The 227,919-nt window shown below is 67.2% G+C and carries 207 protein-coding genes, 1 pseudogene and 1 riboswitch (1 of these 209 only partly in view); of the genes and pseudogenes, 93 read left to right on the top strand and 115 right to left on the bottom strand.

The features are described from left to right. Positions 1-281, bottom strand: partial view of a sigma-70 family RNA polymerase sigma factor gene (locus ACQY46_RS12440; protein ID WP_428696359.1) — the start only. 352 nt of this gene lie to the left of the window's left edge; 281 of the gene's 633 nt are visible here — the first part of the coding sequence; its start codon is at positions 279-281; the stop codon falls past the left edge of the window. Positions 282-539: 258 nt separating this feature from the next. Here ACQY46_RS12440 and ACQY46_RS12435 point away from each other — a divergent pair, with 258 nt between their 5' ends. Then, a complete protein-coding gene (locus ACQY46_RS12435; protein ID WP_428696358.1) occupies positions 540-947 on the top strand; it encodes a DUF7282 domain-containing protein in 408 nt (135 codons plus the stop codon). Positions 948-1,183: 236 nt separating this feature from the next. Further along, positions 1,184-2,239, top strand: coding sequence for an META domain-containing protein (locus ACQY46_RS12430; RefSeq protein WP_428696357.1), 1,056 nt, complete (start codon positions 1,184-1,186; stop codon positions 2,237-2,239). A 25-nt stretch (positions 2,240-2,264) separates the two neighbouring features. On the opposite strand, the gene ACQY46_RS12425 is transcribed toward ACQY46_RS12430, so the two are convergent. Next, on the bottom strand, positions 2,265-2,474 hold the full coding sequence (locus tag ACQY46_RS12425) for a TOBE domain-containing protein (RefSeq protein WP_306030631.1): 210 nt from the start codon (positions 2,472-2,474) through the stop codon (positions 2,265-2,267). Next, on the bottom strand, positions 2,471-3,649 hold the full coding sequence (locus ACQY46_RS12420; RefSeq protein WP_428696355.1) for a putative sulfate/molybdate transporter: 1,179 nt from the start codon (positions 3,647-3,649) through the stop codon (positions 2,471-2,473). The genes ACQY46_RS12425 and ACQY46_RS12420 overlap by 4 nt, the downstream gene beginning before the upstream one ends. Positions 3,650-3,854: 205 nt before the next feature. Here ACQY46_RS12420 and ACQY46_RS12415 point away from each other — a divergent pair, with 205 nt between their 5' ends. The 13 genes from ACQY46_RS12415 to ACQY46_RS12355 all read left to right on the top strand — a co-directional run bounded on the left by ACQY46_RS12415 (position 3,855) and on the right by ACQY46_RS12355 (position 17,771). Then, entirely contained in the window at positions 3,855-4,562 is a 708-nt protein-coding gene (locus ACQY46_RS12415; protein ID WP_428696354.1) for an ABC transporter permease, read from the top strand. Beyond that, a complete protein-coding gene (locus ACQY46_RS12410) occupies positions 4,555-5,358 on the top strand; it encodes a phosphate ABC transporter ATP-binding protein (protein WP_428696353.1) in 804 nt (267 codons plus the stop codon). The genes ACQY46_RS12415 and ACQY46_RS12410 overlap by 8 nt, the downstream gene beginning before the upstream one ends. A gap of 25 nt (positions 5,359-5,383) precedes the next feature. Further along, a complete protein-coding gene (locus ACQY46_RS12405; protein WP_428696352.1) occupies positions 5,384-6,220 on the top strand; it encodes a substrate-binding domain-containing protein in 837 nt (278 codons plus the stop codon). Positions 6,221-6,414: 194 nt separating this feature from the next. Next, entirely contained in the window at positions 6,415-7,227 is an 813-nt protein-coding gene (locus ACQY46_RS12400; RefSeq protein WP_428696351.1) for a molybdate ABC transporter substrate-binding protein, read from the top strand. Positions 7,228-7,279: 52 nt separating this feature from the next. Beyond that, positions 7,280-8,329, top strand: a complete 1,050-nt coding sequence (locus tag ACQY46_RS12395; protein WP_428696350.1) for an iron ABC transporter substrate-binding protein — start codon at positions 7,280-7,282, stop codon at positions 8,327-8,329. Next, entirely contained in the window at positions 8,305-9,348 is a 1,044-nt protein-coding gene (locus tag ACQY46_RS12390) for a FecCD family ABC transporter permease (RefSeq protein WP_428696349.1), read from the top strand. Before ACQY46_RS12395 ends, ACQY46_RS12390 begins: the two co-directional genes overlap by 25 nt. Then, positions 9,345-10,124 carry an ABC transporter ATP-binding protein gene (locus tag ACQY46_RS12385; protein WP_428696348.1) on the top strand — a complete coding sequence of 260 codons (780 nt, stop codon included), beginning with the start codon at positions 9,345-9,347 and terminating at the stop codon, positions 10,122-10,124. Before ACQY46_RS12390 ends, ACQY46_RS12385 begins: the two co-directional genes overlap by 4 nt. Before the next feature lie 436 nt (positions 10,125-10,560). Then, positions 10,561-11,172: a hypothetical protein gene (locus ACQY46_RS12380; protein ID WP_428696347.1), complete on the top strand. Its 612-nt coding sequence runs from the start codon at positions 10,561-10,563 to the stop codon at positions 11,170-11,172. A 351-nt stretch (positions 11,173-11,523) separates the two neighbouring features. Beyond that, entirely contained in the window at positions 11,524-12,996 is a 1,473-nt protein-coding gene (locus ACQY46_RS12375) for a cryptochrome/photolyase family protein (RefSeq protein ID WP_428696346.1), read from the top strand. Between the two features lie 19 nt (positions 12,997-13,015). After that, complete coding sequence (locus ACQY46_RS12370) at positions 13,016-14,320, top strand: NAD(P)/FAD-dependent oxidoreductase (protein WP_428696345.1); 1,305 nt, start codon at positions 13,016-13,018, stop codon at positions 14,318-14,320. Next, positions 14,317-15,168, top strand: a complete 852-nt coding sequence (locus ACQY46_RS12365; RefSeq protein ID WP_428696344.1) for a DUF1365 domain-containing protein — start codon at positions 14,317-14,319, stop codon at positions 15,166-15,168. Before ACQY46_RS12370 ends, ACQY46_RS12365 begins: the two co-directional genes overlap by 4 nt. A 29-nt stretch (positions 15,169-15,197) precedes the next feature. Continuing rightward, the gene (locus tag ACQY46_RS12360; protein ID WP_428696343.1) at positions 15,198-16,427 is read left to right on the top strand and encodes a class I SAM-dependent methyltransferase; all 1,230 of its coding nucleotides are present in this window, start codon (positions 15,198-15,200) and stop codon (positions 16,425-16,427) included. A 24-nt stretch (positions 16,428-16,451) separates the two neighbouring features. Next, a complete protein-coding gene (locus tag ACQY46_RS12355) occupies positions 16,452-17,771 on the top strand; it encodes an MFS transporter (RefSeq protein ID WP_428696342.1) in 1,320 nt (439 codons plus the stop codon). Between the two features lie 22 nt (positions 17,772-17,793). Here the strand turns inward: ACQY46_RS12355 and ACQY46_RS12350 are convergent, their stop codons facing one another. Both ACQY46_RS12350 and ACQY46_RS12345 read right to left on the bottom strand, forming a co-directional pair. Continuing rightward, complete coding sequence (locus tag ACQY46_RS12350) at positions 17,794-18,612, bottom strand: SDR family NAD(P)-dependent oxidoreductase (protein WP_428696341.1); 819 nt, start codon at positions 18,610-18,612, stop codon at positions 17,794-17,796. Positions 18,613-18,705: 93 nt separating this feature from the next. Next, the gene (locus tag ACQY46_RS12345; RefSeq protein ID WP_428696340.1) at positions 18,706-19,353 is read right to left on the bottom strand and encodes a ChrR family anti-sigma-E factor; all 648 of its coding nucleotides are present in this window, start codon (positions 19,351-19,353) and stop codon (positions 18,706-18,708) included. A 386-nt stretch (positions 19,354-19,739) separates the two neighbouring features. Here ACQY46_RS12345 and ACQY46_RS12340 point away from each other — a divergent pair, with 386 nt between their 5' ends. The 7 genes from ACQY46_RS12340 to ACQY46_RS12310 all read left to right on the top strand — a co-directional run bounded on the left by ACQY46_RS12340 (position 19,740) and on the right by ACQY46_RS12310 (position 27,015). Then, the gene (locus tag ACQY46_RS12340; RefSeq protein WP_428696339.1) at positions 19,740-20,780 is read left to right on the top strand and encodes a cysteine synthase A; all 1,041 of its coding nucleotides are present in this window, start codon (positions 19,740-19,742) and stop codon (positions 20,778-20,780) included. A 7-nt stretch (positions 20,781-20,787) separates the two neighbouring features. Further along, the gene (gene cls / locus ACQY46_RS12335) at positions 20,788-22,239 is read left to right on the top strand and encodes a cardiolipin synthase (protein WP_428696338.1); all 1,452 of its coding nucleotides are present in this window, start codon (positions 20,788-20,790) and stop codon (positions 22,237-22,239) included. A gap of 93 nt (positions 22,240-22,332) precedes the next feature. After that, the gene (locus ACQY46_RS12330) at positions 22,333-23,046 is read left to right on the top strand and encodes an alanyl-tRNA editing protein (protein WP_428696337.1); all 714 of its coding nucleotides are present in this window, start codon (positions 22,333-22,335) and stop codon (positions 23,044-23,046) included. 46 nt (positions 23,047-23,092) lie between these two features. After that, positions 23,093-23,935, top strand: a complete 843-nt coding sequence (gene sseA / locus ACQY46_RS12325; RefSeq protein WP_428696336.1) for a 3-mercaptopyruvate sulfurtransferase — start codon at positions 23,093-23,095, stop codon at positions 23,933-23,935. A 162-nt stretch (positions 23,936-24,097) separates the two neighbouring features. Continuing rightward, the gene (locus ACQY46_RS12320; protein ID WP_428696335.1) at positions 24,098-25,768 is read left to right on the top strand and encodes a formate--tetrahydrofolate ligase; all 1,671 of its coding nucleotides are present in this window, start codon (positions 24,098-24,100) and stop codon (positions 25,766-25,768) included. Positions 25,769-25,875: 107 nt separating this feature from the next. Further along, positions 25,876-26,718 (top strand): isocitrate lyase/PEP mutase family protein, encoded by an 843-nt coding sequence (locus tag ACQY46_RS12315; RefSeq protein WP_428696334.1) that lies wholly within the window; start codon positions 25,876-25,878, stop codon positions 26,716-26,718. A 3-nt stretch (positions 26,719-26,721) separates the two neighbouring features. Next, a complete protein-coding gene (locus ACQY46_RS12310) occupies positions 26,722-27,015 on the top strand; it encodes a GIY-YIG nuclease family protein (RefSeq protein ID WP_428696333.1) in 294 nt (97 codons plus the stop codon). A gap of 236 nt (positions 27,016-27,251) precedes the next feature. On the opposite strand, the gene ACQY46_RS12305 is transcribed toward ACQY46_RS12310, so the two are convergent. Continuing rightward, a complete protein-coding gene (locus ACQY46_RS12305) occupies positions 27,252-28,319 on the bottom strand; it encodes a methylglyoxal synthase (protein WP_428696332.1) in 1,068 nt (355 codons plus the stop codon). Between the two features lie 177 nt (positions 28,320-28,496). On the opposite strand from ACQY46_RS12305, the gene ACQY46_RS12300 reads away from it, so the two are divergent. From ACQY46_RS12300 to ACQY46_RS12270, 7 genes are all read left to right on the top strand, one after another. Beyond that, positions 28,497-29,204, top strand: coding sequence for a corrinoid protein (locus ACQY46_RS12300; protein ID WP_428696331.1), 708 nt, complete (start codon positions 28,497-28,499; stop codon positions 29,202-29,204). A gap of 5 nt (positions 29,205-29,209) precedes the next feature. Beyond that, positions 29,210-29,860 (top strand): DUF1638 domain-containing protein, encoded by a 651-nt coding sequence (locus ACQY46_RS12295; protein ID WP_428696330.1) that lies wholly within the window; start codon positions 29,210-29,212, stop codon positions 29,858-29,860. 182 nt (positions 29,861-30,042) lie between these two features. Then, on the top strand, positions 30,043-30,690 hold the full coding sequence (gene catB / locus ACQY46_RS12290) for a type B chloramphenicol O-acetyltransferase (protein ID WP_428696329.1): 648 nt from the start codon (positions 30,043-30,045) through the stop codon (positions 30,688-30,690). 311 nt (positions 30,691-31,001) lie between these two features. Then, positions 31,002-31,358, top strand: coding sequence for a virulence factor (locus ACQY46_RS12285; RefSeq protein ID WP_428696328.1), 357 nt, complete (start codon positions 31,002-31,004; stop codon positions 31,356-31,358). Continuing rightward, on the top strand, positions 31,355-32,251 hold the full coding sequence (locus tag ACQY46_RS12280) for a methylenetetrahydrofolate reductase (protein WP_428696327.1): 897 nt from the start codon (positions 31,355-31,357) through the stop codon (positions 32,249-32,251). Before ACQY46_RS12285 ends, ACQY46_RS12280 begins: the two co-directional genes overlap by 4 nt. Further along, a complete protein-coding gene (locus ACQY46_RS12275) occupies positions 32,251-33,198 on the top strand; it encodes a methyltetrahydrofolate cobalamin methyltransferase (RefSeq protein WP_428696326.1) in 948 nt (315 codons plus the stop codon). Before ACQY46_RS12280 ends, ACQY46_RS12275 begins: the two co-directional genes overlap by 1 nt. A gap of 52 nt (positions 33,199-33,250) precedes the next feature. Continuing rightward, the gene (locus ACQY46_RS12270) at positions 33,251-35,290 is read left to right on the top strand and encodes an ASKHA domain-containing protein (RefSeq protein ID WP_428696325.1); all 2,040 of its coding nucleotides are present in this window, start codon (positions 33,251-33,253) and stop codon (positions 35,288-35,290) included. Between the two features lie 24 nt (positions 35,291-35,314). On the opposite strand, the gene ACQY46_RS12265 is transcribed toward ACQY46_RS12270, so the two are convergent. The 9 genes from ACQY46_RS12265 to ACQY46_RS12225 all read right to left on the bottom strand — a co-directional run bounded on the left by ACQY46_RS12265 (position 35,315) and on the right by ACQY46_RS12225 (position 43,819). Next, positions 35,315-36,235 carry a DUF1194 domain-containing protein gene (locus ACQY46_RS12265; RefSeq protein ID WP_428696324.1) on the bottom strand — a complete coding sequence of 307 codons (921 nt, stop codon included), beginning with the start codon at positions 36,233-36,235 and terminating at the stop codon, positions 35,315-35,317. Positions 36,236-36,406: 171 nt separating this feature from the next. Next, on the bottom strand, positions 36,407-36,721 hold the full coding sequence (locus ACQY46_RS12260; RefSeq protein ID WP_428696323.1) for a hypothetical protein: 315 nt from the start codon (positions 36,719-36,721) through the stop codon (positions 36,407-36,409). 47 nt (positions 36,722-36,768) lie between these two features. Next, complete coding sequence (gene pyrC / locus ACQY46_RS12255) at positions 36,769-37,818, bottom strand: dihydroorotase (RefSeq protein WP_428696322.1); 1,050 nt, start codon at positions 37,816-37,818, stop codon at positions 36,769-36,771. Continuing rightward, a complete protein-coding gene (locus ACQY46_RS12250) occupies positions 37,815-39,098 on the bottom strand; it encodes a Zn-dependent hydrolase (RefSeq protein WP_428696321.1) in 1,284 nt (427 codons plus the stop codon). The genes pyrC and ACQY46_RS12250 overlap by 4 nt, the downstream gene beginning before the upstream one ends. After that, positions 39,095-40,039, bottom strand: coding sequence for a dihydroorotate dehydrogenase (locus ACQY46_RS12245; protein WP_428696320.1), 945 nt, complete (start codon positions 40,037-40,039; stop codon positions 39,095-39,097). The genes ACQY46_RS12250 and ACQY46_RS12245 overlap by 4 nt, the downstream gene beginning before the upstream one ends. Beyond that, a complete protein-coding gene (locus ACQY46_RS12240) occupies positions 40,033-40,884 on the bottom strand; it encodes a dihydroorotate dehydrogenase electron transfer subunit (RefSeq protein WP_428696319.1) in 852 nt (283 codons plus the stop codon). Before ACQY46_RS12240 ends, ACQY46_RS12245 begins: the two co-directional genes overlap by 7 nt. Next, positions 40,881-42,167: a TRAP transporter large permease gene (locus ACQY46_RS12235; protein ID WP_428696318.1), complete on the bottom strand. Its 1,287-nt coding sequence runs from the start codon at positions 42,165-42,167 to the stop codon at positions 40,881-40,883. Before ACQY46_RS12235 ends, ACQY46_RS12240 begins: the two co-directional genes overlap by 4 nt. Beyond that, complete coding sequence (locus ACQY46_RS12230) at positions 42,164-42,667, bottom strand: TRAP transporter small permease (RefSeq protein WP_306030669.1); 504 nt, start codon at positions 42,665-42,667, stop codon at positions 42,164-42,166. Before ACQY46_RS12230 ends, ACQY46_RS12235 begins: the two co-directional genes overlap by 4 nt. Positions 42,668-42,781: 114 nt before the next feature. Continuing rightward, positions 42,782-43,819, bottom strand: coding sequence for a TRAP transporter substrate-binding protein (locus ACQY46_RS12225; protein ID WP_428696317.1), 1,038 nt, complete (start codon positions 43,817-43,819; stop codon positions 42,782-42,784). 244 nt (positions 43,820-44,063) lie between these two features. On the opposite strand from ACQY46_RS12225, the gene ACQY46_RS12220 reads away from it, so the two are divergent. Continuing rightward, positions 44,064-44,981 carry a helix-turn-helix domain-containing protein gene (locus ACQY46_RS12220; protein WP_428696316.1) on the top strand — a complete coding sequence of 306 codons (918 nt, stop codon included), beginning with the start codon at positions 44,064-44,066 and terminating at the stop codon, positions 44,979-44,981. A 36-nt stretch (positions 44,982-45,017) separates the two neighbouring features. Here the strand turns inward: ACQY46_RS12220 and ACQY46_RS12215 are convergent, their stop codons facing one another. Then, positions 45,018-47,054: an FAD-dependent oxidoreductase gene (locus ACQY46_RS12215; protein ID WP_428696315.1), complete on the bottom strand. Its 2,037-nt coding sequence runs from the start codon at positions 47,052-47,054 to the stop codon at positions 45,018-45,020. A 135-nt stretch (positions 47,055-47,189) separates the two neighbouring features. Between ACQY46_RS12215 and ACQY46_RS12210 the strand changes: the two genes are divergently transcribed. After that, positions 47,190-47,837 carry a TetR/AcrR family transcriptional regulator gene (locus tag ACQY46_RS12210; RefSeq protein WP_428696314.1) on the top strand — a complete coding sequence of 216 codons (648 nt, stop codon included), beginning with the start codon at positions 47,190-47,192 and terminating at the stop codon, positions 47,835-47,837. A 34-nt stretch (positions 47,838-47,871) separates the two neighbouring features. Here the strand turns inward: ACQY46_RS12210 and ACQY46_RS12205 are convergent, their stop codons facing one another. Continuing rightward, positions 47,872-48,612 (bottom strand): SDR family NAD(P)-dependent oxidoreductase, encoded by a 741-nt coding sequence (locus ACQY46_RS12205; RefSeq protein WP_428696313.1) that lies wholly within the window; start codon positions 48,610-48,612, stop codon positions 47,872-47,874. Positions 48,613-48,755: 143 nt separating this feature from the next. On the opposite strand from ACQY46_RS12205, the gene ACQY46_RS12200 reads away from it, so the two are divergent. The 3 genes from ACQY46_RS12200 to ACQY46_RS12190 all read left to right on the top strand — a co-directional run bounded on the left by ACQY46_RS12200 (position 48,756) and on the right by ACQY46_RS12190 (position 52,609). Next, the gene (locus ACQY46_RS12200) at positions 48,756-49,466 is read left to right on the top strand and encodes a GntR family transcriptional regulator (RefSeq protein ID WP_428696312.1); all 711 of its coding nucleotides are present in this window, start codon (positions 48,756-48,758) and stop codon (positions 49,464-49,466) included. A gap of 37 nt (positions 49,467-49,503) precedes the next feature. Further along, the gene (locus ACQY46_RS12195; protein WP_428696311.1) at positions 49,504-50,508 is read left to right on the top strand and encodes a TAXI family TRAP transporter solute-binding subunit; all 1,005 of its coding nucleotides are present in this window, start codon (positions 49,504-49,506) and stop codon (positions 50,506-50,508) included. 67 nt (positions 50,509-50,575) lie between these two features. Continuing rightward, positions 50,576-52,609 carry a TRAP transporter permease gene (locus ACQY46_RS12190; protein WP_428696310.1) on the top strand — a complete coding sequence of 678 codons (2,034 nt, stop codon included), beginning with the start codon at positions 50,576-50,578 and terminating at the stop codon, positions 52,607-52,609. A gap of 60 nt (positions 52,610-52,669) precedes the next feature. Here the strand turns inward: ACQY46_RS12190 and ACQY46_RS12185 are convergent, their stop codons facing one another. Together ACQY46_RS12185 and ACQY46_RS12180 are read right to left on the bottom strand one after the other, a co-directional pair. After that, positions 52,670-53,731: a 2Fe-2S iron-sulfur cluster-binding protein gene (locus ACQY46_RS12185; RefSeq protein ID WP_428696309.1), complete on the bottom strand. Its 1,062-nt coding sequence runs from the start codon at positions 53,729-53,731 to the stop codon at positions 52,670-52,672. Positions 53,732-53,735: 4 nt separating this feature from the next. After that, positions 53,736-54,974 carry an aromatic ring-hydroxylating oxygenase subunit alpha gene (locus ACQY46_RS12180; protein WP_428696308.1) on the bottom strand — a complete coding sequence of 413 codons (1,239 nt, stop codon included), beginning with the start codon at positions 54,972-54,974 and terminating at the stop codon, positions 53,736-53,738. A 150-nt stretch (positions 54,975-55,124) separates the two neighbouring features. Between ACQY46_RS12180 and ACQY46_RS12175 the strand changes: the two genes are divergently transcribed. From ACQY46_RS12175 to ACQY46_RS12140, 8 genes are all read left to right on the top strand, one after another. Further along, complete coding sequence (locus tag ACQY46_RS12175; protein ID WP_428696307.1) at positions 55,125-56,003, top strand: LysR substrate-binding domain-containing protein; 879 nt, start codon at positions 55,125-55,127, stop codon at positions 56,001-56,003. Between the two features lie 242 nt (positions 56,004-56,245). After that, positions 56,246-57,184 carry an ABC transporter permease gene (locus ACQY46_RS12170; protein ID WP_428696306.1) on the top strand — a complete coding sequence of 313 codons (939 nt, stop codon included), beginning with the start codon at positions 56,246-56,248 and terminating at the stop codon, positions 57,182-57,184. Beyond that, complete coding sequence (locus ACQY46_RS12165; RefSeq protein WP_428696305.1) at positions 57,185-58,039, top strand: ABC transporter permease; 855 nt, start codon at positions 57,185-57,187, stop codon at positions 58,037-58,039. It abuts the gene before it with no gap. A 1-nt stretch (position 58,040) separates the two neighbouring features. After that, positions 58,041-59,585 carry an ABC transporter substrate-binding protein gene (locus tag ACQY46_RS12160; RefSeq protein ID WP_428696304.1) on the top strand — a complete coding sequence of 515 codons (1,545 nt, stop codon included), beginning with the start codon at positions 58,041-58,043 and terminating at the stop codon, positions 59,583-59,585. A 53-nt stretch (positions 59,586-59,638) separates the two neighbouring features. After that, on the top strand, positions 59,639-60,244 hold the full coding sequence (locus ACQY46_RS12155; RefSeq protein WP_428696303.1) for a hypothetical protein: 606 nt from the start codon (positions 59,639-59,641) through the stop codon (positions 60,242-60,244). 2 nt (positions 60,245-60,246) lie between these two features. After that, positions 60,247-60,846: a hypothetical protein gene (locus tag ACQY46_RS12150; protein ID WP_428696302.1), complete on the top strand. Its 600-nt coding sequence runs from the start codon at positions 60,247-60,249 to the stop codon at positions 60,844-60,846. A 69-nt stretch (positions 60,847-60,915) separates the two neighbouring features. Beyond that, positions 60,916-61,479, top strand: a complete 564-nt coding sequence (locus tag ACQY46_RS12145) for an AAA family ATPase (RefSeq protein ID WP_428696301.1) — start codon at positions 60,916-60,918, stop codon at positions 61,477-61,479. Positions 61,480-61,640: 161 nt separating this feature from the next. Further along, positions 61,641-62,861: a class I SAM-dependent methyltransferase gene (locus ACQY46_RS12140; RefSeq protein WP_428696300.1), complete on the top strand. Its 1,221-nt coding sequence runs from the start codon at positions 61,641-61,643 to the stop codon at positions 62,859-62,861. Between the two features lie 34 nt (positions 62,862-62,895). On the opposite strand, the pseudogene ACQY46_RS12135 reads toward ACQY46_RS12140, so the two are convergent. From ACQY46_RS12135 to ACQY46_RS12125, 3 genes and pseudogenes are all read right to left on the bottom strand, one after another. Continuing rightward, positions 62,896-63,634 (bottom strand): annotated as a pseudogene (locus ACQY46_RS12135) (IS5 family transposase). Positions 63,635-64,247: 613 nt separating this feature from the next. Next, the gene (locus ACQY46_RS12130) at positions 64,248-64,904 is read right to left on the bottom strand and encodes a spermidine synthase (RefSeq protein WP_428696299.1); all 657 of its coding nucleotides are present in this window, start codon (positions 64,902-64,904) and stop codon (positions 64,248-64,250) included. Between the two features lie 90 nt (positions 64,905-64,994). Beyond that, positions 64,995-66,806 (bottom strand): DEAD/DEAH box helicase, encoded by a 1,812-nt coding sequence (locus ACQY46_RS12125; RefSeq protein WP_428696298.1) that lies wholly within the window; start codon positions 66,804-66,806, stop codon positions 64,995-64,997. Between the two features lie 331 nt (positions 66,807-67,137). On the opposite strand from ACQY46_RS12125, the gene ACQY46_RS12120 reads away from it, so the two are divergent. Next, a complete protein-coding gene (locus tag ACQY46_RS12120; protein WP_428696297.1) occupies positions 67,138-67,464 on the top strand; it encodes a hypothetical protein in 327 nt (108 codons plus the stop codon). A 36-nt stretch (positions 67,465-67,500) separates the two neighbouring features. Here ACQY46_RS12120 and ACQY46_RS12115 read toward each other — a convergent pair whose 3' ends face one another. The 3 genes from ACQY46_RS12115 to ACQY46_RS12105 form a co-directional block, all read right to left on the bottom strand. Further along, positions 67,501-68,421: an NAD(P)-dependent oxidoreductase gene (locus ACQY46_RS12115; RefSeq protein ID WP_428696296.1), complete on the bottom strand. Its 921-nt coding sequence runs from the start codon at positions 68,419-68,421 to the stop codon at positions 67,501-67,503. A gap of 298 nt (positions 68,422-68,719) precedes the next feature. Next, positions 68,720-69,736, bottom strand: coding sequence for a betaine--homocysteine S-methyltransferase (gene bmt, locus ACQY46_RS12110; RefSeq protein ID WP_428696295.1), 1,017 nt, complete (start codon positions 69,734-69,736; stop codon positions 68,720-68,722). Positions 69,737-69,924: 188 nt separating this feature from the next. Then, a complete protein-coding gene (locus ACQY46_RS12105) occupies positions 69,925-72,486 on the bottom strand; it encodes a GcvT family protein (protein WP_428696294.1) in 2,562 nt (853 codons plus the stop codon). Positions 72,487-72,733: 247 nt separating this feature from the next. Between ACQY46_RS12105 and ACQY46_RS12100 the strand changes: the two genes are divergently transcribed. The 8 genes from ACQY46_RS12100 to ACQY46_RS12065 all read left to right on the top strand — a co-directional run bounded on the left by ACQY46_RS12100 (position 72,734) and on the right by ACQY46_RS12065 (position 82,012). After that, positions 72,734-73,324, top strand: a complete 591-nt coding sequence (locus tag ACQY46_RS12100; protein ID WP_428696293.1) for a hypothetical protein — start codon at positions 72,734-72,736, stop codon at positions 73,322-73,324. 197 nt (positions 73,325-73,521) lie between these two features. Beyond that, entirely contained in the window at positions 73,522-75,063 is a 1,542-nt protein-coding gene (locus ACQY46_RS12095; RefSeq protein WP_428696292.1) for a trimethylamine methyltransferase family protein, read from the top strand. A gap of 322 nt (positions 75,064-75,385) precedes the next feature. After that, on the top strand, positions 75,386-76,480 hold the full coding sequence (locus ACQY46_RS12090; RefSeq protein WP_428696291.1) for an ABC transporter ATP-binding protein: 1,095 nt from the start codon (positions 75,386-75,388) through the stop codon (positions 76,478-76,480). A gap of 98 nt (positions 76,481-76,578) precedes the next feature. Beyond that, a complete protein-coding gene (locus ACQY46_RS12085; RefSeq protein WP_428696290.1) occupies positions 76,579-77,679 on the top strand; it encodes an extracellular solute-binding protein in 1,101 nt (366 codons plus the stop codon). Between the two features lie 220 nt (positions 77,680-77,899). Further along, positions 77,900-79,195 (top strand): ABC transporter permease, encoded by a 1,296-nt coding sequence (locus ACQY46_RS12080; protein ID WP_428696289.1) that lies wholly within the window; start codon positions 77,900-77,902, stop codon positions 79,193-79,195. A 16-nt stretch (positions 79,196-79,211) separates the two neighbouring features. Further along, positions 79,212-80,066 (top strand): ABC transporter permease, encoded by an 855-nt coding sequence (locus tag ACQY46_RS12075; protein WP_428696288.1) that lies wholly within the window; start codon positions 79,212-79,214, stop codon positions 80,064-80,066. A gap of 83 nt (positions 80,067-80,149) precedes the next feature. Further along, a complete protein-coding gene (locus tag ACQY46_RS12070; RefSeq protein ID WP_428696287.1) occupies positions 80,150-80,539 on the top strand; it encodes a hypothetical protein in 390 nt (129 codons plus the stop codon). A gap of 252 nt (positions 80,540-80,791) precedes the next feature. Beyond that, complete coding sequence (locus tag ACQY46_RS12065) at positions 80,792-82,012, top strand: M24 family metallopeptidase (protein ID WP_428696286.1); 1,221 nt, start codon at positions 80,792-80,794, stop codon at positions 82,010-82,012. A 51-nt stretch (positions 82,013-82,063) separates the two neighbouring features. Here the strand turns inward: ACQY46_RS12065 and ACQY46_RS12060 are convergent, their stop codons facing one another. The 6 genes from ACQY46_RS12060 to ACQY46_RS12035 all read right to left on the bottom strand — a co-directional run bounded on the left by ACQY46_RS12060 (position 82,064) and on the right by ACQY46_RS12035 (position 89,630). After that, positions 82,064-82,771 (bottom strand): sarcosine oxidase subunit gamma, encoded by a 708-nt coding sequence (locus tag ACQY46_RS12060; RefSeq protein ID WP_428696285.1) that lies wholly within the window; start codon positions 82,769-82,771, stop codon positions 82,064-82,066. Further along, positions 82,764-85,748 carry a sarcosine oxidase subunit alpha family protein gene (locus tag ACQY46_RS12055; RefSeq protein WP_428696284.1) on the bottom strand — a complete coding sequence of 995 codons (2,985 nt, stop codon included), beginning with the start codon at positions 85,746-85,748 and terminating at the stop codon, positions 82,764-82,766. The genes ACQY46_RS12060 and ACQY46_RS12055 overlap by 8 nt, the downstream gene beginning before the upstream one ends. Next, entirely contained in the window at positions 85,745-86,038 is a 294-nt protein-coding gene (locus tag ACQY46_RS12050) for a sarcosine oxidase subunit delta (protein ID WP_428696282.1), read from the bottom strand. Before ACQY46_RS12050 ends, ACQY46_RS12055 begins: the two co-directional genes overlap by 4 nt. A 10-nt stretch (positions 86,039-86,048) precedes the next feature. Then, positions 86,049-87,308, bottom strand: coding sequence for a sarcosine oxidase subunit beta family protein (locus ACQY46_RS12045; protein WP_428696280.1), 1,260 nt, complete (start codon positions 87,306-87,308; stop codon positions 86,049-86,051). A gap of 123 nt (positions 87,309-87,431) precedes the next feature. Then, on the bottom strand, positions 87,432-88,379 hold the full coding sequence (locus ACQY46_RS12040) for a LysR substrate-binding domain-containing protein (RefSeq protein ID WP_428696279.1): 948 nt from the start codon (positions 88,377-88,379) through the stop codon (positions 87,432-87,434). Positions 88,380-88,481: 102 nt separating this feature from the next. Next, a complete protein-coding gene (locus ACQY46_RS12035; RefSeq protein ID WP_428696278.1) occupies positions 88,482-89,630 on the bottom strand; it encodes an iron-containing alcohol dehydrogenase in 1,149 nt (382 codons plus the stop codon). Between the two features lie 288 nt (positions 89,631-89,918). On the opposite strand from ACQY46_RS12035, the gene ACQY46_RS12030 reads away from it, so the two are divergent. Next, a complete protein-coding gene (locus tag ACQY46_RS12030; protein WP_428696277.1) occupies positions 89,919-90,326 on the top strand; it encodes a hypothetical protein in 408 nt (135 codons plus the stop codon). A gap of 48 nt (positions 90,327-90,374) precedes the next feature. On the opposite strand, the gene ACQY46_RS12025 is transcribed toward ACQY46_RS12030, so the two are convergent. Next, entirely contained in the window at positions 90,375-92,585 is a 2,211-nt protein-coding gene (locus ACQY46_RS12025) for a molybdopterin cofactor-binding domain-containing protein (protein WP_428696276.1), read from the bottom strand. Between the two features lie 13 nt (positions 92,586-92,598). Next, positions 92,599-93,057 carry a (2Fe-2S)-binding protein gene (locus tag ACQY46_RS12020; RefSeq protein WP_428696275.1) on the bottom strand — a complete coding sequence of 153 codons (459 nt, stop codon included), beginning with the start codon at positions 93,055-93,057 and terminating at the stop codon, positions 92,599-92,601. A 173-nt stretch (positions 93,058-93,230) separates the two neighbouring features. On the opposite strand from ACQY46_RS12020, the gene ACQY46_RS12015 reads away from it, so the two are divergent. Continuing rightward, positions 93,231-94,271 (top strand): LysR family transcriptional regulator, encoded by a 1,041-nt coding sequence (locus tag ACQY46_RS12015; protein ID WP_428696274.1) that lies wholly within the window; start codon positions 93,231-93,233, stop codon positions 94,269-94,271. A gap of 27 nt (positions 94,272-94,298) precedes the next feature. On the opposite strand, the gene ACQY46_RS12010 is transcribed toward ACQY46_RS12015, so the two are convergent. Next, positions 94,299-95,852: an alkaline phosphatase family protein gene (locus ACQY46_RS12010; RefSeq protein WP_428696273.1), complete on the bottom strand. Its 1,554-nt coding sequence runs from the start codon at positions 95,850-95,852 to the stop codon at positions 94,299-94,301. A gap of 235 nt (positions 95,853-96,087) precedes the next feature. Here ACQY46_RS12010 and ACQY46_RS12005 point away from each other — a divergent pair, with 235 nt between their 5' ends. Continuing rightward, positions 96,088-97,014, top strand: a complete 927-nt coding sequence (locus tag ACQY46_RS12005) for a pirin family protein (RefSeq protein ID WP_428696272.1) — start codon at positions 96,088-96,090, stop codon at positions 97,012-97,014. A 100-nt stretch (positions 97,015-97,114) separates the two neighbouring features. Here ACQY46_RS12005 and ACQY46_RS12000 read toward each other — a convergent pair whose 3' ends face one another. Then, the gene (locus ACQY46_RS12000; protein WP_428696271.1) at positions 97,115-97,921 is read right to left on the bottom strand and encodes a DUF6030 family protein; all 807 of its coding nucleotides are present in this window, start codon (positions 97,919-97,921) and stop codon (positions 97,115-97,117) included. 267 nt (positions 97,922-98,188) lie between these two features. On the opposite strand from ACQY46_RS12000, the gene ACQY46_RS11995 reads away from it, so the two are divergent. After that, the gene (locus ACQY46_RS11995; protein ID WP_428696270.1) at positions 98,189-99,460 is read left to right on the top strand and encodes an acetylornithine deacetylase/succinyl-diaminopimelate desuccinylase family protein; all 1,272 of its coding nucleotides are present in this window, start codon (positions 98,189-98,191) and stop codon (positions 99,458-99,460) included. Positions 99,461-99,497: 37 nt separating this feature from the next. After that, positions 99,498-101,009: an ABC transporter substrate-binding protein gene (locus ACQY46_RS11990; protein WP_428696269.1), complete on the top strand. Its 1,512-nt coding sequence runs from the start codon at positions 99,498-99,500 to the stop codon at positions 101,007-101,009. Positions 101,010-101,096: 87 nt separating this feature from the next. On the opposite strand, the gene ACQY46_RS11985 is transcribed toward ACQY46_RS11990, so the two are convergent. The 4 genes from ACQY46_RS11985 to ACQY46_RS11970 all read right to left on the bottom strand — a co-directional run bounded on the left by ACQY46_RS11985 (position 101,097) and on the right by ACQY46_RS11970 (position 104,829). After that, a complete protein-coding gene (locus ACQY46_RS11985; protein ID WP_428696268.1) occupies positions 101,097-101,372 on the bottom strand; it encodes a BrnA antitoxin family protein in 276 nt (91 codons plus the stop codon). Then, positions 101,335-101,610, bottom strand: coding sequence for a BrnT family toxin (locus tag ACQY46_RS11980; protein WP_428696267.1), 276 nt, complete (start codon positions 101,608-101,610; stop codon positions 101,335-101,337). The genes ACQY46_RS11985 and ACQY46_RS11980 overlap by 38 nt, the downstream gene beginning before the upstream one ends. A 331-nt stretch (positions 101,611-101,941) precedes the next feature. Next, on the bottom strand, positions 101,942-103,699 hold the full coding sequence (locus tag ACQY46_RS11975) for a TRAP transporter permease (protein WP_428696266.1): 1,758 nt from the start codon (positions 103,697-103,699) through the stop codon (positions 101,942-101,944). Positions 103,700-103,875: 176 nt separating this feature from the next. Continuing rightward, a complete protein-coding gene (locus ACQY46_RS11970; RefSeq protein WP_428696265.1) occupies positions 103,876-104,829 on the bottom strand; it encodes a TAXI family TRAP transporter solute-binding subunit in 954 nt (317 codons plus the stop codon). A gap of 261 nt (positions 104,830-105,090) precedes the next feature. Between ACQY46_RS11970 and ACQY46_RS11965 the strand changes: the two genes are divergently transcribed. Both ACQY46_RS11965 and ACQY46_RS11960 read left to right on the top strand, forming a co-directional pair. Continuing rightward, positions 105,091-105,390 (top strand): ArsR/SmtB family transcription factor, encoded by a 300-nt coding sequence (locus tag ACQY46_RS11965; RefSeq protein WP_428696264.1) that lies wholly within the window; start codon positions 105,091-105,093, stop codon positions 105,388-105,390. A 3-nt stretch (positions 105,391-105,393) separates the two neighbouring features. Next, the gene (locus tag ACQY46_RS11960; protein ID WP_428696263.1) at positions 105,394-105,801 is read left to right on the top strand and encodes a VOC family protein; all 408 of its coding nucleotides are present in this window, start codon (positions 105,394-105,396) and stop codon (positions 105,799-105,801) included. 124 nt (positions 105,802-105,925) lie between these two features. Here the strand turns inward: ACQY46_RS11960 and ACQY46_RS11955 are convergent, their stop codons facing one another. Together ACQY46_RS11955 and ACQY46_RS11950 are read right to left on the bottom strand one after the other, a co-directional pair. Beyond that, on the bottom strand, positions 105,926-106,240 hold the full coding sequence (locus ACQY46_RS11955; RefSeq protein WP_428696262.1) for an EthD family reductase: 315 nt from the start codon (positions 106,238-106,240) through the stop codon (positions 105,926-105,928). Between the two features lie 300 nt (positions 106,241-106,540). Beyond that, positions 106,541-107,002, bottom strand: a complete 462-nt coding sequence (locus ACQY46_RS11950; protein ID WP_428696261.1) for a helix-turn-helix domain-containing protein — start codon at positions 107,000-107,002, stop codon at positions 106,541-106,543. A 204-nt stretch (positions 107,003-107,206) separates the two neighbouring features. Here ACQY46_RS11950 and ACQY46_RS11945 point away from each other — a divergent pair, with 204 nt between their 5' ends. The 5 genes from ACQY46_RS11945 to ACQY46_RS11925 all read left to right on the top strand — a co-directional run bounded on the left by ACQY46_RS11945 (position 107,207) and on the right by ACQY46_RS11925 (position 112,277). Next, positions 107,207-108,151 (top strand): ABC transporter permease, encoded by a 945-nt coding sequence (locus ACQY46_RS11945; protein ID WP_428696260.1) that lies wholly within the window; start codon positions 107,207-107,209, stop codon positions 108,149-108,151. A 4-nt stretch (positions 108,152-108,155) separates the two neighbouring features. Then, entirely contained in the window at positions 108,156-109,016 is an 861-nt protein-coding gene (locus tag ACQY46_RS11940; protein ID WP_428696259.1) for an ABC transporter permease, read from the top strand. Then, complete coding sequence (locus ACQY46_RS11935; protein WP_428696258.1) at positions 109,013-110,665, top strand: ABC transporter ATP-binding protein; 1,653 nt, start codon at positions 109,013-109,015, stop codon at positions 110,663-110,665. The genes ACQY46_RS11940 and ACQY46_RS11935 overlap by 4 nt, the downstream gene beginning before the upstream one ends. A gap of 25 nt (positions 110,666-110,690) precedes the next feature. After that, positions 110,691-111,599: an ROK family protein gene (locus ACQY46_RS11930; protein WP_428700478.1), complete on the top strand. Its 909-nt coding sequence runs from the start codon at positions 110,691-110,693 to the stop codon at positions 111,597-111,599. An 84-nt stretch (positions 111,600-111,683) separates the two neighbouring features. Then, positions 111,684-112,277, top strand: a complete 594-nt coding sequence (locus ACQY46_RS11925) for a YceI family protein (RefSeq protein ID WP_428696257.1) — start codon at positions 111,684-111,686, stop codon at positions 112,275-112,277. 16 nt (positions 112,278-112,293) lie between these two features. Here ACQY46_RS11925 and serA read toward each other — a convergent pair whose 3' ends face one another. The 7 genes from serA to ACQY46_RS11890 all read right to left on the bottom strand — a co-directional run bounded on the left by serA (position 112,294) and on the right by ACQY46_RS11890 (position 120,129). Further along, the gene (gene serA / locus ACQY46_RS11920) at positions 112,294-113,538 is read right to left on the bottom strand and encodes a phosphoglycerate dehydrogenase (RefSeq protein WP_428696256.1); all 1,245 of its coding nucleotides are present in this window, start codon (positions 113,536-113,538) and stop codon (positions 112,294-112,296) included. A 120-nt stretch (positions 113,539-113,658) separates the two neighbouring features. Next, positions 113,659-114,516 carry an N-formylglutamate amidohydrolase gene (locus ACQY46_RS11915; protein WP_428696255.1) on the bottom strand — a complete coding sequence of 286 codons (858 nt, stop codon included), beginning with the start codon at positions 114,514-114,516 and terminating at the stop codon, positions 113,659-113,661. A gap of 7 nt (positions 114,517-114,523) precedes the next feature. Continuing rightward, complete coding sequence (locus ACQY46_RS11910; RefSeq protein ID WP_428696254.1) at positions 114,524-115,522, bottom strand: ABC transporter ATP-binding protein; 999 nt, start codon at positions 115,520-115,522, stop codon at positions 114,524-114,526. Next, the gene (locus ACQY46_RS11905; protein WP_428696253.1) at positions 115,519-116,514 is read right to left on the bottom strand and encodes an ABC transporter ATP-binding protein; all 996 of its coding nucleotides are present in this window, start codon (positions 116,512-116,514) and stop codon (positions 115,519-115,521) included. Before ACQY46_RS11905 ends, ACQY46_RS11910 begins: the two co-directional genes overlap by 4 nt. Positions 116,515-116,521: 7 nt before the next feature. Next, on the bottom strand, positions 116,522-117,451 hold the full coding sequence (locus ACQY46_RS11900) for an ABC transporter permease (RefSeq protein WP_428696252.1): 930 nt from the start codon (positions 117,449-117,451) through the stop codon (positions 116,522-116,524). Positions 117,452-117,458: 7 nt separating this feature from the next. Then, positions 117,459-118,436, bottom strand: coding sequence for an ABC transporter permease (locus tag ACQY46_RS11895; RefSeq protein ID WP_428696251.1), 978 nt, complete (start codon positions 118,434-118,436; stop codon positions 117,459-117,461). Between the two features lie 100 nt (positions 118,437-118,536). After that, positions 118,537-120,129 (bottom strand): ABC transporter substrate-binding protein, encoded by a 1,593-nt coding sequence (locus tag ACQY46_RS11890; RefSeq protein ID WP_428696250.1) that lies wholly within the window; start codon positions 120,127-120,129, stop codon positions 118,537-118,539. A 197-nt stretch (positions 120,130-120,326) separates the two neighbouring features. Here ACQY46_RS11890 and ACQY46_RS11885 point away from each other — a divergent pair, with 197 nt between their 5' ends. The 4 genes from ACQY46_RS11885 (at position 120,327) to ACQY46_RS11870 (ending at position 125,942) form a co-directional block, all read left to right on the top strand. Further along, a complete protein-coding gene (locus ACQY46_RS11885) occupies positions 120,327-121,271 on the top strand; it encodes a LysR family transcriptional regulator (protein WP_428696249.1) in 945 nt (314 codons plus the stop codon). A 23-nt stretch (positions 121,272-121,294) separates the two neighbouring features. Then, the gene (argE, locus tag ACQY46_RS11880) at positions 121,295-122,461 is read left to right on the top strand and encodes an acetylornithine deacetylase (protein ID WP_428696248.1); all 1,167 of its coding nucleotides are present in this window, start codon (positions 121,295-121,297) and stop codon (positions 122,459-122,461) included. Positions 122,462-122,522: 61 nt separating this feature from the next. Further along, positions 122,523-123,494: a succinylglutamate desuccinylase gene (locus tag ACQY46_RS11875; RefSeq protein ID WP_428696247.1), complete on the top strand. Its 972-nt coding sequence runs from the start codon at positions 122,523-122,525 to the stop codon at positions 123,492-123,494. Between the two features lie 252 nt (positions 123,495-123,746). Continuing rightward, the gene (locus ACQY46_RS11870) at positions 123,747-125,942 is read left to right on the top strand and encodes an anthranilate synthase component I (protein ID WP_428696246.1); all 2,196 of its coding nucleotides are present in this window, start codon (positions 123,747-123,749) and stop codon (positions 125,940-125,942) included. A 42-nt stretch (positions 125,943-125,984) separates the two neighbouring features. Here the strand turns inward: ACQY46_RS11870 and ACQY46_RS11865 are convergent, their stop codons facing one another. Then, positions 125,985-126,368 (bottom strand): winged helix-turn-helix transcriptional regulator, encoded by a 384-nt coding sequence (locus ACQY46_RS11865; protein ID WP_428696245.1) that lies wholly within the window; start codon positions 126,366-126,368, stop codon positions 125,985-125,987. 257 nt (positions 126,369-126,625) lie between these two features. On the opposite strand from ACQY46_RS11865, the gene gstA reads away from it, so the two are divergent. From gstA to ACQY46_RS11850, 3 genes are all read left to right on the top strand, one after another. Next, entirely contained in the window at positions 126,626-127,246 is a 621-nt protein-coding gene (gene gstA, locus ACQY46_RS11860) for a glutathione transferase GstA (RefSeq protein ID WP_428696244.1), read from the top strand. Positions 127,247-127,312: 66 nt separating this feature from the next. Continuing rightward, positions 127,313-127,696, top strand: a complete 384-nt coding sequence (locus ACQY46_RS11855; RefSeq protein ID WP_428696243.1) for a nuclear transport factor 2 family protein — start codon at positions 127,313-127,315, stop codon at positions 127,694-127,696. Between the two features lie 30 nt (positions 127,697-127,726). After that, positions 127,727-127,945, top strand: coding sequence for a tautomerase family protein (locus ACQY46_RS11850; protein ID WP_428696242.1), 219 nt, complete (start codon positions 127,727-127,729; stop codon positions 127,943-127,945). 14 nt (positions 127,946-127,959) lie between these two features. On the opposite strand, the gene ACQY46_RS11845 is transcribed toward ACQY46_RS11850, so the two are convergent. After that, a complete protein-coding gene (locus ACQY46_RS11845; protein ID WP_428696241.1) occupies positions 127,960-129,744 on the bottom strand; it encodes a hypothetical protein in 1,785 nt (594 codons plus the stop codon). A 240-nt stretch (positions 129,745-129,984) separates the two neighbouring features. Between ACQY46_RS11845 and ACQY46_RS11840 the strand changes: the two genes are divergently transcribed. Next, the gene (locus tag ACQY46_RS11840) at positions 129,985-130,203 is read left to right on the top strand and encodes a hypothetical protein (protein WP_428696240.1); all 219 of its coding nucleotides are present in this window, start codon (positions 129,985-129,987) and stop codon (positions 130,201-130,203) included. A 42-nt stretch (positions 130,204-130,245) separates the two neighbouring features. Here ACQY46_RS11840 and ACQY46_RS11835 read toward each other — a convergent pair whose 3' ends face one another. The 7 genes from ACQY46_RS11835 to ACQY46_RS11805 form a co-directional block, all read right to left on the bottom strand. Further along, positions 130,246-130,938, bottom strand: a complete 693-nt coding sequence (locus ACQY46_RS11835; RefSeq protein ID WP_428696239.1) for a nitroreductase — start codon at positions 130,936-130,938, stop codon at positions 130,246-130,248. Positions 130,939-131,033: 95 nt separating this feature from the next. Next, the gene (locus ACQY46_RS11830; protein WP_428696238.1) at positions 131,034-131,471 is read right to left on the bottom strand and encodes a RidA family protein; all 438 of its coding nucleotides are present in this window, start codon (positions 131,469-131,471) and stop codon (positions 131,034-131,036) included. A gap of 33 nt (positions 131,472-131,504) precedes the next feature. Then, on the bottom strand, positions 131,505-133,157 hold the full coding sequence (locus ACQY46_RS11825; protein WP_428696237.1) for a benzoate-CoA ligase family protein: 1,653 nt from the start codon (positions 133,155-133,157) through the stop codon (positions 131,505-131,507). Positions 133,158-133,213: 56 nt separating this feature from the next. Then, complete coding sequence (locus tag ACQY46_RS11820) at positions 133,214-134,413, bottom strand: acyl-CoA dehydrogenase family protein (RefSeq protein ID WP_428696236.1); 1,200 nt, start codon at positions 134,411-134,413, stop codon at positions 133,214-133,216. Between the two features lie 7 nt (positions 134,414-134,420). Continuing rightward, positions 134,421-135,287, bottom strand: a complete 867-nt coding sequence (locus ACQY46_RS11815; protein WP_428696235.1) for an enoyl-CoA hydratase family protein — start codon at positions 135,285-135,287, stop codon at positions 134,421-134,423. Further along, positions 135,280-135,879 (bottom strand): MarR family winged helix-turn-helix transcriptional regulator, encoded by a 600-nt coding sequence (locus tag ACQY46_RS11810; RefSeq protein ID WP_428696234.1) that lies wholly within the window; start codon positions 135,877-135,879, stop codon positions 135,280-135,282. The genes ACQY46_RS11815 and ACQY46_RS11810 overlap by 8 nt, the downstream gene beginning before the upstream one ends. Positions 135,880-135,886: 7 nt before the next feature. Further along, entirely contained in the window at positions 135,887-136,660 is a 774-nt protein-coding gene (locus tag ACQY46_RS11805; RefSeq protein ID WP_428696233.1) for an SDR family NAD(P)-dependent oxidoreductase, read from the bottom strand. Positions 136,661-136,864: 204 nt separating this feature from the next. Between ACQY46_RS11805 and ACQY46_RS11800 the strand changes: the two genes are divergently transcribed. Both ACQY46_RS11800 and ACQY46_RS11795 read left to right on the top strand, forming a co-directional pair. Further along, positions 136,865-139,204: a bifunctional salicylyl-CoA 5-hydroxylase/oxidoreductase gene (locus ACQY46_RS11800; protein ID WP_428700476.1), complete on the top strand. Its 2,340-nt coding sequence runs from the start codon at positions 136,865-136,867 to the stop codon at positions 139,202-139,204. Between the two features lie 98 nt (positions 139,205-139,302). Then, positions 139,303-139,776, top strand: a complete 474-nt coding sequence (locus ACQY46_RS11795) for a DUF1203 domain-containing protein (RefSeq protein WP_428696232.1) — start codon at positions 139,303-139,305, stop codon at positions 139,774-139,776. A gap of 44 nt (positions 139,777-139,820) precedes the next feature. On the opposite strand, the gene ACQY46_RS11790 is transcribed toward ACQY46_RS11795, so the two are convergent. Continuing rightward, a complete protein-coding gene (locus tag ACQY46_RS11790) occupies positions 139,821-139,967 on the bottom strand; it encodes a hypothetical protein (RefSeq protein WP_428696231.1) in 147 nt (48 codons plus the stop codon). 225 nt (positions 139,968-140,192) lie between these two features. Then, a complete protein-coding gene (gene ilvD / locus ACQY46_RS11785) occupies positions 140,193-142,037 on the bottom strand; it encodes a dihydroxy-acid dehydratase (protein ID WP_428696230.1) in 1,845 nt (614 codons plus the stop codon). Positions 142,038-142,211: 174 nt separating this feature from the next. After that, positions 142,212-142,430, top strand: a riboswitch (cobalamin riboswitch). A 34-nt stretch (positions 142,431-142,464) separates the two neighbouring features. On the opposite strand from ilvD, the gene ACQY46_RS11780 reads away from it, so the two are divergent. The 3 genes from ACQY46_RS11780 to ACQY46_RS11770 all read left to right on the top strand — a co-directional run bounded on the left by ACQY46_RS11780 (position 142,465) and on the right by ACQY46_RS11770 (position 143,950). Then, positions 142,465-142,638 carry a CbtB domain-containing protein gene (locus tag ACQY46_RS11780; RefSeq protein ID WP_428696229.1) on the top strand — a complete coding sequence of 58 codons (174 nt, stop codon included), beginning with the start codon at positions 142,465-142,467 and terminating at the stop codon, positions 142,636-142,638. 3 nt (positions 142,639-142,641) lie between these two features. Next, positions 142,642-143,343 carry a CbtA family protein gene (locus tag ACQY46_RS11775; RefSeq protein ID WP_428696228.1) on the top strand — a complete coding sequence of 234 codons (702 nt, stop codon included), beginning with the start codon at positions 142,642-142,644 and terminating at the stop codon, positions 143,341-143,343. A gap of 85 nt (positions 143,344-143,428) precedes the next feature. Beyond that, the gene (locus tag ACQY46_RS11770) at positions 143,429-143,950 is read left to right on the top strand and encodes a hypothetical protein (protein ID WP_428696227.1); all 522 of its coding nucleotides are present in this window, start codon (positions 143,429-143,431) and stop codon (positions 143,948-143,950) included. 8 nt (positions 143,951-143,958) lie between these two features. On the opposite strand, the gene ACQY46_RS11765 is transcribed toward ACQY46_RS11770, so the two are convergent. The 6 genes from ACQY46_RS11765 to ACQY46_RS11740 all read right to left on the bottom strand — a co-directional run bounded on the left by ACQY46_RS11765 (position 143,959) and on the right by ACQY46_RS11740 (position 149,064). Beyond that, positions 143,959-144,336, bottom strand: coding sequence for a DUF1636 family protein (locus ACQY46_RS11765; protein ID WP_428696226.1), 378 nt, complete (start codon positions 144,334-144,336; stop codon positions 143,959-143,961). A gap of 40 nt (positions 144,337-144,376) precedes the next feature. Beyond that, positions 144,377-145,087 (bottom strand): ABC transporter ATP-binding protein, encoded by a 711-nt coding sequence (locus tag ACQY46_RS11760; RefSeq protein WP_428696225.1) that lies wholly within the window; start codon positions 145,085-145,087, stop codon positions 144,377-144,379. After that, the gene (locus ACQY46_RS11755) at positions 145,084-145,839 is read right to left on the bottom strand and encodes an ABC transporter ATP-binding protein (RefSeq protein WP_428696224.1); all 756 of its coding nucleotides are present in this window, start codon (positions 145,837-145,839) and stop codon (positions 145,084-145,086) included. Before ACQY46_RS11755 ends, ACQY46_RS11760 begins: the two co-directional genes overlap by 4 nt. After that, the gene (locus ACQY46_RS11750) at positions 145,832-146,803 is read right to left on the bottom strand and encodes a branched-chain amino acid ABC transporter permease (protein WP_428696223.1); all 972 of its coding nucleotides are present in this window, start codon (positions 146,801-146,803) and stop codon (positions 145,832-145,834) included. The genes ACQY46_RS11755 and ACQY46_RS11750 overlap by 8 nt, the downstream gene beginning before the upstream one ends. 76 nt (positions 146,804-146,879) lie before the next feature. Beyond that, on the bottom strand, positions 146,880-147,803 hold the full coding sequence (locus ACQY46_RS11745; protein WP_428696222.1) for a branched-chain amino acid ABC transporter permease: 924 nt from the start codon (positions 147,801-147,803) through the stop codon (positions 146,880-146,882). 94 nt (positions 147,804-147,897) lie between these two features. Continuing rightward, positions 147,898-149,064: an ABC transporter substrate-binding protein gene (locus tag ACQY46_RS11740; RefSeq protein WP_428696221.1), complete on the bottom strand. Its 1,167-nt coding sequence runs from the start codon at positions 149,062-149,064 to the stop codon at positions 147,898-147,900. 290 nt (positions 149,065-149,354) lie between these two features. On the opposite strand from ACQY46_RS11740, the gene ACQY46_RS11735 reads away from it, so the two are divergent. Further along, complete coding sequence (locus ACQY46_RS11735; protein WP_428696220.1) at positions 149,355-149,885, top strand: hypothetical protein; 531 nt, start codon at positions 149,355-149,357, stop codon at positions 149,883-149,885. Here the strand turns inward: ACQY46_RS11735 and ACQY46_RS11730 are convergent. The 7 genes from ACQY46_RS11730 to ACQY46_RS11700 form a co-directional block, all read right to left on the bottom strand. Continuing rightward, positions 149,852-150,613, bottom strand: a complete 762-nt coding sequence (locus ACQY46_RS11730; RefSeq protein WP_428696219.1) for a DUF1194 domain-containing protein — start codon at positions 150,611-150,613, stop codon at positions 149,852-149,854. The genes ACQY46_RS11735 and ACQY46_RS11730 overlap by 34 nt on opposite strands. Positions 150,614-150,694: 81 nt before the next feature. After that, positions 150,695-152,065, bottom strand: coding sequence for a DUF418 domain-containing protein (locus tag ACQY46_RS11725; RefSeq protein ID WP_428696218.1), 1,371 nt, complete (start codon positions 152,063-152,065; stop codon positions 150,695-150,697). Positions 152,066-152,282: 217 nt separating this feature from the next. Continuing rightward, entirely contained in the window at positions 152,283-153,050 is a 768-nt protein-coding gene (locus ACQY46_RS11720) for an SDR family NAD(P)-dependent oxidoreductase (RefSeq protein ID WP_428696217.1), read from the bottom strand. Positions 153,051-153,172: 122 nt separating this feature from the next. Next, the gene (locus tag ACQY46_RS11715) at positions 153,173-154,564 is read right to left on the bottom strand and encodes an adenylate/guanylate cyclase domain-containing protein (protein ID WP_428696216.1); all 1,392 of its coding nucleotides are present in this window, start codon (positions 154,562-154,564) and stop codon (positions 153,173-153,175) included. A gap of 142 nt (positions 154,565-154,706) precedes the next feature. Next, positions 154,707-155,525: an MBL fold metallo-hydrolase gene (locus tag ACQY46_RS11710; RefSeq protein WP_428696215.1), complete on the bottom strand. Its 819-nt coding sequence runs from the start codon at positions 155,523-155,525 to the stop codon at positions 154,707-154,709. Positions 155,526-155,541: 16 nt separating this feature from the next. Continuing rightward, positions 155,542-156,000 carry a cyclic nucleotide-binding domain-containing protein gene (locus tag ACQY46_RS11705; RefSeq protein WP_428696214.1) on the bottom strand — a complete coding sequence of 153 codons (459 nt, stop codon included), beginning with the start codon at positions 155,998-156,000 and terminating at the stop codon, positions 155,542-155,544. Between the two features lie 85 nt (positions 156,001-156,085). Next, positions 156,086-158,683 (bottom strand): ATP-binding cassette domain-containing protein, encoded by a 2,598-nt coding sequence (locus ACQY46_RS11700; protein WP_428696213.1) that lies wholly within the window; start codon positions 158,681-158,683, stop codon positions 156,086-156,088. A 258-nt stretch (positions 158,684-158,941) separates the two neighbouring features. On the opposite strand from ACQY46_RS11700, the gene ACQY46_RS11695 reads away from it, so the two are divergent. The 5 genes from ACQY46_RS11695 to ACQY46_RS11675 are packed head-to-tail and all read left to right on the top strand — an operon-like array spanning position 158,942 to position 164,537. Next, positions 158,942-160,165 (top strand): glycosyltransferase family protein, encoded by a 1,224-nt coding sequence (locus ACQY46_RS11695; protein ID WP_428696212.1) that lies wholly within the window; start codon positions 158,942-158,944, stop codon positions 160,163-160,165. A gap of 34 nt (positions 160,166-160,199) precedes the next feature. Continuing rightward, positions 160,200-161,420, top strand: coding sequence for a glycosyltransferase family 4 protein (locus ACQY46_RS11690; RefSeq protein WP_428696211.1), 1,221 nt, complete (start codon positions 160,200-160,202; stop codon positions 161,418-161,420). Between the two features lie 17 nt (positions 161,421-161,437). Beyond that, the gene (locus ACQY46_RS11685; RefSeq protein ID WP_428696210.1) at positions 161,438-162,580 is read left to right on the top strand and encodes a glycosyltransferase family 4 protein; all 1,143 of its coding nucleotides are present in this window, start codon (positions 161,438-161,440) and stop codon (positions 162,578-162,580) included. Next, positions 162,577-163,731, top strand: coding sequence for a glycosyltransferase family protein (locus ACQY46_RS11680; RefSeq protein ID WP_428696209.1), 1,155 nt, complete (start codon positions 162,577-162,579; stop codon positions 163,729-163,731). The genes ACQY46_RS11685 and ACQY46_RS11680 overlap by 4 nt, the downstream gene beginning before the upstream one ends. Then, positions 163,728-164,537, top strand: coding sequence for a polysaccharide deacetylase family protein (locus ACQY46_RS11675; protein ID WP_428696208.1), 810 nt, complete (start codon positions 163,728-163,730; stop codon positions 164,535-164,537). Before ACQY46_RS11680 ends, ACQY46_RS11675 begins: the two co-directional genes overlap by 4 nt. A 3-nt stretch (positions 164,538-164,540) precedes the next feature. Here ACQY46_RS11675 and ACQY46_RS11670 read toward each other — a convergent pair whose 3' ends face one another. The 6 genes from ACQY46_RS11670 to ACQY46_RS11645 form a co-directional block, all read right to left on the bottom strand. Then, entirely contained in the window at positions 164,541-165,131 is a 591-nt protein-coding gene (locus ACQY46_RS11670; RefSeq protein WP_428696207.1) for a class I SAM-dependent methyltransferase, read from the bottom strand. Between the two features lie 52 nt (positions 165,132-165,183). Further along, positions 165,184-166,344 carry an ABC transporter permease gene (locus ACQY46_RS11665; RefSeq protein ID WP_428696206.1) on the bottom strand — a complete coding sequence of 387 codons (1,161 nt, stop codon included), beginning with the start codon at positions 166,342-166,344 and terminating at the stop codon, positions 165,184-165,186. Continuing rightward, positions 166,341-167,366, bottom strand: coding sequence for an ABC transporter permease (locus ACQY46_RS11660; protein WP_428696205.1), 1,026 nt, complete (start codon positions 167,364-167,366; stop codon positions 166,341-166,343). Before ACQY46_RS11660 ends, ACQY46_RS11665 begins: the two co-directional genes overlap by 4 nt. A gap of 48 nt (positions 167,367-167,414) precedes the next feature. Next, a complete protein-coding gene (locus tag ACQY46_RS11655) occupies positions 167,415-169,322 on the bottom strand; it encodes an ABC transporter substrate-binding protein (protein ID WP_428696204.1) in 1,908 nt (635 codons plus the stop codon). Then, positions 169,319-171,211 (bottom strand): dipeptide ABC transporter ATP-binding protein, encoded by a 1,893-nt coding sequence (locus ACQY46_RS11650; RefSeq protein ID WP_428696203.1) that lies wholly within the window; start codon positions 171,209-171,211, stop codon positions 169,319-169,321. The genes ACQY46_RS11655 and ACQY46_RS11650 overlap by 4 nt, the downstream gene beginning before the upstream one ends. Before the next feature lie 211 nt (positions 171,212-171,422). Then, positions 171,423-173,315: an adenylate/guanylate cyclase domain-containing protein gene (locus ACQY46_RS11645; protein WP_428696202.1), complete on the bottom strand. Its 1,893-nt coding sequence runs from the start codon at positions 173,313-173,315 to the stop codon at positions 171,423-171,425. 324 nt (positions 173,316-173,639) lie between these two features. Here ACQY46_RS11645 and ACQY46_RS11640 point away from each other — a divergent pair, with 324 nt between their 5' ends. From ACQY46_RS11640 to ACQY46_RS11620, 5 genes are all read left to right on the top strand, one after another. Next, entirely contained in the window at positions 173,640-174,467 is an 828-nt protein-coding gene (locus tag ACQY46_RS11640) for an alpha/beta hydrolase (protein ID WP_428696201.1), read from the top strand. Positions 174,468-174,588: 121 nt separating this feature from the next. Continuing rightward, a complete protein-coding gene (gene pepN / locus ACQY46_RS11635) occupies positions 174,589-177,234 on the top strand; it encodes an aminopeptidase N (RefSeq protein ID WP_428696200.1) in 2,646 nt (881 codons plus the stop codon). A gap of 256 nt (positions 177,235-177,490) precedes the next feature. Further along, on the top strand, positions 177,491-179,860 hold the full coding sequence (locus ACQY46_RS11630; RefSeq protein WP_428700475.1) for a PAS domain-containing sensor histidine kinase: 2,370 nt from the start codon (positions 177,491-177,493) through the stop codon (positions 179,858-179,860). A gap of 502 nt (positions 179,861-180,362) precedes the next feature. Continuing rightward, positions 180,363-180,710 (top strand): ArsR/SmtB family transcription factor, encoded by a 348-nt coding sequence (locus tag ACQY46_RS11625; protein WP_428696199.1) that lies wholly within the window; start codon positions 180,363-180,365, stop codon positions 180,708-180,710. Next, a complete protein-coding gene (locus tag ACQY46_RS11620) occupies positions 180,700-181,179 on the top strand; it encodes an SRPBCC family protein (protein WP_428696198.1) in 480 nt (159 codons plus the stop codon). Before ACQY46_RS11625 ends, ACQY46_RS11620 begins: the two co-directional genes overlap by 11 nt. A gap of 87 nt (positions 181,180-181,266) precedes the next feature. On the opposite strand, the gene ACQY46_RS11615 is transcribed toward ACQY46_RS11620, so the two are convergent. From ACQY46_RS11615 to ACQY46_RS11515, 21 genes are all read right to left on the bottom strand, one after another. Then, a complete protein-coding gene (locus ACQY46_RS11615; RefSeq protein WP_428696197.1) occupies positions 181,267-184,227 on the bottom strand; it encodes a bifunctional [glutamine synthetase] adenylyltransferase/[glutamine synthetase]-adenylyl-L-tyrosine phosphorylase in 2,961 nt (986 codons plus the stop codon). Positions 184,228-184,310: 83 nt separating this feature from the next. After that, positions 184,311-185,744, bottom strand: coding sequence for an ATP-binding protein (locus tag ACQY46_RS11610; RefSeq protein WP_428696196.1), 1,434 nt, complete (start codon positions 185,742-185,744; stop codon positions 184,311-184,313). Beyond that, the gene (locus tag ACQY46_RS11605) at positions 185,741-186,478 is read right to left on the bottom strand and encodes a response regulator transcription factor (protein WP_428696195.1); all 738 of its coding nucleotides are present in this window, start codon (positions 186,476-186,478) and stop codon (positions 185,741-185,743) included. Before ACQY46_RS11605 ends, ACQY46_RS11610 begins: the two co-directional genes overlap by 4 nt. A 369-nt stretch (positions 186,479-186,847) precedes the next feature. Then, positions 186,848-188,395 (bottom strand): Do family serine endopeptidase, encoded by a 1,548-nt coding sequence (locus tag ACQY46_RS11600; protein ID WP_428696194.1) that lies wholly within the window; start codon positions 188,393-188,395, stop codon positions 186,848-186,850. 194 nt (positions 188,396-188,589) lie between these two features. Continuing rightward, positions 188,590-189,819 (bottom strand): bifunctional alpha/beta hydrolase/OsmC family protein, encoded by a 1,230-nt coding sequence (locus ACQY46_RS11595; RefSeq protein ID WP_428696193.1) that lies wholly within the window; start codon positions 189,817-189,819, stop codon positions 188,590-188,592. A gap of 203 nt (positions 189,820-190,022) precedes the next feature. Beyond that, positions 190,023-190,553 carry a cytochrome c-type biogenesis protein gene (locus ACQY46_RS11590; RefSeq protein ID WP_428696192.1) on the bottom strand — a complete coding sequence of 177 codons (531 nt, stop codon included), beginning with the start codon at positions 190,551-190,553 and terminating at the stop codon, positions 190,023-190,025. Positions 190,554-190,557: 4 nt separating this feature from the next. Beyond that, positions 190,558-192,534: a heme lyase CcmF/NrfE family subunit gene (locus tag ACQY46_RS11585; protein ID WP_428696191.1), complete on the bottom strand. Its 1,977-nt coding sequence runs from the start codon at positions 192,532-192,534 to the stop codon at positions 190,558-190,560. A gap of 76 nt (positions 192,535-192,610) precedes the next feature. Then, complete coding sequence (ccmE, locus tag ACQY46_RS11580) at positions 192,611-193,048, bottom strand: cytochrome c maturation protein CcmE (protein ID WP_428696190.1); 438 nt, start codon at positions 193,046-193,048, stop codon at positions 192,611-192,613. Positions 193,049-193,115: 67 nt separating this feature from the next. Then, entirely contained in the window at positions 193,116-194,258 is a 1,143-nt protein-coding gene (gene ccmI, locus ACQY46_RS11575) for a c-type cytochrome biogenesis protein CcmI (protein WP_428696188.1), read from the bottom strand. Between the two features lie 79 nt (positions 194,259-194,337). Further along, positions 194,338-195,729, bottom strand: a complete 1,392-nt coding sequence (locus ACQY46_RS11570; RefSeq protein WP_428696187.1) for a hypothetical protein — start codon at positions 195,727-195,729, stop codon at positions 194,338-194,340. A 175-nt stretch (positions 195,730-195,904) separates the two neighbouring features. Continuing rightward, positions 195,905-196,357 (bottom strand): RT0821/Lpp0805 family surface protein, encoded by a 453-nt coding sequence (locus tag ACQY46_RS11565; protein ID WP_428696186.1) that lies wholly within the window; start codon positions 196,355-196,357, stop codon positions 195,905-195,907. A gap of 311 nt (positions 196,358-196,668) precedes the next feature. Continuing rightward, positions 196,669-198,093: an ATP-binding protein gene (locus ACQY46_RS11560; RefSeq protein WP_428696185.1), complete on the bottom strand. Its 1,425-nt coding sequence runs from the start codon at positions 198,091-198,093 to the stop codon at positions 196,669-196,671. After that, positions 198,086-198,751, bottom strand: a complete 666-nt coding sequence (locus tag ACQY46_RS11555) for a response regulator transcription factor (protein ID WP_417770286.1) — start codon at positions 198,749-198,751, stop codon at positions 198,086-198,088. The genes ACQY46_RS11560 and ACQY46_RS11555 overlap by 8 nt, the downstream gene beginning before the upstream one ends. A 51-nt stretch (positions 198,752-198,802) precedes the next feature. Then, positions 198,803-199,123, bottom strand: coding sequence for a PepSY domain-containing protein (locus ACQY46_RS11550; RefSeq protein WP_428696184.1), 321 nt, complete (start codon positions 199,121-199,123; stop codon positions 198,803-198,805). Between the two features lie 74 nt (positions 199,124-199,197). Further along, positions 199,198-199,608 carry a hypothetical protein gene (locus tag ACQY46_RS11545; protein WP_428700379.1) on the bottom strand — a complete coding sequence of 137 codons (411 nt, stop codon included), beginning with the start codon at positions 199,606-199,608 and terminating at the stop codon, positions 199,198-199,200. Beyond that, the gene (locus ACQY46_RS11540) at positions 199,605-199,829 is read right to left on the bottom strand and encodes a hypothetical protein (RefSeq protein WP_428700378.1); all 225 of its coding nucleotides are present in this window, start codon (positions 199,827-199,829) and stop codon (positions 199,605-199,607) included. The genes ACQY46_RS11545 and ACQY46_RS11540 overlap by 4 nt, the downstream gene beginning before the upstream one ends. 46 nt (positions 199,830-199,875) lie before the next feature. Then, the gene (locus tag ACQY46_RS11535; RefSeq protein ID WP_428700377.1) at positions 199,876-200,610 is read right to left on the bottom strand and encodes a lysozyme; all 735 of its coding nucleotides are present in this window, start codon (positions 200,608-200,610) and stop codon (positions 199,876-199,878) included. 29 nt (positions 200,611-200,639) lie between these two features. Further along, the gene (locus tag ACQY46_RS11530) at positions 200,640-204,563 is read right to left on the bottom strand and encodes a baseplate multidomain protein megatron (RefSeq protein WP_428700376.1); all 3,924 of its coding nucleotides are present in this window, start codon (positions 204,561-204,563) and stop codon (positions 200,640-200,642) included. Then, positions 204,551-205,009, bottom strand: a complete 459-nt coding sequence (locus ACQY46_RS11525) for a peptidase P60 (protein WP_428700375.1) — start codon at positions 205,007-205,009, stop codon at positions 204,551-204,553. Before ACQY46_RS11525 ends, ACQY46_RS11530 begins: the two co-directional genes overlap by 13 nt. Positions 205,010-205,036: 27 nt before the next feature. Next, positions 205,037-205,930, bottom strand: coding sequence for a DUF2163 domain-containing protein (locus tag ACQY46_RS11520; protein WP_428700374.1), 894 nt, complete (start codon positions 205,928-205,930; stop codon positions 205,037-205,039). Then, a complete protein-coding gene (locus ACQY46_RS11515) occupies positions 205,927-206,583 on the bottom strand; it encodes a phage distal tail protein, Rcc01695 family (RefSeq protein WP_428700373.1) in 657 nt (218 codons plus the stop codon). Before ACQY46_RS11515 ends, ACQY46_RS11520 begins: the two co-directional genes overlap by 4 nt. 102 nt (positions 206,584-206,685) lie before the next feature. Here ACQY46_RS11515 and ACQY46_RS11510 point away from each other — a divergent pair, with 102 nt between their 5' ends. After that, the gene (locus ACQY46_RS11510) at positions 206,686-206,925 is read left to right on the top strand and encodes a YdcH family protein (protein WP_428700372.1); all 240 of its coding nucleotides are present in this window, start codon (positions 206,686-206,688) and stop codon (positions 206,923-206,925) included. Between the two features lie 38 nt (positions 206,926-206,963). Here the strand turns inward: ACQY46_RS11510 and ACQY46_RS11505 are convergent, their stop codons facing one another. From ACQY46_RS11505 to ACQY46_RS11435, 15 genes are all read right to left on the bottom strand, one after another. Further along, positions 206,964-207,545, bottom strand: coding sequence for a phage tail tape measure protein (locus ACQY46_RS11505; RefSeq protein WP_428700371.1), 582 nt, complete (start codon positions 207,543-207,545; stop codon positions 206,964-206,966). Next, positions 207,529-207,738 (bottom strand): phage tail assembly chaperone, encoded by a 210-nt coding sequence (locus ACQY46_RS11500; protein WP_428700370.1) that lies wholly within the window; start codon positions 207,736-207,738, stop codon positions 207,529-207,531. Before ACQY46_RS11500 ends, ACQY46_RS11505 begins: the two co-directional genes overlap by 17 nt. Before the next feature lie 22 nt (positions 207,739-207,760). Further along, positions 207,761-208,120 carry a GTA-gp10 family protein gene (locus ACQY46_RS11495; RefSeq protein WP_428700369.1) on the bottom strand — a complete coding sequence of 120 codons (360 nt, stop codon included), beginning with the start codon at positions 208,118-208,120 and terminating at the stop codon, positions 207,761-207,763. A 3-nt stretch (positions 208,121-208,123) separates the two neighbouring features. Continuing rightward, complete coding sequence (locus tag ACQY46_RS11490; RefSeq protein ID WP_428700368.1) at positions 208,124-208,537, bottom strand: phage major tail protein, TP901-1 family; 414 nt, start codon at positions 208,535-208,537, stop codon at positions 208,124-208,126. 43 nt (positions 208,538-208,580) lie between these two features. After that, positions 208,581-208,988, bottom strand: coding sequence for a DUF3168 domain-containing protein (locus ACQY46_RS11485; protein WP_428700367.1), 408 nt, complete (start codon positions 208,986-208,988; stop codon positions 208,581-208,583). Then, positions 208,985-209,320 (bottom strand): head-tail adaptor protein, encoded by a 336-nt coding sequence (locus tag ACQY46_RS11480; protein ID WP_428700366.1) that lies wholly within the window; start codon positions 209,318-209,320, stop codon positions 208,985-208,987. Before ACQY46_RS11480 ends, ACQY46_RS11485 begins: the two co-directional genes overlap by 4 nt. Next, positions 209,317-209,886: a head-tail connector protein gene (locus ACQY46_RS11475; RefSeq protein ID WP_428700365.1), complete on the bottom strand. Its 570-nt coding sequence runs from the start codon at positions 209,884-209,886 to the stop codon at positions 209,317-209,319. Before ACQY46_RS11475 ends, ACQY46_RS11480 begins: the two co-directional genes overlap by 4 nt. Positions 209,887-209,970: 84 nt before the next feature. Continuing rightward, positions 209,971-211,251, bottom strand: coding sequence for a phage major capsid protein (locus tag ACQY46_RS11470; protein ID WP_428700364.1), 1,281 nt, complete (start codon positions 211,249-211,251; stop codon positions 209,971-209,973). A 49-nt stretch (positions 211,252-211,300) separates the two neighbouring features. Further along, positions 211,301-211,891 carry an HK97 family phage prohead protease gene (locus ACQY46_RS11465; protein WP_428700363.1) on the bottom strand — a complete coding sequence of 197 codons (591 nt, stop codon included), beginning with the start codon at positions 211,889-211,891 and terminating at the stop codon, positions 211,301-211,303. Between the two features lie 711 nt (positions 211,892-212,602). Then, on the bottom strand, positions 212,603-212,788 hold the full coding sequence (locus ACQY46_RS11460; protein ID WP_428700362.1) for a hypothetical protein: 186 nt from the start codon (positions 212,786-212,788) through the stop codon (positions 212,603-212,605). Further along, positions 212,788-213,999, bottom strand: coding sequence for a phage portal protein (locus tag ACQY46_RS11455; RefSeq protein WP_428700361.1), 1,212 nt, complete (start codon positions 213,997-213,999; stop codon positions 212,788-212,790). Before ACQY46_RS11455 ends, ACQY46_RS11460 begins: the two co-directional genes overlap by 1 nt. A gap of 103 nt (positions 214,000-214,102) precedes the next feature. Continuing rightward, the gene (locus ACQY46_RS11450) at positions 214,103-215,383 is read right to left on the bottom strand and encodes a DNA-packaging protein (RefSeq protein ID WP_428700360.1); all 1,281 of its coding nucleotides are present in this window, start codon (positions 215,381-215,383) and stop codon (positions 214,103-214,105) included. Continuing rightward, on the bottom strand, positions 215,328-215,930 hold the full coding sequence (locus ACQY46_RS11445; protein ID WP_428700359.1) for a hypothetical protein: 603 nt from the start codon (positions 215,928-215,930) through the stop codon (positions 215,328-215,330). The genes ACQY46_RS11450 and ACQY46_RS11445 overlap by 56 nt, the downstream gene beginning before the upstream one ends. 1,078 nt (positions 215,931-217,008) lie before the next feature. Further along, a complete protein-coding gene (locus ACQY46_RS11440; RefSeq protein ID WP_428700358.1) occupies positions 217,009-219,012 on the bottom strand; it encodes a bifunctional metallophosphatase/5'-nucleotidase in 2,004 nt (667 codons plus the stop codon). 806 nt (positions 219,013-219,818) lie between these two features. Further along, on the bottom strand, positions 219,819-220,355 hold the full coding sequence (locus ACQY46_RS11435) for a YcgN family cysteine cluster protein (protein WP_428700357.1): 537 nt from the start codon (positions 220,353-220,355) through the stop codon (positions 219,819-219,821). Between the two features lie 355 nt (positions 220,356-220,710). Here ACQY46_RS11435 and ACQY46_RS11430 point away from each other — a divergent pair, with 355 nt between their 5' ends. From ACQY46_RS11430 to ACQY46_RS11415, 4 genes are read left to right on the top strand one after another with little or no spacing between them, the layout of a single operon-like run. Continuing rightward, complete coding sequence (locus ACQY46_RS11430; RefSeq protein ID WP_428700356.1) at positions 220,711-222,837, top strand: transglycosylase domain-containing protein; 2,127 nt, start codon at positions 220,711-220,713, stop codon at positions 222,835-222,837. Further along, on the top strand, positions 222,834-223,589 hold the full coding sequence (locus ACQY46_RS11425) for a DUF1214 domain-containing protein (protein ID WP_428700355.1): 756 nt from the start codon (positions 222,834-222,836) through the stop codon (positions 223,587-223,589). Before ACQY46_RS11430 ends, ACQY46_RS11425 begins: the two co-directional genes overlap by 4 nt. After that, positions 223,586-224,197 (top strand): DUF1254 domain-containing protein, encoded by a 612-nt coding sequence (locus ACQY46_RS11420; RefSeq protein ID WP_428700354.1) that lies wholly within the window; start codon positions 223,586-223,588, stop codon positions 224,195-224,197. Before ACQY46_RS11425 ends, ACQY46_RS11420 begins: the two co-directional genes overlap by 4 nt. Positions 224,198-224,237: 40 nt before the next feature. Then, positions 224,238-225,572 carry a class I SAM-dependent methyltransferase gene (locus tag ACQY46_RS11415; protein ID WP_428700353.1) on the top strand — a complete coding sequence of 445 codons (1,335 nt, stop codon included), beginning with the start codon at positions 224,238-224,240 and terminating at the stop codon, positions 225,570-225,572. Here the strand turns inward: ACQY46_RS11415 and ACQY46_RS11410 are convergent. Further along, entirely contained in the window at positions 225,563-226,444 is an 882-nt protein-coding gene (locus ACQY46_RS11410; protein WP_428700352.1) for a LysR family transcriptional regulator, read from the bottom strand. The genes ACQY46_RS11415 and ACQY46_RS11410 overlap by 10 nt on opposite strands. Before the next feature lie 171 nt (positions 226,445-226,615). On the opposite strand from ACQY46_RS11410, the gene bla reads away from it, so the two are divergent. Further along, the gene (bla, locus tag ACQY46_RS11405) at positions 226,616-227,512 is read left to right on the top strand and encodes a class A beta-lactamase (RefSeq protein WP_428700351.1); all 897 of its coding nucleotides are present in this window, start codon (positions 226,616-226,618) and stop codon (positions 227,510-227,512) included. Positions 227,513-227,919: the final 407 nt, after the last annotated feature.

Below are 227,919 nucleotides of genomic sequence, written 5' to 3'. Positions count from 1 at the left end.
GCCAGCCAGGATATCGGCCGGGCGCGCGCCTCGTCGAAGCTGTCCGCATAGCGCCAGATCCGCACATAGGCGTTCTGCAACACATCCTCGGAAATGCTCCTGTCCCTGCAGATACTGACGATGACGCCGAAAAGTTTCGCGCTGGTTCGAGCGTAGAGCGTCTCGAAGGCCGGACGCTCTCCGGCCGCGACACGGGCGAGCAGCACGGCAAGGTCGTCGCCGGCGGAGGCGCCAGTCGCGGAACGCGCTTTATCGGGATTTTCGCCCGGCGAAAGGGTCATGAACAAATGGCTCCAGAACGCACAATCTATGACAGGAACGGCCCGGGTGTCGATCTTGCGCAAAGCGCAAGGCCCGTCTCCATTCTTCCCGTTACGCGGCGGGAGACCAAGCGGACCTTCTTCACATCGCGCCGTGTCGGGATTTTTTTGCTCCCGGTCGAAACCTTTTCCTCTCCCCGCCGGTAGCTACCCCCAAGCGCGGTGAAAAACCGCAGCTTTCAAGAAAGACATTTCGTGCAAGCAAAAACAGGAGTTGTCATGAAACGCATTCTTCTCACCCTCGCCCTGGTCGCCGCGGCCGGCACCGCCTCCGCGGACATGGGCAAGATGGGCGTCGAGGCGATGGACCAGTCGGTCGCCAACGGCATCGTTTCCGCAGCCAAGGTGACCGCGACAGACAATGGCTGGCTCGTCGTCCACCGCACCGACGACACCATGAAGCCCGGCCCGGTGGTCGCCTACGCCCCGATCCGCTCGGGCGAAACCATGGACGTCGCCGCGATCCTGACCGAGCCGGTCGCAACCGGCGACAAGCTGATGCTGATGATCCACGGCGAGGACGGCGGCATGAAGACCGGTGCCTTCGAGTACACGCTGGGCGCCAAGGAAGACGGCCCGGTGCGCGTCGACGGCAAGCTGGTGATGACCGTCATCACCGCCCAGTAAGGGCGGCACGGACAGCCTGCCAGCGCGGGGCACGCCCCATCGGCTCCTCCTCCAGAGACCTCGCGCCGGCCGGCGGGAAAGGGCGATCCGCAAGGGTCGCCCTTTTAGCATTGCCGCCGCCCCGACACGCCGGCGCCCGGAACCCTGTCCAGATTTTGCCCTGAAACATCCCTATGCTGAATGGCAAGCGCCTTGAGCGAACAGGCGTGCCGAACGACAAGGGGGCCCGGAAGCGCATGAGTTTTTCCCGACAATCCGGCATCCGCGCCGTCATGGCGCTGGCCCTCGCGGCAGCGACGGGGGCGACATGGAGCCAGGCCGGAGCGGACGAGACGCCCTTGCAGGAGAAGCCGGCCAAGATCACCGGCACCGCCGCCTATCGCGAGCGCATCGCGGTGAGCAGCGACGCCGAGCTTGTCGTCGAGCTGCGCGAAAGCCCCTCGCTTGGCGACGATCCGGAAGCCGGCCGCCTGATCGCCAGCCGCAGCAGCCGCCTTGAAGGCCGACAGGTTCCCGCCCCCTTCTTCCTCAAGGTCGACGGCACGCTCCTTGTCCCGGGGACGCCCTACGCGTTGCGGATCGAGCTGTCGGATCGCGGGCAGCCGGGCTGGGTCTCGGAACCGGTCAGGGTGGTGCCCCGGAGCGGCGAGGAACACGATACCGGCGCGATCGTGCTGGCGCGCACCGAGGCCCTCGCGTTCACCTCGACGCTGGTCTGCGGCGACATCACCGTCCGGTTCGGAATGCGCGACGAGCGTCCCGTGCTGCAGGTGGCGGACGAGGAATTCACGCTCAGGCAAGTGGAAAGCGCATCGGGAGCGAAATACGAGGCGGAGGGCGATCCCAGCACGGGTTTCTGGAGCAAGGGCGAGACAGCGCTCGTCACCCTGCGCGGCAAGCAACTGCCCGAATGCGAGCTGACCGCGACGAAAACGCGGGCGCCGGCCGGGCTGGAGCTGCTGCCCGGTTCCGACTGGGTGGTGGAGGACATCGCCAAGGGCGGGATCATCGACTTCTCGCGGGTCACCCTGGCGTTCACGCGCGAGGGCACGCTGGGCGGACGGGCCACCTGCAACAGCTATTCGACCCGCTTCGCCACCAATGGGGCGCGCATCTCGGTCGATCGCCGGACGGTGGCGACGATGATGGCCTGCGCGCCGGCACTGATGAACCAGGAGGCGAAGTTCCTGTCGCTGCTGCCGACCGTGACGGACTGGCGGATCGACGAGACCGGCGCGTTGCTGCTGTCGGCCGGCGAGGAGCTGGTCGTCAAGGCGCGCCGCGACGGGTAGGGGCCGCGGCCCGCCCCGGGGCCGCTCAGTCGGTCGCCAGCATCACCTCGGATGCCTTGACGATGACGTGCACCTCGCCGCCGACGGCGATGCCCAGGTCCGCCACCGCATCGGAGGTGATCATCGAGGTGATGACGTTGCCGGCGCCGATATCGACGCGGACCTGGCTGTTGACCGGACCTTCCTTGATCTCAAGCACCTTGCCCTTGATGACGTTGCGGGCGCTGATCTTCATTTTCCATTCTCCTGTGTGAGTGTCGCAGAGCCTGCGCCGCCGCGCCTGATCCGCACGCGCACGGCCTCCGCCGCAAGACCGGCAGCGAGACCGGCGAGCGCGCCGAGGCCCCATGTCGCCAGCGCGGCGACGGCGATCACCGGCCGGCAGTCGGGGCGGGCATCGACGAGACGACGGCTGGCGAGCAGATCGACCGCAGCATAGGCAAGCAGCGCCCCGACGAGGGAGGCGGGAATGCGCGCAAGCAGCGCCGGCACCGTATCTCCCGAAAGCGCCGCAAGGGCGCAGAGCAGGGCGAGCAGCAGCGGCGCCGCCAGGCTGCGCGCGCCGAACCGGTGATGGCCGGCAATGCCCCCTGCCCCGTGGCACATGGGCATCGCGCCGAACGGGGCGAGGACGAGGTTGAGCGCGCCGGAGGTCGCGGCAAGCCGGCGCTCGCTCACCCGCCGCGCGCCCGGGCCGTACAGCGTGCGGGCAACGGCGGCGGCGACCACCACGGCGTTGAGCAGCGTCAGCGGCAGCTGCGGCAGCACGCCGGAGACAAACGCGTTCCAGGGCGATGCGGCGTGCCCGTTCGGCGCGGCGCCGACCAGGGACATGTCGAGCGGCGCCCCAAGCGAGGGACCGAAGGCGATGGCGACCACGACGAGCGCAAGCGCAAACGGACCGCGCGGCCACACCCATGTCAGCGACAGCAGGGCGAGCGCCGGGACGGCGAGCAGCCAGTCGCCACCCATCAGACGCGCGGCAACGGCGAGCAGGACCAGCCCGAGCCCTGCCTGCAGGCCGGTCACGACCGATTGCGGGATCACCCGCGCCGCGCGCAGCAGCAACGGCGAGGCGGCGAGCGCCAGCAGAATCGCCCCGAGCATCGCGCCGGCCCACGCGACCTCTCCGCCCGACAGGCCCCCGGCCAGGATCACGGCGCCGACCGCCTTCATCGGCTGGACGGCTACAGGCAGGCGATAGACGATGGCAACAAGGAGATAGCCGACGGCAAAGCCGGCAAAGACCGGGGCCGGAGACAGGAGGCCCGCACCGATGGCGACAATCACGTAAGGAAGGAAGGTTCCCAGGTCACCGAAGGCGCCGGAAACATCTCCAAGCACACCGCCGCCGGCCCCGGCGAGGCGCTGGCGCCATCCGGCTACGGGTCCTCCCGGCACCCTGTTCATGCCTTTTGTGTCGTTCTTATGCATTTTCTTCGAAACGTCAGAGAAGCACTTGATCCATCTGGAACAAGACTCTCGCGAAAAACGCAGGAAACCGCAATGCCTCTCTGGTGAATAGGTTTGCAAAACAAGGCCGACCGGTCCGCTGGGTGGTAGATTTTGCGATGTTTTTGTGTATTCCTTCCCTCCAGAGGGAGCGAACGCGCAAATGAAGGACTTCACGTCCATATTGGCGGAGGCCATCGGCCTGATTTTCGCCGGCGATGCGGATCTGATCGAGATCATCGCATTGTCGCTGAAGGTGACGCTGAGCGCGGTGGTCATTGCCTGTCTGATCGGCCTGCCGCTCGGCGCAGCCGTCGGTGCCTTCCGGTTTCCCGGCCGCACCCTCGTCACCATCCTGCTCAACTCGCTGATGGGCCTGCCGCCGGTTGTCGTCGGCCTTGTCGTCTATCTGGCGCTGTCCAATGCCGGCCCGCTCGGGCCCTTGCAGCTTCTCTACACGCCGACCGCGATGGTCATCGCGCAGACCATCCTGGTGACCCCGATCGTGGCGGCCCTGACGCGGCAGGTGATCGAGGATCTCGACACCGAGTATTCAGAGCAGTTCCGCTCGCTCGGCGTCGGTCCGCTGGAACGGATGACCGCGCTGCTGTGGGACGCCCGCTACAGCCTGCTGACCGTGGCGCTCGCCGGATTCGGACGCGCCGTCGCCGAAGTCGGCGCCGTGATCATCGTCGGCGGCAACATCAACCACGTCACCCGCGTTATGACGACGACGATCGCGCTGGAGACCTCGAAGGGCAACCTGGAGCTGGCGCTGGCGCTCGGCGTCGTGCTGCTGGTCATCGCCGTCATGGTCAATGCCGCCGTCATGGGCCTGCGCGCCTCGGCCGTGAGGTCCGCCTATGCGTGAAGCGCTGCAGACCTTGAGCGAACCGCTGACAGACGTCCCGGACGCCTTGCGTCCGCCCCTTGCCGACCCCCTGCTCAGCGGGCGCGGGCTGACGCTGGAGATCGGCGGGCGGCGGCTTCTCGATGCGATCGACATCGACATCCGCCCCGGCCGGAGAACCCTGGTCATGGGAGCGAACGGTGCCGGAAAGAGCCTGTTGCTGCGGGTGCTGCACGGGCTCGTCTCGCCCACCTCGGGCAGCGTGCGCTGGCGCGGCCGGCCGCTCGACAAGGCGGCGCGACGCGCCCAGGCCATGGTCTTCCAGCGACCGGTGATGCTGCGCCGATCTGTTTTCGCCAACCTTTCCTTCGCGCTCGGCGTGCGCGGCCTGCGTGGTGCCGAGCGCGGCCGGCGCATCGCCGAGGCGCTGGAGCAGGCCCGCCTCGGCGACCTGGCACGGCGACCGGCACGCGTGCTTTCGGGCGGCGAGCAGCAGCGGCTGGCGCTGGTGCGCGCGCTCGCCTGCGACCCGGAGCTTCTGTTTCTCGACGAACCGACGGCGAGCCTCGATCCGGCCTCGACACAGGCCATCGAGCGCCTCGTGGACGACGCCCATCAACGCGGCGTCACCATCGTCATGGTGACCCACGATCTCGGCCAGGCCCGGCGCCTGGGCGACGATCTGGTGTTCCTGCATGGCGGCCGCGTTGCCGAAACCGGCCCGGCCCGCAAGCTGCTCGATGCTCCGGCGTCGGACGCGGCCAGGGCCTGGCTCGAGGGACGCCTCTATCTGGGCGAGCCCGGCATGACGACCTGAAACGTAAAATCGAGGGAGAATGCACATGTTCCGACGTCAGTTCCTGACAATCGCAGCCGCCGGCCTGATCACGGCCGGCCTGGTCGCGCCGCTCAAGGCGGAAGAGAAGTTCATCGTCGTCCAGTCGACGACCTCGACGCAGAATTCGGGCCTGTTCGAGTTCATGCTGCCGAAATTCACCGAGAAGACCGGCATCGAGGTGCGCGTCGTGGCGGTGGGCACCGGCCAGGCGATCAAGAACGCGGCCAATGGCGACGGCGACGTCCTCTTCGTCCACGCCAAGCCGGCGGAGGAGAAGTTCGTCGCCGACGGCAACGGCGTGAAGCGCTTCGACGTCATGTACAACGACTTCGTCATCGTCGGCCCGCCGTCCGATCCGGCCGGTGTCGCCGGCTCCAACGACGTCACCGATGCGCTCCAGAAGATCGCGAAAGCCGGCGCGCCCTTCGCCTCGCGCGGCGACGACAGCGGCACGCACAAGGCGGAGCTGCGGCTTTGGAAGGCAGCCGGCATCGACGTCAAGGGCGCCTCGGGCGGCTGGTACCGGGAGACGGGCTCCGGCATGGGCGCGACGCTCAACACCGGCACCGGCATGGGCGCCTATGTCATGACCGACCGGGCCACCTGGATCTCCTTCGGCAACAAGGGCGCGTACAAGGTGGCCGTCGAGGGCGACGACAAGATGTTCAACCAGTACGGCATCATCCTGGTCAGCAAGGACAAGCACCCGAACGTCAAGGCCGATCTCGGCGAGCAGTTCGTCGACTGGGTGGTTTCCAAGGACGGCCAGCAGGTCATCGCCGACTACAAGATCGACGGCCAGCAGCTGTTCTTCCCGAACGCCGCCCCGAGCGGCAGCTAAAGCAGGCCCGCCTCGGGAAAAGTCGGGTATTGGCTCATGACTCCGCATTTTTATACAGGTTCATACTGACAATCGATATCCGCTTGTCTTGAACTTGTTCCAGGAGCAGAGTTTGTAACTCACCCGGTGCGGATATCCGCACCGGGTTTCGAGGGCAGTCATGTTCATTCAGACTTTTTCAGGGAGGCAAACACATGTCCAGACATGCTCTGGCTGTGGCGATTGTCGGTGCAATATCGCTGGCAGCCTTTCAGGCCATGGCTGAGACCACTGTCAAACTGCATGCTGCCAGCAGTCTGAAGGCTGCCATGAGCGAGATCGCCGACGCCTATGAGGCGCGAACCGAAATCCGCGTCGAACGCAATTTCGGACCGTCCGGATTGCTGCGAGAGCGGATCGAGCGCGGCGAGGCGGCCGAGGTTTTCGCATCGGCCAACATGACACACCCGACGACACTGGCATCAACCGGCAAAGCGTTGCCGGTGGTTCTTTTCGCCCGCAACCGGCTCTGCGCGCTGGTCCAGCCGAAGATCAAGGTCAACAGCTCGACCCTGCTCGAGACGATACTGCGCGACGATATCCGCGTCGGCACATCGACGCCGAAAGACGACCCCTCCGGCGACTATGCGTTCGAACTGTTCGACAAGGCCGAAGCAATGTCGCCCGGCGCGACGGCCCGGCTCAAGGCCAAGGCCCTGAAACTGACGGGCGGCCGGGACAGCGAAGCGGCTCCCGAGGGCCGGAACAAGTACGGCTGGATCATGGAGAACAAGCGAGCCGACATTTTCCTTACCTATTGCACCAATGCCCTGCTCGCGAAGCGGGAAGTGTCGACATTGTCGATCGTCCAGGTTCCCGAACCGCTTGCCGTTGGTGCAGACTACGGGCTGACGGTCATGAACGGCGCATCGCCGGACGCTTTCGCCCTGGCCCTCCACATCCTGTCGCCGAAGGGGCAGGCCATTCTCGTCTATCACGGTTTCGACGCGCCTGGTTTCACGCACTGAGGGACAGGTCCCGACAGAGCGAAGTTTCATCCTTGCCGGCGGGAGCCTCCCGATGCAGCGTCTCCTTCATGCGATCGCCGTTCTTGTCGCAATCGCGTATCTGACCCTCGACGCGACAACCAGCGATGCCCGGACAATCGTCGATTCCGCCGGGCGCAGCGTCGAGCTTCCCGACACGGTCACCCGGGTCTTCGCCGCCGGGCCGCCGGCCTCCATCCTCGTTTATGCGCTGAAGCCCGACGCCCTGCTCGGCTGGCCGCGCGCGCTGCGCGACGAGGAACGCCCCTATATCGCGGCCGCCTATCGCGACCTGCCGGAAACCGGCCGGCTGACCGGGCGCGGCGGCGAGGCCAACCTGGAGCGGGTGCTGGCGCTCAAGCCCGACCTGATCATCGATTTCGGTTCGGTGCGCGACACCTATGTCGATCTCGCCAACCGGGTGCAGGAACAGACCGGCATCCCCTACATCCTGGTCAACGGCCGTTTCGGGGAAACGGCGAACTCGCTGCGGCTGGTCGGCGAGGCGCTCGGCGTTGCGGAACGCGGCGAGATGCTTGCCCGCGATGTCGAGGCAACCTTCGCAGAACTGGACGCGATCCTCGCCGACATGCCGCAGGAGAGCCGTCCGCGCGTCTATCTCGCCCGCGGCCCGGACGGGCTGGAGACCGGCATGAAAGGCTCGATCAACACGGAGATCATCGAGCGGGCGGGCGGGCGCAACGTCGCCGAGGCAGCCGGTCAATACGGGTTGGTGCGCGCCTCGCCGGAACAGGTCATCCTCGCCAATCCCGACACGATCATCACCTGGGACCGCAACTTCCACCGTGCCGTCTGGTCGGATCCCCTGTGGGCCGGGATCGAGGCCGTGCGACGAAAACGCGTCTACCTGTCGCCGACAGCGCCCTTCGGCTGGATCGACCGACCACCCTCGCTCAACCGGATGATGGGACTGAAATGGCTGGCCGGGCTGTTCTACCCCGAGCGCTGGCAGGGCAAGCTGCGCGAAGAGGCGCGCGCCTTCTACCGGCTCTGGTACCATGTGGATCTTTCCGAGGGCGAACTGGACGGGCTGCTGGAATGGGCGAGCGGGCGTGCACCTTGACGTCGGGCAGGTTTCGGCGCGGCACGGGTACGGTCGGGCTGCTGGCGGCGGCCGTCGCCGCGCTGTCGCTTGGCGCCCTGCTCGTCGGCCCCTTTCCGCTCGGCCCTTTCGAGGCGGTCGGCCGGCTGTTCGACGCGGCACTCGGGCGCGGCGAGATGGGCGACGCTGCCACCACCGTGCTCGTCTCCATCCGCCTGCCGCGCATTGCGGGCGCGTTGCTGGTCGGCGCCGCCCTCGCCGCCGCCGGCGCCTGCTACCAGACGCTGTTCCGCAATCCGCTTGTCTCGCCTGACATTCTGGGCGTCTCCGCCGGAGCCGGGCTCGGCGCGGTGCTCGGCATCTTCCTGTCGCTGCCGGTCGCCGCGATCCAGTTCATGGGTTTTGCCGGCGGGCTCGGTGCGGTGGCGCTCGTCGGCTTCGTCGCCGCCGCCATCCGCCATGGCGACCGGACGCTGATCCTGGTGCTGGCCGGGGTCGTGGTCGGCGCCCTGACGGGAGCGGCGACCTCGCTGCTGAAGGTCCTCGCCGACCCGTACGACCAGCTTCCCGCCATCACCTTCTGGCTGCTCGGCTCGCTCGCCGGGGTGAAGGGCGAGGACATCTGGCCGGCGGCCCCCGTGGTTCTGGCGGGCCTGGTGCCGCTGGTGCTGCTGCGCTGGCGCATCAACGTGCTGTCGCTCGGCGACGAGGAGGCACGCGCCCTCGGCATCGAGGCGGCACGGCTGCGGCTTGCCGTCGTCGTCTGCGCGACGCTGGTCACCGCCAGCGTCGTCGCCATTGCCGGCGTCGTCGGCTGGGTCGGGCTCGTCATTCCGCATATCGCGCGCATGCTGGTGGGTCCGGGCTTCGGCCGGCTGCTGCCGGTCGCCGCCCTTCTCGGCGCCGCCTATCTCCTCGTCGTCGACACCCTGGCGCGCACGATCTCCTCCGTCGAGGTGCCGCTCGGCATTCTCACCGCCGTCGTCGGCGCACCGTTCTTCCTGTGGCTGCTCGCGCGCGGACGGCGGGCCTGGGCATGAGGATAGAGGCGCGCGACCTGGACACGGGCTATCCCGGGCATCCGGTCGGCCACGGCCTTTCGATCCTGGCCGAGAGCGGCTCCGTGCTCTGCCTGCTCGGACCCAACGGATCCGGCAAGACGACACTGTTCAAGACCCTGCTCGGCCTGATCCCGGCGCGCGGCGGCGAGGTCGTCATCGGCGATGCCCGGCTGCAGGTTCTCTCGCGGGTGGAGGTGGCGCGCCGCGTCGCCTACGTGCCGCAGGCGCATGCGGCCCCGTTCGCCTATTCGGCGGAAGAGATCGTGCTGATGGGGAGGACCGCCCGCCTCGGCCTGTTCGTGCAACCGGGCGACCGGGACCGCGAGGTCGCTCGGGCCGCACTGTCGCGGCTCGGCATCGCGGACCTGGCGCAGGCCGACTACACGCGGCTTTCCGGCGGGCAGCGCCAGCTGGTGCTGATCGCCCGGGCGCTCGCCCAGGAGACCCCGGCCCTTGTCATGGACGAGCCGACCGCCAGCCTCGACTTCGGCAACCAGGCGATCGTGCTGCGCGAAATCGCGGCGCTGGCGAAAAGCGGACTGACCATCATCCTTTCCACCCACGATCCCGACCATGCATTTGCAATCGGGACCCGGGTCGCGCTGTTGCACGAGGGCAACATCCTGTGCGCGGGCTCTCCGGAGAAGGCGCTGACCGCCGACGCGCTTTCCACCGTTTACGGCGTGCCGGTGCAGGTCGAGCGCGCGCCATCGGGCCGCATCACCTGCCTGCCGGATTTCGACGGCCGGACCTGAATCCGCCTCCATGGCGTTGAAAAAAAGACGCAGGCAACGGAATTATTCCCTGCTCACAAAAACGTGATGTTAAGAATGCCACGCTCCCGCCAGGCCTCCGCCGCATTCCTGCCGCGTTTGAAAAGCGCGCGATATCATCGCGTTAACCCCGGAATCCGGTGTTCCTTTAAAAAATTGCATAAAAAGAACCCTCGCATTTGTGATCCATATTACGGTTTCGTCAGGATGTTTGAGGGAGCATGCTTGTCGTCGGACCTAGAATAGTTGGGTGACGTACACCAGATCTTAAGCTTACCGACATTCAGGCGCCCACCGGCCAAAGAACCGGGGACGTCATGCCTTGGGAGGCGACGAATGTTTGAATATGTGAAGAATATCGTTGCAATAAAGTCACGTGCCGCAACGGCAGTCGTAGTCACGTGCCGCAACGGCAGTCGTGCTGGGACTTGCGCTCGGACTGTCCGGCGGTATCGCCGGCGCCGAAACGCTCTCGGCCCGTGTCAGCGGCGCGGACGCCGTCCTGCAGAAGAGCGACAGGGAAACCTTCGTCATTCCGGAGGATCGCCTGGCCGTGACACTCGGCACCCCGCAAGGGAGTGACGAGGACGGCTCCTATGCGATCTGGGTCGGCGAGGTCGAGCGCAACGGACGCAAGATCGTCTGGGTCGAACTGATCGACGACCATGGCGAGGTCATCTACGACAGCGAGGTCTCGCAGAACGAGACCCACCTGTTGCCGGACGGCCGTGCCGTTGTCGTGCGGGCGCTCGGCGATGCCGAGACGGGCGGCGTCAAACTCGCCAAGGCGGACCAGTCTCGGGTCGCGCCCGATGCCCGCCTCGTTGTGACGCGCCGGGTCGTCGACGATCCGTCGCTGCAGACGGCGATCGAGTTCATCGAGCAGTCGCCGCGCGAGGAACAGAGCACCATGATGCGCATCGCCACCTTCGGCCAGGCGCTGTGGGCATCCATCGTCGCCAGCCTGACGGCCGCCGCCGATGGCGTGATGGTGGCCTGGGACTGGATCACCGAACCGTTCCGCGCCTGATCGTCCCGTCCTGATCATCCCGCGCTGAAATGCGGCCGCACGTCTTCGGGCGCGCGGCCGGCCCCTCCCCGCGAAAACCCGCCCGCCACAACAAATGGCGGACAAGCCGCCGCAAATCCGGGCCGGGCCAGGCACTGCTTCCCCGCACCTGCGCCACCTGCAACATACGCCGGCCTCCCATCCCGACCGGATCAGGCCGCCCCGGAACCGCTGTTTCCGGGGCGGCTTTTTCGCATCCGGCGCCACCGCGTCGACGGCTCACGGCCAAAAGCCGAAACCGCTAATCCATCAACGCGCAACGACCGTAAGGAGTAGGCAAACCCGCCTGCACCGACCGGAACCCGCTGACCAATGCCAAACACCGACCGCCCTGCCCCGATCCTCGTGTGGTTCCGCGACGATCTGCGGCTCGACGACAACCCGGCGCTTGCCGCCGCGCTGTCGCAGGACCGGCCGGTCGTCGCGGTCTATATGCGCGAAGAGGGTCCCGGCGCGCCGCGTGCTCCCGGCGGCGCCGCTCGCTGGTGGTTGCATCATTCGCTGGCGCGCCTGTCCGAATCGCTCGCCAAGGCCGGCATCCCGCTGGTGCTGCGACGCGGCGCGGCGGACGCGACGCTGCGCGGCCTCGTCGCCGAGACGGGCGCCAGCCACATCCTGTGGAACCGCCGCTACGACCCCGCCGGCATCGCCATCGACACGGCGCTGAAAGCCGCCTTCAGGGCGGAGGGGATCGTGGCCGAAAGCTTCGGCGCGACCCTTCTCGCCGAACCCTGGGACGTGGCGACCGGCTCCGGCGGGCCCTACCGCGTCTTCTCCCCGTTCTTCCGGGCGCTCGTGGCGCGGGGCGAGCCCGCGTTTCCCAGCCCGCTTAGCCCCCCCGCCGGGCATCGCAGGATCGGGGTGTTGCCCGACAGCGAGACGCCCGCGAGCCTGTTTCCCCTGCCGACCCGGCCCGACTGGGCCGGCGGCCTGCGGGAAACATGGGAACCGGGGGAGGCAGGCGCCCTTCGCCGCCTGGCGACGTTTCTCGACGACGGGCTGGAGCGCTACGCGGCGAGCCGCGACGAGCCGGCAAGCCGGGCGACCTCGATGCTGTCACCGCATCTGCGCTTCGGCGAAATCTCGCCGCGCCGGATCTGGCACGCGGTCGCCCATCGCGGCGCCGATCCCTCCTCCAGCATCGGCGAGCGACAGGTGACGAAGTTCCATTCCGAACTCGGCTGGCGGGAATTCTCCTACCACCTGCTGTTCCATTTCCCGGACCTTGGCACCGCCAATTTCCAGCCGCGTTTCGACGCCTTTCCCTGGCGCGAGGACGAAACCCAGCTTGCCGCCTGGCAGAAGGGCCTGACGGGCTATCCGCTGGTCGATGCCGGCATGCGCGAGCTCTGGCATACCGGCACCATGCACAACCGGGTGCGGATGGTCGCCGCCTCCTTCCTGATCAAGCACCTGATGCTCGACTGGCGGCAGGGAGAAGCCTGGTTCTGGGACACGCTGGTCGATGCCGACCCGGCCAACAACGCCGCCAGCTGGCAATGGGTGGCCGGATCCGGCGCCGATGCCGCCCCCTATTTCCGCATCTTCAACCCGACCACACAGGGAGAGAAATTCGACCCCGACGGCGACTACACGAAGCGCTGGGTGCCGGAGCTTGCCGGTCTACCGCCAAAGTATCTTTTCAAGCCGCACGAGGCCCCGCGCGAGATCCTCGCGCAGGCAGGCATCCGCCTCGGCGACACCTATCCCCGGCCGATAGTCGATCACAGCACAGCGCGCCAGCGTGCCCTCGACGCCTTCCAGACCATAAAAAACGCCGCCTGAAGAAGACAAAGGACACGCAATGCGCATCGCCGTGATCGGTTCCGGTATCGCCGGAAACAGCGCCGCCTGGGCCCTGAGCGAAAGACACGACGTTACCCTCTACGAGAAGCGTGCAAGGCCCGGAGGCCACAGCGCCACCGTGGACATCGACTACGACGGCACGCAGATGGCCGTCGACACCGGCTTCATCGTCTATAACGAGCTCAACTATCCGAACCTGACGGCGCTGTTCGAGCATCTGGGCGTTGCGACGGAGGCAAGCGACATGAGCTTCGCCTTCTCGCTCGACGGGGGCTTGCGGGAATGGTCCGGCGACACGCTCAACACCGTCTTCGGCCAGCGCAGCAACATCGTATCGCCGCGCTTCATGTGGATGCTCAGGGAGATCCTGCGCTTCAACCGGCAATGCATCGAGGACCGCGCCGCGGGCACGCTCCGCGGCCTGTCGCTGCAGGACTATCTCGCCAGGCGACGGTTCTCGAGGGAGCTCGCCAGCGACTACCTGCTGCCGATGGGCGCCGCCATCTGGTCGACCCCGCCCGCCCACATGCTGGACTTTCCGGCGGAAAACTTCATCGCCTTCTTCGAGAACCACCGGCTGGTGCATCGCGACCGGCCGGTCTGGCGGACGGTGTCCGGCGGCAGCCGCAGCTATGTCGAGCGGCTGCTGTCGCCGCTTGCCGGCAAGGTGCGCCTGGCAACGCCGGTCGCCAGCGTCACGCGGCGCGACGGGCAGGTGCATGTCGTCGACACAAACGGCAACGAGGATGTCTTCGACCGGGTGGTGCTGGCCGCCCATACCGACCAGACGCTGGCCATGCTCGCGGATGCGACCCCCGAGGAGCGCAACATTCTCGGTGCGGTCCGCTACCGGCCCAACCAGGTCTACCTGCATCGCGACCGCTCCCTGATGCCGCGCCGGACACGCGTCTGGGCGTCGTGGAACTATCTCGCCTCGAGCGATCCCGGCGCGCCCTATCGCGATGCCTCGGTCAGCTACTGGATGAACCGGCTGCAGAACCTGCCCGCCGACAAGCCGCTGTTCATCAGCCTCAATCCGGTCGAGCGCCCACGCGAGGACCTCACCTTTGCCACGTTCGAATACGATCATCCGCAGTTCGATGCCGGCGCGATCGCCGCGCAGAAGGCCCTCGGCCAGATCCAGGGCGCGCGCAACACCTGGTTCTGCGGCGCCTGGTGCGGCTACGGCTTCCACGAGGACGGCCTGACATCCGGCCTCGCCGCGGCGGAGGCGATCGGCAGCGAGATACCCTGGCGCCTCGACGACAATGGCGTGGCGCGCACGGCGGAGGCAGCCGAATGACCGGCAACCGGCACCGCACAGCCGCGATGTCCGCAACGACGATGGCCGACAATGGCGGTCCGCCGCCGGCCGCGGCACAGCTCTACCCGGGCACCGTGATGCATGCCCGGTTGAAGCCCTTCGGCCACCGGTTCAGCTATTCCGTCTTCACCCTGCTTGTCGACATCGACCGGCTGGCGGAAGCAGGCAGGATCTCGCCGCTCTTTTCCATCGGGCGTTTCAACCTGATGTCCTTCCGCGAGGCGGACCACGGCCCGCGCGACGGCAGCTCGCTGCGTGCCCATGTCGACAGGCTGCTTGCCGCACGGGGCGTTGCCGCACCGGCGCGCGTGCTGCTGCTGTGCTACCCGCGCATCCTCGGCCATGTCTTCAACCCGCTGTCGGTCTATTTCGCCTATGACGGGAACGACAATCCGGCCGCCGTCATCTACGAGGTGCGCAACACGTTCGGCGACCTGCATACCTATGTGGAGCCGGTGCGCGACGGACAGCTCGGCCCTGAGGGCATTCGCCAGACGCGGGCCAAGGCCTTCTACGTCTCGCCCTTCATCGACATGGCCCAGACATACGCCTTCCGGGTGCTGCCTCCGGGCGAGGCCGTGCGCGTGCGCATCCTGGAAAGCGACGCGGAAGGACCGCTCCTGTCGGCCGCCTTCGCCGGACGGCGGCGGGAGGCGACAAGCAGGGCCATCCTCTCGCTCTGCTTGAAAATCCCGTTCATGACACTCAAGATAATCGGTGGCATCCACTGGGAGGCCACCAAACTCTGGTTGAAAGGGGCCCGCTTCCACTCGCCGTCACGACGTCCAAGGACCGTACAGCGCAACACTGCGATCCCCAGGGTCTGACGCGCCCCGGCTGTGTGACGAGGTTTGACATGTCGACTGCGATTGCACTCACTCCCGAAAATGCCCGCCAGGCGCTCGCCGGTCTTCCCCGGCTCGCCCGGCTTGGCATGCGTGTCGCGCTGAACCTGAAGGTCGGCTCGCTCACGATCGAAACGCCCGAGGGCCGGCTGTTCCTGGTCCAGGGCCAGCAACCCGGCCCCGACGCCCATGTGAAGATCCTTTCCTGGCGCTTCATCCGCCGCCTTTTGAGCGGCTCCGACGTCGGCGTCGGCGAAAGCTACATGATGGGCGAATGGACAAGTTCCGACGTCACGACGTTCCTGGAACTGTTCTGTCGCAACCGCGACGCCACCGCCGACATGCTGCGCGGCAGCCCGCTGTTCCGCATGATGATCCGTGTCCGCCACTGGCTGAACCGCAACACCAGGACCGGATCGCGGCGCAACATCTCCGCCCATTACGATCTCGGAAATGCCTTCTACAAGGAATGGCTCGACCCGACGATGACCTACTCGTCGGCGCTCTATGACGGCGGCGTCAACGACCTGGAACAGGCGCAGCGGCGCAAGTACCGGGCGCTGGCGGAGGAAACCGGAATCAACCCGGACCACCACGTGCTGGAAATCGGCTGCGGATGGGGCGGGTTCGCCGAATATGTCGCCGGCGAGATCGGCGCCAGGGTCACCGCGCTGACCATCTCGCGGGAACAGTACGACTTTGCCTGCAAGCGGATGCAGGACGGCGGCCTCAACGACCGGGTTACCGTCAAGCTCCAGGACTACCGCGACGAGACCAGCCAGTATGACCGGGTCGCCTCGATCGAGATGTTCGAGGCGGTCGGCGAACAGTTCTGGCAGACCTATTTCCAGAAGGTGGCCGGTTGCCTGAAAGCCGGCGGACGCGCCGGGCTGCAGATCATCACCATCCAGGACACGCTGTTCGACGACTATCGCCGCACGCCTGACTTCATCCAGCGTCACGTGTTCCCCGGCGGCATGCTGCCGCCTCCGGGCGTGCTTGCCGACCTGGGCGAGCGGACGGGGCTCAAGCTCGCCGCCGAACGGATCTTCGGGCACGACTACGCGCGCACCCTGGAGGAATGGCGGCAGAGGTTCCGGGCGGCCTGGCCGCGCATCAGCCCGCTCGGCTTCGACGACCGGTTCAAGCGGCTGTGGGAGTTCTATTTCCACTACTGCGAGGCCGGTTTCCGGTCGGGCAACATCGACGTCCGCCAGATGATCTACGTGAAGGCGTCCTGACGGGTGGCGGCAGGAGCGGGACTGATGCGCGCGGGACTGACGCGCGCGAGCCTCGCCGCCTATGCGGGTCCTGCCCTGCCGCTGGCGGCGCTGACGCTGCCGCTCTACGTGATCCTGCCGACATTCTATGCCGAGAGCATCGGCCTGCCGCTGGCCGTGGTGGGAACCATCCTGCTCGCGGTCCGGCTGGCGGATGCGGTGTCCGATCCGCTGATCGGCCTTCTTGCCGACCGCTACCGGCCGCCGCTCGGGCGCCGGCGCGGCTGGTTCCTCGCCGCCTGCCTGCCGGCGGCGCTTGCCGCCTACATGATCCTCACCCCGCCCGAGGGCGCCGGAGGCGGCTATCTCTTGTTCTGGGGTCTTGCCCTGTCGCTCGGCTACACCGCCTCGATCATTCCCTATACCGCCTGGGGGGCGGAACTGTCCGACGATTATCACGGCCGCAGCCGCATCGCCGGCGCGCGCGAGGGGATGGTGCTTGTCGGCACGCTGATTGCCGTCTCCGTGCCCGCCATCGCCGAGGCGCTCGGCGCACCGGGCCAGGCAACGGCCCTCAAGGTGCTGGCGCTGATCATCGTGGTCGCCCTTCCCGTCCTGACGCTCGTCGCGGTCTGGCGCCTGCCGGAGCCGCGCTACACGGGCGCCGCACTGCCGCCACTGGCGGACGGGCTCCGGCAGGTGGCGCGCAATCGCCCGTTCGTGCGGCTTCTCGCCGCCTTCGTCCTCAACGGCTTTGCCAACGGGCTGCCGGCGACGCTGTTCCTGTTCTTCGTCGCAAGGGCGCTCGCCGCGCCCCAGATGCAGGGCCCGTTCCTGTTCCTCTATTTCCTGTGCGGCGTCGCCGGCGTGCCGCTGTGGCTTGCCGTCTCCCGCCGGATCGGCAAGCACCGCGCCTGGTGCGTGGCAATGCTTGGCGCTTGCGCCGTCTTCGCACTGGTGCCACTGCTGGGGTCCGGAGACCTTGCCGGTTTTGCCGTGATCTGCGTGCTGACGGGACTGGCGCTCGGGGCGGATCTCGCCCTGCCCTCGGCCATCCAGGCCGATGTCATCGATGTCGACCGGATGGCGACAGGCACGCGGCGTTCGGGGCTTTACTTCGCGCTCTGGGGGCTTGCCACGAAACTGTCGCTGGCGCTGGCCGTCGGGCTTGCCTTCCCGCTGCTGGAGCTTGCAGGTTTCGACCCCGCAGCGGCCGACACAATCGGCATCGGCGCCCTGGTGGCGCTCTATGCGGTCGTGCCGGTGACGCTGAAGCTGACGGCCATCGCGTTGATGTGGAACTTTCCGCTCGGGGCGAAGGAACATGCGGAACTCACCGCACGGCTTGCCCGCCAGACCGGCTGAGCAGCCGCCGGCCAGACGTTGATCAGTCCTTTGGGCGGGGCTTGCGCGACCATCCGGTCGTGCGCGCCATCAGCGGGAAATAGAGCCGGTAGGGCAACAGCCTCAGGAATTTCAGCTGGCGCGTGAAGCGTTTCGGGAAGGTGATCTCGAAGGCGGTTCCCGCAAGGCCGTCGATCAGCGCGTCGGCCGCCTCCCCGACCGGCATCAGATGCGGCATGGGAAAGGGATTGTCCTTCGTCGCCGGCGTGTCGACGAAACCGGGAGAGACCACCTGGAGGAGGATGCCGAGGCGGTCGAGGTCGAACTTCATCGCCTCGGCGAGATTGATCAGCCCGGCCTTGGTCGCGCCATAGGCGGCGGAGGTCGGCAACCCGCTGTAGCCGGCGACGGAGGCGACGAGCGCGATCTGGCCCCGGCGACGCGGCTTCATGGCAGCGACCAGCGGCACCAGCGCATTGGCCGTGCCCTTCAGGTTGACGTCGAAGGAGGCATGGAAGGCGGCGAGATCCGGCGCGGTGCCGTCGACCGGCAGATAGACGCCGGCATTGAGGATGGCGAGGGCGACCGGACCGCGCTCCGCCTCGAGTTCGGCGACGATCTCCGCCATGCGCGCGGCGTCGGTGACGTCACCGGGCATGACCAGGATCTCGCCGGGTCCGTCTGCCGCGCGCGCGCGCAACGCTTCGAGAGGCCCGGCCGAGCGCGCCGTCACCGCAACCTTCCAGCCCAGCGCGGCGAGCCTTTCCGCCAGCGTCTCGCCGATGCCGGAACTGGCGCCGGTGATCCAGGCGATGCCGTCTCCGGGGCGTGCGGCGTGGAGGGATGCGTCAGCTTCGCTCATGATCGCTCCTGTCGTTTCATACCCGTTCTACGGGCTGCAACGGAAGCGGATCGCCACAAGGCGGGAAACAAGGAGCTTTGGCGGGCGGAAATCTCAGCCGCGCAGGAACGGCGCGAAGAAGCGACCGATCGGGCCGGTCAGGCGCAGGCTGCCTTCGGTCACGGCAAAGCAGATGCAGTCCTCGCCCTCGTCGGCGACCGGACGATGATCGACATCGTCGTCGGCATAGGCGACGTCGCCGCGTACATAGTGACCCTCGCCATCGCTGAAGCCGCCCTCGACAACGAGCGTCAACTCGGTGCCGTGATGGGTGTGGGTCGGCATTGCCATTCCGGCGCGGATCCACAAGAGGCTCGCCGTGCAGCCGTCCATTTCCGCGACCTTGTATTCGCGCAGGCCCGGCAGCTTCGTCTTCCACGGAAGGTCGGCGATGTCCTTGCCGATAAAATCGGCAAGCGCCGCCGGCAGGCGGGTGCCACGCGGCGGCACGGGCGGAGCGGCAATGCGTTCGCCGAGCGGCGTGTCGAAGATCGCCGCCAGCATCGCATCCCGGTTGTCGAGCGGCATCGGCGCTACGCCCTCGAGCATGGACCCGCAAGTCGCCTCCAGATCGCGGACAAAACCGCGATTGACGGGCGACAGGTCAAGATGGGAGCGCACGAGCAGGCGGGCAGGCTCGGCAAGCGTTCCCGCTACGTATCCGGCCAGCAACGCATCGAACTGTTCCTGTCTCTCGTCCATTCCGTTTCAACCTTCGTCACGGCACGCGACCCTTGCGGGTACGGCTGAGTGCCGGGCCCGTATTAGCCGACAATGAGGCTCGCGCCAATTCCGCAAACGGCCTTGCAGCGGCGCGGTATTTGGCTTTCCCGTATCATGCTACGATGGACGGAGCGTCGCGGATCAGCGAAAACATCATATTCCAAGCCTATGTCCACTTTGGTGATTTATCGATCAACTTTGCAGAACAGGGCCGAAAGGATTATCAACGACGGCCTTACAAATGGCACGGGATCGCTTGAAGCCCCCCCTCCCGCCACCTACCCTTTCGGCCAGCCTTGCAGGGTATGCCGGACCATCGCGGACCGGGAACCCGGCTCCCCCTTCGAACGGACCAGAGACGACCGATGGACATCAAGACCTCCGTGATCGACGCGATCGGCAACACGCCGCTCATCCGCCTCAACCGCGCATCGGAGCTGACCGGCTGCGATATCTACGGCAAGGCCGAGTTCATGAATCCCGGCCAGTCGGTCAAGGATCGGGCGGCGCTCTTCATCATCCGTGACGCGGAGGCACGCGGCGCGCTTCGGCCCGGCGGGGTCATCGTCGAGGGTACGGCGGGCAATACCGGCATCGGCCTGGCGCTGGTCGGCAACGCGCTCGGCTACCGCTCCGTGATCGTCATCCCGGAGACCCAGAGCCAGGAAAAGAAGGACATGCTGCGGCTGGCCGGCGCCGAGCTGGTCGAGGTTCCCGCCGTCCCCTACAAGAACCCCAACAATTACGTGAAGCTCTCCGGGCGCCTCGCCGAGCGCATGGCGGCGAGCGAGCCGAACGGCGCGATCTGGGCCAACCAGTTCGACAATGTCGCCAACCGGCAGGCGCATGTCGAGACGACGGGCCCGGAGATCTGGCGCCAGACGGACGGCAAGGTCGACGGATTCATCTGCGCCGTCGGCTCCGGCGGAACCCTGGCCGGCGTCGGCATGGCGCTGAAGGGGTTCAACAAGGACATCAGGATCGGCCTCGCCGACCCGATGGGAGCCGCGCTCTTCAACCACTATGTCCATGGCGAGCTGAAAGCGGAGGGCTCGTCCATTTCCGAGGGCATCGGCCAGGGCCGCATCACCGCCAATCTCGAGGGCGCGCCGGTCGACATGCCGTTCCAGATCCCCGACGAGGAAGCGCTTCCGGTCGTCTTCGACCTGCTCGAGCACGAGGGCCTGTGCATGGGCGCCTCCACCGGCGTCAACGTGGCAGGCGCGATCCGCATGGCCCGCGAGATGGGACCGGGCCACACGATCGTGACGATCCTGTGCGACTACGGCACCCGCTACCAGTCGAAGCTGTTCAACCCGGATTTCCTGCGCTCCAAGAACCTGCCGGTCCCGGCCTGGCTGGAGCGGTCCAGCGGCATCACGGCACCGTTCGAAGAAGCGGTCTGACCCGTTCATGCTGCGTGACGTCGACCTCGCCGAAGCCTTCGTCGCCAACCTGCCGATCATCGCGGCCTTCACACTGGCGCTTTACGCGCTGGCGGCCGTCTGCGCCGTGCGGGAAGTGCTGAACTCGCGCACCGCGCAAGGCTCGATCGCCTGGCTGCTGTCGCTTCTGTTCCTGCCGTTCCCGACCGCCTTCCTCTACCTCGTCTTTGGCTGGAAACGCTTCGAGGACTATGGCGAGGTGCGCGCCTATGCAGGCCGGGCGACACGTGCCGCGCGGGCCGGCGAGTTGCGGCTGGCCGATGCCAAGACCAGTACGAGTTGGCCGGTGCTCACCCGGATCGCACAGATCCCGTTCCTCGCGGGCAACAATGTCGAGCTGCTGATCGACGGCCCCGACACGTTCGAGTCCATTCTCGCCGGCATCGCCGCCGCCCGCCGCGAGGTGCTGGTGCAGTTTTTCATCATCCGCGACGACGGGCTGGGCCAGCGCTTCGCCGATGCCTTGATCGAGCGCGCGCACGCCGGCGTCACCGTGCACCTGCTTTACGACGATGTCGGCAGCAAGAGCCTGCCGCGCAGCTATCGCCGAAGGTTGCGCGAGGCCGGCGTCAGGGTGGCCGGCTTCAACCAGCGGCACAAATGGCTGCGGGTGACGGGGCCAATGCGCCTCAACTACCGCAACCATCGCAAGATCGTCGTCGTCGACGGACAGAGCGCCTGGGTCGGCGGCCACAATGTGGGCGACGAGTATATCGGCCTCTCGGCGGATTTCGGCCACTGGCGCGACACGCATGTGCGTGTCGACGGGCCCTCGGCCATCGCCTGCGCGCTGTCCTTCTGCGAGGACTGGCACTGGGCGACGGGAACGCCGATCCGCCCCTTCCTGCCAGTGCCGATCCCGCAGCCAGGAGACGAACCGGTGCTGGTGATGCCGACGGGACCGGCGGACACGTTCGAGGATTGCGGGATCGCCTTTTCCGAGGCCATTTCGCGGGCCCGCGAGCGGCTGTGGATCGTCAGCCCCTACTTCGTGCCGGAAGCGGCGATGCAGACGGCGCTGCTGGCCGCCGCCATGCGCGGCGTCGACGTGCGCATCCTGCTCCCCGAGAAGGCCGACCACCGGCTGGTCTGGCTGGCCAGCTACGCCCATGCCGACGACATGGTCGACCACGGCATCAAGATCTATCGTTACACGGCCGGCTTCCTGCACCAGAAGGTCATTCTCGTCGACGACCAACTGGCCGGCATCGGCACGGTCAATTTCGACGCCCGCTCGTTCCGCATCAATTTCGAGATCACCTTGTGGTTCACGCATGAGCGCACGATCGGCAAGGTTGCCGAGATGCTGACCCGCGACTTCGGCCAGAGCCGCGCGACGACGCCGCAGGACCTTGCGGTGCGCTCCTTCGCCTTCCGCTTCATCGCCCAGGCGGCACGGCTGTTCTCTCCGATTCTATAACGTGGCGTCAGTTTTCGCAGGGCCTTGCGGCAGTTGATTGCCCTTGCCGATCGGATAGGGTGGCGGTCCCGCCTGAATCATCGAGGATGCCCCATGACGGATCTGCTCTTTCGCGACGACGCCTATCTGCGCAGCTGCGAAGCGCGGGTAACCGCCCTCACCGAGCGCGGCGGCGTGGTCACGGACCGGACGATCTTCTATGCGACCGGCGGCGGCCAACCCGGCGACAACGGCCGGATCGAGCTCGCCGACGGGCAGCAGATCGAGATCGCCACCACCGTCTATGGCGAGGACCGCAGCCAGATCGTCCATGTGCCGGCGGAAGGCTCCGCCCTGCCGGCCGTCGGCGACACCGTGGTTCTGCATCTGGACTGGGAGCGGCGCTACCGGCTGATGCGCGTGCACACCGCACTGCACCTCTTGTCCGTCGTGCTGCCCTATCCCGTCACCGGCGGGCAGATCGGCGAGGGCGAGGGCCGGCTCGACTTCGACATTCCCGAAGCTGCCCTCGACAAGGACGAGATCGCGGCGAAGGTCAACGAGATCGCCGGTGCCGACCATGCCGTCACATCCGACTGGATCACCGACGAGGAGCTACTGGCCAAGCCGGAAATGGTCAAGACCATGAGCGTCAAGCCGCCAATGGGCTCGGGCCGGGTGCGCCTGATCCGCATCGGCGATGTCGACCTGCAGCCCTGCGGCGGCACCCATGTCGGCCAGACGTCCGAGATCGGGCCGCTCGACGTCACCAAGATCGAGAAAAAGGGCAGGCAGAACCGCCGTGTCCGCATCAAGCTGGCCGACTGACACATTACTTCAGGCCGGCCCGACCGTTCCCACAAGAGGCAGATCCATGGCGCTTTCCCCTCTCGTTTCGACACAGTGGCTGGCCGAGAAGCTCGCCTCCCCCGACATTGTCGTCGTCAACGCCTGGTTGCCGCCGGTCGGCAAGCCCGATGCAACGCCGGAATATGGCGAGGGGCACATTCCCGGCGCCATCTTCTTCGATGTCAACGCGATCAGCGACACGGCGAGCGACTTGCCGCACATGCTGCCGCCGGCGCATGTTTTCTCCGCGATGATGCGCAAGCTCGGCATCGGCGACGGCCAGACCATCGTCGTCTATGACGGGGTCGGGCTTTATTCCGCCGCCCGGGTGTGGTGGATGTTCCGCGCCATGGGCGTCGAGCAGGTGTTCGTCCTCGACGGCGGCCTGCCGAAATGGCGGGCGGAGGGCCACCCGGTCGAGGACATGCCGCCGACCCCGCGCGGCGAGCGCCATTTCACCGCAAGGCTCAACAACGGCCTCGTCGCCGATCTCGACAAGGTGGCGCAGGCCCTGACGAGCGGCGCCCAGGTGCTCGACGCGCGCTCGCGCGGCCGCTTCGCCGGCACCGACGCGGAACCGCGCGCCGGCCTGCGTTCGGGCCACATGCCGGGCGCGCTGAACCTGCCCTTCACCGAGCTTCTCGCCGATGGCGTGATGAAGCCGGCGGACGAGCTTGCAAGCGCCTTCGACGCGGCCGGCCTCGACCGCTCGCGCCCGGTCATCACCACCTGCGGCTCCGGCGTTACCGCCGCGATCCTGTCGCTGGCGCTGGCCGTCACCGGCCACGACAAGGCGCCCGTCTATGACGGCTCCTGGACCGAATGGGGCGGTCGCGACGACACTCCGATTGCGACCGGAGAGGCCTGACCTTTTCCCTCAAGCGCCTGAAAAGGGCGATTGCGCGACGGCCGCGTGTCGGATCGCAAACAATTCCGCTCATCCAGCCCCGCTAGGATCGGTTTTTTCAATCGAACGATAGAAGATCGCCCGGCAAGGGTGGCGATCCGTTCCGGGAGGACCACAGACACTATGGCCAGTGACATCGAAATCGCCCGCGCGGCACGCATGAAGCCGATCTCCGAGATCGGCGCCAGGCTCGGCATCCCGCCGGAAGCCCTGGAGAATTACGGCTCGACCAAGGCCAAGGTCCGCTCCGACTTCATCTCCACGCTGTCCGACCGCCCGGACGGCAAGCTGGTGCTCGTCACCGCGATCAATCCGACACCGGCCGGCGAAGGCAAGACGACGACGACCGTCGGGCTCGGCGACGGGCTCAACCGGATCGGCAAGAAGGCGGCCATCTGCCTGCGCGAGCCCTCGCTCGGCCCCTGTTTCGGCATGAAGGGGGGCGCGGCCGGCGGCGGTTATGCGCAGGTGGTGCCGATGGAGGACATCAACCTCCACTTCACCGGCGACTTCCACGCGATCACCTCGGCGCACAACCTTCTCTCCGCGCTGATCGACAACCACATCTACTGGGGCAACGCGCTCGCGATCGACCAGCGCCGCATCACCTGGCGCCGCGTCATGGACATGAACGACCGGGCGCTGCGCCAGATCGTCTCGTCGCTCGGCGGCGTTGCCAACGGGTTTCCGCGCGAATCCGGCTTCGACATCACCGTCGCCTCGGAGATCATGGCGATCCTGTGCCTGGCGCGCGACCTCGCCGACCTGCAGGCGCGGCTCGGCAACATCATCATCGGCTATCGCCGCGACCGCACCGCCGTGACGGCGCGCGACCTGGAGGCCGACGGCGCGATGACCGTCCTCCTGAAGGAGGCGATGCAGCCGAACCTGGTGCAGACGCTGGAAAACAATCCCGCCTTCATCCATGGCGGCCCCTTCGCCAACATCGCCCATGGCTGCAACTCGGTGATCGCCACGAAGACGGCGCTCAAGCTCGCCGACTACGTGGTCACCGAGGCCGGCTTCGGCGCCGATCTCGGGGCGGAGAAGTTCTTCGACATCAAGTGCCGCAAGGCCGGCCTTTCCCCTTCCGCCGTCGTCATCGTCGCCACCATCCGGGCGCTGAAGATGAATGGCGGCATCGGCAAGGACGCGCTCGGCCGGGAAGATGTTGCGGCGCTGACGCGCGGCTGCGTCAATCTCGGCCGCCATATCGAGAACCTGAGCCTGTTCGGCGTGCCGGTCGTCGTGGCGATCAACCACTTCGTCTCCGACACGGATGCGGAAGTGGCCGCGGTCCAGGCCTATGCGGCCGAACAGGGCGTTACGGCAGTGCTTTGCCGGCACTGGGCGGACGGGTCGGCCGGCACGGAGAAGCTGGCGGAAAAGGTGGTCGAGCTCGTCGAGGCGGACACCGCCCGTTTCGCGCCGCTCTATGACGATGCGCTGCCGCTCTTCGACAAGATCGAGACGGTTGCCCGGAAGATCTACCGGGCCGGCGAGGTCGTCGCCGACAAGTCGGTGCGCGACCAGCTGGCCAAGTGGGAGGCGGACGGGTTCGGCCACCTGCCGGTGTGCATGGCAAAGACGCAGTATTCCTTCTCCACCGACCCGAGCCTTCGCGGCGCGCCGGAGGGCCACGCGGTGCCGGTGCGCGAGGTACGGCTTTCCGCCGGCGCCGGCTTCGTTGTCGCCATCTGCGGAGAGATCATGACCATGCCGGGCCTGCCCAGGGTGCCTTCGGCCAACCACATCCGCCTCGACGACAACGGGCATATCGAGGGGCTGTTCTAGAAAAAGAGCGCCCGAACCGGCACGTCCCGCTCTTTCCGAAATCGGAAAGTTCCCTTTTTGTTCCTTTCGGCTATACTCCCTCGCGTCGCAACCGGGAGGAGAAGGCCATGGCCGGGCAGCAGGAGAAATTCACGCGGCTGAAGGCGCTGCACGAGACGGATGGCGCCTTCGTCATTCCCAACCCGTGGGATGCCGGATCGGCCCGTCTTCTGGCCAGCCTTGGCTTCGAGGCGCTTGCCACGACAAGCGCCGGGTTCGCCTTCTCAAGGGGTAAGCGGGATTCCTTTGCCGGCCTTGCCCGGGAGGAGGTTCTCGGGAACGCCGCCGAGATCGTCGCCGCGACGGAGCTTCCCGTTTCCGCCGATCTGGAGGACGGTTTCGGGACGGCACCGGAGGCCTGCGCCGAGACGATCCGCATGGCCTGCGAGACCGGCCTTGTCGGCGGTTCGATCGAGGATGCGACGGGCGATGCGGATGCACCGATCCACACGTTCGCCCTTGCGGTCGAGCGCGTCCAGGCGGCGGCGGAGGCTGCCCGCGACCTGCCGTTCGTGCTGACGGCAAGGGCCGAGAATCACTTGTGGGGGCGGCCTGACCTCGACGACACGATCCGCCGGCTTCAGGCCTTTTCGCAAGCAGGCGCCGATGTCCTCTACGCCCCCGGCCTTCCCGATATCGAGGCGATCCGGACCGTTTGCGATGCCGTGGACAAGCCGGTCAACGTGGTGATGGGCTTGAGGGGCAAGAGCTATTCCGTCGCCGAGCTGGCGGCAGCCGGCGTGAAGCGCATCAGCGTCGGGGGCTCGTTCGCGCGGGCCGCGCTCGGCGCCCTGATGCGCGCGGCGGAGGAGGTCAAAACGTCGGGCACGTTCACCTATGCCGACGACGCCCTTCCCGACGCGGTCGCCAGCCGGCTGATGTCGCAGGAAAGGCCCGCCGCGAGGTCGTGAGGGATGCGTGGCTATGACTTCTACGTCTACATTCTGGCCAGCGGCGTTGGCGGCACGCTCTATACGGGCGTCACCAATGATCTTGCTCGCCGCGTTTCCGAGCATCGTGACAAGGTGGCAGCGTCCTTCACAAGCCGCCACCGGGTCACCCGCCTCGTGTATTTCGAGCATCACACCGATATCGAAGCTGCCATAGCGCGCGAAAAGCGGATCAAACGCTGGAAGCGGGCCTGGAAGACGAGACTTGTCGAGGAGCACAACCAAGACTGGCGCGACCTGTTTCACGGGCTCCCATAGCCGCCCACGGCGCCTTGCCAGGCGCCGCCCTCACAGGGGTGTCATCCCGGTTCCGGCACAGCCGGAGACCGGGAACCAGTATCCGCCGAGGCCGACGGTTCAGGCCAGTGCACAACAACCACCTTCAGCGGATACTGGATGCCTGCCTTCGCAGGCATGACAGCGGAGCAGGTGGCAGGAACGGGCCGCGTAGCCGCGCTGCAAGCCGTCCGGCATGACGGGAGAGCGTATTTCCCTCACCTGCCGAGACTGGCGGAAACGACGAGATCGGCGGCGGCCGGCGAACAGGCGATCGGCGTGTCGTGCAGGATGGCCAGCCGGGTCAGCGCCATCAGGTCGACATCGCTGGCGTGGTGGCCATGCGGATCGGCGAAGAAGATCACCGCGTCGAGTTCGCCCGTGGCGATCAGTGCGCCGAGCTGCTGGTCGCCGCCATGGGAGCCGCGCTGCAGCCGCTGGATGGCAAGGCCCGGCACGGCGTCGAGAAGCATGGCGCCGGTGCCCCCCGTCGAGATCAGCTTCTGCCGGCGCAGGATGTCGGCATGGCGGGCCACCCAGGCGCGCAGGTGCGACTTGCGGGCGTTGTGGGCGACCAGCGCGATGCGGCGCGGCGCGGTCGACATGCGCCGGGCGGCGAGCGTCAGCGACAGGATGGCCCGCACCTGGGCCCCTAGCCCCTCCTCGGTGGTGGCGAACTGTCCCTTGAGTGCCGCCGTGCCAACGGTGAAGCCCGCGGCGCCCGCCTCCGCCACCTGGGCGATCCGCTCCGCCCGGTCGATGCTGCCGGCCATGATCACCGGCTTGTCGCAGGCGGCACACACGCTGCGCATCAGCTCCGGCACGTTGCCGGCGAAGCGATAGGCGAGCAGGTCGAGGCCGTGCACGCTTTCCAGCTCGGTGAGCGCGCGGGCGCTTTGCGTGATCGTCTCGACCGATCCGGCAAGAACGCTCGGATGACCGACGATCTCGCCGGGAAACGGATAGTAGCGGATCGGATGGGCCTTCAGCATCGGCGCCACGTCGGCCGCCCGCGTGCCGCCGAGCAGACAGTCGACCTCCAGCCCGATGGCCGCGCGCGCCGAACGCAGTTCGCTCTCGGCATCGAGGCTCACCACCTCCAGATAGACCCGTCCGCCGGCCGAGCGGATATCATGCGCCAGCGCTTTCAGCTCGTCGAACGGCAGGCCGACATCCTTGAAGCCGATATGGCGGGCGCCGCCGGCCAGCACCTCCTCCAGCCGCGCCCGGGCGTCGGGGACCGTGCTGTCGTCCTCGGTCAGCATGAAGATGAAGTCGAAGGCCATCGCCGGTTCCGTTCCTGTCTGTCACGCCTGTATCGGCACCCGTCACGGCGCGCCTGTCGCTCCCGCGACTCCGCATGTCGCATTGGAGATATCGACGGGAGGCGGCACAAACCAGTGTACTTGGAGCACCGGCCCAATAGGGCATGGAGCCTTTCCCTCGCGCAAGTGGAGCGCCGGATGTCGCAGGAAGACGATCTCGATCTCAGGTCGCTGTCGGACGAGGATCTCGTCGAGCAAATGCATGACGATCTCTATGACGGTCTCAAGGACGAGATCGTCGAGAGTGTCAACATCCTGCTGGAGCGCGGCTGGACGCCCTACGCGATCCTCACGGAAGCCCTTGTCGAGGGCATGCGCATCGTCGGCGTCGATTTCCGCGACGGCATCCTGTTCGTCCCCGAAGTGCTGATGTCGGCCAACGCCATGAAGGCGGGCATGGGCATCCTGCGGCCGCTGCTGGCCGAGACCGGCGCGCCGAAGGTCGGCAAAATGGTCATCGGAACGGTCAAGGGCGACATCCACGACATCGGCAAGAACCTCGTCTCGATGATGATGGAAGGCGCCGGGTTCGAGGTGATCGACATCGGCATCAACAATCCGGTGGAGAACTACCTGGCCGCCATCGAGGAGCACAAGCCGGACATCCTCGGCATGTCCGCCCTTTTGACCACGACCATGCCCTACATGAAGGTCGTCATCGACACGATGATCGAGAAGGGCATTCGCGACGATTACATCGTCATGGTCGGCGGTGCGCCGCTCAACGAGGAATTCGCCATGGCGGTCGGCGCCGACGCCTACGGGCGCGATGCTGCCGTGACCGTGGAACTCGCCAAGGAACTGATCGCCCGCCGGCACAACCAGCTGGCGGCACGCGCGGGATAAAGGACATGCTTTCGGGCGAGCAGGCAGACCGGATCGCCGACGCATCCCTCGCGGATGCGTCGCTTGCCCGCGAGAAGGTGCTGGTCATCGCCTGCGGTGCACTGGCCAACGAGATCCTCGCCATCACCCGCGCCAACGGGCTCTCGCATGTGGAGTTGCAATGCCTGCCGGCGCAGCTCCACAACCGCCCGGAGAAGATCCCCGAGGCCGTGCGCCGGGCAATCCACACCGCGCGCCCCGCCTATCGCCGCATCCTTGTGGGATACGGCGATTGCGGCACCGGCGGCCTGCTCGACAAGGTGATCGCCGAGGAAGGCGTCGAGCGTATCGAGGGGGCGCATTGCTACGCCTTTTTCGCCGGCCTCGACATCTTCGACCAGGAAGCCGAAGCCGCGCCCGGCACCTTCTACCTCACCGACTTCCTTGCCCGGCATTTCGAAACGCTTGTGGTTCGTCCGCTCGGCCTCGACGATCATCCCGAGCTGCGCGATGCCTATTTCAGCAACTACACGCGGCTGCTCTACCTGGAGCAGGCACCCGATCCGGCCATCGAGGCGCGGGCGCGCGCAGCGGCCGAACGGCTTGGCCTTGCCTATGACTTCCGGCGGACCGGCTACGGGTTGCTGGAGACCGCGCTGACCCGCCTGGCGGGCTGACGCTCCCGCTTTCCCCGGACCTGTTGCAGATGCGTCCTTGTGCCCGAAGCGGCCCGTGATAGAGATCGCCTCCCCGACCGCCAGGGCAGGTGATGCGGCGACAGCCGCAGGATCCGTCCAGCAAAGGCCGTCAGGAACAACCCTCTGTTTTCTCTCGCGACAAGCGACACAGGACGATCCCCGTGACCAATTTTTTCGAGACCCCCTTCAAGGGCAAGCTGCTCAGCGAGCAGGTGACGAACCCGAACATCATCGTCGGACGCTACAGCTACTATTCCGGCTACTATCACGGCCATTCGTTCGACGATTGCGCCCGCTACCTGATGCCGGACAGGGATGATGTCGACCGGCTGATCGTCGGCAGCTTCTGCTCGATCGGGACGGGCGCCACCTTCATGATGGCCGGCAACCAGGGCCACCGGCCGGAATGGGTCTCCACCTTTCCGTTCTTCTTCATGTCGGAGGAACCCGCCTTCGCCAATGCCGAGCTCGGCTATCTGCCGGCCGGCGACACGGTGGTTGGCAACGACGTGTGGATCGGCGCGGAAGCACTGATCATGCCCGGCATCCGCATCGGCGACGGTGCGATGATCGGAAGCCGGGCGGTCGTCACCAGGGACGTTGCCCCCTACGCCATCGTCGCCGGCAACCCCGCGCGCGAGATTCGCAAGCGCTTTGCCGACGAGGAGATCGCGATGCTGCTGGAAATGGCATGGTGGGACTGGCCGATCGAGCGCATCGAGCGGGAAATCCGGGCCCTGTGCTCCGCCGACATTGCCGGTCTCCACGCCCGCTGGAAGGCGGAGGCGGCAGACGCCACGCCCGGCTGACGCTGCCGCATGCGGCCAAGGCATCCCGATCGCGGCGCATTGTGCACGCCCGTCCGCTCCGAAAGATCCGGGCGGGCGTTTCGCCTTTCCGCCCCGTCGCCGGCTTTGCAGTCTTCGCCGGAACGACATGTGGCGAAAAAGCGGCCAGCCACGCACGGATACTTTACGCCCAAGAATAACCGCGACGAGACCCCTGTCGTTTTCAGGACCGCCCGTGTCGTCTGTGCACCGATGAGCTTGGCGCGCAAAGGCATCATGATGCTTGAAAGGCGCCGGATGGCGGCGCCGAAACGTGTGTTCGGAGCGGCACCGTGGCGCAGAAAACCATCGTCTACTGGCGGGACATACCGGCGCAGGTGCTGGTCAAGGCCGGCCGAAAGAGCGCCCGCCGTGAACTGCCCGAGCAGTTCATCCAGGCCATCGACCGCTGCGCCATGCGCGTCGGCGCCAGGGACAGCGACGCCTATCTCGCCGAATGGCGGCGCGGCGATCCGCAGCCCGTCGGCGACGACCTGGAGGCGGAAGCCGAACAGGCGCTGACCGCCCTGCTTGCCGCCTATCCCGCCGACCGTCTCAAGGCGCTCGTCACGGCCCAGGGCCATGACACCGCCCAGGACGGAGCGGGCATTTCCTCCCCCGACCCCTCGCATACGGGACAAGCGACATGACGGATCCCCGCCTGAACGACCTGGGGTGCTTCGCCGCCTCGACCGAAATGTCGCCGCGCCAGGTGGTCGAGAAGCCGGAGCTGCTCGCCCTGATCCCGATGGGAACGCGGGTCTACCTGACCGACCTCGGCAATGTCGGCGAGGACGACATCATCCGCGCCGCGCGCCGTGTCACCGATGCCGGGCTCGTCGCCGTGCCGCACATGGCGGCGCGCCGCTATGCCTCCTTCGCCGCCTTCGAGACGCGGCTGACCCGGCTGGTGACGGAAGCCGGCGTGCGGGACGTGCTGGCGGTGGCCGGCGAGGCGCCTGCGCCCGGCCCGATCCGTTCCTCGGTCGAGATGATCGAGACCGGCCTGTTCGACCGGCTGGGGATCGCACGTATCGGCGTTGCGGGCCATCCGGAAGGAGCCCCCGACATCCCGCGCGAGACGATCCGTGCCTTCCTGATGCGCAAGCACGAGCTTGCCGAGCAGAGCGATGCCCGCTTCCACATCGTCACCCAGTTCGGTTTCGACCCGCACAAGGTCAATCTCTGGCTCGACGAGATCGCCGCCTGGGGCAATCGCTTCCCCGTCCATATCGGCGTCGCCGGCCCGGCCAAGATGACGACCCTGATCAAGTATGCCGCCTTTGCCGGCGTCGAGAACTCCCTCGCCTTCCTCAAGAAGCGCGGCGGGGCGGTGGTATCGATGCTCGCGGGCTACGATCCCGAGACGATGCTGGCGCCGCTGGAGGCGCGCGTGCAGACGCGCCCGCATACCCAGCTCCAGCAGATCCACGTGTTCCCGTTCGGCGGACTGACCAAGACCGCCGACTGGCTCGCTGCCCGCGGCAGCTGGTCCCATGCCGGCGCCGGCTCCCATCCGTTTCCTGCAGAGGTAGCGCAATAATGACCAGAACCATCGTGGCCTCGGCCACGCGCGAGATCATCATCGGCTTCGACCAGCCCTTCTGCGTGATCGGCGAGCGGATCAACCCCACGGGGCGCAAGAAGCTCGCTGCCGAGATGGCCGCAGGCGATTTCTCGACGGTGGAACGGGACGCGCTGGCACAGGTGGCGGCGGGCGCGACCATGCTCGACGTCAATGCCGGTGTCACCGCCGTCAACCCGAACGAGACCGAGCCGCCGCTTCTGGTGAAGACGCTGGAGATCGTGCAGGGCCTCGTCGACGTGCCTCTTTCCATCGACAGCTCCGTGACCGCGGCGATCGAGGCGGGCCTCAGGGTCGCCAAGGGACGCCCGCTGGTCAATTCCGTCACCGGCGAGGAGGAGAAGCTCGAGGCGATCCTGCCGCTGGTGAAGAAGTACAACGTGCCGGTCGTTGCCATTTCCAACGACGAGACGGGCATTTCGGAAGACCCGGACGTGCGCTTCGAGGTGGCGCGGAAGATCGTCCAGCGCGCCGCCGACTATGGCATCCCGGCCCATGACATCGTCGTCGACCCGCTGGTCATGCCGATCGGCGCAATGGGGACAGCGGGCCGCCAGGTGTTCCAGCTGCTGCGCCGCCTGCGCGAGGAGCTGAAGGTCAACACGACCTGCGGGCTGTCCAACATCTCCTTCGGCCTGCCGCACCGGCACGGCATCAATGCCGCCTTCATCCCGATGGTGATCGGCGCGGGCATGACCAGCGCGATCATGAACCCCTGCCGTCCGCAGGAAATGGAGGCCGTGCGCGGCGCCAACGTCCTGAGCGGCAACGACCCCAACTGCTCCGACTGGATCATGACCTATCGCGACTACAAGCCGGGCGCGGAGACCGGTCCGGCGGCGGCTCCGGGCGGCGGCTCCGGACGGCGCGGCGGGCGCGAGGGGCGCAGGCGGGCAAGCGTCTGAGCGAGGGCAACCGGCTCCCTCCCGGCAGCAAAGTGAAGGCAAAAGCGCGCGCATGACAGAACGTCCCGGAACGGCGAGGATTGTCTTCCAGCCGAGCGGCCGACGGGGAAATTTCCCGGTCGGCACGCCGTTGCTCGATGCCGCCCGCGCGCTTGGCGTCTACGTGGAATCGGTCTGCGGCGGGCGCGGTATCTGCGGCCGCTGCCAGGTCTCGGTCTCCGAAGGCGCCTTCGCCAAGGAAAAGCTGACGAGCTCAGCGGAGCACCTTGGCCCCGTCACCGAGGCCGAGGCCCGCTACGCGCGGCTGCGCGAGCTTGCCAGCGACCGCCGCCTCTCCTGCCAGGCGACGATCCAGGGCGACATGGTGGTCGATGTCCCGACGGATGCCCAGACCAACCGCCAGGTGGTGCGCAAGCGCGCCGAAAACGTCACCATCATACCGGACAGCACCGTCCGGCTGGTGACGGTCACCGTCAGCGAACCGGACATGGAGCAGCCGCTTGGCGATGCCGACCGGCTGCTGGCGGCGCTGATCGCGGAAAGCGGCGAGAGCGGGCTTTCCCTCGATGCCGGCCTGCTGTCGCGCGTCCAGGCGACCCTGCGCAAGGGCAAGTGGACCGTCACCGCCGCGATCTGGCGCGACGATACCCATCCGCCACGCGTCATCGCCCTGTGGCCAGGCGAAAAGCAGACCGTCTACGGGCTCGCCGTCGATATCGGCTCGACCACCATCGCCGCGCATCTGTGCGACCTGCGCAACGGTCGCACCGTGACCTCGGCCGGCACATCGAACCCGCAGATCCGCTTCGGCGAGGATCTGATGTCGCGGGTGTCCTATGTCCAGATGAACCCGACGCGCCTGCCGGATCTCGTTGCAACCGTCCGCGCGGCGGTCGACGCGCTGGTGGCGAAACTCGTCGCCGACGTGGGCGCGACGCGCGAGGACGTGGTCGACGCGGTCTTTGTCGGCAACCCGATCATGCATCACCTCTTCCTCGGCATCGACCCGACCGAACTTGGCGGCGCGCCTTTCGCGCTGGCGGTGTCGGGCGCAGTGCACACGCGCGCCGTCGATGTCGGGCTGGAGCTCAATCCCGGTGCGCGGGTCTACATGCTGCCTTGCATTGCCGGCCATGTCGGCGCGGACGCCGCCGCGGCGGCACTCTCCACCCGCCCCTTCGAGGCCGAGGCGATGACGCTCGTCGTCGACATCGGCACCAACGCGGAGATCCTGCTCGGCAATCGCGAACGGCTGCTGGCGGCAAGTTCGCCGACCGGTCCCGCCTTCGAGGGCGCCGAGATTTCCTGCGGCCAGCGCGCCGCGCCCGGCGCCATCGAGCGCATCCGCATCGACCCGGAAACGCTGGAGCCGCGCTTCAAGGTGATCGGCCTCGACGAATGGTCGGACGACCCGGAATTCGCGGAAAAGAAGGACCAGGTCGGCGTCACCGGCATTTGCGGATCGGGCATCATCGAGGCAGTGGCCGAGCTCTATCTTGCCGGCGTGATCACCACGGACGGCCTGATCGACGGCGCGCTTGCGGCGCGCTCGCCGCGCGTCGTCCAGAAGGGGCGCACCTATGCCTATGTAGTGGCGAGCGAGGGCATCGAGCTGACCATCGGGCAGACCGACATCCGCGCCATCCAGCTCGCCAAGGCGGCGCTCTATGCCGGCGTCAAGCTGCTCTCCGACAAGCTCGGCAACCCGGAGATCGAGCGTATCCGGCTCGCCGGCGCCTTCGGCAGCTACATCGACACGAAATATGCGATGATCCTGGGACTGATCCCCGATTGCGACCTCGCCGAGGTATCCGGCATCGGCAATGCCGCCGGCACCGGCGCGCGCATGGCGCTGGTCAATCGCGGCGAACGGCGCACGATCGAGCGGGTGGTGCGGGAGATCGAGAAGATCGAGACGGCGCTGGAGCCGAAGTTCCAGGAGCATTTCGTCAACGCCATGGCGATCCCCAACAAGGTCGATCCCTTCCCCCGCCTGCGCCAGGCGGTCACCCTGCCGGAGCCGCGCCAGGCATCCGAACCCGGCGACGGCGAGGAGGACGGCACGCGCCGCCGCCGGCGCCGACGGGGATAGGGGAGTTCCCGGTGGTTAGGTCCGTCAGCGGCTGTCGCCGTCGAAGATCCACCGGCGCTGGTTCCAGATCTTTTCGCCGATCATGCAATCGTAGGGCGCCTCGTTGCCAAGCTGGACGGGCGTGATCCGCTCGCCGCCGACATAACCGGCCGGCACGATGCGTGCCGGCTGAGCGCCAGGACGACGCCAGGGATCGCGCGGCATGTCGGGTGCCAGCCCGCCGATCTCCAGCACCAGCTTGCGCCGGACAGCCTCGGCGAACTGGTCCCAGCCATTGACCGGGATCATGAAGCTGCCGGGGCCGCCGATCACGCAGTGGCGGTAATACTCGTCGAGATCGTCGATGCCGAAGAGCATGCCGGCGCCGTCTCTTGTCATCATCGGCAGGCCGTTGATGGTGATGCCCTTGCCGATCGCCCGGTCCCGCTCCAGGGTCACGGGCAGGCCCTGGTTGTTGGGCCCGTCGCCCGAGACGTCGATGACCTGGCGCTCGGACGGATATGGCGCCGCCTCGACAAGGGCGATGCCGCGTGCAATGGCGCCGGAGATCGACGTGCGCCGCTCGCCCCGGCTGTCCTCCTCCATAAGCCGGTCGGAAACGGCCTGGGCATCAGCCGCCGTCTCAATCAGCGTCCAGGGCTGGATCTCGCGGGTGTGGCGGTCGGCCGCCCATTCGAAGATCGTTATCGCGATCCGCCCATGGGCGCCGCCGAAAATCGCCCGCAGCACTTCCGGACTGACGATCGCCTCGGCATAGCCCCTTCGCTGGATGCGCAATTCCTCGAGCGACATCGAGCGGGACACGTCGACCGCCAGAACCAGCGCCACGTCGACGGGCGGCTGGCCGCGCTGCTGCGAAAGGGCCGGCGGCGGCACGACAAGGGTCGCGGCGATGGCAGTCACCACGGCGAGGATCGAGGACGGAAGCGGACTTTTCCACCACATGCCCCAAGGGTAGTCGAGTTCGCGCCGCGCGCCACGGCAAAGTTTTGCTCAAGCGGAACAAACGCCCGGCGATTGCTTCCGCCAAAGCGCGCCTGCCAGGTGAGCCCCCTGCCCCGGAGCGGGCCTTTCGGCCGGCCCGGAGGAAGAGAAGAGGTTGGCAGGCGTTCCGGTTCACACCTTCATCAGCTTGAGGGCGACCTTGTTCAACGCCTCGAGCATTGCATCGGCCGAACCGCCGGCATGAGCGCTGTCCAGGATCTGGAGGATCTCGCGGAACTGCTCCAGTTCCTTGCCCGCCACGTCAAGCGTCAGCGGCTGGTCGTCATAGGTCTCGACGAAGAGCTGGGCGGCCCGGGAAACGAGCAGCCATGCGGCGGCATTCGCCGGATCGTCGGTGATGCGGCCGCGGGCGTCGCGCGCGCAGGCTTCGAAGCCGCGGACACTCGCCGCCTGTTCGTTCAGACCATTCGCAAGCTCAATGAACATATGGCACTCCTTTGACAAAGGTCTCTTGCCGGCAGACCTGCCGGCCGTCAGGAAATGTCGGGCGTGACGCTCCAGTGAAGCGGCACCATGGGATCGAAAACGGTTACGGATCCCTCCCCCGTATCGATCTTGTCCGGGAAGGCAACAGGCGCGTCCTGCCGCTTCAGCGTGATCCGCCCCTCGTTGGGCGGCAGGCGATAGAAGGCCGGCCCGTTCAGCGACGCGAAGGCCTCAAGCCGGTCGAGCGCGCCCTCCTCCTCGAAGACATGGGCAAGGCACGAGACGGCGTTCGGCGCGGTGAAGATGCCGGCGCAGCCGCAGGCGCTCTCCTTCAGCGGATCGGTATGGGGGGCGGAGTCCGTGCCGAGGAAGAAGCGCGGATCGCCGGAGGTCGCGGCCGCGCGCAGCGCCAGCCGGTGCTCCTCGCGCTTGGCGACGGGCAGGCAGTAGTAATGCGGCCGGATGCCGCCGGCGAGGATCGCGTTGCGGTTGATCATCAGGTGATGAACCGTGATCGTCGCGGCCATGTCGCGCTCCTGCGCGCGGACATAGTCGGCACCGTTGCGCGTGGTGACATGTTCCATCACGACACGCAGGCCCGCGATGCGGCGGCGGAGCGGATCGAGAACCGTCTCGATGAACACCGCCTCGCGGTCGAAGATGTCGATCTCCGGGTTCGTCACCTCGCCATGCACACAAAGCGGCAGGCCGATCTCGGCCATCCGCTCCAGCACCGGGGTGACCTTGTCGATGTCGCGCACGCCGGCATGCGAATTGGTCGTCGCACCGGCCGGGTACAGCTTCACCGCCTTGATGAGCCCGTCCCGGAAGCCAGCCTCGACGTCGGCGGCATCTGTGTCTTCGGTCAGGTACAGCGTCATCAGCGGCGTGAAATCATGCCCTTCGGGGAGCGATGCCACGATGCGCTGCCGATAGGCCTCGGCCTGGGCGGTGGTCACCACCGGCGGCACCAGGTTGGGCATGATGATCGCGCGGGAGAAATGCGCGGACGTGTGCGGCAGCACGCCGGCAAGCATCCCCCCGTCACGCAGGTGCAGATGCCAGTCGTCAGGCTTGGTGATGGTCAGCTGGTTCATGGTGTATCCGTCAGATACTGGTGGAGTATGTCGGTCGCAGACAGCAGGTCCGGCAGTTCCATCGCCTCCTGCGGATTGTGCGAGCCGTTGCGATTCCTCACGAATACCATGCCTGCCGGCACCCCTGCGGCGGAAAACACCGCGGCGTCGTGACCGCCGCCGCTGGCCATCACGAACGGCTCCTGGCCGGCCTCCTGCATCGCGGCGGAAAGTCCGGAGACGAGGGCGGGGTCGCAAAGCGCCGGCTCGACGCGCAATTCCTCGTCGAGCTCGAAGCGCACCTTCCGGTCCCGCTCGATCTGCGCCATCTCGGCCTTGAGCAGGTCGCGCATCTCGTCGAGCACCCGCGCGCTCTGGCTGCGCAAATCGAGGCTGAAGGAAATCTGGTCGGGGATGCGCGTCATCGCATGCATCTTCGGATCGGTCCCGACGATGCCGCTGGTCAGCACCAGGTCGTCGCCCTTGGCAAGGATGGTCGCCCAGCTCTCGTCGAGCCGCACCAGAAGATCGGCCATGGCGAGAACCGGATCGCGGCGGAAGGCACGCGGCACGGCGCCGGAATGCCCTGCCTCGCCGAGGCAGCGCACGGACCGGTAGCGGATGTTGCCGCGAATGCCGGAGACGACGGCGGCCGGAATGCCCTTGCCCACAAGCAGCGGGCCCTGCTCGATATGCAGTTCAAGATAGGCTGCGACCCGGGACAGGTCCATCAGCGGCCGGCCGGCGCGCACCGGCGCCATGTCGATCCGGAGCGCATCCATATGCGCATCAAGCGTGCGGCCGTCGCCCTTGTGGCATGCCTTCAGCTCGGAGGCCGCAAGCGTGCCGGTCAGCGCCTTGGAGCCGATATAGCAGGGACCGAACCAGGCGCTTTCCTCGCCGCGCATGGCAAGCACATGAACGGGGGCGGAAAAACGCGTCCCCCGCCGCTTGGTCCTGAGAAGGCAGAGCAGGCCGGCGACGACGCCCGCCAGACCGTCGAAGTTGCCGCCGAAGGGAACACTGTCGACATGCGAGCCGATGAGCGTGTAGCGCTCGGCCTCGCGATCTCCCGGCAGGCAGAAATTGGCGTTAAGGCCCTTGTCGTACCAGACCTCCAGCCCCTCGCGGCGGGCGAAGTCCTCCAGGAATGCGAGGGTACGCGTCTCGATGTCAGAGAAGGCCGGGCGGCTGACCCCCTCCACATCCGGCGAGAACCCGGCGATTTCCCCGAAGAGGAAACCGGCGATGCGCAACTCCTCCGCGCGGTCGTCGAGCGCGGGCTTGCGCAGCGCGGTCACGGCGCCGCCTCCATGAAGACGACGCCCTCCTTCTGCTCCTCGTCGATCACGGTGCCGATCAGGTCGCGGACGGAGGCGAGCTTCTCGCGCTCCAGGTAGCGCTCCAGCTCGGCAATGATCGTCACCATCGCGGTGGGATTGATGAAGGTGGCGGTGCCGACCTGCACGGCGCTGGCACCGGCGATCAGGAACTCGATGACGTCCTCGGCCGTGGAGATGCCGCCGCAGCCGATCACCGGGATGGTGGTCGACTTGGCGCATTGATAGGCCATGCGCAACGCGATCGGCTTCAGCGAGGGACCGGAGAGCCCGCCCATCAGGTTGCCGAGCTTCGGCCGGCGGCTGCGGATGTCGATCGCCATCGCGAGCAGCGTGTTGGCGACCACCAGCGCATCGGCGCCGCCCTCCTGCGCCGCGCGCGCCACTTCCGGCGTCTCGCCCGTGTTCGGCGTGAGCTTGGCCCAGAGCGGCAGGTGGGTCGCCTTGCGCAGCTTGCGCATCACGTCATAGGTCGAGGAGGGGCGGATGGCGAAGGCCTTGCCGTCCTCCTCGATGTTCGGGCAGGAGATGTTGACCTCGATGGCGGCCACGCCCTCCACCGTCACTTCCGAGCACAGGCGGGCGAAGTCGTCCGCCGTGTTGCCGGAGATCGAGACGACGAGCGGCGTTTCGTAAGCGCGATAGAACGGCACGACCTTGTCGAGGAAGGCGCCAACGCCCTTGCTCGGAATGCCGATGGAATTCAGCATCGAGCCGCCCACCTCGCACACGCGCGGCGTCGGATTGCCGTCGCGCAGGTCGGCCGTGATCGTCTTGGTCACATGCGCGCCGAGGCACTCAATGTCGAAGACCTCGGCGAGCTCCTCCGAGAAGGTGCCCGAGGCCGGCATGATCGGGTTCTTGAGCCTCAAGCCGGCAACGTCGATCGACAGGTCTACCATGGCATCGCCTCCTGAATGTCGAAGACGGGGCCTTCGCGGCAGACGCGCAGCTGCACGGTCTTGTCGCCCTTGCGGAACGGCCGCACGCAGCAGTGGCACATGCCAAGCCCGCAGGCCATCTGCTGCTCCAGCGCGATCTCGCCGGGAATGTCGTGGCGCTTGCCGATCTTCTGAAGCAGGGTCAGCAGGCGGTTGGAACCGCAGGTGTAGAACGCATCGACGCCCTCGCCCGCGACCATCTCCTCGATAAGAGTTTCCAGATGGGGAATGGCCGAGGTGCCGTCGACGTCGGTGACCGGCACGATCGTCGCGCCCAGCTCGCGGAAATAGTCGATCGACATCAGGACGTCGGGGTGGCGGGCGCTGCAGATCGCGGTCAGGTGCCTGCCGAGGCGCCGCGCCTCCAGCGCCAGCGGGGCGAGCGTCGCCAACCCGACGCCGCGGGCGACGAGCACGAGGCGCTGCCAGTCGTCCTCGATGCGGAAGCCCTGGCCGAGCGGACCCATCACGTTGAGCGATCCACCGGGCGAAAGCCGCGACAGCCCCCGCGTGCCGGCACCCGTCACCTTGTAGAGGAAATGCAGCTCGCCCTTTTCCGGGTAGAAGCCGTAGATGCTCATCGGCCGGCGCAGATAGGGCGTCTCGCCGCCAAGCGCCGGGCACAGCAGGTTGAAGAACTGTCCGGCGCGGCAAAGCTCGAGCATTTGGCGCGGGGCCTCCAGCACCAGGCGCATGTATTCGCCGTTCACCGGATCATTGGCGAGCACCGTCAGGTCTCTTTCGAAAACGACGGGTTCCGCCCGCCCGCCGATGGCGGACGCAGGTTTCGTCAGCGCATTGGTCATCCGAACACCAGATTGGGCAGGAAGGTGGAGATCGACGGGATGTAGGTGATGATCGCAAGCGCCACGAGATTGGCGATCACGAACGGCCATATCCCGGAAATGATCGTCATCACCGGCTTGCCGAGGGTGGAGGAAGCAACGAACAGATCGAGCCCGAAGGGCGGCGTGATCATGCCGGCCGAGATGTTCAGCGTGACGATCATGCCGAAATGCACCGGGTCGATGCCCATCGCGGTAGCCACCGGATAGAGCGGCGGCACGAGGATCAGCAGCGCCGAGTTCGGGTCGATGAACATGCCGGCAATCAGGAAGACCACGTTGACCACCAGAAGGAAGACGATCGGTCCGGCGTCGACGGCGGCGAGGAATTCAAGAATCTGGGCCGGAACCTGCGCCAGCGTGATGAAATAGGAGAGCAATCCGCCGAGCGCGAGCAGGATGAAGATGATGGCGGTGGAGACCGCCGCCCGCTCGGTCACCTTGAACAGCCTTGCAAGCGTCAGTTCGCGGAAGACGACAAGCTCGACGAAGATCGCGTAGACGACGCTGACGGCGGCGGCCTCGGTCGGGGTGAAGACGCCCGAATAGATACCGCCGAGAATGATCACCGGCATGCCGAGCGCCCAGCCCGCGTGCCAGACGGCGCGCGCGCGCTCGCCCCAGGAGGTGCGCTCGCCGGCCGTGACGCCGCTGCGACGCGCCTCGACGGCGACCATCACGGCGAAGACCAGGCCAAGCACGAGACCGACCGCCATGCCGGCGACGAAGAGGCGTGCGACCGAGGTCCCGGTCATCCAGCCATAGATGATGAAGGTGATGGAGGGCGGGATCAGCAGCGCCGTCTCGGCGCTGGAAGCGATCAGGCCGAGCGAGAACTTCTCGCTGAAGCCGGCCTTGCGCATCTCCGGATAAACGAGGCGCCCCATGGCGGCGACCGTTGCCGGCGCCGAGCCCGAGACCGAGCCGAAGGCCATCGAACCGCCGACGATCGTGTAGCCGATGCCACCCTTGCGATGGCCTAGCAGCGACTGGACGAGGCCGGTCAGGCGCTTTGCGATCTGGCCCTCGCCCATCAGCTCGGCCGCAAGGATGAAGAAGGGAATGGCGAGCAGGGTCGAGTGGTTGATGCCACCGACAACCTTCTGCACCACGACCGGGTCGGGCAGCGTGCCGTAGAAGATCTGCTTGACCAGCAGCGCCGGCACGCCAAGCACGAGAAACATCTCGAAGCCCGCGACCAGCAACATCACGGCCAGCGCAACAATGAGGATAAGAAGGATCATGCCTCGTCGGGCTCCCGTGACGGTGTGCGCTCGATCAACCCGAAAAAGCTCAGCAGGTAGCGCAGGGCGAGCAACCCGAAGCCGACCATGGGGGCGACGTAGATCCAGCCCATCTGCAGGCCGAGCGTCGGGCTTTTCTGGCCGGACCCGAAGACGAAGAGGGTCATCTTCCAGCCGAGCCAGACCACATAGAGCGCGAAGAGAAACCCGACGGCGTCGATGATCCGGCGGACCGGAAGGCCGGTGGCGGCGGCGATGCGCTCGCGCCAGGTGTCGACGGCGACATGCCGGCCGATCTCCAGCGCATAGCCGATGGCGAGAAAGACCAGGTAGAGGTTCATCAGCCGCACCGCTTCCTCGATCCAGCCGAGGCTGGTGGCAAGGGGGCTGCCCGAGGCGCGCACGACGACATTGACGAAGTAGAGACCCACCATCGTCAGGAATATCAGGACCAGCGCCGACCGCTCTACGGTGCGCAGGATCGAGAGGGCATTGCGCATTGATTGTCTCCGGAAATCCGCTGGAGGGACCGACCTGCCCGCCGACAAGCGGCGGGCAGGAGGGGCAGAGACGGGCGCGGTCCGGGCCGCGCCCGCATGCGGGAGTGCCGGCGGTTACTTGGTCGCCGCGGCGTATTCCTGCTCGTACAGAAGGACGAGCTGCAGGCCTTCCTCGGCGGCGCCCTGCACATAGGCGTCGCGGGCGGGCGGATACATCGCCTCGCGGAAGGCGACCTTCTCCTCGGCGGAGAGTTCGCGAACGTCGACGCCGGCGGCCTTGATCTCCTCAAGCGAGGCGGCGACAGCGGCCTTCTTGTGGGCGATGAGATCGGGGATCACTTCGGCGAAGGCCTCGGTGATGACCGTGCGATGCTCTTCCGGCAGGCTGGACCAGAAGGTCGGGTTGAAGAGGATCACGTCCTCCATCGCGCCGTGGTTGGAGACGACGAGATGCTTCTGCACCTCGTAGAACTTCATCGCCCGGATGGTGTCGAGCGGGTTTTCCTGGGCATCGACCACGCCGGTCTGCAGCGAGGTGTAAAGCTCGCCGAAGGGCAGCGCGATGGCCGAGGCACCGACCGCCTTGAACTGCTCGATCAGGATGTTGGAATCCATCACGCGGAACTTCTGGCCGGAAAAGTCCTCCATCGACGCCAGCGGCTTGTTGGAGGTGAAATTCTTCTTGCCGTTCGGCCACAGCATCAGGCACTCGACGCCGCGGCTGTCGAAGGAATCGCACAGCGCCTGGCCGAACGCACCGGAGCGCAGGGCCTGGGCCTTGTCGTCGTCCTCGGGCAGCAGGAAGGGAATGTCGAGGATCGAGATGGCCGGGTTGAAGCCGCCGAGGAAGGCGGCCGGGGCCACCGTCGCCTCGAGCGAGCCGAGCTGGACGCCCTCGGTCATCTCGCGCTGTCCGCCGAGCTGGCCTTGCGGGAAGATCTGGAATTCGACCGCACCGCCGGTGCGCTCGGCGACCAGTGCGGCGACCTTCTCCAGATGCACGTGGCGCGACTGCTGCGTCGATTCCAGATGGCCGATCTTGGCGGTGAAATCCGCCGCGAAGGCGCCGGAGGACAACGCGACGCCGGCAACGGCAAGGACGGCCGTGGCGGCCAGCTTGCGGATTGCAGGCTTTCCGATTGTATGTGTCATAGGGCTCCACCTCTTTTTGGCACGGGAAACATTCTTGCTTCTTGGCGCGGAACATGCGCGGAAGGAAGCAGCCTATTGAGCAGTCTGGACCATGTCAATAATTCATCTCAAAAATGAGACAATTGGACATTTGATCCAATAACTGATTATCATGCACTAATTGAGCCGTGCAATTGATCTCCGGCAACCCGACCAGGGATACGTGTCCCGGCGAGGGATATCTCGAAGTCCACGGGAACCCGCATTGACCCAGGAAGACACAATCCGGTTCAGCGACATCGGCGCCCGGCTGCGCGCCTATCGCCTCGGAAAGGGCCTGACCCCCGATGCGCTGGCGGAAAAGCTCGGCATTTCCCGCGCCGCCCTTTACCGCGCCGAGAAAGGCGAGATCCGCAAGATCGAGATGCTGAACTCGATCGCCGACGAACTGGGCGTCTCGCTGCCGAGCCTGCTCGGCGTCGGCGTCGAATATGTCAGCACCGCCATCGGCTTCTTCGAGCGCATGCGGCAGATGGAGGACGAGTGCCAGCAGATCATCGGGCTTTTCGGTCCCATGTCCTACCTGCTCACGTCCGACGCCTATGACGACATCCTGAAGGAAGTGCTGAGCGAATCCATTCCCGAGGGAACCGACCCGGACGGAGAGGCGGCGGACGCCGTCGACAGGCTCGTCGACATCCTGCGGGCGCGCAAGGAGGCTTTCCGCCTGCGCCGGCCGCTGATCGTCAGCCTGATCTCCTCCGCCGACCTGGAACGTTTCCTCCTGCACGGGCTCATCGGCCGTCACGACCTGCCGCCCGAGACCGTCGACTGCCGCCGCCTGATGGCGCGGCGGGAGACGGAATATCTCCTTGCCATGCTGCGCGAGCAGCCCATCGGCATCCAGATCGGCATCGTGCGCGAACCGGTGCCGGCGACAAGTTTCCAGATCTTTCGCCAGACCAGCCGCTCGGTGCTGGCGATCAGCCCGTTCCGACTGGGCGAGCAGCCGAATGTGCGCCTTGGCGTCGCCCTGATCACCTCGGCGGCGGAGGCGATGACGCTGCACGAAACCATCGCAGAACGGCTGTGGGGCAATGCGCTGAAGGGGGCCGATGCCGCCGCCTATCTGGAAGCGCTCATCGACAAATACGCGATCGCCGCAGAGGCGCCGTCCAGGTAGGACAGGCCATCGCCTGCCCTGCCCTGTTTCCCGGCTTCAGATGTCCTTGACCAGCCGCAGCGCGTCGTAGATCGCCGCATGGGTGTTGCGCGCCGCGACCGCATCGCCGATGCGGAAGAGCTGGAAGGTGCCGTCCGGATTGCGTATCGCCGATTGCGGCTTTCCCTCGATCAGGTCGTCATGCGAGACTTCCCCCAGATTGCGGGACAGCGGCTTGAGCTCGAAATAGAGGTCATCCAGCGGGATCGTGCCGTGGTTGATGACCACCTGGTCGAACGCACGCTGTTTCGCCACCCCCCCGTAATCGCTGCCGACATGGGCAATCAGCTGATTGCCGTCCCTTGCAACAGCCTCCAGGCGGTAGGTGACGGTGAAGGTGGCGTCCAGTTTCTGAAGGCTGCGCATGTAGGGGACGAGGTTCATCGCCATGACCTCGGGCGCGAAGGAGCGGTCGGGCGTCATGATCTCGACCTTCGCACCGGTCCTGGCGGCGATCTCCGCCGCCTGCAGACCGGCATGGTCTCCCGCGTCATCAAAGACGAGCACATTGGCGCCGGGTTTCACATCGCCGGAAATGATGTCCCAAGAGGACACGACGAGCTCGTTGCCCGTCTTCAGCACCTCGGTATGGGGCATGCCGCCGGTGGCGACGATGACCACGTCCGGATTTTCCGCCAGCACGGTCCCGGCCTCGGCCCAGGTGTTGAAACGGAAGCTGACGCCGAGCTTCTCGCACTGCGCCATGCGCCAGTCGATGATGCCGATCATCTCGCGGCGACGCTCGCTTTGGGCGGAGAGGCGGATCTGGCCGCCCGGGGCGTTCGCGGCCTCGAAGAGCACCACCTCGTGACCGCGCTCGCCGGCGACCCGCGCCCCCTCCATGCCGGCGGGGCCGGCCCCGACGATGACAATCTTCCGCCGCGCGGTGGCCTTTGGGATCACATGCGGCATGGTCTCCTCGCGCCCGGTCGCCGCGTTGTGAATGCAATAGGCCGCGCCGCCCTGATAGATCCGGTCGAGGCAGTAGTTCGCGCCCACGCAAGGGCGGATCTCATCTTCCCGTTTTTCGATGATCTTGCGCACGATATGGGGATCGGTCATGTGGGCGCGCGTCATGCCGACCATGTCGAGCTTGCCGCTTTCGATCGCATGCCGCGCCGTCGCCACATCCGGAATTTTCGCCGCATGAAAGGTCGGAAAACCGGTCGCGGCCCGGATTTCGCCCGCGAAGTCGAGATGCGGGGAGCTGGCCATGCCCTGGATCGGGATGACGTCGGTCAGCCCGGCATCGGTGTCGATGTGCCCCCTGACGACGTTGAGGAAATCCACAAGGCCGCTGTTCTTGAGGCGCTTCGAAATCTCGAACCCGTCCGCCTTCGTCAGGCCGCCCTCCGACATCTCATCGCCGGTATAGCGAACGCCGACGATGAAGTCGGGGCCGGTTCGCTCGCGGATTTCCCGCAAGACATCGAAGGTGAAGCGCAGCCTGTTGTCGAGGGAGCCGCCATAGGGGCCGTCAAGCTCGTTTGTCAGCGGCGACCAGAACTGGTCCATCAGGTGGCCGTAGGCCTGCAGCTCGATGCCGTCCATGCCGCCCGCCTGCATGCGCTCAGCCGCGTCCGCGTAGTCCTTGACGATGCGCGCGATGTCCCAGTCCTCGGCCTTCTTCGGAAAGGCGCGGTGCGATGCCTCGCGGCTGTGCGAGGACGAGACGACCGGCAGCCAGTCGGCCTTGTCCCAGCGGGTCCGCCGGCCGAGATGGGTGAGCTGGATCATGATCGCGGCGCCCTCCTCATGCACCGCGTCGGTGAGTTCCCTCACCCAGGGCACGACCTCGTCCTTCCAGGCGAGGATGTTGTTGAAGACGGGCGGGCTGTCCTTCGAAACGGCGGCCGAGCCCGCCGTCATGGTCATCGCGACGCCGCCCCTGGCCCGCTCCGCATGGTAGGCGCGATAGCGCCCCTTCGGCATCCCGTCCTCCGGATAGGCCGGCTCGTGCGAGGTGACGATGATGCGGTTGCGCAGCTTCAGGTGCCTGAGCTGATAGGGCTGCAGAAGGGGATCGCTCGACATGGCCTGGCTCCGCTGTCTGGCTCGAAAATGACGACTGCCAGGACAGGGTATCCAGAAATGTTCACTAGTGTCAATTTCATGTTCATGCATGTCAATAAAATTGACTTGCGTGTCGGCCCTCCTTAGGAAACGGGCATGGACCAGACTTCCAAAGACAGCGGCTGGCGGGGTTCTCCGGACCTCTGGCTGACGGCGGCCCAAGAGGCCTTGCTGGAGGGCGGCGTGGATGCCGTGAAAATCCAGCCGCTCGCCAGGACGCTCAACCTGTCGCGCACAAGCTTCTACTGGTTCTTCAAGGACCGCGAGGAGCTGCTCGACGCCCTGATCGCGCGCTGGCGGGAGAAGAACACGGGCAATCTGGTCGGCCGGACGGAGGCCTATGCGGAGACGGTCGCCGAGGCGATGCTCAACGTCTGCGACTGCTGGCTGGACAGCGAGCTGTTCGATTCCAGGTTCGAATTCGCCATCAGGAGCTGGGCGCTGCAATCGCCCGGGATCGCGGGCGAGGTCCACAGGGCGGACACGCAGCGCATCGAGGCCTTGACGCACATGTTCCTGAATTTCGGCCAGGACGCGGCGCGCGCCGATGTCCGTGCACGGGCCGTCTACCTGACCCAGATCGGCTACATCTCCATGCAGACGCAGGAAGACAGCGCCGAGCGGCTGAGGCGGATCGCCGATTATGTGGAGATTTTTACCGGCGTGGCGCCGCAGCAGCGCGAGCTCGACCGCTTCTTCGCGCGGCACGCCCATCGATGCCACACCGCCGCGCCGGAACGCTGAACGCGGCCGGAAGCCGGTCGGGCGGTCCTCTTAGCTAGCACACGGCGCCGGAGCGGATGGCGAACATCGACAGGTCGCCGGTCGCCGAGGCACCGCCGTCGAGCGGCAGCACATGCCCGGTGATATAATGCGCGGACGGGCCGGTCAGGAAGGCAATCGCCGCCGCCACGTCCCTGCCCTCGCCCACCCGGCGCATCGGCGAGGCGGCCGCGAACACGTCCCGGGAGAGGCTCCGGTTGCCCATTCCACGGCCCGTGGGACCCGGGGCAACGGCATTGATGGTGATCGACCGCGGCCCGAGTTCCGTCGCCGCCGCCCGAATGAAGGCCTCAAGCCCGCCCTTCGAGGCTGCATAGGCGGCGCGGCCGGGTCCTCCACGCTGCCCGTGGCAAGATGAAAGGTGGACGATGGCGCCGCCCGTCGCCGCCATCATCTCGCCTGCCGCCTTGGTGATCCGGAACGCGCCGACAAGATTGATATCGAGGACACGGGCGAACTCCTCCTCCTCCAGCTCCTCGATGCGGGAGCGCGAGACGATGCCGGCGGCGTTCACCACCACGTCGATGCCGCCAAGACGATCGCGGGCTTCCGCCAGCGCCCCGGTGACGGACGTGCCCGAGGAAAGATCCGCCCTTGCCGTCCACTCCCCCGCGAGGCCGCACGGCTCGATCGTGTCCAGGTCCAGCAACGCAAGCCGGTCGCCGCGCTCCCTCAACGAGGCCGAAATCGCCGAGCCCAGCTCGCCTGACGCGCCAAACACCACTGATCTGAGCATTTTGAAATCCGCTTCTACTTTTCTGATCATAATATGATCTAACGTAGATTTACAATCAATCGTCATTATCATATCGTCAGAACGTTAGACGGCGGGAGGTCGCGGTGTTAGACGATGAAGCATCGTGGGGGGAGGCAACCTCGGTGGGCGAGCAACGCAAATCGGTGAGCACGGCGCTGTCGGATCGCATCCGTCGCGACATCTCGCTCGGCATCATCCCGGCGGGCTCCCGGTTGAACATCGACGCGCTGAAGCGGGAACACAAGATCTCCCACCCTTCCGTGCGCGAGGCGCTGTCGATGCTCGTGGGAGAGGGCATTGTCGGCGCGGCCGAGGGCAAGGGCTTCTTCGTCCAGGACTTCTCCCCCGAGGAACAGAGCGACATCGCACGGGTGCGCGCCGAGCTCGAGTGCCTTGCCTTCGCCTGGTCGGCCAAGGCGAGCGATCGCAACTGGCGGGCCGCGATCGTCGCCGCGCATCACGCGTTGCAAGAGGTGGAGCAGGAACTGATACTCGATCCCGTCGGCTCCGCGCTGGAGTGGGACGAGCGCAACGCCAACTTTCACATCGCACTGACACAGAATTGCGGCTCGCCTCGCCTGCTGGACCTCGTTGCCCAGCATTACGAGCTTGGACGACGCCATCGCTTGGCTGCCCATGCCCTCGCCATCCCGGAAAACGAGAGGCGATCATGGGTCGAAACGAGTGCGCAGGAGCATGCCGAACTGAAGGATGCGGCGCTTGAGGGGGATATCGCGAGAGGCCAGGGCCTGCTGCGAAATCACATCACCAAGAGCGCCAACAAATACTCCGCACTCATACTTTCGATGAGCAGCTCAAAAAACGTCGAATGACAGCATATCGACGCAAACCTGAAGAGAGGACGACAGCATGAACATTTCGAAATTCCTGAAGACCGCGGCTTTCGCGGCCGTGGTTGCGACGGCGGGCGCCGCCAACGCGCAGGATCTCCAGTTCTTCACCATCGGCACGGGCGGCACGGCGGCGACCTACTATCCGGTCGGCGGTGTCATCGCCAACGCGATTTCCAACCCGCCCGGCTCGCGTCCCTGCGAGGAAGGCGGCAGCTGCGGCGTGCCCGGCCTGATCGCCTCGGCCGTGTCCTCGCGCGGCTCCGTCGACAATCTCAACGCCATCTCCTCGGGCCTGCGCAACTCGGGCTTTGCCCAGTCGGACGTCGCTTACTGGGCCTTTACCGGCACCGGCACGATGGCTGGCCAGCCGCCGGCCGAGAAACTGCGGGCCATCGCCGCGCTGTTTCCCGAGCATATCCACCTGGTGGCGCTGGCCGACAGCGGCATCGATTCCGTCGCCGACCTGAAGGGCAAGCGCGTCTCGCTCGACGAGCCGGGCTCGGGCACCTATGTGGACGCCAACCTGATCCTCGAATCGGCCGGGCTCGGTGTCGACGACATCAGCGCCGAGGCCCTGAAGCCGGACGCAGCCGGCGATGCCCTGCGCAACGGCCAGATCGACGCGTTTTTCTTCGTCGGCGGTTACCCGACCGGCGCCATCGTGGAACTGGCCTCCGCGGTCAAGATCAAGCTGGTTCCGATCAAGGGCGAAGGCGCGGACGCGCTGATCGGCAAGTACGGCTTCTTCTCGTCGTCCGATATTCCGGAGGGGGCCTATGAGGGTGTGCCGGCAACCACGACCGTCGCCGTCGGCGCGCAGTGGATCACCAGCGCGGACGAGTCCGAGGACCTGATCTACGGGATCACCAAGGCGCTGTGGAACGGCAACACCCGCAAGCTGCTGGACACCGGCCACGCAAAGGGCAAGGCGATCACCACGGAGACGGCCCTGAACGGCATCGGCATCCCGCTTCATCCGGGCGCCGAGAAGTTCTACCGCGAAGCCGGCCTGCTGAAGTAACCGTCCAAAGACCGGATCACCCCGGAAGCGCGCCGCGTTTCCGGGGTTTTCCTTGAGAGGATCGACCATGGTCTCCGCCCCTACCCTTTCCGCCGCAGAGCTTGCCGAGATCGAACGCAAGTTCGACCCGGAAACGGCCTTCCGTCCGGTCGGACCGCGCATCGGGCCGCTGATCACGGGCCTGCTGGCGATCATGTCGATCTATCATTTCTACGCATCGGGCTTTGCCCTGATCCCGGAACTGATGCATCGGGCGATTCATCTTTCCTTCGTCCTGGGGCTCGTCTTCCTGCTGTTTTCCTGGCGCAAGTCCTCGCAGGGCGAGCTGTTGCCCAACCGCTGGTACCGCGTCGAGGGCATTCCGTATCTCGACATGCTGCTGGCCGTGCTGGCGGTCGGTGCGGCCATGTACCTGCCGCTTCAATCGCCCCAGACGCTGGCCATCCGCGTCGGCAACCCCGCTCCCGTCGACATCTTCTTCGGATCGGCGCTGATCCTGCTGACACTCGAGGCAACCCGGCGCTCGGTCGGCACCACCCTGCCGATCATCGCGCTGCTGTTCATGGGCTTTGCCCTGTTCGGCCCCTGGATGCCGGGCCCGCTGAAACACGGCGGAACGTCCTGGCTCGGCCTCGTCAACCATCTCTACATGACCAACCAGGGCATCTACGGCATCGCCATCGGCGTGATGGCCAAATACGTGTTCCTGTTCATCGTTTTCGGCGTGCTGGCCACCCGTATCGGCCTGGGGCAGCTGTTCATCGACATCGCCATGGTCGTAGCCGGTCGCTATTCCGGCGGCCCGGCCAAGGTGGCGGTCTTTTCCTCCGCCTTCATGGGGACGATTTCCGGCTCCTCGATCGCCAACACGGTGACAACCGGCGCCCTGACGATCCCGGCGATGATGCGCGTCGGCTATCCGCCGCGCTTCGCCGCCGCTGTCGAGGCGACCGCTTCCACCGGCGGCCAGATCACGCCGCCGATCCTCGGCGCGGCCGCCTTCATCATGGTTGAATACCTGCAGATCCCCTTGCGCGACGTGCTGGCGGCGGCGCTGTTTCCCGCGCTCCTGCACTATTTCGGCATCCTGACGATGGTGCATCTGGAGGCCAAGCGCCTCGGCCTGCGCGGCCTCAGCGCGGCGGAGCTGCCGAAGCTCGGCGTCGTCGTCAAGCAGCACTGGCTGTCGATCATCCCGCTGGTGATCCTCGTCTACCTGATCCTTTCCGGCCGGACGCCGGACTATGCGGCGGTCTACGGGATCATTGCCTGCGTCGTCGTCGGCGTGCTCAACCCGGTCAACCGCCTCACTCCGCTCGACCTGTGGAACGCGCTCGCCTCGGGCGCCAAGAACACGCTCGCCGTCGGCGCGGCTGCGGCAACCGTCGGCATCGTCGTCGGGGTGGTGACGCTGACCGGCGTCGGCTTCCGCCTCGGCTACATGATCGTCCAGACGGCCAACGACATCGGCACGGTCTTCGGCGGCCTCTGGCCCCTGTCGGCCTTCACCGTCGCCCAGTGGACGCTGTTCGTCTCGCTGATCATGATCGCCATCGCCTGCATCATCATGGGCGCCGGCATTCCCACCACCGCGACCTACATCATCCTGGTCGCCGTCGCCGCCCCGGCGCTGGCGGTGCAGCAGGTGGAACCACTGGTGGCGCATTTCTTCGTGTTCTACTACGGCGTCCTTGCGGACATCACGCCGCCGGTCGCGCTCGCCGCCTATGCCGCCGCCGGCATTGCCGGCTCCAACCCGTTCCAGACCGGAAACACCGCCTTCCGCCTCGGCATCGCCAAGGCGCTGGTGCCCTTCGTCTTCGTCTATTCGCCTTCGCTCCTGCTGGTCGCCGCCGACTTCAGCTGGTCGGCCTTCGCCGTCACCCTGACGGGGGCGATGCTCGGCATCGGCTGTCTCGGCGTCGCCTTCTCGGGCTACCTGCTGGCGCCGATGGGCAAATGGGAACGCTGGTGGACGGGCGCCGTGGCCTTCCTGTTCATCGCCCCCGGCCTGGCGACAATGGCGGTCGGGCTCGCGCTGCTCGCCCCGGTCGTCCTGCTGCAGGTGAAGGAAAGACGGGCGCGCACCGCCGCCGCCTGACGGTTCCACGCAACGCGGCGCCCGCGGGAAAGCATCCCGCGGGCGCTTTTTTTTGCGTTTTCAGGCCTCGATCGCGACCCGGCCCAGCGGCCGCGAGCAGCAGGCAAGGATGTATCCGTCCTCGATATCCTCGTCGGTGATGCCCCCATTATGCACCATGTGCACCTGACCTTCGGTCTTGAGCACCTTGCAGGTGCCGCAAATGCCCATGGAGCAACCGGACGGAATGACGAGCCCCTCCCCCTTCGCGGCCGCCAGGATGGTGTCGGCCTCGCTGCAGCGGGCGGTCACGCCGGAGAGCGAGAACGCGATCTCCGCCTGGTTCTGTTCGTCGGGCAGCACGTCCTCGGGAACCTCCTCGGCGCTTTCCAGTTCGCCGGAGAAGCTTTCCTGGTGATAGCGGTTCATGTCGTAGCCGAGCGCGGCAAGCGCCTCGCGCACCGCCAGCATGAACGGCTCGGGACCGCAGCAGAACACCTCCCGCTCCAGGTAGTCCTGCGCCATCAGGCCGAGCATGATCTGGTTGAATGCCCCCCTGTAGCCGACCCAGGGCCGGAACAGGTCGGGTTCGTCGACCACCCATTTCACGTCGATCCCGACGATACGCGATGCCATCAGCTCGACCCTGTCGCGCAGGATGATCTCCGAGGGACGGCGTGCGCAATTGATGAAAACAACGTCGGGCTCGCGCCCCGAATCGTAGAGCCAGGTGGTCATCGCCACCATCGGCGTGATGCCGGACCCGGCCGAGATGAACAGGTATTTGTCGGCCGGATATTCGGCGATGGTGAACTTGCCCAGGGGGCCGATGGCCTTGAGGCGCATGCCCTTTTGCAGGTTTTCGATCATCCAGCGCGTGCCGATGGAATTGGGCTGCGCCTTGACTGTGACCGTCAGCGCCATCGGCCGCGAGGGCGAGGACGACACCGTGTAGGTGCGATAGAGCGGACCGCCGGGGACAGGCAGTTCCAGCGTGATGAACTGCCCCGGGTCGTGATTGAACAGCGCGCCTGTCGGGCTGCGGAAGCTGAAGGTCACCACATTGGGCGCTTCCGGCGTGCGCGAGACGCATTCGAGCGGCTCGGCATCCGTCCAGAATGCGAGCTTTCCGGGTCGGGTCATCGGCTTACTCCGCCGCCACCTGGAGCGGCGCCGGCGCGCGCTGGAGCGCTTCGGCGTACCAGTCGACGAACTGGCTCACCCCGCTCTCCTGCCCCGGAGAATAGGGACCGGGGCCATAGGCCGGAGACAGGATCCCCTTCTGGTTGGTCTCGACGATCTCGCGGTCCTCGTCATTGGTGGCGATCCAGACCTCGCTCAGCCGCTTGAGGTCGTAGTCGACCCCTTCGACCGCGTCCTTGTGCACGAGCCAGGTGGTCGTGACCTCGGTCTCGGTCGGACCGACCGGGGTCACGCGGAAGGTCAGCGAGTGATCCGGCAGGAAGTGGTTCCAGGTCGAGGGATAATGGAACAGCAGCAGCGTCCCGGCGTCGCTCGGCGCGACACGGCCGAGATTGCGGGCAACGGCCGCCTTGCCGTCCATCGTGTAGCTGACGGCCCGCCCCTGAAGCGGCATCCGCGCGGCCCGGTACTGGCCGTCCGCCGACAAGTGGAACTGGGCCGGGGCGCCGGCTGCCTCGCAACGGTCGAAATGCGCCTGCAACCGCTCCGAGACGCAGCCATCCGCCTGGACGCCGGCGATCTCGGGATCAAGCGGGAAGGAGCGGCACAGGGCGGGATGATTGCTGCTGCAGTGGTAGCACTCGCGGTTGTTCTCCCACACCAGCTTCCAATTGCCTTTCTCGACGATGGTCGAGGTGAAGGCCACCTTGGCGTCGACAAGGTCATGCACCTCGACATAGGGCCGTATCCGCTGCGCGAAGAGGTCGAAGTCGGGAGGACTGTCCGACAGGCAGATATAGATCAGCCCGCCAAGGTTCCGCAGGCTGACAGGCTTCAGCCCGTAGTCGGCCGCGTTGAAGCCCGGCCCCATGTCATTGGCCCAGATCAGCTTGCCGTCGAGCTCGTAGGTCCACTGGTGATAGGGGCAGACGAGCCTGGCCACCTGCCCCTCGCGCGCGGCACAGATCAGCGACCCGCGATGACGGCAGGAATTGTGGAACGCGCGGATCTCAGCGTCGCGGCCGCGCACGATGACCACCTCGTAGGCGCCGATGCGCAGCGTGACATAGCTGCCCGTTTTCCCGAGCTGGCAGGCCGGGATCGCGTAGAGCCAGTCGCGGTAGAAAATCGCCTGCAGATCGAGCTCGTAGACCTCCGGCGAAATATAGAAAGGCTGCTCCAGGCTGAAGCCGGGGGCGCGGCGAGCGAGAAGCTCGCGGACGGAAGGCGCGTGGATCGTCATTGTCGTCACCCAGGCTCAGTGCATTCAACTGAGATAAAGTAATTCGTCCGAAATCCGGCTTTGACAATATCACTAAATTTCATCATGGATTACTTGAAGTAAACTGTAGCTCCTTGAAGAAGCCCGCAGCGCAGACGCAGCCGAAGCCCCATGTCGCACCCTTACGATTTCTCCTCGATGACCGCTCTCATCTGCTTCGAGGCGGCTGCGCGCAACACGAGTTTCAAGAACGCCGCGCGGGAGATGAACGTGACGCCGGCGGCCATCAGCCACCAGATCAAGGCGCTGGAAACGGATCTCGGCTGCGGCCTGTTCCTGCGTCATCACCGCGGCGTGGAGCTGACCGAAAAAGGCGCCTTCCTGTTCCTCGCGATCCAGCGCGGCTTCGAGGCGATCTCCGATGCCGTCACCCAGATCCGCGACCGCCCGGAAACGGTCGATGTCACGATCGGGACGACCACCGCCTTCAGTGCATTGTGGCTGACGCCCAAGATCACCGCATTCTGGAAGATCCATCCGGCCATCACCGTGTCGCAGATCATCAGCGACGTTCCCGGCATGACCGCCAGATGCGACCTCAGCGTTCACTACGGCAGCGCGCAGGAAAGCGGCGTCGAATATCGCGAGCTCTTTCAGGACCGGATCGTCGCGCTCGGCACGCCATGCTTTGCGCAGGAATACGGCATCTCCAGTCTTGAGGACCTGCACAAGGCCCCCCTCATCCATTCGAGCGGCAAGGAGACCGGCTGGACCTCCTGGGACGACTGGTTCGCCGCTCTCGACATGCCGGCCCCCAGGCGCCGCAGGCTCCATGTGAACAATTACATGATCGCGCTCCAGGCCGCGCAGGAGGATGTCGGCGCCGTGCTGGGCTGGGACGGGCTGGTGGGCAAGCTGATGGAGGACGGCCGGCTTGTGAAGCTCGTGCCGGAAAGCATTCCCTCGCCCGTGGCCTTTTCCCTGAAGATCCTTCCCCGTGCCTCGTCGAAGGCACGCCTTTTCGCGGACTGGCTGGTGGCCAGTTCCTGACGCCTCGAAGCGGGCTCGAGCGGATGCCGGCGCAGACGGGCGATGCCGCCGCCGCGTTGCAGCTCTCACCCCTGGGTAGACGGTCCCTCCAGCCCTGAAACCCGTGGTGGCTGTCGCAGGTTTTATTGAAGCAAAAACTCATCTTTCTTCGGCCATCGCATGGACGCCCGTCTGAAATCATGATTTCTACACTCATGTTTTAAAGGCGCCCGCGACGGGCGCCGGCACCCGCGCATCCGGTCATGGCTCGTCAACTCGCCCTGCGGCTCCTCTCGGCCTGTTTCCTGCTCCTGGTGATTTCCGTCGCCGGCTTCGCGCTGCTGCGGCTGATGCCCGGCGACTTCGCCGAAGTGCTGCTGATGTCGCAGATGGACGGAACCCTGCCCGATCCCGCCACCGTTGCCCGGTTTTCCGCCGAGAACGGCTTCGACCGACCGCTGCCGCTGCAATATCTCGCCTGGCTCGGCAATGTGCTTTCCGGCGATCTCGGCACGTCCTTCGTCACCGGCGAGCCGGTCATCGACGACATCGCGCTTCGCGTCGGCGCCTCGCTGCAGCTGGCGCTCACCGCCCTTCTCCTCGGCCTCGCGCTTGCCCTGCCGATAGGCGCGCTCTGCGCCGCCTTTCCCGGCAGCCTGCTCGACCGGGTGCTTGCCGGGATCGCCGTCATCGGCATGTCGATCCCGAATTTCTGGTACGCGCTGCTGCTTGCCCTCCTCTTCTCGCTGGTGCTCGGCTGGCTGCCGAGCGGCGGCCATGGCACGCCCGCCCACCTGGTGCTGCCGGCGCTGGTGATCGCCACGTCGATCACAGGCGTGCTCGCCCGCTATGTGCGCGGCTGCCTGCTGGAGGAATTGTCGCAGCCCTATGTGCGCACCGCGCGCGCCAAGGGCCTGTCGAATGCCCGTGTGCTTCTCACCCATGCCGCGCCCAACGTCTTCCCGGCGGTGCTGACCCTGACCGGCCTGCAATTCGCCCGCATCTTCGACGGAATGATCATCGTCGAGACGCTGTTCGGCTGGCCGGGCATCGGCCGGCTGATGGTGGAGGCGCTGCTGGCGCGCGACTATCCGCTGATCCAGGCCACGTTCCTCGTCGTCGCCTGCGGCTATGTCCTCGTCAATCTCGCCGTCGACTACATCATCGCGCTCTACGACCCGCGCACGCGGGGGGTGGTCTAGATGGATCGCGGGACGACCCGTTTCGGCATTGTCCTGAGGCGCCACCGCAGCGCGATGGCGATCGTCGCGGGAGGCGTTCTGTTCCTCATCCTGGCCGGACCCTGGCTCGCGCCGCACGATCCGCATCAGGCCGACATCCTCAACCGGCTGGCCGGACCGAGCCTCACCCGCCCGCTCGGCACGGACGCGATGGGGCGCTGCCTGCTCTCCCGCCTTCTCCACGGGGCGCGGCTGACGACCGGCGCGGCGCTCCTCGTCGTCATCGCGGCCGCCGGCCTCGGCACGCTGGTCGGGGCGCTCAGCGGCTATTTCGGCGGTGTCTGCGACCGGGTGCTGATGCGCCTCACCGAGGGCGTGTCGGTCATCCCGGCGCTGGCGCTTGCCATGGTCATCGCCGGGGTGCTCGGCCTTGGCCTCAACGCCGTCGTGCTGGCGCTCGCCTGCGTCCACTGGACCGACTATGCCCGGCTGGTGCGCAACGTCGTCATGGTCGAGAGGTCGAAGGCCTATGTCATGGCCGCCGAAGCGCTCGGTGTGCCCAGGATGACCATCATTCGCCGCCACCTTCTGCCCAATGTCGTCGTGCCGCTGCTGGCCATGGGCAGCTACTCGCTCTCCTGGGTGATCCTCGCCTTCGCCGGCCTCAGCTTCCTCGGTCTCGGCGTCGAGCCGGGCGCGGCCGAATGGGGGCGAATGGTCGCCGAGGCACGCAACCACCTGCGGGAGTATCCGCGCCTCGTCCTCGTTCCCGGGCTCACCATCATGGCCTTCGTCATCCTCATCAACCTCCTGGGCGATGCCTTGGGGGACCGCATGCGCGACGGCCGCGCCAACTACCTGACCACAAGGAGCTGACATGTCCTCCCTTCTGTCCCGACTGCGCGGAACCGTGCTCGCGGCGCTTGCCGCTGCGCTTCTCGCCGCGCCCGCCCCGGCCCTCGCCGAGGACGCCTCCGACACGCTCGTCGTCGCCACCATGTGGGAGGCGCTGCCGCTGTCCATGAAGCCGCGCCGCAGCCGCTTCTTCAACGAAAGCGAGATCCTCGACACGCTGGTCAAGCTCGACTTCGAGATGAACCTGATCCCGGGGCTCGCCACCTCCTGGGAGCGGCCGGAGCCGAAGACCTGGCGTTTCACCCTGCGCGAGGGCGTCACCTTCCATGATGGCTCGGCCTTCGACGCGGATGCCGCGAAGTTCTCGCTGGAGCGGGTGATCGCGCTGCTGCCCTACGCGGCCGACCTGCTCAACATCACCTCGATCCGCGCCGTCTCGCCGCTGGTCCTGGAGGTCGAGACCTCCGAGCCCTTCGCCGCGCTGCCGAACCAGCTCACCGACGCGATCACCGGCATCTATGGCAAGGCCTCCTTCGACGCCGCCGGCGAATTCGTCTCGCCGGTCGGCACGGGTCCCTGGAAATTCGCCGATTACCGCAAGCAGGACCGCACCATTGTCGAGCGGTTCGACGGCTACTGGGGCGAGGCGCCGTCGCTGAAGACGATCGAATATCGCTACATTCCCGACCACAACGCGCGGGCCCTGGCGCTGGAGACCGGCGAGGTCGACTTCGTCGTGCACCTGCTGCCCTCCGACGTCGCCCGCCTGTCGCGCGACGAGAAGTTCAATGTTTATGCGGAGGAAAGCGCCGGCATCTACTACGGCGCCTTCAATGCCGGCGAGAACAGCGTGCTGGCCGACGCCCGCATCCGCCGCGCGGTGAACCTGCTGGTCGACCGCGAGATCGTGGTGAAGGGCGCGCTCGACGGCATCGGCAATCCGGCCTGGACCTTCTTCCCCGCCACCTTCCCCTGGACGACCGAAGACGTAACCCCGCACAAGGTCGACCCGGAGGCGGCGGCAAGCCTCCTCACCGAGGCCGGCTACGAGAAGTCCGACGGCAAGTGGGTCAAGGACGGCGCGCCGCTCACCCTGCGGCTCCTCAGCTATTCGAGCCGCGCCGAGATGGCGACGATCACCGAGGCGCTCGCCATCCTGCTGCAGCAGCAGGGCATCGCCACCGAGATCCAGATGTTCACCTGGGAGGGGATGCTCGACCTCGTCAAGAAGGGCGAGTACGACGTCTCCGTCGTCTTCTGGACGCCGGAAATGACCGGCCATCCGGACCTGCACCTGAAGTCGCAGTTCCATTCGAAAGCCGGGCTGAACCATCAGTTCTGGGTCAACGAGGAGTTCGACGCGCTGGTCGACAAGGGCCGCACCCTCGACCCGGGACCGGAGGTGCTCGCCGCTTACGTCCGCGCCCAGCAGATCCTGCAGGACGACGCGCCGATCATCCCGCTTGTGCACAAGGTCTATGTCGCCGCATCGAAGGCCGGCGTCGAGGGCTTCCGCGTGCACCCGTCCGGCTTCTTCTACAACTTCAAGGCCGTGTCGAAGAAGTGACCGCCCTCACCGGCCGGCGGACGCACCGCCGGCCGGGCCATCCGGAGCACGCCATGGCTTCCTGCCTCTTCCTCAAGCCGATCAAGGGCGCCGGCGGCGACCTGCCGGACATTGCCGGCTTCGTCGACGACATCGACGAGATCGAACATTACGCACTGGAAACGGCCGACCTTTCCGCCTATCGGGCGCTGCTCGTTCCCGCCCATCTCGACCAGCGCTTCTTCGGCACGCTGGCGGGCAGGATCTCCGCCTTTCTCGATGGCGGCGGCACGCTGGTCTTCAACGGTCATGTCGCCTGGCCGATGCTGCCCGAGTTCGCGCCCTTTGAGGTGCTGCCGCAGGTGACGCTGGAGACGCTCGAGGTGCACCGGATCACGGACCATCCCGTCTTCGAGGGCGTCGACCCGCGCGAGCTGACCTACCGGCGCGGCGTCGCCGGCTTCTACGCGCGCGGCCACAACCCGCCGCCGGAGGGCGCCATCGCACTCAACGGCCTGGGGCCGGAGCGCGTGCCCTGCGACTGGCTCTACCACCGCCCCGCCGGCGGGCGCATCCTCATGCATGCCGGCAACGACCTTTGGATGTATGCCGGTGCGGCCGACACGACCGCCCGCATCGTCCCGCAACTCTGCCGCTGGGCAGCCGGACGGGAGGCCTGAGCATGGCGCGCATCACCGCCCTCGACAGCGGCACCTACTACCATCACCGCACGCTCTACGAGCCGCGCTATCGCGATTTCTTCGACGAGATCGTCTATATCCGCGACCTCGCCGAGACGGACCTGTCGGCGCACGAGATCGTGCTCGTCTCCTGCCGCACGGATCCCTCGCAACTGATCCCCTGCCGCCAGCAGTTCGCCGACTATCTCGCCGGCGGCGGCACCGTCGTCGCGATGGGCTCGACCGGCCAGCCCGCCTGGCTGCCCGGCATCTCCTGGCACGACACGCCGACGAATTTCTGGTGGTGGAAGGAAGGCGGCAGCCTCGGGCTTGAAGTCGTCGCACCCGGTCATCCGCTCTTCGCCCATATGACGCTGGGCGACGCCACCTGGCACCATCACGGCTATTTCGACGTGCCGGAGGGTGCGACCAGCCTGATCGACGTCGCCGGCAAGGGCTCGGTGCTCTACGACGACCGGGCGACAACGGGCGGGCGCATGCTGGTCACCGCGCTCGACCCGATGTATCATCATGGCAGCCATTTCATGCCCGCCACCACCCGCTTCCTCGACGGCTTCCTGCCGTGGCTGAAGAGCCTTTGAGCCCGCGCGGGGCTGCGCCGGGTTCCGCTTGCCGCCGGCTCTCGAAGACGACAGGACGATGACCCGCCCATGACCCGCCCGCCCCGCATCTACATCACCGGCGCCTCCTGCGCCGGCGTCACCACGCTGGGGGCAGCGCTTGCCGAACGGCTCGGCCTGCGCCACTTCGACGTCGACGGCTATTACTGGATGCCGACCGACCCGCCCTTCACGCAGAAACGTCCGCCGGACGAGCGCGTCCGCCTGATCGCCGCCGATATGGAGAAGGGGGAAGGCTGGGTGCTGACCGGCTCCTTCGACCGCTGGGGCGATGCCCTGATCGAGGATGTCGATCTCATCGTCTTCGTGACGACGCCGACACCCCTGCGCCTCGAACGCCTGAAGGCGCGCGAGCGTGAGCGCTTCGGCGACAGGATCGATCCCGGCGGCGACATGCACGAGATCCATACAGCCTTTGCCGACTGGGCGTCGCACTATGACGAGCCGGGCTTTTCGGGCCGCAACCGCGCCCGCCACGAGGAGTGGCTTGGCGCCCAGAGCGTGCCGGTGCTGCACATCGACGGCAGCCGGAGCGTGGAGGAGGCCAGAAATAATGTAATTGATGAATTTTATACTTCAGATTTACTTGAATAATTTTGAGAAAAAATGATATCTTGCTCAAGAACAAAATTATAAAAAAATATCTGCCAAGATTATATTTTATTGCAATTAACCGAGAAATTCCATCCAAGCAATTTCCAAAAGATTTCAAAAAGTATTGAAATCGATTTCCGGCTATGCTGCTATCATAAGAAATGGCAAATTATACTTCTGGAAAATTAGCATTCCGGCAGAAGGGGAAAATTGTGGAAAGAATTATATTCATCGACCATCCGAACCCCGATGAAAAAATTACTGGCCCGTGCGTGGTCGATGGCTGGACTGTATCTCCGGACGCCTCCGAATCTATTCAGATAAAAGTAAACGGCAAGGCCCACTCCGTCCACACGGTTCCAAGGCCGGATGTCGAGGCAGATCACCCAGGGCGAAACGGGAAAGGGTTTATATTTTTCCTTGATCCACACCCGGAAATCAATGAGTACTTTATTGAATTTTGTATTGGAAATGTAAAACGTGAGATTTTGGTTAAATTAGACTCTGAAACCTTACGAAAAGCCAAAAGCGCTATTGATATTCGAGCAAAACACAAGTCCTTTTTGAAAACCATACTCGCGTGTGCACAGTGCCGCATGCCAATTGGTGATTCAAGTATCGAAGGTCGCATTTGGGCTTGCGAGAACTGTGGCGAAAACTTTGATTGCCGTATGGGCTTGGACCTAATCCCCGAGTCTTACGAGGGCAAAGCGAATATCCAGTTCCAGGGTGCAATCTGCTCGCATGGCTACGACCAGCATGTAACGGACGTCATCGAGCGTGTGTCACAGGCCAACGGAATGGTATTGGACTGCGGCGCAGGGTGGCGCCATGCTATTCATCCAAACGTAATAACTACTGAAATACTGCGATATCCTTCAACGGACGTCGTTTCAGTCGGAGAAAAACTACCCTTTCAGGATGAATCTTTTGATGCCGTTATTTCTCTGCATGTCCTGGAGCACGTCGAGAATCCTTTTGTGTGTGCAAAAGAACTTATTCGCGTGCTGAAGCCAGGCGGAACAATTGTCGCATGCACCCCTTACATAGTTGGTGTTCACGGATTCCCATTTCACTTCTTCAACCCGACACCCTCGGGATTACATGCATTGTTTGGAAAATACGTCGATAACGCCGAGATATCCATTCCGCCAGTGGCACATCCCGTTGTTGCTCTCAAAGAATTACTGCGTGTTTATGCAGAACATTTCAATGAAACCGACCGCATTGAATTCAGAAATACAAAAATTGGAGATCTGATGGACTATGACACCGACGATCTTCTTTCCAATCACTTGACAAAGTCGTTCTACGAGAGTGGAATGTCGACGCTTGCGGCGAACTACATGATAACAGCTCGAAAATCAGAACATTCCCACTGAGTTTCCAAAATTCAGAGCGATCTAACCTTCAGACTCATAACCAGTAGCAGACAGTTGCCGCGATGCAGGGGGACGCGAGTAAATTTCTAGCGTTTCGGTCATAGCGAGTTGCGATCCTGCGAAACTCCTTGAGCCTGCCGAACATCCACTCGATCCCGTCTCTACCCTTGCAAAGGTATGGCGAGAAACAGTTTTTCCATTCCGTGTTTTGCGGGGCAGGATATTGGGCACAGACCCGCGAGCCTCCGCAGCTCGGCGGATGCGATCGCTGTCATAGCCTTTGTCGCCGTGCACAATGCCGTTTGCCGAAACGAGCGGCAAGAGCGCCTCAGCCCCTGTTAATTCCGAGACATTGGCTCCGGTCAGGTGAAAGGCGATTGGCCTACCTTTGTTGTCGCTCAGGGCGTGGATTTTGGTTCCCGGACCACCACGAGTCCGGGCATGGGCTTGAGCTCCCCCTTGCCGCCGTGGACGACCCGGTGTTCGCGAACGGCAGTGCTGTCGATCACGACTTCAAGCGCGGGGTAGCCGGCCCGGGACAGAGTGTGAAAGATCTCCGTCCAGATGCCCTTCTCGCACCAGCGGACAAAGCGATTGCAGAGGGCTTGCCTGGGTCCGTAGACCTCCGGAGTATCGACCCATTGACCGCCCGACTTCAAAACATGAATGATGCCGTTGATCACCCTCCGGTCATCGACACGAGCCTTCGTTGGTAGAAGCGGCCACAGCTTTGAAAACTGCTCTTCACTGAGCCAGAAACATCTATCGGACATCGCCAACTCCCACTTAAGAGTTTGAATCAGTAGTCAACTGATTTGCATAGAAGTTTTATGGGTCCGAAGCCCAGGCGGTGTTTACATTCAGCGGCAGCATTTGATTGCGGCGACGAGGTTGGGGAGGCCAGCGTAGTTTCTGGCGAGTTTGTCGTAGCGCGTGGCGATGCACCGAAGAACTCATACAACTGCGAGAGCGGCATCCCGTTCTAAAGATGTCCCTGTGCTTCGGCGACTGCGGCCGGCCCGGCAATGTAGAGACCTAAGCGCTTCGCTCAGAGCGTACCAACCTGTTCGTCGACGCGGTGATACGGATAGCCGGGATTCAATAATAGCCGGTCGGCCCGAAGTGCGAACAGTTTGCAGCACGCTTTGGGGTGTTTGGCGGATGTTGCCCGACCCGCTGGGATGGCAACTCCTGGGATTTTTCGCCGAGGGCCGGAACGACGGAAATGGGTCGGAAAAGGACCCTGGGCAATCTGCTCCGGAGCGACAGCTACCGCTGCACCGCTGCCCGATCGAAAAAAGCCGGCGGTCAAGGCTTGCGCTGGAGCAATGAACTGGTCGTTGCGCCCCATGTGGACGCAAAGGGATGACCGGTTGCGGTCCAGCCCTAGCGTTTCACGGCGAGCCAAACGATGTGCCGCGCGCCACCTGCGCGCACGCGCAACTCCTCGACCTTAAGACCGGTTTGCCGCAGGCGGTTTACAAACCGTTGGTCGGGAGCTGCGGACCATATGGCCAGAACACCGCCGGGATTGAGCGCTGCCCTTGCGGCAGCCAGTCCCTTCGCGTCATAGAGCCGGTCGTTGGCCGGCCGGGACAGTCCGTCCGGGCCATTGTCGACATCGAGCAATATCGCGTCGAACGGCCCGTTGTGGCTGATCACCGGTGCAACGTCGCCTTCGTAAAGGATGACACGCGGAGACGTCAGACTTGCGCCGTGGACGCCGGCGAGCGGACCTTTGGCCCAGGCGATGACGGCCGGTACCAGTTCGGCGACGATGATCTCGCACTGCGCGGAAAAATGCGCGAGCGCTGCCCGCAGCGTGAAGCCCATGCCAAGACCGCCGATCAGGATCCGGGCCCCGTCCCGCTTGCCTATCCGCCCGGCCGCCAGGATCGCCAGCTGTTCTTCAGAGCCGCCCCGGCGACTGTTCATCAACTCGGTCGCGCCCGACATGATGGAAAACTCGTCGCCCCGTTGCATGAGCTTGAGTTCGCCCCCGTCGGGGACAGAGGTTCGATCCACTTGTTTCCAGGCCAGCATGGCATGCCTTCGTCGATCGGGAAAACCGGGTTGCGGTTACGGGCCTGTCACCCTCATGCCTTCATGAAAGAGGACTGCCCCTCGGCATGTTCAGCCCGGGCGCCTCGGCTTGCCCTTGTGCTTGCGAGCCTGGCCGGGATCGGCAGGCGCGGCCTTGCCACGGTGCGCAGGCTTCTTCCCCGGCTTTGTGTCTTTGCGGACTTTCGCCTTCGCCGGCCGCGCTGCCCCGGGGACCTCTCCGGCCGGTGCGATGACGATACCGCGCTCGGTGCCGCCGGGCCGGTTGACCTGCTCTGCAAACGCGGCCGCCTTGTCGGGGGCAATCTCGAACCGGGTCTGGGCGTCCTCGATCCTGATCGAGCCGACGTCGCGCTTGGTCACGCCGCCGGCCCTGCAGATCATCGGCAGCAGCCACTTCGGGTCGGCGCGCTGCTTGCGGCCAAGCGAAAGCGTGAACCAGACCCCGTCCTCCATGTCCGGTCCGCGCGGCTCTCGCGCCGGGACGGGGCCGCGCTCGTGCCCGGCGTTTTTGTCGTATCTGGGCTTTTTCGCGAGGATCTCGGCGGCAGGCAGAGGGGCAAGGTCCTCCGGCACGGGGCGGGAGGCGAGTTGCTGGCGCAGGAAGGCTGCGGCGATGCGCTCGGGCGCGACCTTCGCAAGCAGGTCCGCCACGAACGCGGCTTCTGCTTCGTCGGGTTCGGCGGCGGTGAGCACCGCGTCCATGATGTCCTTGCGATAACGCGCCTCGATCTCGGCGATGCCGGGCGCGGCACGCTCGACCGCCGACAACCTGGCCAGCGCAAGGACGCGTTGCGCCGCGCTGCGCCTGTGCTGGGGCACGATAAGGACGCACACGCCCTTGCGGCCAGCGCGTCCCGTCCGGCCGGAGCGGTGGAGAAGCGTTGCGGGATTGCTCGGCACGTCCGCGTGGATGACGAGGTCGAGGTTCGGCAGGTCGATGCCGCGGGCCGCCACGTCGGTCGCCACGCACACATGCGCCCTGCCGTCCCGCATTGCCTGCAACGCGTTGGACCGCTCGGACTGTGCCATTTCGCCCGAAAGCGAAACCACGGAGAAGCCGCGGTTGGCGAGGCGTGCGGTCAGGTGGCGCACGGCCTCGCGCGTGTGGCAGAACGCCAGCGCGCTCGTGCTGTCGGAGTTGAGCAGCGTGTTGATGACGGCGTGCTCGCGCTCGTCGCGCCGCACAAGCATCACCTGGTATTCGATGTCGGCGTGCTGGTCGGTCGAGGCGGATACCGCCACGCGTTGCGCGTCCTTCTGAAAGGTCTTCGCCAGGTCCGCGATGCCGCGCGGCACGGTTGCCGAGAACATCAGCGTCCGGCGTTCCGCCGGAGCCGCGCCGAGGATGTATTCAAGGTCTTCGCGGAAGCCGAGGTCGAGCATTTCATCGGCTTCGTCGAGCACCACGACGTGCAGCGCCCCAAGGTCCAGCGCGCCTTTTGCGATATGATCGCGCAGGCGCCCGGGCGTGCCGACGACGAGATGCGCGCCGCGCTCAAGCGCGCGGCGTTCCTTGCGCATGTCCATGCCTCCGACGCAGGTCGCAGTCTGAACACGCGCCGACCCGTAGAGCCAGTCGAGTTCTCGCTGCACCTGAAGCGCCAGCTCGCGCGTCGGCGCGATGACCAGCCCCAACGGCCGGTCCGCGCGATCGAAGTGGTTCGCGCTGCCGAGCAGGCTTGAGGCGATGGCGATGCCGAAGGCAACCGTCTTGCCCGAGCCGGTTTGCGCCGAAACCAGAAGATCGGTCCCGGCATAGCGTTTGTCCGCCATCTCCAACTGGACCGGCGTGAGATCTCTGTAACCCTTCGCTTCAAGCGCGGAAGCAAGGGATGGATGGATGGGTGTCGGCAAAAAATCGGCGTCGTGAACTGGAGCCATCTGGGGAACCTCTGTGAGCGCGCCGCATACCATAGCCGGTGCGTGAATGCCTAAGGATTCTTGACATATCTGACCTTGATGACCGTTGGAGCCACGTTTGCGTCCCGGATGCAGCGCGGTTGATTTCGCAGCAGGAGGTGGAACGGCCGCCTGCCGCTCAAATCGACGTCAAGCCGGTCGGACCGCTTGCGGCCCGGCGTATCTTCTCTTTGCCACGCTGGCCAAAGGGAGAAATCCAGGACGAACTGCCCCGCTGGGCCGTAGACTCACAAAACTGGTTGGCAATTTTCTGCGCCACTGATTCAAGGACTTGCGAACGAGGAGGCGCTTGATGACGCCGACACCCCTGCGCCTCGAACGCCTGAAGGCGCGCGAGCGTGAGCGCTTTGGCGACAGGATCGATCCCGGCGGCGACATGCACGAGATCCATACAGCCTTTGCCGACTGGGCATCGCACTATGACGAGCCGGGCTTTTCGGGCCGCAACCGCGCCCGCCACGAGGAGTGGCTTGGCGCCCAGAGCGTGCCGGTGCTGCACATCGACGGCAGCCGGAGCGTGGAGGAGTTGGTGGAGAGGGTCGTGGGATCGCGGACACCGGCGCGCGAACAGGACAGCCGATGGCATTGCCCTGCCCGACCGCCTCACCCGGGGCCATAGGGCGCCTCCAGAAGCGGAAGGTGCGGCGACAGCGCATCAGTGGCCGTCTGGCGGGCTTCCGGAGCTGACCATCGCGCGGTCGGTACGCGCGTCGATCGCACGGATGACCGATATCATGTCCTCTTCTCCGTACCCAAGATCTCCGGTCTCGCTGTAGAGGGACAGGCAGGCGTCCATCAGAGGGGACGCGATCCCGGCATGGCGAGCGGCCTCTACGACAAGGCGGTTGTTCTTCAGCACGTCGGAGATCCCCGCCTGCCGGCTGAAATCGTGCTGCACAAGCTTTTCGATCTTGACCCGGGAGACGTCGCTCGCCATCGGTCCGGCGTTCAGGATGTCCATAAGCCGGGTCATGTCGAGACCGTGCCGCGCGGCAAAATGGGCAGCCTCCGCAAGCCCCGTGACCAGGGTGATGAGAAAGGTGTTGACCGCAAGTTTCATATGCAGGGCGCCAGGCACCTCGCCGCAATCGAACATCTTCTTGCAGATTGGTGCAAAAACCGGCCGCAGGCGCGCCAGATCCAGGCCGTCGCCCGCCAGCATGCCGACAAGCTGTCCGGCCTCGGCCGGCTTGCGCGATCCTGAAACCGGCGCCTCGACGTAGCGCCCTCCAGCCGAACGAATGTCATCGGAAAGGCGTTTCGAATAGTCGGGCGCTACGGTTCCCATGGAGACAATGATCCGGCCCTCGACACGGAGAGCAAATTCCGGGCGATGGCGGCAAAGGACCGCGTCGGTCGCGACATCGTTTTCCAGCATAAGGATGATGGTTTCGCATCGACCGAAGAGATCGGCCGCGTCAGAGGCGATTGTCGCGCCGGCCTGTTGCAGCGGCGCGCAACGGTCCCGTGTCCGGTTCCAGACCACGAGTGGCGTTCCAGCCCGGGCGAGGTTCAAAGCCATCGGAGCGCCCATCGTTCCAAGGCCGATGAAACCGATTGGCGAATCCGTCGACATGGCAACCTCCTTCGAATGGCTCCCGGCAAAGGCTACGGACCGGCAGGCATTTGGAGAAATGAATATTTATGTGCTGAAACATCAGGAAATCGAATATATCAGCGCCCATCCGTCCAGGCTCCGGACACAATGGCAGCGACCGGGATGACAGTGGGCGCGGTGCAAGGAACCGCAAGAACGTGCGCCATCGGTCGCTAAGAGGCGCGAGGCGGCGTCGTTCCTTGCGTCCGGAACGGGCTGCAGACCTTGAGGCACCGGCGAAGGAAGCCCTTCACAAACAGCCAGCCTATCCCTGCCCTCACCCCCTCCGCCTGCTCCGCCTGCGGCCACCTTCGCCATCGCCGTCGCCGTCGCGCTCGGTGGCAGGCGGGGAGACCAGCGGTCCGATGCGGGCGATCACTTCGGCGACAGTTGGCCGGGGCTCTGCTTCGTGCGTGTCGATGGCGCCGCGCATGGCCGCCAGATGGGCATAGGACGTGCCGCAGCAACCGCCGATGATGCGCGCGCCGGCATCCATCGCGAGCCGCGCGTAGTCGGCCATCAGCTCCGGCGTGCCGGTATAGACGACCTCGTCGCCGCGAATGACCGGGATGCCGCAATTGGCCTTGGCGATGACGACGGCGCCCGGATAGGCGGCCGTGATTTCCAGCACCGCCGCAAGCAGGTCGGAGGCGCCGACGCCGCAATTGGAGCCATAGGCAACGGGCGCGCAGGCGAACTCGCCGGCAAGCTGGCCGAGACCGGCCGGCGGCAGGCCCATCATGGTGCGCCCGGCCGTGTCGAAACTGGCGGTCAGGACGAAGGGCATGCCGACTTTCGCCGCCGCTTCGGCTGCGGCGCGCATTTCCTCGCCCGCAGACATGGTCTCGATCCAGGCGACGTCGGCGCCGCCCGCCTTGAGGCCCTCGATCTGTTCGGCGAAGGCCTCGACCGCGTCCTCGTATGTCAAGGCGCCGAGCGGCACGAAGAGCTCGCCGGTCGGGCCGACGGAGCCGCCGACAATCACCTTGCGCCCCGACGCATCCGCCACCTCGCGGGCAAGTTCGGCCGCCGCCTTGTTGAACTCGTGCACCCGGCCCTCGAACTTGTGCAGCTTGAGGCGGTGACGGTTGGCGCCGAACGTGTTGGTCAGGACGATGTCGGCGCCAGCTTCCACGAAGTTGCGGTGCAGGGTGCGGATCTTCTCCGGCTCGGTGACGTTCCACTCCTCCGGCGGATCGCCCGAGGTCAGGCCCATGTCGAAGAGGTTGGTGCCGGTCGCCCCGTCGGCGAGCAGCGTGCCCTTTTCCGCAAGCAATTGTTCAAGCGCGTTCATGGTCCTGCCTTGTCGTCGCGGTCGCCCGCGAAGTGTCTGTTTTCCGGTCCAGCATCATCGTGTCCCGCTGTCGCGCCCCGGCGACTGTTTTCGTCATCCCGGGCAAGGCGCAGCCGCGACCCGGGACCGGAGAGGCGCCATGGCCGTGGGGACCTCCCCGGGCGCATCCCAACGCTCCCGGCTCGCCCTCAGCTTCGCGGCTTCAGGTTCTGCGGATCGTAGAGCGGGGCATAACCGACGCCGGCGACCTCGACCGGGAAGGTTTCCGAGAAATACTCCACGCTGAGCTTGCGGCCGACCTCGGCATAGTCATGCGGCAGATAGGCGAGCGCAATATTCTTTCCGATGGTCGGGCCGTAGACGATGGAGGTCGTGTAGGAGATCCGGCCCAACTCGTCGACCAGCGTCTGCCCGGTGTCGGGGTCGATGACCGGCAGCATGCCGACGGGAAAGCGGGCGGTGCCGGCGGCATCCACATTGTCGGTCATGACCAGCGTGCACAGCATGGCCGGCTGATGGGCGCGCGCCCGGTACTCCAGATGCTTCGCCTTGCCGCGGAAGTCGGCCTCCTTGACCTTCGGCCGGGCCAGATCCGCCTCGTAGAGGTTGTACTGGGTCAGGAGGTCGGCATTCTGCAGGCGCAGCGACTTTTCCAGACGGCGCGAATTGGCGTAGGTCTCGACCCCGACGGCCATGATCCCGAGCGAACGCAGCGCATCCCAGACGGCAAGGCCGTCCTCGTATTTCATGTGCAGTTCCCAGCCCTGCTCGCCGACATAGGAGAGCCGGAGAGCCATCACGTCGCATCCCGCGATCCCGATCTGGCGGATAGCCGCGAAGGGGAAGTTCTCCGGATCGAGGCCGGCAGGATCGGCGACCGCCTTCTTCAGGTTCTCGCGCGCGTTCGGGCCCCAGATGCCGATGGTCGTGTAGTCCTCGCTGACGTCTGTCACCGTGACGTCGAAGCCCTTGTCCTGCGCCACGCGCTTCACATAGTGGAAGTCGCGCGGGCCGGCATCGGCGCCGTCGACGATGCGGCAACGGTCGGCCATGCGGAACACGGTGAGGTCGGCGCGCACCATCCCCTCATCGTCGAGGAAGTGGGTGTAGATGCCCTTGCCGATATTGCCGTCGCCGCCGATCTTCGCGGCGCAGAGCCACTCCAGCAGTTCGACATGATCCGGGCCCGCGACCTCGAACATGTAGAAATGCGAGAGATTGATGATCCCGCAATCCTCGCTCATCGCCAGGTGTTCGGCATTCGACACCCGCCAGAAATGGCGGTTGTCCCATTCGTTTTCGCGTAGCGGGACCCGGTCATCGTATTTTTCCAGAAGGTGCTCGTTGGCGGCGTAGCCATGGGCACGCTCCCAGCCGCCGAGTTCCATGAAGTGACCGCCAAGTTCGACCTCGCGCTCGTAGAAGGGCGAGCGCTTGACGTCCCGGGCATTGGCATAGGGTTCGCGCGGATGGATCGCCGGGAAGTAGATCTTCTGCGCCGCCTCGTAGCAGCGCCCCTCGATGAATTCTTCCGTGAGCTGATGCGGATAGAATCGCGAATAGTCGATGGCGGCGTGGTCGATCCCGGTGCGGCCGTCGGTGATCCAGTCGGCGATCAGCTTGCCGTAGCCCGGCGCGTCCTTGACCCAGATGGCGACGCAGTACCAGAGGCCGCGCACCTTCTGGCTCTCGCCGCAGGACGGACCGCCGGCGGCGGAAACCTGCAAGAGCCCGTTGAAGGAATGGCCCTCGTTGTAGCCCAGCTCGCCGAGGATCGGCGTCAGCTCCATGGCGCGTTCGAGCGGCTCGATCACCTGTTCCATCTCCAGGTCGCGCTGCGAGGGCGACAGGCGCGCCTCGTTCTTCTCAAGCAAATCGCGCGGATGGCACATGCGCGGGTTGTCGGTCTCGTAGTAGCCCCACTCGATCTGGCCGCCCTCGGCCGTCTTCGGATCGCCGGTGTCGCGCATATAGGCGGAGTTGCCCTGGTCGCGCAGCAGCGGATAACCGATGTCCTTGCCCGTGCCCTCGAACTCGTTGAAGGGGCCGAAGAAGGTGAGCGGATGGTCGACCGGCATGACCGGCAGGTCCTCGCCGACCATTTCGGCGATGAGACGCCCCCACAGGCCGGCGCAGACGATGACGTGATCGGCATGGATGGTGCCGCGATGGGTGACGACGCCCGTGATGCGGCCGTCCTCAACCACGAGCGACTTTGCCGGCGTGTTGGCGAAGACCTTCAGCTTGCCGGTCTTCTCTCCTTCGTCGACAAGCTTGCCGGCAACGGTCTGCGAGCGCGGGATGACGAGACCCGCATCGGGATCGAACAACCCGCCCTGGACCTGATCCTCCTCGATCAGCGGGAAAAGCGCCTTGATCTCCGCCGGGGTTACGAGACGGGCCCGGGTGCCGAAGGCCTTGCCCGAAGTGACCTTGCGCCGGATCTCTTCCATCCACGTGTCGTCGCCCGTGCGGGCCACTTCCAGCCCGCCGATACGCGCGTAGTGGCCCATCCGGTCGAAGAAATCGACCGAGTAGAGCGAGGTCCAGGTCGACAGGAAATCGTGGCTCGTCGTGTAGCAGAAGTCGGACGCGTGCGCCGTCGAGCCGATATCGGTCGGAATACCGGACTTGTCGATGCCGACAATGTCGGTCCAGCCGCGTTCTATGAGGTGGTGCGCGATCGACGCGCCGACGATGCCACCCAGACCGACGATGACGATTTGTGCCTTGTCAGGAAACGCTGACATCCTTCATCCCTCTTGCATGGACGCGGCGCGGCAGGCCTGCCGTCGCGCTCCCTCGCCAGCGAGTATCGCCATGGAAGTCGGCACCCGGTGGCCTGATTGCGTCATGCGGGCATCGCCGCGACGACACTGGCCGGCAATTTTCCGGAACCGGAGTGGTGCAGGCTCGCGTCATCGGCCACGGCGGGTGCGGTTGACAGGCACCCCGACCTGACCTATCGGCAATTGCTGGTTGAAGGGGGCCGAACCGATGTTTTTTCGTCATGCCGTGCTGATCGTGACTGCCACAGGCCTTGCCGCCTGCCAGACGACCAAGCCGATCGCCATGAGCGTCAGCTATCAGCCGACCAGTCCGACCGCGACGCATGGCGACGTGCTGGCGGAAGCCCGGGCCGGTGGGCAGAAGATCCCGCAGCTCCGGGGGACGGAATTCATCACCGTCCGCAGCTACCACTACACGCTGCACAAGGAGAGCGGCACGGGCATCAAGGAAGAGATGACCGGCGCCGAATGCACGCTGGAAAGCGACGGCTACACCGCGAGCTTCCGCACTCCCGCCCAGGTCAAGGTGCCCAATTACGGCTATGCCTCCCGCCCGGTCTCGGTGCGCTGCAACGCGCCCGGCTACAAGTCAGGCTTCGCCAACGCGAGCGCCGAAAACGAGACACGCAGGAAAATCTACCAGAGCGGCGCCGGCGCCGGTCTGGTCGGTTTGATGACGGCGGCCATCATCGACGCCGCCAACTCCGAAGATAACGACGATTTCAAGTATCCGCTGGTCTCCGTGACCATGAACCGGGAGGATTGCGACAGCTCCCGGCTCGGCTGCCGCGCCCAGTAATCCGGGCAGCCTCGCGAACCTCCCCGCCTCTCGCCATGACGCTTTTAGAGAATCGGACGACGCATTCGCGCCGCAGCCCCCTTTCGCCCGGGCGCAAAGTGACGCGGAGAGCCGCCCGCACAGTGCCCCTTGCCAATCCGCGAGGCGGGTGCGGGGCGGGCGATGCGAAAGCAGCGACAACAAAGGGCTTGCAGCGGATGAGTGAACAGGAAGCGCGCGCGGCACGGCGCGGACGGGCAGCCCGGACGGAGAAACGGCGCGGATCGCAGGCGGCAGGCGCCTTGCCCTACATCTCGCGCAATCTGCCCGTCTACGACATTCTCAGCGACGAGGGAGCGGAGCTGATCGAGGCGAATGCCGACCGGCTGCTGGCCGAGATCGGTCTCGAATTCCGCGACGACCCCGAAACGATCGCCATCTGGAAAGCGGCCGGAGCCGACGTTTCGGGCGAGCGGGTGCGGTTTCCCAAGGGCATGCTGCGCGAACTCGTCAAGACCGCGCCGGCACAATTCGTCCAGCACGCGCGCAACCCGGAGCGCAACGTCGTCATCGGCGGCAACAACACGGTGTTTGCACCCGTTTACGGCCCCCCGTTCGTGACCGATCTCGATGCCGGCCGGCGCTACGGCACCATCGAGGACTTCCGCAATTTCGTGAAGCTCTCCTATGCCTCGCCCTGGCTGCACCATTCGGGCGGCACCGTGTGCGAGCCCGTCGACCTGCCGGTCAACAAGCGGCATTTCGACATGGTCTATGCGCATCTGAAGTATTCGGACAAGCCGTTCATGGGATCGGTGACGGCGCCGGAACGCGCAAGCGATTCGGTCCGCATGGCCCAGCTCGTCTTCGGCGAGGAGTTCGTCGACAACAATTGCGTGATGATCCAGCTGATCAATGCCAACTCGCCGCTCGTCTTCGACGCCACCATGCTCGGTGCGCTGAAGGTCTACGCGGCGGCGAACCAGGCCTGCATCGTCTCGCCCTTCATCCTGGCCGGCGCCATGAGCCCGGTGACGGTCGCCGGCACCCTGTCGCAGGTGCTGGCCGAGGCACTGGCCGGCTGCGCGCTGACCCAGCTTGTGCGCCCCGGCGCGCCGGTCGTCTTCGGCGCCTTCGTGTCGTCGATCTCGATGCAGTCCGGCGCCCCGACCTTCGGCTCGCCGGAAGGCAGCCTGCTGCTCAATGGCGCGGCCAAGCTGGCGCGCCGCGCCGGCCTGCCGTTCCGCTCCGGCGGCTCCTTCACCGCCTCTAAGACACCGGATGCCCAGTCGGCGCAGGAATCGGCCCAGACCATCCTGGCAACGCTGCTTTCGGGAGTGAACTTCTGCCTGCATGCCGCCGGTTGGCTGGAAGGCGGGCTCTGCTCTTCCTACGAGAAGTTCGTGATGGACGCCGACCAGCTCGGCATGATGCATGTGCTTGCCAAGGGCATCGACCTGTCCGACGAGGCACAGGCGATGGATGCACTCGCGGAAGTCGGGCCCGGTGGCCATTTCCTCGGCGCGGCGCATACGCAGCGCAATTTCGAGACCGCCTTCTACCGCTCCGAAATCGCCGACAACAACTCGTTCGAGCAATGGAGCGCCGATGGCGGGCTCGATGCCGCCTGGCGCGCCAATCGCAAGTGGAAGCAGATGCTCGCCGCCTACGAGGCACCGCCGCTCGATCCGGGTATCGACGAAGCGCTGATCTCTTTCATGGCGTCGCGTAAAGCCGAATTCCCCGACAGCAACATCTAGGAAAACAAACAACCAACACAGCCTTTACAAGGAAGCTTTGCGCGATCAAAGATAGCTTCAAATATACATAAAATGGACACCGCATGAGCGCTCTTCAGCATGGCGATTTTCGCTGCGCTGCAAGAGCGCTTTGTTTTTTCAATGCATTTCAAATATTTTTTTACACACCCCCTTTCAATCCTTGTCATTATTTGCTTATGTAAGCCCACCGACAGGGTAGAGAAGCGGGCCGAAAAGAGTTCGCAAGAGGGGATCAGGAGCGAACGCGCCGTAAATTCGGCGCGAATGCCTGCCCCTTTCCGACTTTTGCTTAGGGGCAACGATGACAGAGACACGCGGCGCTTCAGTCCGTTACGAGAACGTTCAAAAAAGCTATGACGGGGAAACGCTCGTCGTCAAAAATCTGAACCTTGACATTCCGCCGGGCGAATTTCTCACCATGCTCGGCCCGTCCGGCTCCGGAAAGACCACCTGCCTGATGATGCTGGCTGGTTTCGAGCCCGCCACACACGGCGAAATCTTCCTGAACGACAGCCCGATCAACAACGTGCCGCCGCACAAGCGCGGCATCGGGATGGTGTTTCAGAACTACGCCCTGTTCCCGCATATGAGCGTTGCGGAAAACCTCGCGTTCCCGCTGCAGGTGCGCGGCATGAACAGGGCCGACCAGGAAAAGAAGGTGCAGCGGGCACTGGAGATGGTCGAGCTCGGCCATTTCGGCTCACGTCGTCCCGCACAGCTGTCCGGCGGCCAGCAGCAGCGCGTGGCCGTTGCCCGTGCTCTGGTCTTCGAGCCGGAACTGGTGCTGATGGACGAGCCTTTGGGCGCGCTCGACAAGCAGCTGCGCGAGCAGATGCAGTACGAGATCAAGCACATCCACCAGAATATCGGCGTGTCGATCGTCTACGTGACGCATGACCAGACCGAGGCGCTGACGATGTCGGACCGGGTCGCGGTGTTCAACGACGGCATCATCCAGCAACTGTCGAGCCCGGATGCGCTTTACGAGAACCCGCAGAATTCCTTCGTCGCCCAGTTTATCGGCGAGAACAACAAGCTGTCGGGAACGGTGACCGAGGTTGCCGGAGACACCTGCGCGGTGAAGCTCGACGACGGCACGATGCTGAAGGCCGATGCCGTCAACATCGACGGCGTCGGATCGCGCACGACGATCTCGTTGCGACCCGAGCGTGTCGAGTTCGACACCCACGAACAGATGGACAATCTGGTCAAGGGCCGCATCGAGGAAATGATCTATCTCGGCGACCACATCCGCGTGCGGATGAATGTCGCCGGCAACACGGAATTCATTGTCAAGGTTCGCAATCGCGGTGAAAAGCGCGACCTGCGGACCGGCCAGACAGTGGAGATCGGCTGGGCCGCGGGCGACTGCAAGGCGCTTGACGCCGTCGCCTGATGCGCGACCCGGATCGAAAGACCGCGGCGCCCGACACGGGCCGCCGCTCATTTTCCGGGGCACAGCCCCGGGCGAACTCAAGAAACCAGGGGATCAAAATGACCTTCAAGACACTCCTGCTCGCAGGTGCTGCCACGGCGATGATGACGACGGGCGCCAGCGCCATCGACCTCACCATCGTCTCGTGGGGTGGCGCCTATTCGAACTCGCAGAACGAGGCCTATCACAAGCCTTACATGGCTGCGAACCCGGACGTCACGATCATCAATGACGAAAGCTCGAACGAGGCGGTGGCCAAGCTGCGCGCCATGAACGAGGCCGGCAACGTCACCTGGGATCTCGTCGACGTGGTGGCTTCCGACGCCATCCGCCTGTGCGACGAAGGCCTGGCGATGGAAATCAACCACGACGAGATGCTGGCCAAGGCGCCCGACGGCACCCCGGCCTCCGAGGACTTCGGCGACCTGATCGTCTCCGATTGCTACATTCCGCAGATCGTCTACTCGACGACGTTCGGCTACCGCACCGACGTTGCCGAGTGGAACGGCAAGGAGCCGGACGACATCTGCGACGTGTTCGACCTGGAGAACTTCCCGGGCAAGCGTTCGCTCGAGAAGCGCCCGATCAACAACATGGAATGGGCCCTCCTGTGCGACGGCGTCGCCAAGGAAGACGTCTACAAGGTGCTGGAGACCGAGGAAGGCGTGAACCGCGCCCTTGCCAAGCTCGGCACCATCAAGGACCAGACGGTCTGGTGGTCGGCCGGCGCCGAGACGCCGCAGCTTCTCGCCGACGGCGAAGTGGTGATCGGCTCGACCTACAACGGTCGCCTGTTCTCGCTGATCGAGGAGCAGAAGCAGCCGATCAAGATGCTGTGGGACGCGCAGGTGTTCGACCTTGACGGCTGGATCGTCCCGGCCGGACTGCCGAAGGAGCGCCTCGACGCGGTGATGAAGTATCTCCACTTCGCCACCGACACGCAGCGCCTCGCCGACCAGGCGAAGTACATCTCCTACGGCCCGGCCCGCAAGTCCTCGGCCCCGCTCGTCGGCAAGCATGCGGAACTCGGCATCGAGATGGGTCCGCACATGCCGACCGACCCGGCCAACGCCACCAACACGTTCCTCTACAATTACGAGTGGTGGGCGGACTATCGCGACGACCTGGACGCCAAGTTCCAGGCCTGGCTCGCCGGCTAAGTCTCTGATGAACGGGCGCTAGCCCCTTCATCTCCCAAACCTGCCGCGGCGGATCCGTTCCGCCGCGGCCCCCCGATCCCCTGTTCCCCGACAAGCCTGCGCCACAAGCCCTGCGCAAGCTCTTCCGGGACCAGGCACAAGCGGAGCCCACAGGCCCGCTCCCGCCTTCCACCGGCGCGTTCTGCCGACGCGCCGACCGCGGCCGAAACGGACACGGATGATGACGAGCGACACCACAGCGAACACTGACGCCGGCAACGGCACGCAGACGGAAGTGCTGACCACCCGGGACGGGATCCCGCTCAAGGTCAGCCTCGCCAAGGCCTTGAGGCGCGAGAAGCTGCGCTCGCTGGCACTCATCGCGCCGCTGCTGGTCTTCATCCTGATCACCTTCGCCGCGCCGATCGCCGACATGCTGTTCCGCTCGGTGGAAAACGGCATCGTTTCCGAGACGCTGCCGAAAACCGTGCAGGCCCTGTCCTCATGGGAGGCGGATTCGCCGCAAACACCCGGCGAGCCGGTGTTCAAGGCGCTCCACGAGGACCTTCTGGTCGCCACCGAGCAGAAGACCCACACGCGGCTCGGCTCGCGGCTGAACTACGAGGCGTCCGGCATGTCGAGCCTGTTCCGCAAGACCGGACGGCGCGTCGACAGGATGGACGAGGCCGCGCCGTTCAAGGAGCAGTTCATCGAGGTCGACGACGGCTGGGGCGAGCTTGAAACCTGGCAGGTGCTGAAGCGCTATTCGCCGACCATCACGTCGGGCTACTTCCTCAACGCCGCCGACATGGAACTGACCGCCGACGGCGTCTCGATGAAGCCGGAAAACGAGCGGATCTATCTCTACCTGTTCTGGCGCACGCTGCTTTTGTCGCTCACCATCACCTTCTCCTGCCTGCTGCTCGGATATCCGGTGGCCTTCCTGCTGGCGGCACTGCCGGCGCGCTCGGCCAACCTTTTGATGATCCTGGTGCTGCTGCCCTTCTGGACATCGCTGCTGGTGCGCACCTCAGCCTGGAAGGTGCTGCTGCAGCAGCAGGGCGTGATCAACGACTTCCTGGTCGCGATCGGCATTGTCGGCGATGCCAACCGTCTGGTGATGATCAACAACCAGACCGGCACGGTCATCGCCATGACGCATATCCTGCTGCCCTTCATGATCCTGCCGCTCTATTCGGTGATGAAGACCGTCTCGCCGACCTATGTACGGGCGGCCAAGAGCCTCGGCGCGACCGACTGGACCGCCTTCTGGAGGGTCTATTTCCCGCAGACGGTGCCGGGCATCGGCGCCGGCTCGATCCTCGTCTTCATCCTGGCGATCGGCTACTACATCACGCCGGAACTGGTCGGCGGCACCAGCGGCATCTTCATCTCCAACCGCATCGCCTACCACATCTCGTCATCGCTGAACTGGGGACTGGCGGCCGCGCTCGGCGTGATCCTGCTCGGGGCGGTGATGCTGCTGTTCTACGTCTACGACAAGATCGTGGGCATCGATAACGTCAAGCTCGGTTGAGGAGACCAAGAAGAACATGTCAGCTCTTCCAGCCTATGCGTCCACGGGCCAGCGTGCCTGGCACTACACGTTCCGCACCATCTGCGGGTTGATCTTCTTTTTCCTGATCTTCCCGATCCTGGTGATCCTGCCCCTGTCGTTCAACGCGCAGGACTTCTTCACCTTCACCAAGGAAATGCTGGCCTTCGATCCGGCCGGCTACTCCTTGAAGCATTACGAGGACTTCTTCACCAATCCCGACTGGCAACAGGCGATGCGCAATTCCTTCGCCATCGCGCCGGTGGCAACGCTGCTTGCGACCTCGTTCGGGACGCTCGCCGCCATCGGCCTGTCGCAGAGCCACGTGCCCTACCGCTCGGCGATCATGGCGGTGCTGATCTCGCCGATGATCGTGCCGCTGATCATCTCGGCCGCGGGCATGTATTTCTTCTATTCCCGCATCGGACTGCAGGGAACCTACGTGGGCGTGGTGCTTGCCCACGCGGCGCTCGGCACACCCTTCGTCATCATCACCGTGACGGCGACGCTGGTCGGCTTCGACCGGAGCCTGGTGCGGGCGGCGGCGAGCCTCGGAGCCAATCCGGTGACGACCTTCTTCAAGGTGCAGATGCCCTTGATCGTGCCCGGCGTCGTCTCGGGTGCGCTGTTCGCCTTCATCACCTCCTTCGACGAGGTGGTGGTCGTGCTCTTCCTCGGTTCGGCCGGCCAGAAGACCCTGCCCTGGCAGATGTTTACCGGTCTGCGCGAGCAGATCTCCCCGACCATCCTGGCCGTCGCCTCGCTGATGGTGGCGATCTCGATCGCACTGCTGACGGTGCTGGAACTGCTGCGCCGGCGCTCCGAACGGCTGCGAGGCCTCACCCCGTCCTAGTCGGAGCATTCCGGCGGCTTGCGACAATTTTGACGCAAGATTCTACAAAACTTGCACAAGTTTCTCACCGAATTTGCGCAAACATGAGTCACTTGCGGGACTACAGGATGAAGCGGATCGGCATTCTCGGACTGGCCCTCGGCATCGTGCTGGCGCAACCGGCGGCGGCGGGCGACTTCGCCTATCACCGCAGCGTCAGTCTCAAGGTCGGCCAGTCGATCGTGCTGAAGGGCGTGCGCAACCACAATTGCGGGACACGGCCGCCCGGCTGGACCTCGATCCAGCGCCAGCTGCCAAAGAGCAAACTCGGCAGTTTCTCGGACGGCGGCACCGGCACGGTTCAGAGCAATTTCTGCCGCGAGCGGCACGACATCAAGCGCGTTGCTGCCCGCGGCGTGCGCTTCACGGCGAGAACGCGCGGCCAGGAGCGGCTGACGATCCTCAGGGACCCGGTCTCGATCACGGTGCGATAGGCCGCCGAAGGGACCGGCAAAGCGAACGATGGTCCGGCGGCAATGCGCCGGCCAGCCGAAAACGGGTCACGCGCCCTCCTCTTCTCCGAGCCGGTGACGGAACGCCAGTCGCCGGGCGACCCGCAAGCCGGCAGGCAAGGGTCCGGCGGCGCGCCCCGACAGAAGACGCAAGGCCTGGCGGGCCGGTTCCTCGCGAACCGGTCCGCCTTTTTGTTGGCGGTCCAAAAGCGGGGGCAACAAAAGGAGATTGCGATGAATGACGATCTGGCAAGGACGATGCGCTGGCACAATGGCGAGAAGGCGTGGTCGCCGTTTTCGCCGACCGAGATGGACGGACGGCAGGCGGCGATGCGGGCAGTGATGGCCAAGCGTGATATCGACGCGGCGCTTTTCACCTCCTATCACAACATCTGCTATCTCACCGGCTTCCTCTATTGCCAGTTCGGCCGGCGCTACGGGCTGGTGCTCGACCAGAGGCAGGCGACGACCATCGCAGCGGCCATCGACGGCGGCCAGCCCTGGCGGCGCAGCCATGGCGACGCGCTCACCTATACCGACTGGCAGCGCGACAGCTACTTCCACGCTGTCCGGCAACTGACGCCGGGCGTGCGCCGGCTCGGGATCGAGTTCGATCACGTGACGCTGGAAACCATGGCCATGCTGGAGGCGGCCCTGCCGGGTGTCGAACTGGTCGACATCGCCGGCGATGCAATGCGACTGAGAACGATCAAGTCGGCGGAGGAACAGGCGCTGATCCGACACGGCACGAGGATCTGCGACATCGGCGGGGCGGCCGTGGTGCAGGCTGTCGCCGCCGGCGTGCCGGAGCACGAGGTGGCGCTTTCCGGGACGCAGGCGATGGTGCGCGAGATCGCGGCAAGCTTTCCCTTTGCCGAACTGATGGACAGCTGGACCTGGTTCCAGTCCGGCCCCAACACGGACGGCGCCCACAACCCGGTGACCAACCGCATCGTGCAACCGGGCGACATCCTGTCGCTCAACTGCTTCCCGATGATCTTCGGCTACTACACGGCGTTGGAGCGCACCCTGTTCTGCGACTTTGTGCCCGATGCCCATCTCAGGCTCTGGGAGATCAACTGCCAGGTGCACCGGCGCGGGCTGGAACTGATCCGGCCCGGCGCGCGCTGCCGCGACATCGCCGCTGAACTCAACGAGATCTACCGCTCGCACGACCTCTTGCGCTTCCGCTCCTTCGGCTACGGCCACTCCTTCGGTGTGCTCAGCCACTATTACGGGCGCGAGGCGGCGGTGGAACTGAGGGAAGACATCGACACGGTGCTGGAACCGGGCATGGTGGTATCGATGGAACCGATGATCATGGTCCCGGAGGGACTGCCCGGCGCTGGCGGCTACCGCGAGCACGACATCCTGATCGTCCAGGAGGACGGCGCTGAAAACATCACCGGGTTCCCTTTCGGGCCGGAGCACAACGTCGTCGGCAAGGACAAATAGCGCCGGGTCACCACAGGAAAAGCGTGAGGCGGGGCGTGGCCCCACCCTCAATCACATCATCGCGGCCGGCTCGGCGACGCGATAGCCGAACTCGAGGGCCGCATCGGTCAGCCATTCGATCAGCGCATCGGCCAGACTGGTCGGCACCAGAAGGTCGAAGCCGTCCTCGTTGCGCCGCAGGATGATGACCGGGATCTGGTGGATGACCGCCTGGGCAAGCGAGCCGGGCGGGAAGGCGCGCGGGTCGAAATCGATTGCCACCGCCTTGTTGAGCAGCGCCGACGCCTCGGAACCGCCCACATGCAGCGCGCGGCGCGCCGGGCCGAGATCGACCACCGCCGCATCGTCGGTGTCGAGCGCCTCGTCGACGCGGGCGGTCTCCTCGGACGAGGCCGCGATATAGATGAAGCGGCCGAAGGCGACCCAGCCGACCAGCGCCGTGTCGCTCTCGCTGAAGCGGCCCGGGCGACCCGGCAGGATCGTGCCGGCAAGCTCGGACAGGCGGTTGGCGACCGGCTCCAGCCGGTTCGGCCAGGCGCCGACCTCGAGCACGGCGGCGATCTGCAACTCGCGCAAGAGGATTGCGGGTTCGGAGGCACCGGCGGTTTCGCCGGGCACGAGCCGCCCGACCACGGGACGCGCCGCGTGTGCGCCCTTGTCGGTGTCCGCGACCGCGCCGGATGGCGCGTCCACCTGCGGTGCGGCAGTGGTATCGGCGTCTTGCGGCGCGTTGGGCGCGCCATTCTCGACGTCAGACATGCATTCGGCTCCCGTCGGGGTCGTAGAAGCAAGGATCAGTGACCGTCACCGCCACCCGCTCGTCCTTGAGCGGAAAGGCCGCATCGAGCGCTTCGCCGTGGCGTCCGCGCCCGCCCGAGAGGAAGGCAAGCGCGATATGGGCCTCAAGGGCCGGCGACCAGGTCACGGCGGTCACATGCCCCAGACTCGCCCCTCCACCGCGCGCGGTCAAGTGGCTGCCGGCGCGGATGGGGATACCGTCCGCCGACACCAGCCCGACCATGACGGGGCGCGCCGGATCGACGAAAGCGGGACGCGAGGTCATCGCCGAGCCGATATAGGGTTTGCGCTGCGACGCCATGCCGCCAAGCCCGACATCGGCAAGGGTGGTGCGGCCATCCATTTCCGCGCCGGTGATGTGCCCCTTCTCGATGCGCAGCGTGCCGAGCGCCTCCAGCCCGTAGGGCGCGATTCGCTCCGGCCGGCCGGCGGCGAGCAACGCCTCCCAGACGGCAAGGCCGACCGGCCAATCGCAAAAGACCTCGTAGGCAAGCTCGCCGGAAAAGGAGAGCCGCGCGATCCTCACCTCATGCGCGCCGATGCGCCCTTGCGCGATGCCCATATGCGGGCAGGCCTCACTCGAGACATCGCCCTCGGTCAACGCTGCCTGCAACACCTTGCGTGCGGCGGGACCGGCGATTGCCATGGCCGCGAACCGATCGGTAACCGATGTCACGTGGACGCGCAGTTCCGGCCAGACGACCTCGAGGTAGTGCTCCATATGGGCAAGCACCGGGCCGGCATTGGCAGTGGTCGTGGTGACCAGAAAGCGGTTTTCGGCTAGCCGCCAGGCGGTGCCGTCGTCGAACATGATGCCGTCCTCGCGCAGCATGACACCGTAGCGCGCCTTGCCGACCGGCAGCTTGGCGAAACCGTTGGCATAAAGGCGGTTGAGGAATTCCGCTGCGTCAGGGCCCTGCACATCGATCTTGCCAAGCGTCGACACGTCGACGAGGCCGACGCCCTCGCGCACCATGGTCGCCTCGCGGACATAGGCCTCGCGCAAGGTCTCGCCGTCCTGGAAATAGGCGCGCGGACGCATCCAGATGCCGGCCGACATCATTTCCGCACCATGGGCAAGATGCCAGTCATGCATGGGCGTGCGGCGCACCGGCGCGAAGTGATGGCCGGTCTCGCGCCCGGCAAGCGCGCCGATCGTCACCGCCGTGTAGGGCATGCGGAAGCGGGTGGTGCCGACCTGCGGGACGCTGAGGCCCCGCGCCCGGGCCATCAGCGCGATGGCGTTGACATTCGAGGTCTTGCCCTGGTCGGCGGCCATGCCGAGCGTCGTGTAGCGCTTCAGGTGCTCGACCGAGCGAAAGCCCTCGCGGTTGGACAGTTCGATGTCCGAGGCGGTCACGTCGTGCTGAAAATCGACAAAGCGCTTGGCGCGCCCGCTCGCCGGCACGTCGAAGACGGGGAACGGCAGCTCGGGCCCCGGCGCGTTCTCCAGCACAGGCAAGGACGGCACTTGCCCCTCGCCCGCACCGCAGGCGGCAGCCGCAGCGAGGCCGGCATCGCGGCCGCCTTCCAGACAGGCGGCGAGATCGAGCATGCCGGCAGCGGCACCGCAGGCGGTCCAGGCCTCGCGCGGGCTGCCCGGCACGAAGGAGTGAAGCCGCTCGTCATAGACCGGCGGGCTGCCCGCCTGGCTTGCCAGATGGACGCTCGGGGTCCAGCCGCCGGCGACCAGCAACGCATCGCAGGAGGGCTGCATCACATTCGCGCCGAGATGCCCGGTGGCGGCATCGAAGCCGCGAATGTCGACACCGGAAAGCGCCTTGCGGCCACGGGTGGCGGCCACCACCGCCCCGGTCTCGAGCCGGATGCCGCGCACGCCAAGCTCGGCCGCAAGGCCCGCATCGATGCGCTGGCGGATATCGACCACCGCCTTGATGGAAACGCCGAGCCGGTCGAGTGCCAGCGCTGTACGCGCGCCGCCGTCATTGTTGGCGAAGACGACGACCGAGCGCCCGACGGCAACCCCGTAGCGCTGCGCATAGGCCAGGCCGGCGGATGCGAGCATGACGCCCGGCGTGTCGTTGCCGGCAAAGACCAGCGGCCGCTCAATGGCGCCCGCGGCGAGCACCACATGGCGGGCGTGGACCGTCCAGTGACGCTGGCGCGGTTCGTGCGGTTCGGGCGCCGGCTTGTGATCCGCGACCCGCTCGACCGCGCCAAGCACGTTGCCGTCGAAATAGCCATAGACGGTGGTGCGCGGCATCAGGCGGACGCCGTGGCGCTCCAACTCGTGCAGTTCATGCGCGATCCAGTCGGCGGCGGAGCGCCCGTCAAGGCTCGCGCCGTCCTCATGGAGCCGCCCGCCGGCGCGCGCATTCTCGTCGGCAAGGATGACCCTGAGGCCGCGCGCGGCAGCGACCCGTGCCGCCGCGAGCCCGGCCGGCCCCGCGCCGACGACGAGCACGTCGCAGAAGGCGTTGCGCTTCTCGTAGCGATCCGGATCGGCAAGATGGGTGCCGCGCCCGAGCCCGGCCGCCCTGCGGATGAAGCGCTCGCAGAAGTGCCAAGTGGCCTGCCCGGTGCCCATGAAGGTCTTGTAGTAGAACCCGGCGGAGAACAGCGGCGACAGCCGGTCGTTCACCGCCATCATGTCGAAGGCGAGCGATGGCCAGCGGTTCTGGCTCGCCGCCTCCAGACCCTCGTAGAGTTCGGTCATGGTGGCGCGGGTGTTGGGCTCGTGGCGGGCGCCGGACCGCATCTCGACCAGCGCGTTCGCCTCTTCCGGACCGGCGCTCATCACGCCGCGCGGGCGGTGATACTTGAAGGAGCGACCGACCAAAACGCGCCCGGAGGCAAGCAGAGCCGAGGCGAGCGTGTCGCCGGCAAGGCCGTGCATCGGCTCACTGTCGAAGCGGAAGGAGAAGGGGCGGTCGCGCTCGACATGGGCGCCGCCACGGGGAAGCCGGTAGCCGCTCATGCGCCCTGCCCTTCGAGACGGGCCGCATCGCTGGCGAAGCGGCCGGCCATCTCGACGCCCGTGATCTCGTGGGTGAGCGTGTTCCGGGTGACGCGCAGCCAGTGGCGGCAGCCGGCGATGTGATGCCAGAGCTCGACATGGGACCCGCGCGGGTTCTCCCGGTCATAGACATAGGCGGCGAAGGGCTCGGCCTCGCGGGTCGCAAGGTCCGGCCGGCGAAGGGTTCCGTCGCCGCCATAGGAGAACTCGGCAACGCCGCGCGGGCCGCAACAGGGGCAATCGATGCGCATGGGCGGGCTCTCAGTGCATCTTGGGATAGGGACCGGCGCCGCGCTCGTCGAGCGAGGCGCCGTTGCGGAAGCGGTCCAGCGTGAAGGGGGCGTTGAGCGGATGCGGCTCGCCCTTCGCCATGGTCCAGGCGAAGCACCAGCCCGAGGCGGGCGTCGCCTTGAACCCGCCGTAGCACCAGCCGGCATTGAGATAGAGGCCGGGCAGCGGGCCGGGGGCGATGATCGGGCTGCCATCCATGCTCATGTCCATGATGCCGCCCCAGTTCCTGAGCAGCCGGAGGCGCGAGACGAAGGGCAGCATGGCGGTCACCTCGGACATGACATGCTCGACCACCGGCAGGTTTCCGCGCTGTGCATAGGAATTGTACTTGTCGATGTCGCCGCCGAAGACGAGGCCACCCTTGTCGGACTGGGAGATGTAGAGATGGCCGGCGCCGAAGGTAACGACGCCGTCGAGGATCGGCTTGACGGGCTCGGAGACGAAGGCCTGCAGCACGTGGCTTTCGATCGGCAGGCGGGTGACGCCGGCCAGCGCCAGCACCTGCGAGGTGCTGCCGGCAACGGCGACGCCGACCTTGGGCGCGCGGATCTCGCCGCGCGTCGTCGTCACGCCGACGATGCGGTTTCCCTCGCGCAGGAAGCCGGTGACCTCGCAATTCTCGACGATGTCGACGCCGCGCGCATCGGCCGCGCGCGCATAGCCCCAGGCGACCGCGTCATGGCGGGCGGTGCCGGCACGCGGCTGCAAGAGCCCGCCGACAACGGGAAAACGGGCACTGCCGGAGAGATCCAGCCCCGGCACCAGCGCGGCGATGTCGGAGGGGCCGAGCAGTTCCGCGTCGATCCCCTCCAGCCGCATGGAATTTCCGCGCCGGGCATAGTCGTCGAGCTGGGCGGGCGTATGAGCAAGGTTGAGCACGCCGCGCTGGGAGAACATGACGTTGTAGTTGAGGTCGAGCGACAGGCCTTCCCACAGCTTCATCGACCATTCGTAGAAACGGTTGTTGTCCGGCAGCATGTAGTTGGAGCGCACGATGGTGGTGTTGCGGCCGATATTGCCGGAGCCGAGCCAGCCTTTCTCCAGCACGGCGATGTTGGTCAGGCCGTGCTCCCTGGCCAAATAGTAGGCGGTCGAGAGCCCGTGGCCGCCGCCGCCGACAATGATGGCGTCATAGGCCGGCTTCGGCTCCGCCTTGCGCCAGGCCGGCTGCCAGTGGCGATGGCCGCTGAACGCGTTCTTCAGGAGCGAAAGGGCCGAATATTTCTGCACGATGCTGATACCCCAACCGAATTTTCGCCGAACCGGCGCCGCAAAGCCTATCCCGCGCGCCTGCCATCCCCAAGCAGGGAAAAGCGGCGCGGCGCTGTCGCGGATGCGACCCCGCCCGCCGCGTCAGACCACGCCCAGCCCTGCCGCCACCCTTGCCGGCTCGAGCGAGGGCGCGAACTCCGTCAGCATGCGGCGGCGGAAGATCTGCACCGCCTCGCGCTGCAGGTCGTCCGGACGGAAGAGCATGAAGTAGCCGAAGCCCGAGGCGGCGGCGATCCCCAGCGGCGCGGAAAGCCGCCCTTCGGCGATGTCGCGCGCGGCAAGCCGGCGGTCGGCGACGACAAGGCCTCCCTCGCGGGCGGCGAAATCGAGCGCCATGTGGGCGGTGTCGAAGACGATGCCCTGCGGCAGGGTGGCGGAGATACCGGCCGCACGCAGCAGTTCGGCCCAGGCGGTGTGGCGGCCGGCCTCGTTGCGGCAATGGATGACGGTCTCGCGGGAAAGGGCGGCGGCGACCCCCTCCTCGCGCAGGCGCGCGGCCATGTCGGGACGGCACAGGAGGGTGAGTTCCTCCATCCAAAGGAGGTCCATCACCTGGTCGGTGACGCGCGGGCGCGAGAAGACGACCGCCGCGTCATGCGCCGTGCTGTCGAGGCTCTCAAGCACGTAGGGCGTGTCGATCTCGATGGCGACGCCACCCTCGACCCGGCAGGTCTCGATGATCGGCGCGGCCATGCGGATGGCGAAGGAGGGCGGCAGGGCAAGGCGCAGCGTGCCGCCCCGGTCGATCTCGCAGATGGCGTTGAGGCCGGCCTGCAGGCGGTCGAGCGCCGGGACGACGTTGCCGATCAGGTCCTGGCCGGCGGCGGTCAGCGCCAGCGACGAGCCGCGGCGCTCGAACAGCTGCGCCCCGACGACTTCCTCCAGGTTGAGCACGTGGCGGCTGACGGCGCTCTGGGTGACGCCGAGGGTTTCGGCGGCGCGGGTGAAGCTCATCTGCCGCGCCGCCGCCTCAAAGGCACGCAGCGAGTTCAGCGGCAGACGCCGCCGGTCGATCGGATTGGTGGTCATGCGCCCGTCCCGGCCGCGCTCGCGGCCTCTTGTCCAAGACTGCAAGGCTACGTCGGCGGGAGGCGGCTGGAAAGGGGCGTTGGTCTCCATCAAGGCCGGATTTCAGGAAAAGCCGAGCGCGCGCTCGGCGAGCAGCAGCAGATCCTCGTCGGTGACCTCGCGGCGGCTTGCCGCGCGCATCGGCGCGTTCTGCGCCGCCGCCATCTGGGCGGCGAGGCGCTCGGGCGGGATGCGGTTGGTGTCGGCGGCGAGCGACAGGCGGATGCCGAGGCGGCGAACCAGCCCGGAAAACGCCATCGGCAACTCGCCGTAATGGGCGCAGCCGAAGGCACGGGCGACCTCGCTCCAGTCCTTTTCGTGACCTTCCATGGACCAGCCGAGCGAGGCGGACATGCCGATCGCCACGGCGCGGCCGTGATGGATCGGCACGAGGCTCGCCAGCGCATGGGCGATGTTGTGGGCCATACCGGTCCCGGCATTGTCGATGCCGACGCCCGCCCAGGTGGCGGCGAGCAGCATGGCGCCGCGCGCCTCCAGGTCGTCCGGCTCCGTGACGGCGCGGTCGATATGGGAGGTGGCAAGGCGGATCGCCTCGTGGCAGATGCGGGAATTCTCGGCGAAGGCTGCGCGCCCCGTCGCCGCCTCCATGGCATGGACGATGGCATCCACTCCGCAGGCGGCGGTGAGCGGCGCGGGCAGCCCCGTCGTCAGCCGCGCGTCGAGCAGCGCGACATCGGGCTTCAGCGCCGGTGCCCAGTACCAGTACTTGGTGCCGGCGGCATCCGAGATCACGGATACGGCGGTCGCCTCCGAACCGGTGCCGGCAGTGGTCGGCACGCAGACGAGCGGCACCCGCGCGACGGGAAGCGCGTTGGCCGCAAGGCGATAGTCCTCCAGGCGCCCCTTCGCCCCGATCATCGCGGCGATCAGCTTGCCGGCATCGAGCGCCGAGCCGCCGCCAAGGCAGACGACCGCATCGACGCTCTCGGCTCGCGCCTCCTCGACCGCCGCAACAATGCAAGGTTCCTTCGGATCGCTCAGGATCGCGTCATGGGTGATGACCCGGTGGCCGCCCGATTTCAGCGCCTCGGCGACATGGGAGGTGAGGCCCAGCGCGCCGAGGCCGTTGTCGGCGACCAGCAGGACGCAGGCGCCCTCCCCGGCAAGGCCTGTGACGAGGGCGCCAAGCTCGGCGCTGCGCCCGGGACCCGAGACGATGCGCGGCACCTGGTTGGTGGTGAAAGACAGCATTCCCCCTCCGCGATGGCCCTGTTCCGCCCGTCAGCCGGCTGGCGCGGGCGGGCGGACGCCTGCGGCAATGCTAGAGCGGGGACGGGTCCGGGCGGAAATGCAAAAAAACCATCGGCCGATCAGGTTATGTCGGGAGACCGAACCGCTGGCGAGGCGCCCGGACATGGCAGGCTCCGGGCCGGCCGGCACTATCCGTGTCGCAACGCCGGGCAGATTTCAGTATGGTTCCGGCACTTTGGCCCATTCTTCACGAGATCGGGATCAGATGCTTTCAACGGGGGATTTTAAATGAGCGTCTTCTTTGGAAAAGCCGCGAGGCGAACCGCAGCCGCCGCGTTTGCGGCGGGCGCCCTGCTCCTGCCGGCGACGGCAGAGGCACAGGACAGGATGATCGGCGGCTACATGGCCTATCTGGGCCCCGAGGACCGGGTCAATTCCAGAGGAGCAAGGCTTGCCAGCGCAGCAGCCATCGTCAGACAGGACCGGGCAAACTTCCACCGCTTCGGGATCCGTCACGCCGGGGATGAAAACGACCGATGGTTCGGCAGCCCCGGACACCGGCAGGCGATGGAATCGCTGATCGTGATCTCGGCGGACGAGGCCAGGATCATCGAGCGGCAGGACGCGCTCGTCTACGTGTCGATCTTCGCGCGCGGCGGGCAGATAACTTCCATCCGGGTGGAGATCCCGGGCTGACGCGAAACCGGCCCGCACCAAAGCGGTGCGGGCAGGCTTCGTGAGACTTCAGGCGAGGCCGAGATTGGTCAGCGGCAGCGTCGCCGGGAGTTCGCCGGTGGCGGCGAGGATGGCGTTCGCCACCGCCGGGCCGACCGGCGGCGTGCCGGGTTCGCCGGCCCCGGACGGGGCTTCCGCCGAAGCGATCACCTCGACCTCGACCCTCGGCATCTCCTCGATGCGCAAAGGCCGGTAGGTGTCGAAGTTCTGCTGGTCGACATGGCCGTCCGTCAGCGTGATCTCGCTGAACAGAATGGCCGCGAGACCGTAGCCGATGCCGCCTTCCATCTGCGCCTTGACGTTGTCCGGGTTGACCGCGATGCCGCAATCGACCGCGCACCAGACATTCTCGACCTTGAAGGTACCGTCCTCGCGGCGGCTGACCTCGGCGATCTCCGCCACATAGGTGTTGAACGACTTGTGCACGGCGATGCCGCGGAAGCGGTCGCCATTGACCGGACCCGACCAGCCGGCCATTTCGGCCACCTTGTCGAGCACGCCGAGCTTGCGGGCATTGTCCTTGTCGCGCGCGGCATCGCCAACCGGCTTTTCCAGATGCCTGCGGCGGAAGGCGAGCGGATCGGCGCCGGCGGCGCGGGCCGCCTTGTCGATCATCGCCTCGACCACATAGCCGGTCTGGGTATGGCCGACCGAGCGCCACCACAGCACCGGCACGCCGACTTTCGGCGAGTGCAGCTCTCCCTTGAAGGCGGGGATGGCGTAGCTCGCGTCCTTGACGCCCTCGACGGAGGTCTCGTCGATGCCGTCATGGACCATGAACTGCTCCATGAAGGTGCCGGTCACCAGAGACTGCTGGACGATGCGGTGATGCCAGCCGACGAGATTGCCGTCGGCGTCAAGCCCGGCGCGCACCTTGTGGACGCCCATCGGCCGGTAGTAGCCGGCGCGGGTGTCGTCCTCGCGGGTGTAGACGAGCTTGATCGGCTGCGACTTGCCCCAGAGCTTCGCGATGGTCGCAAGCTCGACGATGTGACGGGCATCGGGCGAAGTGCGCCGGCCGAACGAACCGCCACCATACAGCGTCTCGATGGTGACGTTTTCCTGCGGGATGCCGAGAACGGCCGCGGCCGTCCCCTGGTCGACGGTCTGGAACTGGGACGGATACCAGAGCGTCGCCTTGTCACCTTCCACATGGATGGTGAGCACCATCGGTTCCATCATGCCATGGGCAAGGTACGGGAACTGGAAGGTCTCCTCCACCACCGTGGCCGCCCCTTCGAGCGCGGCCGCGACATCGCCGTCGTCGCGGAAGACCGGGCCGTCGGTCCCGGCAAGCTCACGATACTCGGCATAGAGCGCGTCGGAGGAGCGGGTCTCGGCGCCCGCCTCGTCCCACTCGATCTCGATGAGATCGCGCGCCTTGATCGCAGGCCAGGTGGATGTGGCCAGCACCGCCACGCCGTGTCCCGGCACCTCGATGACATCGACGACGCCCTTCACCGCCTTCGCCGCCGAGGCCTCGAAGGATTTCACCTTCGCGCCGAAGGCGAGCGGCCGGGTGAGCACCGCCACCAGCATGTTCTCCCGCTGGACATCCATGCCATAGGTGCGCGGCGCGCCGACCGTCTTGTTGGGCACGTCGAGACGGGGGAAGGACTTGCCGATATAGACCCACTGGTCCGGCGACTTCAGCGTCACCTCGGCCGGCACTTCCAGCTTCGCGGCCGCTTCCGCGAATTCGCCGAAGCCGGCGGATTTGCCCGACGCATGCGAGATCCGGCCATCGGCCACCGTGATTTCGGCTGCCGGCACGCCCCAGGCCTCGGCCGCGGCGGCGACCAGCATGGCGCGCGCCGTGGCGCCGGCCTTGCGGTACTGCTCGAAGGAATTGGCGATCGCGGTGGATCCGCCGGTTCCCTGCATGCCGAAGGCAAGGTTCTTGTAGCGCTCGACATCGGCGGGCGCGAACTCCGCCCGCATCTGCGCGTGCGCCGCGTCGAGTTCCTCGGCAACCAGCGTTGCAAGGCCGGTGGCGTTGCCCTGGCCCATGTCGAGATGCTTGTTGAGCACGGTGACGATGCCGTCGGCGGAGATGCGCACGAAGGGCGTGAACATGTCGTCGCCCGCCCCGGCCGCGGCCCGGGCGGCGGAGAACGGCAGGTGCGAACCGATGACGAGGCCGCCGGCGGCGACCGCCGACATCTTCAGGAAGGAACGCCGGGTCGGGCGGACCGCCTGCTGTTGAAGTCTCTGCATCATGTGGAGCATGCGCTCAGCCCTCCATCGTTTCTGCGGCGCGATGGATCGCGGCGCGAATACGGGTGTAGGTGGCACAGCGACAGACGTTGCCGCTCATCGCCATGTCGATGTCCTCGTCGCTCGGCTTCGGCGTCTCGGCGAGAAGCGCGGTCGCGGCGAGGATCTGGCCGGACTGGCAGTAGCCGCATTGCGGCACGTCGAGATCGCGCCAGGCGGCCTGCACGGCTTTCGCCGCCTTGCCGTCGACGCCCTCGATGGTGACGATCGCCATGCCCTCGGCGTCGCTTGCCATGGTCTGGCAGGAGCGCACCGGAGTGCCGTCGAGCTGTACGGTGCAGGCACCGCAGGCAGCGATGCCGCAACCGAACTTGGTGCCGGTCATCTGCAATTCGTCCCGCAGGACCCAGAGCAGCGGGGTATCGGGATCGACATCGATCTCGCGATCCTCACCATTGATGTTCAGACGAACCATCCGTCCCTCCTGAAAAAACGGGGTGCAAAACCTTGCGTGGCGATCCGTCATGACGCCGCGTCCTGCCGGGAGGGCAAGGCGCGGACGGTCTTGAAAGATTGCCACAAAGCCTTAGGTGGGGCAGGGTTCGCCAATCGTCCAATTGATTTTGGGTATCCGGGAAAATTGATCCGATGAATATATCATCCATCGACCTGAACCTGCTGGTGGCGCTCGACGCCCTGATGAGCGAGCGCAACGTCACACGCGCCGCACGGCGCATCGGCCTGTCGCAGCCGGCCATGTCGAACGCCCTGTCACGGCTGAGGGCCCTGTTCGACGACGAGCTCTTCGTGCGCTCCGGGCGCGGCATGGAGCCGACGGCGCGGGCCCAGTCGCTGGCCATCCCGGTGTCCGAGGCGCTGCGGCGGATCGAGGAAACACTCGCCCCCGCGCTTGCCTTCGACCCGGCCAATCTCGACCGCGAGATGCGCATCGCGATGACCGACAATTCAATGGCCGTGCTGCTGGAGGCGCTGATCGGGCGCTTCCGCAAGGCCGCGCCGAAACTCGACCTGCATATCAAGAACTCCCGCGCCTCCGGCATGACGCCGATGCTTGACGACGGCGAGATCGACATGGCGATCGGTATCGCCGGCGAGTTGGAAGCGCGCCACCGGGCACTGCCGCTCTATTCGGACCGCATCGTGGGGATCGCCAAGCGCGGCCGCTTCGGTCCCGCCGGACCGACCCTCGAGCAATTCGTGGCCGCCGAACACGTCCTGGTCGCACCGCGCAGCGGACCGGAAGGCGTGGTCGACCGGGAACTGGCCAACCAGGGCCTGACCCGCCGGGTGTTCCTGACATTGCCGCAATTCATCATGGCGCCCTATGCGGTCGCCAAGGCCGACCTTGTCGCCTGCCTGCCGGCGCGCATCGCGCTCGCCAAGGCGCAGATGCTCGACCTGGAGATCTTCGTCCCGCCGGTCGAGGTGTCGGACTTCACCGTTTCGCTGATCTGGCACGGGCGCGACGATGCGGAACCGGCGCATCGCTGGCTGCGCGAAACGGTCGGCGAGGTGGTGCGCGAGGTGACGGAACTGGGCGATGCCGGCCAGTGGTCGATCTGCAAGGCCATGATGAGCGACTGCGCGCCGGAGCCTGCTCCCCTGCCGGAGCCGACGCCGCCGGCCCCGACGCAGAAACGGCGCGCACCCGTCCCCGCCGGGGAATGAGGGTCCGGCCGACGGCGAGAGGCGGGATCAGCGGGCCCTTGCGTCGACAGGGCCGTCCTCGGTGAGTTCGATGCCGGTCAGCCGCCGGTCGAGATGGCGGGCGCGCCAGGCTAGCATCTTTTCCGCATAGTGCAGGCGCAGCGAGGCATAGGCCGGGTCATCCGCGACATTGCGGGTCTCGTGCGGATCGGCGGCAAGGTCGAAGAGCAGCGGCGGCAGGCCGGCGAAATGGACGTATTTCACGTCCGCGTCGCGGATGACGCTCATCGAACAGGCATCGAGCGGCAGGCCGAGCCGGTCCTGCGCCTCCTTCGTCGCGACCTCGCGGAAATCGAACTCCCAATGGGCGGCGTCGCGCCAGTCGGCCGGCGTCTCGCCGTCGAGGAAGGGGGTGAGCGCCGCCCCGTCGAGCCAGCCGGGACACCCGGCCCCGATGGCGCCGAGCACGGTGGGCATAACGTCGACGGATTCGGTGAAGGCCTCGACCTTGCGCCCGTGCGCCTGCGGCTTGCGCGGATCGCGGACGATCAGCGGGATGTGATAGGCTTGGTCGTAGAAGCCGAGCTTGGAGAAGAGCTGGTGGTCGCCCATCATCTCGCCGTGGTCGGCGGTGAGCACGATCAGCGTGTTCTCCCACTGGCCGCGCGCCTTCAGCCCCTCGACGAGGCGGCCGATCTGGGCGTCGACCTCCGACACCATGCCCCAATAGGTGGCGCGGATGCGGCGGCGGGTCGCCTCGTCCCAGTCGCGCACCTTGCCCTTCGCCCCCCAGACGAAATCCGCCTTGTCCTGGGTGTCGACCGCGTAGTCGAGGAACGGATGCAGGCGGGCTGCCTCTTCCGGCGAGGCGGCGCCAAGGAAGTCCGGCCCCTCGTCCGGGTCGTACATGGAGGCGTAGGGCTCCGGCACGATGAAGGGCGGGTGCGGGCGGATGAAGCTCAGATGCGCGAACCAGGGCCGGCCGCCGGCCTTGGCGCGCGCCGGCGGGGCGGTCTCGACCTCGCCGAGCCAGCGCAGGAACTCCCCGACGAGGAAGGCGGTCTCGGTCTCCTCCGCCCCGTAACGGGCGGGCTTGCACGACGGCGGATCGGCCGGCCCTTCGGACGGAAGCCACATGTCGCGCGGCGGGTCGGGCAGGTCATGGCCGCGCGCGGCGAGCCAGGAGAGCCAGGGCCCGTGATCCTCGGGTACGCGCACCCGCACGCTCATGCCCGGCAGGATGCCCTCATAGGTGCGCAGCCAGGGATCGTCGCCCGAGACGGTGCGCGGGTCGACCGCCTGGTCGGTGTAGCCGAACAGCGTCGGGTCGTAGCCGGCGCGGCGGGCGGCGAGCGCGATCGTGTCATGGCGGGCATCGAGCGGCGTGCCGTTGCGCACCACCCGGTTGGTCATCTGGTAGAGCCCGGTATAGAGGCAGGCGCGGGCCGGGGCGCAGGGCGCCGCCTGGCAGTAGTGGCGGGAAAAATACACCGCCTCGCGCGCCAGCGCGTCGATATTGGGCGTCCTGACGAGCGGGTGACCGGCAAGGCCGAGGCAGTCGCCGCGCCACTGGTCGGCGGTGATGAGAAGCACGTTGAGCATGGCGGGCGGAACCTGATGAACGGCGGGAGGGACAGATGCGGCAGCCGGACGAACGATCGCAAGGATACTCGCCGGATTGTAGACAAGAGGGAAACAGTGCGTCGACCGGGGATTTGCTGAAAGCCTCCCGTCCACGCATTATGTTGGTAGCGGATGACAGACGCGAGACGCAAGCCCGGGACCTTTGCCGGCCCCGTCCGCAACACGGCCCGCAGGGCCGAGAGGGAGACCCGCCATGACCTGGATGCCAGATCTCGACCCCACCCCCGGCGATGCCGGCGCCTGCGACCTCATCGACATGGTGATCGTGCCGCGCGCACGCGACCTCGGCGGCTTCGAGGTGCGCCGTGCCCTGCCCTCGGCGAAGCGGCAGATGATCGGCCCCTTCATCTTCTTCGACCAGATGGGGCCGGCGGAGTTCCTGCATGAAGGCGGCATCGACGTGCGCCCGCATCCCCATATCGGGCTCGCAACCGCCACCTATCTCTTCGACGGCGAGATCCACCACCGCGACAGCCTCGGCTCGGACCTGGCGATCCGCCCGGGCGAGCTGAACTGGATGTCCGCCGGGCAAGGCATCGTCCATTCCGAGCGCGAGGATCCGGAGGTGAAGGGCCACAAGCGCAAGCTGTTCGGCATCCAGAGCTGGGTGGCGTTGCCCAAACACGCGGAAGAAGGCGCGCCGTCCTTCGAGCATGTCGGCCGCGAGAAGCTTCCCTTCCTGGAGGATCACGGGGTGAACGTGCGGGTGATCGCCGGCGAGATGTTCGGCGCCCGCTCGCCGGTGGAAACCGCGTCCGAGACGATCTATGCGGACGTGTCGCTGGAGCCGGGCCGCGCGATGCCGATAGATGCCAGCCACGAGGAGCGCGCCATCTACACGGTCGGCGGCACCGTGGAGATCGCCGGCGAGAGCTTCGAGGAAGGACAGTTGCTGGTGTTCAAGCCGGGCGACAACATCACCGTCAAGGCGGTGGGCCAGGCGCCGGCGCGGTTTCTCGTGCTCGGCGGCGAGCCGATGGACGGGCCGCGCCACATCTGGTGGAACTTCGTGTCCTCCTCGAAGGAGCGGATCGAGCAGGCCAAGGACGACTGGAAGCGCATGCGCTTCGACACGGTGCCGGGCGACGCGGAAGATTTCATTCCGCTGCCGGAGCGCTGACGTCCCGGAGCGGATTTGCCGAACCAATCGCAGTCCGGCTCCAGACATTTTTTCTCGCATTTCCGCGACGCGAAGCGAAGCCGCTTCTCTGGAAAATGCTTCAGTCGGGCGTGCTGAAGATGATGTCGCCGGAGGCCGGGGCGCGCAACGTGTCGCCGCCGACCGGCCGGTTGCGGCGGCGCGCGGACGGCGCCTCCTCCTCCCATGCGAAGGGCGCGAAAAGCTCGGCCGGCGCGACCAGGTCTACGACCGGAAAGTCGACGATCACGTTGAGCCGGACGACATCCGCCGCGTCTCCTGTCAGCTCAGGGTCTTCCGGCACGACCCGCGAGACCATGCCGTACTGGACGACCTCCGCCGGCCTGTTCTCCTCGATCGCGGTGCGGACCTCGCCCGGCCACGGCCAGCCGTAGCGTTCGCCAACCGCATCGAGAACACGCAGGAGCGCGGCGCGGGCTGCGGGCGCGCTTGCCGGATTGTCGCCGTTCAGCTTGATCCTGACGGTGTTCAGCGTCGCCTCGCCCTGGCCGCGCAGGTTGACGAAAAGCGAGGAGCGACGGCCGTCCTCGGCGGTACGCCCGATGGTGACGAGATCGCTGGCGCAGTACCAGAAGCCGGCAACGAAGGGGTCGGGCTTCCACTCGGCCATCGGAATGCCGAGCCGGTCGATCGCCGCGCACAGATCGCGCGGATGCCCGCCGAAGACGCGCTTGAAGACCGCCGGCCGGTCGAGACGCTCCAGCAGAAGCCGGTCCAGGGTGTCGCCGGCAATGCCGGCCAGCGGATCGGCCGGCAGCGCGGCCGGGGGCGGAGCGGTTTCGAGAGGCGGCGCGGGCGGGGTCGAGACGATCCAGCCAAGTGCCGCGGCGGTGGCGAGCGCAAGCCCTACGCCCGCCAGAATCGACATCCGGCGGCGCGCGCGGCGGCGGTTGAGGAGATCAAGCGCGGCAGCGCCCGGACCGGACGCCGCGGCATGCCCCGGAGCCCCTTGAACGGGTCCGGTTCTTGTCCGCTTCCATGACGCCGCGTCTTTCGCCATCCAGGGCCCCGGCTGCCGGCGGCGGCGGAGAAAACCGCCATAAGCCACCGTGTATACGCTGGAATCCGGCTCTTCCCTGGGGCACGATGACCACCAAGGGCCGGTGATCCGGTCAGTCCTATCACGGGAGGCTACATGCTGGAGGCGCTTTTTCGGCGCGTCGAGGACAAGCGGGCAGATGTCGTCGAGCTGACGCGCGACCTGATCCGCATCCCCACGGTCAATCCGCCGGGCGAGGCCTATACGCCTTGCGCCGAACTCATCGGAAACAGGCTTGCGCGGCGCGGCTTCCACGTGCGCTACCTGCGCGGCGAGGACACGCCCGGCGACAGCGCCCGCTATCCGCGCACCAACGTTGTGGCCCGCATCGAGGGCAAGCGGCCAGGGCCTTGCGTCCACTTCAACTCGCATATCGACGTGGTCGAGGCCGGACACGGCTGGACGGTCGATCCCTTCGGCGGCGAGGTGAAGGACGGCAAGGTCTACGGGCGCGGCGCCTGCGACATGAAGGGCGGGCTTGCCGCCTCCATCGTCGCGGTGGAGGCCCTCCTCGAGGCCTTTCCGGACTTTCCCGGCGCGATCGAGATTTCCGGCACGGTGGACGAGGAGTCCGGCGGTTTCGGCGGCGTTGCCTATCTGGCAAGCCTTGGCCTCTTCTCCAAGCCGCGCGTCGACCACGTGATCATTCCCGAACCGCTCAACAAGGACCGGATCTGCCTCGGCCATCGCGGCGTGTGGTGGGCGGAGATCGAGACCAAGGGCTCCATCGCGCATGGCTCGATGCCGTTCCTGGGCGACTGCGCCGTGCGCCACATGGGCGCCGTGCTCGACCGGTTCGAGAGCGAGCTCTACCCCAAGCTTGCCGCCAAGCACACGGACATGCCCGTCGTGCCGGAAGGCGCGCGCTCCTCGACGCTGAACATCAACTCCGTGCATGGAGGCCAGCCGGAAGGCTTCGACGGGCTGCCCTCCCCTTGCGTGCCCGACAGCTGCCGGATGATCATCGACCGGCGCTACCTGATCGAGGAGGACCTGGCGGAGGTGAAGGAGGAGGTGATGTCGATCCTCGACCACCTCGCCAGCACGCGGCCCAATTTCGACTACCGCATCCGCGACCTGATGGAGGTCATCCCGACGATGACCGACCGGGACGCGCCGGTGGTGCGCGCCGTTGCCGACGGCATCCGCGACGTGCTGTCGAAAAGCCCGGACTACGTCATCTCGCCGGGCAGCTACGACCAGAAGCACATCGCCCGGATCGGCCACCTGCACGACTGCATCGCCTATGGCCCGGGCATCCTCGACATGGCGCACCGGCCGGACGAATTCGTCGGCATCGACGACATGGTCGACAGCGCCAAGGTGATGGCACAGGCGACAATGGCGCTGCTCAACGGGACGCGTTAGGGTGCGGCGCAGACGCTGCCAACAGGAGGCAATCGGCATGAAAATCCGTTTCAACCGCCGCGTGATGCTGGGAACCGTCCTCGCAGCCGCGTTCTCCACCGTCACGGTCGCGCTGACGGCCACAGCCCATGCGCAGCTGGTGCGTACCGACGTCAATATCGGCGTCCGGCTGGAGCCGCCGCATCTCGATCCGACGGGCGGCGCCGCGGCGGCGATCGACGAGATCACCTATGCCAACATCTTCGAGGGACTGACGCGGATCGACCGCAACGGCGAGGTCGGTCCCTGGCTCGCGGAAAGCTGGGAGGTCTCGGAAGACGGGCTCACCTACACGTTCCGCTTGCGCGAAGGCGTCACCTTCCATGACGGCACGGCGTTCGATGCGGCGGATGCGAAATTCGCCCTCGACCGCGCCCGCGGCGAGTTCAGCACCAACGCGCAGAAGCAGCTCTTTGCCGGCATCGACACGATCGAGGCCGTCGAACCGACGCTCCTGAAGGTCACGCTTGCCAAGCCGAACGGCGCTTTCCTGTTCAACCTGGGCTGGGGGGACGCGGCGATGGTGGCGGAGGAAACGGCGGTTTCCAACACGTCCAAGCCGATCGGCACCGGCCCGTTCAAGTTCGTCCAGTGGGTGCAGGGCGACCGCATCGAGCTTTCCAAGAACCCCGAATACTGGGGCGAGCCGGCGACACTCGACAAGGCGACCTTCAAGATCATCGGCGATCCGGCGGCGGAACTCGCAGCACTCATGGCCGGCGACATCGACGCCTTCCCGAACTTCCAGGCGACCGAGAACCTGCCGATGATCGCGGCCGATCCGCGCTTCACCGTGGCGGTCGGCTCGACCGAGGGCGAGACGATCCTCGCGATGAACAACAAGAAGGGCCCGCTTGCCGACGTGCGGGTCCGCCAGGCGATCTCGCATGCGGTCGACCGGCAGGCGATCATCGACGGGGCCATGTTCGGCAACGGCACGCCGATCGGCACCCATTTCGCCCCGCATCATCCGGCCTATGTGGATCTGACCGGGACCTATCCGCTCGACCTCGACAAGGCCAGGGCGCTGCTGGCCGAGGCCGGCTATCCAGACGGGTTCAAGGCGACGATCAAGCTGCCGCCGCCGACCTACGCGCGGCGCGGCGGCGAGCTGATCGCCTCCGACCTGAAGAAGATCGGCGTGGAGCTGGAAATCGTGCCGCTGGAATGGGCGCAGTGGCTCTCGGAAGTCTTCAAGGGCAAGGATTTCGATTTCACCATCGTCTCCCACACAGAGCCGATGGACATCAACATCTATGGCCGCAAGGACTATTATTTCCAGTATGACAGCGCCGCCTTCGACGAAGTGATGGCCAGGCTCGACACCACCGCCGACCAGCAGGCGCGCTACGAACTCCTCGGCGAGGCGCAGCGCATCATCACCGAAGACGCGGTCAACGTGTACCTGTTCCAGCTCGCCAAGGCGGGCGTGTGGGCATCCGGCCTGAAGGGCATGTGGGTCAATTCGCCGATCCAGGCGAACGACCTGACCGGGGTCTCCTGGGAGTAGGCCGAGAGCGGCCGGGTTTCACCAGGAGTGATCGCTCCGCGTCGTCAGGTCAAAAAAACGGAACGAGGCTCCACACGGAGCCTCGTTCTATTTCGACGACTGTGCGTCCACGTATGAACGCAAGACAGCCTGCATGCGGCTGATATGTCCCTTGCCCTGACGGTTGAAAAAATCGAACACATCGGCATCAAGCCGCAGATGCACCGACTTCTTGTCCTTGGGCTCCACGACCTTCGCGGTATCCCAGAAGCCCTCCGGCAGATCGATCTGCGTGGCGTTCCGGGAAGGGGAAGAAACCTCCCCCCGTTCCTTCATCGCCTTCAACTCAGCCAGCGAAGCGGTTTTTATACTCTTTTCGGTCATTCCGACCTCCTTTCCAGGCAGTTATGAGGCGAATATTTCCGTTCCTCTCGGTGTGAACGACGACATAACATTCGCCATCGGCCATACCCAAAGAAATGAACCGTTCCTCGCCATAGTCCTGACGGTCGTCTATTTTTGTAATAACTGCATTCTCAAACATCAAAGCGGCATCGAGAATATCAACACCGCGATCTTTCAAAATCTGCTGCCGCTTGTCTTCATCCCATTCGAACTGCAATTCATGTCCTTTCTGAAAGTCATTTTGTCAAAAATCCATCTTGTCAAAAGGTGGTCGGGATAAGTCAATGTCCAAATTATATACACACTTGTGTACACAAATTCAAGTGTGGTTTTCCACGAACGGCTGCCGACACTGGTGACACCGGATTGCAGTCGCCCTCACAGTCTGTGCAAACCAAAAGCAGCCGGAACCATCACGTCCGGCCGAGGGTGCCAATGGATCCCCGGTCAAGTCGGGGATGACAGCGGTGGAGGAGGATACGCCTTGCGCCTGCCCGAGCGGTCGGCAGGATCAGCAGTGACGGCGGAGAACTGAACAGGCCTCCCCCTCAGACGAAGAGCAGCACGCCGCCGCCGGCGACGAGGCCGGCGCGCAGGACCGGGTTGAGCGGCGCGATGACGCCGAAGGAGATTGCCGAGAGCGCGGCGGCGATCTTGGCGCCGGCGACGAGCGCCATGCCCGGCTCGGAGGCGAGCGCGATCACGTCCGGATTGGCGATCATGCCGAGCGGCACGAGGTAAAGCCCGAGGCCCAGCGCCATGGCGGAGAAGGCGACCTTGAGCCAGTTCTCGCCGACCATGCCGGCGGCGATAAAGACCGCGCCGCAGACCGGCGGCGTGATGGTCGACAGCAGCGCGTACCAGAAGACGAAGAGATGCGCCTGCAGGACCGGCAGGCCGAGCGCGGTGAGCGCGGGACCGGCGACGGAGATGCAGATGACATAGGCCGCCGTCGTTGGCACCTCCATGCCGAGGATCAGGCAGGCAAGCGCGGTCAGCAGCAAAGCCGGCCAGAGATAGCCGCCCGAGCCGGAGAGGATCAACGAGGTGATCTTGACGCCGAGGCCGGTCATGCCGAGCACGCCGATGACGATGGAGGCGCACAGGATGATCGCCGCGATGGTGGCGATCTGGCGGCCGGCGCCGGTGCAGGCCTCCTCGAGGCGCAGGGCCGTGCGCCGCCAGTCGAGCGTCAGCCGGGCATCGAGCGCCAGCAGCACCGCGCCGGCCAGGATCGCAAGCGAAGCCGCGTATTGCGGCGTCACGCCAAGCCCGAACATGCCCCACAGGAGGATGCCGAACGGCACCAGGAAGAAGCCGGAGGTGATGATGACGATGCGGGCGGCCGGACGGTCCTCCGGCGCAAGCCCCCTCAGCACATGGCGGAGCGAGAAGGCGTCGATGCCGACCCAGACGGCGAGAAAATAGAGGAAGGCCGGCAGGATCGCCGCCATCATGATGTCGGAATAGGGCGTGCCGGTGAGTTCGACCATGACGAAGGCCCCCGCCCCCATCAGGGGCGGCATGATCTGCCCGCCCGAGGAGGCGACCGCCTCGACCGCGCCGGCAAGCGCGCGCGGATAGCCGAGACGGGTCATCGCCGGCAGGGTGATCGCCCCGGTCGAGGCGACATTGGCCGACGCCGAGCCGGAGATCGAGCCGAAGAGCGCGGAGGACAGCACCGAGACCTTGGCAGCACCGCCGCGCAGCCGACCGGCGGCGGCGGCCGCGACATTCATGAAGCCCTGCCCCGCCTCGCCCGCATTCAGCACCGCGCCGAAGATGACGAAGATCGCCACGACCGAGACCGAGACCCCGGTGAGCTTGCCCCAAAGGCCCCCTTCGGCAATGGCCAGCGTGCCGAACAGGCTCGCCATCGGCAGGCCGGGATGGCCGAATTCGCCGGGAATCGCCTCGCCCCACACGGCATAGGCAAGCGCCAGCCCGGCAACCAGCGGCAGCGGCCAGCCGATGGCGCGGCGCGCCATTTCCAGCGTCACGAAGAGCAGCAGCAAGGCCACTGCCATCTGGAAATCGTCGGCAAGGTAGCCGTACTGGTCGCCCAGCATGTCGTGGTTCCAGGCGACCCAGACGCAGGCGGCGACGCCAAAGGCTGCAAGCGGCGGCCCGCTCCAGCGCTGGAAGGGTGTCTTCGCGGCCAGTATCAGCACGAAGGGCAGCGCCAGCGCCATGTGCAGCGGCCGGCTGACGAGATTGGGCACCAGACCGGAAAAGACCAGCCAGAGATGGAAGGCGATGGAGACGGCGCCGAGCGCCGCCCAGACCAGCCGGGCAGTGAGGGACATCAGGTAGTGCCTTCTGGAAACCGTCGAAACCTGCGGGGGAAATCGAAATGCCGCGGCCCGGATGCGTTCATCCGGGCCGGGCATGTTCTCAGGGGCGGAGCCGGTTCCGGTCAGCGACCGTCGCCGGCAATCCGCGCGCCCGTTACGCCTGTGCGTCCGTCACTTCTGCGCGCCCGTTACTTCTGCGCGTCGCTCAGGGCAATGCCCTTTTCCGCGTAGTAGCGCTGCGCGCCCGGATGGATCTTGCCCTTGATGCTGGCGAGCATGTCGGTGGAAACGCCGTTCCACCAGGGCGCGTCGGCGCCCATCTTGTCCTTCTGCTCCCAGAAGGTCTTCGTCATCGCATAGGCGGTGTCGTCGTCCATCTGCGTCGTCGTGTAGGCGACAACGTCAAGCGAGGTGGTCGCGACATCGCTGTCCTGGCCCGCATAGGTGCCAGCCGGAATGACGAGCTTAGTGCGCTTGGTCGCGGCGATCTGCTCGTCGGAGAGCGGGAGCAGGGTCACGCCCGTGCCGGCGGCCGCCTCGATGACATTCGGCGCCGGATACGAACCGGCGGTGACGAAGCCGTCGATCTGGCCGTTCTTCAGTGCCGCGCCCGCATTGGAAAGCTCCACGTCGGCGAGGGTCACCTTGTCTTTGAGGCCGAAGAGATCGAGATACTTGGCGCCTTCGGTGGCGCCGAAGGAGCCCTTGCCGATCAGGATCGTCTTGCCTTCCATGCCGGCGAAATCGGTGACGCCGCTGTCCGCCGACATGACGAAATGCATGGTCAGCGAGGGGATCGGGAAGAGCGCACGGATCTCGTCGAACTTCGGATTGCCCTTGCCTTCGAACATGGCCTTGCCGGCCTGCGCCAGGCCGACCAGCGCCGGCGGCGTGGTGAAGACGTAACTGCCCGGGCGGACCGCCGCCTCCATCACGTTCTGCACCGAGCCCTGGCTCTCCTCCAGGGTGACGATGATGCCGCCATCCGTGCCGGCCTTGATGGCTTCGGCGATCTGCACGCCCATCTGGTAGTAGGAAGAGCCGGCCGAGGCGGACTTGTAGGTCACGCGGGTTTCGGCGGATGCGGCGAGCGGCACGAGGGCTGCGAGCCCGGCGATGGCGAGTTTGCTCCAGATCGTCATGTGTCCTCCCAGGGGAACGTCGTTGCGTTGTTCTCGGGCGGGCCGCCCGCGAGAGGAGGCCGGGCCGGCAAACGGATCGGGAGGCAGAGATTAGTCCGCGCGCGCGCGCCATGCACCCCTGAAATCGCGGAAAGTGACGAGGGTGGGAATGAAGGGGCGGCCAGACGATCATGCCGGATCCCTCGCCCCCGGTCGGGCCCTGCGATGTTCGCGGCCGGGCACCTCGCTTGACATGCAGTCGTTTTACTGCATTTTCTCCTCATGACCGACGCCGAGCTTGATCTCGTCTTCAAGGCCCTCGCCGACCCGACACGCCGGCGCATCATCGAACGCCTCGACACGCATCCCGGCCAGACATTGTTCGAAGTCTGCGCCGCGACGCTTGCGGCAGATGGCAGCGGCCTGTCGCGGCAGACGATCTCGCAGCATCTCGACATTCTCGAGCGCGCCGGCCTGGTGCGCACGGCCCGCAAGGGGCGCACCAAGATCCATACCGCCGACCTGTCGCCGCTGCGCCTTGCGGCCGGCAACTGGCTCGGACGCTTCATCCAGGAGGACTGAACCGTGAGGCTTTACGTGACCAGCGTTTTCGTCGACGACCAGGCGAAAGCGCTCGATTTCTACACCGGAACGCTGGGGTTCCGCCTGAAGACCGATGTGCCGGCCGGCGACGCGCGCTGGCTGACCGTGGTCCCGGCGGATGATCCGGCCGAGGATCCGGACGGGATCGAGCTGCTGCTGGAGCCGGCCGGACACCCCGCCGTCGGCCCCTACCGGGAGGCGCTTGCCGCAGACGGCATTCCGGCCACCTCGTTCAGGGTCGACGACCTCGACGCGGAGTTCAGGCGCCTGCAGGGGCTGGGAGTTGCGTTCACCCTGGCGCCGATGGATGCCGGCCCGGTCCGCATGGCGGTTTTCGACGACACCTGCGGCAACCTGATCCAGCTCGTGGAATTCCCGAAAGCGGCGTGAGCCGCGACGGAAGCGAAAAGGGGACGGCGAGCCGGCGGGGGCCAGCTACGTCACCATGGACCGGGTGCGCCAGCACCGAGCCTCTCCCGGAAATTCAACAGCTCCGTCTGACGCGCCGAAGCTCCTACCCTCCAACGATTTCGCTGATCTGCACGATGGGAGCGATGTCCGTATAGTTGGCGACGTCCGCGGCGATCTCCGCGCGGTGGGGACCTAACGCGTCCTGGAATATCGCCAAGGTCGGCGAGTAGACGTGGCACGCCGCGACGAATTCCGGCGCGCTTCCAGGTTCGCGGCCTGCAAGGCCCTTATCGATCTCGTAGCGCAGGCAGGCATCGCCGAGCCGTTCCTGAAGCAGTGGCATGTGGCGGGTGCGGTAGTAATCGTGATCGAACTTCGAGCCGCCATCGGCCGGATAATAGACGCTCATCTTGATCATGGTCGGGCTCCTGCCTGAACGCCTCTCCGGGCATCCGAGGGCGCCTTTCTAGCTCACCGCCTCGTAAAGCCGCAACCAGGTTTGGTTGAAGCGAGTTCGACGCGGTAGCATTCGAGGAAGGCGCTGAATGGCGGGCGGCGTTTGCGGCCGCAACGGCTCTTTCCGTCTCGTCCAGAACGCGCGAACTCCATCGAGGCCGAAAAAGGCCGGCCTCAGCGAGACTCAGCAGGATATTGCGCCGCAAACCGCTCCCGAGCACGCAGGCGTCCAGGAACGCGGTAAAGCGGTCCGCGAGCATTTTCAGACAAGCCCGTCCAGGGCATCCGACGCAGCGAGGTCCTCCAGCGCGCGCGAACGCGCCGCATCCCGTTTCTCCTTGTGGGCGAAGAGATGCTCTGCCCGAATCCGCCGGTGGCGCCCGGTCCGAACAAAGGGAATCTTCCCGTCCTCAAGCAAGCCAATGAGATAGGGCCGCGAGACATTGAGCAGGTCGGCGGCCTGCTGGGTCGTCAGCTCCGCCTCGACAGGGATCATCCTGAACCCCCGACCGCTGGAGATCAGACGCAGCATTTCCATCAGCGAGGCAGCCAGCGCCGGCGCCAATGTGACGTTCTGCAGCTTGCCGTCCAGGGCAAGCGAAAGGGTCATCGGTTCGCCCTCTCTCATTTGCGAGGCAATAATTCTGCGGAGCTGTTCCGCCCCCCTGATCTCCACCGCGTCCGGCAACCGGTCGCCAAACGCTTCCTGCGCTGCGATCGACATGACATTTCTCCATCGATTGGCGTTGGTCATAAGGATGGACTAAAAATCGAAATAAACGCAACAAACGAAACAATCGAAAGATCTCTCATTCTCCGGCGCCATCCGCTTTCGCCACGAGATCAAGCCCCCTCCCCCTTCCCCGCTTCGCTCTTCCCCGATAGCGTTGGGTGATCGAGAGAATCCCGCCCGGAGCCGCGCCGCCCGATGCTCGTCTATGCCGCCAAACGTTTCGCCAGCCTTGCCGCGACGCTGCTCGTGGCGACAGCGCTGGTGTTCGTGGTGCTGGAGGTCATTCCGGGCGACCCGGCTGAGGTGATGCTGGGCATCAACGCGCAGGAGGACACGCTCGCCGCGCTGCGCGCCCAGATGGGTCTCGACCGGCCCGCCTGGCAGCGGTACCTCGACTGGATCACGGGCTTCGCCAGCGGGGATCTCGGCACCAGCTACACCTATTCGGTGCCCGTTGCCGATCTTGTCGCGGCGCGCATCACCGTGTCGCTGCCGCTGGCCCTGCTGGCGCTGGCGCTCTCCACGATCATCGCCATTCCCGTTGGCGTCTATGCCGCCTCGAAACGCGGCCACTGGCAGGACAGCGGCATCATGGCGCTGACGCAGGTGGGCATCGCCATTCCGAATTTCTGGTTCGCCATGCTGCTCGTCTTCGTCTTCGCGGTGACGCTGCGCCTCGTGCCTTCCGGCGGCTTTCCCGGCTGGGAAGCGGGTATCTGGCCGGCGCTGAAGGCGTTGATGCTGCCGGCGGTGGCGCTCGCCCTGCCGCAGGCGGCGATCCTCGCCCGGGTGATGCGGTCTTCGCTTATTGACGCGCTGCACGAGGACTATGTGCGCACCGCCCGCGCCAAGGGGCTGACGCGCACGTCCGTCTTGTGGCGGCACGCGGTGCGCAACGCGCTGATCCCGGTGCTGACCATCCTCGGCCTGCAATTCTCCTTCCTGATCGCCGGCACGATCATCATCGAGAATGTCTTCTACCTGCCCGGCCTCGGGCGGCTGATCTTCCAGGCGATCACCCAGCGCGACCTGATCGTGGTGAAGAGCGTCGTCGTGCTGCTGGTCGCCAGCGTCATTCTCGTCACCTTCCTCGTCGACCTCGCCTATGCGCTGGTCGATCCAAGGCTGCGGAGGCGCTGAGGCGATGGCGGGGCGAACCACCACGCGCGCGGGCGCGATCAGCTTTTTGAGAACGCACAAGGCGCTGGCGCTCGGCAGCGCCATCGTCGCGACGGTGCTTGCCGCAGCACTCGTCTCGCTGGTGTGGACGCCCTATCCGATCGACGTCCTCAGCGTGCCGGACCGGCTCAAGGGATCCTCGCTCGCCCATCCCTTCGGCACCGACCAGTTCGGCCGCGACATGCTGTCGATGCTGATGATCGGCGCGCGCACCTCGATCGCCGTGGCGCTTGTCGCGGTGGGCATCGGGATCGTCGTCGGCGTGCCGCTCGGGCTGGTGGCTGCGGCGCGCGGCGGCTGGCTCGACGAGGGGCTGATGCGGGCGAACGACCTCGTCTTCGCCTTCCCCGCGCTTCTCTCGGCGGTGATGATCACCGCGATCCTCGGGCCCGGGGCGGTCAACGCGATCCTGGCCATCGGCATCTTCAACATACCCGTCTTCGCGCGGGTGGCGCGCGGCGGGGCGCTGTCGCTGAAATCGCGGGAATTCGTGCTCGCCGCCCGGGTCGCCGGCAAGGGCGAGATCCGCATCATCGCCGAACACGTCCTGCCCAACATCGCCAACCTTTTGATCGTCCAGGGCACGATCCAGTTCTCGCTCGGCATCCTGGCGGAAGCCGGCCTTTCCTATGTCGGGCTCGGGGCGCAGCCGCCGCTCGCCTCCTGGGGGCGGATGCTCAACGAGGCGCAGACGATGATGGCGCTCGCCCCCTCGCTGGCGCTCTATCCCGGGCTTGCCATCGTCGTCACGGTGCTCGGCCTCAACCTGACGGGCGACGGCTTGCGCGACCTGCTCGACCCGAGACTGAAAAGGCGCGTCGCATGAGCGACCTCTTCGCCATCAAGGGGCTCGATGTGGCGATCCACGGCACGCCGATCCTCAAGGGCGTGTCCCTGGAGATCGCGCGCGGCGAGACCTTCGGCCTTGTCGGGGAATCCGGTTCCGGCAAATCGATGACGGCGCTCGCCGCGATGCAGCTGCTGCCGCACGGGGCGGAGGCGCGCGGCCGCATCCTGCTCGACGGGGCGGACGTGCTGAGCCTCTCGGAAACGGCCATGTGCCGTTTGCGCGGACGGCGCATCGGCATGGTCTTCCAGGAGCCGATGACCGCGCTCAATCCGGTCAAGACCATCGGCGAGCAGATCGCCGAGGGGCTGGTTCTGCATCTGCGACTGTCACGGGCCGGCGCCATGGAACGCGTCATGCACCTGCTCGACCGGGTCGGGCTGACGCGGGCGAAAGTCGGCCCCGACCGGTTCCCGCACCAACTGTCCGGCGGACAGCGGCAACGCGTCGTCATCGCCATGGCGATCGCCTGCCAGCCGGACCTTCTGATCGCCGACGAACCGACGACGGCGCTCGACGTGACCATCCAGGCACAGATCCTGTCGCTGATCCGCGAGATCGCGGACACCGAGAAGATGGGCTGCCTGTTGATCAGTCACGATCTGGCGGTGGTTGCAGAAATGGCCGACCGCGTGGCGATCATGAAGGATGGCGAGATCGTCGAGAGCGGCCGGACCGCCGCGCTCTTCGCCAATCTCACCCATCCCTATTCGAAGGCGCTGATGGCCGCGTCGAACCACGTGCCGAAACGCCCGAAGGGACCGCCGCGCACCCCGGCAAGCCACGGCACCCGGCCGATCCTGAGCGTGCGCGAGCTGGTGCGCAGCTATCCGCAGCCACGGCGGAGCCTCTTTCGCGCCGCCGAGCCGTTCATCGCCGTCGACAAGGTGAGCTTCGAGATCCGCGCGGGGCAGAGTGTCGGCCTTGTCGGGGAATCGGGATGCGGAAAGTCGACGCTGGCGCGCGCCCTGCTCGGCCTCGAGACGCCGAATGGCGGGGCGATCGAGGTGCTGGGACAGGACCCGAACGCGGCACGCGGCGCAACGCGCGAGGCCGTGCACCGGGCGGTGCAGGTGGTGTTCCAGGACCCCTATGGCAGCTTCAACCCGCGCCACCGGATCGGCCGGGTGGTGGCCGAGCCGCTGCATCTGCTGCGCGGCGAGATCACCGCGAAAGAAGCGCGCGAGCGGGTCGCGGGGGCACTGGTCGAGGTGGGTCTTTCGGAGGCGGACATGGCGAAATACCCGCACGAGTTTTCCGGCGGGCAGCGGCAGCGCGTCGCTATTGCAAGGGCGCTGGTGACGCGGCCGAAGCTGATCGTCGCGGACGAGCCGGTCTCCGCGCTCGACGTCTCGATCCGGGCGCAGATCCTCGATCTCTTCGCCGATCTCAGGGCGCGGCACGGGCTCGCCTACCTGTTCATCTCGCATGATCTGAGCGTCGTGCGGGCGATCACCGACGATGTGATGGTGATGAACGGCGGCAAGATCGTCGAACGCGGCAAGACGGCGCGCGTCTTCGACCACCCCCGCCATCCGTACACGCGGATGCTGGTTGCAGCGGCACCCCGGCTTTCCGATGCGCTCGCCATCCGGGCGGCCATCGAGAACCGAACGACAGGACCATGAGACGGCAATGAGCGCGGAAAGCCCCTTGCGCCTCGGCATCGACTGGGGCGGCACGAAAATGGAGATCATCGCGCTTGAGCCCGGCGGCGACGAACGCTTCCGCAAGCGCGTGGCGACGCCGCGCGGCGACTATGACGGCTGTATCCGGGCCGTCGCGGACCTTGTCGCCGCGGCGGAAGAGGCAACGGGCGCGCGCGGCACGGTCGGCCTCGGCATTCCCGGCTCGCTGTCGCCGGCGACCGGCCTCGTCAAGAACGCCAATTCCACCTGGATGAACGGCCGCCCGCTCGACCGCGACCTGGAGACAGCTCTTTCGCGTGCCGTGCGCATCCAGAACGATGCCAACTGCCTCGCCGTCTCGGAGGCGACCGACGGCGCGGGCGCCGGCGCCGCCATGGTTCACGCGATCATCGTCGGAACGGGCTGCGGCTCGGGCATCGCCATCAACGGACGGGCCCATCGCGGCGCCAACGGCATCGGCGGCGAGTGGGGCAATATCCCGGTGCCGTGGATGAGCGCGGAGGAGTTTCCCGGCCCCGAATGCTGGACCGGCAAGCGCGGCACCATCGACCGGCTGTGCTCGGGCACCGGCTTCCAGTGGGACTACGGCCAGGCGACAGGGCTTTCGCTGACAGGCCCCGAGATCATGGCGCGGGCCCGGGCGGGCGACAGGGACGCGGAGGCCGCGTTCGAGCGCTATGTCTCGCGGCTCGGGCGGGCGATGGCGATGGTCGCCAATATCCTCGATCCGGACGTCTTCGTTCTTGGCGGGGGCATGTCGAACATCGACGAACTCTACGGGCGGCTCCCCGACGAGATGCGCAAGCATGTCTTTTCAGACCAGTACGACGTGCCGGTGCGCAAGGCGAAGCACGGCGACAGTTCCGGCGTGCGCGGCGCCGCCTGGCTTTGGAACGACACGGCCCCGGCGTAACCCGCGAACGCCGGGCGTGCGCCCTCGCTGCGGCCGGACATCCGCCTATATGCAGGTTCGGACCTGTTTGAGAGGACGACCGACATGCGCCTGCCCTCTGCCGCCGCCATTGCCCTTGGCCTCGTCGCGATGCTCGCAGCGAACGTGTCCCTGCGCGCCGAACCGCGCCAGTATGTCATCGACCCGGCGCATTTCTCCATCGTCTTCAATGCCATGCATATCGGCTACGCACCGACCTGGGGCCTGTTCCTGAAGGGCAAGGGCGGCTTCACCTTCGACGAGGAAACACGGGCTCTGTCCAACCTCAGCGTCGAGATCGAGGCGGCAAGCGTCTTTTCCAACGACGAGCGGCGCGACGGGCATCTGCGCTCGAATGATTTCCTCGCCGCCGACGCGCACCCGCTGATCACGTTCGAAATGACGGAGGCACGGCCGGAAACGGAGACGACCGGCACGGTGACCGGCGATCTGACCCTGCGCGGCGTGATGCGGCCGGTGACGCTCGACGTCACGCTCAACAAGATCGGCCCCTACCCGTTCGGCGGCACCCATGTGGTTGGCGTCAGCGCCAGAACGACGCTGAAACGCTCCGAATTCGGCTCGACCTACGCGCTCGAGGGCGGGCTCGTCGGCGACGAGGTGGAGATCCGCATCGACCTGGAGGCGATCCGGCAGTAGCGGGCGGCAGTAGCGCTCAGACGCGGTTGAGCAGGCGGGCGCGGATCGTGCCGGACAGATCGCGGATCCCTTCGAGCACCTCGACGGAATTTTCCACCTGCCCGTCGGCGTCGAGCACGACATAGCCGATCTCGCCGTCGGTCTGGTAGTGCTGGGCGGCGATGTTGATCTTCTTGGCGGCGAAGAGATCGTTGAGCTTGCCAAGTTCGCCGGGAGAGTTGCGCTGCACCTGGATGAACCGGGTGTTGCTGGTGCCCTTGGGAAGCTGCACCTGCGGGAAATTGACCGCGCCGATAGTCGAACCGACATCGGAATATTCCACGAGACGGCGGGCCACCTCCTCGCCGATACGCTCCTGCGCCTCTTCCGTCGAACCGCCGACATGCGGGGTGAGGATGACGTTGTCGAGCCCGCGCAGCGGCGAGACGAACTCCTCGTCATTGGATTTCGGCTCGCTCGGGAAGACATCGACCGCCGCACCGGCCAGATGGCCGGATTTCAGGGCATCCGCCAGGGCATCGATATCGAGCACGGTGCCCCGGGCATTGTTGATCAGACAGGCGCCCTTCTTCATCGCCGCGATCTCGTCGCGTCCGATCATGCCGCGCGTTTCCGGCGTCTGCGGCAGGTGCAGCGAAACGACGTCGGAGACGGCGAGAAGCTCGGTCAAGGAACCGGCCGGCTCGACATTGCCGTGGCGCAGCTTGTCGGTGTGATCGTGGAAGATCACCCGCATGCCCATCGCCTCGGCGAGCATGGCGAGCTGCGAGCCGATATTGCCGTAGCCGACGATGCCGAGCGTCTTGCCGCGCACCTCGTTGCTGCCCGCCGCCGTCTTCAGCCAGCGTCCGGAATGGGCCGCCATCGACTTGGTGAAGGTGCCGCGCACCAGCATGACGATCTCGGCGATGGTCAGCTCGGCGACGCTGCGGGTGTTGGAAAACGGCGCGTTGAAGACCGGCACGCCGCGCCGGTTGGCGCCGACGAGGTCGACCTGGTTGGTGCCGACGGAGAAGCAGCCGACGGCCACCAGCGTGCCGGCCGCCTTGAGGATTTCCTCGTCGACCTGGGTGCGCGAGCGGATGCCCAGAATATGAACGCCCTGCAGGGCCTCGATCAGCGCGGAACGGTCGAGCGCCGTCTTCAGCTGGGTGACGTTGGTGTAGCCCGCCTGGGCGAGCACATCCGGCGCGCTCGGGCTGATGCCCTCCAGAAGCAGCCAGCGGATCTGATGCTTGGGGCGCGACAGGCCGGTCTTCATGCGGTCATCCCGGAAACAGAGGAAGGGGCACGCGAGTCTCGCCCGCGTTGCCGCTCTGGTGCCCTGTCTGCGGGGAAATTTCAACCGCCGCTTTTTGCAATGCACATGGGCGCTTGCCGTTCAGGCCCTGGCGCACCAGTCGCGCAGGCGCGTGACGAAGGTTGCCAGACGTTGCCTTGTGTCGGCGAATTGCGCCGTCTTTCCATAGGCTTCGACGTCCATGTAGAGCGCCCGGTTGACCTCGACCTGGAGGGAATGGACGCCGGCCGCCGGATTTCCGTGGCGGCGCAATATCTCCGCACCCTTGAAGGGATCGTTGACGGCGAGCGAAAAACCCAACCCGTCGAAGGCTGCCAGCGCCGCATCGAGAAAGCCGGCGGCAGCGCTCGTCCCCTCGCGGTCGGAGAGCACGATGTCAGGGCGGCGCGAGCCGGTCGCGTCCTCGTGCATGGCATTGGCCACCGGTTGCATCGAATGCAGGTCGAGATGGAAAATCCGGCCCGAACGGCGCGTTTCGTCCAGCAGACGCGCAAGCGTCTCGTGATAAGGCCACCAGCAACGGGCAAGCCGCGCCTCATAGTCGGTGCGCGAAAGCGGTCCGGCGAGCAGCGGCGCACCGTCCGGCGGCGTCGCGGTCCACACGACGCCCTTGCCGAGCCGAGCCTTGGACGAGGGGGCAAGGGCAAGCCCCGAGGCATCGTCGAGGACTGAGGGATCGAGATCGTCGAAGGCGCGGTTGACGTCGCAATAGATGCGGCCGAAACGCGCCGAAAGCAGCGGCAGGCCGAGGGCGGGCGCATCGCCGAAAAGCTCGTCGACATGCATGTCCTCGGCCCGGCGATAGCGCTCCGGCGGCTGGGCCGGGGCGAAATCGGCCGGATAGAACCTGCCCGAATGGGGACTGTCGAGCACCAGCGGCGCGGCGACCTGCTCGGGTCGAAGGATCGAGAACATCGCCCCGTCACCGTCCGAAGTCATGCCGCCCTCACCCGTCGTTCAGGTGGCAGGCGGAGAGCCGTCCCGGCGCAATCTCGCGCAGGGCCGGCGCCTCGACGCCGCAGCGGGGTTTGGCATGCGGGCAGCGGGGATGGAAATGGCAGCCGGCCGGCGGGGTGAGCGGCGACGGGATCTCGCCCTTGACCGGCTGGAAGATGCGCTTGCGCGTGTCGATGCGCGGCACCTCGTCGAGCAGGGCGCGGGCGTAAGGATGGTTCGGATCGGCGAAGAGCTCGACCGCCGGCGCGCTTTCCACGACGCGGCCGAGATACATGATCACCACCCGGTCGGCGAGGTGCTCGACGACGCCGAGATCGTGGGAGATGAACAGGTAGGTGAGGCCCAGATCCTCGCGCAGGTCCATGAACAGGTTGAGCACCTGCGCCTGGATGGAAACGTCGAGCGCGGCGATGCTCTCGTCGCAAACGAGGAAGTCCGGCTTCACCGCCAGCGCCCTTGCGATGCCGATGCGCTGGCGCTGGCCGCCGGAGAACTGGTGCGGGTAGCGGCTCTTGATGGCCGGATCCAGCCCGACGCGCAGCAGCATGGCGTCGACATAGTCGGACACCTCTTCCCCCGACACCAGGCCGTGGACGCGCGGCGCCTCGCCGACAATGTCGCGCACCCGCATGCGCGGATTGAGCGAGGACATGGGGTCCTGGAAAATCATCTGGATCTTCAGCGTCGCCTCGCGCCGCTCCGCACCGGACATGGCGGCAACGTCGCGGCCGCGCCACAGGACCTTGCCGGCGCTCGGCGCGTGCACGCCGGCAACGACCCGGCCGAGCGTGGACTTGCCGCATCCGCTCTCGCCGACAAGGCCGACCACCTCGCCCTCGCGAATGCCGAGCGACACGCTGTCGACGGCGTGGACCACTTCTTCCCGGCGATTGCCGCCGAGCAGGTTGACGATCTTCTCGGCCGCGTCGAGGCGGCGGACGAAGCGTTTGGAGACGTCTTCAAGCGCAAGCAGCGGCACGTCGCTCATGCGGCACCTCCGGTAACGGTCTCGGCAAGGTGCGGATGGTGGCAACGGGCGCCGCGTCCGGGCGAAAGCTCGGCGAGCGCCGGCATCTCGTTGCAGGCGGCGTCTGCGCGCGGGCAGCGCGCGGCGAAGCTGCATCCGGGCGGCAGGTGCAGCAGCGAGGGCGCCATGCCGGGGATCTGCGTGAGCCTGTGCCCACGCCGGTTGTGGCTCGGCACCGAGCCGATCAACCCGTGCGTATAGGGATGGAAGGGCGCATCGAGCACGGCGTCGACCGGCCCTTGCTCGACAATGCGGCCGGCATACATGACCGCGACCCGGTCGGCGAGGCCGCCGACAACGGCAAGGTCATGGGTGATCCAGATCATCGCAAGGCCCGTGTCGGCGCACAGCTTCTGCACCTCGTAGAGGATCTGCGCCTGGATGGTGACGTCGAGCGCCGTGGTCGGCTCGTCGGCGACGATCACCTCCGGTTCGTTGAGCAGCGCGATGGCGATGGCGACGCGCTGGCGCATGCCGCCGGAGAACTGGTGCGGATAGGCGGCGAGCCGCTCGTCGGGCGAGGGAATGCCGACGCGGGCAAGCGCCTCGCGAGACCGCTCGCGCGCCGCCTCGCGGGAGATATCCTCATGCGCGCGGATCGCCTCGATCATCTGCGTGTCGATACGCAGGACCGGATTGAGGGTCATCATCGGATCCTGGAAGATCATGGCGATGCGCCGGCCGCGCAGGGTGCGCCAGGCTTCTTCCGGGCGGCCGACAAGCTCCTCCCCGCCGAGACGGATCGAACCGGAGACGATGCGCCCGGGCGGGTCCACCAGTCCCATCAGCGAGAAGCCGGTCACGGTCTTGCCGGACCCGCTCTCGCCCACGAGGCCCAGCACCTCGCCGCGACCGAGCGAGAAGGAGACGCCGTCGACAGCCTTCGCGACGCCCGCCTTGGTGAAGAAATGGGTCTTGAGGTCCTCGACCTCGAGCACGGTTTCGCGGATCATCGGGACCTCATTTCTGCAGGCGCGGGTTGAGCACGTCGCGCAGCTGGTCGCCGACCATGTTGATCGAGACGATGGTGATCAGGAGGGCCACGCCGGGGAAGACGGCGATCCAGTATTTGCCCGACAGCATGTATTCGAAGCCGTTGGAGATCAGCAGGCCGAGCGAGGGCTCGGTCTGCGGCAGGCCGACGCCGAGGAAGGAGAGCGTCGCTTCCAGCGCGATGGCATGCGCCGTCTGCACGGTGCCGACGACGATCAGCGGCGCAACGCAGTTGGGCAGGATGTGGCGGAAGACGATGCGGGCATGCGACAGGCCGAGACAGGCGGCCGCCTCGACATATTCGCGCCGCCGCTCGACCAGCGCCGAGGCCCGCACGGTGCGGGCGTAATAGGCCCACTGGGCGATCACCAGCGCGATGATGATCTTGTCGATGCCCTTGCCCAGGATGGCGAGCAGGATCAGCGCGATCAGCACGGCGGGCAGCGACAGCTGGATATCGACGACGCGCATGATCAGGTTTTCGGTGCGCCCGCCCGCATAGGCGGCAAGCAGGCCGACCGTCATGCCGACGATGATGGCGATGACGCCGGAGGCGACACCGACGGAGAGCGAGATGCGCAACCCGTAGATGATCGCCGACAGCAGGTCGCGGCCGGCACCGTCCGTGCCCAGCCAGAACGTGTAGCCGTCCATGCTTTCCGCGCCCGGCGGCTGGCGGGCATCGAAGATCGAGACCACGGCGAGGTCGTACGGGTCCTGCGGCGTGATCCAGGGCGCGAGGATGGCGACGATGATGATCGTGGCAAGCAGCAGCGCCGCACCGACCGCAAGCCGGCTGTCGCAATAGTCGGAGACAAAGCGGCGCAGCGGCGTTTCGGCCGGTTTCAGCGCCAGCGCAGCGGGGTCCGCCCTGGAGGCGGGATCGAGACTGGTCATCGCCGGCTCACTGTCCGCGATCGCCGAGCCGCACGCGCGGATCGAGGATCGAATAGAGGATGTCCACCACCAGATTGATGACGACAAAGAGGAAGACGATCATCACCAGGTAGGCGACGATGATCGGCCGGTCGAGCTGCTGGATCGCCTCGATCAGGAGCTTGCCCATGCCGGGCCAGGCGAAGATCGTCTCGGTGACGACCGAGAAGGCGATCAGCGAGCCGAATTCCAGGCCGAGCACGGTGACCACCGGAATGAGGATGTTCTTCAAGAGGTGCACGCCGACGATGCGCGGGCGCGACAGGCCCTTGGCGCGGGCGAACTTGATGTAGTCCTGGAACATCGCCTCGCGGGTGCCGGCGCGGGTCAGGCGGATGACCAGCGAGATCTTGAGCAGCGCCAGGTTGAGCGCGGGAAGCGCCAGATGCCGCAACCCGTCGAGCGTCAGGAAGGACAGGTGCAGGCCGAAGACCTCGACCGTGTCGCCGCGCCCGGTCGAGGGCAGCCAGCCGAGGATCACCGCGAAGATCATGATCATCATGATGCCGACCCAGAAGGTGGGCAGCGAGAAGCCGAGAATGGACCCGGCCATGATCGCCTTGGCGGGAATCCCGTCGGGATAAAGCCCGGCGTAAAGGCCGAGCGGAATGCCGATGACGACGGCCATCAGGAGCGCCGCGAAGGCAAGCTCGAGCGTAGCCGGCATGCGCTGCACGATCAGGCCCAGCGCCGGCTCTCCGAAGACGAAGGACTGGCCCAGATTGCCCTGCACGGCATTGGTCATGAAGATCCAGAACTGCTCCCAGATCGGCCGGTCGAGGCCGAGCGCGCGGGTGACATTTTCGATATCGGCCTGGTCCATGTCCGGGGTGATGAACATGTAGACCGGGTCGCCGACCAGATGGACGCCGAAGAAAACGAGCACCGCCATGGCGACCATGACCAGCGCGCTCTGCAGCAGGCGGCGGAGGATAAAGACGCTCATGGCGTGTGCCCTGTTCTCGCCGGGCTCGTTGCCCGGCCCGCGACACGAAAGACGATGAGGGAGCCGCAGGGATCACCGCGGCTCCCGGCTTCGTGTCGGGTTATTCCTTCACCACGCCATAGGCGACCGTGTACTCGTCCGTGCGCGGGATGTACTTGAGGCCGGCACGGCTCGCCCAGGTGTTGACCTGGTAGTGGATCGGAATGATCGCCAGTTCGCCGATGGCAAGCTCGGTCGCCTCGGCCAGCAGGCCGGCACGCTTCTCGTCATCGACTTCGGCAAGCGCCGCCTCGATCAGCCTGTCGACTTCCGGATTGGAATAGCGGCCGCGATTGGCGGTGCCCATGCCCTTGTCCTTGTCGTAGGAGGCGATCAGCGCACGCAGCGGCGAGGATGCCTCGCCCGAGCCGGCGCCCCAGCCGACCAGGATCAGCGAGAATTCCGGCAGGCCGTCGGCGCCGGTCGAGGCGCGGGTGAAGTAGACCGAGCGCGGCATCGTCTCGACCTGGGTCTTGATGCCGACGCGCGTCAGCATCTGGGCGATGGCCTCGGCGATCTTGGCGTCGTTGAGGTAGCGGTCGTTCGGCCCGTGGATCGTCAGCTCGAAGCCGTCGGGAAGCCCCGCCTCCGCCAGCAGCGCCTTGGCGCCTTCCGTGTCATAAAGCTCCGGCCCGAGCTTGTCCGAAACGCCGAAGAAGCCTTCGGGGAGCAACTGGCCGGCGGGAATGGAAAGCCCTTCCATGACGCGGTCGCGGATCAGCTCGCGCGAGATCGCCTTGGACAGCGCCTGGCGGACCTTGAGGTCCATCAGCGGGTTCTTGATGTCGCCGCCGCCATTGGCCTTCACGAAGGGCGAATTCTCGCGGAAGTGATCGAGGTGCAGGTAGATGACGCGGTTCGACACGCCCTGGGACAGGACAACGTTGTCGCGACCCTTGAGCGTCTCGATGTCGGTCGTCGGCACGCCGTTGATCATGTCGACATCGCCGGCGAGAAGCGCGGCAACCCGCGAGGGGCCGGACTTGATCGGCTTCAGCGTGACCTTGTCCCAGATCGGCTTGTCGCCCCAGTAGTCGGCATTGGCCTCCAGGACGATGCGGTCGCCGGGCACGTATTCGGCGAACTTGAACGGTCCGGTGCCGGCCGCCGCCTTGCCGGAATTGTAGTCCTCGGTCGCCCCGTCGCAGCCGCCCTCGTTGGAGACGATCGCCACGTTGCCGAGATCGTTGACCATCACCGGATAGGGCGCATCGGTCTTCACGTGGACGGTGAAGTCGTCGACCTTCACGAAGGTCTTGCCCTTGGTGTAGGTGCCGAAGCCGGCCGGCGAGTTCGGCACGTTGGGAGCACGCTCGAAGGTGCAGATCACGTCGTCGGCGTTGAAGTCGGTGCCGTCGTGGAACTTGACGCCCTCGCGCAGCTTGAATTCCCAGGTCGTGCTGTCGATGGGCTTCCAGGAAACGGCAAGGCCCGGCTTGAAGTTCTGCCGCTCGTCCGGATTCGCGAGCCGGTCGAACATCATGAAGCCGAGCTGATTGTTCGGCCCCAGATTGTGGAAATGCGGATCGATCGAGGTCGCCTCGGAATCAAGGCCGATCACGATGTCCTCGGCGGCCGCGGAAGCGGAGCCCACGGCAACGGCGCACGCCGCCCCCACGAGCGCGCGCACGAGCGGCGTCCTGGTGAATTTCATCTGGTCAACTCCCCTCTGGATCCCTGGAAGCTTGTGCAGGCGGGGCGGGATCGACACGGTCCCCGTCTGGTGCCTTTTGCGGATTGGCTGCCGCCATCCATGGCTTGTGGGAAAGGCTATTATGCGTTTATATGATCGACAAACGAAAAACGATAACCTAAACGCATAGACCTATTCCCGTGACAGATACAGAGGTTATGGATCAGCCGGGGTTCCGGCAAGTCGGCAGCAGCGGAAACCGCAACGGGCTGACGCTTCGCGAGCTCGAAGTGCTGCGCGCGGTCATCACCGAGGGCAAGACAACGGCGGCGGCACACAGGCTGGGGATATCGCAACCGGCGGTCAGCCGGGCGATCGCACAGCTCGAGGCGCGGCTCAACCGGCAGCTCTTCCACCGCAGCGGGAACCGGATTCAGCCGACATCCGAAGGGCTAGCGCTCAACGAGCAGATCGAGCCGATTTTCGCCACCCTCGCCCGGCTCGACGCGGCCGACAGCGAGGACACCAATCCCAAACGCCTGCGCATTGCCGCGCCGCCGACGCTCTCGCACCGGCTGCTGACCCGGCTGATCGCCGGGTTCCTCAAGGAGAACCCGGAAGCCTCGGTGCATCTGGAAATCGGCATGTCGATCAATGCCACGGCGGCGGTGGCGGACGAGAATGCCGATCTCGGCATCAGCGACACCCGCACCCGGCATGACGGCTTGCGCATGTATCCGTTCCGCCATGCCATCGCCCATGCGGCGATCCCGGCCGACCACCGGTTGGCGGACAGGGAAGAAATCACGCCGGAGGACCTTGCCGGCGAGCCGTTCATCGCGCTGACCCGGCGCTTCCACCAGCGCAATGTCATTGACCGGATCTTCGCCGAGCGCGGCATCGAGCGGAAGATCCGCGCCGAGACCGCGACCAGCATCGCCATCTGCGAGCTGGTGCGCGAGGGCATGGGCATCGGCCTCGTCAATCCGTTCCCGGTGAGCCTTCGGCCGCTGGATGGCGTCGTCTTCCGCCGCTTCACCCCGCGCGTCGACTATCTGACGCAATTCTTCGTGCCCGCCGGGCCGGTCGCCCCGATCGCCCAGCGCTTCATCGAATATGCAAGACGCGCGGTTCCCGCCGACGCCTATTCGCATCCGGCCTGACCGGCCCCAGGAAAGGACCTGACATGCTGCAGCCAGCGGCTCCGCGCTCTGCCGAAATCCTCAAGGACCTGGTCGGCTTCGACACGACCAGCCGCAACTCCAACCTGGCGCTGATCGCCCATGTGGAGGCGTTCTTCGCAAAGCGCGGCGTGGCGACGACGCGCATTCCCGACGAGACCGGCGAGAAGGCGAACCTGATCGCCACGATCGGGCCGAAGGACGTCCCCGGCTTCGTGCTCTCCGGCCACACCGACGTGGTGCCCGTCGACGGGCAGGACTGGGCCAGCGACCCCTTTGCCCTCACCCTTCGCGAGGGCCGGCTCTACGGGCGCGGGTCCTGCGACATGAAGGGGTTTCTCGCCTGCATCATGGCCAAGGTCGACGACATGCTGGCCGCCGATCTCAAGGCGCCGATCCATTTCGCCTTCTCCTATGACGAGGAAGTGGGCTGCAAGGGCGTGCCCAGCCTGATCGAACACCTGATCGCCACCCATCCGCTCCCGCGCGCCTGTTTTGTCGGCGAGCCGACCGAGATGCAGGTGGTGATCGGGCACAAGGCGAAACGTTCCTACCGCGCCATCGTCACGGGCAGGACCTGCCACTCCTCGCTGGCTCCCGAGGGCGTCAACGCGGTCGAGCATGCCGCCCGGCTGATCGTGAAGATCCGCGAGATGGGGCTGGAGCTCGCGGAAGGTCCGAGCGACCCGCTCTACGACGTGCCGGTGACAACCTCGCATACCGGCACCGTTTCCGGCGGCACGGCGCTCAACATCGTGCCCGACCGCTGCGAACTCGCCTTCGAGTTCCGGGTGCTGCCCGGCGAGGACGGCGACGCGCTGGTCGGGGAGGTGATGCGTTTTGCCCGTGAGGAGATCGAGCCGGAGATGCAGGCGCGCGCGCCGGAAACCGGCATTGCCTTCGAGCAGATCTCCAGCTTCCCCGGCCTCGACACGGCGGCCGACGCGGAGGTGACGCGGCTGGCCAAGCGGCTCGCCGGCCGCAACGACCACGCCAAGGTCGCCTATGGCACGGAAGGCGGGCGCTTCGTCGAGATCGGCGCGATCCCGACCGTCGTCGTCGGCCCCGGTTCGATCGGCCAGGCCCACAAGGCGGACGAGTTCATCGAAGTGTCCGAACTGGTGAAATGCGAGACCTTTCTCGACCGGTTGATCGAGGAAGCCTCGGCCTGATGCGCAACGGCACTGGCAAGACCCTTTTCATTCCATTGATTGCAAGCAGGAACACACACCCATGACCGACGCCGCCACACCGCCCCTGCCCCCGGTCGAGCTGACGAAAACCGACATCACGCCCTATCTTGCCGGCAATACGGGCATTCGCGGCGTCACCACTTTCGACAGCGGCGTCGCCGGCCCGCATGTGGCGGTGACGGCGATCGTCCACGGCAACGAATTATGCGGCCCGATCGCGCTCGACTGGCTGTTTTCCAAGGGCGTGCGGCCGGTCCGGGGCAAGCTGTCGCTCGCCTTCATCAATCTCGACGCCTATGACCGCTACGACCCGGCCGATCCCTTCGCCTCGCGCTGGGCGGACGAGGACATGAACCGGCTGTGGCAGGACGAGACGCTCGATGGCGGCGACACCCTGGAGCGCAAGCGCGCCAAGGAGCTGTGTCCCTTCATCGACGAGGTCGATCTGCTGCTCGACCTTCACTCGATGCAGAACGCCACGGCGCCGCTCTATATCGCCGGGCCGCTGGCCAAGGGCCGGGCGCTGGCACGCGCTGTCGGCACGCCGGCACTGGTGGTCAGCGACGAGGGCCACGCTGCCGGCAAACGCATGCGTGACTATGACGGTTTTTCCAATCCGGACAGCCCGAAAAACGCCCTGCTGGTCGAATGCGGCCAGCACTGGGAAAAGGCCAGCGCCGACGTGGCGCTTGAAACCACGCTTCGCTTCCTGCAGGCGACCGGCGTGGTCGCGCCCGGCGCCTTCGCCGCCGAGCTGGCCCGCTTTCCCGCGCCCGTCCCGCAAAGCTTTGTCGAGATCGTCGCACCGGTCACCATCGAGACCGACGACTTCCGCTTCACCGACGCATATGTAGGTCAGGAAGTGATCGCCAGGGCCGGAACGGTGATCGCCCATGACGGCGGCAAGCCGGTCGTCACGCCGCATGACGACACGGTGCTGATCATGCCCAACCGGCGCCCGGCCAAGGGGCAGACCGCAGTGCGGCTAGGGCGTTTCGTCGAAGGTGCCTGAGGCGGCCGCGCGAGCCGGGTTCCGCAGCGCAACTTTCCGCGTTGCGGAGGCCGCCCGCATGCGCTACTGAATTTGCCATGAGCAAGACAATTGTCACGAACAACGGCTGGTGGTGGCGCCCCTCGTAACAGGCGGCAACCGACAGCGCGTGACATGACGTCACCCGGATCATGAGGAAAGCCGCCGCGGGGTCCCGCCGGCGGCTTTGTCATGTCCGGGGAGGCTCCGACGGCCGCGCGGAGGAGAGAAAGAATGCTGACGGGACAGGAACAGGCCTTCGTCACGAAGGGCGGCATCGGGGTGAGGGTCACCACGCACGCGGCCGATTACGCGAAGGGCACCTCGCCCTGGATCGACAGGCTGGACAGCGAACGCGGCGCGGTCTTCTCCTCCTCCTATGAATATCCGGGCCGCTACACGCGCTGGGACATGGCGCTGGTCAACCCGCCGCTGGTGCTGGAATCGCGCGGAGCGGACGTGCGCATCGAGGCCCTGAACGACCGGGGCCGGTTGCTGATGCCGGCGATCGAACAGGCCCTTGCCGGGCTTGCCGACATCGAGGGCCTGACGCGCCGGGGCGACGAACTCGCCATGCGCGTCGCGCAGGCCACGCGCGCCTTTGCCGAGGAGGAGCGTTCGCGCCAGCCTTCCGTCTTCTCCGTCATCCGCGCCATCAACGAGCTGTTTGCCTGCGACGACGGCCACCTGGGCCTCTACGGCGCCTTCGGCTACGACCTTGCCTTCCAGTTCGAGCCCATCGAGCTTGTGCTGGAGCGCCCCGACGACCAGCGCGACGTGGTTCTCTACATGCCCGACGAGATCCTGCTGGTCGACCATTACGGCCGCAAGGCGCATGTGCGCGCCTATGAATTCGAGGTCGCGGGAAAGACCACCGACGAGATGTCGCGCGGCGGTAGCAGCGAGGCCTACCGGCCGGCCAACGAGGATCCCGGGCGCGGCGATCACACGCCGGGCGAATACGCGCGGCTGGTGGAGAAGGCGAAGGACTATTTCCGGCGCGGCGACCTGTTCGAGACCGTGCCGGGCCAGGTCTTTTACGAAGCCTGCCCGGCCCCGCCCTCGGCGGTCAGCCGGCGACTTTCGGAGATCAACCCCTCCCCCTACGGCTTCCTCATCAATCTGGGCAAGGGCGAGTATCTCGTCGGCGCCAGCCCGGAAATGTATGTGCGCGTGTCCGGCGGACGGCGGGTGGAGACGTGTCCGATCTCGGGAACGATCCGGCGCGGCAAGAACGCCATCGAGGACGAGGCGCAGATCCGCAAGCTGCTCAATTCGGCCAAGGACGAGGCCGAGCTGACCATGTGCTCCGACGTCGACCGCAACGACAAGAGCCGCATCTGCGTGCCGGGCTCGGTGCGGGTCATCGGCCGGCGCCAGATCGAGATGTATTCGCGGCTGATCCACACGGTCGACCATATCGAGGGCATTCTTCGCGACGATCTCGACGCGCTCGACGCCTTCCTCTCGCACACCTGGGCGGTGACCGTGACCGGCGCGCCGAAGCGCTGGGCCATGGACTTCATCGAGCGCCACGAGAAGAGCCCGCGCGCCTGGTATGGCGGGGCCATCGGCGCGGTGCTGTTCAACGGCGACATGAACACCGGGCTGACGCTGAGGACCGTTCGCATCAAGGACGGGGTCGCCCAGATCCGCGCCGGCGCGACGCTGCTTTACGACAGCATCCCGGAGGAGGAAGAGGCGGAGACCGAGCTGAAGGCGGAGGCGATGCGCGCCGCCGTTCGCGAGGCCGGCATCCTGCGTGAAAAGACCGTCGATCCGAGCCAGGCGGAACCGGGCAAGGGGCTGAAGATCCTGCTGGTCGATCACGAGGACAGCTTCGTCCACACGCTCGCCAACTATTTCCGCCAGACGGGTGCCACGGTCGTCACCTACCGCTCGCCGGTCGCCGACCATGTCTTCCACGACGTCGCGCCCGATCTGGTCGTTCTGTCGCCAGGGCCTGGCAGCCCGAAGGATTTCGACTGCGCCGCGACCATCGGCCGGGCACGGGCCCGGGGCCTGCCGATCTTCGGTGTCTGCCTCGGCCTGCAGGCGCTGGCGGAAGGCCTCGGCGGCACGCTGGGACAGCTCGACGTGCCGATGCACGGCAAGCCCTCGCCGGTCACCTTCGAGGCGGACTCCATGCTGTTCGAGGGATTGTCGTCACCCGTGACGGTCGGCCGCTATCATTCGCTGCATGCGCTGCGCGCGGCGCTGCCGGCGGGCTTTCGCGTCACCTCGCAGACGGAGGACGGCGTGGTCATGGCGATCGAGCACGAGGCCGAGCCCATCGCGGCCGTCCAGTTCCACCCGGAATCGATCATGTCGCTCGACCAGGATGCCGGCCACCGGATCATCCACAACGTGGTGACGAAACTGGTGAAAGCGCGCAGCACCGCCCTGCCGGCGGCGGCCGCCACCGGCTGACAACCGGGCACGCATGGACGGACGCTTTGGCAGGTGGCGGGGCTACTCCGCCGCCTCGCCTTGCGCGGTCGGGCAACCGGAGTGCGCGCGCGTCTTCAGCTTGTGCGAAACCTCGACGATGGCGCTGATCGCCGGCAGCAGTTCGGCGCCAAGATCCGTCAGCGAGTATTCAACCGAGGGCGGCGAGGTCGGCCGGACCTCGCGATGGACGACGCCCTTGCGCTCCAGATCCTTCAATCTCGCCGTCAGCACCTTGGCGGAGACGGCCGGGATATCCAGCCGAAGCTCGGAGAACCGGCGCGGCCCGGCCGAAAGATGCCAGATCACATTGGGCGTCCAGGCGCCTTTCAGGATCTCCATGCAGTGACTGAGCGGGCAACCGTTCGGCGGCGGCGGGCTCTGGTTCTTTCGTATTTTCAATGCCATCCGGCAATCTTCCAGCTCGTTGCAGCGGCGGGGCCTGCCCGCGTCCCACGCGGGGCGCGCCGGCAAGCGGCGCTTTCCGGCTGACGGGTTACAGGAGGTTACCACCCGGAAATCTCATTCTTCTCTAACATAAGGTTCTCTGGTTTACAAAGGTAACCTCTAACTCCTAGATGCCTTCCGAGCGCGGCGCATCACCCGCGCCATGCAACCATCCGGCGCGATCCCAAAGGGGCCGCCGGTACAATCGGGAGACATCGATGAAACTCTTCTACAAGGCCGGCGCCTGCTCGCTCGCCACCCACATCGTCCTGCACGAACTCGACCTGCCCTTCGAGATCGAGAGCGTCGACACGTCGGAGAAGACGACGGCGTCGGGCCGGGACTTCCTCCAGATCAACCCGGACGGCTACGTGCCGGCGGTCGAACTTGCCGACGGCAACGTGCTGACCGAGGGCGCGGCGATCCTCCAGTATCTCGCCGACACGCACCCGGATGCGGGTCTGGCCCCTGCCCCGGGCTCCTGGGAGCGCACCCAGCTTCACCGGCATCTCAATTTCATCTCGGCCGAATTGCACAAGTCGTTCGGGCCGCTCTTCGCCAAGCCCGCTCTGGAAGGCGCCGCGCGCGACGCCGCGGTCGAAAAAATCGGCACCAAGATCGGCCATTTCGAGCGGATCCTCGCCGACGGCCGCGAGTTCGTGACGGGCAAGACGTTCTCCGTCGCCGACGCCTATCTCTTCACCGTACTGAACTGGACGAATTTCGTCGGCGTGTCGCTCGAGGGGCACCCGCATGCGAAGGCCTTCGTCGAGCGCATCGCCGCACGCCCGGCGACCCGCGCAGCGCTTACCGCGGAAGGCCTGCTGCAGGCCGCCTGAGCCACATCTTCCAACAGGACCGGGTGGCACCTCCACCCGGTCCCGACCGGCAGCAGGAGGCACATCATGCAAGACGGCGACTACACCGAGATCCTGGCGCTTTGTGCGCGCTACCACGACGCGCTCCACCGCAGCGACGCCGAGCTGCTCGGCAGCCTCTTCCACGAAAAGGCGCTCTACGCGGCAACGACGGACGGCGACATCCGCTTCTGGTCGATGGACCATTACCTGCCGATCGTAAAGGACCGCGTCTCGCCCGCCTCGCGCGGAGAGACACCGGACGGGCGGGTCCTCGCCATCACCTTCGCCGGGCCCAACGCGGCCCTTGCCCAGGTGCAGAGTTCCATCGGCGAGCGCTTCTTCACCGACTTCCTGTCGCTGGTGAAGATCGACGGAACCTGGCTGATCGCCGCCAAGATCTTCGACTACGTCACCCGGTCGGGCGACTGAACCATCCGATCACGATACGAGGAGAACGAGATGCCCTATGTGAACATCAAGGTGACGCGCGAAGGCGTCACGCGCGAGCAGAAGGCGCGGCTGATCGCCGGCGTCACCGACCTGCTCGTCGACGTGCTCGACAAGGACCCGGCGACCACCGTCGTCGTCATCGACGAGGTCGAGATCGAGAACTGGGGGATCGCCGGCGTGCAGACCGACATCTACCGCGCCCGCAAGAAGTCCGAGGCGCAGGGCTGACGGCACCCTCGATTTCACGCGTCCGGCAAGCAGATCGGATAGTGGCTGGAATAGCGCCAGGCACGAGCCTCCGACTGCTTGCCGACAATGGTCATGTCGACGACATGCTCCGACCAGAGCGACAGGAGCACGCCGCGCATGCCCTTGCCCGCCGGCATGGGGATTTCCAGGAAATGGCCGCCGTCGTCCTTCCACATGGCGATGGAATGGTTGGCAGGAAAGCGGCCCTGCCGGTTCGAGCGGTCGATCAGCCCGTATGAGGTGAAGGTCAGCACCGAGCTTCCCGGATCGTCGGCAAGGTTGGAGGCGTATTGCGCCGGCCAGCGGTTGCGGATCTGGGGTCCGTCGAGGAGCAGCGCGAAGATCAGGTTCGGCGCAACCGCGCGCAGGATCTCATGACAGGGATCGGAGCGGGCCAGTTCCTCGCAGATCAGTACCGAGAAGACGGATTTCTTGCGAAAGCGCTGGAAGTGAATCTCGCGCCGGCCGAGTGGAGTGTTCTCCCACCAGTTGCGGATCTTCGGGTTGAGCGCGGCGGAGAGCGCATAGGTCTCGACCTGGCCGCGATCCATGCGCCAGCGATGGTGCTTGCCGCGGCTGTTGGTGATGTGTTTCGTCGGATCCGCATTGTGATACCAGACCCTCGTCAGAACGTGATTGCCGCTGGTCTCGTAGCAATTGTTGCGGCTGCCGGAGATGACGAATTCGAGCTTCGGCTCGTGCGCCTTGAGCGCGTCGCAAAGCTCCTCGAACAGATCCCAGTCGAGCGCGTATTCCGGCAGGACAACGCCGTTGACGCAGCCGGACTCGCGCTTCGCCTCGCTCACCAGACGGCAGCAATCACGGATGAAAGCTGCCCGCGTTTCCTCGCCGGCGATCCAGTTCTGCCTGAGGTCGAAACTCTCCCAGTTCTTCTTGTAGGTATGCAGTTCGTGCGGGGGACAACCGTCCTCGACATTGGGAACGAAGTCCCGCCCGGAGAGCGATACGGGTGCGGGGATCAGGAGGATATCAAGTGTCTCGCGGTCCTCGCTCGGCGGAGCCTCGACCGACAGGTCCCAGTAGCAGCGCACCTCGCCGCGCCCCGGCAGCAGGGACAGGTTGCGGGTGACGTTGCGCAGCGTTGCGCCTACCGGCGCGACCCGCACCTTGGGCAGCACGCAGACGACACTGCTGTCGGCGAGATAGGTGAGCGAGGCCGGCGGCGGTTCCGGACTGCCATCCTCGCGCGGCGGCCGTCGGTACATGGTGCGGATAACGTCCTCCCAGACGGCGCCGCCGTACTTCTCCGAGGAGAGCGGGTCGCGCAGGAGCCTGTTCAGCGCCATGTCGGCAAGCATCACCAGCTTGAAGGTGGCGATCCACCAGTCCGGCGCCTCGCCGCCGTTCTGCAGATACGATCCGGAGGTGATCGGTTCGTGCCAGGCGGCGCGCAGGATGTCCCAGAGATCGCGAACCTCGCGCGGCGGTGCGCCGCGCCTGCTGGTACGCCACTTCTCCGCCACCCGGTCAAGCGCGCGCCGGTCATCGATACCGAGGAAGAAACGGCAATGCCGCCGGTCGCGGCAATAGGGCGAGGGGTCGAAGAAGGCGACAAGGCCGGACACCCTGGCGAGATAGCCGACGGCGGCGAACAGGTCGGTCGGGACCGCAGGCGGCAATGCGTACATGGCCGCCTCGTCGTCAAGCGCGAGACCGGACCTCTTCGCCTGATATTGTCGCCAATATTCCTCGGGTACGGTCCCGTTGGGCAGGACGGTTGCAATCACCTGCCCGACCTTCTGGCTGGTCGAATTCACTGAAAAATCCTGTTTCTCAATCTTTTAGCCAGCTTGGCGCAGCGTAAGGACGGTTGCAAGCCTCGAATTCATTTACCTGGACGGGAAACATGGATGGAAATTGAAAGACACTTCCGCTATACCCATCTACCGTGAGGAAGGTTATAGTGTCAGGACCCTCCGAACGAGCGTCAACAATACTGACCTTTCAAGATCTTACCGCACCGCAAGCGAACGGGATCTTGTCGCTGGAGTCTTGAAATGCCCTACCAGAAGTCGGAGGCGCTGTGGGCTCTCGAGCGCGAAGTCGCCCCGAAGAAGCGGGAGGAAGGCATCGACCTTCTGACCGAGTGCTATGAAGCCTATCTCGCCGACGTGCTGACCCCCGACGCGCCCGAAGACCAGAAGTATCGCCTGGAGCCGGAAAGCCGCCAGCGGCTGCGTGACCAGGTCGCCCAGCGCTTCTCCGAGCTGAGCTGATCATCGGCGCGAGCAGAACGGATCACGCGGCACGACTGATCGTCAGTCTGTTTGCGCTTCTTCCGCAAAGCCCCTGAACTGCGCGAACGCGTCAAGCGCGGCGCGCTCGCTGCGCCAGCCGTTGACGGGCGCGGCCATGTCCGCGTGTCCCAGCGCGATGGCGCAGAAGAGCATGTGTTCCGGCGGCGGGGAGAGATGTTCGCCCACCAGCCCGTGCCACTGCACCCAGGCTTCCTGGGCGCAGGTGTGGAGCCCGTGGGCGCGGGCGGCGAGCATGACGCTTTGCAGGAACATGCCGCAATCGGCCCATTGCGGCGGGCCCATCGTCCGGTCGAGATAGACGAAGAGGCCGACCGGCGCGTCGAACAGGCGAAAATTGCGGCGGAACTGGCGGCCGCGCCCGGCCTTGTCCTCGCGCGTCACGCCAAGCGCTGCGTAAAGCGCCTCGCCCACACGTTGCCGGCGTGCCTCGTACGGATCTTTCAGGTCTTGCGGATAGACGCGGTATTCCGGCATCTCGCCGCGCGGCAGATCGCGCATGCGGTCCTCGACGTCGGCGACGAGCCGGGCAAGCGCGGGCCCGGCAACGGCATGTACGTGCCAGGGCTGAAGATTGCCGCCGGACGGTGCCCGCGCGGCGGCGGAGAGGATGGCGCGCACGGTCTCCTCCGGCACGGGATCTGGCCGGAAGGCACGGCAGGAAAAGCGGCTGTCGAGCGCGTCGAGAACATGCATGCGGGGAGGCGGTCCGGCTTTGTTGCAAGAGCCGCACACCCTGCCCGCGCGCCGGGCCGCGATCAAGAGGTCTTCAAGGCCGCCGGGGCTCCGGCTCAGACCGGCAGGATCGCCGTGCCCTCGATCTCGACCATCGCCTCGCGCTCGACCAGCGCCAACACCTGGACGACCGCCATGGAGGGGAAATTGCGCCCCATCACCGAGCGGTAGACAGGGCCGAGGTCCTTCAGGCAGGAGCGATAGGCCTCGATATCCGTCACGTACCAGGTCAGTCGGGCGATATGCTCCGGCCCGCCGCCGGCGGCACGCACGACGGCAACCACATTGTCCAGCGTCTGGCGCACCTGACCGAGGAAGTCGTCCGGAAAGACACCGTCGGGCGTCCAGCCGATCTGGCCGCCGGTGAGCACCATGCGGCCCTCCCCCGCCATGCCGTTGGCATAGCCCCTTGGTGCCGGCCAGCCTTCCGGATGAACGGCGGTCAATGGCGAGGGCGGAACCTCGCAGGCGGCGGTTTCGGCGATCTTGGTCATTCGGTCTTCCACGTCCAGGTCTTCAGTTCATCGTCACGATGCGGCGGGCGGTGCCGCGCGGGTGTCGCTTCCGGAAGCCGCGATCTCGCGCAGGGCGAAACGCTGCAGCTTGCCGGTCTCCGTGCGCGGCAGGATATCCACGAACTCGATCGCGCGCGGATACTTGTAGGGCGCAAGCTCGGCTTTCACGTAGTCCTGCAGCGTCTTGACCAGCGCCGCGTCGCCGGTAACGCCCGGCTTCAGCACCACATAGGCCTTGACGACACGGCCCCGGTCCGGATCCGGCGCGCCGACGACGCCGCATTCGGCCACCACGGGATGGGCCAGCAGCGTGCCTTCCACCTCGGGGCCAGCGATGTTGTAGCCGGACGAGACGATCATGTCGTCGGAGCGCGCCTGATACCAGAAATAGCCGTCGGCATCGCGGATATAGGTGTCGCCGGTGACGTTCCAGCCGTCGATGGCATATTTGGTCTGGCGGCTGTCGGCGAGATAGCGGCAGCCGGTCGGTCCGCGCACGGCAAGGCGGCCCGGCGTACCGTCCGGCACTTCCTTGCCGTCCGGGCCGATCACCTTGGCCTCGTAGCCGGGCACCGGCTTGCCGGTCGCGCCCGGGCGCACGTCCTCCTCGCGCGCGGCGATGAAGATATGCAGCATTTCGGTTGCACCGATGCCGTCGAGGATGCGGATGCCCGTCGCCGCCAGCCAGTCGTCCCAGGTCGCCTTGGGCAGCGCCTCGCCGGCCGAAACACATTTGCGCAGCGAGGACAGGTCCGTTTCGCCGCGCTTGGCGAGGATCGCCCGGTAGGCGGTCGGGGCCGTGAACATGACGCTCGGCCGCATCTCCGGGATTGCCTTCAGCAGGTCATCCGGGCCGGCCCGCTCCAGCAGGATCGCGGTGGCGCCGACGCGGAAGGGAAACAGAACCAGGCCGCCAAGGCCGAAGGTGAAGGCCAGCGGCGGCGAGCCGATAAACACGTCGCTCTCCACCGGCCGCAGGATCTCGCGCGAATAGCAGTCGCAGATCGCCAGCATGTCGCGGTGGAAATGCATGGTCGCCTTGGGCTCGCCGGTGGTGCCCGAGGTGAAGCCGAGCAGGCAGACATCGTCGGCGGCCGTGCCGCAGGCGGTGAAGGTGTCCGAAGCGGCCTCCATCAGCGCTTCCAGCGCGTCCGCCGCACCGCCGCCTGAATAGAGGATCGTCTCGATCCGCGAGGTGCGGGCACGCGTCAGTTCCATCTCCTCTTTGAGGCGATGGTCGCAGATGGCAAAGGAGAGCTCGGCCTTGTCGGTGATGACGGCCAGTTCCTTGGCGCGCAGCAGCGGCATGGTGGCGACGACGATACCGCCGGCCTTCAGAATCGCGAAATAGACCGCCGTCATCATCGGCGTGTTGGGGAAGCGCAGCAGCACCCGGTTGCCGGGCTTCAGGCCGAAACGGTCGACAAGAACATTGGCGATGCGGTTGATTTTCCCTGCGAGCTCGCCATAGGTCCAGCGCTCGGACGGAGAGACGAGCGCCAGCTTGTCGCCGCGCCCCTCCTCGACATTGCGATCAACGAGTTCGACGGCGCAGTTCATACGCTCGGGATAGCCGAGCCTGTCGAGATTGATGAAATCGGGCCAAAGGTCCCGGGGCGGCAGGTTGTCCGCCGCGAAGGTATCGAGATGTGCTGAGCGGGCCATGCGGCACTCCTCTGGAAGGTTGGATCGGCCGGTTTCCGGCGCGTTTTCGGGTCTTGTCATTCGGCTGCCGCCTTGGAGGACCGGCGGGCGGCATGGTCGGCGATCGCCTGTCGGGCGATCACGATCTTCTGGATTTCCGTGGCGCCCTCGTAGATGCGGAGCGCGCGCACGTCGCGGTAAAGCTCTTCCACCTTCGAGCCGACGCGCACGCCGTTGCCGCCATGCAGCTGCACGGCCCGGTCGACGACCTTCTGGGCGTTTTCCGTCGCCACCATCTTGGCAAGCGCCGCCTCGCGGGTGACGCGCGGGGCGCCCATGTCCTTCGTCCAGGCGGCGCGGTAGACCAAGAGTGCGGCCGCATCGACATCGGCGACCATGTCGGCGAGCGCGCCCTGCGTCATCTGAAGGTCGGCAAGCGGCGCGCCGAAGAGCTGGCGCGTGGTGGTGTGCTCCAGCGTCTCGTCGAGCGCCCGGCGGGCAAAGCCGAGCGCGGCCGCGCCGACGGTGGAACGGAAGATGTCGAGCGTCGCCATCGCCACCTTGAAGCCCTCGCCGCCCTTGCCGAGGCGCGCCGAGACGGGCACGCGCACAGCGTCGAAGGACAGTGTCGCAAGAGGATGCGGAGCGACCGTGTCGATGCGTTCCTTCACCGAGAAGCCGACGGCATCGGCATCCACCATGAACGCGGAGAGACCACGTGCGCCCGGAGCCTCGCCGGTGCGGGCAAAGACCACATAATGGTCGGCGATGCCGCCATTGGAGATCCAGGTCTTCTCGCCGGTGATGCGCACATGGTCCGGCCCGTCGGCTTCCGCGACAGTCGCAAGGGCCGCAACGTCCGAGCCGGCGGCAGGTTCGGAGAGCGCGAAAGCCGCGATCTTCTCGCCGCGCGCCACCGGCGGCAGGTAGCGGTCCTTGAGCGCGTCGGAACCGGCGAGCGTGATCGAGCCGGTGCCGAGCCCCTGCATGGCGAAGGCGAAATCGGCCAGCCCGCCGTGACGCGCCAGCGTCTCGCGGGCAATGCACAGCGTGCGCACGTCAAGACGCTCGTGCAGACCGCCATGGGAGGCAGGCACCGCAGCCGTCAGGAGCCCCGCCTTGCCGAGCGCGGCAACGAGGGCCCGGCAGGACCCGTCGACATCGTGATGATCGGAAAGCGCTGCCACCTCGGCGGCGGCGAAGGCCTCCACCCGGGCAGCGAAGGCGCGATGCCCATCGTCGAAAAACGGCCAGTCGAGAAAGCTCTTGTCGGTCATGTCCGCCTCAATTGCCCTCGAAGACCGGTTTCTGCTTGGCGGCGAAGGCCTCGAAGGCGCGCCGGTAGTCCTCGGTCTTCATGCAAACGGCCTGGGCCATGGCCTCGGCCTCGATCGCCTGGTCGACCGACATGTCCCACTCCATGTGGAGCATGCGCTTGGTGACCGAGTTGGCGAAGGTGGGTCCGGCCGACAGCGTGTCGGCAAGCGCGCGGGCCTGCTCGAGCACCGCATCCGGCTCGACCAGGCGGTTGAAGAACCCCCAGCGCTCGGCCTCCTCGCCGCCCATGACGCGGCCGGTGTACAGCAGGTCGGAGGCACGCCCCTGGCCGATGATCCTCGGCAGGATGGCGCAGGCGCCCATGTCGCAACCGGCAAGGCCGACCTTGTTGAAGAGGAAGGCGACCTTGGCGCCGGCCGTGCCGATGCGCAGGTCGGAGGCCATGGCGATGATCGCGCCCGCCCCCACGCACACGCCGTCGATGGCGGCGACGATCGGCTGCGGGCAGGCGCGCATCGCCTTGACCAGTTCGCCGGTCATGCGGGTGAACTGCATGATGCCGGGCATGTCGCGCGACAGCAGCGGCTCGATGATCTCGAAGACATCGCCGCCGGAGCAGAAATTGCCGCCGGCTCCGGTGACGACCACGGTCTTCACCTCCTCCTCGAACTGCAGCGCGCGGAACATGTCGCGCAGTTCGGCATAGGACTGGAAGGTGAGCGGGTTCTTGCGCTCCGGCCGGTTCAGCGTGACGACAGCCGTCTTGCCCTCGACATCGAGGCGGAAATGGGTCGGCCGGTAGTCGCGCAGCGGCAGCGTGATCGAAAAGGTTTCCTGCGGCGCTGCGGCGGAAACGGAGGCGGCGTCAGACATTTGACGGGTCCTTGGACAATGTGGGGGAAGTCGCGGCGGTATTCTCCTGCCGCTGCGCGGAGGTGCGGGCGGACGCCTTGGCGCGGGCGAGCAGCACCATCAGCGCGTCGATGTCGACCGGCGTCAGGTCGCAGAAGAGGTCGCCGACCCAGTCGCCATGGGCATGGGCCATCGCCTCGAAGCCGGCGCGGCCGGCAGGCGTCAGGCTGACCAGCGCGGACCGCCGGTCGCCGGGCGCCGGGCGGCGCTCGACCAGACCGTCCTGGACAAGCCGCTCGACAAGGCCGGTGACATTGCCGGCCGACACCATCATGCGGCGGGAGAGTTCGCCGAGCGTCAGCCCGTCGGCGGCCTTCTCAAGTTGCGCCATCAGGTCGAAACGCGGCAGCGTGACATCGAACTCGGCCCGCAGATGCGAACGGATCTCGCTCTCGATCAGGTTGGTCAGCGTCAGGAGGCGCAGCCACAGGCGCAGTTCGGAGCGGTGATCGCCGCCGCCATGCAGCCGGGTCTCGGCATCGAGCAGGATGGACGCGGTGTCCGCGCCGGCTGAGGGGCGGTCGCTTCCGCCGTTGCGGGTCTCGTCGCTCATCTCGTCCTCACATCACCTCGCCGCCGGCAACGGCGAGCGCCTGTCCGGTAACGGACCGCGCGCCCTCCCCGGCAAGCCACACCACGGCATCGGCCACCTCGTCCGGATCGATCAGCCGCTTCTGCGGATTGTCGCGCACCATGTCGGCAATGATCTCCGCCTCCTCCCGCCCGGTCTTCTCGCGGATGCGGGCAACGCTCTCGCGCACCAGGTCGGTATCGGCAAAGCCGGGGCAGACGGCATTGACCGTGACGCCGGTCTCGGCCGTCTCCAGCGCCAGCGCGCGGGTCAGGCCGACGACCGCGTGCTTCGCCGCGACATAGGCCGACACGTAGCGGTAGCCTTTCAGGCCGGCGGTCGAGGCGACGTTGACGATGCGCCCGGAACCGGCCGCGATCATGCCGGGAAGCACGGCCTGGCAGGCCGTCACGACGCTTTCCAGATTGACCGAGAACATGCGCGAGAACTGTTCGGGCGCCGTCTTCAGGAACGGAGCGCTCTCCGCCTGCCCGGCATTGTTGACCAGTATGGAGACCCCGCCATGGCGCTCCTCCGCCTCGCGGATCGCGGCGATGAAGCCGTCGCGGTCGGTGACGTCGGCGGCCGCGAAGCCGGCGGCGCCGATCTCGCGCGCCGTCTGCTCGGCGCGCACCGCGTTGCGTCCAAGGATGGTGACGGGTGCGCCTTCGCCGATCAGCCGCCGCGCGATGGCGAGGCCGATCCCGCGCGTTCCACCTGTAACCAGAGCGTGACGGCCGTGAAACGGTCCCTGTGTCACCATGCCTCTCCCCGATGGCCAGAACGGCGTTGCATCCCGAATTATTTTAAGCTTAAAGTATCTACGAGGGGGACGCAAGCGCATCCATCGCGCATCCCGGGCGCAGGCCCCGCAAGCGGAAGCAGCGCCGGTCCGACGGGGGACCGCGACGTGCCGACAGCACCGCGGGCGACCCGCCACAGCGACACGACAGGGAAGGAACAGGTCATGCGTATCGAGGTGATCGGCGGCGGCCCGGCGGGCCTGTATTTCGCCATCCTGATGAAGAAGGCGCAGCCGACGGCGCAAATCACGGTGCACGAGCGCAACCGGGCCGACGACACGTTCGGTTTCGGCGTGGTCTTTTCCGACCAGACGCTGGAAACCTTCGAGAAGTACGACCCGGAAAGCTACAAGGCGATCACCGAGAACTTCGCCTATTGGGACGACATCGCGATCCACTACAAGGATGCGAGCTTCCGCATCGGCGGCAACGGCTTCTGCGGCTGTTCGCGGCGCACCTTGCTGCTGCTCCTGCAGGAGCGCGCCCGCCAGCTCGGCGTCGAGATGCATTTCGAGGCGGACATCGCCGGCCTGGAGCAATTCGCCGGCGCCGACCTGATCGTCGCGGCCGACGGTATCAATTCAGCCGTGCGCGAGGCGCATCGCGACCATTTCCAGCCGTCGGTGGACCTGCGGCCGAACAAGTTCACCTGGATGGGTTCGTCCAAGCCGCTCGACGCCTTCACCTTCTATTTCAAGGAGACCGAGCACGGCATCTTCATCGCCCATACCTACCAGTACGAGCCGGGCCGCTCGACCTGGGTGCTGGAGACCGACCCGGAGACCTTCGAGAAGGCCGGGATCGCGGCCATGTCGGAGCAGGAGTCCGCCGACTACATGGAGCAGATCTTCGCCGAGGAGCTGGACGGCCACAGGCTGATGATCAACCGCTCGATGTGGCGCAACTTCCCGATGATCCGCAACGCCCGCACGACGATGGGCAACGTGGTCCTGCTGGGCGATGCCAAGTCGACCGCGCATTTTTCCATCGGCTCGGGCACAAAGCTTGCCATGGAGGACGCGATCGCGCTCTACGAAAGCGTGCGGCGCACGACCAGCATCACCGCTGCACTCTCCGATTTCGAGGAGACGCGACGCGAGGAGGTCGAGAAGACCCAGCACGCGGCCGACGTGTCGCTCGTGTGGTTCGAGCACGTCAAGCGCTACTGGCACATGGACCCGGTGACCTTCGCATTCGGGGTGATGACCCGCTCCAAGGCGATCACCTATGACAATCTGGAGCTGCGCGCGCCGGAATTCGTGGCGGACGCGACCCGCGCCTTTGCGCAGAAGGTTCGCGCCTCGGGCCTCGACGTCGACGTGGAGAACCCGGTCGTGCCGGCCTTCCAGCCCTTCCGGCTGCGCGACATGCAGCTCGCCAACCGCTTCGTCGTCTCGCCGATGTGCATGTATTCGGCGGTCGAGGGAATGCCGCAGGATTTCCACCTGGTGCATTACGGATCGCGCGCCATGGGCGGCGCCGGTCTCGTCTTCACCGAGATGACCTGCGTTTCGCCCACCGCACGCATCACGACGGGCTGCACCGGCCTTTGGAACGACGAGCAGCAGGCCGCCTGGAGCCGCATCGTCGATTTCGTCCACACCCAGTCGGCGGCAAGGATCTGCCTGCAGCTCGGCCATGCGGGACGAAAAGGCGCCTCGAAGCTGATGTGGGAGGGCATGGACCGGCCGCTGCCCGCGGGCGAGGCCTGGCCGATCCTCTCCGCCTCCGCCCTGCCCTACTATCCCGAAAGCCAGACCCCGAAGGCGATGGACCGGGCCGACATGGACGCGGTCAAGGCGGACTTCGTCGCCAGCGTCAAACGGGCGATCGAATGCGGCTTCGACATGATCGAGCTGCACTGCGCCCACGGCTACCTGCTGGCCAGCTTCCTGTCGCCGGTCACCACCACACGTGACGACGAATATGGCGGGTCGATCGAGAACCGGTTGCGCTACCCGCTGGAAGTCTTCGCGGCTATGCGCGAGGCCTGGCCGAAAGACAAACCGATGTCGGTGCGCGTCTCGGCCACCGACTGGATCGCCGGCGGCATCACCGGCGACGACAGCGTCGTCATTGCCCGCGCCTTCGCGCAGGCCGGCGCCGATCTCATCGACGTGTCGACCGGCCAGACGAGCCCCGAAAGCGCGCCGGTCTATGGCCGCATGTTCCAGACCTCGTTCGCCGACCAGATCCGCAACGAGGCGGGCACTGCTACAATGGCGGTGGGGGCGATCACCTCGGCCGACCAGGCCAACACGATCCTTGCAGCCGGCCGCGCCGACCTGATCGCGCTCGGACGGCCGCATCTGGCCGACCCGGCCTTCACGCTGCGTGCGGCGGGCGATTACGGTGCCGGCGAGATCTTCGCGCCGAAGCAGTACCAGCCGGGCAAGTTCCAGCTCCTGCGCAACGCCGAACGTGCCCGCGAGGAGTTGAAGGAACTGAAGCTGAAGGCCAAGCCGAAGACGCACAACCCGGCTTTCCGCGAGGCCGCCGAATAGAACGGGTATCGAGGCGCGGGCGGCTCGCAAATCGGGTCGTCCGCCCCCAAGGGCACGGCTATCCGTCTGGTGCAACCATCGCCAGCCGGAGACAGACCATGGCCGAGCTTCGTTTCCTTGCACTCGACACCGACACCGTGCGCCACTATCAGGCAGGCGGCCTCGACGCCAATGGCCAGACACCGGAACGGAAGATTTCCGGTGGCAGCGGGGTTCCCTGCCGGCACTGCCTGCGGCAGATACCCGAAGGCACGCCCTTCCTCATCCTCGCCCACCGTCCGTTTCCGCAGGCGCAGCCCTATGCGGAGATCGGCCCGATCTTCCTGTGCGCCGACCCGTGCGAGCGGCATCCGGAAAGCGCGAGCCTGCCGGACATGTTCGCCGACATGGAGAGCCTCATCGTGCGCGGCTACGGCCACGACGAGCGGATCGTCTACGGCACCGGCGGCGTGGTCGAAACACGGGAGATCGAGGCGCGTGCGGGCGAGTTGCTGAAGCGCGACGACATCGCCTTCGTGCATCTGCGCTCGGCCCGCAACAACTGCTATCAGGGCCGTATCGAGCGGGCGTGAAAGACCTTCCACGGCAGGCCTGACAGCCTGCCGTGCAAAACGATCTAGTTCGTCTCGACGGAAATGCCCTTCTCGCCGATCCGGATATCGATACCGCTGGCGCGCTGCTGGTCCTGATAGACCTTGTAACCCAGCACACCCGCCGCCACGGCAAGGACCGCGATAATCACGTAGAGACCGTTTCGCTTCACCTGGAATTCCTTTCGTTGGGCATTTTCGCCGGGCGGCTCGCCTGGGAAGGCACCGGCCGGGCGTTTCGGGCGGCGACCGTAGTCCGATCCCGGCGAAAGGCAAAGGCGCTTCTTCGTGAGGGAAGCTGCGCGGCGACCGGGTTCGAACTTTGCGAAAACCCCGACATCACAAAAAACGGGCGGCCGAGAGGCCGCCCGAATGCGTGGTCTGGGCCGGACTGGCGCTCAGTCGACGCGGCGCACCGCACCTTCTGCGGCCGATGTCGTCAGCAGCGCATAGGCCTTGAGCGCCGTTGTGATCTTGCGGGTCCGCTTTTCCAACGGCTTCCAGGCACTCTCGCCCTTGGCTTCCATCGCGGCGCGGCGCGCGGCCATCTCCTCGTCGGAGACAACCAGATGGATGGTGCGGCCGGGGATGTCGATCTCCAGCGTGTCGCCTTCCTGGGCCAGGCCGATCTCGCCGCCTTCCGCCGCTTCCGGCGAGACATGGCCGATCGAGAGGCCCGAAGTACCACCGGAGAAGCGGCCGTCCGTGACCAGCGCGCAGGATTTTCCCAGGCCCTTCGACTTCAGGTAGCTGGTCGGATAGAGCATTTCCTGCATGCCCGGTCCGCCGCGCGGCCCCTCGTAGCGGATCAGCACCACGTCGCCGGCCACGACCTTTCCGGTCAGGATGGCGCTGACGGAGCTGTCCTGGCTTTCGAAGATGCGTACCCGGCCGGTGAATTTGAGGATCGATTCGTCGACGCCGGCGGTCTTCACGATGCAGCCGTCGCGCGCGATGTTGCCATAAAGGACGGCCAGGCCGCCATCCTGGGAGAAGGCCTTCTCCTTCGTCCGGATGACGCCCGTCTCGCGGTCGGCATCGACGCTGTCATAGCGGCAATCCTGGGAAAACGCCGTCTGCGTCGGGATGCCGGCGGGACCGGCACGGTAGAAATCGTGGACGCTGGCACTGGTCGTGCGCTTGATGTCCCAGCGGTCCAGCGCATCGGCCATGCTCGGCGAATGCACCATCGGCAGGCTCGTGTCGATGAGCCCGGCGCGGTCGAGTTCGCCGAGAATGCCCATGATGCCGCCGGCGCGGTGGACGTCTTCCATGTGCACGTCCGGCACCGAGGGAGCCACCTTGCAGAGCACCGGAACCTTGCGCGACAGCTTGTCGATGTCGGCCATGGTGAAGTCGATCTCGCCCTCGCGCGCGGCGGCCAGCAGGTGCAGCACCGTGTTGGTCGACCCGCCCATGGCGATATCGAGCGCCATCGCGTTGTGGAAGGCGGCGCGGTTGGCGATGGCGCGCGGCAGCACGCTTGCATCGTCCTGCTCGTAATGGCGGCGGGCGACATCGACAATCAGGTGGCCGGCCTCGACGAAGAGGCGCTTGCGGTCGGCATGGGTGGCGAGCGTCGAGCCGTTGCCCGGCAGCGACAGCCCGAGCGCCTCGGTCAGGCAGTTCATCGAGTTGGCGGTGAACATGCCCGAGCAGGAGCCGCAGGTCGGGCAGGCGGAACGCTCGATCGCCAGGACATCCTCTTCCGACATCTTGTCGTCGGCAGCCGCGACCATCGCGTCGACAAGGTCGAGCGCGCGCTCGGTGCCGTCGGCGAGCTTGACCTTGCCGGCCTCCATCGGCCCGCCCGAGACGAACACCGCCGGGATGTTGAGGCGCATGGCGGCCATCAGCATGCCGGGTGTGATCTTGTCGCAATTGGAGATGCAGACCATGGCGTCGGCGCAATGCGCGTTGACCATGTATTCGACGCTGTCGGCGATGATCTCGCGGGAAGGCAGCGAATAGAGCATGCCGTCATGGCCCATGGCGATGCCGTCGTCGACCGCGATGGTGTTGAACTCCTTGGCGACGCCGCCGGCCGCCTCGATCTCGCGGGCGACCAGCTGGCCAAGGTCCTTCAGGTGCACATGGCCCGGCACGAACTGGGTGAACGAATTCACCACCGCGATGATCGGCTTGCCGAAGTCGCCGTCCTTCATGCCGGTGGCGCGCCAAAGGCCGCGCGCGCCCGCCATGTTGCGTCCGTGGGTGGTGGTTCTGGAGCGGTAAGTCGGCATGCTCGCCTCGATCAGTTCGTATGACAATTATCCGGAGCATGGGGTACGGGATCGCACGCGCCGACGCAAGGAAATTGCTTAGAACAGGCCATAGTCACCGCAATGAGGCGGTCGCCGCTGCGGAAGCTCCGATGCGCCCGCGTCTCGCCGTCCTTGACAGGAGAACCCCAAGGGTAGACGGTCTGGCGTGATGGTTCCAGCCGTGCCGGCGGCAGGCTGGATGAAAAGGGAACACGGTAAGGTGTAGCCAACAGGCGCCAAGTCCGTGACTGCCCCCGCAACTGTAGGCGGAGAGCGTCCTTGACGATATCCACTGGGCCATGCCGGCCCGGGAAGGTGTCAGGATCGCGACGACCCGCAAGTCAGGAGACCTGCCATCAAGCCTCTTCAACCAACCGTCGGGAGAGACGGTCAAGGAGTGAAACACATGACGACTGGAACACAGGTTGCGGCCAAGTCCGTATCGACGCAGGCGATCCCGGCGCTCGTTGCCCTGGTACTCGGCTTTGCCATCATCTTCGTCGCGGGCCATGTGCAGGCCGGAGCGCTTCATGACGCGGCGCATGACGTGCGTCACGCCACCGGCTTCCCCTGCCACTGAGCCATGTTCACACGCATCCTGACCAGCGCCCTGTTCGCTGGCGCTGCAGCCGGGCTTATCGCGGCCCTGCTACAGCTTTATTTCGTCCAGCCCGTGCTGCTCCACGCCGAACTCTACGAGGGCGGCGACCTGGTGCATTTCGGGACTGAATCCACGGTTTCGGCCATTCAGGACCTAGGCGGCATCGACCTTGTCCGCGACGGGCTCAGCACCTTCTTCACGATGCTGGTGTATTGCGGCTACGCCCTGATGCTGGTTGCGCTGATGTCGCTTGCCGAGGCGCGCGGCGCCGTGATCTCGGCCCGCACCGGGATCGTATGGGGCATTGCCGGCTTCGTCGCGGTCCATCTTGCACCCGGCTTCACGCTGGCGCCGGAAGTTCCCGGCGTGGCGGCGGCGGACGTCTATGCACGGCAGGTCTGGTGGTTCTCCACCGTGGCTGCCACCGGCGTCGCGCTGTGGCTGATCGCTTTCGTCCGGAACTGGATCTCCTATGGCATCGCCGCGATCCTGCTGCTGGCACCGCATGTGATCGGAGCCCCGGAGCCGGAGGTCTTCACCGGACCCGTTCCGACCGAACTCGGCGCCCTGTTCGCCGCGCGCGCGTTCGGCGTCGGCATGGCCGCCTGGGCCCTGGTCGGCTGCTTTGCCGGCCATTTCTGGTCGAGCCAGACGGCAACGGAAGCCGCGCCCCGCACGGCCTGACCCCGGACAGAACGATCCCACGGCCGGGCACCGCACTTGCTTGCGATGCCCGGTCCTCTCAACGATCTTCACCTGAACGGCAGCCATGGACCGCTCCATCCCCATGCTTCTTCTCGGCCTGTTCTTCGGCGCCGGGATCGGCTTCACCGTCGCTGCGACGAACAATGTCGCCATCGACGGCCACGACCATTCGGATCCCGCGCAACACGGCGGAGCCCCGCAAGGCGGGACGCCTGCGGCAATGTCCGGCGGGCACGGCATGCATGGCCACGACAAGATGCTGTCCCTGGCCGCCGGCCCGAACGCCCCGGGGCTCGACATCGCCGTGACGCGGGATCCCGCGTCGGGATGGAACCTGCGGATCGAGGCGCGCAATTTCCGTTTCGCGCCCGAACATGCCAGCGGCGCCCATGTCGACGGCGAGGGCCACGCCCATGTCTATGTCAATGGCGCGAAGGTCGCCCGCCACTATGGCGAGTGGTTCCACATCGCCGCGCTGCCGGCGGGCGAGAACACCATCGAGGTGAGCCTGAACGCCAACGACCACCGGGCCCTTACCATCGACGGCAAGCCGCTGCGGGCGGCACATACGGTGACGGTCGAATAGGGGGATCGTCAGTTGCGCGGCAGGGCCGGGATCCGGCCCTTCAGGCAATGGCGCAGACGCCCGCAGGGACGCGCATCGACGATCCAGCCGTCCGGCAATGACAGGTAGTGGCGGCAGGTGCCGACGATATCCGCCAGATCATCCATCGGCGAGACGCCGGCAAACAGGTAGCTGGCCCGCTCCTCGCCTTGCAGCGCGAGCGCGACAGGCTCGGCGCAGGCACCCATGCAGTCGACCGATGCCAGCGCCACCGTCTCCCCCAGCCCGTCCCGGTCAAGGGCCTCGCGCAGGCTCGCAAGGAACCGCTCCGCGCCGGCGCCACCCGTTTCGGGAGCGCAGGTCGCGCAGACCACGATCCGCATCCGCTCGCCAGCGCTTTCCCGCATGGCTTCCCCCGGTTTCGCGCCGGCCGGCCGCGAGCCGGCCTCAAACGCTCAGATAGCGCTCCCGGATCGAGGCGTCCGCCTTCAGCTCGGCGCTGGTGCCCGTCCAGGCGACCTGCCCCTTTTCCACCACCACATGGCGGTCGGCAAGCGCCTCCAGCGCGTCGACATTCTTGTCGACGACGAGGATCGACTGCCCCTCGCCTTTCAGCCGGTCGAGACAGGCCCAGATCTCGGCGCGGATCAGCGGGGCGAGCCCCTCCGTCGCCTCGTCGAGGATGACGAGCTTGGGGTTGGTCATCAGCGCCCGCCCGATGGCCAGCATCTGCTGCTCGCCGCCGGACAGCTGGTTGCCCATGTTGTTCCGTCGTTCCCTCAGGCGCGGGAAGAACCCGTAGACCCGCTCCAGCGACCAGCCGGGCGTGGCGGCATGGCGGTTGGCCGAGGTTGCGACGAGATTTTCCTCCACGGAGAGCGTCGGGAAGACCTGCCGGCCTTCGGGTACCAGGCCGATGCCGGCCTGGGCGATCCGGTAGGCGGGCTGGCCGGTCATGTCCTCGCCGTCGAAACGGATACGTCCGGCGGAGGCCGCCATCATTCCCATCAGCGTGCGGATGGTGGTGGTCTTGCCCATGCCGTTGCGGCCCATGAGGGTCACCACCTCGCCCGGGCCGACGGAAAGCGTCATGCCGAACAGAACCTGGGCCGCGCCATAGGAGGCTTCCAGCCCCTCGATCTCGAGCAATGCGCTCATGTCGCAGCCTCCTCGCCCAGATAGGCCTCGCGCACCCGCGCGCTGGAGCGGATCTCTTCCGGCGTGCCGGTGGCGACGATCTGGCCGTAGACCAGCACGGAGATGCGGTCGGCGAGCGCGAAGACCGCGCTCATGTCGTGCTCGACCAGAAGCATGGCGTAGCGCCCCTTCATCGCCTGCAGAACCTCGACCAGCCGATCGGTCTCCTCCCGTCCAGTGCCGGCCATAGGTTCGTCGAGAAGCAGGAGCTTCGGCTTGCAGGCGATGGCGATGGCAAGCTCCAGCGCCCGTTTCTCGCCATGCGACAGGATGCCCGCCGTTATGTCGGCGCGCTCCGCAAGGCCCAGCTCGGCAAGGCACTGGCCGGCGCGCTCGTTGAGATCGCGGTCGCGGGAGACATTGCGCAGGAAGCGGAAGGAATGCCCGGCCCTTGCCTGCAAGGCCAGCGCCACGTTTTCCCGCGCGGTGAAGGCCGGCAGGATCTCGGTGATCTGGAAGGAGCGGGCAAGACCCGCGCGGGCGCGGGCATGCATCGGCAGCGCCGTGACATCGCGCCCGTCGAAGCGCACGTGCCCGCCATCGGGCCGCAAGGCACCGGAGATCTGGCCGATCAAGGTGGTCTTGCCGGCACCGTTCGGGCCGATCACGGCGTGGATCTCGCCGGGCCGGACATCGAGCGACACATGGTCGGTCACCTTGAGCGCGCCATAGGCCTTGGTCAGGTCGTCGAGCTGGAGGATCGGCTCAGTCATTCTTGCGGCCTCCCGGGATCAGCGCCATCAGTCCGCCCTTGCCGAAGAGGACAACGAGGACGAGGAAGGGTCCGAAGATCAGCCGCCAATGCTCGGTGACATGCGACAGCAGCTCCTCGAGCACGAGGAAACTGGCCGCGCCGACAATGCCGCCGGCAAGCGAGCCGAGACCGCCGAGCACGACCATGACGATGAGCTCGCCTGAGCGGTGCCAGGTCATGTAGGCCGGCGAGACGAATTCGGCCGCGTTGGCAAGCAGCGCCCCGGCAAGGCCGGCCATCATGCCGGCGATGACATAGGCGGCAAGCCGGTACCAGTAGGGGTCGATGCCGATGGCGCGCAGCCGCATCTCGCTCTGCTTGGCGCCCTGCAGCACCCGGCCGAAGCGCGAGGCGACGATCATGCGGGCGAGCACGTAGCAGAAGACCAGAACGCCGAGCACGACGTAGTAGAAGGTGGTGCGATCGGAGAGCATGCCGGAGCCGAGGATTTCCGTGCGGCCCCACATGGTCAGTCCGTCATCGCCGCCATAGGCGGAGAGCGAGGTGGCGGTGTAATAGGCCATCTGGCCGAAGGCCAGTGTGATCATGATGAAGTAGACACCGCGCGTCTTCAGGCAGATCGCGCCGGTGACCGCGGCGAAAAGGCCGCAGACGAGCAGGGTCACCGGCAGCGATATCGTCACGTCCCAGTAACCGTGCTCGGCCAGGATCGCGACCGAATAGGCGCCAAGGCCGAGATAGGCGGCATGGCCGAAGCTGACCAGCGCGCCGAAGCCGAGGATCAGCGACAGGCTGACGGCGGCAATGGCGAAGACCATGACGCGGATGGCGAAGAACACCATGAACGTGTCCTCGAGGCCGGCGGCCAGAACCGGCAGCAGCGCGAAAAGCGCAAAGGCCGTAAGCGCGATCAGCGTCTCGCGGGTCCAGCGCCGCGAGGCCACCACGGGAGCCGCCGCCATCCCGGCCGGGGCCTGAACGGGCGCCTGCGGGGACGTCCGGGGAGGAGTTTTTGGGGGGATCGTTGTCATTGCCGCCTCACCCGCCACGCGCCGGGAACAGCCCCGAGGGGCGGAAGAACAGGACGGCGGCCATCAGCACGTAGATCAGCATCGAGGCGATGGCCGGTCCCACGTCATTGGCCGCCGAGGGCGAGAGGGCCAGCTTGGCGATGTCCGTCGCGAAGCCGCGCCCGAGCGTGTCGACGAGGCCCACGATGAGGGCTGCCAGGAAGGCGCCGCGGATTGATCCGATGCCGCCGATGACGATGACGACGAAGGCAAGGATCAGCAGGTTGTCGCCCATGCCCGGTTCGACCACGAGGATCGGCGCGGCGAGAATGCCGGCGAAACCTGCGAGCATCGCGCCGAAGCCGAAGACCAGCATGAACAGGCGGCGGATGTCGACGCCGAGCGCTGCCACCATCGGCGCGTTGGTGGCCCCTGCCCGCACGAGCATGCCGACCCTTGTCTTGCTGACCAGCACGTAGAGCAGCACGGCCACGGCAAGTCCCGCGACGATCAGCGCGATGCGGTAGACGGGATAGAGCAGCCCGTCCATCAGCTCGAACGAGCCGTCCAGCAGTTCGGGCATCGGCAGGGTCAGCGGCGTCGAGCCCCAGATCGCCTTCACCGCCTCGTTGAGGAATAGGATGATGCCGAAGGTGGCGAGCACCTGGTCGAGGTGGTCCCGATCGTAAAGGTGTCGGAAGACCAGCACCTCCAGCAACAGGCCGACGATGAGGGCGCCGGCAAGGCCGAGCACCAGGGCACCCCAGAAGGTGCCGGTCACGGCGTAGGCTGCGACCGCCAGATAGGCGCCGAGCATGTACTGGACGCCATGCGCCAGATTGATGAAATCCATGACGCCGAAGACCAGCGTCAGGCCGGCGGCGATCAGGAACAGCAGGATGCCGAGTTGCAGGCCGTTCAGTGTCTGGACGGCAAAAAGGGTGGCGCTCAACGGACCGGCCTCGTCGGTTGCGCAAGCTTTGCGATGGGGGCGTGATCGGGCGAAACCCGCCGGCCCCTTTGCGGGTGCCGGCGGGCGGGCAGCATCAGTTCATCGAGCATTCGCCGACATAGGCGTCGACCTTGTCGTCGAAGACCTTCTCGACCGTTTCGGTGACATACTTGCCGTCGGCGCGCTTCACCGCCTTCACCACATACACGTCCTGGATCGGGAAGTGGTTGGTGTTGAACTTGAAGTCGCCGCGCACGCTGTCGAAGGGCGCGTCCTTGAGGGCGGCCATCAGCTTGGCCTTGTCGGCCTTGCCGCCGGCCTGCTTCAGCGCGCCGTCGATGAGACGGGCCGCATCATACCCTTGCGAGGCGTAGATCGACGGGGCATAGCCGTATTCCGCCTCGAAGGCGGCGACGAAGGCCTTGTTCGCCTCGTTGTCGATGTTCGGCGCCCACTGCGCGCCGGACAGAAGGCCGAGGGCCGTGTCCTGCGTCGCCGGCAGGGTCGTCTCGTCGACGGTGAAGGCGGAGAGGAACGGCACGCTGCCGGACAGGCCGGCCTGGGCGTACTGCTTGACGAGGTTCACGCCCATGCCGCCAGGCATGAAGACGAAAACCGCATCCGGCTTGGCGGCGGCGATCTTGGTCAACTCCGAGGAAAAGTCGAGCTGGCCGAGCTTGGTGTAGATCTCGTCGACGACCTCGCCCTTGAAGTGACGCTTGAACCCGGCGAGCGAATCCTTGCCGGCCTGGTAGTTCGGCGCCATGATGATCATGCGCTTGTAGCCGGCGTCCTCGGCGTATTTGCCCATGGCCTCGTGGTTCTGGTCGTTCTGGTAGGACGTGGTGAAGAAATAGGGCGAGCAGGCCTTGCCGGCGATCGGCGAGGGGCCGGCATTGCCGCCGACGAAGATCGTCTCGCTGTCGATGATCGGCTTGTAGGCCGCCATCATCACGTTGGAGAAGACGATGCCGGCCATCATGTCGACCTGATCGCGCTCCAGCAGGCCGCGCACCTTGGTCAGGGCGACATCCGGCTTCAGTTCGTCATCGACGACCAGCACCTCGGTGTCGAGACCGCCGAGCTTGCCGTCGGCCTGCTTGACGCCAAGCAGGAAACCGTCGCGCATGTGGACGCCAAGCGATGCCGGCGGACCGGACAAGGTGGCGAGAAAACCGATCTTCAGGCTGTCCGCCTGCGCGGCCATGCCGGAAAGGCCGAAAGCCGCCGCGGCCAGTGCCGCCGTTACCATACGCTTCATTGCATTCTCCCCTCAGGACCGCCCGCGCCCGGTCTTGTCGCCCGGCACGCGCATCTGGATGGTTTGACTTGTCGTTGTCGCAGCGCCATGCGGCGCCGCCCCGCTCTCCCGGCGGCCGGGAAATAGTTTAAGCCTAAAATATTTCCCCTGTGAAGCCCCGTCATGCGGCCTCGACCAAGTTAAGCATGCGGAAAGCGGAAACCGAATAGGTTCAATGGTGTTTTCTGGCACTCTTGGCATCGACGGTGCGGCGCCGGGCGAGGAGCCCGCGGAAACGGGAGAACGGCAGGATGCGAAAGGCTTATCCTTGCGACATGAGAGCCGCGGCACCTGTCTGCGCGACGCCTGTCTGCGCAGTCCTTGTCTTCGCGGTCCTTGTCCTCGCGACCCTGGCGGCAGGTCCCGCCGGTGCGGATTCGGGTCCCGAGCCGGTGCTTTCCGAGGAGGCCTGCGCCCGGGCGGCGGCGCGGCATGCGGACGACGTCACGCCGCGCGGACCCGACGGCGACGACGTCGCTGCGGCGGCAATCGAGGGCGCGGTGATCGGCGGGCTTGGCGGTCGCGACCGGCGCGGCACCGGCTGGAGTGCGGGCGGGGCCGAACGCGGCGCGCGCCTCGGCGGCGGGCTCGCGGCGCTTGACGGCATCGACCGGGTCGACCCGGCCCGCTGGCAGGCGGCCTTCGACAGGGGTTTTGCCGCCTGCATGGCCGGAACCCCGTTGCCGTCGACATCGCGAGAGCGCTGCCGTTCCGGCGGCGCGGTCACCGGATCCGGCCATGGCGGGCGCTACGGCGCCTCCTCGAGGCGCGACTGCCGCTGAAGTTCCGGCGCCGGTCTCTCGCCCGGTCCGAGGGCGAGCGGCGGGCCGTCGATTTCCCGCAGCAGCTTGCGCTTCATCGCCCTTGCATAGTCCCCGAAGCCGCGCGCCACCTCGACAAAGGCGCCTGGTCCGCGAATGACGCGGTCGCCGTAGTAGCGCACCGGATCGGGGTCGTCGCCGGCAATGGCAAGCCCGTTGACGGTAATCGCCGAATAGTCGAAGGCGCGGTAGGCGCTCTCGGGCGGGAACCCCTCGTTGTTGATGCCATCGCCCGCCATGTCGACGACGCGGCGGGCACAGTCGCGCGGAGCGCGCCCGTGATGGATCGCCGCATAGCCCAGCGCATAGCCGAGCGCCGTCGGATAGCGATAATGACTGCGCGGGGTGCCCTCGATCCTGTCGGCAAAACGGGCGATTTCCTCGGGCGTTTCAAGCCAGGTCCAGTCCGCCTGCACCACCTGCTGCTCGCGCCCGCTCCATTCGAAGGCGCTGGCCAGCAAGCCGCCGGTGGCCCGGATCGCGGCGCCCACCTGCGGATCGCGGAACGCTTCCGCCAGGCCCTGGCGCTGCAGCTCGTATTCGCTGTCGTCGACGCTGGAGGAGACGTCGATGGCAAGCACCAGCGCCAGAGGACAGGCGTATGCCGCCGGTGCCGCGAGCAGCGCGAGCGACAGCGCCGCAATCGCCGCGGCGACGGAGCGCGAGGAGGCTGTGGCCCTTGTGTCCATCTTTGGGAGTGTATGGCATCCAGCGCGCAGGACAATGCCGGCCGGGCGCTGCATTGAGGGCGCGCGGACTTAAACCGCCCGTCAGCGCCTGTCCGTCTCGATCCCGATACCGACAAGCCTGCGCAGCAGCGCTTCGAGCGGGCCCTGTCCGACCAGCTTCAACCAGACGAAGGCGAACGCCACCTGGGCGAGGTTGATGGCGAAGGCGATGCCCAGCAACTGGTGGTGCTCCAGCGTGCCGAACAGGCCAAGGCCCACCCCGTAGAACAGGGCAACACAGATCACCGTCTGGCCGACATAGGTGGTGAGCGGAATCCGCCCCACCGCCGTGAACGGCATCAACAGCATCCGTGCGACCCGGCCGCGCGCCAGCAGGTTGGCGAGTCCGATCAGGCCGAGGCACAGGAGCAGCCGTCGCAGATTGTAGAGATAGGCATCGGCCGACCCGATCGACCATTCGGAATAGCCCGGCACGGCGGTTGCCCCGTGGATGAGAAAGCCGAGAACCAGCCCGCCGGCAAGACCGATGACGGCCATCGCCGCGTATTGCCCGCTCGTCCAGCGCCCGGAAAAGGCACCGAGGCGAAACAGCGCCATGCCGAAGAACATCATCGCGCCGACGTCGAGCACATGATCGGTGAAGAACAGCGTCGTCTGCTCCTGGAAGGTCTCCAGCGCCAGCGTGCGCACCAGGTCGGTGTATCCCGCAAGCCGCTCGTCCATTTCGGCGAGCGCCAGCCGCTCCAGCTCCTCGAACATCGCGACCTCGTCCTCGGTCTCGCTCGTCTCAACCTCGGCGGGTCCGGCATCGATCGGCGCGGGATCCGCGGGCAACGCATCGCCACCGGCTTGCGCGGCCCCGCCACCCTCGACGCTTTCCGCCTGGCTGGCGTCGAAGGCATCGTTGGAGATCTGGTCGAGCGACCAGCCCGTGCCGTCCTTGAGCGAGGACACCGCGAAGATCGCAAGGCCGATCAGGAGCAGCCGTCGTCCCGACATGTTGCGGAAGGCGAAGAGGAACATGCCCAGTATGCCGTAGACATAAAGGACGTCATGCGGCCAGAGCAGCACGTAACCATGCACGAGGCCAAAGACGATCAGCCACATGAGACGGCGGAAATAGAGGTCCGCGGCAAGCAGCCCGCCTGGTCGTCTGGTGTGCCGGTCCAGCAAAAGCAGGGCCGTCGCGCCGAAGATCAGCGAGAACATGCCGCGCATCGTGCCATCGACGAAAATCACGACGTAGAGCCAGGCGGCGACGTTGGCAACGACGTTCTCGCCCCATTCCTCCGGCAGCGAGAACGCCACCGTCGGCAGGCCAAAGACGAAGATGTTGCGCCAGAGAATGCCGAGGGCCGCGAAACCGCGAAGCGCATCGAGCACGACCAGACGGTCCGACCCGGGCGCGCTGGCAACCCTGTCGGCACTGGCCGGACGGATAGTTTGGTCCACTTTGGGTTTTCCGGAAAGGGAGTGTCAAACTCACCTTTAAGACCGAACATCGAGTCGCACAAGCGTCACGAATGACAGTGGCCGGGCCCCGCGTTTCCGCGCCGGACCCGGCCGCTTTCGGTCAAATCAACCCTCGCCGGGCACCCGCGCTATCCACGCGGTGCCTGGCCTGGGCACCTGCGCTATCAGCGCGGTGCTTGATTGGGGCACCCGCGCATCAGCGCGGTGCCATGCGGATCGAACCATCGAGGCGGATCGTCTCGCCATTGAGCATCGGGTTCTCGCAGATCGCCGCGACGAGGTTCGCATATTCGTCCGGCTTGCCGAGGCGCGAGGGGAACGGCACCTGCTGGCCGAGCGAATCCTGCACCTCCTGCGGCAGGCCGAGCAGCATCGGCGTCTCGAACAGGCCCGGCGCGATCGTCATCACGCGAATGCCGGATTTCGACAGGTCGCGGGCAATCGGCAGGGTCGAGGCGGCAACGCCCCCCTTCGACGCGGCATAGGCGACCTGGCCGATCTGGCCGTCAAAGGCGGCGACCGACGCCGTGGACACGATCACGCCGCGCTCGCCGTCCGCCGTGACCGGCTCCAGCGCCGACATGGCGGTCGAGGCATGCGCGATGCAACGGAAGGTGCCGACGAGATTGACCGCGATCACCTTCTCGAACATGTCCATCGGGTGCGGCTCGCCGCGCGAGGTGGTCTTGGCGACCGGCGCGATGCCGGCGCAATTGACGAGGATGCGCTCCACGCCGAAATGCGCGCGCGCCGCGGCAAAGCCCTTCTCGACACTGTCATTGCTGGTCACGTCGACGGCAACGAAGGCACCGCCGATCTCGGCGGCGACCGCCTCGCCCTGCTCCACGTTCATGTCGAACAGCGTGACCTTGACGCCTGCGGCTGCAAGACGGCGCGCCGTTGCAGCGCCAAGTCCGGATGCGCCACCCGTGACGACGGCGGACAGACCTTCCCCAAGCTTCATGTTCACTCCCCGGTTGTGTTGCCGGCGGCATTGCACCGCCTGGCCGAATTGGATGGTGGCAAGAGGTGGCAGGAAGGACGGATTTGGTCAAGCGCGCATGACCGCGCGGCCGACACGCCCGTTCACGCAAGCACGACGAGGTCGACCGGCGCGGCGAGACCGGCGACCGTCTGCCCGGGACGCAGCACCGCCGCCGCGCCGTCAAAGCCCTGATGGCTGGCGGCCTCAAGGGTCGCGGCATCGGTCAGAACGATGGATCCCTGCGCCTTGTTGGCGTCTTCCAGCTTCGCCGCGCGGTTGACCGCATCGCCGATCACGGTGAATTCCAGCCGTCCGGCCGCCCCGACAACGCCGGCGGTAACCGGTCCGAAGGAGACGGCCGCGCCCGCACGCAGGTCCTCCGGCCACCCCAGAGCTGCAAGTTCCGGACCGAGACCGGCAAAGATCCGGGGAAGTTCCAGGCCTGCCCGCAGCGCGTCCGCCGCCGCCGTGTCGCTTGGCGAGACCGCGCCGAAAGTCGCCAGCACACCGTCGCCAAGGAACTTGTCGACCTGCCCGCCATGGCGGGCGATCACGCCGAGCACCGCCTCCTGGTAACGGGCGAGCACGGCCATGACCGTTGCCGGCGGCAGCGTCGCCGCGATGCGGGTAAAGCTGCGAATGTCGACCATCATCACCGCCGCCTCGCGCAGGCTGCCCCGGCCGGCGACCAGCGTCTCGTCGGCATCGGTGATGGAATGCGCCACTTCCGGCGCGAAGAAACGGCGCAGGTCCTCGGCCGCGGCATGATCGCGCACGGAATCGAGGAGCATCCGCCGGCCCCTGTAGAGCGCCACCGAAAGACAGAGCGTCACGCCGATGATGACGATGATCTTGTCAAGCTCCGCGCCGATCAGGATCGCGTTGGAGGTGAGATACTCGACATAGTTCCGGGTGATGTACATCTCGCCCATGTCGCGCGTCACCGCATAGGCGACCAGCGCGATCCAGCCGAGCGCGCCGAGGGTGCCCGTGATCAGGACGAAGCGCGGATCGAAGCGCAACGCCCGAAGCGCGATGAACAGGAACAGGTACATCAGCGTCGGCGCCTTCAGGTAGAAGGTTGCGGGCTGCGCGTACTGGATGTGGAAGGAGAAGATCAACCCGCACAGCAGCGTCACGTCGACGACGATGGAGACGACGAGGTACCAGACCGGCAATTCGAACCGGTAGGACAGCGCGACACGCAGCACGGTGAAGAGGAAATAGGCGGCCAGCGCCAGCGGCACGAAGTTGAACCCGTCCGCCCCCTCGGCGCGCGGGGCCAACGAGTAGAGGGCGGCGAAGAACAGCACCATGGCGAGCTGTACCCAGCCGATCAGCCGTTCGGCTTCCGTCTCGCGGGCGGCGATCTCGGCGCGCACCCGCAAGGGAACGCCGGCGGCACCGCCAGTGGCGGGCAGCGCCACGTCTCCCTGTCGCGCCAGGTCCGTCTGTCGCGTCAGGTCCCTCGCAGGTCCGGGTTCCACTGTCATCGCCCGCATCTCCCTCCGCCTTGCGGCAGGCAGGTCATCAACACACAGCAGGGCCGGCCGGGCGGCAAATCACGCTTTGTCGACGACAACGGACAGCGCGGATCGAAGCGCCGTGAAGCCGACCGCCGGTCACGGCATTGCCTCAGGGCGTCAGCACCATTCCCTCGCGGCCGACCAGTGCCCCGGGATGTCGGGCGGCGGCCTGCTCGGCGATCGCGTCGAGCGCGTCGTCGTCGCGACGCGGATCGTGGTGGAACAGCACCGGACGGGCGACCCCGGCCTCCAGCGCCAGTTCCACGCCCTTTTGCCACGTGGAATGGCCCCAGCCCGTGAAACGCGGATATTCCTCGTCGGTGAACATGGCATCGTAGATCATCACGTCGGCGCCCTCGACGAAGCGGCGCACCGCCCGGTCTATCTCCGGATCGCCATGCTCGTGATCGGTGATGATGCAGATCGACTTGCCGCCATGCTCCAGCCGGTAGCCGGTGGCGCCGCCCGGATGATTGAGGGCGACGGTGCTGAGCGCGATCTCGCCGGTGCGTTCGAGCGGACCGCCGGGGCGGAAATTGGCGAAGGACACGGCGCGCAGGCTGTTGGCGGCGACCGGAAAGATCGGCGGCGACATGATCCGGCAGATGATGTCCATCAGGCCGTAGCTGTCGGTCAGGTGCCCGGCCCAGGCCTTGATGGCGAAGCGGTCGTCATAGGCGGGGGTGAAGAAGGGAAGACCGCAGATGTGATCGAGATGGGTATGGGTGAAGAACATGTCGAAGGCGCGCGGCGGACCGGCATGCAATTCGCTGCCGAGGTTGCGCGCCCCCGACCCGCAATCGATCAGCACGATGTCGCCGCCGGCACGGATCTCGAAGGACGTGGTCTCGCCGCCATAGCGCAATGTCGAGGGGCCCGGTGTCGGGGTCGATCCGCGCACGCCCCAAAGCTTCAGGGAGAGGGTCACCGATCCGCCGCCCCGTTCATGCCGGCCCGTCGGATGACTGCAGGGCCACAAGGGCCTGCGTGGTGCGATCCAGGCGCTGCGCGAGCGTGCGCATGACCTCAAGCGACATGTCCGGAAACTCCTTCAGAAGGCTCAGGAAACCATCCTTGGAGATCGTCAGGACGTCCATCTCCGTCGCCGCCACGACAGTGGCTGTGCGGGGAACGTCGCACAGGATCGCGATCTCGCCAACAATCGAATGCTCCCCGACACGTGCGACAGTGCGTTCACTGTCGCCGGTGCGGACCCGGACTTCCGCCTCCCCGCCCAGAATGATGAAGGCGGAATCGCCCTCGTCCCCCTGGTCGCAAAGATGCTCCTCCGGCGCGAAATGACTTCGGTCGGAAATAAAGGCCAGGAGCCTCAGCTTCGTTGCGTCGATGCCGCGAAACAGCGGCACGCGCCGCAATGCATCGACTTCCGCGTCAAGGGTCACATGTCCTCCTTCGGGAAGCGTGCGGCCGGTAGGCGCGCGTGCGGTTCCTCGTTCGACTGCAGGGTGTCCCTCACCACGGTCCGGGTCATTGCTCGCTCTCCCGGTCCGCCGCCAGGCGTCCCTGCTCCATCACGATACTATGGTCGAATTCCTTCGCCACGATCAAATTCGACGCCCCGAACAACAGCATGCGGCCTTCCAGCTCGCCGCGAACCGCGGCGCGCAAGGCCTTGTCGTCGTCGCTGGTGCCGGCCGCCGTCTCGTCGAGGATGGTGACCGGCGAGCGCTTCATCAGCGCGCGCACCAGGGCAACCCGGCGGCGCTGGCCGGCGGACAGGCGCGAGCCGGCAACCCCGACATGGAAATCGAGCCCGGCGCGCACGATCGGGCGGCGCAGGTCCATTTCGTCGACAAGGGCGCGGATCAGGCGGTCGATCTGCTCGCGCGCATCGCGGCGGTCGACGCGCGGACGACCGAACAGCAAGTTGTCCTCAATGCTCATCGGCGCCACGAAGCGCTCCCGGTCGAAGACGACGAAGCGCTGCTGCGCGTCGGCCAGGTGCTTGTGGAAAACCGACCGGGCGGCAATGATCTCGCCGCGCATCTCGTCGTCGAGCACGCCGAGGCGGTGACGGGCGGGGATCAGCTTGAAGGCAAGGCCGATGAGCCGCTCCCGGTCGGCCGGCGTCAGGCTGCCCTTGCCGGCCTCGGAACGGGCGAGACGCGTGATCCGCTCGAACTCCGGCAACTCGTCCTGGGTGATGAAGGAATAATCGCCAAGCAGTCCCGAATCGCCGCTGACATTGGCAAACAGCTCGACCATCGTTGCGGCGATCTTCAGGCCGATACCGACCAGCCTGTCATAGAGCCTGGTTTCCTTCAGCGCCGCCAGAACGTCGGCATCTCCGGCCAGCGTGTCGATGCCGACGGCAGGGTCGGAAGGAGCCGCGAACAGCAGGTTTTCCGCGACGCTCGCAGAATTGTTGAAGCGGTCGATGTGCCACAGCTCCACCATCGCCGCCAGCCGGCCATCGCCCTCCACCCGGTCGGCAAGGGCCCGGCGCACGGCAAGCACGCGTTCGGCAAATTCCGGATGCCGGCCGGGGTCGATCGGCGATTGCAGCCCCATGCGGAAAACGTCGGCGGCAAGTCCCATCGCCTCGATCAGTTCCAGCGCGCGGGCGTCGAGACCGTCCGCGCCCTCGCAGCCGGCCGCGTCCAGGTCCTCCCATTCCGCCTCGATGTCGTGGTCGGGGTTCTGGGTGGCGCGGGCCTCGGCGAGCCGGCGGGCGTGCTCGTTCTTCGCCTCGCCCTCCCGCTCGGGGGCGCGCAAGGGGCGATGGCGCAGGCCGTAGAGCACGTTGTCGCGCACGGTGCCGGTCCACACATGCACGGACGAGCCGACATAGGCGATCTGGCGTCCAAGCACCGCCTCGCTCAAGGTGTCGAGATTGTGCCCGCCGATCTCGACCCGGCCGCTGGTCGCACCGAGAAGACCGGCGGCCAGTTGCAACACCTCGGAGCGACCGGACCCGTCGACCCCGATCACCGCGACATGCGTGCCCTCTTCCACCTTCAGGGAGACCTCGAAGACCTCCTGCCCCGCCGCGCCGCCGGAGAAGCTCGCATTGCGCATGACGAGGTCGCCGGCAAGCGGATCGCCGTTGCCGTCGTCGGTCAGGCGCGCGACGGGGTAGATGTCGGCCGGATCGAAGTTCTCGACGACGGTCTGGTACTTGACGTCGACGTCGGCGACCATCTGGTAGTAGGCGAGCAGTTCCTTCCAGGGGCCGGCGAGATCCTTGTAGGCGGCGATGACCGCCAGCAGCGCGCCGAGCGACAGGTTCCCCTCGATGACCAGCCAGCCGCCGATCAGGTAGAACAGGAAGGGCGTCAACTGGTTCATGAAGTTGTTGAGGAACTTTATGAAATACTTCCAGTTGAAAATCTTGAAGCGGATCTTGTAGTTGGTGTAGAGCCGCTCGGAGAGATCCGCCGAATGCCAGGCGGAGGCGTCGTTGGCGTGAATTTCGGCAACGCCGCCGATGCTCTCGCCGATCTTGTCGGCGATGACCCGGACATTGCGCACGCGCTTGCGCGACAGCAGAATGACCTTCCGCTGCAGCTTCGGGATGATGTAGGCCTGCATCGGATAGGAGGACACGGCGGCAAGACCCAGCAACGGGTCCTGCATGAAGATGAAGCCGATCTGCACGACCAGCATGCCGCCCTGATAGGCGGGCAGCGCCACGGCCTCGCCGATAAAGCCGCCGACGTCCTCCACCTCCGAGGTGATCATCGGAATGATCTCGCCGGAACTCACCTTCTTGAAATGCGGCAGGCGGAAACGCAGCACCCGCTGGAAGAGCTCGAAGCGCAGGCGGCGCAGCATCCGCTCGCCGAGCCGGCCCTTGTAGACGTTGAGCGCCAGCTTGATGCCGTTCGAGGCCACGACGAGGCCGAGGAAGGTCAGGCACAGCAGCACGAGATAGGAGATCTGGTCGAACTCGACCGAGGCGACCTCGCGCGGGAAGTTCTCGCCCTGGATCGCGTCATTGACGATCAGCTTGGGCAATTCCAGCAGCGCATAGGTGACCGGATAGGCAATCACCGTGATCAGCAGGATCACGAGTTGCTGGCGGGCGCTGTAGCGCCAGATGAAACTGAAAAGGCTTTTTTCCATTGTCGGTCGCGTTACGGGGTCGCGGGCCTGTTTCATCTTCGGCGCCAAGAATCCCCGCATCATAGCGCAGAGACGGCAAACCGCCAGCCGGAACCCGCACCCGTTTCAAGGCCGATGCCACCCCTCCCCCGAGGATCGGCATTCGCATGTGCGAACCACCCGCCTCTTGCGCCCGGCCGGCACGGCGGCTAGAGAATGGTAATTACTGGGGATGCGTGGTCGTGCGTCAGGGCGAGTACGCTGACCGAATGGGTAGGCATGATCAATAGCTCCCCGAAAGTGCTGATCTACAGCCACGATTCCTTTGGGCTCGGCCACCTGCGCAGGTGCCGCACGATTGCGCATGCGCTGACTCGCCGATTCTCCGACATGTCCGTGCTGATCCTGTCGGGTTCGCCGATCATCGGCAGCTTCGAATTCCGCTCGCGCGTCGACTTCGTGCGCATTCCCGGCGTTATCAAACTCCGGAACGGCGAGTACACGCCATTGTCGCTGTCGCTCAATATCGAGCACATCCTGGCCATCCGCTCCTCGATCATCGAGCACACGGCCAAGGTCTTCGACCCGGACATCCTGATCGTCGACAAGGAGCCGCTCGGCCTTCGCGGCGAAATCCTGGGCACGCTGGAGATGCTCAAGCAACGGGGCAACACGCGGCTCATCCTCGGCCTGCGCGACGTGATGGACGATCCGGCGGTGCTGCGCGAGGAGTGGACCCGCAAGAATGTCGATCCGGCGCTGGATGCCCTTTACGACGAAATCTGGGTCTACGGTCCTCCGGACCTGCATGACCCGCTGGATGGCATGGGGCTGCCGGCCTCGGTGCATGCGAAGTCCGTGAACACGGGCTATCTGCGCCGCGACGTTCCGGAAGACGCGCGCATCACCGAGCCCCTGCCCTTCGACGACGAGCCCTATATCCTGGTGACGCCGGGCGGCGGCGGCGACGGCGTGGAGATGGTCGACTGGGTGATGCGGGCCTACGAATCGCGGGCCCAACCCCTGTTCCCGGCCCTGATCGTGCTCGGCCCGTTCATGCCGGCCCAGGCGACGGCGGACTTCCAGGCCCGCGCCGAGCATCTGCGCGACGTTCACATATTGCGCTTCCTGCCGACCATCGAGCCCTACATGGCCGGCGCCAAGGCGATCGTCGGCATGGGCGGCTACAACACCTTCTGCGAGATCCTGTCCTTCGACAAGCCGACGCTGCTGGTGCCGCGCGTCGTGCCGCGCCGCGAGCAGTCGATCCGCGCGGAGCGGGCGGAAACGATCGGCCTCCTCAAGGTCCTGCCGATCGACAACTATCCCGATGTCGACAAGATGATCGACGCGCTCGCCGAACTGCCCTGGCTGGAGCCCCCCTCCACCGCCGGCATCGACAACCTGCTCGGCGGCCTCGACGTGATCGGCGACAGGGTCGAGCGCATCCTTGCCGACCGCCCGGCGGTTTCCCGTCCGCTGACCGCCGTCAGCGCCGTCTGAGGCACGTCCTTCCTCGTTCAACCGGTATCCGTGAATGTCTCGCATCGCCGTCGTCGTCAAAGGCTATCCGCGCCTTTCCGAGACCTTCATCGCGCAGGAGATGCTGGGGCTGGAGCGGCGCGGCATCGCGCAGCTGATCGTCGCCCTGCGCCGTCCCTACGATCCGTTCATCCACGAGGTGCACCGGCAGATTTCCGCCGACGTGCTCTACCTGCCCGAATACATCAAGGACGATCCGGCGCGCGTTGCCAGGGCCCGGCGATGGGCGGAAAGGCAGCCGACCTTCGCCGCCGCCCGCGCATTGTACGAGGCCGATTTCGCCCGCGAGCACAATGCCAACCGGCAGAGGCGCTGGGGACAGGCCTGCGTGCTGGCGCATGAGCTGCCCGAAGACGTCACCTGGATCCACACCCACTACCTGCACACGCCCTGCTCGGTGGCGCGCTACGCCGCCCACCTTTCGGGGCGCAAGTGGTCCTTCTCGGCCCATGCCAAGGACATCTGGACGAGCCCGGACTGGGACCTGCGGACCAAGCTCGACGACGCCGCCTGGGGTGTCACCTGCACCCGCGTCAATGCCGAGCACCTGAAGTCGCTGGCGGCCGACCCGGCCAAGGTCGATCTCGTCTATCACGGCCTCGACTTCTCCCCCTTCCCGTTGCGAGAAACGCATGGCACCGGCGATGGCGCGGCACAGGGGCCGGTGCGCCTGCTCTCCGTCGGCCGGGCGGTGGAAAAAAAGGGCTATGACGATCTCCTGGCGGCGCTTGCCCGCCTGCCGAAAGGGCTCGACTGGCATTTCGAGCATATCGGCGGCGGCGAACAGGGCAGCCGGCTGAAGGACCTGGCCGAAGGCCTCGGCCTTTCCGGCCGCATCACCTGGCACGGGGCGAAACCCCGCGAGGACGTGATCGCGGCCGCGGCGCGCGCCGATCTTTTCGTGCTCGCCTCCAAGGTGGCGAAATCCGGCGATCGCGACGGCCTGCCGAACGTGCTGATGGAGGCACAGGCCATGGGCCTGTGCTGCCTTGCCACCAATGTCTCGGCGATCCCGGAGCTGATCCGTGACGGGGAGACCGGCGTGCTGGTGCCGCCCGGCGATCCGGCGGCGCTGGCAACCGCTCTTGCAGCCCTGATCGGCGACCCGGCGCGGCGGGCACGCCTTGGCATGGCGGCAAGCAGCGACGTGCGGGCGCGATTTTCCGCCGACCCGGGCCTCGATCTTCTGGCGCAGCGCTTCGCCAGGGTGCTTTGAAGGGAAGGGCTTGCCCCATGCGCATCGCCTTCACCGCCCCGATGAAGCCGCTCGACGATCCGCTGCCCTCCGGCGACCGGACCATGGGACGCCTGATCGTCAAGGGTCTGGAACAGGCAGGCCATGAGGTGCGGATCGCCTCGCGCTTCCGCTCGTGGCGGGCGAAGGGCGGTGTCGATGAACAACGCGCCGTGGAGCGCGAGGCCCTCGCCGAGGCGGATGCAATCGCCCGGCGCTGGGAAGCGGAAGGCTACCGGCCCGATCTCTTCCTCACCTACCACCTTTATCACAAGGCGCCGGACTGGATCGGCCCGGCGCTTGCTGACCATTTCGCCCTGCCCTACGCGGTGATCGAGGCGAGCCGCGCACCGAAGCGCCAGCGCGGCGAATGGGAGCACGGGTTTGCCGCCGCCGATGCGGCCCTTCTCCGTGCCGACATGGTCGCCGCCCTGCACCGGGCCGACCGGGAATGCCTTGCCGCCGTGACGCCGGAGGCGCGGCTGACCGTGCTCGCGCCGTTTCTCGACGAGCGTCCCTTCCTCGACGCGCCGCGCATCCCGCCGCCTGCCGACGCTCCCCCCCGGCTCCTCGCGGTCGGCATGATGCGCGAGGGCGCCAAGATGGCCTCCTACCGGCTGCTCGCCGAGGCGCTCGGCAAACTGGAGCGGCAGCACTCTTTCACCCTCACCATCGCCGGTGACGGACCCGGCCGGGCCGAGGTCGAGGCGCTTTTCGCGCGCCACGGCGCCCGCTTCACCGGCGCCCGCTTCACCGGTGCCTTGTCGCCGGAAGAGATGCCGGCGCTCTATGCGGCCCATGACATTCTCGTCTGGCCGGCGATCCGCGAGGCCTTCGGCTTCGTCTTCCTTGAGGCGCAGGCTGCGGGACTGGCGATTGTCGGCGGCGACACGTTCGGCGTTCCGGATGTCGTCGCCGACGGCGTCAGCGGGTTGCTGGCCCCGGAAGGCGATGTCGAAGCCTTTGCCGTGGCCCTTGCCCGCCTGCTGGCAACGCCCGCCCTCACCGCCCGCATGGGCATGGCGGCGCGCGCCCATATACTCGCCCGCCACGGGCTGGCGGCCGGCGCAGCACGGCTCGACGCCTTTCTCGGGCATGCCTTGCGCAACTTCGCGGCCCGCGCTACCGCTTCGCCGCAATGACCCGATCCGCCTTCATCCACGTCCAGCACCTGCTCGGCACCGGCCATGTGTTTCGCGCCGCCGCGATCGGCCATGCGCTTGCCGCGCGCGGGATCGAGGTGACGCTTGCCACCGGCAACACGCTGCCGTCGCTGCTCGATACACAAGGCCTGAACATTGTCGAACTGCCGCCCGTCCGGGCGCTCGATGCCCGGTTCAAGACCTTCCTGACGCCGGACGGCCGCGAGATCGACGACGCCTGGAAGGCGGCGCGGCGCGATGCGACGCTTGCAGCCTTCCAGGCGCGCGATTTCGACCTGCTGCTGACCGAGACCTGGCCCTTCGGCCGCCGCCCTTTCGCCTTCGAGATGGAACCGCTTGTGACGGCAGCGCGGGCACGGCCCCGCCCGCCTCTCGTTGCCGCCTCGATCCGCGACATCCTGGTGCGCAAGCAGGAGATCCGGAAGGAAGAGGAGATGGCGACCCGGGCGCTTGCCGCCTATGACCTCGTCCTCGTTCACTCCGATCCGGAATTCGTGAAACTGGAGGACAGCTTCCCCTTCGCGGACCGGATCGCCCACCTGCTGCGCTACACGGGCTTTGCCGAGACCGGCGGCAGCCTTGCAGCGTCCGAAGGCCGCGACGGCGAGGACGAGGTGATCGTCTCCTGCGGCGGCGGTGCCGTCGGGGCGGATCTTCTGGCCGCCGCCATCCCGGCGCGTGCGCTGTCGCGGCGTGCCGGCGACTGCACCTGGCGGCTGCTTGCCGGTCATGACATCGACGCGGAGACCTTCGGCAGGCTTTGCGCTCAGGCGGGCGACGGCATCGTCGTCGAGCGCGCCCGGCGCGATTTCACCGCGCTCCTGTCGCGCGCCCGGCTCTCCGCCAGCCAGGCCGGCTACAATACGGTGCTCGACATCCTGCGTGCCGGGGTGCCGTCCGTCCTGGTTCCCTTCGCCCAGATCAGGGAAACGGAGCAGCAGCAGCGCGCCGACGCGCTCGCCCGCCACGGCCGCGCCGTCTCGATCCCGGAGAAGACACTGACGCCGGAGGGACTGGCGGCAGCCGCCGACGAGGCGCTCGCCCTCCCCCGCCGCCAGGTCGAGGTGCAGTTCGGAGGCGCGGAACGGGCGGCGGACATTCTCGCCGAAGCGCTGGAGGCGCGCGGATGAGCGGGGCTTCCGACACCGACGTGGAGTTTCCCGCCGATATCAGAACCTGGAGCGACGGCCTTGTTCGCCATCTCGACTGGTTCGCCGAGCGCGGCCTTGCCGTTCCCGTCTGGTGGCGCGACGACGATGCCGTGGAGCCGAGCCCTGCGCTCGAGCGGCTGCTTGCCATCGCCAATGCGCATGAGGTCGAGGTGGCGCTCGCCGTCATCCCCAGGGACGCGACGCAAGCGCTGGCCGGACGGCTCGCCGGCGAGCGCTTCGCATCCGTCCTGCAGCACGGCTACGAGCACCGCAACTTCCAGGACAAGGCGCGCGGCGAGAAGGCGGCGGAGCTTGGCCGGGCCCGCGATCCGGACGCGGCGCTGGCGCTGGTCGCCAAGGGCCGCGAGCGCCTGTCGGATCTCTTCGGGGAGCGCTTCGTGCCTGTGATGGTACCGCCCTGGAACCGGATCGCGCCGCGCATCTCGGCGCGTCTCGGCGAGGCCGGCCTTGTCGGGCTTTCGACCTTCACCCAGTTCCATCCGCACGCGCTTACCCACGTGCAGACCCATATCGACATGATCAAGTGGAAGAAGGAGCGGCGCTTCATCGGCTGGCAGTCGGCCCGCCTGCGCTTCGATTTCCATCTGGCGCGGCGGCGCAACAACCCGGACGAACCGCTCGGCATCCTGTCGCATCACCTGGCGCAGGACGATGCCTCGTTCGACTTCCTCGACAGGACCTTCGAGATTCTCGCCGCGCATCCCGGCGCCCGCTTCGCGCGGATCGCCGATCTGCTGCCGCAGGTTCCGCCCGCCGGAAACTGACCCTCAGGCGACAGGCTTCAGCAGCCGCAACCGCCAGGTGACGTTCTTCTTGTCGGAGGTCAGGCGGTAGTCGTCGAGCACGTCCCAGTCGGGACCGTCGGTCGCTTCCCAAAGCCGCGCGATCAGCCGGTTGGCGCCCGATTCGAGCCGCTTGGGCGAATACATCGACACGGCAATGACGCCGCCGGGCGCCAGGAACGGCACGTAGCGGGCGACCGCGGCAGCCGGATCGTCGGAGAAATGCAGCACCTCGTTGAAGACGATGGCCGAGAAGGTCTCGCCCTTCTCGGGCGCGAACGTGTGCAGGTCGCCGGCACGCAGCGAGGCGATCTGCGGGTCCACGTCGGCAATGCCCAGCGCTGCCGGGGCAAGGTCGACGCCGACATAGCGCCCGATCCCCATCGGCTGCAGGCGCTCGTAGAGCAGCCCTTCGCCGCAACCGATGTCGAGCACGTTGTCCAGCGAGCCGTTCAGCGACAACCACATGCCGATGATGCCATACCGCCCGCTCTCGGGCAGGTCGCGCAGGAACGACCAGCGCCCGCGCCGGTATTCCTCGTCCCATCCGTCGGCGGTCGATGCGTTCTTGGACATGCTCGTCTTCCTGTTCGCCTTCACTCGCCGCAGCTCGTGCTGCAGTGCGCCATCACTTATACGGGTCGGCCGCGTCACGCAAACCGTCTCCCAGAAAGTTGAAGGCCAGAACAACGACGATAATGGGGACGACGGGCGCCATCAGCCAGGGATAAACGACAACGACGGAGATATCCTGCGCCTCGTTGAGCAGCACGCCCCAGGAGACGGCCGGCCGGCGCAGGCCGAGATTGAGATAGGAAAGCGCCGTCTCGCCGAGGATCATCGCCGGAATCGACAGGGAGGCGGATGCGATGATGTGGCTGGTGAAGCCGGGCAGCAGATGCTTGCGGATCACCCGCGAGGGGCTTGCACCCATCAGCAGCGCCGCCTTGGCGTATTCCTCCTCGCGCAGGGCCATCAGCTTGGAGCGCACCGCGCGCGCCAGCCCCGGCCAGTCGAGCAGGCCGAGAATGACGGTGATGCCGAGATAGATCCATACCGGCGACCAGGTAACGGGAAGCGCCGCCGAAAGCGCCATCCACAGGGGCAGTTCGGGAAGCGAGCGCAGGATCTCGATCACCCGCTGGATGGCGCTGTCGATGAGCCCGCCGAAGAAGCCCGCGATCCCGCCGAAGAACAGGCCGAGCACGATGGAGATCGTCACGCCGACGAGACCCACGGTCAGCGACAGGCGCGCGCCATAGATCAGCCCCGACAGCACGTCGCGCCCCAGCCGGTCGGTGCCGAGCAGGTAGAGCGTGCCGCCCTCGGCCGGGCAGACGAGATGGAAGCGCGCGTCGAAAAGCCCCCAGAACCGGTATTTCGAGCCCTGGCAGAAGAAGCGCAAGGGCTGCACGTCCTGCCGGTCCTCGGCATAGACCCAGCGGACCGTCTCCAGGTCGATGCTGGCCTTCGAACCGTAGACGAAGGGCCCGACGAAGGATCCCTCGTGGAACAGGCGCAGCGACTGCGGCGGCGCGTAGAGGTGGTCGTTGGAGCGTTCGTTCGGCGAATAGGGCGCGATCAGCTCGGCAAAGGGCACGCAGAGATAGAACAGGATGAGAATGACGCCGGACCACACGGCGACCCGGTGGCGGCGGAACTTCCACCACATGATCTGCCACTGGGACGCCTGGTAGTAGCGCTCCTGCTCCGGCGACAGCGTTTCCGCCTGGGCCGGGTTGAAGGCCTCCGGATTGACGTAGTGAGCGGTTTCCTCGCGCATGCTCATGACGCGGCCTTTCCGCCGAGGCGAATGCGCGGGTCGAGCACCGCCAGCAGCAGGTCGGAGACCAGCATGCCGATCAGCGTCAGGATCGCGACGAAGAGAAGAATGAAGCCGGCGAGGAACTGGTCCTGCGACTGCAGGGCGTTGAGCAGAACCGGCCCGACTGTGGGCAGGTTGAGCACCACCGAGACGATGACCGAGCCGGAGACGAGCGAGGGGATCAGGTTGCCGATATCGGCGATGAACGGGTTGAGCGCCATGCGCAGCGGATACTTGACCAGCAGGCGCGCCTCGCGCAGGCCCTTGGCCCGCGCCGTCGTCACATATTGCTTGTGCAGCTCATCGAGAAGATTGGCCCGCAACCGCCGGATCATCGCCGCCGTCCCGGCCGTTCCGATGACGACGGTGGGCACGATCAGATGCGCCAGGATCGACAGCGCCTTGGCCACGCTCCAGGGCTGGCCGATATATTCCGGCGCCATCAGCCCGCCGACCGACAGGCCGAACCAGAGATTGGCGAAATAGAGCATGATCAGGCCGAGCAGGAAGTTCGGCGTCGCGAGCCCGATATAGCCGATGAAGGTGAAGCCGTAGTCGCCCCAGGAATATTGCCGCGTGGCCGAATAGATCCCGATCGGGAAGGAGACGATATAGACGAAGAGGATGGTCGCCGTGTTGAGCACGATGGTCAGCGGCAGGGTCGGGCCGACCACCTCGGAGACCGGCTTTTCGTATTCGAACGACCAGCCCCAGTTGCCCTGCAGCAATCCGTCCAGCCCGTGGACGCCCGGCCACAGGCCGATCCAGATCAGATAGCGTTCCAGGAAGGGGCGGTCGAGCGCGAACTCGGCGCGCAGGAACTCCAGCTTGGCGATGGACGCGCTCTCGCCGGCGGCGCGCAGCGCGGCGATCTGGTTGGAGATGTAGTCGCCGGCCGGCAGTTCGATGATGACGAAGATAAGCAGGCTGATCACGAACAGCGTCGGGATCATCGTCAGCACCCGGCGCGCAATATAGTAGAGCATCAAGCGGTCCCCCAGCACCGCGCGGCGCCCACGCGCCGCGCCGCGCACTCATTTCCTGTAGAATTCATCCATCCGGTGAATGCCGAAATGCGCCCCGGGATCCCAGCCGTAGATCCCCTCTTCCGGCACGTTGCCAAGGTTCTTCACCACCACCGGCTGGCGAACCTCCGACACCAGCCCGATATGGATCGTCTCCTGCGCATGAATGCGCAGGATCTCGTGCCAGATCTCGGTGCGCTCCTCGTGCGAGGTCGAGGCAAGCCAGGCCTCGTAAAGCTCGATCAGGCGCACCGCCGGCGCCCATTCGGGCTTCTCGCCGGTCTGCCCGTCGGTCTCGTACCAGTTGCCCCAGCGCGCCCAGGACAGAAAATCGCCGCGCACCGGCACGAAGTCCTCCGGCGTCATCTCCGAGGTCGGAATGCCGTTCTCGAACCCCGACCAGACGGCCATCACCATCAGGCCCGACAAGGCGCGCTCGCGCATGATGTCGCGTTGGCTCGGCTTGGGAAACAGCTTGACGCCGATCTCCCGCCAGGTCTCGCCGACGAGTTCGAGCGCATCGAGCTCCTCCTGGCTCTCGCCGGTGGCCTCGACGATGATCTCCAGCGGCCGCCCGTCGGGCAAAAGGCGCACGCCGTCGCCGCGCCGCTCGATCAGGCCCATCTCGTCGAGCAGCTCGTTCGCCCTGTCCGGGTCGAAGCCCGCATACATGTCGCGGTATTCGGGACGGAAAAGCGGACTGCGCGAGAGCACCGTGTCGTTGCCGGCGGTGCCGAAGCCCAGATAAAGCACCTTGTTGATCATCACCCGGTCGATGCCCAGCGACAGGGCATGGCGGAAACGCGTGTCCTGCATCACCTTGCGCCAGACCGGATCGGCAACGGTCAGGTTGGGCAGCAGCGAGATCTGCGAACCCTTGCTGATCGGCCACAGATAGGTGTCGAAGCGTCCCGCCTTCTCGCCCTGCTTGAGGATGGTGATGTCGGAAAAGCCGATGTTGCGCGCCTGAAGGTCGGCTTCGCCCGCCTGGGTCTTGGCCGGTATGATCTTGCCGTCGGCAACCGTCATCACGACGCTGTCGAAATAAGGGAGCTGCTGGCCGGCCTTGTCGATGCGGTGATAATAGGGATTGCGGTGCAGGACGAAGCGACGCTCGCTGTCATCGGCGAGCCGCACCCAGGGCTGCAGGCTCGGCAGGTCCGGATTGCGGGCGTCATACATGTCGTCCATCTTGTTGAAGAGCGCCGCCCAGCTCCTCAGCTTCTTCGCTTGCGCCAGCTTGCCGATCTTCTCCATGTCGCCGTAGCGGGCATGATACTGCTTCAGGTAATGCGCCGGCCGGTAGATGAAGGGCGGCCGGGACTTGGCCAGTTCCGGCTTGAACAGCGGATTGGGTTCGTCCCAGCTGAAGCGGACCGTGGTCTCGTCGACGACCTCGAAGAGCGGCGGCTTGCCGCCGGCCAGCATGAATTGCGGCAGGCCGGAGGGCTGCAGCTCGTCATTCAGCGCCACGTCCTCGTACCAGAAGCGGATGTCCTCGGAAGTGAACGGGTGGCCGTCGGACCACTTGTGCCCCTTGCGCAGGACCAGCGTGAAGACCCGGCCGTCCTCCTCGATGAAGTCCTTGAGGATGTCGGGTCTCAGTTCGAGATCCTCGTCGTAGCCGACCAGCCGGGCATAGCCCCAGACATTGATCAGGCGAACATCGCGCGAGCGGCCGATCAGCGTGTCGATCTGGCCGCCCGGCGTGCCGATCTGGCGGCCGCGCGCGGCAAGGTCGACGACAAGCGGTTCCTCCGGCACCCGCTCGGCCACCGGCGGCAGGTCGACACCGATGCGTCCGGCAAGCGAGGGCGTTTCCTTGAGCGTCAGCGCCGTTGCCGGAACCGCCAGCAGCGCCAGCAGCGCGGCAAGGGCGGCGGCAAGCAAAGGGCTTTTCGGGGGCCGGATCGTCATTGCGCGGCCTCCATCGATGCGGCCGGGCTGGCCGGCGCCAGTCCGGGCGCGCAGACGAAATGACCCGGCGCCATCTCCACCAGCACCGGCCGGACACCGTCGACCACCCGGTAGGGATCCGGCCATTCGGCGGGCTCGGAGGCCCGGCCGGCGTCGAGCGCGGCGAAATCCAGCGGCGCGTTCAGGTCGGGCTCCGGGACGGAGGCAAGCAGGGCCTGCGTATAGGGATGCAGCGGGTTTTCCACCACGTCGCGGGTGGCGCCCACCTCGACGACGCGCCCCCGGCACATCACCGCGACCCGGTCGGCAATGTAGTCGACGACGGCCAGATTGTGACTGACGAACAGATAGGTCAGTCCAAGTTCCGCCTTCAGGTCCTTGAGCAGATTGAGAACCTGCGCCTGGACCGAAACGTCGAGCGCCGAGGTCGGTTCGTCGCAAAGGATGAATTCGGGATTGAGCGCGAGCGCGCGGGCGATGCCGATACGCTGGCGCTGGCCGCCGGAGAAGGAATGGGGATAGCGGCGCAGGAAGCGCGGATCGAGGCCGACAAGGCGCATCAGCTCGCGCACCCGCTCCGCCCGCTCCTCCGGCGTGCCGATCTTGTGGATGACCAGCGGCTCGGACAGCAGCTCGTTCACGGTCATGCGCGGATTGAGCGAGGAAAACGGATCCTGGAAGATCAGCTGCACCCGCTTGCGGTAGTCGAGCAGGTCGGCGCCGCTCATCTTCGCGACATCGACCGGACCCTTGCCGCAATCGTAGCGGATCTCGCCCTCGTCGACCTCGATGGCGCGCAGCACCGCCTTGGCGGTCGTCGTCTTGCCGGAGCCGCTTTCGCCGACCAGGCCGAGACATTCGCCGCGCCTGACCGAAAGGTTGATGTCGTCGAGCGCCAGGACCGAGCGGGCGCTGCCGCCGAGCAACCCGCCCTTGCGGGTGGTGAAGCGCTTGGTCACGCCGGTGAGCGTCACCAGCGGCGTGCCGGGCGCGCATGCGGGCCTTCCGTGCGCCTTCTTCAGGAAGCCTTCCGCATGCGGCTCGATCGGACGGATCGGCACCAGGCGCTCGCCCGCCTCCATGCCGAAGCGCGGCACGGCGTGGAGCAGCGCCTTCAGATAGGCGTGCTGCGGATTGGCGAAGAGGTCGGCAGCGCTGCCGCGCTCCATGATACGACCGTGATAGATCACCACCACGTCGTCGGCCATGTTGGCGACGACGCCGAAATCATGGGTGATCAGGAGAACGGACATGTGCAGCTCGGTCTGCACATCCTTGATCAGCTTGAGGATTTCCGCCTGGATTGTGACATCGAGCGCGGTGGTCGGTTCATCGGCGATGAGCAGCGAGGGGCGGCAGATCATCGCCATGGCGATCATCGCGCGCTGGCGCAGGCCGCCGGAGAGTTCGAACGCATAGGAATCCAGCGCCCGCGCTGGATCGGGAAAACGCACCAGGCGCAGCATCTCGCGGGTCAGCTCGCGCGCCTCGGCCGGCGAGCAGCCGCGATGCAGCTCCGCCGCCTCGCCGATCTGGTCGCCGATCGTGTGCAGCGGCGAGAGCGACGTCATCGGTTCCTGGAAGATGATGGCGATGCGGTTGCCGCGAATGGCGCGCAGCGCCGGGCCCTTGCGGTCCAGCGCGGCGATGTCGACCGGCTCGGCCTCGTCGCTGTCACGGAAAAGGACGCGTCCGCCGCTCACCTGCGCCTTTTCCGGCAGCAGGCCCATGATCGTCTGCGAGATCACCGTCTTGCCCGAACCGGATTCCCCGACCAGGGCCACGGTGCGGTTGCGCGGCACCGAAAAGGACACATTGTCCACCGCCCGCGCGCGCCCCTCCTGGGTCGTGAAATCGACGCTCAGGCCGTCGACCGTCAACACATCCACGTGGTTCGCCCTCCTCCTGGCGCCCTCGTCTTTCGCCCTTCTGTTCCGGCGATTGTTCGAGCCATTATAGGAGGCATGCCCTGTCGTGAAAGTGCCTTCCCCGACACGCGCCCCCATACGCACATATCACTGCTACAGCAGGTGCATGTGACCGGCATCACAAAAGCATGACGGCGCGTGGAATAAAACCGGGAGCATTGCGGATGCCGGTTCAGCCGGCCAGTTCGATGCCGTCCTGCACAGGCGCCATCTCGTCGGGGGCCACCGTGTCGTCGACGCGCCATACGGCGATCGCCTCGCTGCGTCCGCGCAGCCTGTGGGTGCCGACGCGGGCGGCGCAGCCGGCAACCAGCCCGCCGGCCTGCGCCCGGATGCGGGCCATCGCCGTGTCGCTTGCCAGGATCACCATCTCGTCGTCCGGCGCGATGTCCCGTCCGAAGGACTGCAGGCGCTCGCACACATTCACCGCATCGCCGACCACCGTATAGTTCCAGCGATCGAGCGCCCCCACATTGCCGACCACCACGCGCCCCGAATGCAGGCCGATGCGCATGCGGATCGGCTTGCGCCCGTCCGCGCGCGCGGCCCGGTTCGCCTCGCGCAGAGCGGCGGCGATGGCAAGGCAGGCCCGGGCGGCCGCGATCGCATGATCGGGCCGCTCGTCGGGCGCGCCCCAGAAGGCCAGCATGCCGTCGCCGATGAACTTGTCGACCGTGCCGCCCTCCGCCTCGACCGCGCCGACAAGCACGGCGAAATGCTCGTTGAGAACTTCCGCCGTCCGCGCGGCCGTGAGGTTCTCCGACAGGGACGTAAAGCCGACAATGTCGGTGAAGATGAAGGTCAGGTCGCGCTCGCTCGCCACCGCCGCCTGGTCGACGCCGAGCCGCATCAGCTTTCGGAACAGCGAGCGGGGCACATAGGTGTTCATCGCCTTGAGGCCGATCACCATGGCGTTGAACGCCTGGAAGACCTGGTCGATCTCCCGCACCCGGTTGCGCGGCAACGGCTCGACCCGGTCGAAGTCGAGGTCCCCGACGAAACGCGCCTGCCGGGAGATCTCCGCCAGCGGCCGCGTCGCCCGGCGCACGAGCAGGACGGAGACGCCGATCGCCAGAAAGATCGAGACGAGGCCGACCATCGCGGATCCGAACAGGCGCTGCACCTCGCGCGAGATGGTCGAGGCGACATAGTACTGGCCCACGGTCCAAACGCCCGGCCCGTAGCCGGCGATGATCTTGGTCATCGACAGGAAGTCCGGGCCACCGTCGTCGCTTTCCAGATCGCGCACCTCGACGCCCGCGGCGCTGGCACGTTCGAAATTCTCCAGCGTGGGCGCGGTCGCCAGCCTCATGAGGGCCTTGTCAGCCAGCTCGTCGACCGTCAACGGCAGTTTCGGAACCTCGCCATCCGGCCTCGCGAAATCCTCGATGTCCGAATGGGCGATCACCTCGTTGCCGTTGGCGATGATGAAGACGGTGGCGAAGGGACCGTCGTCGAGCTGGCGTGCGGTCCGGCCAAGCTCGTCGATCGAGACCGCGGCGGTGAGATATCCCTTCAGGACGCCGTCGGTTGCCAGCGGAACCGTGACATTGGCGTAGAGCACCTCGCCGGACTTCACCAGCGGCCCCCAGGTCGCCGGCGAGCCGGCCGTGATCTTGGGAAGAATGTAGCGTTTCGCCTCGTCCGGCACCTGCTGGCGCTGGAAGGGCCACAGCTTGCCGGTGGCGGAGCGGTAGACGCCGTATTCGTCGCCCTCGACACTGGTGACGACGAGGACATCGAGCGCCGGATTGGCATGCACGGCGGCCAGGATCTCCGGCCGGAAGGTCTCGAGGGCGACCCGGTCGAGAGGCCGGTTGTCGAACACCACCTTCAACTGCGCGACGGCGCCCGAGGCCAGGTCGAGATGGTCGCGCAACCGCCGCTCCAGCGCATTGGTGGTCAGCACCGCCTTGTCGTTGAGCAGCGAAAACGTGTTGCGCATGTTGGCCGTGACGGCAAGGCCGAGCACAAGCAGCATCGACACGCCGATCAGCAGGCCGAAGGCCGAGCCCACAACCCAGGTGATCGAGTAGACGCGCCGCGCCCGGGGCGCGCGTTTCACCTGTCGGCGTATCATGCGTGGCTGTCGCCCTTCGTCCCTGCATGCCGGCCATCCAGGCCGGCCCCGTATCCCGGCCGCATATATATCGGCCGCGTATCTGGGCCCTTGCTGCCGGTGGCCCGACCTGCGAAGCAATCCCTGGCGACACCATACGCCGGATTGCGGCGCCATGGCGACCCCGGGACGGCAAATCCGGGTGGATGACGGGCAGCATCGCTCCGGTGCACAACCTGCGCCGTCCGGGTCGCTGTCACTGTACTCGAACCCGCGTAGCGGCTAGGGTCCGGACCCGCCGGAGCGGGGCACCGAGGGGAGCACAGACGGGTGATCGACTACGAGGCCGAATACAACAACCGGGCACGCGTTCCCGACCACATGGCAGTCATCGACGGCTGGGCGCGCGATGCGGCCGCCTATCGCGACACCGCCGACTGCCAGACCGGTATTGCCTACGAACTCGGCGAACGGACGCAATACGACCTGTTCCTGCCGGCCGGCGGAATGCCGGCGACGGGCCCGATCGCGCTGTTCCTGCATGGCGGCTACTGGCAGGCGCTGGACCGCTCGTTCTTTTCCCACATGGCACACGGACCGAATGCGCAAGGCCTGCCGGTGGCGGTGGCCAACTACTCGCTCTGCCCGCAAGTGCGGGTGGCCGACATCGTCGAGGAGGTGCGCCAGCTTGCCGGGCACCTGTGGGAACGCTACCGCAAGCCGGTCGTCGCCTATGGCCACTCCGCCGGCGGCCAGCTGACCGCCGCCCTGCTCGCCACCGACTGGGGCAGCCGCGGCCTGCCGCCCCGCCTCGTGCCCGCCGGGCTTGCCGTCTCGGGCATCTTCGACCTGCAGCCGCTGATCGACACCTCCGTCAACGTGAACCTTCGGCTCGACCGCAAGGATGCCATCGAGGTTTCGCCGGTGGCGCTGGCCGCCCCCATGGGAACCCGTCTCATCGCCGCCGTCGGCGGGGGCGAATCCTCCGAATACATCCGCCAGTCCAGGGTCATCGCCGATGCCTGGGGACGCGGCGGCGTTGCCACGGAACTCGACATTCGTGGCAAGGACAACCATTTCACCGTGATCGCGCCCCTCGCCGATCCGGCCAGCGACCTGACCGCGGCTTTCGTCTCGATGGCCCGCACGGTCTGCTGATCCCGAGCCGCCCCGCCGGGCGGACATGACCCGTATCAATGCGGCTGCGCCGGTTTCCCTCTCTGATTGTCGGCACCCGGCAACGTCCGCAAGCACATATCCGTCGCAGGAAGGAGCATCCATGCGCCCAGAGACCCCCGCCCCCGTCCGCCTCGAGGACTACCGGCCGCCCGCCTACGGGATCGCCAGCGTGCATCTCGACATCCGCCTTGCGCCGCAGGCAACCAGGGTACGGGCGAAGCTGGCCGTCAGCCCCGCGGAAGGAACGGCGGCGGGCACGCCGCTGGTGCTCGACGGGGACGAGTTGAAGCTCGTGGCGCTGTCGCTCGATGGCCGCGTGCTGGCGGAAGACGCGATCCGGGTATCGCCGGAACGGCTGGAAATCCTGTCGCCGCCGGCCGGCCCCTTCACGCTGGAGATGGAGACCGAGCTCGACCCCGACGCCAACACCAGGCTGATGGGCCTTTATCGCTCCAACGGCACCTATTGTACCCAGTGCGAGGCGGAAGGCTTTCGCCGGATCACCTATTTCCTCGACCGGCCCGACTGCCTCGCGGTCTACACGACCCGCATCGAGGCCCGCAAAGGCGATGCTCCCGTGCTGCTCGGCAACGGCAATCCGGTGGAACAGGGCGATGTGCCCGGCACCGACCGCCACTACGCGCTCTGGCACGACCCCCATCCCAAGCCGAGCTACCTGTTCGCGATGGTCGCCGGCGACCTTGCCAGGGTGAGCGACGCCTTCACCACAAGCGAAGGCCGCGACGTCGCCCTCAACATCTATGTCGAGCATGGCAACGAGGGCGCCTGCGACTGGGCGATGGACAGCCTGAAGCGCTCCATGCGCTGGGACGAGGAGGCGTTCGGACGGGCCTATGACCTCGACGTGTTCAACATCGTCGCCGTCTCCGACTTCAACATGGGCGCGATGGAGAACAAGGGCCTCAACATCTTCAACGACAAATACGTCCTGGCCGAGCCCGACACCGCCACCGACCAGGACTATGCCGGCATCGAGACGGTGATCGCGCATGAATACTTCCACAACTGGACCGGCAACCGGATCACCTGCCGGGACTGGTTCCAGCTCTGCCTGAAGGAGGGCCTCACGGTCTTCCGCGACCAGGAGTTTTCCGCCGACCAGCGCTCGCGCGCGGTCAAGCGCATCGCCGACGTGCGCCTGCTCAAGTCGCACCAGTTCCCGGAGGATGCCGGCCCGCTCGCCCATCCGGTGCGCCCGCGCCTCTATCACGAGATCAACAACTTCTACACGGCCACCGTCTACGAGAAGGGCTCGGAAGTCGTGCGGATGCTGAAATGCCTGCTCGGCGAGACCGCCTTCCGGGCCGGCATGGACCTTTATTTCGATCGCCACGACGGCGAGGCGACCACGATCGAGGCGTTCCTGGCCTGTTTCCAGGAGGTGGGCGGCGTCGACCTTGCGCAATTCGCGCTTTGGTACGAGCAGGCCGGCACGCCCGTGGTGCGCGCCGAGAGCCGCTACGAGAAGGAAGCCGGCCGCTACACCCTGACGCTGCGCCAGCAGGTGCCGCCGACGCCCAAACAGGCCGACAAGCAGCCGATGCACATTCCCGTGCGCGTCGCGCTGATGGGGCGGGACGGTCGCGAGCTTCGCCCGGCCTCCGTCACGGGCGCCGAGACCACCGGCGACGTCATCCATCTGCGCGAAGCCTCGCAGACGGTCACCTTCACCGGTATCGCCGAACGCCCCGTACCCTCGATCCTGCGCGGCTTCTCCGCGCCGGTGTCGCTGAAGAGCGACCTTTCCGACGACGACCTTCTGTTCCTGGCGGCGAACGACAGCGACCCGTTCAACCGCTGGGCGGCGCTGCAAACGGTGGTGATGAACGCGCTGATCGCGGCGAGTGCCTGCGTCGCGCGCCAGGAGCCGGTGATTGTTCCCGAGACGCTTGTCGCGGCGATCGAGGCGAACGCCGTCGATGCCACGCTGGAACACGCCTTCCGCGCCCTGTGCCTGCAATTGCCGGGCGAGGCCGACATCGCCCGCGAGATCGGACATGACATCGATCCGGAGGCGATCCGCGCCGCGCGTGCCGCCGTGCGCAGCACCATCTCCGACCGGATGGCGCCGGCAATCGCCGCCGAATATGCGCGCCTTGCCGGGGACGGAGCGTTCTCGCCCGAGGCCGCCGCTGCCGGGCGCCGTTCCCTGCGCAATGTCCTGCTCGACTATATCGGTCATGGCGCGGCCGGCGCCGACGGTGCGCTGGTGCGGGCGCATTTCGGGCAGGCGGACAACATGACCGACCGCCTCGCCGCGCTCAACGTGCTCGTCCACGCAGCCCTCCCCGGCCACGAGGAGGCGCTCGTCTCCTTCGCGGCGCGCCACAAGGCAAACCCGCTTGCGATGGACAAGTGGTTCATGGTGCAGGCCACCGCGGCGCGGGACGAAACGCTCGACAAGGTGCGCGCGCTCACCCGCCATCCGGCCTTCTCAGCCGGCAATCCGAACCGCGTCCGGGCGCTGATCGGAGCCTTCGCGACCGGCAACCAGAGCCAGTTCAACCGCGTCGACGGCGCCGGCTTCGACTATGTTGCCGGCTTTGCCCGCGAGCTCGACCGGCGAAATCCGCAGGCCGCCGCCCGCCTTCTGTCGGCTTTCCGCTCCTGGCGGGCGCTCGAACCGGAGCGGCGCAGGCATGCCGAGGCGGCCCTGCGCCACCTTGCCTCCGACGACACGCTCTCGGCCGACATGCGCGATATCGTCGACCGCTGCCTGCAATAGCGCTGAAAACTCCCGTTTTTTGAAGATTTTCCCGCCATCCGCACGAGGCTTGCACCCTCGTTGCGGGTGGCACACCCATGCCGACGGCACGGGACTCGCAAGAGTTGTGCGTAGCGCCACTTTCATTAAGCTTTCATTAACTATATTTTTCTTGGCGGACTCTGGACAAATCTCGCGAATGCGATTCAAATGAAGTTGATTCGAGCGCCGGTTGCGTTCAGTTTGCGGCAAAATCGACACATCGGGAGCCATCATGATGGCGCGTTCCTTTGCAGGGGCAGCGTCCGCGCGTCGATTCGCGGACTTACTCAGAAAACAACGTGACTCACAGTCACTGACGGGCCACATCCGCCTTCTGGCGCAGCCCGCCTACCAGCGCCTGCTCACCGCTGAACCCTTCTTCCGTCGCGCCATCCCGATCCTCTGCATCGTCTTCATCGCCACGCTCGCCACCTATCGCGGCCTGACCATGTCCTACGAGCATGACGAGACCGACCAGCGCGCCCGCGACGACCTGACGATGATCGCCACCACCCTCGCCGCCCGTCTTTCCGGCGCCGAGGAAGGCCTGCCCGACCAGGGCTTCCGCACGGCGCTCCAGGCCGCCCTTGCCGACAGCCTGCCGCCACGGGCGACCGGCGACGCGCGCCGCATCTATGTCGCGGACGCCGACGGCAACATCGTCGCCACCGCTCCGATCCGGTCCGACCTCGAAGGCCAGCCGCTCACCGACCTGCTCGGCGCCGGCCAGCCGCTCACCGTCTTCGGCGCCCGCGCCGGGGTGCTGACGGTTGGCGCCAATGGCGATGACGAAGCCTATGCGACCGTCCACCACCTTGACGGCCGGCTCGGCATGGTCGCGCTCGTCCAGTCGAAGGACATGATCTTCGCCGAGTGGCGCGCCAGCGTTTCCGCCAACGTGACGCTTTTCGTCGGCACCGCCTCGGTGCTCCTGGTGCTGATCTACGCCTTCTTCGCCCAGGCGACGCGCGCGGAGCAGGCCGACCAGATCTATGCCGCGACACGGGCGCGCATCGACCTTGCGCTCGACCGCGGCCGCTGCGGCCTGTTCGACTGGGACCTGTCGCGTGGCCGGATCTTCTGGTCCGCCTCTCTCTACGAGATGCTCGGCCTGCAGCCGCGCGACGACATTCTCGGCTTTGCCGAGATCTCCTCGCTGACCCATCCCGACGACATCGACCTCTACAAGCTGGCCGAGAGCCTGCTTGAGACCGGCGAGACCACCGTCGACCGCATGTTCCGCATGCGCCACGCCAATGGCGACTGGGTGTGGCTGCGCGCCCGCGCCGAGGTGCAGAGCGAGCCGGGCATCGCCGAGCCGCACCTGATCGGCATCTGCATGGACGTCACCGAGCAGAAGCAGCTGGCCGAGCAGAGCCGCACCGCAGACCTGCGCCTGCGCGACGCCATCGAAACGATTTCCGAGGCCTTCGTCCTGTGGGACACGGAAAACCGCCTCGTCATGTGCAACTCCAACTACCAGACGCTGCACAGCCTGCCGAATTCGGCGATCAAGGCCGGCACGCCCTATGCCCAGGTGATGTCGGCGGCGCGTCAGACGGTCGTCTCCGCAAGCCCGACCATCGGCAGCGATGCCTCCGACCCCTCGTCCTCCTACGAGGCGCAGCTTGCCGACGGCCGCTGGCTGCAGATATCCGAGCGCCGCACCAAGGATGGCGGTTTCGTCTCGGTCGGCACCGACATCACCGCGCTGAAGCGCCACGAGGAAAAGCTGATGGAGAGCGAGCGGCGGCTGATGGCCACCGTCGCCGACCTGCGCCAGTCGCGCCAGAAGCTCGAGGTGCAGGCGCAGCAGCTTGTCGAGCTTGCCGAGAAATACTCGCAGGAGAAGACCAAGGCCGAGGAAGCCAACCAGGCGAAGTCCGAATTCCTCGCCAACATCTCGCACGAGCTGCGCACGCCGCTCAACGCCATCATCGGCTTCTCGGAAATCATGGACCAGGGCATGTTCGGCCCGCTCGGCTCGGACAAGTACCAGGAATACTGCACCGACATTCACGACAGCGGCCGCTACCTGCTCAACGTCATCAACGACATTCTCGACATGTCGAAGATCGAGGCCGGGCGCATGGAGCTGAAGCGCGAGACCGTCGACCTGTGCGCCATCGTCGCCGACGTGACCCGCATCATCTCCGCCGCCGCCGCGGAGAAGACGATCTCCGTCACCTGCGAGACCGAGGAGGCGCTGACGCTGTCCGCCGACCGCCGCGCGATGAAGCAGGTGCTGCTCAACCTCCTCGCCAACGCCGTCAAGTTCACGCCCGACGGCGGATCCGTGACGCTGGCCGCGACGCGGGCCGGCCCCGGAGGCCGGGACGGCGTCACCATCGCCATCTCGGACACCGGCATCGGCATCAAGGACAGCGACATCGCCCGCCTCGCCAAGCCGTTCGTGCAGGTCGAGAACCAGTTCACCAAGACCCACAAGGGCTCGGGCCTCGGCCTCGCCATCGCCCAGTCGCTGGTCAAGCTGCATGGCGGCACGATGGAGATCCGCTCGGCCGTCGGCAAGGGCACCACGGTCACCGTGACCATGCCGGTTGCCGTCGCATCGGGCGACGCCAGGAGCGTCACCGCCGCCTGAGGCCGGATCGCGGGCGCGCGGTGCCCGTCTGCTCCGGCAGGCGTTCACACCCCGCCTCTCGCGAACATCACCCGGGCGCCGCCTCCCCTCGTCCGTCATCCGGACCCGCCTCCCCTCGGTCGTCATCCGGACCCCGCCTCCCCTCGGTCGTCATCCCGGCCGCAGGCGAAGCCGGAGAGCCGGGAACCATTCATTTCCAGAGCAGGTGCCGTTCTCGTCTCCGGCTTGCCTCCACCGCATCCAGAGCGGGTGCGGCTCCGCCCCCGGGCTCGCCTTCGCCGCGTCCCTTGCGAGCCATCACACTTTCCGGGGTTGCCAATGGACCCCGGCTCGGGGGCCGGGGTGACAGCCTGCGTATGAGGCATCGCCCGCGCCCGGCAGATCCCGTGACGGCGCCCAGACCCCACCTCTCGCGAACATCACCCGGACCCCGCCTCACATCACTTAGGAAAGCCCCTAAGTTTTTTCTTGACGTCCACACTGCCCCATAATAGTTAGGCACATGACTAAGCATGGTCCTGACCTGAACCTGCTTTTCGCGGCACTGAGCGACGAGACCCGCCGGGCGATCGTCTCCCGGCTGGCGCGCGGGCCGGCTTCGGTGGGCGAGTTGGCGGCGTCCCACGACATGGCCCTGCCGTCCTTCATGGGGCACATCGCCAGGCTGGAAAAAGCCGGCCTGATCGAGACGGCCAAGAAAGGCCGGGTGCGCTACTGCCGGCTCGCAGTGGGCGGCATCAAGCCGCTCGAACACTGGCTGACCGAGCAGCACGCGATCTGGGAGAGACGACTGGACCGGTTCGACGACTATGTCGAGAACCTTGCAAAAGAGAGATCCGATGAAACCTGACCTTGATCCGGAAACCGACCTTATCCTTGAACGCGTCCTGAAGGCGCCGCGCGCGCTGGTCTGGGAATGCTGGACCACGCCCGAGCACATCAAGCATTTCTTCGTGCCGAAGCCGCACAAGGTGACGGCCTGCGAGATCGACCTGAAGGTCGGTGGCCGCTTCAACTCGACCTTCGAGGTCGAGGGCAACGAGATGGCCAACAACGGCGTTTTCCTGGAGATCGTGCCCGGGAAGAAGCTCGTCTTCACCGACACCTACAGCGAGGGCTGGAAGCCGGCCCCGGATCCCTTCATGACCGCCATCCTGCTCCTTGAGGATGCACCCGGCGGCGGCACGAAATACACAGCGATCGCCCGCCACCGTTCGACGGATTCGCGCAAGACGCATGAGGAGATGGGCTTTCACGACGGCTGGGGCACGGTGGTCGACCAGCTCGACGCCTATGCCCTGTCGCTCGGCAGGTCCTGACCCCGCCGGCGAGAGGGTTCCTGCCGGAAAACCAACGGACCGCCAGGCGGAACGAACGGGCTCCGTAAGAGCCCGTTCGGCCGTGCCCTACCCCGCCGGGATCTCGACCTTGCCCACCAGGCTCTCGAAGATGGCGCGGACCCGCTGCTGGCACTCGGCCAGCGAGTGTTCCAGATAGGCGAAGTCCGGCGCCTCTCCGGCATGCACCAGGAGCTCCTTGACGCCCCGGGGGACCGTGTCGACCTTGAACGCGCCTTCAAGCGTCAGGCGCTGCACCTGGGTGAGCGCGTGATAGAGGCGGATGGCGGGGATCAGCACCTCGGCATCGCCGGCGGCCAGGTATCCCGCGTCGCGACAGCGCTCGAGCGCCGTCTCCGTCGTCTGCGACAGGATTTCGGGGCGTTCCGCCGCATGCGCCAGCTGCAGGAACTGGGCGATGAACTCGATATCGACCAGCCCGCCGGCCACCTGTTTCAGGTCCCAGATATCCTTGGTGCCCTTTTCCGCCTCGATCCGCGCGCGCATCGTCGCAACCTCGGCCGCAATCTTTGCAGCCTCGCGGGGACGGGCCAGCGTCTCGCCGATATGCGCCGCGATGCGCTCCCTGAAGGCGGTGCCCGAACTGGCGATCACCCGCGCCCGGGTCAGCGCCATGTGCTCCCAGGTCCAGGCCTCGCTCACCTGATAGGCCTCGAAGGAGGCCAGCCGCGTTGCCAGCGGGCCGGCATTGCCGGACGGGCGCAGACGGAAATCGACCTCGTAGAGCCGTCCTTCCGCCGTCGGCGCGGAGAGCGCCGCGACCAGACGCTGGGTCAGGCGGATGAAATACTGGCTTGGCGCGAGCGGCCGCTTGCCATCGGTCTCCTCCACGTCCTCGCCGTGCTCGTAAAGCAGGATGAGGTCGAGATCGGAGGACGCGGTCATTTCGCGTCCGCCCAGCTTGCCCATCGCCAGCACCGCCCAGTCGGCCCCGTCGAGCCGCCCGTGGTTCTCCGCGACCTGGTCCATGACGAAAGGCATCAGCCCGGCGATGATGCTCTCGGCGAGCCGCGCCAGCGCCTCGCCGACCTGATGCGCGGTCAGCGTGTCCGACAGGAGCCGCAGGCCGATCAGGAATTGCTGTTCCTGCGCAAAGATGCGCGCCCGGTCGAGCGCGTCCTCATAAAAGCGGGCGAGATCGAGAGTACGGGCAAGCCCGGCGCGGAACTCGTCCGCTGTCGGCATCGCGCCGAAAAAGGCCGGGTCCATCACCGCGTCGAGCACATGCACCCGCTTCGACACCACCTCGCCCATGCGCGGCGCGGCGCCCATCACCGTTGCCAGCAGGCGCAGCAGTTGCGGATTGGAGCGCAGCAGCGAGAACAGCTGCACGCCGGCCGGCAGTTTCGACAGGAAGCCGTCGAAGGCGAGCAGCGCCTGGTCGGCATTGTCGGTGCTGGCAAGGGCGGCGACGAGCACCGGATGCAGCTCCGTCAGCCTCTCGCGCGCCTTGGAGGAGCGCACCGCCGGGTAGCGGCCGAAATGCCAGGCGCGGATGATCTTGCATGCTTCCTTCGGCCGCTGGTAGCCGAGCCGCGACAGGGTTTCCAGTGTCTCGGGATCGTCGTCGTCGCCGGTGAAGACCAGGTTGCCGAGATCGGAGGCCAGTTCCGGCTCGTTCTCGAACAGGGCCGAATAGTGTTTCTGCACGGTGCGGAAGCGGGTCCTGAGATCGCTCTCGAACGGGCCCATGTCGTCATAGCCCATCAGCCGCGAGACGCGCGCGCGCGCCTCGTCCTCGGCCGGCAGGATGTGGGTCTGCTCGTCATTGACCATCTGGATGCGGTGCTCGACGCAGCGCAGGAAACGATAGGCCTCGGTGAGCTCGTCGCGCGCGTCGGCGGCGATCCAGTTGAGTTCGGCGAGCGTTGCCAGCGTGTCGAGTGTCCGGCGCCCGCGCAATTCGGTGATGCGCCCGCCGGCGATCAGCTGCTGGGTCTGGGCGAAGAACTCCACCTCGCGGATGCCGCCGCGCCCGAGCTTGACGTTGTGGCCGGCGACCGCGATCTCGCCGTGCCCCTTGTGGACATGGATCTGGCGCTTGATCGAGTGCACGTCGGCGATCGAGGCGTAGTCGAGATACTTGCGCCAGATGAACGGCACGATCTCTTTCAGGAAACTCTCGCCGCAGGGAACGTCGCCGGCGCAGGCGCGCGCCTTGATCAGGGCGGCGCGCTCCCAGTTCTGGCCAAGGCTTTCGTAATAGACGAGTGCGGCCGGGATCGACATGGCGAGCGGCGTCGCACCGGGATCGGGACGCAGGCGCAGGTCGGTGCGGAAGACATAGCCGTCCGCCGTCCGGTCGCCCATGATCTTGACCAGCCGCTTGGTCAGGCGGACGAACTCGACGGGCGCCTCGGCCCCGCCCGTCACCGGCGCGTGTTCCGGGTCGTAGAGCACGATCAGGTCGATATCGGAGGAGTAGTTCAGCTCGAAGGCGCCGTATTTGCCCATGGCCAGCACGACGAAGCCGCATGCCTTTTCCGGCGCGGCCTCGTCGGCGATGGCGAACTTCCCGCGCCGCGCCAGGTCGCGCAGGCAGAAGCGGATCGCCGCCGTCAGCGTCGCGTCCGCGAAACGGCTGAGGCTGCCCGTCACCGCATCGAGATCCAGCGCCCCGGCGATATCGGCGAGCGCCAGCGTCAGGGCGAGGTCCTTTTTCAGCCGGCGCAGGGCCGCCATCACCGACGCCTCGTCGTCGCCGGCAACCTCGCGCGCTTCGTCAACCAGCCGGTCCACCCGCGCCTGCGGGGCGCTCGACAGGATGCCGGCCAGCCGCTCCGGATCGGCGCAGGCGAGATCGCGCAGGAAAGGAGCGTTGGTCAGGGCCCCGGCGAGAAAGGTCGACGCTGTCTCCCGCGTTCCGGCATCCGGCGACAGCGCCTCAAGGGCGGGTTCGAGATCGGCCAGAAGCGCCGCGGCGGCCTCGCCGTCGGCGGCCCGGGGCACGATGCGGATCGCCTCGCACAGGCGCAAAGCCGCGCCGGCCGTCTTGCTGTCGTCTGCCACGTTCACCCCCACCACGTTCACCCCCAGTCCTTCATCTCCGGCGTTGCCCGCCGCGTTTTTCCGTTTCAGGCACGTTTTCCGTTTCAGGCGCGCCCGGCAACCTCTCCCGCCCCCCGGTTCGCCGGGAGGCGCAGCCGCGCGACCAGTCCCGGCGACCCGTCGGCCAGTTCCAGCCGCCCGCCATGCAGCCGTGCCACGGCGGCAACGAGACTGAGCCCGAGGCCGGAGCCGGGAGCGCTGCGACTTTCCTCCAGCCGCACGAAACGCTGCTGCACGCGCTCCTTGTCCGCATCGGCGATGCCGGGTCCGTCATCGCTGACGGCAAGCACGATATCATGTCCCTCGCGCAGCGCGCGCAGCTCCACCCTTACGGCATCGGCCTCGTCCTGCCGAGCGTATTTGAGAGCGTTTTCGACAAGGTTTATCAATGCCTGAACGATCAGCTCGCGGTTCGCGGAAAGAACCAGCGCCTCTTCCGCGACGCTCTCGAGCACGCCGCCGGCATCCTCGACAACCGGCGCGTAGAGTTCCGCAACCTCCTGAACGAGGGCCCCGGCATCGAACTCGGCAAAGCTCGCGCCGGAGGATCCCGCCTCCACCCGGGCGATCCGCAGCAGCGCGTCGAAGGTGCGGATCAGGCCGTCGCAATCCTCGATGGCCTGTTCCAGAACCACCCGCGCATCCCCTTTGCCCCCAGATCCGGCAGCATCCTGCCGCAGCGCTTCCTCCAGCCGGTTGCGCATCCGGGTCAGCGGCGTCTTCAGGTCGTGGGCGATGTTGTCGGAGACCTCCTTCAGCCCCTGCATCAGGCTCTCGATGCGGGTCAGCATGGTGTTGAGGCCAATGGCGAGCCGGTCGAACTCGTCGCCGCTTCCCTCCACCGGCAGCCGTTCGGCGAGATCGCCCGACATGATCCGCCGGCTGGTCGCCGTCATCGCGTCGATGCGCTTCAGCACCCGGCGGCTGACGAAAACCCAGGTGATCAGACCGAGCGCGGCCAGCACGAACAGCCAGAAACGCATGGCCTCGGCCAGCAGCGAGCGGAAATATTGCTGCTCCTGCAGGTCGCGTCCGACCAGCAGGCGGAACCCGCCGGTCAGCTGGAACACCCGCACCAGCGCCTCGCGCTGCACGCCGCCGCCGATCGGCGTGTAGACGACCCGCTGCAATTCGCCGCTCCCGCCGGCCAGCACCCGGTCGTCCAGTTCCTCGATATTGCCGACAAGCTGGTTGGCGGCGAAATCCGTGACAAGATAGAGGCTGGCGCCCGGCCGGCGCGAGCGCGCGTCGACCGTGGCGACAAGGCCGCGAATGCCGGCGACCTGGTAACGGTCGGCGAGACCCGAGATCTCCGCGTCGACCGTCTCGACGATCTGGTCGCGCAGCACCGTTGCCGTGCTCTGGGAGAGATAGACGAGGACCGCGCCGGAGGCCAGCGTCAGCGCCGCCAGATAGATCAGCGCCAGCTTGATCGCCGTGGTGCGGAAGACCCGGGCGGTCGTCGTCAGCGCCGTCATGGGCCGGAACGCCCGGCATCGCCGCCGGCATCATGGCCAGTGTCGCCGCCAGTGTCGCGGCCGGTATCGCGTATCGTGTAGCCGGCGCCGCGTATCGTGTGCAGCAGCGGCCGGTCGAAATCCTTGTCGATCTTCGCCCGAAGCCGCGAGACATGCACGTCGATGACATTGGTCTGCGGATCGAAATGATACTCCCACACATGCTCCAGCAGCATCGTGCGGGTGACCACCTGTCCGGCATTCTGCATCAGGTATTCCAGCAGGCGGAATTCGCGCGGCTGCAGCGGAATGTCCTGCCCGGCCCGGGTCACGGTGTGGCTGAGCCGGTCCAGCGTCAGGTCGCCGACCGTGTAGCGCGTCTCGACGTCCTGCTGGCGCGGGCGGCGGCCGAGCGCCTCGACGCGGGCCAGCAGCTCCGAGAAGGCGTAGGGCTTGGGCAGGTAGTCGTCGCCGCCGGCGCGCAGGCCGGTTACCCGGTCGTCGACCTGGCCGAGCGCGGAGAGAACCAGCACCGGCGTGTGGTTGCCCTCCGCGCGCAAGGCCGAGATCACCGACAGGCCGTCGCGCCTGGGCAGCATCCGGTCGACCACGAGCACGTCGAAGGGCGCGCTGGAGGCAAGCTCGTGGCCGGTCTCGCCGTCGGCGGCGTGATCGACCACATGGCCAGCCTCGCGCAGTGCCTTGACCAGGTAGTTGGCCGCTTCCCGGTCGTCCTCGACAATAAGTATCCGCATGAGCTCTTCCGTGTCTCGGCCTCGCGCCGAAGCCGTTCGAACCGTTTAGCACCTGGCTACCCGAATCTGAAGTTCGCCTGACGTCCTGGCGGGCACCGAACGGTGCTTCAACTCCGACATGTCGGGGCATGGCACACCGACCGATGCGCGGTCGTCGAGAACCCCGGACCGCGTCACCGCGATCCGGGGCCCGGTTTTCCGGCGCGCTGCCTTGGCGATTGCGGACCTCGCCTGTCGGGCGCGCCGGTCCGCCGGCCGAAAGCCCCGCATCCCCTGGTCCCCGGGGCTTGACCGGGCAAAGGACACGGGGCTCCGGAACGGTCCGCGCCCGGCCGGAGATGTCCGGGCGCGGTTCTGCCTCCGGCGGCGTCAGCCCTTGGCGACGGGCACCGCGACGAAGCGGGTGGCGTTCTCGCTCTGTACGCGCATCAGCACCGCCTTGCGGCCGCTTTCGCTCGCACCGAGGACCGCGCCGGCCACGTCGCCCGGCTCGTTGACCTGCTGGCCGGCGACCTCGAGGATCACGTCGCCGCGCTTGAGGCCCTTCTCGGCGGCCGCGCTGTCGGCGGAGATGTCCGTCACCACGACGCCCTTGTCGCCCGCGCCGACGCTCCTGGCGGATGCCAGTTCGACGCCAAGGCTGTCGACAAAGGCCGTGTTCTCGCCCGTCGGCTCGATGGCCGCCGCGCGCGCCTCTTCCTGGAGCCGGCCGAGTTTCACCTCGATCGCCTGCTCGCGGCCATCACGCCACACATCCAGCGTCACCGTGGTTTCCGGCGGATAGCCTGCGATCTTGCGGGCCAGGTCGCGCGGGCTGTCGATGGCCTCGCCGTCGACCTTGAGGATCGTGTCGCCGGAGCGGATGCCCGCCTTGAGCGCCGGGCTGTCACCCTGCGCCTCGGCGACGATGGCGCCCTTCGCCTTGTCGAGGCCGATGCTCTCGGCAATGTCCTTCGACACCGGCTGGATCTGGACGCCGAGCCAGCCGCGCACCACCGTGCCGTCGTTCTTCAGGTCGGCAACGATGGTCTGTGCCGTGGAGGCGGGGATGGCGAAGGCGATGCCGACATTGCCGCCCGAGGGCGAGAAGATCGCGGCGTTGACGCCGATCACCTGGCCCTTGACGTTGAAGGCCGGGCCGCCCGAATTGCCCCGGTTCACCGGCGCGTCGATCTGGATGAAATCGTCATAGGGGCCCGCGCCGATGTCGCGGCCACGCGCCGAGACGATGCCGGCCGTCACCGAGCCGCCAAGGCCGAACGGATTGCCGACGGCGACCACCCATTCGCCGACCATCGGCGCGTCGGGAGCGAACTCGACATAGGTGAAGTCGCTCTCGCCCTCGACCTTGAGCAGGGCCAGGTCGGTGCGCTTGTCGGCGCCGATCAGCTTCGCCTCGTATTCCTCGCCCGTGTCGGTGATCACGGTAAACTCGCTGCCGCCGGAGACGACATGCTCATTGGTGACCAGGTAGCCGTCGCCGGTGATGAAGAAGCCCGAGCCCTGGCTGGTGCCATAGCGGCGCGGTTCCTCGCGGCGCTGTCCGCGGCCTTCGCCGCGCTCGCCGCCGAAGGGCTCACCGCCGAAGCGGCGGAAGAAGCGCTGCAGCGGATGATCGGGCGGCAGGTCCTCGAAACCGGGCATGCCGCCACCGTGCGACGACATCATGCGCGGCGTGGTCTCGGAGCGCACGCGCACGCTGACAACGGCCGGCTTCACCCCGGCAACGACGGCGGCGAAGCTCTGCGGGGCGGCGCTTTCGACGCGCACCGGTTCGGCGAAGGCGAACTGCCCCGGCACGACGGTCTGGGCGCTCAGCGCACCGGCAAGGCCCAGTGCCAGGGCGCCGGCGACAAGGCCGCTCTTGCGGCCACGCGGCAGACGGCGAACAGCGGCGGAAATACGTTTGGTCGACATGTTTCTCTCTCCACGTCAGGTCCGGCGGAAGCGCCGGGAGGTCAGGAACGTTCAAGCCCGGCATGTGTCGCGGGGAAGCGCGCGCCGATGCTGTCCTGACCTATATGGAGGAGGCCGCCTTACAGCCGCCTGTCGGGGGCATTAAGCTTTTGTAATGTGAAGCACCGCGAGCGGGGCGGCCCAGGGTCCGGACCCTAGACCTCGCGGGTGACGATCGCGGCTCCCGCCTCCAGCGTCCGGTGAACCGGGCAGCGGTCGGCGATTTCCATCATCCGCGCACGGACCTCCGCGTTGATCTCGCCCTCGATGGCAATGCGCCGCTCGAACCGGTCGATGCGCCCGTCCCGCTCGCGAATCTCCCCGGCGCAGCCCTCGCAATCCGCCGCGTGCACCTTTTCATGCAGGACGGTTGCCGCGATGCGTTCGGCCGCGATCCCCTTGCGCTCCGCATAGAGGCGCAGCGTCATCACCGTGCAGGCGCCGAGCGCGGCCGCCAGGTAATCATAGGGCGAAGGACCGCTGTCGAGCCCGCCGACATCCTCCGGCTCGTCGGCGATCAACCGGTGCCGGCCGGAAACGACGGTCGACTGGAACTTGCCGTGCCCTGTTTCGGAAACATGCACCCCCTCCCGGGTATCGACCGCCGCCGTATCAGCCGCATTGTCGAGATAGCGCGAGACCCAGCCGGCAATCACCCTTGCCGCATAGGCCGCGTCGCGCGGGTCGCTGAGGAGGTGGTCGGCGCTGTCGAGCGAGACGAAGCTCTTGGGATGTTTCGCCGCGACGAAGAGGCCCGTGGCATTGTCGATGCCGACCGTCTCGTCGAGCGGCGCGTGCATGACGAGCAGCGCCTTCTTCAGATGCGCGACGCGCACGCGCACGTTCTGGGCGGAGATGTCGTCGAGGAACTGCTTCTCGATGGTGAAGCTGCGTCCGGCAAGCGTCACCTCGGCTCGGCCCTCTTCGCGGATCGTGTCGAGATCCGCGCCGAAATTGTGGACGACATGATCGGCATCGGCCGGCGCACCGATGGTCGCCACCGCCACCGCCTCGGGGATATCGGCAGCCGCCGCGATCACCGCCGCGCCGCCCAGCGAATGGCCGATCAGAAGCTTCGGCGCCTCGTATTTCTCGCGCAGGAAGGCGGCGGCCTCGATCAGGTCGGAGACGTTGGAGGAGAAATTGGTCGAGGCGAAGTCGCCACCCGAACCGCCAAGCCCGGTGAAGTCGAAGCGCAGCACCGCTATGCCGTCACTGGTCAGCGCCTCGGCGATGCGGCGCGCCGCCGTCACGTCCTTGGAGCAGGTGAAGCAGTGGGCGAAGAGCGCATAGGCCCTGACCGCGCCCGCGGGCAGGTCGAGCCGCGCGGCAAGCTCCGCCCCGTCATGTCCCTCGAACGTCAACCGGATCGGCTTGGCTGGCATCGACCTTCTCCCGAATTCTGCTGGTGAACCCTTGGCGGCGCGCGCAGCAAGCCTAAAGCATTTCAGGCGGATGGCGCGAGGGCCGACACAACGCGAGATGGGAACGCCCGGCGCGCGGCGCCAGACGCAAACGGTTCACAACACCGGGACAACAACGTGAAGAGGCGGGAAAAGGAGGGACGCCGCACCCTTGCCGGCCGGGCTCAGCGCTCCGCGTCGGCGCCCAGGATGCGGTCGAGCTCGGCCTGCTCGCCGGGGTCGAGGCGCGTGCCGGGGGCCGTGCCGGCTTCCTCGGCCCTGAGCGCCGTGTCCCGTGCCCGCCGACGCGCGGCGAACGCCAGCACGATGCCGCCACCAAGCAGCACCAGCGGCGCCAGCGACCAGAGGACCAGGGTGTTCCAGGAAAAGCGCGGCTTCAGCAGCACGAACTCGCCGTAGCGCTCGACCAGAAAATTGATCACCTGCGCATCGCTGTCGCCGGCCACGAGCCGCTCGCGCACGAGCACGCGCAGGTCCTTGGCGAGCGGCGCGTCGCTGTCGTCGATCGACTGGTTCTGGCAGACCATGCAGCGCAGTTCGGCCGACAGATCGCGGGCGCGCTGCTCCAGTGCCGGGTTGTCGAGCACCTCGTCGGGCGCGACGGACAGTGCCGGCGAGGCGGCGAGCGCCGTCAGCGCCACCGCGAGCATCGCAAGGAAAGCCCGCAACCGGGTGAGGACGAACGGCTTGCGCATCGCCCTACTCCGCCGCCGCCAGGTGCCGGCGGGCGGGCTTCGGCGCGCCGACCCTCAGCCGCCGGTCGAACAGCGAGACCACGGCACCGGCCCCCATCACCAGGCAACCGAGCCAGATCAGCGTCACAAGGGGCTTGTGGTAGAGCCGGATGTCGGCGCCCCCGTCGGCATGCACCTCGCCGATCGAGACATAGATCTGCGACAGGCCGAAAGTGACGATCCCGGCCTCGGTGGTCGGCATGCGGCGCGCGGTGTAAAGGCGCTTGGCCGGATCGGCCTCGGCCACCTTGGCGCCGCCGCGATAGATGTCGAAATGGCCGACATCGTCGATGTAGTTCGGTCCCGTGCGCCGCGCCAGCCCGCCGAAGGCGAGCCGGTAGTCGCCGATCTCGACGCTCTCGCCCGGACGGATGGTCAGGACCTTCTCCTCCTCGAAGGCGGAGACGGCGACAATGCCGAGCAGCACGATACCGATGCCCGCATGACCCAGCGCCGTGCCCCAGGCGGAACCCGGCAGGCCGTAAAGCCGCGACAGGCCCTTCGACAGTCCCACATCGCGGAAGCGGGCCCGCGACAGGATTTCCGCCACCGCACCGCCGATCACCCAGGTGGCAAGGCCGATGCCGAGCGCCGCGAGGATCTTTTCCGTGCCCTGGATCCAGGCGGTCACCAGCGTCGCGGCGAGCACCAGGCCAAGCACCGCGTAAAGGCGCTGGCTGACAGCGGCGAGATCGCCGCGCTTCCAGGCGAGCAGCGGGCCGAACGGCATCGCCATCAGCAGCGGCACCATCAAGGGTCCGAAGGTCAGGTTGAAGAACGGCGGGCCGACGGAGATCTTCTCGTCCGTCAGCGCCTCCAGCGCCAGCGGGTAGAGCGTGCCCACCAGCACCGAGACGGCGGCGACCGTCAAAAGCAGGTTGTTGAGCATCAGCGCGCCCTCGCGGCTCACCGGTGCGAACAGCCCCCCCTGCTTGAGCAGCGGCGCGCGCCAGGCATAGAGCGCCAGCGATCCGCCGATGAAGGCGACGAGAATGCCGAGGATGAAGGTGCCGCGCAGGGGATCGGTGGCGAAGGCATGGACGCTGGTCAGAACGCCCGATCGCACCAGGAAGGTGCCGAGCAGCGACAGCGAGAAGGTCAGGATGGCGAGCAGCACCGTCCACACTTTCAGCGCGCCGCGCTTTTCCATGACGATGGCCGAATGCAGCAGCGCCGTGCCGGCGAGCCAGGGCATGAACGAGGCGTTCTCGACCGGGTCCCAGAACCAGTAGCCGCCCCAGCCGAGTTCGTAATAGGCCCAGTAGGAGCCCATGGCGATGCCCAGCGTCAGGAACATCCAGGCCAGCAGCGTCCAGGGCCGCACCCAGCGCGCCCAGGCGGCGTCGACACGGCCGAGCAGCAGCGCCGCGATGGCGAAGGAGAAGACGATGGAGAAGCCGACATAGCCGATGTAGAGCAGCGGCGGATGGATGGCGAGGCCGACATCCTGCAGGATCGGGTTGAGGTCGTTGCCCTCGATCGGCGCCGGCGACACCCGCAGGAACGGGTTGGAGGTCGCCAGCATGAACAGCAGGAAGGCGGCCGTCACCCAGCCCTGCACGCCCAGCGTCGCGGCCCTGAGGTCAGCCGGAATGTTGCGGCCGAAGGCGGCGACCAGCGCGCCGAACAGGGTCAGGATCAGCACCCAGAGGAGCAGGGAGCCCTCGTGGTTTCCCCACACGCCGGTGATCTTGTAGAGGTCGGGCTTGGCCGAGTGGGAGTTCTCGATGACGTTGAGCACCGAAAAATCGGAGGTCACATAGGCGTGGCTCAGGGCCGCGAAGGCGATACCGACCAGCAGGAACTGCATTCCCGCAACAGGCGGCGCCACCGCCATCAGGCGCCGGTCGCCGGAAACAGCGCCCCAGACCGGCACGACGCACTGCACCAGCGCCAGCACGAAGGCGAGGATCAGCGCGAAATGTCCGAGTTCGGTGATCATGGCCGGTTCTCTCCCTCGTCGTCGCGACGCCGTTGGGCCCGGCAGCCTTTCCGGCCCGGGCCGCCTTGACGGCCGGTTATTCCTTGCCCTGCCACACGCCCTTGCCCTTGAGCGCGTCGGCCACTTCCTTGGGCATATAGTTCTCGTCGTGCTTGGCAAGCACGTTGTCGGCATAAAACAGCCCGTCCGGCTTCATCACCCCCTCGGTGACCACGCCCTGCCCCTCGCGGAAAAGGTCCGGCAGCAGGCCGACATAGACCACGTCGACGCTCTCCACCGTATCCGTCACCGAAAAGCGGACCTCGGCGTTCTCGCCGCGCGTGACGCTGCCCTCGGCCACCAGCCCGCCAAGCCGGATGCGCTGGCCGTCGGGGATCGTCCTGGCCGCGATGTCGCTCGGGCTCTGGAAGAAGACGATCTGGTCGTTGAGCGCGAAAAGGATCAGGCCGACCGCCACGGCCAGCACCGCGCCGGCGGCGGCGATCATTGTCAGGCGTCGTTGCTTGCGTGTCATCTTGCTATCTCGTTCCGGCCGTTTCCGGCAGGCGCACCCGCTCCCCGCAGGGCCCGCGACCCGCCGCTCACGATCCCTCTCCCAGGTCGCGGGCGAGGCTCTTCACCTGCGCCACCGCGGCCGGATCATCCTTCAGCGCCTCGCCGGCGCGCGCAATGACCTGGCGCAAACGCTCCGTGTCGCCAAGCACCGCCAGCGCCCGCATCAGCTGCAACCATTCCTCGGTCGAGCCGCCATCGGCGGCAAGCCGCGCGTCGAGCCCGTCGACCATGGAACGGATCATCGCGCCGCGATCCTCCGCCGCCATGCCCTCGGCCGCCTGCACGTCCTCGCGGGAGGGGCCAGCAAGGGGCGCGCCGGCAGGCGGTGCCTCGACGCCCAGCTTCGCCAGTTCCATGCGCACGGCCTCGGCCCATGCCTCTCCGCCGCTGGCGTCCTTCAAGAGGTCCTGCCAGGCTGCGATCGCCGCCTCGCGCCGGTTCTCCTGGGTGAGCGCCAGCGCCAGGAAGAAGCGCGGCTTGACCGCCTCCGGGTCGAGCGTCACGGCCCGTTCGAACGCGGCATGCGCCTCGGCGCTCACAATTCCGTTATTGGCGACCACGAGGGCCTCGCCCCGGTCGGTCTCGCGGCCGACATCGGGACCGAGCAGGCGGATCGCGGCCGCGTAGGCGGCGGCGGCATCCTCGGGCCGGCCGAGCCGCATGTAGACCGGCGCCAGCACGTCCCAGCCGCGGCCGTCTTCCGGGTCCTTCGCCAGATGCTGCTCGACCCGGGCGACCAGTTCGGGCAGAGACCTGTCCTGCGCGGGAGCCTGCAGGCGCGCGACGAGCGGCTGGTCGGGAATGTCGGGAGCGCCGAAGGCGAGATAGGCGCCGATCGCGGCGAGCGGAACGAGGACAATCGCCAGCACCTGCACGGCGCGCAGCCGCAGCCGTCCGCCGTCTCCCGGTTCCGCCGTCTCGCCCCGGGTCGCGGCCTGGTCGGCGGCGATCAGCCGGCGGGCGATTTCCGTGCGCGCGGCCACGGCCGCCTCCTTGGAGATCAGGCCCCGATCGAGATCGCGCCCGACTTCGTCAAGCTGCGCCTTGTAGACCTCCGCGTCATGGGCAGCGCCTGCGCGCGCCTGCGCGCGCCCGGCGCGGGCCAGAGGCACGAGAACGGCAAGCGCTGCCAGCACGGTCAGAAGGGAGAAGGCAATCCACATCGTCATAAGGGGGATATAGACCGCGCCTTGCCGGTTTCCGCAAGTGGAAGCCGCCTGTGACAGGGGGTCGCGCCGGGCACACCGGTCAGGAGGCGGCCTGCCTGGCCTCGGTCTTCGGGGTCAGGGCGGCCTTGCGGCTGCGGCGCAGCTGGTCGGCATAGTCCTTGCCGTAGAAGTCCTCGCACAGGTCGATGGCGACATCGACGGCGACCAGGTGCGCCTTGCGCTCGGCGCCCTTGGATTCGGACAAGGCCTGGAGCAGCGCCCGCGTCTTGATCTCCAGCGACTGGTCGAGCGCCAGGCGCGTGCGCGCCGTGATCTCGTTGACCGCAAGGCTTTCGGCCACATCGCGCATCTTGTTGACGAGCATGACGCCGCGATGCGCTTCCTCGAGCAGCAGCACATCGACATCCGGCTCGCCGTCGGCACCGATCTTCGGCACCGTGAGGGCGCGGCGGATATTGCCCATCGTCGCCTCGAGCTCTCGGGTGACAAGGTTCGACAGGGCGCGGCGGGTTTCGGCAACGCGCTTTTGCCAGGCCGGCTTCTCGGCCAGGTCGAACTGCCGGTCGAGCACCTTGACCAGCCGCGAATAGGCGTTGATCGCGGTCGACAGCTCGCGGTTGGTGCAGCTGCCGCAGGCGATGCCGGAAAACCGCTCTACCTCCGACAGCGCCATCTCGGCGAAGACGGCATAGGGGCTCGCGGCGATCTTGCGGATCGACATGGATCCGGCAAGCGCGGCGGCAAGCGACAGCATCGATTCCGGCGCCTCGACCCGGTTCAGGACGATGGCCCCGACCAGGTGCTTGTGATCGGGATGACGGTCGGCGACGGCCTTGATGCGCACGAGCGACGGGCTGCCCGTCTTGAAGTCCCATTCGGTCAGCCGTTCGGGCAGGCTTTCGCGCAAGGCGTCGAGCCACCCCATCTCCACGATGGCGGCGGCAACATCCTCGAGGTCGCGCAGCGCCCGTTCGCCGCCCACCAGCATGCAGATCTTTTGATGCGAACGGTCGTCCGCATGGGCCTCGGCAAGAGCCTTCTGCAGCGGTTGCAGGACATGGCGGCGCAGGCCTGCGGCCATCTCCACCACCTCGTCCGGCTCGGTCTCGAGGCGGCGCGAAAGTTCCGTTGCGACCGAAACCCGGTCCGGCGCGATGTCGCGGGCGATCCAGGTCCAGATCAACGGCAGGCTGGCGCGGGTGATACGGCCGGGTTCCTTGGCCGGCAGCATCTCGCTGAGCAGCAGGTCCTCGACCGGCACGAAGAACAGCCTTTGCAGCCAGTTCTCGCGCGGCTCGGAATCGAGGACGACACCGCAGCTGCGCCGGGCGGCACTGACGCAGGCGCCCAGAATGAGGTCGAGATGAGGGTCGTCGGAACCGCGCGCACGCGCGCTTTCGAGCCCGCGCAGCAGGGTCTGCACCGCGCGCGGAGACAACGCATCCAGATAGGAGCGGATTTTTTCAGTCAAATGGTGCCGATCAGGCATCAGTCCGCGCTCGACAAGGGATGAAAACACACTGTCGAAATCATCGCAGAAAAGGATTAATCGAATCTTGGCAACGGATTGAGAGAAACACCGAGGATCGGCGGCCAGGCCCGGCCGACCCTGCGTCAGGTCAAACGCCCCCTTGGGGCGCGGACCGTCAGGTGATCGGCTGCCAGCCGCCATCATCTGCAAGACAGGCGGATCCGCGCATCGAGCGCTCGCTCTCGCCGACGACGACCACATGGGTGTAGTCGCGGCAGACGATGTTGTTGACCTGGTAGTTCGGGCCAGTGACAACGCGGCCGCGCGTGCCGTTGCCGCGATTCTGCCACTCGACGGTCTCGCCGGTGCGGTTGGTGCGCAGCGCCCCGCGCCAGGCGGTCGCAGCCGCGCGCCGGTCGTCGACAGACAGGCCCTTGCCGGCTTCCGAGCGCATCAGGTCGGCAAGCACGACATCGGCCTCGGACTGCGGCACGGCGGCGGCGCTGAAGGCGCTGCCGAACAGGCTGCCTCCAACGACGACCGGGCCGCTGTCGACATTGCTGCTGGTGCCGCAGGCACCCGTCAGCATCGCGGCCGCCACCACACTCGCCAGCCTGAAGGCTTTCATTCCTCGCACCCGCCCTTGCCTCTTTCGTTTGCATGTTGCGTGTCGATCACGTCATGCAAAACCCGCAACCGCCTCAAAAGTTCCGCCGACCCGGATCCGCACCGCCGGGAATCCGCAATCCGCGCCTTGCCGGCGCGCACGGATCGCCGGAACCGAATCTAGCCAATCGGGCGGGAAACGCCAACCGGGAGGAAGGGTCGGCCCGAGTGAATGTGAAACAAGGTTACACATGCCTTTGTGGCCGAACTGCGTCTCGTGCCGGGCGTCCCGACAGCATTTTCGCCGCACTGCAACCTGCATCCGGGCGGCCCTCACAGGGCCGGCAGGACAAGCCGCGCGGCAAGCCCTCCCGTGCGGGCCTTCGACAGCGACAGGTCGCCCCCGTAGAGCCCCGCCAGGTCGACCACGATGGACAGTCCGAGCCCGGTTCCCGGCACCGTCTCGTCGAGCCGGCGGCCGCGCTTCAGCGCCTCCGCCCGTTCCTGCGCACCGAGCCCGGGGCCATCGTCCTCGATGGTCACCACGACCCGCTCTGCCGTCGCTCCTTCCCCTTGCGGCGCGACACTGACGCGCACCCGGGAGGACGCCCACTTGCAGGCATTGTCGATCAGGTTTCCGGCCATTTCCTCCAGATCCTGTTCCTCGCCGCGAAAGCGGACCTGGCTTTTCATGTCGAGGGAGATATCAAGGTCGCGATCGCGGTGGATACGGCTCATCGCCCGGATCAGGCGGGCCAGCACCGGCTCGACATCGCAGGAGACGCCGATGACGCGGCGCTGCGCCGCCATGCGGGCGCGTTCAAGGTGATGATTGACCTGGCTGCGCATCAGTTCGGCCTGCTCGCCGACCTTGCCGGCGAAGGGGGCGTCCTGTCCGCGCACCTCGTTGACGATCACGCTGAGCGGCGTCTTCAGCGCATGCGCCAGGTTGCCGACATGGGTGCGGGCGCGTTCCACCACCTCCCGGTTGGAACGCACCAATGCGTTGAGCTCGACCGCCAGCGGCCGGAGCTCCGGCGGCAGGTCCTCGTCGACGGTCTGCGCGTCGCCGCGCCGGACGGCGGCCAGCGAGGCGCTCAAGGTCGCCAGCGGCCTGAGGCCGACCCGCACCTGCAGGAAAATGGCCCCGACGAGCCCCAGGCCCAGAACCAGCAGCGTCAGCGCCACCTGGCCGGCGAAATCGCTCTCGCGTTCACGCAGCTCGTCCGTGTCGCCGGCAACCGCGATCCGGTAGGCGGCGGCCTCGCCGAAGATGATCGTGCGCTGCAGGGCGCGCAGCTCGGCCGAGCGCGGACCGCCGATCACGGATTTCAGCACCTCGCCGGGTTCCGGTTGCGGCAGCTCGAGACGGTCGCCAAGCAGCGATTCGGACGAGAACAGCACCTCGCCGGTCTCCGCCTGCATCACCATCCAGTACCAGCCGGAGGCGGGCAGGTCGAAGCGCGGGTCGCCCAGATTGCCGGGCACGGCGGGCGAACTCGGCGTGCCGGCCGCCATCTCGCCGATAATCGCCTTGAGATAGACGTCGAGCCTGGCGTCGAACTCGCGCTCGCTCGCCTCGCGGTAGAGCGTCACCAGAACGAAACCGGTGACGAGGAGCGCCACCAGCGACCACAGCGCCGCGACCATGATGAGCCGTGTCGCGATCGACCGGTTGGCGCCACCCCTTGCCGGCGCGCGCGGTGCCTCCCGGCTCGCGTCCTGCGTCCCCTCCGCTCCCGGCGAGACGTCAGGCATCGGGCTCGCCGATGCGGTAGCCCAGGCCGCGCACGGTCTCGATCAGGTCGCTGTCGAGCTTCTTGCGCAGGCGTCCGACGAAAACCTCGATCGTGTTGGAATCGCGGTCGAAGTCCTGATCATAGAGATGCTCGATCAGCTCGGTGCGCGACACCACCCGGCCCTTGTGGTGCATCAGGTAGGAGATCAGGCGGAACTCGTGCGAGGTCAGCTTGATCGTCGATCCGTCCTTGGTCACCTTGCCGGCGCGAATGTCGAGACGGAACGGGCCGACGGCAATCTCGTTGCTGGCATGGCCTGCCGCGCGGCGCAGCAGGGCGCGCAGCCGCGCCACAACCTCCTCCATGTGGAAGGGCTTGGCGACATAGTCGTCGGCACCGGCATCGATGCCGGCAACCTTGTCCGACCAGCGGTCCCGGGCGGTGAGAATCAGCACCGGCATCAGGCGGCCGTCGCGGCGCCAGCGCTCCAGCACCGACAGCCCGTCGAGCACCGGCAGGCCGAGATCGAGCACGACCGCGTCATAGGGTTCGGTATCGCCCAGAAAGTGGCCTTCCTCGCCGTCATGGGCGGTGTCGACCACATAGCCGGCCTCGCCCAGCGCCTCGCAAAGCTGCCGGTTGAGGTCCTTGTCGTCTTCCACCACGAGCAGTCGCATGCGTTCGGTCGTCCTTTGATGGCAGGAATTGGCGGAAAGGCCGGGCGGGCCTCAGCGGAGCACCTGGCCGGAGCGGGCATCGATGACCTGGTTTGCGACGCGTCCGCCCGAGAGCACGGACAGGACATAGACGAGGCGCCCGCCCTCACGGCACAGTTCGGCGCGCACGATCTCGCCACTGACGGCCCCGGCGACGCTGCCGAGCGGGCGGGCCTCGCCGCTTTGCACGGCGGCGCGGGCCTGCTGCTGGCTGAGGCACTGGGCCGAGGCCGCCGTCGCCGGAACGACAAGCGCCAGTGCCAGCGCGAGGATCCGCGCGCCGCGTCGAAAACCGGACGCCGTGCCGGTGAATATGGGTGTGTGCCTGACCATGCCCGATCCATATCGCGATGCGCCTGAATAGCACATGAACGCATCGCGCAGGAACCTGAGGGTTTCGCGCCCGCTCACCCCTTGTCGGACCATCCCGCGCGCGCCGCCCGCACCGCGCCCTGCACCCCGTCGACCAGGAACAGCGACAGGAGGATGCCGCCGGCCCATTCATCGAGCGGCGGCGGCAGGGCGGCGACATCCCAGTCGAAGGACAGGATCGAGTCGGCGATCACCGCGCTCCACCACAGGCCGAGCGGCAGGACGAAGAGCAGCCGCCCGAGCCGGGCGGCGGAGAGAAAATGCCCCTGCTCGGCGATCAGCACCGCGCGGGCATGGGCGCGCGCCTCGATCTCGCCGCGGATTGCCTGGCCCGCCAGGTCGGCCGATATCCGCGCGGTCTCGGAGCGCTCCGCGACGCGGTTCTCGAACACCTTGACCAGCGCCGCCAGCAGCGGTCCGGCGAGGAACCCCAGCAGCGCGCTCATCGCGGCCGCCCCGGACGCGCTTCTCGCCGCCAGCCGGCGGGTGCGCCGGTGACATGGCGCAGCACGATATTGGCAAGGTTGACCGCCACCACGATCCACAAGGCCCGGTGCGGCCCCAGCGCTGCCGCCCAATCGACCTCGCCAAGGAACCTGAGCGCCTCCAGCGCCACGATCCCGGCGGCCGTCAGGGCGTTGACGGCAAATGTTCTCCATCCGCGCATGCGACATGCTCCTTCCACCTGAGTGCACCGACCTGAAACCGGCCGGTCAGCCCGCCCGGTCCCTGCTTTGATCCGGTCGTTGATTTTGGTGATGGCGACCGGCGAGCAGGAGCCCGGCCGCGACGATTGCCGCAACACCGACGGCGACGGCGATCCACCACAGCGAGATGCCCTCGCCCTGCGCCGCTCCCGCCAGGCCAAGCGCGGAGACCAGCGCTGCGAGCAGCCCGCGACGTGCACGGGCCGGCCGGCTCACGGTCTCGGGCGCAGGAACGAAGGTGTCCGGTTCATCGCCGCCATCGCCATAGTCGCCGGAGAGCAGCAGCGCCGCCTCCTCGCGGCGGCGGCGCACGAGGCCGGCCAGCCGCCGGCCGCCGGCGGTGTTGTAGTTGGCGCCGAGGATCTCCGCGGCGCCGCGCATGTCGCCCGCCTTCAGCGCCCGCGCCCAGCGCCATCCGAGCGCCCGGGGTCCGAGGTTGAAGACGACCGAACAGGCCGCGTCATGCCGGTGCTGCGGCAGTTCGCCGAGTTCCCGCGTGACGGCCGCGCCATATTCCCCGTCGACAAGCCGGCGCAGCAGCGCATCCGCCTCGCCCCGTTCCAGCCGGTCTCCGGGGGCCAGCGCCCGGCCGTGCCGGTCGCGCCAGAAGGCGGAGAAGACACGGCTCGCCATCGTAAAGCCGTAGCCGATGGTCAGCACGCCGACCGGGTCGCGATAGGCCCTGGCGACGAAACCCTCGTGCCGGGCGATGAAGGCAAGCCCCCTGTCGCTGATGCGCATGGGTTTCTCCCTGTCTTGCTGGACGTGAATCAGGCGGAGAGATCGAAGGTCCCGGGCGCGCCCGGACCGACAACGGCGGAGATCTGACGAACGCGCAGCCGGAACGCCTCCTGCAGCACACCGAAGGCGGCCAGTTCGTCGGCCACCGCCAGCGTGAATTCGGACAGGTCCGTCTCGCGCGTGATGACGACGGCCCCGCCCGGATCGAGCAGTTCGGCGAGGTAGGCCTCGCGTTCCTCGCCAAGCGGCACCTCGCCCTCGCGCCAGCCGTCGCCGCCAATGCGCGTGCGGCGGATCCAGGTGAAGCGCGCCTCGCCGCCGGAGAGCCGTTCCGCCCACGCATGCACCGGGGAAAACGGCAGGAGCCCGCGCGCCCCGGCGCTATGGTCGATGTCGGCCCGCGCCGGACTGTCGAGCGGCTGGCCCGCCGGCACCAGCGCGTGGGTGAAGGCAAGGCCGATCTCGTCGAGCGTCAGTGGCAACGGCGTCAACGCGTCGTCGACCAGCACCGCACGGCTGCCGGCCGGCGTCATCCGCGCGGCCGCCGCCTCCGTTCCCTGCTGGCCGCGCAGCAGCATGGTCAGCGCATAGCGGCGCGGGCCGACAAGCTGCGCCTGCGCGAACTGGACGATCTCGATGCCGCCATCGGGCGCCAGGACGGCAAGGGCATTGGCGCCCGCCAGAACCGCATCCTCGGTGACGGAAGAGAGCGTGCCGCCGGTCACCTCGATCTCGATTTGCCCGGCCCGGTCCCAGATCGCGACCGGCCCCGGAGCAAGGTCCTCGACAAGCGTGCCGGTCAGGGCCGGCTTCTCGACCCGGGCCAGCAGCGTTTGCGGCACGCCGTCGCTTGCCCGGTAGACCTGCACCGCGCCCGGCCAGGGCGCGACGAAGGCCGCGATCCGGGGTTGCTGCGGCGCCTCGTCGCCCGGCATCGGCGGCAGGTCGAGGATCAGTGCATCGGCCCGGCCGGCAACCGCCGTGATGCTGCGCGGCCGCGCTTCGCCGCCGACGGCCCGCGCCCTCAAGGACGGGGGCCGGCGCACGGACCGCGCCACGATGCGGCGCGCCTCGCCCTCTTCCACCGCCTCGATGCGCACCTCCAGCGTTTCCGCCTGCCCTGTCAGCGGGTCCGCCACCAGCCGGGTCACATCGCCCGGCTCCAGCGCGATGCTGCCTGGCGGCAGGGCGAAGCGCACCTCCTCGCGCTCGGCCCAGCGCCGGACCAGCAGTCTTTCCGCAAGGCTCGACGCCAGCGCCGGATCGAGGCTTGCGGCCAGATCGATTTCCTCCACCCGCCTGCCATTTCCGGCGATCTGGCCGGCGATGCGGCGCGAGGAGACGACGAAACGCCGGTGCTCGCGCACCGGATCGCGCGCCGCGATCCTGACCTCGGCCGGCATCTCCGCTTCCTGCGCGCGGCGCAACCCGGTCGCCGCCCGCCCGTCCGCGCCCGCGACAATCTCCCCTGCCCCGAGATCCGCAAGCGCGGGGCTCCACGCCGGCACGAGCGCCAGGTCCGTTCCCCTGTCGACGGCGACCGCGCCATGCGCCTCGACGAGCGGGGCCAGCACGTCGCGCAGCCGCACCGGCCCGGCGACGGCGATCCCGTCAAGCGTGCCCGGCAGGCCGGTGCAGTCGAGAATGTCTCCGGGCAGGCCGAAATCGGCGGCAAGCCGGCGCGCAAGCCCGGCCAGCGACATGCCGCCGAGCCGGCCGTTCAGCCAGTGGCCGGCGCGCCAGTTGCCGCCGTCGGCCCAAATGTCCGTCTGCGCGGGAAAGGCGGGATAGGGCCGGGCATCCCAGGCCCACAGATAGATGTGGTCCGGATCCACCATCGGCCTGCCATAGAGCGGCGACACCGGATTGTATCCGGGCAGGACTGCGGGATGCGCGCCCGACCAGTGACCGATGACGGCCTCCAGCGCGCGGCGCTGGACGAGGTCGTCGCGGCCGCCGTCGGAAAAGCGCGGCCAGGCGGATTCCGACGACTTGGCATCGTAAAAGACGTTCGGCTGGTTGGCGCCGAAGGTGATCGCCGGCACGCCAAGCTCGGTCAGCCAGACCGGTTTGGAACGCGGGATCCAGTCCGTCGCGGCTCCGACCTCGACGCCGCCGGACCGTTCGACATGGGCGTTTTCCCACCAGCCGGCGATGTCCTTGGCGCGGTAGACCCAGGGCTTGCCATGGGCCCCGTCGGTGATCGGCGTGCGCGTTCCCGCCCGCCGGTCGGCCTCGCTTGCATAGTACCAGTCGAAATCCTCGCCGCCGGCAACCGCCGCCGCGAGCGGCGTGAGCGCATGCGGATCGGTCTCCCCGTCCGGGTCGCCCTCCTCGCGCCGGTCGGCGAGCGGAAAATAGGCATCGATGCCGACCGCGTCGATCGCCGGATCGGCCCAGAGAGGATCGAGCGGAAAGCGCAACTCGCCGGGTGCGGGCTGATGCGCGCCGTATTCGCTCCAGTCGGCCGCATAGGTGATCTTCGCGCCCGGCAGGATCGCCCGCACCTCGCCGGCCAGCTCCCGCAGCACCTCGACGAAGGGATGCCGGCCAGTTGCATCCGACAGGCGCGTCAACCCGCGCATTTCCGAACCGACCAGAAACGTGTCGACCCCGCCGGCCGCCGCCGCAAGGTTGGCGTGATGCAGGACGAACCGCCGGTAGGACCATTCGTGCGGCCCCAGATAGAGCACGCCCGAGGACTGCGGCAGGAAATGCGAGGGCTCGGCAGTGCCGGTGAAAGCGGCGATCTCGCTCGCCGCCGCTTCCGTCCCTTCGCTCGTTCCGGGCAGGCCCGGGGCCACCTCGCCGGTGATCCGACCGCGCCAGGGGTGGGCTGCCTGTTCGCTCTCCCCATAGGGATCGGGCAGTCCGTTTGCCGGCGGCACGTCCATCAAGAGGAAGGGATAGAGCGCCACTTCAAGGCCGCGCGCCTTGAGATCCGCAATCGCGGCGATGACGCTTGCATCCGACGGCGTGCCGCCATAGGCGGGCACCCCTTCGTGACGGCTCACCTCCTGCGCGGTCGATCCGTTGAGGCCGGAAACGCCCCAGCTCGCTCCTTGCGTCTGGCGGCCGCGCGTCTCGACTTTCGGGCGAATGGCGCAATGGCCGGCGCGCAGGTCGTCTGCGAACCACGCGACCACCAACGCCACCCGCCGGAGGTTCGGGCACAGCGCCTGCAGCTCGTCCATGGAGGCCGCCCAGTTGCTCGGCGCGTGCAGCACCTGCCGGTTGGCGCTTTCCGAGACGCCCGGTCGCACCGTCCAGGTAACGGGCGCCGGTTCGTAGACGAACTCGCCGGCGCCGGGGATGATCGTCACCGCGCGCACCAGGTCTTCAAGCTCTTCGGCGGCGCGGATCACCTCGAAGGTCAGCTGCGGCAGCCGGTCGCCGAAGGCGTCCAGCGGCAATCGCTCGAAGACGACATAGGCCGTATGGCGATAGGCCGGCGTCTCGCCCTGCAGCGCCGCGATCAGCGGATCGGGCGGCTGGTCGGCCTCGCCCCTGTGGATGCGCCAGGTGACGCCGGTCATGTCCATCGGCTTGCCGTCGGCCCAGACCGTGCCGACATGCGAGACCGGACCGGCACACAGCGCCACCGCGAAGCTGGCGAAATAGCGGTAGCTGCGCACCGTCGTGCTGCTGCCGCCCCCGCCCTTGCCGCCGCTTCGTTCCTCGCGCACTTCCTCCTCGAAGCGCGTCGCCCAGATCACCTGACCGGCCAGCCGCACCCGGCCGTGCACCATCGGCAGCGGCGCTCCTTCCGTGGAGGACTGCACGGCAAGTTCGTCGAGCCTGCGCCCCTCGACGGTGCGGTTTGAGCCGAACAGCCGCTGGTCGAGCACGGAGCCCGCGATGGCACCGGCTGCCTGCCCGATCAGGGCGCCGGTGCCACCAAGAAGCGCACCGCCGATGGCCTTGCCGGCGGCCGCGAGGATCAAGGTTGCCATGTGTCCACCCCGGGAAAGGAGAAGGCAGCAGCGATGCGCCCGCGCCAGGCCGGCACCAGCGGGCTCTCGCTGACCGCCACGCCCTCATAGGCATGGATGACGCAGGCATCGCCCGTAAGCGGCGCGCACGAGAGGATCCCCGCATGCTTGACCGGCGCGCCGGCGCGCCAGCGGAACAGGAGCACATCTCCCGGCCCCGCCCGGGCCGGATCGCTTTCGCGCATGTGGCGGCGGGCAGCGGAAAGGAAGCTCTCGCGCGGATCGGCCTCGGCCCAGTCGCGGCTATAGGGTGGCGGGGTTTCCGGCTCGTCCCCGTAGAGCGCCCGCCAGACGCCGCGCACGAGGCCGAGACAATCGGCGCCCGCGCCCTTGCAGCTCGCCTGGTGACGATAGGGCGTGCCGATCCAGTCCCGCGCCTCGCGCAGGATGTCGTCGCGTGTGATCATGTGACTGCCTCCCGGTTTCCGCCGGCGTCAGCGCACCAGCGTGCCGCCGTCGTTTTCGGCCGCCCCGCGCTCGGGATAGGCGAGCGCCCGGTCGGCGCCGGGCATGTGGGGGAAACCCTGGAAATTCGATCCGTTGCCGAATTTCTCCCGGCAGGTGGCGAAGCGCTTGTCGCAGCCGGCGGAAAGCCGGACGCCGGCTCCCGCCTGCGGGACGCCGGCCAGCGGCGCGATCAGGCCGATGCGGCGGACGCCGTCCTCGACCCTGTCCGAGACGATCTCGCCGCGCGCGCCGGCAAGCGGCCCGTCGAGCATCTCGAGCATGCCGCCGGCGAACCAGTCGGCCGCCGGTCCGGCGATGCCCGCGATACGCAGCCGGTCGCCACTGTCGGCGGCCGCCACCGTTCCGCTGAGACGAAATCCTCCGGCCGCAAGGTCCAGCGCGCAGCGCGTGTCGCCGAGATCGGCATCGCACAGATGCGAGAACACCCGCCCCTGCGGCTGGTCGAGCAGATGGGCAAGGCCGCGCAGTTCGGCGCGAAAGGCATTGCCGGCGCGGCTCACCTCGCCGATGACCGCGCGCCTGAGCAGCATGCGCGCCCCGGTATTCGTCCAGTCGACCAGGAAAATCTCGACCCGCGCCCCGTCCCAAAGGCCTCCGGAAAGATCCGCCTCCGAGATGCGCTCGGAGGCGAGGATGCCGGTCGCCTCGGAGCTGCCGGAGGCGAAATCCGGCTCCAGCGTCGTCGCGCTTGCCTCGAAGCCGAGCTCCGGGCGGAACGTCGTCCCGTCGAAGGAGAGCATCCGGTCATGATCGGTGAAACCGAGCACCGTTCCCTCGCGCCGCGTCAGCCGCCAGCAGGTGGCAAGCGTGGTCGCCGGGCCGGCAAGCGCGCCGGCAAGAGCCGCCGGGATCTCCTTCATGCGCCGCCCTCCTGCAGGGGATCGATCTCCACCAGCGGGATGGTCGGCGCCCGCCCCGCCTCGAAATGGGTGAGACTCAAATCCAGCGTGTCGGTGTCGAAGCGCACCGGCACGTCGAAGCGAAAGCCGGCGCTCACGCCCTGCCCGGGCGCCGGAGCAACAGACAGCGTCACCGTTCCGCTCGCCGTGTCGCAGGTGAAGTCCGGGCCCTCGGCGAGTTCCGCACCGTCGACCGCAACGCGCACCGTGCCGGCCACCGGCTTGGCGATGCGCCGCACATGGACGAGCACGCCCGTGCCGTAGGTCTTGGCGAGAAGAAACTGCGTCCGCGTCCCGTCGCCCTCGCCGAGCAGGCAGTCGCCGGCCGCGACCGCGTTTCCGGTTGCGGGCGAGGCATGATCGAAGGGATCGCGAAAACGAAAGCCCGTCAGGCGGCCGCGCACACGTTCGAAAAAGGCGGCCACCGTCTGCAGGTCGGCCAGCGAGGCGACGCCGGTCCCCGCATCGTAGCGCCGCCAGGACCCGGCCCTTCGCGCGTTGCGCATCTCCGCGCCGGAGGCAAGCGTCACCACCTCCGTACGCCATTGCGGCCCGCCGCTCGCGCCGAAGGCGACCGACAGCGGAAACCGCTCCTCGATGAAGCCCGGCGTCATCGCGCCGCACCCGCCGGGTAAATCGCCTGCCGTTTGATCTCGCTCAAGGCAGCCTCGTCACGGGCCGCGCAATGTCGGCTCAACAAAGGAGGTCTAGCGGACATGTCTCATGTTCCCCACGAATTGCACGAGGAATTCCCGGACGCCGCCGACGCGCTGCATGCGCTGAAGACGACGAACGCCCATTTCACGCGGCTCGCCGACAACTATCACGCGGTCAACCGCGAGATTCACCGGATCGAGACGCAGGTTGCCCCGGCCTCCGACGAGGCGCTGGAGGAGCTGAAGAAACAGCGCCTTCATCTGAAGGACGAAATTGCGGCGATGCTTGCCGCTGCCTGAAACGCCGGTGCCCGAGCCCCTCCTCTTCGGGCCCGACGTCAAAGCCCGCGCCGTCCCCGTCCGACGGCGCGGGCTACCATTGTCGCGATCTGCCCCTCCGATCTTGCAAAGCTCTCCGCATCGCGCGTTTCCACGTTGAAGACGATCTGCGGCGCGCCCGAAGCCCCGCCCGCGGCAACGCCAAGCCGGCCGCTCGCATCGCGCGACAGCGGCAGCACGGCTTCCGCCCCCGCCTCCCCCATCAGGCCCGTCCCGCCACGCGAACCGGGCAGCGGAAAATATCCCGGTGCCGCGACCACACCGCCCTTGGCGAAGGGCGTGACGCCGCCCGCACCCGAAACCGCCCCGAACAGCCGGCCAACCAACCCGGACAACCCGCGCGAAAACCCCTGCTCCAGCGGTGCCAGCGCCGCCGACAGGGCCCGCCCGGACAGGGAGAGCGCGGCCGAGCGCAGCACCTGTTCCAGCGAGCGCCCGTCGACCAATGCCTGACGCAATCCGGTCGAAAGCACGCCGGCCGCCGCGCGCGAGGCCTCGCGGACATCCTCCATCGCCAGTCTCAGCCGCTCCGCCTCGTCGCCGGCAGCCGTGAACCCGTCCGTTTCATCGCGTCCGGTCATCGCCGGTTCCTCCCTCTGTCCCCACCTCGTCCGGAAAGCGGCGCATCAGCGCCGCAAGCTCCGGCCGCGCCAGTCGTCCCGCGCCCGGTCCAGGCCGCATGCCAAGGCCGGCAAGGGCTGCCGCGACCTCGCGCGGCGTCGCCTTCCAGAAGGCTTCGGGCGTCCAGCCCAGCCGGCCGAGACAGGCGCCCATGACAGCGTCCCAGGGAAAGGCCTCAGGCATCGGCATCGCTGGGGCCGCCCTGCTCGTTGCTGTCCTTTGTGCCGGCATCGAGAAACGTCGCGCGCAGCAGGTCGGCCGCCAGCCGCGCCATTTCCGGCACGCCGCCGCCGAACCGCGCCCGCGCCACCTCCCCGTCGCTGAATTCCGCGCCGCCGCCGCGCAGGCCCGCGCCAAGAATGCGGGTGATGTCGCGCGCCGAGAGCCGTCCGCCGGAGAAACGCTCCGTCAGCGCGACCAGGTCCTCGGCGGCGAAGGCCTCCTCAAGCTCCGCCAGCGCGCCGAGCGTCAGCACCAGCACGTGCCGACGGCCCTCGATCGTCGCGTCTATCTCGCCCCGTCTCCGGTTGGCCATGGCTCAGTCCCCCGCGAAGGCGAGCTGGCCGGCCGATTCCAGCGCGATCTCGTAGGTCACCTCGCCGTCATGGGTGCCGGCATAGTCGAGCGTCACTACCTGGAACGGCCCGGTGATCATGCCGAAACCGGGGATCACCACCTGCCAGTCGCGGATCAGCCCGTCGAAGAACAGCCCCCGCACGGTCTCGTCCGCCGCCTGGTCGCGGAAGATGCCGCCGCCCGAAACGCCGGCCGAGCGGGTGCCGGCGCCGGCCAGCAGCTCGCGCCAGCGCCCGGCGCTGTCGGCATCGGTGATGTCGACGCTCGCCGCGTTGAGCGCAATGCGCCGGGCCCTGAGGCCCGCCATGGTGACGAAGCCCCCCGCACCACTCGCGTCGCATTTGAGTAGAAGGTCCTTGCCTGCCTGTGCGGCCATCACCGCCTCCTTGTATCTGCCCGGTTGAAGACGTGCCGTCGGCTCAGCCGGCCGGCTCGGTGACGACGCGCAGCCGCAGCCGCCCGCGCCATGTGCGCCCGTCGGCAAGCCGCTCCAGCCGCGTTTCGGGATCGCCCGCATTGACAAGCAGATGGCCGGACAGATGCGCGCCGAGCCCGGCGAGCGCCGTCCGCGCGCCGTCGAGGATCTCCGCCGCCTCGCCGCGTGCCGTCTTGCGCGAATGAACGAGGATCTCGACCTGCGACACCTCGCCCTCTTCCGGCACGGCGGCGAGCAGCCGTGTGTCGATCCGGCCGATCTCGACGAACGGATACGCTGCGGCGCGTGGTGCGCCGTCGTGGATTGCAGGCGGTACGGGCAAGGCCTGCAGGCCCGCATCCTGGCGCAGGCAGGCAACGAGCGCGCCGCGCAGCGCGGCGAGCGCGCTCACCGTCCCTCCTCCTGCAGCAGGCACAGCACCTGGCCGGTGCGCCGCGCGGCGCTGTCATCGACCGCCAGCACCTCGAAGACGCGGCCCTCGTCGCGCAGCCGCCATCCGCCGGAAATCCCGGTGCCGTGCCGCAACCGGCCGACATGGCTTGCAACGCCGTCGATCCGCCCGCCCGCCTGCCGCTCGGCAAGGCTCGCCGGGGCCAGCGCCACGAAGACGAGACCGGTATCGGCGAAAACGGTCTGCGCCTCGCCGTCCGCCGCCTCGATCCGTTCGGGCCGCTCCAGCCGCATCGCGCGGTCGAGCAGGCCCGCGCCGCCGCGCCCGCTCACAGCCGCAACGTCCGGTAGGAGGCGAGCAGAGCGGCGACCCCGGGCGGCGTACCGAGCGCACCGGGGTCCGCCATCGCCTCGCGATGCTCGAACCAGTGGGCGACGAGCAGCAGCACCGCATGGCGCAGCGGCTGCGGCACGGCAGCCGCGTCGCCTCCGTAGCCGGCGATGAAGTCGATCTCGATGCCGTTGAAGCCGGTCATCCCGGCGGGCGCCCCGGCCGCCACCTTCAGCCGGGGCGGTTCGGCCGCGCCATCCAGCCGGTAGACTTGCGGATCGAGCGCCACCGGCACCCCGTCCCCGTCATAGACCGTCACCGTCTCGACCGTCGCGACGGGCGCGACCGGCAGGCGCACGACGCGCCCCGGCGGCCAGGCGTCGAGATAGAGCCGCCAGCCTTGCGTGACCAGCGCCCGGCGCGTCGCCCGTTCCACCTGGGCGCGGGCGGCGGCGATCAGTCTCCCGAGGAGGCCGTCCTCGGCCTCGCCCGTCAGGCGCAGCTGCGCGCGCGCCTCCTCCAGCGTCACCGGCTCGCTCGCCGGCGGCGTCGTTACGATCGCGGTCATGACCGTCCTTCATCGCTTGCGTGGGTGTCGGGCAAATCGGCGGGAGATCCGGGCTTCCTGCCCCGACCTCCCGCCATGTTCCGCTCAGGCGGAGAAGGCGAGCAGCTTGATCGCGTCGAAATCCTGCATGCCGCCGCCGACGCGCTTGGTCGTGTAGAACAGCACGTAGGGCTTGGCCGAATAGGGATCGCGCAGGATGCGCACCCCGGTCCGGTCGACCACCAGATAGCCGCGCCGGAAGTCGCCGAAGGCGATCGCCGGCGCGTCGGTGGCGATGTCGGGCATGTCCTCGGCCTCGGTCACCGGGAAGCTCATCAGGGTCGCCGGAGCGCCGAGCGATGCCGGCGGCTGCCACAGGTAGTTGCCGTCGCCGTCCTTCATCTTGCGCACCGCCCCTTGGGTGCGACGGTTCATGACAAAGCGGGCGTTCTGCCGGTAGCCCGCCTTCAGCGCGTAGACCAGGTCGATCAGAACGTCGCCGGGAGCGGCGGCCGGGAACGCCCCGTCGACGCCGGTCGCCACATGGCCGAGACTGCCCCAGCTCCAGGAGGCCTCCGCCACGCTCGGATAATCGAGGAAGCCACGCGGCCGGTTGACGCCGTCGCCATTGACGAAGGCAGCGCCCTCCTGCTCGGCGAAGGCCAGTTCCACCTCCTCGGCGATCCAGGCGTCGACATCGACCGCCGCGTCGTCGAGCAGCGAGGCGGTCGCCGCCGGCATGGCGTAGAGCTCCATCGTCGGGAAGGAGAGTTCGGCGAGCGTCGGCGAGCCGGTCTCGGGCCGCGCCGCCGTTTCCGCCACCCAGCCCGATTGCGGGCCGGCGATCGAGAACGGCTTCTTGAAGACGCTGGCCGAGACCTGCCGGTTGCCGGCGATGGCACGGATCGGCGAGACGCTCGCCATGCGGCGCAGGATGCCGGCCTCCGTCTCCTCCGGCACCAGATAGCCGCCATCGGGATCGGAGCCGACGGACAGCGCCTTCTGCTCCAGCACCCGCAAGCCGTCCTCGCGGCCCTTGCGCATATAGGCCAGGAAAGCGGACTTGTGCTCGTCCGGCGCCCCGCTCGCCTTCTCCCCGCCCTCGCCGCGCGGCGGCCGCGCCGCCTTCAGCGCCAGCGTGTCGAGACGCTGCTGCTGGCGGTCGAGCGCGGCATCGATGCGGGCGAGCTTGTCGCCCGTCAGCGCATCGGCCGTCCCGCGCGTCTCGATCTCGGCCAACCGCTCGTCATTGACCTCGCGAAAGGCGGTGAAGGCGGCGCGCATCTCGTCGAGTTCGCGCCGCGTCGCCTCGTCCCCGGTCACCGCCTTGGTCTCGGGCGCCTGCAGGGCGGTGGCCGGTGCCGGCCGGCTGTTGCTGTCACTCATGGTCGAATGCTCCGTTCTCGGATGGTCGGTTGCAAAAGGGAAGTTCGGTTCAAGCGTGCAGCGGCGACGGTCCGCCGCCGCCGGCTGCGGCACCGCCGGGCCGCGCGTCGAGGCGCGCCAGCGGATGCAGCGGGAAGGTCACCAGCGACACTTCCCAGAGATCGATGTCGTGGATCCGGCGGATGCCGGTTGCCGGGTCGCGGCGGGCCGAGCGGGTGCGAAAGCCGATGGAGAGCCCGTCGAGCGCGCCGGCCCCGACCAGCGCCGCCGCGTCCCGTCCGGCCTGCGTGCCGGTGACGAGCCGGCCGCTCAGATGCAGGCCGCGCGCGTCTTCCCGCACGCTCTCCCACACGCCGATGGGCCGGGCCGGGTCGTGCTGCCAGAGGAAGCGGATGCCGTGCGCCCCGCGCTCCCTGATCGAGCGGCGAAAGGCGCCGCGCAGCACCAGGTCGAGCGCATCGTCCGGCGTGCCGAAAAGGCTCGCATAACCGGAGACGCGCGCGCCCGCTCCCGCGGCGGTTCGCATGCCCGCTGCCGGCCGCGCGCCCCCGTTCGCGCCCCCGCTCGCCCCCCCGTTCACCCCCGCGTTGGCCCCCGCGTTGGCCCCCGCATTGGCAATGGCGATCTGCACAACGCTCATGCGGGCACTCCCTCTTTGCCGGCCCGCCGGCGGATCGCGATGCGAAGCGACAGCGCGAAGCGGGCGAACACCGCCCGGTGCGCCCGCTTCACATGGGGAGCCGACTGACCGGGCGCGGACCGGAAGGATGCGGACGGGAACAACGCCGATGATGAGGGCGCGGACGGGCGGCACTCGGCCGCAATGGCGGCGCCCCGGCCGCCGCCCCCGGTTGCCGGGCAGCAGCCCGTCGACATGGATCGCGGGCGCGCGAAACCGCGCCCCGCATCACGGTGCGTCATCGTCTGGATCTCCCTTTTGGTGATTTTCCGTTGCCGTGAGCGGCGAAGACGCCACCCCACGCTCAGGTCGTTACCCCGGCTCCGGCGGGCCAGGTTCACGGCCTGCCCCGCGCTCAGGCCGTCACCCCACAACAGCGAGGCCGGCTCTCAGCCGCGCCCCACTCTCGGCCGTCACCCCGGGCAAGGCGAAGCCGCGACCCGGGGCCCATTCGTTCCCAGAGCAGCGGCAACAAGGCCTCGGCGACAGAGCGCTGTTCCGACCCGCTGCTGCCGGCGGGCTCGACGCCTGCCGCGACTGATCGAAGCCGTCATGCCTGCTGGGGTTGCCAATGGATCCCCGCTCGGAGGCGGGGATGACACCGGAGAGGGTGGCAAGCACCGTTCTGCGCCTCTTTCCCTCAAGGGGACAGAAGAGACGCGCCCCCCGCCCCTAATCCTCGCCGATCATCCGGTTGAGCCGGGCGATGGCGTCGACGAAATCGTCGAAGCGGCGGTTCGAGCGGACCATCTCGCGCAAGGACCAGACAAGCAGGCTCGATGCGGAGCTGGCCCACAGGAACAGCACCAGATGGGCAAGGTCGCCGCGCCCGCCGATATAGGCGGCAAGCGGATCCATCACCCCTCTCCCGCCCGCGCGGCGTCCGCCCCCGTACCGCCCTCCGGCTCCGGCCCGTAGCCGACGGCGACGCGCTTTTCCGCAAGGCTCAGGAAGGAGGCCTGCTCGATGCGCTCCCACAGCGCGCCGCGTTCGGGCGCCAGCGCCTCGATCCGGTCGGCATCGGGCGCGAGCCTCAGGCCCCGCGTGTCCGCCGGTGCCAGGAAGCGGGCCAGCGCCTCGCCGACGCGGCCGGCGAGCGGCAGTACGGTCTGGCGCCAGAACGCCCGGTTGGCCTCCTGGTAGTTGGCATAGGTGTTGTCGCCGGGGATCGCCAGCAGCATCGGCGGCACGCCGAAGGCGAGCGCGATCTCGCGCGCCGCCTGGTTCTTCGCCGCGATGAAATCCATGTCGCGCGGGGTGAAGCCCATCGGCTTCCAGTCGAGCCCGCCTTCCAGCAGCAAGGGCCGTCCGGCATTGCGCGGCCCCTGGTAGCCGTCCTCCAGCTCCTTCTTCAGCCGCTCGAACTGCTCGTCGGAGAGATTGCCCGCCTCCGCCCCGCCATAGACCAGCGCGCCGGAGGGCCGCGCGGCATTGTCGAGCAGCGCCTTGTTCCAGGCCCCGGCGGCATTGTGCAGGTCGAGGCTGACCTGCGCCGCCTCGATCGGGGCGAAGCCGTAATGGTCGTTGAGCGGATGGAAGATCTTCAGGTGCAGCACGCCCGGACGGCCGTCGCGGGCGTCCGCCGCGATCCGCACCGTGCGTCCGGCGACCGTATAGTCGAACCCCTCCGGCCAGCCGTCGCGGCCCGGCACCACGCGCACCCGGTCGGGCCTCAGCGCATGCAGTTCGCGCGGCGCGCCGTCGATGTCGACGCGCTCCAGATAGGCATTGCCGGCGACCAGCAGATGGCCGTAGACCTCCTCCATCAGCGCCGTGCCGGAGAGCATCGCGTTGGGCCGCGCCAGCAGCGCCAGCAGCGGGTGCTCGTCAACCTCCCGCTCCCCGTCATAGAGCACCATCGGCACGCTGGCGGCGGCTTCCGCGACCATCCTGACCGCCCGGTGCACGACCGGGTTCCGCGCGTATCCCTCCCGCGCCAGCGCCGCGTAGTCGCGCGGCGTCCACACCGGGCGGCCGGCATGGGCAAGCGCCACGAGCGGCCCCGTGCGCGAGGCCTTCGCTTCGGCGGGCGCGCGAAGAAACGCGTCAAACATGCTGCGCAAGCCCATGATATGACTTTCCTTTCCGGTGCAACTTGAGAAAACGATTCCGCCACCTGAGACGCTGATTCAGGTTTCTGCGAGACTGATTCAAAAGCGGTTTCGAGGAGGCTCAGATGCTGCGCAGGCGCGGCACGCCGCCCTTGGCCAGTGCCAGTTCGTGGAGCGCGTAGACGAGCGCATCCAGCCGGTCGGGCGAGCGTCCGCTCGACAGGCCTTCCGTGGTGAAGTCCGTCATCTCGTCCTCCAGCGCGGCGAAGTCGCCGACATGGCGCACCCGGCCCTGCTCGTAGAGCATGGCGACCGGCTCGGCCCGCAGCCACTTGCCGCGCCGTGCCCGCACCGGCTTCACCGGCGCGCCCGGATCGGCACCGGCGATGACCGCGCCGACCATGTCGCCGCCCTGGTTGACCTCGGCGACGAGGCAGTCGGCATCGAGGTCGCGCCACAGCGAGACCGCCGCCCTTGCCCAGCGCGAGGGGGTCGCCTGCTGCAGGCTCGCGTCGGCGATCACATGAACGATGCCCTTCGCGTCGATGCCGGCGGCGATGATCCCGCAGGCATCGGAACGGCGCGTCGCACTTGCCGGCGGATCGACGGCAACGACGATGCGCACCAGTTCGGGCGCCACCTCGACGCGGATCCCGTCCAGCCCCTCGCGCGACCACATGGCGCCCTCGCGGGCCCCCACCAGTTCGCCGTCGAGTTCCTGCCGGGCGAGCCGCGTGCCGTGGTAGCGGGCGCGGATCGCGGTGACGAAGCCCTTGGCCAGATGCGCCGCGTTCGCCTCGGTCGGGGCGGTGACGACACGCGTCGCCGGATCGGCGATCAGCCGTTTCAGGAGCGGGATCGGACGCGGCGTGGTGGTGACCAGCTGGCGCGGTCTTGTGCCGAGCCTCAGGCCGAATTGCAGCATGTCCCAGGTCTCCTGCGCATAGCGCCACTTGGCCAGTTCGTCGCACCAGGCGAGCGCGAATTGCGGCCCCCTCAGCGCGTCCGGGTCCTCGGAGGAAAACACCTGCGCCACCGCACCCGAGGGCCATTCCAGCCGCCGCCGGGACGGCAGCCATTGCGGTCGTTCATGGCGCGGATGCACCGCCATCAGCCCGGAGACGCCCTCCACCATCACCTCGCGCGCATCCATCTGCGTCTCGCCGACCAGCGCGATGCGCAAGGGCTCGGCGGTACCAAGGCTTCGCCGCGCGGCCCGCTCCACCGCGCCGCGCAGCCATTCGGCCCCGGCCCGGGTCTTGCCCGCGCCGCGTCCACCCATCAAAAGCCATGTGCGCCAGTCGCCGTCGGGCTCGCTCTGGTGGTCATGCGCCCACAATTCCCAGTCATGGCGCAGGAAGGCGAGTTCGGCCGGACCGAGGCCGGCCAGGAACTGCGGCAACAGGTGCTTCCCGGCACAGACGCTCAAGGCGCTTCTCAAGGTCCCGCCTGAGGGCATCGGCATCCCTTTCCGCTCCGTCGTCGTCGGTCGAAAGTCCGCTGCGCAGCTCGATCAGGATGTCGAGCGTCTTGGCCAGGCTGCCAAGCGTCCTTGCGTTGCGCTCCACCGCGGCCGCGTCCAGGGCGGATGCCATGCCATCATTGCCCGCCTCGTCCTGGAACTGGGCTTCCACCGCGCGGACCTGCGCCTCGAAGGCGGCGATCAGCCGCGCCACCATGCGGGCAAGGCCGCGTGTGTCGCCGCTTTCCATCAGCGCGCGCAACTGTTCCTGACGCACCCAACCCTCGGCCCGAACGCGCCGCTCGACCGTTGCCCGCGTCACGCCGAAGCGCTCGGCAAGCTCGGCGGACCCCCGCCCCTCGTCCTCGTAGAGATGCCGCGCCTGGCGCCAGACCTCGGGTGCGAGACGCAGGTGCTGCTTGCGGGCGGGACCCGGTCCGGGCGCGGCCGCGCCTTGTCCGTCCGGTTCCTGTCTGGTCCCGCTCATGCAACTCTCCCTGTCGGTGGTTTCCCCGGCCGCAGTCGGTGCGCCCCCGCCTCCCGCGCCGACGCGGACGCACCCCGCCCTTCCGGTTGCCCCTCGGACCCGGTCATGCAGCTCTCCCTGGTCGGTGAATTCTTGCGTGGCAGGCGGTTGCCCGCGAGACCGTCGCCCGCCATGCGCTCGGGCCTTCTGCCTCCCGCCGGGGAAAGCGCGAGGCGCATCCCCTTGCTCGGGGCGCCCTGCTTCGAAGCCGCCGCTGTTACGCAGGTCCCGGCCTCCTCCTCGGCTGTCACCCCCGGCTTGACCGGGGGCCCATTGGCAACCCCGGCGACTGTGACCGTCCCCGACGGTCGCGGCAGGCGCGTCCCGTGTCTGCGGGCCGAAGCGGCCTCCGCGTTCCCACCGCCGCTGCTCTGGAAACGAATGGGCCCCCGGTCGCGGCTTCGCCTTGCCGGGGGTGACGGCCTGAGGGTGGTGTGAGCGCGGAGCGCCGGGTCAAGGCCGAGGACGGACGGCCTGAAGGGCGGCGGGTGCCCCGACCTCGCCTTCTTCTCGGACGTCATCCCGGCCGGAGCGAAGCGGAGAGCCGGGATCCATTGGCAACCCCGGCAGGGCGATGTTCCTTTGCGGATACGGCAGGTGTGGTGACGTTCTTCTCTGCCACAGGACAGGACCGATACGCGGACGCCGTGATCCCATCGCTTCCGCTCTGACAACGAACAGGTCCCCGCTCCCCGCGCCGCCGGCCGGCTTGCAAGCCTCGCCTCTCGCACCCCTCTCCCCCCTTGAGGGGGAGATGTCCCCGGCAGGGGACAGAGGGGGGGCAGAGAGGGGAGACAGAGGAGGGATGGTGACAGCCCCACGCCTCTGCATGACGAGGCCCAAGGCCCTCCAAACGCAAACGGCGGCCGGGCCTTTCGGTCCGCCGCCATCCTGAATTCGCTGCAGCCGCATTTCTGCGACCATGCCTGAACCCTACCTGACCAGCGTCGCGCTGTCAAGGATTATTTTCCTAGGCTCATATTCCTCACCCCGCCGGAAATCCCGGCGGGGCGCCTCTGTCCTTTCGCGGCAGGTAACCTCAGCCGGCGACCACCAGACGCCCGTCGAGATCGGCGCCCTGCGCCCGCGTCACCGTGCCCATCTCGCGGATCGCGGCGATCAGCTCGTTGCGATAGACGAGGCCGGTGTTCTCGAACGGCAGCTTGCGCAGGTCGGGCGTGGCGATCTCGCCGGCAACGCCGCCGCCGATGGGCTTGCCGTTCCAGGCTTCCGAGAAGGCGCCGAGCATCACATAGGTGTTGAAGGCAAAGCGGAAGCGCCGGTCGAGCACCTCCTCCACCGGCTGCCCGGCAAGCGTGATGTCGACGGCCTTCGCACCGGCCGCCGTCTCGCCCAGCTCCACCTTGTAGCGGATGCCGGAGGAGAAATGCAGCAACCCGCGCGAGACGAAGGCGGAAAGGTCCGCATCCGCCATCTCTTCCGGCCGCAGCAGGCGCCTGGCGTTGGAGGTCAGTATGTCGCGGATCTCGGCGCCCGTCATGGTCGCGATCTCGACCTGGTCGGCATAGGGCATGACGTCGAACCAGGAGCGGAAGCTGAGCGGTTCACCCGGCGCGATGCCCCGGGCCAGGCCCGTCGCGTTGAACAGCGAGAAGTCGACCGCCCCGCCGGGGAAGGTCGCCGACTGGCGCACCAGCGTGTCGTTCATGAAGTTGGCGAGCGCCGTCTCGCCGATATAGCGGGTCGCCTGGGTCTGTTCGGTCGACACCGGCGCGTCGGCGGCGACAGTGCCGATCACCTCGGCGAGCTTGTCGTCGAGCGCCGCGATCATCGGGGCCATCACCTCGGCCTCGAAACCGGCGTCATAGTCGCCGTCATGCTCGAGCGCGCCATACCCCTCGGCGCCCTCCGCCACCGTGTCGTCGCGCTTTTTCACCGGATGCAGCGCCACGCTGGAGAACCACTTGTCGCGCCCCTCGCCGGCGGCGATCGACATGGCGATCTCGCCGAGGAAGGCGCCATTGGCCTTGGCCTGGGTCAGCAGCACGCCGGAGACCATGTTGTCGGGATCGATGCCGTCGGTGTTGAGCTCGGTGTGCGAATGGCCGCCGATGATCACCACCGGCTTCGTCGCCAGCGGGCCGACCGCCTCGGCAATGGCGAAGTCGCCCTCGCCGATCTCGCGCAGCGCGCCCGCCTTGCCGGACTTGTGCATGCCCTTGCCGTAGCCGCAATGGGAGAGGATCACGACCACGTCGCAGACCGCTTCCACCGCCTTGTAGAGGTTCGCGGCCGCCTCGACCGGGCTTGCCACCCGCATGGCGGGATCGGCCTTGGTGCCGGTGCGGATGTCGATATTGGTGGTCAGGCCGATGACGCCGACGCGCAGGCGGTTCGCCTCGACGATGGCGGCGGCGACATAGTCGCGGTCGCGCGCCACATGGGCAGAGCCCGCCACATTGGCCGACAGCAGCGGGAAGGCGGCATCCCGCTCGATGCCGAGCTTCAGCTGGGCCGCGCCCCGGTCGAACTCGTGATTGCCGAGCACGGCGATGTCGACACCGGCGGCCGAGGCCGCGCGGTAACCCGCGTCGACCACGTATTCCGCCTCGGCCCAGCCCAGCAGCTCGTCGAAGATCGAGCCGGTGTGGTCATCGCCGCCCGACAGGAACAGGACCGTCTCGTTGGCGGCGGCGGCGGCGCGCGTTTCCTTCACGCGCTTGACCATCTGCGCCATGCGGTGCGTGTCGCCGCGCTTGGCGTGCATGTCCGTCATGTGGTTGTGCATGTCGTTGAAATGCATCAGCCGCAGCACGTGACGCTCGCCGTCGGCAAGCCGGCGCCCGGGCACCGGCGCGCCGTCCTGCGCCACGATGGTGGTCACCGGACCGGCCAGCGGATCGCCCTTCAGCAGGAAGATGCGCTCGGCCGCGCCGGCCGGGTTGGGACGGGCGGCGACCATCTGCAACTCGCCCGGCCCGGGCGTGGCATCGGCGCGGCGCACCAGCACCGGCGACAGGGCGGCCAGCGCGCCAAGGCTTGCGGCGGAAGACAGGAAATAACGACGGGTGAAGGATGTCATTGCGGACCTCTCGCGGAATGCGTGAGCCCGTCTCATTTCAAAGACACATCTCAGCCGTGTGACGCTTCTGTGTCCGCCCACAATCGCCAAGGCCTTGTGAACACTTTTAAATTCACGCTACGGAAAGTTGCCTGACGGCGCGGATCATCGCACCCGCTCCGTTCCTCCCTTGCCTCACAGGCCGTCATCCCGGCCGCAGGCGAAGCCGCGACCCGGGAGCCAATGGCAGCCCCGACCGGAGCAGGACGTAGGGCGCTTCCCTCTCCGCCGTCATCCCGGACTTGATCCGGGATCCACTGGCAACCTTGGCGGTTGCGAGGAACGCTCGACCGTTGCGGCAGGCCCGCAGCGCAATCGCCTCAGCCTCATCCCACTCGCTCTGGGAACGAATGGGCCCCCGCTCTGCGCTTCGCTCCGGCGGGGGTGACGGCCTGAGTGTGGGGTGGCAGTTGAGTGCCGGCCTTGCTGTTGGAGAGGACCGCTTGGGGTGGGGTGGCGGCTGATCGTCGACCCTCGCCTCCTCTCCGCCGTCATCCCGGACTTGATCCGGGATCCATTGGCAACCCCGGCGGTTGTGAAGAACGCTCGGCGGTCGCGGCAAACCTCTGGCTCTCCAACGCCAACCGGGTTGAGCCGGCACGCGGCCTCCACGCTTGTTCCACCACAGCTCTGGCAACGAATAGACCCCGGGTCGCGCGATGCTTGCCCGGGGTGACGGCCCGAGGGTGGGGCTCCGGCTGCGGTCGAGCCCTGACCTGACCCCGATCACCGACGGGAACGCAAACCGCATCCCGTCTCGCGCGCACTCACCGCCGCTCGACGAACCCCGCCTGCACCTTCTCCTCCATCGGGTTCTCGCCCGGCCAGTCGACGAGGAAATTCTCGTAGTCCTCCAGCGGAACGCCATCCTCGGGGAAGGTCTTTCCCCGCGCCGAGATGCCGGCGGCATGCACCGTGCCCGGATCGCCGGAGACAAGCGGGTGCCACCAGTAGAGGTCCCGCCCCTCGCCCACCAGGCGGTAGCCGCAGGTCGGCGGCAGCCAGGTCAGGTCCGGCACGGTCTCGGGCGTCAGCGGCAGGCAGTCGGGCACCTTCTCCAGCCGGTTCTCGTAGTCGCCGCAGCGGCAGGTGCCGGCATCGAACAGCGTGCAGGCGAGCGAGGTCCAGGCGATCTCGCCCGTGTCCCAGTCCTCCAGCTTGTTGAGGCAGCAGCGGCCGCAGCCGTCGCACAGCGATTCCCACTCGCCGTCGGTGAGCCCGGTCAGCCCCTTGCGCTTCCAGAACGGCGCCTCGACGCTTTCTTGCGCGCCGCCCGCTGCCTTGTCGATCATCTCAGGGTCCATCGCTCTTTCCCGGGGCGCTGTGCTGTCACTTGTTGAAAGGCCCGACGGATCGGGAGTAAAACGAGGGGCGCGCTGCCCGAGGGGTTCCCGGCCTTGCGGACGCGGCGGCGCGCGTGCGAATGTCCGCAAGTATTTTCCGGCCCGCGGGATTTTCCGGAAAGTCGTCCGGCCGACCGGCCGGTGCCGCCCGTCCCCGCGGGACATTCCGGCGCCGACAGTTACGGCCATAACAGAACGGACGGTCAAGGTGAACCAGCGATCCGGCGATCCGGACAGGCAGCCAGGCGCTCACGCCGGCGGCGAGGCAGGCAGGCAGGCAGGCGAAAATCCCGCCGGCGGTGGTCCCGCGCCTGGCATGCGTCGTCCGCTGGGCACGCGGGTGCGGGCCGGCCTCCTGTCGGCCGATGCCTGGGTCGACACCGCGATCTGGCGGCTGTTCTCCTCGCTGCGCTCCGGCGTCGAGGGCTATTCGGCCTGGCTCAGGCGCTTCCGGGCGCGGGGCGCCGGCCGGGTCGCGGCCGAGCTTGCCTCCGACGGCGTCACCTTCGGCCTGCTCGGGCTGATCGTGCTCCTGACGCTCGCCCAGGACGCCTTCCAGCAGACGGAACGGGCCGACTGGCGCACCACGGAGGATTTTTCCGTCACCTTCCTCGACCGGTTCGGCAACGAGATCGGCAAGCGCGGCATCCTGCTCAACGACACGGTGCCGCTGGAGGAGATCCCCGACCACCTGATCAAGGCGGCGCTGGCGACCGAGGACCGGCGCTTCTTCTATCATTTCGGCATCGACGTGATGGGCACCTTCCGCGCCATGATGGAGAACGTGCGCGCCCGCACCGTCGTGCAGGGCGGCTCGTCGATCACCCAGCAGCTGGCCAAGAACCTGTTCCTGTCGAACGAGCGCACGCTGGAGCGCAAGATCAACGAGGCCTTCCTCGCCCTGTGGCTGGAGATGAACCTGTCCAAGCGCGAGATCCTCAAGCTCTATCTCGACCGCGCCTACATGGGCGGCGGCACCTTCGGCGTCGCGGCCGCGTCCGAGTTCTATTTCGGCAAGAACGTGCGCGAGCTCAGCCTCGCCGAGGCGGCGATGCTGGCGGGCCTGTTCAAGGCGCCGAGCAAATACGCCCCCCATATCAACCTGCCGGCGGCGCGCGCGCGCGCCAACGAGGTGCTGACCAACATGGTCCAGGCCGGGTTCATGACCGAGGGCCAGGTGATCGGCGCAAGGCGCAATCCGGCGGTCGCCATCGACCGCAGCAAGGACCGCTCGCCCGACCATTTCCTCGACTACGCCTTCGAACAGGTAAAGGAACTGGCACGCACCCGGCCCGAGCTTGCCAATGACCGTATCGTCACGGTGCGCACCTCGCTCGACCCCGGCCTGCAGCGGCAGGCCGAGCGCGCCGTGCTCGACAACCTGCGCCAGCACGGGCCGCGCTACCACGTCGAGGAGGGCGCCGTCGTCGTCGTCGTGCCGGAGACGGGGGCCGTGCGCGCCATGGTCGGCGGCAAGGACTATGGCGAGAGCCAGTTCAACCGCGCCGTCACCGCCATCCGCCAGCCGGGTTCCTCGTTCAAGCCCTTCGTCTACATCACCGCCTTCATGAACGGCTATTCGCCGGCCTCGGTGGTGCCCGACGCGCCGATCTCCATCGGCGGCTGGAGCCCGCGCAACTATTCGCGCGGCTATGCCGGGCCGGTGACGCTGAAGACCGCGCTGACCAAGTCGATCAACACCATCCCCGTGCGCCTTGCCCAGGCGATCGGCCGCGACAAGATCGTCGCCTACGCCCATGCAATGGGCATCACCACCGAATTGCTGATCACCCGGCCGCTGCCGCTCGGCGTCGCCGAGGTGACCGTGATCGACATGGCCGCCTCCTATGCGAGCTTTGCCAGCGGCGGGCTCAAGGTGACACCGACCGCGATCCTGGAGGTTCGCAACTCCTCCGGCGAGGCGATCTACGAGCACGCCATCAGCCGCATCCCGCCCGAACGCATCTTCCCGGAAGAGAAGGCCGGCGAGATGAACGAGGTGCTGGTCAACGTGGTGGAAAACGGCACCGGCCGGCGCGCCCGCGTCGAGGGTGTCACCGCCGCCGGCAAGACCGGCACCACGCAGGCCTATCGCGACGGCTGGTTCGTCGGCTACACCGGCAACTATGCCGCCGCCGTCTGGTTCGGCAATGACGACTTCACCTCCACCGCGCGGATGACGGGCGGCAGCATTCCGGCGATGACCTGGCAGGCAATCATGGAATATGCGCACAAGGGCATCGAGTTGCGGCCGCTGCCTGGCGTCGACCGGCCGCCGCGCGCGCCCGACGAGGTGCCGGTTGCCGGCATCGGCGCCGACCGGCCAAGGCTCCTGCGCGAGCAGTCCATCGCCGTGCTGGAAGAGATCGGCGCCCGGCTGGACGCCATCGGCAAGCGGGTCGAGGCTCCGACAGGCGCCAGCGGGGAGCCGGTCGCCCAGTGACGACATCAGTGACGATACCGGTGACGATACCCGCCTCCCAGTCCGGACGAACCGCGAGCCGTTTTCGCGGTTCCGGCATGCGCGGCTCCCGCCTTCGCGCCGCGCTCCCGGTCAACCCGGAAGCCGACGGGCAGATGCCCGACCGCCTGCCCGCCATCCTGCGTCCCCGGCAACGGACATTCGCGCTCGACCTCGCCCTCGTGCTGGCGATCGCCGTCTCCATCGGCTTCCTCAGCGCCTATTTCGCGGTCGAGCGCGGCCCCGCCTTCGGCACGCTCAATCTCGGCGTCTGGGAGGCGCGGCCCAGCCAGGGCACCCGCGAGGCAGATCCCTATTCCGCCGCCACCCACGCGCGCACCGGCCGCGTGCCGCTGGCCGATGGCGAGGGTCTCGTCTTCCTGGCGCGCAACGATTCCTCCGGCGCGCTCCTGTCGCCCGCCTGCGACTATGTCATTGCCGGGCAGGCCGCCCCGGCCCGGCTGTGGACGCTGGTGCCGCTCGATGCCGGGTTGCGGCTGGTGGAAACGCAGGGCCCGCGCACCGGCCTCGACAGCCGCCACCTGCTGCGCCGTCCCGACGGCGAGTTCACCGTCACCGCCGCCGCCCGGGCACGGCCGGGCAACTGGCTGCCCACAGCCGCCGATGCCGCCGGTCTCGTCTTCGCGCTGCGCCTCTACGACACGCCGCTGACCACGGGCACGGGCGTTGCCAACGTACCGATGCCCTCGATTTTCCGGGGGGACTGCCGGTGAGCGCCCGCTCCGCCCGCGGCGGTCTCTGGCGCGAGGTCCTCGACGGCACCCTGCCCGTTCGCGCCGCGATGGTCCTCCTCGCCGGACTTTTCCTCGGCGGCATCGTTCACGTCGTCACGGTGCTCGGCGTGCCCGCGCATGTGCCCCAGACGGCCTATGCGCGCATCGCCGCCTTCGGCCCGGACGGCGTCTTCAACCGGCTGCCGGCTGTCGTGCCCGGCGCCGAGCCGCTGCCGATGCTCGACCCGACGATGCTGCATGCCGCCTGCCGCTTCGATCTTGGCCGGGGACCGCTGAAGATCGAGGCGGCACTGCCGCCGCCCTTCTGGTCCTTCGCCCTGTTCAACGCGCGCGGCCAGGCGATCTACAGCCTCAACGACCGCACCTCCGGCAGCGGCGGCCGGCTCGACGTGCTGGTGATCACCACCGAGCAGCTCAGCGTGCTGCGCGAGAACCCGCCGGAAGGGCTCGAGGACCTGATCGTCATCGAGACCGACGAGACCATGGGCTACGCGCTGCTGCGCGCCTTCGACGGCGAGCCCCTGCGCCGCGACATCGTCGAGGCAGCCCTTGCCGAGGCCCGTTGCACGGTGCTCGCGCAGCAATGATCCGGGCTTCCGGCTCCCACGCAAACGAAAAGCGAGACCCATGACAGCCAGCGGCGAAACCCCGAGCCAGGCGCTTGATGACCGCGTCCTGCGCGCCACCCGCAAGGCCATAGCCGTTCTGCGGCCGCATCTGGACGCCCATTTCTCGCTGCGCCTGTGGGACGGCTCGGTGGAACCGCTCGGCGGCAACGTGGTCCCCGGCCTGATGCTGGAGATCAATGCGCCCGGCGTGCTGCCCTCGCTGCTGCGCCGCCCCTCGCTCGACCGGCTGATCCGCCACTACGCGCATGGCCATATCGACATTTCCGGCGGCACCATCATCGATATCGGCATGCCCTTCGCCACCGACCGCGCCGCGCGCCGGCGGATGCGCAAGGTCGGCAAGCTGGCGCTGGCGAAGGCCGCCCTGCCGCTCCTCGTCGCGCCGGCCATCTCGCCGGACGAGACCCGCGGCTTCGGCGGCGCGTCCGACGGGCGGACCCGCAAGGGGGCAGCCGACAACAAGCGCTTCATCGGCTTCCACTACGATGTCGGCAACGACTTCTACGACCTCTTCCTCGACCCGGAGATGCAGTACTCCTGCGCCTATTTCCCCTCCGAAGAGGCCTCGCTGGAAGACGCACAGACCGCCAAGCTGGAAATGACCTGCCGGCGGCTGCGGTTGACGCCGGGCGAGACGCTGCTCGACATCGGCTGCGGCTGGGGCGGACTGCTCTGCCATGCAGTGCGTCATCACGGGGTGCGCGGCCACGGCGTCACCCTGTCGGAGGAGCAACTCGCCTTCGCCCGGGCCAAGGCCGAGCGTCTCGGCATTTCCGACCAGGTCACCTTCGAGCTGAAGGACTACCGCGACCTCGACGGCCGCTTCGACAAGATCGTCTCGGTCGGCATGTACGAGCATATCGGCCTCGACAACATCCCCGCCTATTTCGGCAAGGTGCAGGGCCTCCTCGCCGAGGGCGGGCTGTTCCTCAATCACGCGATCTCGCGGCGCTCCAAGAAGCGGCAGCGCCGGCTCGTCACCCGCCCCGAACAGCGGGCGCTGCAGAAATACATCTTCCCCGGCGGCGAGCTCGACGATATCGGCCACACCGTCGCCGAGATGGAGCGGGCCGGCTTCGAGGTGCAGGACGTGGAGAACTGGCGCCAGCACTACGAGCGCACCACGCGGGTCTGGTGCGAGCGGCTGACCGCGCGCCGCACCGAGGCCGAGGCGCTCGCCGGACCGGAGCTCTACCGGCTCTGGGTCGCGTATCTGGGCGGCTGCGCCCTCACCTTCCATCGCGGCTCGGCGCGCATCTACCAGGTGCTGTGCGGCAAGTCGGCCAAGGGCCTGCCCGCCATTCCGCTGACCCGCGCCGACCTCTACCGCTGAGGCGCGCCGCCCGCCTCTTCCGCGATCCAGAGCCGGAAGGCGCGCATGGCCGGCGTTTCCTCGCGCGATTTCAGCCAGGTCAGCCAGTAGGCCCCGATCGACACCTCGGTGTCGAAGGGCCTGACGACGCGCCCCTCGCCGATCTCCCTGGAGAACATGGCAACGGGCACGAGGGCGATGCCGTCGCCGCGCGCCGCCGTCTCGACCAGCGCGCGGGAGGAATCGAACATGAAGCCGCGCGCCGGCAGCGGCTCCATGCCGGCGGCGCGAAACCACACGGCCCACTCGTCCTGGCGGTAGGAGCGCAGCAGTTCCTCCCGCGAAAGGTCCCCCGGGTGCATTAGCCGGGCCGCGACATCCGGCGCACAGACCGGCGCGAACGGCGCTTCCATCAGGCGGACCGCATCGGTCGCGTGCCAGGCGCCGTCGCCGAAGCGGATGAAGACGTCGAGCCCGTCGAGCAGCATGTCGGCGCGGTTGTTGTTGGTCTTGAGGCGCAGGTCGACATGGGGGTGGCGCTCCCGGAACCCGTTCAGGCGCGGCAGCAGCCAGCCGATGGCGAAGGTGCCGACAACGCCGACGGTCAGGATCTCGCGAAAGTTTCCCTGCTCGAACTGGCTGAGCGTCGCGCTCATGCGGCGAAACGCATCCGTCAGGACCGGCAGCAGCGCGTGCGCCTCGTCGGTCAGCGCCAGGCCGCGCGGCAGGCGCTTGAAAAGGGTCAGGCCGAGGGTCTCCTCCAGCGCCTTCACCTGATGGCTGATCGCCGTCTGCGTCACCCTGAGTTCCAGCCCCGCGCGGGTGAAGCTGCCGAGCCGGGCCGAGGCCTCGAAGGCCCGCAATGCGTTGAGCGGCAGTTGGGAAACGTCCATCGGTTCGGCTCCTAAAGGCCAATATTTTCTCATGTCTACGCCGAGAATTGATCGTTTGGCGAGGGCTCAATGCATCCGCATAGTCGCGTCCGAGGGTTGGGGAGACCGACGCAATGGTTCTCGTGACCGGCGGATGCCGGGCGGAACCGCACCCATACGGAGACGAAGATCATGCTGAACTTGTCACGCCGGCAGGCGCTTGCCGGCTCGCTGCTGCTTGCCCCTGCGGTCACCGCCACGCTGAACAGCTCACCCGCCTTCGCAGGTTCTGCCGGCAAGGCGGACATCGAGGGCCGACTCGCGGCGCTGGAGCGCAAGACCGGCGGCCGCCTCGGCATCGCCATTCACGACGTTGCCAGCGGCACGACTTATGGCAACCGGGCGGACGAACGTTTCCTGATGGCCAGCACGTTCAAGCTGATGGTAGCCGCCTTCATTCTCGCCCGGGTTGACCGGAAGCAAGAGCAATTGGAGCGCCGTATCCCTTTCACCAAACGCGATCTCGTATCCTGGTCGCCGGGCACGGAAAAGCATGCCGGCGGACCTGGTCTCACCGTGGCGGAGCTCTGCGAGGCGACAATGACCATGTCCGACAACACCGCCGCCAACCTGTTGCTGAAGAGCTTCGGTGGCCCGGCGGCGCTGACCGGCTTCGCCCGCTCGCTCGGCGACGACATCACCCGCCACGACCGCACGGAGCCCGCGCTCAATGCCCTTGACGGTCCGGACGACCAGCACGACACGACAACGCCGGCGGCAATGGTCGGAACACTGCGCAAACTGCTGTTCGGCGATGCGCTGTCGCGCCGCTCGCGCGACCGGCTGACGGCCTGGATGATCACCAACGAGACCGGTGACGAAAGGCTGCGGGCCGGCTTTCCGTCCGACTGGCTGGTCGGAGACAAGACAGGCACCAGCCGCAGTGGCGCTGCCAACGATATCGGCGTCGCCTGGCCGAACGGTCGCGCTCCGCTCCTCGTCACTGCCTATTGCGAGATGCCGGCGGCAAAGCCGGAAGCCCGCAACGCGGCAATTGCCGAGATCGCCCGCATCGCGGCGACGGTCTGAGATCTGCGGGCGGGGCCGGTCTCGTCAGGGACCGGGCGGCCGGACCGTCACGCGACCCCCGCGATGCCCCCGCCCCCGCTCTGCAAACGAATAGGCCCCCGGTCAAGCCGGGGGTGACCGCCTGAGGGCGGGGTGACGCCGAGAACTGACAGAACGCGGGAGGGTAAGGCGGCGGTGTCATCCGGCGCTTCGCGTGATGTGCAGGCGCGCGGCGCATCCCCTCCGGCGCTTCGCGTGATGTGCACGCGCCCGGACACCCCCTCCTGCGCGCTCCTTCAGCGCGACCGGCAACACGCCGACCCTTGCCCCCCACTCAGGCGTCATCCCCGCCCCCGAGCGGGGATCCATTGGCAACCCCGGCAAGGGCGACGGCTCCCGCCGGTTGCGGCAGAACGAAGACGCGGGCT

Source organism: Stappia sp. (assembly GCF_965276915.1).
In the GTDB taxonomy this organism is placed as follows: domain Bacteria; phylum Pseudomonadota; class Alphaproteobacteria; order Rhizobiales; family Stappiaceae; genus Stappia.
The sequence above is the reverse complement of the archived record's forward strand: the minus strand, read 5'-3'. Positions and strand labels throughout refer to the sequence as shown.

Coding starts and splice junctions, on each gene's coding strand:
- ACQY46_RS12435 (WP_428696358.1), top strand. CDS start 540: ATGAAACGCATTCTTCTCACCCTCGCCCTGGTCGCCGCGGCCGGCACC.
- ACQY46_RS12430 (WP_428696357.1), top strand. CDS start 1,184: ATGAGTTTTTCCCGACAATCCGGCATCCGCGCCGTCATGGCGCTGGCC.
- ACQY46_RS12425 (WP_306030631.1), bottom strand. CDS start 2,474: ATGAAGATCAGCGCCCGCAACGTCATCAAGGGCAAGGTGCTTGAGATC.
- ACQY46_RS12420 (WP_428696355.1), bottom strand. CDS start 3,649: ATGAACAGGGTGCCGGGAGGACCCGTAGCCGGATGGCGCCAGCGCCTC.
- ACQY46_RS12415 (WP_428696354.1), top strand. CDS start 3,855: ATGAAGGACTTCACGTCCATATTGGCGGAGGCCATCGGCCTGATTTTC.
- ACQY46_RS12410 (WP_428696353.1), top strand. CDS start 4,555: ATGCGTGAAGCGCTGCAGACCTTGAGCGAACCGCTGACAGACGTCCCG.
- ACQY46_RS12405 (WP_428696352.1), top strand. CDS start 5,384: ATGTTCCGACGTCAGTTCCTGACAATCGCAGCCGCCGGCCTGATCACG.
- ACQY46_RS12400 (WP_428696351.1), top strand. CDS start 6,415: ATGTCCAGACATGCTCTGGCTGTGGCGATTGTCGGTGCAATATCGCTG.
- ACQY46_RS12395 (WP_428696350.1), top strand. CDS start 7,280: ATGCAGCGTCTCCTTCATGCGATCGCCGTTCTTGTCGCAATCGCGTAT.
- ACQY46_RS12390 (WP_428696349.1), top strand. CDS start 8,305: ATGGGCGAGCGGGCGTGCACCTTGACGTCGGGCAGGTTTCGGCGCGGC.
- ACQY46_RS12385 (WP_428696348.1), top strand. CDS start 9,345: ATGAGGATAGAGGCGCGCGACCTGGACACGGGCTATCCCGGGCATCCG.
- ACQY46_RS12375 (WP_428696346.1), top strand. CDS start 11,524: ATGCCAAACACCGACCGCCCTGCCCCGATCCTCGTGTGGTTCCGCGAC.
- ACQY46_RS12370 (WP_428696345.1), top strand. CDS start 13,016: ATGCGCATCGCCGTGATCGGTTCCGGTATCGCCGGAAACAGCGCCGCC.
- ACQY46_RS12365 (WP_428696344.1), top strand. CDS start 14,317: ATGACCGGCAACCGGCACCGCACAGCCGCGATGTCCGCAACGACGATG.
- ACQY46_RS12360 (WP_428696343.1), top strand. CDS start 15,198: ATGTCGACTGCGATTGCACTCACTCCCGAAAATGCCCGCCAGGCGCTC.
- ACQY46_RS12355 (WP_428696342.1), top strand. CDS start 16,452: ATGCGCGCGGGACTGACGCGCGCGAGCCTCGCCGCCTATGCGGGTCCT.
- ACQY46_RS12350 (WP_428696341.1), bottom strand. CDS start 18,612: ATGAGCGAAGCTGACGCATCCCTCCACGCCGCACGCCCCGGAGACGGC.
- ACQY46_RS12345 (WP_428696340.1), bottom strand. CDS start 19,353: ATGGACGAGAGACAGGAACAGTTCGATGCGTTGCTGGCCGGATACGTA.
- ACQY46_RS12340 (WP_428696339.1), top strand. CDS start 19,740: ATGGACATCAAGACCTCCGTGATCGACGCGATCGGCAACACGCCGCTC.
- cls (WP_428696338.1), top strand. CDS start 20,788: ATGCTGCGTGACGTCGACCTCGCCGAAGCCTTCGTCGCCAACCTGCCG.
- ACQY46_RS12330 (WP_428696337.1), top strand. CDS start 22,333: ATGACGGATCTGCTCTTTCGCGACGACGCCTATCTGCGCAGCTGCGAA.
- sseA (WP_428696336.1), top strand. CDS start 23,093: ATGGCGCTTTCCCCTCTCGTTTCGACACAGTGGCTGGCCGAGAAGCTC.
- ACQY46_RS12320 (WP_428696335.1), top strand. CDS start 24,098: ATGGCCAGTGACATCGAAATCGCCCGCGCGGCACGCATGAAGCCGATC.
- ACQY46_RS12315 (WP_428696334.1), top strand. CDS start 25,876: ATGGCCGGGCAGCAGGAGAAATTCACGCGGCTGAAGGCGCTGCACGAG.
- ACQY46_RS12310 (WP_428696333.1), top strand. CDS start 26,722: ATGCGTGGCTATGACTTCTACGTCTACATTCTGGCCAGCGGCGTTGGC.
- ACQY46_RS12305 (WP_428696332.1), bottom strand. CDS start 28,319: ATGGCCTTCGACTTCATCTTCATGCTGACCGAGGACGACAGCACGGTC.
- ACQY46_RS12300 (WP_428696331.1), top strand. CDS start 28,497: ATGTCGCAGGAAGACGATCTCGATCTCAGGTCGCTGTCGGACGAGGAT.
- ACQY46_RS12295 (WP_428696330.1), top strand. CDS start 29,210: ATGCTTTCGGGCGAGCAGGCAGACCGGATCGCCGACGCATCCCTCGCG.
- ACQY46_RS12280 (WP_428696327.1), top strand. CDS start 31,355: ATGACGGATCCCCGCCTGAACGACCTGGGGTGCTTCGCCGCCTCGACC.
- ACQY46_RS12275 (WP_428696326.1), top strand. CDS start 32,251: ATGACCAGAACCATCGTGGCCTCGGCCACGCGCGAGATCATCATCGGC.
- ACQY46_RS12270 (WP_428696325.1), top strand. CDS start 33,251: ATGACAGAACGTCCCGGAACGGCGAGGATTGTCTTCCAGCCGAGCGGC.
- ACQY46_RS12265 (WP_428696324.1), bottom strand. CDS start 36,235: ATGTGGTGGAAAAGTCCGCTTCCGTCCTCGATCCTCGCCGTGGTGACT.
- ACQY46_RS12260 (WP_428696323.1), bottom strand. CDS start 36,721: ATGTTCATTGAGCTTGCGAATGGTCTGAACGAACAGGCGGCGAGTGTC.
- pyrC (WP_428696322.1), bottom strand. CDS start 37,818: ATGAACCAGCTGACCATCACCAAGCCTGACGACTGGCATCTGCACCTG.
- ACQY46_RS12245 (WP_428696320.1), bottom strand. CDS start 40,039: ATGGTAGACCTGTCGATCGACGTTGCCGGCTTGAGGCTCAAGAACCCG.
- ACQY46_RS12240 (WP_428696319.1), bottom strand. CDS start 40,884: ATGACCAATGCGCTGACGAAACCTGCGTCCGCCATCGGCGGGCGGGCG.
- ACQY46_RS12235 (WP_428696318.1), bottom strand. CDS start 42,167: ATGATCCTTCTTATCCTCATTGTTGCGCTGGCCGTGATGTTGCTGGTC.
- ACQY46_RS12230 (WP_306030669.1), bottom strand. CDS start 42,667: ATGCGCAATGCCCTCTCGATCCTGCGCACCGTAGAGCGGTCGGCGCTG.
- ACQY46_RS12225 (WP_428696317.1), bottom strand. CDS start 43,819: ATGACACATACAATCGGAAAGCCTGCAATCCGCAAGCTGGCCGCCACG.
- ACQY46_RS12215 (WP_428696315.1), bottom strand. CDS start 47,054: ATGTCGAGCGATCCCCTTCTGCAGCCCTATCAGCTCAGGCACCTGAAG.
- ACQY46_RS12210 (WP_428696314.1), top strand. CDS start 47,190: ATGGACCAGACTTCCAAAGACAGCGGCTGGCGGGGTTCTCCGGACCTC.
- ACQY46_RS12205 (WP_428696313.1), bottom strand. CDS start 48,612: ATGCTCAGATCAGTGGTGTTTGGCGCGTCAGGCGAGCTGGGCTCGGCG.
- ACQY46_RS12195 (WP_428696311.1), top strand. CDS start 49,504: ATGAACATTTCGAAATTCCTGAAGACCGCGGCTTTCGCGGCCGTGGTT.
- ACQY46_RS12190 (WP_428696310.1), top strand. CDS start 50,576: ATGGTCTCCGCCCCTACCCTTTCCGCCGCAGAGCTTGCCGAGATCGAA.
- ACQY46_RS12185 (WP_428696309.1), bottom strand. CDS start 53,731: ATGACCCGACCCGGAAAGCTCGCATTCTGGACGGATGCCGAGCCGCTC.
- ACQY46_RS12180 (WP_428696308.1), bottom strand. CDS start 54,974: ATGACGATCCACGCGCCTTCCGTCCGCGAGCTTCTCGCTCGCCGCGCC.
- ACQY46_RS12175 (WP_428696307.1), top strand. CDS start 55,125: ATGTCGCACCCTTACGATTTCTCCTCGATGACCGCTCTCATCTGCTTC.
- ACQY46_RS12170 (WP_428696306.1), top strand. CDS start 56,246: ATGGCTCGTCAACTCGCCCTGCGGCTCCTCTCGGCCTGTTTCCTGCTC.
- ACQY46_RS12165 (WP_428696305.1), top strand. CDS start 57,185: ATGGATCGCGGGACGACCCGTTTCGGCATTGTCCTGAGGCGCCACCGC.
- ACQY46_RS12160 (WP_428696304.1), top strand. CDS start 58,041: ATGTCCTCCCTTCTGTCCCGACTGCGCGGAACCGTGCTCGCGGCGCTT.
- ACQY46_RS12155 (WP_428696303.1), top strand. CDS start 59,639: ATGGCTTCCTGCCTCTTCCTCAAGCCGATCAAGGGCGCCGGCGGCGAC.
- ACQY46_RS12150 (WP_428696302.1), top strand. CDS start 60,247: ATGGCGCGCATCACCGCCCTCGACAGCGGCACCTACTACCATCACCGC.
- ACQY46_RS12145 (WP_428696301.1), top strand. CDS start 60,916: ATGACCCGCCCGCCCCGCATCTACATCACCGGCGCCTCCTGCGCCGGC.
- ACQY46_RS12140 (WP_428696300.1), top strand. CDS start 61,641: ATGGCAAATTATACTTCTGGAAAATTAGCATTCCGGCAGAAGGGGAAA.
- ACQY46_RS12130 (WP_428696299.1), bottom strand. CDS start 64,904: ATGCTGGCCTGGAAACAAGTGGATCGAACCTCTGTCCCCGACGGGGGC.
- ACQY46_RS12125 (WP_428696298.1), bottom strand. CDS start 66,806: ATGGCTCCAGTTCACGACGCCGATTTTTTGCCGACACCCATCCATCCA.
- ACQY46_RS12120 (WP_428696297.1), top strand. CDS start 67,138: ATGACGCCGACACCCCTGCGCCTCGAACGCCTGAAGGCGCGCGAGCGT.
- ACQY46_RS12115 (WP_428696296.1), bottom strand. CDS start 68,421: ATGTCGACGGATTCGCCAATCGGTTTCATCGGCCTTGGAACGATGGGC.
- bmt (WP_428696295.1), bottom strand. CDS start 69,736: ATGAACGCGCTTGAACAATTGCTTGCGGAAAAGGGCACGCTGCTCGCC.
- ACQY46_RS12105 (WP_428696294.1), bottom strand. CDS start 72,486: ATGTCAGCGTTTCCTGACAAGGCACAAATCGTCATCGTCGGTCTGGGT.
- ACQY46_RS12100 (WP_428696293.1), top strand. CDS start 72,734: ATGTTTTTTCGTCATGCCGTGCTGATCGTGACTGCCACAGGCCTTGCC.
- ACQY46_RS12095 (WP_428696292.1), top strand. CDS start 73,522: ATGAGTGAACAGGAAGCGCGCGCGGCACGGCGCGGACGGGCAGCCCGG.
- ACQY46_RS12090 (WP_428696291.1), top strand. CDS start 75,386: ATGACAGAGACACGCGGCGCTTCAGTCCGTTACGAGAACGTTCAAAAA.
- ACQY46_RS12085 (WP_428696290.1), top strand. CDS start 76,579: ATGACCTTCAAGACACTCCTGCTCGCAGGTGCTGCCACGGCGATGATG.
- ACQY46_RS12080 (WP_428696289.1), top strand. CDS start 77,900: ATGACGAGCGACACCACAGCGAACACTGACGCCGGCAACGGCACGCAG.
- ACQY46_RS12075 (WP_428696288.1), top strand. CDS start 79,212: ATGTCAGCTCTTCCAGCCTATGCGTCCACGGGCCAGCGTGCCTGGCAC.
- ACQY46_RS12070 (WP_428696287.1), top strand. CDS start 80,150: ATGAGTCACTTGCGGGACTACAGGATGAAGCGGATCGGCATTCTCGGA.
- ACQY46_RS12065 (WP_428696286.1), top strand. CDS start 80,792: ATGAATGACGATCTGGCAAGGACGATGCGCTGGCACAATGGCGAGAAG.
- ACQY46_RS12060 (WP_428696285.1), bottom strand. CDS start 82,771: ATGTCTGACGTCGAGAATGGCGCGCCCAACGCGCCGCAAGACGCCGAT.
- ACQY46_RS12055 (WP_428696284.1), bottom strand. CDS start 85,748: ATGAGCGGCTACCGGCTTCCCCGTGGCGGCGCCCATGTCGAGCGCGAC.
- ACQY46_RS12050 (WP_428696282.1), bottom strand. CDS start 86,038: ATGCGCATCGATTGCCCCTGTTGCGGCCCGCGCGGCGTTGCCGAGTTC.
- ACQY46_RS12040 (WP_428696279.1), bottom strand. CDS start 88,379: ATGACCACCAATCCGATCGACCGGCGGCGTCTGCCGCTGAACTCGCTG.
- ACQY46_RS12035 (WP_428696278.1), bottom strand. CDS start 89,630: ATGCTGTCTTTCACCACCAACCAGGTGCCGCGCATCGTCTCGGGTCCC.
- ACQY46_RS12030 (WP_428696277.1), top strand. CDS start 89,919: ATGAGCGTCTTCTTTGGAAAAGCCGCGAGGCGAACCGCAGCCGCCGCG.
- ACQY46_RS12025 (WP_428696276.1), bottom strand. CDS start 92,585: ATGATGCAGAGACTTCAACAGCAGGCGGTCCGCCCGACCCGGCGTTCC.
- ACQY46_RS12020 (WP_428696275.1), bottom strand. CDS start 93,057: ATGGTTCGTCTGAACATCAATGGTGAGGATCGCGAGATCGATGTCGAT.
- ACQY46_RS12015 (WP_428696274.1), top strand. CDS start 93,231: ATGAATATATCATCCATCGACCTGAACCTGCTGGTGGCGCTCGACGCC.
- ACQY46_RS12010 (WP_428696273.1), bottom strand. CDS start 95,852: ATGCTCAACGTGCTTCTCATCACCGCCGACCAGTGGCGCGGCGACTGC.
- ACQY46_RS12005 (WP_428696272.1), top strand. CDS start 96,088: ATGACCTGGATGCCAGATCTCGACCCCACCCCCGGCGATGCCGGCGCC.
- ACQY46_RS12000 (WP_428696271.1), bottom strand. CDS start 97,921: ATGTCGATTCTGGCGGGCGTAGGGCTTGCGCTCGCCACCGCCGCGGCA.
- ACQY46_RS11995 (WP_428696270.1), top strand. CDS start 98,189: ATGCTGGAGGCGCTTTTTCGGCGCGTCGAGGACAAGCGGGCAGATGTC.
- ACQY46_RS11990 (WP_428696269.1), top strand. CDS start 99,498: ATGAAAATCCGTTTCAACCGCCGCGTGATGCTGGGAACCGTCCTCGCA.
- ACQY46_RS11985 (WP_428696268.1), bottom strand. CDS start 101,372: ATGACCGAAAAGAGTATAAAAACCGCTTCGCTGGCTGAGTTGAAGGCG.
- ACQY46_RS11975 (WP_428696266.1), bottom strand. CDS start 103,699: ATGTCCCTCACTGCCCGGCTGGTCTGGGCGGCGCTCGGCGCCGTCTCC.
- ACQY46_RS11970 (WP_428696265.1), bottom strand. CDS start 104,829: ATGACGATCTGGAGCAAACTCGCCATCGCCGGGCTCGCAGCCCTCGTG.
- ACQY46_RS11965 (WP_428696264.1), top strand. CDS start 105,091: ATGACCGACGCCGAGCTTGATCTCGTCTTCAAGGCCCTCGCCGACCCG.
- ACQY46_RS11955 (WP_428696262.1), bottom strand. CDS start 106,240: ATGATCAAGATGAGCGTCTATTATCCGGCCGATGGCGGCTCGAAGTTC.
- ACQY46_RS11950 (WP_428696261.1), bottom strand. CDS start 107,002: ATGTCGATCGCAGCGCAGGAAGCGTTTGGCGACCGGTTGCCGGACGCG.
- ACQY46_RS11945 (WP_428696260.1), top strand. CDS start 107,207: ATGCTCGTCTATGCCGCCAAACGTTTCGCCAGCCTTGCCGCGACGCTG.
- ACQY46_RS11940 (WP_428696259.1), top strand. CDS start 108,156: ATGGCGGGGCGAACCACCACGCGCGCGGGCGCGATCAGCTTTTTGAGA.
- ACQY46_RS11935 (WP_428696258.1), top strand. CDS start 109,013: ATGAGCGACCTCTTCGCCATCAAGGGGCTCGATGTGGCGATCCACGGC.
- ACQY46_RS11925 (WP_428696257.1), top strand. CDS start 111,684: ATGCGCCTGCCCTCTGCCGCCGCCATTGCCCTTGGCCTCGTCGCGATG.
- serA (WP_428696256.1), bottom strand. CDS start 113,538: ATGAAGACCGGCCTGTCGCGCCCCAAGCATCAGATCCGCTGGCTGCTT.
- ACQY46_RS11915 (WP_428696255.1), bottom strand. CDS start 114,516: ATGACTTCGGACGGTGACGGGGCGATGTTCTCGATCCTTCGACCCGAG.
- ACQY46_RS11910 (WP_428696254.1), bottom strand. CDS start 115,522: ATGAGCGACGTGCCGCTGCTTGCGCTTGAAGACGTCTCCAAACGCTTC.
- ACQY46_RS11905 (WP_428696253.1), bottom strand. CDS start 116,514: ATGATCCGCGAAACCGTGCTCGAGGTCGAGGACCTCAAGACCCATTTC.
- ACQY46_RS11900 (WP_428696252.1), bottom strand. CDS start 117,451: ATGACCAGTCTCGATCCCGCCTCCAGGGCGGACCCCGCTGCGCTGGCG.
- ACQY46_RS11895 (WP_428696251.1), bottom strand. CDS start 118,436: ATGAGCGTCTTTATCCTCCGCCGCCTGCTGCAGAGCGCGCTGGTCATG.
- ACQY46_RS11890 (WP_428696250.1), bottom strand. CDS start 120,129: ATGAAATTCACCAGGACGCCGCTCGTGCGCGCGCTCGTGGGGGCGGCG.
- ACQY46_RS11885 (WP_428696249.1), top strand. CDS start 120,327: ATGGATCAGCCGGGGTTCCGGCAAGTCGGCAGCAGCGGAAACCGCAAC.
- argE (WP_428696248.1), top strand. CDS start 121,295: ATGCTGCAGCCAGCGGCTCCGCGCTCTGCCGAAATCCTCAAGGACCTG.
- ACQY46_RS11875 (WP_428696247.1), top strand. CDS start 122,523: ATGACCGACGCCGCCACACCGCCCCTGCCCCCGGTCGAGCTGACGAAA.
- ACQY46_RS11870 (WP_428696246.1), top strand. CDS start 123,747: ATGCTGACGGGACAGGAACAGGCCTTCGTCACGAAGGGCGGCATCGGG.
- ACQY46_RS11865 (WP_428696245.1), bottom strand. CDS start 126,368: ATGGCATTGAAAATACGAAAGAACCAGAGCCCGCCGCCGCCGAACGGT.
- gstA (WP_428696244.1), top strand. CDS start 126,626: ATGAAACTCTTCTACAAGGCCGGCGCCTGCTCGCTCGCCACCCACATC.
- ACQY46_RS11855 (WP_428696243.1), top strand. CDS start 127,313: ATGCAAGACGGCGACTACACCGAGATCCTGGCGCTTTGTGCGCGCTAC.
- ACQY46_RS11850 (WP_428696242.1), top strand. CDS start 127,727: ATGCCCTATGTGAACATCAAGGTGACGCGCGAAGGCGTCACGCGCGAG.
- ACQY46_RS11840 (WP_428696240.1), top strand. CDS start 129,985: ATGCCCTACCAGAAGTCGGAGGCGCTGTGGGCTCTCGAGCGCGAAGTC.
- ACQY46_RS11835 (WP_428696239.1), bottom strand. CDS start 130,938: ATGCATGTTCTCGACGCGCTCGACAGCCGCTTTTCCTGCCGTGCCTTC.
- ACQY46_RS11830 (WP_428696238.1), bottom strand. CDS start 131,471: ATGACCAAGATCGCCGAAACCGCCGCCTGCGAGGTTCCGCCCTCGCCA.
- ACQY46_RS11825 (WP_428696237.1), bottom strand. CDS start 133,157: ATGGCCCGCTCAGCACATCTCGATACCTTCGCGGCGGACAACCTGCCG.
- ACQY46_RS11820 (WP_428696236.1), bottom strand. CDS start 134,413: ATGACCGACAAGAGCTTTCTCGACTGGCCGTTTTTCGACGATGGGCAT.
- ACQY46_RS11815 (WP_428696235.1), bottom strand. CDS start 135,287: ATGTCTGACGCCGCCTCCGTTTCCGCCGCAGCGCCGCAGGAAACCTTT.
- ACQY46_RS11810 (WP_428696234.1), bottom strand. CDS start 135,879: ATGAGCGACGAGACCCGCAACGGCGGAAGCGACCGCCCCTCAGCCGGC.
- ACQY46_RS11805 (WP_428696233.1), bottom strand. CDS start 136,660: ATGGTGACACAGGGACCGTTTCACGGCCGTCACGCTCTGGTTACAGGT.
- ACQY46_RS11800 (WP_428700476.1), top strand. CDS start 136,865: ATGCGTATCGAGGTGATCGGCGGCGGCCCGGCGGGCCTGTATTTCGCC.
- ACQY46_RS11795 (WP_428696232.1), top strand. CDS start 139,303: ATGGCCGAGCTTCGTTTCCTTGCACTCGACACCGACACCGTGCGCCAC.
- ilvD (WP_428696230.1), bottom strand. CDS start 142,037: ATGCCGACTTACCGCTCCAGAACCACCACCCACGGACGCAACATGGCG.
- ACQY46_RS11780 (WP_428696229.1), top strand. CDS start 142,465: ATGACGACTGGAACACAGGTTGCGGCCAAGTCCGTATCGACGCAGGCG.
- ACQY46_RS11775 (WP_428696228.1), top strand. CDS start 142,642: ATGTTCACACGCATCCTGACCAGCGCCCTGTTCGCTGGCGCTGCAGCC.
- ACQY46_RS11770 (WP_428696227.1), top strand. CDS start 143,429: ATGGACCGCTCCATCCCCATGCTTCTTCTCGGCCTGTTCTTCGGCGCC.
- ACQY46_RS11765 (WP_428696226.1), bottom strand. CDS start 144,336: ATGCGGGAAAGCGCTGGCGAGCGGATGCGGATCGTGGTCTGCGCGACC.
- ACQY46_RS11760 (WP_428696225.1), bottom strand. CDS start 145,087: ATGAGCGCATTGCTCGAGATCGAGGGGCTGGAAGCCTCCTATGGCGCG.
- ACQY46_RS11755 (WP_428696224.1), bottom strand. CDS start 145,839: ATGACTGAGCCGATCCTCCAGCTCGACGACCTGACCAAGGCCTATGGC.
- ACQY46_RS11750 (WP_428696223.1), bottom strand. CDS start 146,803: ATGGCGGCGGCTCCCGTGGTGGCCTCGCGGCGCTGGACCCGCGAGACG.
- ACQY46_RS11740 (WP_428696221.1), bottom strand. CDS start 149,064: ATGAAGCGTATGGTAACGGCGGCACTGGCCGCGGCGGCTTTCGGCCTT.
- ACQY46_RS11735 (WP_428696220.1), top strand. CDS start 149,355: ATGCGAAAGGCTTATCCTTGCGACATGAGAGCCGCGGCACCTGTCTGC.
- ACQY46_RS11730 (WP_428696219.1), bottom strand. CDS start 150,613: ATGGACACAAGGGCCACAGCCTCCTCGCGCTCCGTCGCCGCGGCGATT.
- ACQY46_RS11720 (WP_428696217.1), bottom strand. CDS start 153,050: ATGAAGCTTGGGGAAGGTCTGTCCGCCGTCGTCACGGGTGGCGCATCC.
- ACQY46_RS11715 (WP_428696216.1), bottom strand. CDS start 154,564: ATGACAGTGGAACCCGGACCTGCGAGGGACCTGACGCGACAGACGGAC.
- ACQY46_RS11700 (WP_428696213.1), bottom strand. CDS start 158,683: ATGGAAAAAAGCCTTTTCAGTTTCATCTGGCGCTACAGCGCCCGCCAG.
- ACQY46_RS11695 (WP_428696212.1), top strand. CDS start 158,942: ATGATCAATAGCTCCCCGAAAGTGCTGATCTACAGCCACGATTCCTTT.
- ACQY46_RS11690 (WP_428696211.1), top strand. CDS start 160,200: ATGTCTCGCATCGCCGTCGTCGTCAAAGGCTATCCGCGCCTTTCCGAG.
- ACQY46_RS11685 (WP_428696210.1), top strand. CDS start 161,438: ATGCGCATCGCCTTCACCGCCCCGATGAAGCCGCTCGACGATCCGCTG.
- ACQY46_RS11680 (WP_428696209.1), top strand. CDS start 162,577: ATGACCCGATCCGCCTTCATCCACGTCCAGCACCTGCTCGGCACCGGC.
- ACQY46_RS11675 (WP_428696208.1), top strand. CDS start 163,728: ATGAGCGGGGCTTCCGACACCGACGTGGAGTTTCCCGCCGATATCAGA.
- ACQY46_RS11670 (WP_428696207.1), bottom strand. CDS start 165,131: ATGTCCAAGAACGCATCGACCGCCGACGGATGGGACGAGGAATACCGG.
- ACQY46_RS11665 (WP_428696206.1), bottom strand. CDS start 166,344: ATGAGCATGCGCGAGGAAACCGCTCACTACGTCAATCCGGAGGCCTTC.
- ACQY46_RS11660 (WP_428696205.1), bottom strand. CDS start 167,366: ATGCTCTACTATATTGCGCGCCGGGTGCTGACGATGATCCCGACGCTG.
- ACQY46_RS11655 (WP_428696204.1), bottom strand. CDS start 169,322: ATGACGATCCGGCCCCCGAAAAGCCCTTTGCTTGCCGCCGCCCTTGCC.
- pepN (WP_428696200.1), top strand. CDS start 174,589: ATGCGCCCAGAGACCCCCGCCCCCGTCCGCCTCGAGGACTACCGGCCG.
- ACQY46_RS11630 (WP_428700475.1), top strand. CDS start 177,491: ATGGCGCGTTCCTTTGCAGGGGCAGCGTCCGCGCGTCGATTCGCGGAC.
- ACQY46_RS11625 (WP_428696199.1), top strand. CDS start 180,363: ATGACTAAGCATGGTCCTGACCTGAACCTGCTTTTCGCGGCACTGAGC.
- ACQY46_RS11620 (WP_428696198.1), top strand. CDS start 180,700: ATGAAACCTGACCTTGATCCGGAAACCGACCTTATCCTTGAACGCGTC.
- ACQY46_RS11610 (WP_428696196.1), bottom strand. CDS start 185,744: ATGACGGCGCTGACGACGACCGCCCGGGTCTTCCGCACCACGGCGATC.
- ACQY46_RS11605 (WP_428696195.1), bottom strand. CDS start 186,478: ATGCGGATACTTATTGTCGAGGACGACCGGGAAGCGGCCAACTACCTG.
- ACQY46_RS11600 (WP_428696194.1), bottom strand. CDS start 188,395: ATGTCGACCAAACGTATTTCCGCCGCTGTTCGCCGTCTGCCGCGTGGC.
- ACQY46_RS11595 (WP_428696193.1), bottom strand. CDS start 189,819: ATGCCAGCCAAGCCGATCCGGTTGACGTTCGAGGGACATGACGGGGCG.
- ACQY46_RS11590 (WP_428696192.1), bottom strand. CDS start 190,553: ATGCGCAAGCCGTTCGTCCTCACCCGGTTGCGGGCTTTCCTTGCGATG.
- ACQY46_RS11585 (WP_428696191.1), bottom strand. CDS start 192,534: ATGATCACCGAACTCGGACATTTCGCGCTGATCCTCGCCTTCGTGCTG.
- ccmE (WP_428696190.1), bottom strand. CDS start 193,048: ATGACACGCAAGCAACGACGCCTGACAATGATCGCCGCCGCCGGCGCG.
- ccmI (WP_428696188.1), bottom strand. CDS start 194,258: ATGACGATGTGGATTGCCTTCTCCCTTCTGACCGTGCTGGCAGCGCTT.
- ACQY46_RS11565 (WP_428696186.1), bottom strand. CDS start 196,357: ATGAAAGCCTTCAGGCTGGCGAGTGTGGTGGCGGCCGCGATGCTGACG.
- ACQY46_RS11560 (WP_428696185.1), bottom strand. CDS start 198,093: ATGCCTGACGTCTCGCCGGGAGCGGAGGGGACGCAGGACGCGAGCCGG.
- ACQY46_RS11555 (WP_417770286.1), bottom strand. CDS start 198,751: ATGCGACTGCTCGTGGTGGAAGACGACAAGGACCTCAACCGGCAGCTT.
- ACQY46_RS11550 (WP_428696184.1), bottom strand. CDS start 199,123: ATGGTCAGGCACACACCCATATTCACCGGCACGGCGTCCGGTTTTCGA.
- ACQY46_RS11545 (WP_428700379.1), bottom strand. CDS start 199,608: ATGAGCGCGCTGCTGGGGTTCCTCGCCGGACCGCTGCTGGCGGCGCTG.
- ACQY46_RS11540 (WP_428700378.1), bottom strand. CDS start 199,829: ATGCGCGGATGGAGAACATTTGCCGTCAACGCCCTGACGGCCGCCGGG.
- ACQY46_RS11535 (WP_428700377.1), bottom strand. CDS start 200,610: ATGCGCATCAGCGACAGGGGGCTTGCCTTCATCGCCCGGCACGAGGGT.
- ACQY46_RS11530 (WP_428700376.1), bottom strand. CDS start 204,563: ATGGCAACCTTGATCCTCGCGGCCGCCGGCAAGGCCATCGGCGGTGCG.
- ACQY46_RS11525 (WP_428700375.1), bottom strand. CDS start 205,009: ATGATCACACGCGACGACATCCTGCGCGAGGCGCGGGACTGGATCGGC.
- ACQY46_RS11520 (WP_428700374.1), bottom strand. CDS start 205,930: ATGAAGGAGATCCCGGCGGCTCTTGCCGGCGCGCTTGCCGGCCCGGCG.
- ACQY46_RS11515 (WP_428700373.1), bottom strand. CDS start 206,583: ATGACGCCGGGCTTCATCGAGGAGCGGTTTCCGCTGTCGGTCGCCTTC.
- ACQY46_RS11510 (WP_428700372.1), top strand. CDS start 206,686: ATGTCTCATGTTCCCCACGAATTGCACGAGGAATTCCCGGACGCCGCC.
- ACQY46_RS11505 (WP_428700371.1), bottom strand. CDS start 207,545: ATGACCGGACGCGATGAAACGGACGGGTTCACGGCTGCCGGCGACGAG.
- ACQY46_RS11500 (WP_428700370.1), bottom strand. CDS start 207,738: ATGGGCGCCTGTCTCGGCCGGCTGGGCTGGACGCCCGAAGCCTTCTGG.
- ACQY46_RS11495 (WP_428700369.1), bottom strand. CDS start 208,120: ATGGCCAACCGGAGACGGGGCGAGATAGACGCGACGATCGAGGGCCGT.
- ACQY46_RS11490 (WP_428700368.1), bottom strand. CDS start 208,537: ATGGCCGCACAGGCAGGCAAGGACCTTCTACTCAAATGCGACGCGAGT.
- ACQY46_RS11475 (WP_428700365.1), bottom strand. CDS start 209,886: ATGACCGCGATCGTAACGACGCCGCCGGCGAGCGAGCCGGTGACGCTG.
- ACQY46_RS11470 (WP_428700364.1), bottom strand. CDS start 211,251: ATGAGTGACAGCAACAGCCGGCCGGCACCGGCCACCGCCCTGCAGGCG.
- ACQY46_RS11465 (WP_428700363.1), bottom strand. CDS start 211,891: ATGAGCGTTGTGCAGATCGCCATTGCCAATGCGGGGGCCAACGCGGGG.
- ACQY46_RS11460 (WP_428700362.1), bottom strand. CDS start 212,788: ATGGATCCGCTTGCCGCCTATATCGGCGGGCGCGGCGACCTTGCCCAT.
- ACQY46_RS11455 (WP_428700361.1), bottom strand. CDS start 213,999: ATGGGCTTGCGCAGCATGTTTGACGCGTTTCTTCGCGCGCCCGCCGAA.
- ACQY46_RS11445 (WP_428700359.1), bottom strand. CDS start 215,930: ATGAGCGGGACCAGACAGGAACCGGACGGACAAGGCGCGGCCGCGCCC.
- ACQY46_RS11440 (WP_428700358.1), bottom strand. CDS start 219,012: ATGACATCCTTCACCCGTCGTTATTTCCTGTCTTCCGCCGCAAGCCTT.
- ACQY46_RS11435 (WP_428700357.1), bottom strand. CDS start 220,355: ATGGACCCTGAGATGATCGACAAGGCAGCGGGCGGCGCGCAAGAAAGC.
- ACQY46_RS11430 (WP_428700356.1), top strand. CDS start 220,711: ATGCGTCGTCCGCTGGGCACGCGGGTGCGGGCCGGCCTCCTGTCGGCC.
- ACQY46_RS11415 (WP_428700353.1), top strand. CDS start 224,238: ATGACAGCCAGCGGCGAAACCCCGAGCCAGGCGCTTGATGACCGCGTC.
- ACQY46_RS11410 (WP_428700352.1), bottom strand. CDS start 226,444: ATGGACGTTTCCCAACTGCCGCTCAACGCATTGCGGGCCTTCGAGGCC.
- bla (WP_428700351.1), top strand. CDS start 226,616: ATGCTGAACTTGTCACGCCGGCAGGCGCTTGCCGGCTCGCTGCTGCTT.